The sequence below is a fragment of the Corynebacterium sp. LaCa117 genome (assembly GCF_046717765.1).
In the GTDB taxonomy this organism is placed as follows: Bacteria; Actinomycetota; Actinomycetes; order Mycobacteriales; family Mycobacteriaceae; genus Corynebacterium; species Corynebacterium kefirresidentii.
The window spans coordinates 1,193,719-1,424,404 of sequence record NZ_CP177102.1; the positions used below are offsets into that span (position 1 = coordinate 1,193,719).

Here is a 230,686-nt window from a genome sequence, read left to right on the forward strand (position 1 = left end):
ATTTCGTCATATCTGGTTTCGCAATACCGGTGAGCTTCCGCAGGATCCGGCTTTCCACCGCGCCGCGCTGACCTACATGTCGGATATGACTCTCATCCGCTCCGCGCTCCTTCCGCATCAAGGAGAGAAAGTGCAGTTGGCCAGCCTCGACCATGCCATTTGGTTCCTGCGTCCTATTCGCGTGGATGAATGGCTCTTATATGAGCAAGTATCACCCTCAGCATTTCAAGGAACGGCAATTGCGCGCGGCAAGCTCTTTACGGAGGAGGGCGAATTGGTGGCGTTGGTCAATCAAGAGGGCCTCACGCGCTTCTTGGATGAAAAGCTGGGCAGTGGCTCAGCCCATGGCAATTGGCACAATGTGTAAATATGCCCCGCTTATAAGGGGGTCGCTTTCACGCATTCATGCAGCACACGTATAATTGCCACCAGTTTCAGCACCCGATTAGAAAGGGACTACATGTCAGGCCACTCGAAATGGGCAACTACCAAGCATAAGAAGGCTGCCAACGATGCAAAGCGTGGCAAGGAATTTGCCAAGCTAATCAAGAATATCGAAGTGGCGGCCCGTACCGGCGGTGGTGACCCAGCGGCTAACCCTACCCTTGATGACATGATCAAGAAGGCCAAGAAGGCCTCCGTCCCCAACGACAATATTGAGCGTGCTCGCAAGCGTGGATCCGGTGAGGAAGCCGGTGGCGCCGACTGGGAAACCATCATGTATGAAGGCTATGGCCCCAACGGTGTGGCCATGCTCATTGAGTGCCTTACGGATAACCGCAACCGTGCGGCGACCGACGTGCGTACCGCTATGTCTAAAAACGGCGGCAACTTGGGCGAATCCGGCTCCGTGGCCTATATGTTCACCCGTACCGGCTACGTCCTAATAGAAAAGGGCGAGCTGACGGAAGACGATGTTTTGATGGCCGTGCTAGAAGCTGGCGCGGAAGAGGTAAAGGACCAAGGCGAGAAGTTTGAGATCGTCTGCGCCCCGACGGATGTGCAGGCCGTTAAGGACGCGCTCAAGGAAGCCGATATTGAGGTCGATGACTCTGATAATGACTTCCGCGCTTCTGTTGAGGTGCCCCTTGATGCCAACGATGCCAAGAAGATTTTCCGCCTCATTGATGCTTTGGAAGACTCCGATGACGTGCAAAACGTCTACACCAACATGGACCTGTCCGATGAGGTACTAGCCGAGTTGAACGAGGGTTAATCACGTCTTCGCCGCAATAGCGGCGGCTATGTAGCGCCGGGAGCGCTCCGCGAGAATTGCTCGCCGGAGGCGCTGCCGGCGCTTCGCTATGGTGGGGTGGACTACTACGTTTGTAGAACACCTGTGTGTAGTCCATAATGGGGGCAGTAGGCGGTGCGATAAGGCGCTGACATGACAATGGGGGAGAGATGAACCTAGAAGGAATGCGCGTGATGGGGATTGACCCAGGCTTGACGCGTTGCGGACTTTCCGTGGTTCAAGCTGGTCGCGGCCGAGCAATCCTCCCGGTTTCTGTAGGCGTGGTTCGTACCCCTAGCGATAAAGACTTAACGGAGCGCCTCCTGCGTCTTTCAGTGGCAGCGAAAGAATGGATGGATGACTATACGCCGGATGTAGTAGCGATCGAGCGCGTCTTCGAACGAGGCCAGGTCTCCACGGTCATGCAAACTGCCCACGTGGTAGGGGTGTTGGTGCTGGCTGCAGCTGAGCGCGACATTCCGGTGTATATGTACACCCCATCCGAGGTAAAAAAGGCAATCTCTGGAAATGGGCGCGCCGATAAAAAGCAGATGACCACCATGATCACCCGTATTCTGGGGTTGACGGAGCCGCCCAAGCCTGCCGACGCCGCCGATGCACTTGCCCTGGCGGTATGTCATTGTTGGCGTGCCCCTGCTATTGCGCGGATGGACCGGAATGGTCTTGGGCTTGGGGCCAAGACAAGTGGCGTGCGCGGACAAGCTAAGAAGCGGTAGAGAAATTTACTGAGAGAAAAGGATAGGAAGCCGATGATTGCTGCACTGCGTGGAGAGGTAATCCATATTGGACTCGACCATGGGGTCATCGATTGTGCGGGTGTGGGATATAAGTTCTTGGCCACCCCAAAAACGCTGGGCACTTTGCGCCGCGGGGAACCAGCTACGGTTCTCACCAGCTTGGTGGTCAAGGAAGACTCCCTGACTCTTTATGGCTTTAGCGCTGATGAAGACCGCGAGATGTTCCAAGTTCTGCAATCCGTGTCGGGGCTCGGACCAAAGCTTGCCTTGGCGGCGCTTTCGGTCATGGGCGCTGGAGAGCTCGCAGCTGCAATTGGTGCGGAAGACGTGAAGGCGCTGCAATCTATCCCGGGCGTCGGCAAGCGTATGGCTCAGCGCTTAGCATTGGAGCTGAAAGATAAGGTGGCGGTCTTTGCGCCAAGCGAGCCCTCTACTGCAGGTGCCGGCGATACCGCAGTCGCCCCAGTCGGCGGAGCCGTGGTAGAAAGCGTGACGGAGGCGCTCATCGGTCTTGGGTTTACTGATAAGGGGGCGCGGCCTGTGGTGGAAGCGGCATACGCGGAGAACCCTGATGCCGATACGTCTTCCCTCTTGCGTGCGGCCCTAGCGCAGCTGGGCAAGAAAAAGTAACGGCAGGCAGGAAGGCTGAACAACCATGTCCGATATTGAGCGCACCGAATTTAACCTCCCCGACGGCGTCGACGCGGCGCATTCTTCGCAGCGCAATAGCGACGTCGAAGCGACCGCACACTCCGAGGAACATGATATTGAGCGGTCATTGCGCCCGAAGTCGCTGGATGAGTTTATAGGCCAGCCCAAGGTGCGCGAGCAGCTTTCCTTGGTGATCAAAGGCGCTAAGAATCGTGGAGTTACGCCGGACCACGTTCTGCTCTCTGGCCCGCCTGGCCTGGGTAAGACCACCATGGCGATGATTATCTCCCAGGAGTTGGGGACTTCGCTGCGTATGACCTCTGGGCCGGCTTTGGAGCGCGCCGGCGATTTGGCCGCGATGCTTTCAAATTTGATGGAAGGTGACGTTCTTTTTATTGATGAAATCCATCGCATTGCCCGGCCAGCAGAAGAAATGCTGTATATGGCAATGGAAGATTTCCGTATTGACGTCATCGTGGGCAAGGGGCCTGGGGCTACCTCCATTCCGCTGGAAATCCCGCCTTTTACCCTGGTAGGGGCTACAACACGCGCCGGCATGCTTACTGGCCCCCTGCGTGATCGATTCGGCTTTACTGCGCAAATGGAGTACTACGACACGGCTGACTTAACTCAGGTGATTAAACGTGCGGCGCACATCTTAGACGTAGATATTGACCATGATGCAGCGGTAGAAATTGGTTCTCGTTCGCGTGGCACCCCGCGTATTGCTAACCGTCTCTTGCGCCGCGTTCGCGACTATGCCGAGGTCAACGGTACGGGTTTGATTGATCTTAGTGCGGCCCAAGGGGCGCTCGAGGTCTTCGACGTGGATGATATGGGGCTTGACCGCTTGGACCGGGCGGTACTCGATGCCTTGATTAAGGGGCACGGCGGCGGACCGGTCGGCGTGAGCACCCTTGCCATTGCGGTGGGCGAGGAGCCCTCGACGGTGGAAGAGGTGTGTGAGCCCTATTTGGTGCGTGCCGGGATGATTGCGCGAACAGGACGCGGCCGCGTAGCTACCGCTGCTGCGTGGCGGCACTTGGGGCTAACTCCTCCTGAGGGGGCAGCCGGCCTGTTTTAATTCGAGGCTCCAGCCTACTTGGTTAAGCATTCTGGTTTTTGTGTCCACTTCCGTCTGGCACACTAGGGAGCTATGGAAATCATCATTCTCATTATTATTGGCATCCTGTTCGTCATTCCCTCCTTCATGGCCATGCGAAAGCAGCGCCAGCGCCAAAATGATATGCAGGCCCTACAAAACTCCCTCAAGCCGGGCGATTCCATCGTTACCGCGGGCGGTGTACACGGCGTGGTGCGTAGCACCAGTGACAAGAATGTGGATCTAGAAATTGCCCCAGGAGTGGTGGTTACTTTTGACAAGATGGCCGTGATTCGCACCGAGCAGGAGGCCAATGAGCTCGAGCGCCCTGCGGCTGCTGGGGAAGCACAAGGCGATACGGAAGATAACCTGCCTGATGAGAATATCCCTCCGTTCGACGGCGAGGAGAAGAAATAAACCCGCCTCTCCCTGAGAATTATCTTAACGTTTGCTAGGTGGTGGGAACTTTGTGGAGCGTAGACCCCATCACACTTTGGGCCTTATCTGGCCCTCGTTAAGGAAAATTCCGTCTCATGACGTACGATGGTGCGTTGTTGACGTGCCTGCGCCATCCGGTCGGGCCGTATTTATTGTCTAAACACCCTGTTATAAGCAGCACAGGAGATTATCGTTGTCCGCATCATCCCGTGGCGCTATGAAAAATAGCCAACGCCAATGGCCGAAGCGCGCTATCGCGTTATTCGTTCTCATTGTGGTTGTTATCTATGCGCTTATCTTTCTTACTGGTAGCCGTCAAAGTACGCCGAAGCTCGGCATTGACCTGCAAGGCGGTACTCGCGTAACGCTTGCTCCGCAAGGCGAGGAACCCACTCAGGACCAGCTCAAACAAGCACGCACCATCTTGGAACAGCGTGTCAATGGTATGGGCGTTTCTGGCTCTGAGGTTGTCATTAACGGCAATACCCTGGTTATTACCGTGCCAGGAGAGGACGCTTCCCAAGCACAGGCCGTAGGTAAGACCTCGCAGCTCTTCTTCCGCCCAGTGGCTAAGCCATCCATGCCGGATATGGGCAAGCTCAATAAGGAGCTAGAAGACATGGCCAACCGCTGGGTAAAGTATGGCGTGCTAAGCGCAGACGAAGCGAACAAGCAGATGGATCAAGGCGTCAAGGCCATCTCTGCGCAGGAAGCGCAGATGACCGGACAGAAGCCAAAGGAGAAGAAGGCTCCAAAGGTCAGCGCTAAGCCCCTAGATAAGCCAAGCAACTCCATTGAGCAGTCGAAGCGCCGTGATGAAATCACGGAGATGTTGCTCAAGGACCGCCAGTCCGAGGATCCGACGACCCAAGCCGCAGCTTCGATGCTGATGACCTGTCAGGGCGATACCGATCCGCTGGCTGGCGCGGACGATCCGGCTAAGCCATTTGTTACCTGTGATTATTCCAAGGGCAACCCGTACGTCCTCGAGCCCGCGCCACTTCTTAACGGCATCAAGGATGAAAATGGCACCCGCCTAACCGGCAATGAGATCAATACCAATGGTCCTATCGAAGGCGGTATGAACAACAAAACCGGCCAAATGGAGATCAACTTCTCTTTCAAGACCGGAGATGGACCAAATGGTTCCCAGACGTGGGCGGACCTCACCAAGGAACACCTCAACGACCAAGTCGCCATTACCCTTGACTCCGCAGTTATCTCTGCACCGGTGATCCAGGGCGCAACTCCAGTTGGCTCCGCAACCTCTATTACTGGTGATTTCAGCCAGGAGGAAGCACAGAACCTGGCCAATAACTTGAAGTATGGCGCACTGCCGCTGTCCTTCGCCGGTGAAAATGGCGAGCCGGGCGGTACCATTGAGTCCATTCCGCCGACACTGGGTAAGGCCGCCCTGCAGGCCGGCCTTATCGCGGGCCTAGTCGGCTTGGTACTCGTGATGGCTTATTCGCTGTATTATTTCCGCGCACTGGCCGGCGTCTCCCTCGTCTTCCTCATTTCTTCTGGCCTGTTGACCTATGGTGCCTTGGTGCTGCTGGGTCGTTGGATCGGCTACTCACTGGATCTCTCCGGTATTGCCGGTCTGGTCATCGGTGTGGGTGCAACGGCTGACTCCTTCGTGGTCTACTACGAACGCATCAAGGATGAGCTGCTAGAGGGACGCACTTTCCGCTCCGCTACGCAAAAGGCGTGGGAGCGTGCTCGTGCGACCATCGTGACCGGTAACGCGGTGACCCTCATCGGCTCCGTAGTGGTCTACTTCCTCGCCATCGGTGAGGTTAAGGGCTTCGCCTTTACCATGGGCCTGACCACGGTCTTCGACCTTGTCGTATCCTTCTTGGTCATGGCACCACTGATGCAGTTGGTGGGCCGCCGTCCAGCTGCAGCCAAGCCTTCGATGAACGGCCTTGGCGGTATCTACGCCTTGGTGGAAGAGCGTCGTGAACGCGGCTATTTCGGCTCGGGGCATCGCAAAGCAGGCTCCACTAAAACCTCCGCAACCAAGGAGGCAGCCACCACAGAAACGGCAGCACATACTGCCGCAGGAACCGCACGTCCCGTTGATGCTGCGGAAGATGAGGAGAAATAAGCATGGCTGTTTCGACTAAGCACAAGATTTCCCGAATGGACCGCCTCTACGAGGATGAGCGCGGTTATGACTTCATTGGCCGCACCAAGCTGTGGTACGGCCTCACCGCCGCGCTGATCGTGGCGGCCGTGGCCGCAATCCTAATTCGCGGCTTCAGCCTCTCGATTGACTTCGAAGGCGGCACCACGCTGTCCATGCCGGCAGGGGACCTTAAGGAAGAAGAAGTAGGACGCGTCTTTGAAGATTCCACCGGTGTAGAACCCGAGCAGGTACATATCGTAGGCTCCGGCAACTCCGAGACCTTGGAGATTGTCTCCGAACGCCTCAGCCAAGAAGAGGTGAATGCGGCTCGTACCGCTATCTACGAGGACTTTAAGCCGAAGGATGAAGAAGGTAAGGCCACTCCGGATGCCATCGGTTCGTCCACGGTATCTGAGTCCTGGGGTTCTGCCATTACCCAGCGCATGCTTATCGCCATGCTGGTCTTCTTGGTAGCTGCCACCGTTTATGTGGCCATTCGCTTGCAGAAGAACATGGCTTTTGCCGCTATCATCGCCCTGATTGCAGACGGCGTGATTATTGCCGGCATTTATGCGCTCTTCGGATTCCAGGTTTCCCCTGCTGTCATCATCGGTCTGCTTACCGTCCTCACCTTCTCCATGTATGACTCGGTCATCGTCTTTGACAAGATCAACGAGAACACGGAAGGCCTGGAGGGCCAGCGCAAGAAGACCTTTGCTGAGCTGACGAACCTGGCGATTAACCAGACGGTCATGCGCTCGATTTCTACCTCGGTGATTTCTGCGCTGCCGATTATCGCGCTCTTCGTGGTGGCCGTATGGCTCATGGGCATCGGTACTCTGCGCGATTTGGCACTCATCCAGCTCATCGGTGTGGTTGAGGGTATTTTCTCCTCCATCTTCTTTGCTACGCCATTGGTTGTCACCTTCGCCAATATGTCTAAGAAGATAAAGCGCCACAATAAGCGCGTAACGGACTACCGTGCTGGTAAGGATGAGAAGGGTGCTGCAGAAGATGACGCACCCGCAGCGGGGCGCACCGTGGTTTCGCCAGTAAGTGCTCAGTCCACCCCGGCTGGCAATGAGGCCGAATCGGCGGAGTCCACCGGACACCCTGGCGCAACGTGGCGGCCAGGCAGGTAACTTCCGGTAGTAAAATTCAGGCGGATCGCTAGCTGAAGTGAGGGCACACAACCATGCTTAAGGAAAAGAGCAGTTCTGGAGGACGTCATTGGGGGAGGCAGGCCCTTGCTTCATGCGTATCCGCACTCGCCCTGGCTGCTTCTGCCTGCAGCGGGCAGGGTGGCGAGGATGATTCTTCGGTTACGCCCCAGGAACCAGAATCCTATGGATACTTTGGGTACCAGGTAAATTCCCGTCTGGCCACTACCAACGCAGGCACCTCCTTTGGTTCTGCCAGCTCCGCCGGACTCTTGTCCACGCGCCTATATCCTGGCCTTTTCGTACCTGGTCCCGCGGGCGAATTGATCCCCAATGCAGACCTAGTAGAAACGGAAGAGCTCCCGCCCGCTGAGGGCAGCGACCAGCGCAGCGTCCAGCTGACCTTGGCCGAGGATGCCGTCTTCTCCGATGGCACTCCCGTGACCTGTGATGATTACTTTTTGACTTACGTTGCCGGCACCCATCCGGCTGAATTTGCCTCCCATATGCCGCTGATGAATGACATTGCGAATTTCAGCTGCGAACCCCACAGCAAATCGTTTACGTTGACCTTTAATAAGGATCAGGGGCAGCGCTGGCGCCATATGTTTGGCGCCGGAACGGTCATGCCCGCCCATGCGCTGGCAGAAAAGGCTGGGTTGAGCCTAGAGGAGCTTAATGCGGCGCTGGCAGCAGAAGATATGCAGGCGCTAGATCCAGTTACCCAGGCATGGCGGTATGGCTTTTCCGTGGCAAAGGATCAACTCGATCCAAAACTGCAAGTGTCCTTTGGCCCTTATGTCATCGACAAGGTAGGCGATGAGGGCGAGGTTATCCTCAAAGCGAATGAAAAATACTTTGGTGATGCGCCAGCCGAGGACCATGTTGTGGTGTGGCCTGCGGATGCTGACGCGCAGAAACTGGTAGATAGGGGGGCGCTGCGAGTGGTCGACGCCGCCAGCGCAACCCCTGACTGGCTTGAGGGCACACAAAGCGAGTCAGGGGAGGACTCTTATGAAGCTTCCCCAATGGCAGGCGAGCTAACGGATACTCTGACGCTGTCTGAGGCTGGAGTATTCGCCGAGCCGTGGGCCCGCGAGAGCTTCGCTGCGTGCGTCGATCAGCAGGCGGTTGCTCAGGCTAGCTCCGCGGCCTCTGGCGTAGAGGTGCCACCGGCTTATGTACGCACCGTTTCCGTCACCAACCCGGTTGCCGGCGGCCTCGACAAGATGGGCAAGGAGCACCAGGGTACCGATCTGGCGCAGGCGGGGAAACTGAATGGAACGACCATCAAGGTCGGCTACTTAGGACCGGATAAGCGTTACGCAGCGATGGTGGAACAGCTCCGTGCATCCTGTGAGCCGGCCGGAATCACCATCGAGGATGCGTCTGCGGAGTTTATGTCTCAGCACTACCTGGAAATGGATCCAGAAACCTGGGCACCTACCGTCGACGCTTTCCTTGGACCGGTAGATCCCCAGACGGAGTACTCCGCGGTCGAAGCTAGTATGAAGAACTCTGCGGAGCTTAAGAAGACAGAAGAAGCTTTGTGGAAGGATATTCCGTCCATTCCGCTCTCCGCGCAGCCGCGTGTCTTCCTCGTCCGCCGCGACGTGGAAGGTGTCCTGCCGTACACTGGCGTCTCGGGCATCGGTTGGAATATGGATCGCTGGCGTAGCACCCCTCCAACCGAAAAGAAGTAGGACCCGCAACAGCGGCCGTTAACGACCTCTCGCAAGTATTTCTCAAGGAAAATTATGAGTTCGCACTACGAATCAGCAGCACAGGCTCTCAACGATAAGGTTCGCCTCGTTCAAGACTTCCCAGAGGAGGGCATCCTCTTCGAAGATCTCACCCCAGTTTTGGCAGACCCAGAGGCTTTTCGCACCGTCGTAGACGGCTTAGCGGCCGCCTGCGAGGAACTGGGCGCGGAAATGATCGGTGGTCTAGATGCCCGTGGCTTCCTCCTCGGCTCGGCCGTGGCCTACAAGATGGGCCTGGGTATCCTAGCCATCCGCAAGAAGGGCAAGCTTCCTCCTCCGGTATACACCGAGGAATATGAACTGGAATACGGCTCGGCAGCGCTGGAGATTCCGGCCAGCGGCGTCGACATCAAGGGCAAGCGCGTAGTGCTTGTCGACGACGTCCTAGCTACCGGTGGCACCCTCCATGGTGCGAAACTTCTGCTCGAGTCTGCGGGTGCCGAGGTTGCCGGCAACGTCGTTGTGCTGGAAGTCAAAGGCCTCAATGGGCGTGAGCGTTTATCCGGCCCGCCGCTCATTGTGCTAAATGCCACAGACTAAGATGAAGTGTCTAAGCTAGATCCCACGATCTAGACGAACATGAGGCCACATGGCCCGTGGCACTGTGAAGGGCGGTAGAAATGGCCATGGATAAACCCGTAAAGCGCCAGACCGGCGGCGGCATGCGTAGTATGTCGGCCCGCCTCGCCCGTTCGCTTACAGGCGGCCGAGTCAGGGTGAATCCGGTGCTGGACCCGCTTATGTCCATCCACCGCAAGTTTCACCCTAAGGCCGATTCTGACCTGCTCAATCGTGCTTATAACACCGCCGAGCGTCTGCATGAAGGGGTTTTCCGCAAATCTGGAGAACCTTATATCACCCACCCACTTGCCGTGGCTACGATCGCTGCGGAAATTGGTATGGACACCACCACTATCGTGGCAGCGCTCTTGCACGACACGGTGGAGGATACGGACTACTCCTTAGACGACCTCACCAGGGATTTTGGCCCCGAGGTCGCCCGGCTGGTTGACGGTGTAACGAAGCTGGATAAGGTGGCGCTGGGCTCGGCCGCAGAGGCGGAAACCATCCGAAAGATGATCGTAGCCATGGCTACTGACCCGCGCGTCTTGGTCATTAAGGTAAGCGACCGCCTGCACAATATGCGTACGATGCGGTTCCTCCCGCCCGAAAAGCAGGCCAAAAAGGCGCGCCAAACCCTCGAAGTTATCGCTCCATTAGCCCACCGCTTAGGCATGGCCAGCGTGAAGTGGGAGTTGGAGGACTTATCCTTTGCCATCCTGTACCCCAAAAAGTACGACGAGATTGTGCGCATGGTGGCAGACCGCGCCCCCTCGCGTGACCGCGCGCTCAAAGAGATCATTAGCCAAGTCAGTGCGGCATTGAAGGAAAACGGCATTGAAGCTGAGGTTATGGGCCGGCCAAAGCATTACTGGTCCATCTACCAAAAGATGATCGTACGTGGCCGCGACTTTGCAGAGATTTTTGACCTAGTGGGTATCCGCATCCTAGTAGAGGATGTCAATAGCTGTTATGCCGCAATTGGCGTGGTTCACTCGATTTACCAAGCTCTGCCCGGACGTTTTAAGGACTATATTTCTTCGCCGCGATTTGGCGTCTATCAATCGCTGCACACCACAGTGCTAGGCGATGGTGGTGCCACGCTGGAGGTCCAGGTACGCACCCACGAGATGCACTACAACGCCGAATTTGGCGTGGCCGCTCACTGGCGTTACAAGGAAACCAAGGGCAAGAACTCCGGCCACCAAGAAGAAGTGGACCAGATGGCTTGGATGCGCCAACTTCTGGACTGGCAGAAGGAAGCAGCTGACCCTAATGAGTTCCTAGACTCCCTGCGCTATGACCTTACCGCTAAGCAAATCTTTGCCTTTACCCCTAAGGGTGACGTAGTAAATCTGCCCGCAGGTTCTACTCCGGTGGACTTTGCCTACGCCGTACATACCGAAGTGGGGCATAGGTGTATCGGTGCCAAGGTCAACGGCAAGCTGGTAGCACTGGAGTCGAAGCTAAAATCCGGTGACAAGGTTGAGATCTTTACTTCTAAAGACCCTAACGCAGGCCCGTCCCGTGATTGGCAGGACTTTCTGGTATCTGCACGCGCTAAGACCAAGGTGCGGCAGTGGTTTGCCAAAGAGCGCCGCGAAGAACATTTGGAGGCTGGGCGAGATGCCCTAGCCACTGAGGTCCAGCGAGGCGGCCTGCCGATGCACCGCCTGTTTACCGCCAGATCCATGAAGCAGGTGGCGGAGCAGCTGCACCACGCTGATGTCGATTCGCTGTATACCGCCATCGGCGCGGGCCAAGTATCTGCGCAACATGTTGCCAATCAATTGGTTGCCATGTTTGGGGACCAGGACGATGCAATTGACACTTTGGCCTCGCGCACGCCGCTGTCTGAGATTGAAAATTCCCGTGCCCAGCACACCGAGGACTCCGCATCGGGCACCGGCATCTTGGTGGAGGGCAGCCCTGATGTAATGGCCAAGCTCGCCAAATGCTGCCAGCCTGTACCAGGCGATACCATCTTTGGTTTCGTAACCCGCGGCGGCGGAGTATCAGTGCACCGAGCCGACTGCACCAACGCGGAAAAGCTCAAAGCAGAACCCGAGCGCATGCTAGAGGTGGCCTGGTCTTCTGGGACCTCCGCTACCGGCGCTTTCTCTGCGACGCTGCAATTGGAAGCCCTTGACCGGCAAGGCCTTCTTTCAGAGCTCACCCGTGTTATGAGTGATGAGAACATCAACGTTTTGACTATGAACTCCCACCGGGGTGATGACCACATTGCGACGGTTAGGTTTACGTTCTCGGTGTCAGACACCAAGCAGCTGGGCACGTTAATGACGACCTTGCGCAATACGGAAGGCGTCTTCGACGTCTACCGAGTAACTGCTTAGCGCGCTTTCTCCTTACCCTCAAGGTGGGGCGGGGCAGGCAACGGGAAGGCTTCGGGCGGGTTACTAGCGTATGAATTTTCGGCTTCTTCCAGGTAAAGTCCCAGCAAGCGAGCTTGGTTTCTCCTGCCAAGTGGTTAGTAAAGCGATATAAATTATCCTGTTGCTTTCTACAATCTAGGAGTATTTCAATGCAGTTTCGCCGCATCGGCCAACTTGTGGCCGCCACTACCGTATCCGCTGTAGCTCTCTCCGGCGCGCAGGCGGTAGCACAAGAAAACAAGACCACCATCTCTGTCACTAATATCACCGATATTCACGGTCACTTGGAGGACAAGATCGGTGACCCAGCAAAGGCTGGCGATGAAATTGGCGTGGCTCGTTTGCAGTCCCTTATCAAGCAGGTGAATAAAGGTCAGGAATTCAACCTGACTTCGTCGGGTGATAACGTAGGCGGCTCTGCCTTTGTATCTGCAATTTCTGATGACAAGTACACCCTTGAGGCCCTCAATCAGATGGGCATGAAGGTATCCGCAGTGGGAAACCACGAGTTTGATAAGGGTACCGAGGATCTAACCGACCGCATTCAGCCGAATTCCACGTATCCCATCTTGGGTGCCAACGTGCTTAAAGACGGTAAGCCCTTGCTTAAGCCTTCTCACGTTGAAGACGTAGACGGCGTCAAGGTGGGTTATGTCGGAACCGTGACGGAAAATACCAAGTACAAGGTATCTGCGGCCAAGATCCCGGGCGTTACCTTCACGGACCCAGTAAAGGCAACCAATGAAGAGGCTGCCCGGCTAAAGGAGTCCGGCGAAGCGGACGTTGTTGTCGCCCTTTTCCACGAGGATGCCCAAGAATATGCCGAGGGCTTCAGTAAAGACGTAGACGTGCTTTTCGGCGGCGATACTCACCAGCGCACCAAGGGCGAAGTCCCGCGCGATGGTGCACTCCCGTTGCAATGGGCGCAGGGGCATGAGTATGGCAAGTTGCTTAACGACGTCGACATTACCTTTGACAAGTCCGCCAAGAAGGTAACCGACATCAAACTCAGCCAGTACGATGCCATCGACGCTGCCGCTGTCGAGCCGGACGCTGGCATTGCAGCTGTGGTGGAAAAGGCACAAAAGGAAGCCGAGGTAGAAGGCTCCAAGACTGCAGGAAACGTCAAGCAGGACCTGTTCCGTGGCTCTGACGAAGGCGCAGAAGCAGGCTCCAACCGTGGCGTCGAATCCACCCTCAATAACTTCATCGCAGAGGGCCAACGCTATGCCATGAGCAAGCAGGTAGGCAAGGATATCGAGATCGGTGTGATGAACGCCGGTGGTGTGCGTGCCGACTTGAAGGGTGGCGACGTTACCTACAAGGACATCTTTGAGGTGCAGCCGTTTGGCAACTCCGTGATTACCGCAAAGATTTCCGGCGAGGAGTTCATCAATGCTTTGGACAACCAGTGGCAGGAGGGCAGCCGTCCACGCCTGGCCATGGGTCTTTCCAATAATGTTCAGGTGGTCTACGACCAGAAGGCCAACAAGGGTGAGCGGGTAAAGTCCGTGACCATCAACGGCGAACAGATTGACCCGAAGAAGGATTATTCCATCGCGCTGTCGTCCTTCCTTGCTTCCAGTGACGAAGAAGCCGGCGGCGATGGCTATTTCAACGCTGGTTCCATCAAGGACAAAAACGATGTGGGCTACATGGACACTCAGGCCATGATTGACTACATCAAGTCGGGTGAATCTGAGGTCCGCACCGGACAAGGTCAAATCGGTGCCCACGTTGAAGGTGAGGTGAAGCCGGGTAAGGAAATTACCGTCAATCTGTCGAGCCTTAATTACTCCACCGAGGGTGAGCCGATGGCAAAGAAGGCAACCGTGAAGTTGGGGGACGCTGAGCAGACCGTCGACATCGACAACGCTGCCCAGGAAGGCGATGCGCAATTTGGCGAGCGCGGACGTGCAACGGTAAAGCTCACCGTTCCAGAAAACCTCAGCGGCAAGCAAAACCTCGAAATCACCACTGACGCCGGCACCAAGGCAACTTTGCCTATCGAGGTAAGTGGCGAGAGCTCCCAGGAGCCGGGTGCTAAGCCCGAGCCGAAGGGTTCCTCCTTGTCCTCTAACGGTTCTTCCATGGGCAGCGCAGTATTTGCCATTGTTGCGGCGCTGGTAGCTGGTGTTGCGGTTGTGGGTATGAACCCGCAGATTCTTCCTGCCCCAGCGCGCAAGATGATTGAGGACCTGCGCAAGCAATTCCACCTCTAAGCCATCACGGCGCTAGGCGGAGCGGTTCTTCCTGAACGGGGGAGTATCGCTCCGCCTTTTCTGTATGCCGTGCAGCAGCCGGGTAACCTAATCAACCGTGGATACTTTAGACCTCTTTGTGCGCGAAATTACCTATCAACTAGGCATTGAATGGCACCGTATCCCCGTTGTCGTATTAGCCACTTTGGGCATCTACCTATCCTTCATGGTCCTAGTGAAGATATTTGGCTCCCGGGTCCTTACCTCCATGACGGCCTCAGATGCCATCATCATCATTATGTTCGGCGCGGTTGCAGGCCGTGTCATTGTGGGTAATCCACCAACCTTGGCCGCCGGCGTAATCGGCCTGACTACCCTGATGGCTCTAGAGGCCGCGTTCGGTACTATCCGCAAAGTGGTGAAGTGGACTCGCTTTCTTGACCGGCGCCCAGTTCTCCTAGTATTTCGCGGGAAAATGGTTGAGGATAACTTGACCCTGGCGCATATTACTAAGTCAGATATCTATTCTGCTGCACGCAAGGCAGGCATTAGCCGCATGCAGGACGTACAGATTATGATCCTGGAGCCAACGGGTCATATTTCCGTCATCAGAGTCGGGCAATCTATCGACCCAGAGCTTTTCAAAGACCTGGTGGGGTCTGAGTACATTGAAGACGCTAAAGAGTCCTAGATGCATCCCTAAGCCTGGAAAAGCTCAAGCGTCGGTCAGTTCTTCCGATTGCTCAAAAGCCTATGAAAAAGCCGCTGCATTCCCTTTTGGAATGCAGCGGCTTAAGAATCGCTATGAAGCGGTGACCTTACTTGTTGCCGAAAGGCAGGTCGAGGTACTTGTTTGCGAAGGCGAACAGGGTGCCCAGCGCGCCGATAACAGCGGTGAAAACGCTGATCCAAGCGGTGATTTCCTTAGGATCCATATCCTTGATGGAGGAACCCTCCTCGGTCGGCTCAGTAGTCTTGGTGGTGGTCGCTTCGGCAGGCTTCTTGTCCTGGGCGGAGGACGCTGGGGTGGAGGCCGCTGGAGTGGTCGGCTCAGCAGCGGTAGCAACGGTGGTGCCTGCGAAAGCGACGGACAGAGCGGTTGCGCCGGCAACGAGTGCCTTGCGGGAGAAAAGCTTCATGTTTGATTCCTAACAAGCTTGGTGCGTTCAAAGACGTTTCAAATACTAGACAGGCTGACAGGCTTCCGCAACAGTATTGGTAGGTTTTTGTTTACTCGCTGAAATATCTGAAAGTCTGCTGTGTGCTGCAAGTTTACTCTTGTGGCTAGTGTGAACTAGGGGAATTTTAGAGGCTTAGTGTTTCTGCAGCTTAGGGCTCATATTCAGGCTCAGGTTAAATTAAGGAAAGTAAAAGCCCCAGCGCGTCCGTACGTTGTGAAAGTGACGAATGCGCGGGGCTTAACCCTTGCCCCCGTTAGGGGGTGTGGGGTGGTGGCAGGGGAGGCGTCGCCAAGCAGGGCTTTTAAAGCGCCTAGGCCTTGACGGTTGCCTTCTTGATCTTGACTTCCTTTGCTGGCTTGCCATCTGGCTGGCCGCCTTCGACGCCGTTCTTGGCAATCTTGTCCATCGTCTTCATACCTTCGTCGGTAATGGTGGCGAAGTAGGTGTAGTTCGGGGTCAACTCAGAATCGTCATAGTTGAGGAAGAACTGAGAACCATTGGTGTCTGGACCGCTATTTGCCATGGCAACGGAGCCGCGCGGGTAGATAACGGGGTTCTGGGCATCCTTCTCATCCACTTCGTCGGTGGGGTACTCATCAGCGAAGCTGAAGCCAGGGCCGCCGGAACCGGAACCGGTCGGATCGCCACACTGCAAGACGTTGAGACCACCCGAGGTCATACGGTGGCAAACGGTGTTGTCGTAGTAGCCAGACTTTGCCAACTCAGAAATTGCGTTGGTGGCACACGGCGCCTTGGCACGATCCATCTCCATCTCAATGGTGCCCTGAGAAGTTTCAAAGGAAACGGTAACGGTGCCCTTGGTGGAAATATCCTTTCCATTCGGCTTAGTCGCACCATTGGAATCTTGACCGGTGTCCTCGTACTTACAGGTCACGGTATCCGGCAGAGCCTTTGCACGCTTATCTGCAATGGGCTGTGCCTGTGGGGTCTGCTGCGAGGTCTCAGCTGCGGAGGACTCCTCAGCTTGTACCTTCTCATCGTCGCCTTCGCGGGTGGACAAGTAGTAAATGCCGCCTACCAAGGCGAGGATTACTACGAGGGACGCGAAGACAACGCCCAGCGGGCGTGTCTTTTGCTTGCGTTCGCGGGATTTTAGCTCGCGCTCGAGCTTGCTCAGCGCCTCTTCGCCGCGCTTTTTATTATTTGGCACCGGGAGTCAACCTTTCTAGTGATTTTCGGTGGCATGATTCAACCTGACCGAGTTTAGCGGTTCCATACTTCGAAGAAAGCGTGGGCACGTAAATCGGGCTAGTTAATGGCTATTGAGCCAAGTCATAAGTACTCTGGTTTCTATGGTTGAACCAGATTTTATCGACCCGCCAACACCCACCGTTGGTGAACTTCCCGCAGTGGGAGACCCGCTGCCCGAATTCGAACTCATCGGTACGGACCTGAGTCAGATTAACAATGAGACTTTCGCGGGCACGCGCCTTATTATCTCCATCTTCCCCTCTATCGAAACCCCTGCCTGCCAGGAGCAACTGCGCCGTTTCCATGAGCAGGTTTCGCAGCTAGATAACACTAAGCTACTTTGCGTTTCTCGTGACTTGCCTTTTACCCTCAAGCGTTTTTGCGCTGCGGAAGGCATTGCTGATGTCATTGCCGCCTCCGCATTTCGATCGGACTTTGGAGAGAGGTTCGGCGTGACCGTTCGCGATTCCGTATTGGAAGGCCTCCTTGCCCGCTCCGTGGTCGTGGCCGATGAAAATCACCGGGTAATGCACACACAAATGGTTCCAGGTGTTGTCACCCAGCTTGACTATGAGAAGGTGTGGGATATTTTGAGCTAGGCCGCACAGCGTTGCTGGTCGCGATTCATCTACGAAGACGGGGCCGGGCGGCTCTTTATTCTCTGGGCAGCTAGGGTGGTGGGTATGGAACTCTTCGGTTTTACTGCCGGTCCTTTTCAGACCAATACCTATGTGATTGCGGAGGGCCGCCGCGCCTTCATCGTCGATCCCGGCATGGATGCTATGGGAAAAGTCCTAGAGCATGACTTGGACTATGAGGCTATCGTGCTTACCCACGGCCACATTGACCACACCCGGGACGCCGGATCCCTTGCAGAAAAGCTCGATATCCCTGTTTATATTCACCCCGCTGACAAGTTTATGCTCGCCAGCGGCGAAGGTGTTTCGCCCCAGGCGCAGGAGCTTTTCGACGCCGCCCATATGACCCCCATCAACGACGTCCGCGAGCTACAAGACGGAGGAACCCTAGAACTCCTCGGCCATACCTTCAGCCTGAAGCATGCGCCCGGGCATTCTCCGGGATGCACCATGATCGTCGCTGAGGACTTTGCCTTAACTGGTGATGTGCTCTTTGCCGGTGCCATTGGTCGCACCGACCTACCGCACTCGGATCCCAAAGCCATGCAGAAGTCCCTTGCGGGCCCAGTGTGGAGTTTGGCGGATAACCTCGACATTCTGCCCGGCCATGGTCCCACCACCACCATGCGTAAGGAGAGGGCGACCAATCCCTTCTTCGCTACATTGAGGGAGGTACTGTAATACCCGTGAGTAATAAAAAGCAGTTTCAAGCCCTGTCCGCTCCCAAAGGTGTCCCAGACTATTTCCCACCGCAGTCGGCCGCATTCTATAAGGTGCGCCAGACCATGGTGGAGCAGGCACATCTCTCCGGCTTCCAGCACATTGAGCTGCCCATTTTTGAAGACACCGCGCTCTTTGCTCGTGGCGTAGGCGAGTCCACCGACGTGGTATCTAAAGAGATGTACACCTTCGCCGATCGCGGTGACCGCTCCGTTACCTTGCGTCCAGAGGGTACTGCCGGCGTGATGCGCTCTGTCATTGAGCACAACTTGGACCGTGGCCAACTGCCCGTGAAGCTTAACTATTTTGGTCCGTTCTTCCGCTACGAACGCCCGCAGGCCGGCCGCTACCGCCAGCTCCAGCAGGTGGGTGTGGAGGCAATTGGTGTCGACGATCCTGCGCTAGACGCCGAGGTCATTGCTTTGGCAGACCGTTCCTTCCGCGCGCTGGGGCTTAGCGGCTTCCGCCTCGAGCTGACCAGCTTAGGCGATCGCAATTGCCGCCCGGCTTACCGGGAGAAGCTGCAGGAGTTCCTCTTTAAACTCGATTTGGATGAAGAGACCCGCCACCGTGCTGAGATCAACCCTCTGCGTGTGCTGGATGATAAGCGTCCGGAAGTCCAAGAGCAGCTTGTCGATGCCCCCTTAATGCTCGACCACCTTAATGCGGAATGCCGCGAGCATTTCGAGACCGTCACCGGCATGTTGGATGATATGGGCGTAGCTTATGAGATTAATCCGCGCATGGTGCGCGGATTGGATTACTACACCAAGACCTGCTTCGAGTTCGTCCATGACGGCCTTGGTGCGCAGTCCGGTATCGGTGGCGGTGGACGCTACGACGGCCTGATGGCCCAGCTGGGCGGCCAAGACCTATCCGGCATCGGCTATGGCTTGGGCGTCGACCGCGCCCTGCTGGCTCTTGAAGCCGAGGGCATCACCCTAGAAGGCGTAGATTCTCGCGTGGACGTCTTTGGCGTGGCGCTGGGTGCCTCCGCAAAGCGCACCATGACCACTCTTATCAACGATCTCCGCAAGGCCGGCATTTCCGCGGATATGTCTTTTGGAGACCGTGGCCTCAAGGGCGCGATGAAGGGTGCAGACCGTGCAGGCGCGCGCTTCGCTCTGGTACTGGGCGAGCAGGAGCTAGAAAACGGCACCGTTGCGCTTAAGGACCTAGCCGCACACGAGCAGCACGACGTTAATGCCTCTGACCTAGTTTCCGTCCTTACACGGGAAATGCACGACGAGGCTTAGGTTTTTGTAGCTGGTGGGCATCGCGCTTAGGCGCGGTGACCTCTTTTAATACCTGCCAAGTAAAGATCAATAATCATTTCTTGGAGGTCCGGCTGGTAGGCCTCAACATCGACCTCGCGGGGCCGTGCCAAGCTGAGGAGTCCGACAATGAACTCGAGGTGGGTGACTCCGGGGCCGATCTCGCCGTGCTGTTGCCCAAGCTCAATAAACCTGCGCCCATTGCTCTCCAAGAGGTCACGCTGAGCGGTTAGCTCGGGGCTCAGAGAATCCAAATCCTGAGGGATGAAGGCAGGGATAAGGGTATTAAGCTCCATGGTAAGGATATGGGTGGCATAGGCACGGACATAATCAGTGCCGGAATGCGTAGGAGCCTCAAAGTCAGCGATGAGACGCTGTTGGAACCTCGCAAAGGCATCGCCCATATATTCTGCGCAAGCGCGGATAAGGCTCGCGCGGTTAGGGAAGTTGCGATAGACGGTGGCTACACTCACCCCGGCTTGTGCGGCTACCTTATCCAAAGCGACATTATCGCCGTGGGATCGGAATAACTGACACGCCGCGGCAATAATAGCTGTGCGGCGGTGAAGAGCATCTGCGCGCATGGAGTCTGTTTTAGCACTCCACCTGGGACACACTAAAGCCCATGGTCTTAGCCAATCCGCCCAGGGAGGTTTCCTTGTATTTGGAGAGCATATCGCGGCCGGTCTCTGCCATAGTTTGCACTGCATTATCCAAGGTCACATGATGAGTGCCTTCGCCCATCTTGGCCATGCGTGCGGCATTGATGGATTTCACCGCACCGATGGCATTGCGTTCGATGCACGGAATCTGCACCAATCCGCCAACTGGGTCGCAGGTCAGCCCCAAGTTATGCTCCAATGCGATCTCCGCGGCATTTTCTATCTGCGCCGGAGTGGCGCCGAGCAGCTCTGCCATACCCGCAGCGGCCATAGCGGAGGCGGAACCTACCTCGCCTTGGCAGCCCACCTCAGCTCCGGAGATGGACGCATTTTCTTTGATGATCATGCCGATAGCACCGGCGGTCAATAGGTAGCGCCGGGCGGTAGAACGGGTGAAGTCTGCGCGGAAATCGCGCGCATAGTGCAGTACCGCTGGAATGATGCCGCACGCACCATTGGTAGGTGCGGTAATGACGCGGCCACCGGCCGCGTTTTGCTCATTGACCGCGAGGGCATAGAGATTGACCCACTCCATGGCGGAGAAACCGCAGCTGGTGTCATCCTGATTTTCCAGCAACTGGGCGTACATCTTTGGGGCGCGACGCGGCACACGCAGCCCACCCGGTAGTAGGCCCTTGGTGGAAATGCCTTCGGTCACACACTCCCGCATGATGTCCCAGACCAGATCAAGGTGCCGCAACACGAATTCGGCGCCGCCTTCGTCACGGTGCAAGGTCTCCTCGTTGGCTAGCACGATCTCCCAGATTGCCTTGTCATGGGCTTCGCACAGATTGAGCAATTCTTCGCCCGTGGTAAAATGATAAGGAACGGTGTCATCAACCTGCGCTGCGGCTACGCCAGCGGGCACCTCATTGCTTTCAGCGACTTCCGCATCAAGCTCCGAGCGAGAGAGAATAAAGCCGCCGCCGACAGAGAAGTACTCTTCTTTTTCTGCGATGAGGTTGCCGCTTTCATCCCAAGCACTAAAAATCATGCCATTGGGGTGCTGAGGAAGTGGTTCGTTATCAAAAGCGATCTCATAGTCCACCGTGCCGCGGGGGCCAGAAATCGTTCCTTCACTGGGAATAAATCCACCTGCGTGCGGCTCGGCGTCGATAGGCACGCTCGGTGGATCCCAGCCAGCGAGACCGAGGATGACAGCGCGGTCGGAGGCATGCCCGCGGCCAGTGGCGGAAAGGGAACCGCGCAACTCGGTATACACCTTCGCCGGGTGCTTCTCGAGGGAATCGAGGAATTGCTTAGCCGCGCGCATAGGCCCAACGGTGTGCGAAGAGGACGGGCCGATGCCGATGGAGAAGATGTCCGTGACGCTAATTGTCATAGTTAAGCTGTGCCGAACCTTTCTGGGTGGATATGTGTTTGGTTCCTAGGGCTTTTCTCGTATCAAGGGGCAAAGCCGGAAGCGAGGGGAGAGGCAAATTTTCTGTGCCCAGCGTAGCGAAAGTCACACCTTCTATCAATCGCCGCCTATGCGAAGTACAGACCGCGCCTGTGGCCTAGTCGCCGTAGCCATTCAGGAGCTTTCCCAAGGGGATGAAGTTCTCCTTGGCTAGCCGCACAGTAGATCTGCCACCCAACCCCTCCAGCTCGCCAGCGATTCCAGACACCCTGTCCCTGGGGGCAACCATTTGGTCAGCTAGCTGAATTGCAGAGCGTTCAATGCGGGTGACAAGGCGTTCGCCTTCTGGAGTGCCCAAGTCCTCCGCAGCCTGAAAAACTCCCGTTGGCACGATATTTGCGTGGAGTTGATTAAACAGTGGGCGAAGCGCGTAGTCCAAAATTAGGGAGTGGCGTGAAGAACCAGCTGTAGCCGCGATGATTGTAGGAAGATTGTCGAGTGCATGGGGTGCCAAGGTGTCAAAGAACATCTTGAATAGGCCCGAATAGCTCCCCTGAAATACAGGGGTGACGGCAATGAGCCCATCGGCTTGAGCAACGTGTTCCTGGGCCCGGGTCAACTCCGGCGTCGACGCAGTCCGATCGGTCATGGCGGTTGCTAGTTCGAAGGCCAAATCGCGAATCTCAATGACGTCGATCTGGATCCCTTCACCGCGCGCGGCGATTTTGGCGCGGGTAGCCTCTGCGAGCATGTCTGCCAGCCGACGAGAGGAAGACGGTTGCGATAAGCCAGCTGAGATAACGAGTAGGGAGCGCATAACTAGTGTTCCTTTCCAGGGCTGACCTGCAGGTGAGAAGAATTGGGCTCAGCGAGCAAGCTAGCGTGTGTCGGCGGGTGAGAAGGAACGTGGCTGGGACGGCGTTGTTCAAAGCGTCGTCGCAGCTCGGGGACTACTTGGGTGCCAAGGATTTCTATCTGCTCGAGGACTACTTCTTGCGGTAGCCCGGCGTGATCGATGAGGAATAGCTGACGCTGGTAGTTCCCGGCCCAGTCAGCAAAACTAAGGGTCTTTTCAATTACTTGCTCCACGGTGCCAACGGTCAATGGAGTCTGGGCCGTGAATTCTTCGAGGCTGGGGCCGTGTCCATAGACCGGGGCATTGTCGAAGTAGGGGCGGAAGAAATCTTTAGCCTCTTGCTCTGTATCGCCGATAAAGACCTGGCCACCAAGGCCTACAATCGCTTGGTCCGCTTGGCCGTGGCCGTAGCTTGCAAAACGACGGCGGTAGAGATCTACCATCTGAGCAGTGTGTTCCTTATTCCAAAAGATATTGTTATGGAAGAAACCATCGCCGTAATAAGCAGCTTGCTCGGCAATTTGCGGCGAACGAATTGAGCCGTGCCAGACAAAGGGCGGAATTCCATCCAGCGGCGCCGGGGTAGCAGTAAACCCTTCCAAGGCCGTGCGGAACTTTCCTTGCCAATTAACAACTGGCTCGCGCCAGAGCCTGCGCAGCAGGTGATAATTTTCAATAGCCAGGGGAATGCCCTGCTGGATATCCTTGCCAAACCACGGATAGACTGGGCCCGTATTTCCGCGGCCCAGCATAAGGTCTACTCGCCCTTGTGCAAGGTGCTGCAGGAAGGCATAGTCCTCTGCGATCTTGACCGGGTCATTGGTAGTAATAAGCGTCGTTGCAGTCGAGAGCTGCAAGCGCTTCGTCTGCGCGGCGATATAGGCCAAGTGCGTGGTAGGAGAGGAAGGTACGAAGGGCGGGTTGTGGTGCTCGCCGGTGGCAAAGACATCCAGGCCAACCTCCTCTGCCTTCAGCGCAATCTCCGTTAAGTTGCGGATGCGCTCGGCTTCAGAGGGAGTCTTTCCGGAGTTGGGGTCAGTAGTTAAATCCCCAATGCTGAAGATGCCGAATTGCATGGTTACCTTTCTATGCGCTACCCAAGGGCACAAGACGCAATGTGAATGGCTGGCGAATCATTCCCATTCTAGGGCATCGAAAAGCACCGGCAGGTCCGCCGGTGTAACCAAGCGCAGCGGAGTCTCATTTACTTTGCCGTGCTCTGTGATGACGGCTGCGTACGGGCGGTGTCCTTGGTTATCGGTTTCTGATAGGTGGTCCATCGACTCCTGCACACTTACCGTGCGGGCCAGAAAGATGGCGCGATCGCTGGGCTCTTGATACTTCGCTCTATCCGCACTGTCGGCGGCATCGAGTTTGTCCTTATCGCTGAAATCCGCGGCGACCCATCGATGCGGCTGCAGGACGCGAAGGGTCTCGGGAGGGGACACCACTATGTCCCGGAGGGTGGAAATCTGCTGTACCACTGCTGCGTGCGGCTGAGCGATGAGCTCTGATTTGTAATAGCGGGCGTGGGAAAGGAGTTCTTTGCGTTCACGATGGAGCGCAGGGTTTTAAGATCATGAAAGCGGCCAAGAATGCACTAGTTCGGTGCATGGTGATAGGTGCCAGTGTGGAGAAGGGTGGAAAGGGAGGGCGTCGCCAAGCGCGGAGTGCTTGCAGCGCCCTGGGATAGGGATAAGAAAATCCGCTAGCCCCGGCACAGTCGGTATGGCTAGCGGAGGTGGCGAGTCCGTCTAGGCTCTTAGAGGATAGGCGGCGGCCAAAAGTAGTTTTAGCCGCGGTAAGCGCCGCGCCCCAAGGTGTCGCACTGGGACATCTTGCCGGAGTTATAGCCAGCGAGGAATGCCTTCTCGCGTTGTTCAGAAGAGCCATGGGTCCAGGAGTCAGGCTGGACCTGGCCGCCGGAACGGCGTTGAATATTGTCATCGCCCACCGCTTGGGCAGCGGCGACAGCATCCGAGACCTGTTCTTTGGTAATGGGCTCTAGCAAGGGGTTGTCACCCTTGTCGGCGTAGGAGGCCCACAGCCCGGCGTAGCAGTCAGCCTGCAGCTCGATCTTCACGGCGTTGGAATCGGCGCCGGGGTTGTTATAGTCCGACAAGCCGAGGGTGCCCTCCAGGTTTTGAATGTGGTGGCCAAACTCGTGGGCCACGATGTACATGCGGGCCAAAGGGGCATTTTCCGCGCCGAAATTGCGCAGGGAATCAAAGAACTCGGTATCGAAATAGGCGGACTCATCGCGTGGGCAATAGAAGGGGCCGGTAGAAGAGGATGCCGCGCCGCATCCGGTATTAACGCCACCGTGGAAGACCACGCGCTCCGGTTCGGTGTATTGAATATTCGCCTGTTCTGGCAGCACCTTGGACCAAACGTTGTCCACGCTGCGGCCGGTGAACTCTACCAGGCATTCATCTTTGGTATTGCCATCTTCCGCAGTTTTGCATTCTGGGCTATCGCCCTGCGCGGCGCCATCGGACTGAGACTGTTCATTGCCTAAAATCGCGCCCAAGTCTGAGGGGTTACCGCCAAGTAGGAGGAAAAGGCCAACCAAAACAATCGAGCCGACGCCACCGCCGATGGCGATGCCACCGCCGCCACCGGAACGAGCTTCCTTGCCGCCGAAATCGGCACCAGATCTAAAAGTCATGTCTAAATAGTGCCACATGGCCCCTTAAAACACAGGATGAAGATGGGTGCACAAGGGGGCAAGGAAACAGGGGGAGGAAGCTACCTTTTCCGCTTTCGGGGCGGCGCTGCGTCTACCTTACTGCGCTGCGCGTACCGGTAGGGATGTAGGATTGTGCACGTTCCTAGTCTTGTGCTTGGTTTGGCGCGCGCTGTTTACGCGTGGCGGGACCCGCAAGTGACACAATTTTCAGAAGGGATTGAACAACAGTGCTGCGTACCCACTTAGCTGGTGAGCTCCGCAAAGAACTCGCAGGAGAGACCGTCACCCTAACCGGTTGGGTTTCCCGCCGCCGCGATCACGGTGGTGTGATCTTCATTGACCTGCGCGATCGCTCTGGCATCGCCCAGGTTGTCTTCCGTGAATCTGACGTTGCGGAACGCGCCCACGACCTGCGCTCCGAATACTGCGTGAAGGTTACCGGTACCGTAGAACCCCGCCCGGAAGGCTCTGAGAACCCCAACCTGCCGTCCGGCGAGATTGAGGTCAATGTCGCGGATCTTGAGGTGCTCAATAAATCCGCAGCGCTGCCGTTCCAGGTTGATGATCCTTCGACCTCGGGTGAGGTAGGCGAGGAGACTCGCTTGAAGTACCGCTACTTGGACCTGCGCCGTGAGCGCCAGGCGAAGGCCCTGCGCCTGCGTTCTGCCGCTAACCGTGCGGCCCGCAAGGTGCTGGATTCTCATGACTTTGCAGAAATTGAGACTCCAACCTTGACTCGTTCCACCCCGGAGGGTGCGCGTGACTTCCTGGTGCCGGCGCGCTTGAAGCCAGGCACGTGGTACGCACTGCCACAGTCCCCGCAGCTGTTCAAGCAGCTGCTCATGGTCGCTGGCATGGAGCGCTACTACCAGATTGCACGTTGCTACCGCGATGAGGATTTCCGCGCCGACCGCCAGCCGGAGTTTACGCAGCTGGACGTGGAGATGTCCTTTGTAGACCAGGACGATGTCATCGCCTTGGCAGAAGAGATCGTTACCGAGCTGTGGAAGCTCATTGGCTACGAGATTAAGACTCCTATCCCGCGCATGACCTACGCTGATGCGATGAAGTACTACGGCTCTGATAAGCCAGACCTGCGCTTCGACATCAAGATTGTAGAGTGCACCGAGTTCTTCAAGGACACCACCTTCCGCGTCTTCCAGAATGAATACGTGGGCGCTGTGGTTATGGAGGGCGGCGCCTCCCAGCCGCGCCGTCAGTTCGATGCTTGGCAGGACTGGGCTAAGCAGCGCGGTGCGAAGGGCTTGGCTTATATCACCGTGGGTGAGGACGGCACATTGGGCGGCCCGGTGGCTAAGAACATTACCGACGCCGAGCGCGAGGGCATCGCAGAGCACGTCGGCGCTAAGCCAGGCGATGCTATCTTCTTTGCCGCTGGCGACACCAAGGCTTCGCGTGCCCTGCTGGGTGCTGCGCGCGGCGAGATTGCAAAGAAGCTGGACCTTATCAAGGAAGGCGACTGGGCCTTCACGTGGGTTATTGATGCCCCGCTCTTCGAGCCTTCTGCCGATGCAACCGCTTCCGGCGACGTCGCTTTGGGTCACTCCAAGTGGACCGCGGTCCACCACGCGTTCACCTCCCCGAAGCCGGAGTGGATTGATTCCTTTGACCAGAACCCGGGCGAGGCTACCGCCTACGCTTATGACATTGTCTGCAACGGCAATGAGATTGGCGGCGGTTCCATCCGTATCCACCAGGAAGACGTGCAAAAGCGCGTCTTTGATGTCATGGGAATTGGGGACGAGGAAGCTCAGGAGAAGTTTGGCTTCCTGCTCGATGCCTTCTCTTATGGCGCCCCGCCACACGGCGGCATCGCCTTTGGCTGGGACCGCATTGTCTCCCTGCTGGGCGGCTTCGACTCCATCCGCGACGTCATTGCGTTCCCGAAGTCCGGCGGCGGGGTAGACCCGCTTACCGACGCCCCTGCACCAATCCCTGCCGCACAGCGCAAGGAAACCGGCGTAGACTACAAGCCGGAAAAGAAGAAGGAACAGGACAAGGCCGGTTCCACTGCGGGAGAGACTGCTGAGGAGAAGTAAGCAGATAGCTTGAACCTCAGCTGTTAAGGCACACCGTGCGGGGCACATCGTAGGTCGTGGCCATTGTCGCTGCGGGCGAACTTGTGACCCCGCTTTGGTGTGAGGGGGCATACTGGATAGAACTATGGATGAAAACGATACTGTGCTATCGCCCGAGGACGTCATCAAGGCCGCCTCGGAGATGTTGTCGCGCCGTTTTGGTGGCACCCCGGAGATGTCGAGCGTAGAGCGCTTGGATGGCTCCGGCAATGCAATGGTCTTGCGCGCAAGGATTGCCCCCGGCGCCTTCCTGCCTCACCGCTCGGTAGTCATTAAATACAACCCGGTCACAGGCTATGGCGTTGATGATGCCGCAATGCTGCGTGAGGTTGTGGCTTATCAATTTACTACCGCGCTATCTGAAGATGTGCGCCCTGGCCCAGTGCTCCTCGCCCATGATTTAGATAAGCGCATTATCGTTTTGACGGACTTGGGTGAGGGCGAAACGCTTGCCGATGTCCTGGTTCAGTCCACCGATGCCGACCGCGTCCGAGTGCTGCGCTCGCTGGGCAGCGCTCTAGGCCACATGCATGCGGGGACCGCCGGGCATGAGCAGGATTATGAAACCTTGCTTAGCCGCATGTTGCGCAAGAACCCGGAATTGGCCCCGCACCAATCCGTGCGTGATGAGGCATTGGAAGGCTCCATCGGAATCGGCCTCGATTTGCTGGATACGGCGGGGCTCGAAGCCCCCGAAAGCTTCCGTGAGCTAGCTCGTCAAGCAGCCAGGTCTTTGGCCTCCGGCAAGGACCGGGCCTTTACTCCCTTTGACCTTTCTCCGGATAATATTATCGTCTCGCAGCACCTGCACTTCTTGGATTATGAATGGGCGGGATTCCGCAATGTGGGCTTCGACGTGGCCTGCGTTATTGCTGGTTTCCCACAATTCCTCTTCTCTAAGCCGATTACGGACGAGGAGGCAGATATTTTTATCTCCGCCTGGTCTCGTGCGGTAGCAGACGTGTGGCCGCTGTTTTCTGATCCGGAAGAGATCCATGGACTCATCGTGGCTTCACTAATCGGCTGGGCGCTGTCGAGCGTGACCACCATGCAAGCAGGCGGCATTGAAGGGCTGGTGGCCTTGGTCAGGGGAGAAGCCGAGGTCTTCCACGATCCGCAGCATTCGATCTTGCGCCCGGCCGATCACGGGCCGTTTACGGAAGATGAATTGCTGGTGCGCCGTGATCTGTACGAAACCTTTGAGGCGCTGTCGCGCTATGCCGCGCGCTGCGATGGCCCCTCCTGCGCACCCATCGCAGAATTTGGCAGCGCAATTGCGCGCCGCTTGGATGATGAATAGATAACTTCGATGTGCCCGCACACTGCTAGGAGGTAGGTTTTAGTGTCTCAAGACTCACTCTTTGGCGGGCCCACCCCCGGGGACAATGCCGCGTCTTTGCCTGGGAAGAACCTCTTTGCCACCCACGCAGGATCGCCGCTGGCGGCGCGCATGCGCCCGCAGAGCTTGGATGAAGTGGTCGGACAAGACCACCTTTTGGCTCCTGGCAAGCCATTGCGCCGCCTAGTGGAAGGCTCAGGGGAGGCCTCTGTCATTTTGTATGGCCCGCCAGGTACTGGCAAGACCACGATTGCCTCTCTTATTGCAAGCCAGATGGGGCAGAATTTTGTGGGTCTATCCGCGCTCGATTCGGGAGTGAAGCAGGTCCGGGAGGTCATCACCCACGCCCGGCAAGTGCTCATTCACGGGCGCCGGACGGTGCTTTTTATCGATGAGGTACATCGTTTTTCTAAAACCCAGCAGGATGCGCTGCTCGCGGCCGTGGAAAACCGCACGGTACTGCTCGTGGCGGCGACGACGGAAAATCCCTCATTTTCCGTTGTGGCGCCGCTCCTGTCGCGCTCGCTGCTTTTGCAGCTGCATTCGCTAAGCGACGCCGACTTAAGGGGCGTCGCCAAGCGCGCGCTAGAAAGCGATCGTGGCTTGGGCGAGCGCAAGATTCGGATCGCCGACGAGGCCTTGGAGCAGTTAGTTCTTTTGGCCGGCGGTGATGCGCGGCGCACATTGACCTACCTGGAGGCGGCGGCCGAGGCGGTCGACGACGGCGGGGAAATTACCGCACAGACGGTCACAGACAACGTCAATAAGGCGGTGGTGCGCTATGACCGGGACGGCGACCAACACTACGATGTGGTCTCTGCGTTTATTAAATCCATTCGTGGCTCCGATGTTGATGCTGCGCTGCACTATCTAGCCCGCATGGTGGAAGCAGGAGAGGATCCGCGCTTTATAGCGCGCAGGCTCATAGTGCATGCCTCCGAAGACATCGGTATGGCCGATCCCACTGCGCTCCAGGTAGCTGTGGCGGCGGCCGAGGCCGCACAGCTCATCGGAATGCCGGAGGCGAGAATCCCCTTGGCGCAGGCCACCATCCATCTGGCCACCGCGCCGAAGTCTCCATCGGTTATCTCCGCCATCACGCAGGCCCAGGCAGATGTGGCCGCCGGCAAGGTGGGCCACGTGCCGGCGCATCTGCGCGATGGACACTACGAGGGCGCAAAGCGGATGGGAAATGCCGTGGGCTATGTTTACCCCCACGATGATCCCCGCGGCGTAGTAGAACAGCAGTACCTGCCCGATGAGTTGGAAGGCTCCGTATATTATGAACCCACCGATCATGGAGCTGAAAAGCGTGTTTATGACTATATAGGCCGATTGCGCAGCATTATTCGCGGCAAGCGTTCTCCCGGTAAAAACGCTCGCCGACCGCGCTGATACCTACCCAAGGGAAATTGCGGTGCGGCGAAGGGTAAAGTTGGGCGGGTTAGAAACTTCTCGATAGAAGATGAAAGCTCATACAGTTAGGATTGTTGCTCGTGAAGACTCATGAGATCCGGGAACGGTTTACCCAGCACTTCGTCAATTCTGGTCACGAGGCGGTACCAAGTGCCTCGCTGATCCTGGATGACCCTAACCTGCTTTTCGTAAACGCGGGCATGGTCCCATTCAAGCCTTACTTCCTGGGCCAGCAGAACCCGCCCTTTGCCAAGGGGCTCGCCACTTCTATCCAGAAGTGCGTGCGCACCCTGGATATTGAAGAGGTGGGCATTACCACCCGCCACAACACCTTCTTCCAGATGGCCGGAAACTTCTCCTTTGGCCAGTACTTCAAGGAAGGCGCCATCACCAATGCCTGGACCTTGCTTACCGGCGCCGTGGACGAGGGTGGATTTGGCCTGGACCCAGAGCGCTTGTGGGTGACGGTGTACCTGGATGATGATGAGGCCGCCGAAATCTGGCGCGATAAGATTGGCGTTCCTGAAGAGCGCATTCAGCGCCTGGGCATGGAGGATAACTACTGGTCCATGGGTATCCCTGGACCCTGTGGCCCGTGCTCCGAGATTTATTACGATCGCGGTCCTGAGTACGGCAAGGACGGCGGACCCATTGCCGATGATAACCGCTACATGGAGATCTGGAACTTGGTCTTCATGCAAAACGAACGCGGCGAGGGCATTGGCAAGGGCAACTTTGAAATCGTTGGCGAGCTGCCCAAGAAAAACATCGATACCGGCCTCGGCATTGAGCGCGTGGCCTGCATTTTGCAGGGCGTAGACAACGTCTACGAAACAGACCTGCTGCGTCCAGTCATTGACGTAGCTGAGGAACTTACCGGTGCCACCTACGGCGATAAGGCTTCTCAGGAAGACAATATCCGCTTTCGCGTGGTAGCGGACCACTCCCGCACCGGCATGATGCTCATCTTGGATGGCGTGACCCCGGGCAATGAGGGCCGCGGATATATCCTGCGTCGCCTGTTGCGCCGCATTATCCGTTCCGCCAAGCTGCTGGGTGCTACCGGTGCCACCATGGAGCGCTTCATGAACACGGTCATGGATACCATGACCCCGTCTTATCCGGAGATTGCGGACAACCGTGAGCGCATTCTGCGCGTGGCCGTCAACGAAGAAAAGGCCTTCCTCAAGACTCTGGAGTCCGGCACCCGCCTCTTCGACGATGCCGTGCAGGAGCTCAAGTCCACCTCTCGCGCGAAGACCGCAAAGGTCCTGCCTGGTGAGAAGGCCTTTGAGCTGCACGATACCTATGGTTTCCCCATCGACTTGACGCTGGAAATGGCCCAGGAAGCGGGCCTTGAGGTGGACATGGATGGCTTCAACGATGCCATGGGTGAGCAGCGCCGCCGCGCCAAGGCCGATAATCAGGCCAAGAAGCACGGGCACACTGACCTTTCCCTCTACCGCGACTGGGTAGACAATAACCCCACCGTCTTCACCGGCTACGAGGAGCTTACTTCCGACGCCCGCGTGATCGGCCTTGTCCGCGGCGGAGAAAAGGTCGATGAAGTCCACGAGGGTGAAGAGGTCGAGGTCATTTTGGACCACACCCCACTTTATGCCGAGGCGGGCGGCCAGATGGCTGATCGCGGGCGCATTGTGGCCGGCGAGTCCTTGCTGGAGGTCAATGACGTCCAAAAGATTGGCAAGAAGCTGTGGGTCCACAAAGCCACGGTTACGGCTGGCGGCCTAGACCTGGGCATGTCGGTTGAGGCGGGCGTCGATGAGCACTGGCGCCACGGTGCTACCCAGGCTCACTCTGCTACGCACCTCATTCACGCCGCACTGCGCCAGGTGCTTGGCCCCACCGCGGTCCAGGCTGGTTCTATGAACCGCCCGGGTTACCTACGGTTTGACTTCAACTACACCGAACAGCTCAGCCAGGCCCAGCTGGAAGAAATTGCCTTGATTACCAACCAGGCAATTGACTCCAATTTTGTCGTCAACACCATCGAGACCTCCTTGGAAGAGGCTAAGGCCATGGGCGCCATGGCGCTCTTTGGTGAGAACTACGGCAAGGAAGTCCGCGTGGTAGAAATCGGCGGACCGTTCTCCATCGAGCTATGCGGCGGTACCCACGTGGGATCCTCCGCTGAAATCGGCCCGGTTTCCGTGCTGGGTGAATCTTCCGTAGGCTCTGGCGCTCGCCGCATTGAGGCTTACTCCGGTATGGATGCCTTCCGTTACTACTCCAAGGAAACCGCCTTGGTGGAAGGAGTCTCCCGCGAGCTTAAGGTACAGACCGAGGACCTGCCTGAGCGCATTGCTCAGCTATCTGAGAAGCTCAAGGCAGCAGAAAAGGAAATCGAAACCCTGCGCAAGCAGCAGCTGGCTGCGCGTGCCTCCGAGTTTGTCGGCGCCGCCAAGGACATCAATGGTTTCAAGGTTATTGCGCTGACGTTGCCGGATGGAACCACCGGTGGGGACCTGCGCACCGTGGCTACGGACCTGCGTAACCGCCTGCGCGAGGAAGAAGCCGTCATTGTCTTGGGCGCCCAAGACAAGGGCAAGTTCCCGTTCATCGTGGCAGCTACCGACAAGGCTGTCGAACGCGGTGTGAAGTCCGGGGACGTCGTCAAGCAGTTTGGCCAGTACGTTGATGGCCGCGGCGGCGGTAAGCCGGACATGGCCCAGGGCTCCGGTTCTTCAGCTGCAGGTGCAGAGCGCGGCTTTGCCGCCGTCGAGGATATGCTCGAGTCCCTGTAGGAGTTCGAACGTGGCACAAGTGGAACCAGATATCCCCGGGGTTGATGATCCGGGGCAGGGCCGCCGGCTCGCGCTTGACGTCGGTACTGTGCGCATCGGCGTAGCAGTGTCCAATAGGGAAGCAACGCTTGCCACCCCAGTGGAGACCGTTCACCGCGAAACCGGGTTTAAGGACCGCGATAAGGGTGATATCGACCGGATCCTAGAATTGATTGATTTTTATGCGGCGGTCGAGGTCATCGTGGGGCTGCCACGAGATTTGCAGGGAAATGGCTCAAAAAGCGTAAAACATGCTAAAGAAATTGCGTTTCGGATCCGCCGTCGGTTGAATCGAAATGCAAATATGGATAAAGTTCCACCACCAGTACGTTTGGCTGATGAGCGTTTGACTACCGTGGCAGCGACCACCGCGCTGCGCGCGTCAGGCGTGTCCGAGAAGAAGGGCCGTAAAGTCATCGACCAAGCAGCAGCGGTGGAGATATTGCAGACATGGTTGGACGGGCGTGCAAATGCTCTTCGTCCAGGGGATGCAATAGATCAGCCTTCAAACTCAGGAGACTAAAACAAGTGAGCCGTAATCAAGAACGTCTCGGTCGATCGATGGAGCCGAAACACGTCAAGCGCCGCCAGCGCGGCATTGCCGTTATCATTGCGTCGATCATCGTTATCCTTGGCGCCCTTATCTACATCGGATTCCGTCTCGGCAATACCTCTGCCGATTATGAGGGAACCGGCAACGGTACCACCCAGCTGGTGGAGGTGCCGGAAGGCTCGTCGATGTCCGAGCTCGGTCCTGCACTGGTGGAAAAGAATGTGGTCAAGACCCAAGACGCCTTTGACTCTGCTGCGTCTATGAACCATAGCGCAAGCCAAATCCAACCTGGCTTCTACCGCCTGCAGGAAGAGATGAGTGCCAACGCCGCGGTAGAGGCGCTATTGGATAAGAATAACCGCGTCGACATGCTCGAAGTCCAAGGCGGCGCAACCTTGGAGGACGTCAAGGTTGTTGGTGGAGACGTTCGTTATGGCATCTACTCCTTGATTTCTGAGGTCAGCTGCAACGATGGCAACTGCCTGAAGAAGGAAGACCTAGAAAAGGTCGCTGCGGAAACTGATCCTGCTGAGCTGGGTGCGCCACAGTGGGCACTCGAGGCCATCAACAAGCGCGGCAACGATCCTAAGCGCATTGAGGGTCTTATCGCTCCAGGCCAGTACGTCCTAGACCCCAATATGGAGGCCAAGGACATTCTGAAGGACCTCATCACGCGCTCTACCAAGCGCTACAACGAGACCAAGATCGAAGAACGCGCCCAGGCTATCGGACTGAGCCCTTATGAGCTGCTCACTTCCGCTTCCTTGGTGGAGCGCGAGGCGCCCGCCGGTGAATTCGACAAGGTCGCCCGCGTCATCCTCAACCGTCTGGACGAGCCAATGCGCTTGGAGTTTGACTCCACTGTGAACTATGGCTTGGAAGACGTTGAGCTGGCCACCACCGATAAGGCCCGTGAAGAGAAGACCCCGTGGAATACCTACGCAAAGGAGGGGCTACCAGATACCCCGATTGCTTCTCCTTCGGATGATGCAATCAAGGCCATGGAGCAGCCTGCTGAGGGCAATTGGAAGTTCTTCGTTACCGTGGATAAGGAAGGCACCACCGTCTTCTCCGATACCTACGATGAGCACTTGGGCCGCGTTGATGACGCCATCCGCTCCGGCGTGCTTGACTCCAAGCGCGAAGGGGAGGGTGCTGGTTCCGGCAACGGCGACGCCGCTGCCGATCAGCCCGCCCAATAAAGTCGCGAAGACCACGAAGAGGTAGAACCCGATGCCACGTGCGGCAGTCCTTGGTAGTCCCATTGAGCACTCACTGTCTCCGGTGCTTCATAATGCTGGCTACGAGGCTGCCGGGCTCGAAGGTTGGGACTACACCCGCTTTGAAACGGCTGCAGAGGGCTTAGCAGATCTGGTGCGGGGGAGTACCCCTGAGTTCGCCGGATTCTCCGTCACCATGCCGGGTAAGTTCGCCGCCCTCCGCTTTGCGGATACCGTAAGCGAGCGCGCTCAGCTGATAGGTTCCGCAAACACCCTGGTGCGTAAAGAAGAAGGGTGGTTTGCAGACAATACCGACACCGAAGGCGTGCGTGGCGCTCTCAAAGAACTTTTGGGGGATTCCCCTGCACGGCACGCGATGCTCATTGGAGCCGGGGGCACAGCGCGTCCCGCTTTGTGGGCGCTGGCTGAGCGCGGAGTGGCTACCGTCACCGTGCTCAATCGCTCGGACCGTAGCGCCGAGCTACGGCCACTTGCCAAAGAGCTGGGACTGGAGCTTTCTTTCACCGGTTTCGATGGTGACCTTTCTGCGCTGTCTCGCGCAGCCGATGTCATTGTATCTACCGTCCCCGCCGCTGCGGTGGAGGACTATGTCTTTGACATCGCCCACGCCCCGGTGCTCGACGTCATTTATGATCCCTGGCCCACGCCGCTGACCACGTGCGCGGCGGCCAACGGGTACAAGTCCGTCGGCGGACATGTCATGCTCGCATATCAAGCATTTAGCCAGTTCGAGCAATTTACCGGCGTGGCCGCACCGCGGGAAGAGATGCTAAATGCATTGAATGAGGAATTGCAGCGGCGGTCGCAGACGGTCAAATAGGACGAGGCCTCGTCAAGTGCGGACTGTCCTTCGCGTCTGGCTCACGCTGCACAATTCGCCCTCTGAGTGGAAGCCTCGAGCGCTAGGCGGTACCTCGCTTTACTCTAAGTCCCGTGTTGATCTTTGGGGGAATTGTTTATTGCCTTTGGGCCGCGGCGCTGTCTTGGTGGGACTTTCGGCATCGCCGCTTGCCCGACTGGTTGACGCTGCCAGCCGCTGCGTTGTCACTTGTACTTGCCAACTGGGGCGGGCTGTGGTGGCCGGGGATATATCTCGTGCTTGGGCTGGCCCATGCAGGGGTGGGCGGCGGCGATATTAAGCTGGCCGTGCCCTTAGGGATGCTGGTAGGGCATGTTGCTGGGTTTATAGGGGTGGTGGCGGCGAGCGGCTGCGCGTCCCTGTTAACGCTCGGCTGGTCTGTGTGTGCTGGGCAGAAAGAAAGCGCGCATGGCCCCGCGATGTTATTGGCGGCGGCAATCGTCGTGGCTTGTGTTTACCCTTTTTGAGGGGGTGGAAGAATATATTGCGGGGCCAAGTTCATACCGGATTGGCCTCATCGTGCGATAATACCCGCATGCTTCGTTGGACTACTGCAGGTGAATCCCACGGCCAGGCTCTTATTTCTCTGCTGGAGCACATGCCCGCCGGGGTCCCAATTACCCGCGCCGATATTTCGCATCAGCTTTCCCGGCGCCGCCTTGGCTACGGCCGTGGCGCCCGCATGAAGTTTGAGGCTGATGAGGTTACCGTGCTCGGCGGAGTCCGCCACGGGCTGACTCTGGGTAGCCCTATTGCCATCATGATTGGCAATACGGAGTGGCCGAAGTGGACCACCATCATGTCGGCCGATCCACTGGATATGGACGATGAAGAAAATATAAAGGCCATGAATTCTGGACGGGGTGCAGCCCTGACTAGGCCGCGTCCAGGACACGCGGATTTTGCCGGAATGGTGAAATACCGCCACAGTGAAGCGCGCCCCATTCTAGAGCGTTCTTCCGCGCGTGAGACGGCGGCCCGTGTGGCCGCAGCTACCGTTGCGCGCAATTTCCTGCGCGAAACCTTGGGCGTCGAGGTTCTCTCTCACGTGATTTCTATTGGCGCTTCCGAGCCTTATCAGGGGCCTGCGCCAGCGTTCGCGGACATCGAGGCTATCGATGATTCACCGGTCCGCGCCTGCGATAAGGCGGCTGAAGCCTCCATGATTGCGGAAATTGAGGCCGCAAAGAAGCAGGGTGATACCTTGGGCGGCATCGTTGAAGTTGTGGTCGATGGCCTGCCTATCGGGTTGGGCTCGCACATTTCCGGCGATGACCGCTTGGACGCACAATTGGCCAGCGCCTTGATGGGCATTCAAGCTATCAAGGGCGTGGAAATTGGCGATGGTTTTGCTGAGGCCCGTCGTCGCGGTTCCGCTGCCCACGATGAGATGGTGCGAACCGAAGAAGGCGTATCCCGCCTCAGCAACCGTGCAGGGGGACTCGAAGGCGGCATGACGAACGGGCAGCAGCTGCGCGTGCGGGCGGCAATGAAGCCAATTTCTACCGTTCCGCGTGCCTTGCGCACTATTGATATGGAGTCCGGCGCTGAAGCTACTGCCATCCACCAGCGCTCCGATGTGTGCGCGGTTCCGGCGGCGGGCGTCGTTGCAGAAGCAATGGTTGCCCTCGTTCTTGCGCGGGCCGTGCTAGAAAAATTCGGTGGCGATAGCCTCGAAGAAACCTCCGCGGCCATCGCCGCGTATGATAAATACGTTTCGGACCGCCTTGCTTTTGACCAGGAGTAAGTTATGACCACCCCAACCGCAGTTACGGGACTGCCCCGTCCACGCGTTGTTTTGGTTGGCCCGCCAGGTGCGGGTAAATCCACCATTGGCCGTCGCCTTTCCCACGCCTTGAGCTGCGAACTGGTGGATTCGGATCACCTTATTGAACAGGCTAAGAATAAGCCGTGCGGGGAATTGTTTAGCGAGCTAGGTGAACCTGACTTTCGCGCGCTCGAAGCCGAGCACGTTGCTGCGGCACTGCGCACTGGTGGAGTAGTCAGCCTCGGCGGCGGGGCAGTGCTGACGGAGTCCACTCGTGACCTCCTGGAGCGGCACACCGTAATTTTTTTGGATATTTCCCCTGAAGAAGGCGCAAGGCGCACCTCCGGTGATAGCAATCGGCCGGTGCTTGCGTCCGACAATCCACTCGAGCACTACCGCAACCTCGTCGAAGCGCGGCGCCCTTATTACCAGGAGGTAGCCGATTATCGAGTGCGCACAGATACCCGAACCCCGCAGCAGGTAGTAGGCGATATTCTCGGTTTCCTCGATACCCTTTAGCTGCCCGCTGCGCACGTACTTGTTCCTCGCCACACTGCCTCGGCGGCGAACGGAAAGGACCACCATGCCCACCATTGCCGTTAATGGACCGCAGCCATATGAAGTTCGCATTGGCGCTGGTCTCAATAAAGACATCGCGCAGCGCTGCGCGGAGATTGGCGCTAGCCGGGCAGGTATTGTCTTCCAACCGCCGCTGCGCGCCGCCGCCGAGCACCTAGCAGAGCTTATTGGGGCCCAGGGGGTTGTGCCCGTGCTCATTGAGGTTCCCGATGCTGAGGCGGCCAAGCAACTCAGCGTCGTTGGCGGTGTATGGGACAAGCTGGGGGAGAAGGGCTTTAACCGGCGTGACGTCATCATCGGCCTAGGCGGTGGTGCCACCACCGATATGGCGGGGTTTGTGGCGGCTGGGTGGATGCGTGGCATCAAGATTATCCAGGTGCCTACCACGCTATTGGCCATGGTTGATGCCGCCGTGGGCGGAAAAACCGGCATCAATACGGCGGCCGGGAAGAATCTTGTCGGCGCCTTTCACGAGCCGGATTCCGTCTTTGTGGACCTAGAGCGCCTTGGCACCCTGCCCGAGGCGGAAATCGTTGCCGGTTCGGCGGAGATCATCAAAACTGGGTTCATCCATGACCCGGTAATTCTGGAACGCTATGAGGACAACCCTGGGGCCTGCGTGGACCCGCAGGGCTTCTTGCCAGAATTAATAGAACGCTCCATCGCAGTAAAAGCCGCCGTGGTAAGTCAAGACTTGAAAGAGTCAGGTATGCGCGAAACGCTGAACTACGGTCACACCTTTGGCCATGCTGTGGAGCGCCGTGAGAACTACGAATGGCGCCATGGCAACGCGGTGGCAGTGGGCATGATGTTTATTGCCCACCTGTCGCATTCCCGCGGACTCATTGACGCTCAACTGGTGGAAAAGCACCGCCGGATCCTGCACAGCATTGGGCTTCCCACGCGGTATAAGGCAGGCCATTTCGCCGACCTGTATGAGGCCATGACCCACGATAAGAAGAATAGGGACGGAAAAATCCGGTTTGTGGCCTTGACTGGGGTGGGTGAGACCACCCGCCTGGAAGGTCCTAACTTGGAAGAGCTCGAGGCGGCCTACGCCGCGATTTCGGAGTAGAAGATGAAGATTATTGTTCTCAACGGCCCGAACTTAAACCGCTTGGGAAAGCGACAACCGGATGTCTACGGCTCAACCACCTTGGCCGATGTGGAGCGCATGATTGCCTCGCGTGCCGCCGAACACGGGGTAGAGGTGGAATGTTTTCAATCCAACCATGAGGGTGAGCTCATTGAGAAGGTACATGCCGCCGCGGATGCGGGCCATCCCGTGATTATCAACCCTGGCGGGTTTACCCATACCTCGGTGGCTTTGCGCGATGCCCTGGCTGAAGTGGCGGAGGGAGCCGGATTCGTCGAAGTGCATATCTCCAATGTGCATGCGCGCGAGCCCTTCCGCCATCACTCCTATCTCAGTCCGATTGCCCGCGGTGTGATTGCTGGCTTGGGGGTCTTTGGTTACGTTGCGGCAGTGGACTACCTCTGCCAATAGAAGCGTCCCACTGGGCTTCGTGGCGTCCGGGCAGAAAGAAAACGGCCCGACCGCGGTGGCAAGGTCGATATACTGGGTGAATACTTTCAACACCGCAGTCAACCCAGGAGGATTAAATCATGGCTTTGGCAGATACCCGCTTTAGTGACCGGCGCCGCAAGCTTGCCGCGACACTAGCCAGCCAGCGCATCGATGCCGTTTTAGTAACCCACCTCACGCATGTGCGTTATCTTTCGGGGTTTTCCGGCTCCAATGGTGGTCTGCTTTTGCGTAAGGATCTTTCTGCACAGGTTGCTACCGATGGCCGCTACACCACGCAGATTTCCCGCGAGGTTCCTGATCTGGAAGCTATTAAGGGGCGCGCTGTAGGCAAGGTGCTCCTGCAGCAATTCGCCGATGTGCAAGGACCGGTCCGCGTGGGCTTTGAGGCAGACTACCTGACGGTATCTGAATTGAAGGAACTCGAAGATTCGGCCCCAGAGTCAGTCACCTTGGTCCCTGTAACTGGCGTGATTGAAGATATTCGGCTGTTCAAAGACCCACTCGAGCTGGAAAAACTGGAAGAAATTGCTGCGCTGGCTAATCAGGCGCTGGAGGAACTCCTGGCCGCAGGCGAGCTGCGTGCCGGCCGCACGGAGCGTCAGGTGGCTGCCGATTTGGAGTACCGGATGCGCATGCTCGGCTCGGAGCGGGTGAGCTTCGATACCATCGTCGCTTCCGGTCCCAATTCGGCCATGCCACACCATGGTGCGGATGACCGGGTCATCGAGGACGGAGATTTGGTGACCATCGACTTCGGTGCGCATCTGCGCGGGTTCAATTCCGATTGCACGCGCACCTACGTCGTGGGCGCGGCGAATGACTTTGCTAAAGAAATTTATGATGTGGTGCTACGCGCCCAGAAAGCGGGCGTGGCAGCGTCGGTGCCGGGCGCTAAGCTTGCCGACGTCGACGCAGCTTGCCGCGACATTATTTCCGCCGCCGGCTATGGCGATTACTTTGTGCACTCGACTGGACACGGAGTAGGTCTCGACGTACACGAGGCGCCCTTCGCCGCCCAGACCGGGAAGGGCGAACTGGCCGCGGGCATGACCTTGACCATCGAGCCGGGCATTTACGTGCCTGGCAAGGGCGGTGTGCGCATCGAAGATACTCTTATCATTACCGATGGCGCGCCGAAGATCATCACCGCCGCGACGAAGGAGTTTACCGAGCTACCCGCCTAGTGGCTGAGAACCTTGGAGTTGAGTAGCTGGGCGACGTTGCGGTTGCCCAGGTGCGTGAGGTGGTTGAAAAGGTTGTGCGGTACGGAGTACTCCCACTTGCCGGAAATCCAGCGCGTGCTATCCGGCGCACACATGCCATGGTTGATGGAATCGGCGCGTAGGTCGTAGTACTGGACACCGTTGGCACGTGCTGCCTTGTACATCGCGCTATTGATTTGGTCCTCGCCGGTGCGTACCAGGCCCGCGTAGTCCAGATTGAAACCGGCGTCGGTGGAGCCCGGCGCGGACGTGCGTACCGGGCATACGGCCCCGTTACGGGCGGAGATGGCGGGATACCCTACGACGGTGATGTGCGCATGAGGCGCGGCCTGACGGACACGCTGGATGGAACGCTTCATGCCGTCAAAATAAGGATTGGCGGAAGATAGCGATGGCCGCAAAATTTCCTGGAGGTCGTTGGCGCCGAACTGAATCAAAACATTCTTGGTTGCACCATTGAGATCGTTATTGGCAATGGCCCCGTTTATCTGCTCCTCGAAGTCCTTGCGGTGCGACTGGCCGGCGGCTTTCGCGGCAGAACAGGCGTAGTTGGCTACGTGCTGGCCAGAAACCCGCTCCAGTTCGCGGCCTACATTGCTGTGACCCTGCGGGCAGCCCTGCGGGGAAGGTGCACCCGGGGTGTCTTTAATGCCATGGGTAGCAGACGAGAGAGCAGTGTCTGCTGCGGGGGACAGGCTGGAGGTTGTCCCGATCTGGCCATAGGTAGGGTTAGCGAAGATAGAATCGCCGAACATCACGGTTTGGGCATCCGCCGCCAGTGCTTGAGGAGCGCTAAGTGCTGCTAAAGCTGCGCTAGTCACGGTAGCCACAGCAGAAAGCTTCTTGAAAGGCATCGCAAAAATCCTTGGTAGAAATGTGAAAAATTAATACGGCAAGACTGTACCGTACAGCCAGTTATCGTTGGATAAAAACCATTACGTGTCTGTTCTCCACCTGCTGCGTATGGTCACAAGCTGCGGAAGTTTCTCTTTTAGCCAAGATAGGGCAGAAGTGTGGGGCGGAAATGGGGGACCAGTAATACCCCGAAAGGCAGTTGTCCGGTAGGCTTGATCATTGTTTTCAACCTTTAGTCCACAATTTCGGGAGTTTAACCGCAATGGCTGATACTACTGATTTCAAGAACGGCCTCGTTCTGAAGATCGACAACAAACTGATGCAGATCGTTGAGTTCCAGCACGTAAAGCCGGGCAAGGGCCCAGCCTTCGTGCGTACCAAGCTTAAGGATGTTGTCTCCGGCAAGACCGTGGACAAGACCTGGAACGCAGGCGTGAAGGTAGAGACCGCTACCGTGGACCGCCGCGATATGACCTACCTCTACAACGATGGCACCAGCTACGTCGTCATGGATGAGAAGACCTTTGAACAGTTCGAGCTCCCGCCGGAGAAGTTTGGCGATGCCGCTCGCTTCCTGCTGGAGAACATGCGCGTACAGGTTTCCTTCTACGAGGATGAGGCGCTGTTCGCAGAACTGCCTATTTCCGTAGACCTCAAGGTCGAGCACACCGAGCCTGGCCTGCAGGGTGACCGTTCCTCCGGCGGCACTAAGCCTGCCACCTTGGAGACCGGCGCGGAGATCCAGGTTCCGCTGTTTATCGAGATCGGCAATGTTCTCAAGATCGATACCCGCACCGGTGAGTACCTCTCCCGCGTCAACAACTAGGGCATCTGACTGTGTCTGATAACACCCCTAAGCGCGACATTAACTACAAGCGGCACACCGCGCGCTATCGCGCACGTCGCCGCGCCGCGGACATCCTATACGAGGCTGAGAATCGAGACATCGATCCCGTAGCCATCGTGGAAGACCGCATCGCTTTGGCGCGCGAAGATCGCAATGCGGTAGCGCCGATTGCCGAGTACACCAAGGTCATCATCAAGGGAGCAGCGGAAGAGCTAGACGTCATCGATGAGACTATCGCTCGCTACCTTTCCGAGGACTGGGAGCTACACCGCATTCCTGCAGTAGATCGCGCTATCCTGCGCGTTTCGGTCTGGGAACTGCTCTTCAATCCCGAGATTCCTACTGCTACCGCTGTAGTAGAAGGCGTAGAAATCGCCTCTCAGTACTCCAATGAGCAGGCGGCACCGTATATCCACGCGGTATTGGACGATGTGGCGCAGTCTCGCTCCGCCGAAAGCCCAATGTCTGCAGAACACCAGGGCCTAGAAGAAGACGGGCACGATACTGCTGCGGCTGAAGACACGACGGATGCCGTGTCCCCGGTCGAATCATCAGAGACTGCGGGCAACGCAGCCGCAACTGATGAGGCCTCCGCACCAGCGGAAGACTCGGCCCAGTAATACCGGCGAGTAGTAGCCGCGCCCTTTAGCGTGAGCCATTTTCCGTCCGCGGCTGGCTTGGTTGAAATACCAGGCTGGCTGCGGGCGGTATTTTTGTACCATGGCAAGCATGGGCAAATTTAAGATTCATGATGCACTGGACCTGAGGGCAGGAAAGAATTTCCGCCTCGCTGATGTAGACCCCGCCGGCACGCCGGGGTTTAGCGGCTCTAAGAACGACCTTGCCGCTCGCTTTGCGCATTACGACGAAGAGCTTTATGAGCTCCAAGAGCGTCTTTTTGCTAATGGCCGCGCACATGAAGAAAATGCGCCGTCATTGCTGGTGGTTTTGCAAGGTATGGATACCTCCGGCAAAGGCGGTGCCATCCGAAATGTCCTTTCGGTCTTTGACCCGCAAGGCACCAAAACTGTCGGCTTTGGCAAACCGACAGACGAGGAACTGGAGCACGACTTTTTGTGGCGCATTCGCAAACATGACCCCGTGCCGGGCCAAATCGTGGCGTTCGACCGCTCCCATTATGAAGATGTGCTCATCCAGCGGGTGCATAAATGGGTAGACGAAGACGAAGTGGACCGCCGTTTTGCAGCCATCCGGGACTATGAGCAGGAAATTGCCGGCAAAAACGTCAAGATTTTAAAGATATTCCTGCATATCTCTCCACAGTTCCAAAAAGAAAACTTGCTGGAGCGCACCGAACGCGAGGACAAATATTGGAAATACGACCCATCCGATATTGAGGAGCGCGGATACTGGGACGAGTACATGGCTGCTTATGAAGATGCCATTCGCCGAACGGATGAGATCTGGGCACCGTGGTACGTCATCCCCACAGATAATAAGAAGTACGCCCGCATGGCATTGAAGTTCCTCATCGTGGACGCGCTGCGCCACCTAGAGCTTTCTTGGCCCGCACCGGATTTTGATCCGGAAGAAGAACGCCAACGCATTCTCGACGCCGAGTAATTGTGCACAAAAAGCTCCCTTTCTGCCGCCTTTTCCAGATGAGGAATGGCGGGCTCAGGGAGCTTGGTTCTTTGGCGGGCTTAGCTAACTCGTGGCATCTTAAGCACCCGAGTTATTGCCTTCCGCGCCGGCCTTGCCAGCAGTTTCGGAGCCAAGCTTGGCCATCTCTTCTGCAGCAGAGACCATAGCGTCCTGCCCACGAATTACGCCGTCTACTGCAGATTTTAAGGCTGCCTGCAGCTGCTCGTCATTCATACCAGCGGCAGCGGGGATATCGCGCTCGGTGCGCACGACGAGCATGTCATCGTGCTCTGAGATAACCGCGCGTGCTCCGAAAGCTACCGAGTTGATCTGGTTTGCAGCCAGAAATAGGCCAGCGTCGGCCTTGGAATAGGCGGCGTCGGTAGGCACGTCGCAACGAACGATAACGACGGAGTCTAGTACCGCGAACATGGTGGGCAGACCATTGAGGTTAGCGGTGGCTGCGTCGATATCAGCGTCCATTGTGGTCAGCTCAATATCGAAGGTACGCATTGCCTCGATAACGCGGTCCAGGCTGATTTCTGGCAGGTTATTTTCCGTAGATGCATTAGTCATGGTTGTGCTCCTCCCAGGTCACGAGCTGTGGGTAATGTTCCTCGACGAAGGCGAAGGACTGCAGCATAGAGTCCAGGGTGGACATCACAAAGGAACCAATCTGGTTCCGGGATAGGCCGTGTGCCACATTAATTTCGCGTACACCGGAGACCGCGAGGTTGTTTTCTGCGGACTCGAAAAAGCGCAGGGTCGGTGCAAAGTGCTGCTGGTTCCACTGGTTGAGAACCATCAGCAGGCTCGGTCCCTCAGAAGAAGGGACATTGCCGCGCCACACAGAATCGGCGACGAGGACGTCATCGCGAACCTGCATAGCAATGGCAACATTGGAAAAGCCGGTACGCAGGATACGTACGGTCTCGTCCTCGCCTACAGGCTGCTCTTCTAGGCGGTACTCGAGGTTTTCGGACTCAAAGATCTCACCAATACGCTCGAGAGTAACGGGCTCTACCGGCGTATCGGGATACAGGGTTGGTTCTTCAGACACTTAAACAGTCTCAATCCATGTACTAATCGGGGTTAAGGTCAACCCTTCCCAGCCTACCTAACTACACCCGTGCTTTCTGGCAGGAGAAGAACACCGCAGGTCTTGCTCGGAAGTTATATCAGGGTGGTGCAGTACGTGCGCGTTGCCGCAACGAGCTGCGATGGTGAATCACTGCCCACAACCTTTGGCTGACCGACAAATTGCGTCGCACTCCGGTGGCGCTGCGCCAAACGTGTTTGGGGCGTCCACGGGGAGTGGCCCGCAACTAGCAGAGGCTTTCGGCACCCAGTTCATGCGCCAAGGCGGCGTCGATAGTGGGGTAGCGGAAGCTATGACCGAGCTCGGTGAGCACGGTGGGTGCTACGCGCTGTTCTGCCAAGGCTAATTCCTGGGCGCCCTCGCGCCCGAGCAAGAGTGCAGGACCAAAGGAGGGCACAGGCAAAATAGCCGGCCGGTGGAGCTCTTTGCCCAATGCAGCAACGAACTCCTTATTGAGGACCGGGTTGGGGGAAGCCGCATTGACTGGGCCGGAAAGCGAATCATCCACGATGGCGCGGAAATAGGCATCCGTAAGGTCATCGATGGCAACCCAGCTAAACCAGAATTTGCCATCGCCAAAGGGGCCTCCCAGTCCGGTGGAGAAGAGGGCTCGCAGCAGCGGCAGTAGGCCGGAGCCGCCTGACATGGCAATGCCGGTGCGGATATTGACTACGCGGGTGCCCGCTGCGCGGGCGGGTTCGCAGGCGTCCTCCCACTGGCGCACGACATCGGCTAAGAATCCCTCGCCCGGTTCGGAGTCTTCAGTTAAGACTTCCTCGCCCCGGTTTGCGCCATAAAAGCCGATAGCAGAGGCGCACACCATGGCTTTTACGGAGGGCGTTTCGCCGGCGATGCGAGCCAAGCTCCGGGTAGGGCCCACGCGGGAATCCCGAATGGCAGCCTTGTGTTCCTCATTGAAACGGCCGAAGATGGGCTCGCCCGCAAGGTGGACGAGGACGTCCACGCCATCTAGCAAATGCGGATCGGGGAGGTTGGTATTCCAGTGGCGCTGGCCACTGCCCGCCTTACCACGCACGAGCTGGATCACTGTATGGCCGGCGGTGCGTAGCTGCGCAGTAAGCGCCGTGCCCACACTGCCGCGCGAACCTGTCATCGCAATGGTCAATGGTCGGGTATTAAGTCCTGCATCGCGCAGCCGCTTGAAGAAGGCAAAGTCTTCAATCAGCTGATGCTGACGATAGGCAAAGACTGATTTCAATGCGGAGGAAGGAACGCGCGTGTCCACCTCATCCGTCACCCGGGTACCGGCTGGGTCCTCGGCGAAGGTGTGGGTGTGGCGCCACTGAGTCAGCTGGCGCAGTGGGGAATTGACGCACTCATCACTAAAGGAATAGCCCTCCTGGTAACGGGACAACACATGTTGTGCCTTCCACTGCAGGCCACCAGGCAAGCGCAGAATCGAAGTGCCATCACCCAGGCTCTGTGCTTGTTGCACTGGGGTCATAAAGGCGAACGGGGCGTTGAGCCGGGTGAGAGCACCGGGGCGGGTATGCCAGTCCCAGACATCTGTGCGGGGAGCAGGGACTACGTGCTGTGCGGAAAAACTCACCGTCGAAGTACCTTTCTGGGTTGCCTCACCCGAATGGCGGGTAGGGTGCTAAAGTATCTTGTGTCTAACACCATAGACACTTTTGAGACCATCTATCGGCATCCTTTAAAGACCGCACCGTGAGGCGGGGAAGGAGGTCACGATGAGTGAAACTGACGCTACCGCGAAACAATTGGAGCTTTTAAGCTCCGATGATGTCTCGCGTACCGTTGCACGCATCGCGCACCAGATCATTGAAAAAACGGCGCTCGATTCCGCGGAAGCCCCGCGGGTCATTTTGCTTGGCATTCCCTCTGGTGGCGTGCCGCTAGCACAGCGTCTTGCACTTAAGATCGCAGAATTTTCCGGGGTAGAAGTCCCATGGGGCTCCCTCGACATCACCCTCTACCGCGATGATTTGCTCAATAAGCCGCATCGCGCATTGCAACCCACCACCATTCCTACCGGCGGTATCGATAACGCGATTGTCATCCTGGTTGATGATGTTTTGTATTCCGGCCGCACGATTCGCGCCGCCCTTGATGCGCTAAGCGACGTCGGCCGGCCCGATATTATCCAGCTCGCAGTTCTGGTAGACCGCGGCCACCGCGAAGTTCCCATCCGCGCAGATTATGTGGGCAAAAACCTGCCTACCGCGCGAGAAGAAGACGTCACCGTATATAACAATGAGATTGACGGTCGAGACGCAGTCGTGCTGACCCGAGCTGCCGTCAACCTCGATGCCGCAGGCACTGAGAAGGGGGAGGCATAACCATGAAGCACCTCATCGATATGGCGGAGCTCGATAAGTCTGAAATTATCGGCCTGATGGATGAAGCGGATCGCTTCCGCGAGGCCCTCGAAGGCCGCGAAGTTAAAAAGCTTCCTACCTTGCGCGGGCGCACCATCTATACGCTTTTTTATGAAAACTCCACTCGCACCCGTTCCTCCTTTGAAACGGCCGGCAAGTGGATGTCGGCGGACGTCATCAACCTATCCGCCTCCACCTCCTCGGTAAAGAAGGGCGAGTCCCTGAAGGATACGGGCCTTACCTTGGCCGCCATCGGCGCCGATGCGATCATCATGCGTCACCCTTCCTCTGGTGCACCGCAGCAGCTGGCCCAGTGGGTAGCCCCTGAGGGCAAGGGCCCCTCCGTTATCAACGCCGGTGATGGCGCCCACCAGCACCCAACGCAGGCGCTGCTTGACGCGGTAACCATGCGGCAACGACTCGGCTTGCAGGGCGAGCAAGGCTTTGCCGGTCTCAAAGTGAAAATTGTGGGCGATTGCCTGCACTCGCGCGTGGTGCGCTCTAACGTGGATTTGCTTAACACGCTGGGGGCAGAGGTAACCCTCGTGGGGCCAGCTACGCTTATGCCCTTTGGGGTGGAGAATTGGCCGGTGCGCGTGTCCTATGACTTTGATGCAGAGATCGCCGAGGCCGATGTGGTCATGATGCTGCGCGTGCAGCAAGAGCGCATGAATGGCGGCTTCTTCCCGTCCCACCGCGAATACGCCAACCTCTTCGGCCTGTCCAAGGACCGCGCGGCTGCAATGCACAAAGACGCCATTGTCATGCACCCTGGCCCTATGCTGCGCGGCATGGAGATCAATTATGGCGTGGCCGATCTGGATAAAACCGCCGTCCTACAGCAGGTACACAACGGCGTGCACGCCCGCATGGCCGTGCTGTTTACCCTGCTGACCAATGGCGAAAACGCCGGCATTTAATATCGCGACCCGCAATCAACCTTAGGGAGAGAAAATGACTACTTACCCAGAAACCGGTCGCCTTTCCGCGCCGGCGGAATCCCCACTTGTGATTAAGAATGTGCGCTTGTATGGCGAAGGCGAGCCCACCAGTGTGCTGGTTAAAGATGGCGTTATTTCAGCCATTGGCGGTGACGTTGCGGCACAAGACGCTAAGGTCATTGATGGCGAGGGCAACGTTCTGCTACCGGGGCTCGTGGATATGCACGTGCACCTGCGCGAGCCCGGCCGTGAGGACACCGAAACCATCGAGACCGGTTCCAAGGCTGCCGCTAAGGGTGGTTTCACCGCCGTGTTTACTATGGCCAATACAAACCCGGTGACCGATCAGCCGATCATCGCGGAATCCGTGTGGGCTAAATCCCAGGCCTTGGCGCTGTGCGACGTCCACCCAGTGGGCTCTATTACCAAGGGCCTGGAAGGCAAGACTCTGACCGAGTTCGGCATGATGGCTCGCTCGGATGCCAAGGTCCGCATGTTCTCCGATGATGGCAAGTGCGTTCAGGATCCGCAGCTGATGCGTCGTGCTTTGGAATACGCCAAGGGTATGGATGTGCTGCTGGCTCAGCATGCCGAAGATGACCGCATGACCGGCGGTGCTTCGGCGCATGAAGGCGAGACCGCAGCCAAGCTAGGCCTGCGCGGCTGGCCGCGCGTGGCGGAGGAATCCATCGTGGCCCGCGATGCACTCTTGGCGCGCGACTATGGCAATCGCGTGCACATTTGTCACGCATCCACTCAGGGAACCGTGGAGCTGCTCAAGTGGGCCAAGGAGCAGGACATCCCGCTGACTGCTGAGGTCACCCCGCACCACCTGTTGTTGACTGACGATAAGCTGCGCACCTACGATGGCCTCTTCCGCGTTAACCCGCCGTTGCGCGAGAAGCGCGATACCGAAGCGCTGCGCCAGGCGCTGCTCGACGGCACCATCGACTGCGTGGCCACTGACCATGCCCCGCACGGCTTCGAAGACAAGTGCGTGGAGTTTGAAAATGCCCGCCCAGGCATGTTGGGCCTGGAATCTTCCCTGGCCGTTATCGCCAAAATCTTCGTTGAGACCGGACTGGCCGATTGGCGTTTTGTCGCCCGCGTCATGTCCGAGCGCCCGGCGGAAATCACCCGCCTTCCGGGTCACGGCCGTCCCATCGCAGAAGGCGAGCCCGCGAATTTGACCATTGTGGACCCAGCCCACCACTGGGTGTCTGATTCCTCCAAGCTGGCATCCAAGTCCGAAAACAACCCGTATGCAGGTGAAGAGTTCGGCGCCCGCGTTACCCACACCATTTTGCGAGGAGCCGTCACTTTTGACTTGGCAGCCTCCGAAGAAGACTAACCTTGCACACTGAGACCACCTATATGGCAGAGAAAGGCCACGACGTGACTGATAGAACCCCAGCAATCCTCGTTCTCGCGGACGGGCGCACCTTCCGCGGTTATGGCTTTGGTGCCACCGGCACCACCTTGGGTGAGGCCGTATTTACCACGGCGATGACCGGCTACCAGGAAACCATGACGGACCCGTCCTACCACCGCCAGATTGTGGTTTCCGCAGCACCGCATATTGGCAATACCGGGTGGAATGATGAGGACAATGAGTCCCATGGCAACCGTATTTGGGTTGCTGGCCTCGTTATCCGCGACCTCGCCCAGCGCGTATCCAACTGGCGCGCAGAGCGCAGCTTGAGCGAGGAGATGGAAAAGCAGGGCGTCATCGGTATTCGCGGCATCGATACCCGCACCTTGGTACGCCACCTGCGCAACTACGGCTCTATCGCCGCCGGACTCTTTTCCGGCGAGGATGCGCAGCGTCCAGTAGAGGAGCTGCTAAAGGAAGTAAAAACCCAGGACTCCATGGAGGGCGCTGATCTCGCCGCGGAGGTATCTACGGACGAGCCCTACACGGTTGAGGCCGTAGGGGAGAAGAAGTACACCGTCGTTGCCTTCGATATGGGTGTGAAGACCGCGACCCCGCGCCACTTCTCGCAGCGCGGGATTGAGACCATCGTTGTGCCTGCAAATACCTCGTTTGACAAGGTGAAGTCCTATAACCCGGATGGCGTCTTTGTCTCCAACGGCCCGGGCGACCCGGCTACGGCGGATGAGATGGTAGGCATCATCAAGCAAGTACTTGAAGCAAAGATTCCGTTCTTCGGCATCTGCTTTGGCAACCAGCTCCTCGGGCGCGCGCTGGGCCTGGATACCTACAAGATGAAGTTCGGCCACCGCGGCATCAACGTTCCAGTGCGCAATAACTTAACCGGCAAGATCGATATCACCTCGCAGAATCACGGCTTCGCGCTCAAGGCGCCGGAGGGCTATGACCTAGAGAGCAAGGACACCGAGTTTGATACCGACTTCGGTCCCGCGCAGGTTACGCACATCTGCCTGAATGATGACACGGTGGAGGGCGTTGCTTTGAAGAATGGCATGGCCTACTCGGTGCAATATCACCCCGAATCCGCAGCTGGACCGCACGATGCCAATCCACTTTTTGATCAGTTCGAAGAACTGATGGCTAACCACACCCCGAATAAGTAAACAACCAGGAAAAGGAAGAAAAACTATGCCAAAGCGCAACGACATCAACCACGTCCTGGTCATCGGCTCCGGCCCGATCGTCATCGGCCAGGCCTGCGAGTTCGACTATTCCGGCACGCAGGCCTGCCGCGTGCTCAAGGAGGAAGGCTTGAGGGTGACTCTGGTCAATTCCAACCCGGCCACCATCATGACGGACCCCGAGTTCGCGGACCACACTTACGTTGAGCCCATCGAGCCGGACTACATCGAGAAGATTTTGGTCAAGGAGCGCGAAGAGGGACACCCCATCGATGCTGTGCTGGCCACCCTGGGCGGTCAGACCGCGCTGAATGCGGCAGTCCAGCTGGACCGCAAGGGGATTTTGGACAAGTACGGCATTGAGCTCATCGGCGCCGATATTGACGCCATTGAGCGCGGCGAGGACCGCCAGAAATTCAAGGACATTGTCGCCTCCATTGGCGGCGAGTCCGCTCGCTCCGCGGTATGCCACAACATGGATGAGGTACACGAGACCGTCGACAAGCTCGGCCTGCCCGTAGTGGTCCGCCCCTCCTTTACCATGGGTGGTTTGGGCTCAGGTCTGGCCTTCAATAATGAGGACCTAGACCGCATTGCCGGCGGCGGCCTGGCCGCGTCCCCTGAGGCCAACGTGCTTATTGAGGAGTCTATTCTCGGCTGGAAGGAATACGAGCTCGAGCTCATGCGCGATGGCGACGACAACGTCGTAGTTGTTGCCTCCATCGAAAATGTCGACGCCCTAGGCGTGCACACCGGCGATTCCGTCACCGTCGCCCCGGCGCTGACCCTCACTGACCGTGAGTTCCAGAAGATGCGTGACTTGGGCATTGCCATCATCCGCGAGGTCGGCGTCGATACTGGCGGCTGTAATATCCAGTTCGCGGTCAACCCGGAAGACGGCCGCATCATCGTCATCGAGATGAACCCGCGCGTGTCCCGTTCCTCCGCGCTGGCATCCAAGGCCACCGGTTTCCCGATTGCTAAGCTGGCGGCCAAGCTCGCCATTGGCTACACCTTGGACGAAGTGCAAAACGACATCACCGGTGAGACCAAGGCTGCTTTCGAGCCGACCCTGGACTACGTCATTGTCAAGGCCCCGCGCTTTGCTTTTGAGAAGTTCCCGGGTGCCGATGACACCTTGACTACCACCATGAAGTCTGTGGGCGAGGCCATGGGCATCGGCCGCAATTACATCGCGGGCCTGAACAAGGTCATGCGTTCTTTGGAAAACAAGCCGAATGGTTTCTGGACCAAGCCGGATGAGTACTTCGCCGGTGAGCGTGCTACCGACCTGCAGGCGGTGCTCAAGGATCTGGAGCGCCCAACCGAGGGCCGCATGTACGACATCGAGCTGGCCCTTCGCTTGGGCGCTTCTATCGACGAGGTCCACGAGGCTTCCGGCGTAGACCCATGGTTCATCGCTGAGCTGGCTACATTGGTGGCCTTCCGCCAGGAGCTTATCGACGCCCCAGTGCTCACCGAGGAGCTTTTGCGCGAAGCCAAGGTCTTTGGGCTTTCCGACGCCCAGATTGCCGCCCTCCGCCCCGAATTCAACGGCGAGGATGGCGTCCGCAGCCTGCGCTGGCGCATGGGCATCCGCCCCGTGTACAAGACCGTAGATACCTGTGCTGGCGAATTCGAAGCACAGACCCCGTACCACTACAGCTCCTATGAGCTTGACCCGGATGCCGAGACGGAGGTTTGCCCGGCACCAGAAGGCTCCAAGGGCAAGGTCATCATTTTGGGCTCCGGCCCTAACCGCATTGGTCAAGGTATCGAGTTTGACTACTCCTGCGTTCACGCGGCCCTTGAGCTCTCGGAGCAGGGCTACGAGACCGTCATGGTCAACTGCAACCCGGAGACCGTCTCCACCGATTACGACACCGCAGACCGCCTCTACTTTGAGCCGCTGACCTTCGAGGACGTCATGGAGGTCTACCACGCGGAGGCCGCTTCTGGTGACGTTGCTGGCGTGATTGTCCAGCTGGGTGGCCAGACTCCGCTGGGCCTTGCCGCCCGCTTGGAGGAGGCAGGCGTTCCGGTTGTGGGCACCAGCCCTGCCGCTATCGACTCCGCCGAGGACCGCGGCGAATTCGGAAAGGTCCTCGATGAGGCAGAATTGGCAGCACCGGAGTACGGCACCGCCACTTCCTTCGCGGAGGCCCGTGAGGTTGCTTCCTCCATCGGCTACCCGGTACTGGTTCGTCCGTCCTACGTGCTGGGCGGCCGCGGTATGGAAATCGTTTATGACGAAAAGGCGTTGGAGGACTACATCGAGCGTGCCACCGAGCTGTCTCCGGACCACCCGGTTCTGGTGGACCGCTTCCTGGATTCTGCCATCGAGATTGATGTTGATGCCCTGTGCGACGGCAACGAGGTCTACCTAGGCGGCGTTATGGAGCACATCGAGGAGGCTGGTATTCACTCCGGTGACTCCTCCTGCGCGCTGCCGCCGATGACCCTTGGACCAGAGGACATTGAAAAGGTCCGCACCTCCACCCGCTTGCTCGCTGAGGGCATCGGCGTCAAGGGCCTGATGAATGTGCAGTTCGCCTTGAAGGATGACATCCTCTACGTCATTGAGGCCAACCCACGTGCTTCCCGTACCGTCCCGTTCGTCTCCAAGGCCACCGGCGTACCACTGGCTAAGGCAGCCTCTCGCGTCATGATGGGCTCTAGCATTGCGGACTTGCGCGCCGAAGGCATGATTCCTTCCGAATACGATGGCGGTTCTTTGCCACTCGAGCACCCGATTGCCGTCAAGGAAGCAGTCTTGCCATTCAACCGCTTCCGCCGCACCGATGGCAGCCTGCTCGACACGCTGCTCTCGCCAGAGATGAAGTCCACCGGTGAGGTTATGGGCTTGGCTACCAACTTCGGTGCGGCCTACGCCAAGGGCGAAATTGCTGCCTTCGTCGTACCGCCCACGGAGGGCACCGTCTTCGTTTCCGTTGCGAACCGCGACAAGCGCACCCTCATTTTCCCGATTCAGCGCTTGGCCCACATGGGCTACAACATTGTCGCCACCGCCGGCACCGCGCAGATGCTGCGCCGCAATGGCATCGAATGCGAGGTTGCTGCCAAGGTCTCTGAGGTCAAGGATGGCGAAGAGTCCATCGTGGATAAGATCTTCAATGGCGAGATCGACTGGATTCTCAACACGCCTGCTGGCTCTGCCGGTGCACGCCACGACGGCTACGATATCCGTGCCGCCGCCGTGCACATGGAAATCCCGCTGGTGACCACCGTGCAGGGTGTCACCGCAGCTGTCCAGGGCATCGAAGCGATGCGCATTGGCAACCTGCAGGTACGCGCACTCCAGGAGCTTGAGCATGGCCCACAAAACTAAGGGATTTGGTGAGCTGCTTGAGGCCGCGGGCCAGGCGCGTGGTCGCCTCTGTGTGGGTATAGACCCGCATCCGTATCTGTTGGAAAAGTGGGGACTGGAGCCCACCGCTGATGGTCTGCGGACCTTCAGCATGCGCTGCGTAGAAGCCTTCAGCGATACCGCCGCCTTGGTAAAGCCGCAGGTTGCCTTCTTCGAGCGCTTCGGTTCCCAGGGGTTTGCGGTCCTCGAGGACGTCTTGGCATCCCTACGCGAGGTGGGATGCCTGACCGTGGCCGATGCCAAGCGTGGCGATATTGGCTCGACCATGGCCGGCTACGCAGATGCTTGGCTAGGTGATAGCTCACCCCTGCGCGCGGATTCGGTGACCGTGTCTCCCTATCTAGGGGTTGGTGCGTTAGGCCCGGTGTTTAGCAAGGCCGAGGAAACCGGCCGCGGCGTATTCGTCTTGGCGGCTACCTCCAACCCGGAGGCACGTGCCATCCAAGCCGTCCCAGTAGGCGAGGAGAGCACCATCGCACAAGGAGTGGTCGATGAATGCGCCGCGCTCAATATAGCGGCGCACAGGGCCGACAAGCCGGGAGACATCGGGGTAGTCGTTGGGGCTACTTTGGACAATCCACCTCGCCTGGATGCGCTCAATGGCCCGGTTCTTCTGCCAGGCGTTGGCGCCCAAGGTGCTGGCCCAGAGCAGGTGCACAGCATCGTCTCCGCTCGGCCATCGCTGGGATTCGCGAACGTGTCCCGAGCAGTATTGGAACAGGGGCCTGCTGTCGCTGACCTGCGCAAAGCAGTGAATCGCGTGGCTCAGGAGTTCCGGGACTAAAAGGGGCGGCGTGGCAGATTACTGGCCGCGCTGCTTACCTGGTACTTTGTTTAAGGTATGTGCGGTGACGTGCTAAAATAGGCGTGCTTTTGGACCCGCTAATCGTCACCGTTCAATGAGCAGTGCTAGGATTACCAGAAGTCGGTTTGCCCGAAGGTTATTGATAACTTTCCGCGGTGTATAAACTGCGTTAGGCAACCGTAATCTGGTACCAAGTACTAGACGTAACAGAATCAATCTAATGAATCGGAGGAAACCCGTGGCCCTTCCAAAGTTGACTGATGAGCAGCGCAAGGAAGCTCTCGCAAAGGCCGCTGAGGCCCGTAAGGCTCGCGCTGAGCTCAAGGCTGCGCTCAAGCGCGGCGAGACCGACCTGAAGGACGTGCTCGAAAAGGCTGAGACCGATGAGATCATCGGCAAGACCAAGGTTTCTGCACTCCTCGAGGCTCTGCCGAAGGTTGGCAAGGTCAAGGCTAAGGAAATCATGGAGGACCTGGAGATCGCTCAGACCCGTCGTCTGCGCGGCTTGGGTGAGCGTCAGCGTCGTGCTCTCCTCGAGCGTTTCGGTTACGGCGAATAGTTACAACCATGGCTGACGCAACTGCACGCGGTCGCCTCGTCGTTCTGGCGGGGCCATCCGCAGTGGGAAAATCCACCGTGGTTTCGCGTCTGCGCAGTGACGTCGAGGGGCTGTATTTTAGCGTGTCGATGACTACGCGCCAGCCCCGTCCCGGGGAGCAGGATGGTGTCGACTACTTCTTCGTCACCCCAGAAGCCTTCCAGCAGCGAATCGACGCCGGGGAAATGCTCGAATGGGCTGATATTCACGGCGGATTGCAGCGGTCTGGAACCCCCGCCCAGCCGGTAGAGGAAGCTTTGGCCGCAGGACGCCCAGTGCTCGTTGAAGTTGATCTTGCGGGCGCTAGGAGTGTTAAGAAAGCGCTGCCGGAGGCAGATTTGGTCTTTTTGGCACCCCCATCATGGGACGTACTTGTGGAGCGGCTTACCGGTCGCGGTACCGAACCGCAAGACGTCATTGACCGTAGGTTGCAAACTGCGCATGAGGAACTAGCCGCACAGGACGAGTTCGATCACATCGTTGTTAACGAGGATTTGGACAAGGCAGTGGCAGCCATCAGTGATATCCTGCAGGCATAGACCTCCTTTTTGACCATCTTCAATCAATGTAAAGGTGCATGTGACTAACGTGACCACCCCTTCTAACACTGAAGCCGCAAAGGCGGAGCCAGTATTTGATGATCCGATCGGCATTACTGATCCCCCGATCGATGAGCTTTTGGACAAGGTTTCCTCTAAGTACGCTTTGGTCATCTTCGCCGCTAAGCGCGCCCGCCAGATCAATAGCTACTACCAAGAGCAGGATGAAGGTGTCTTCGAATTCGTAGGCCCACTGGTTACTCCAGAGCCAGGCGAAAAGCCTTTGTCTATCGCATTGCGCGAAATTGACGCTGGCTTGCTGGACCACGAGGAAGGCAAGTAGCTAGCGCACGCACAAGCGTGCAATAGCTTGTAGGCTCCACGCGTCGCCACGGACGTGTATCCCCGGCTAGGGGTGCACCTTCCCGGGAGCGGCGAGTGGGGCCTTTCTTTGTGCCGCCAGGTACCATCGTGCGGTGTGATTGAAAAAGATAGCTCTCGCAATATTGTTGTAGGCGTTGCTGGCGGCATCGCCGCCTATAAAGCGTGCCACCTTGTGCGCAATCTCAAGGAGGCGGGCGATGATGTGCGCGTTGTCCCTACGGAAAGCGCACTAAACTTTGTTGGCGCTGCTACGTTTGAAGCCCTGTCTGGCCACCCGGTTTCCACCAGCGTTTTTGAGGCTGTGGATGAGGTGCAGCACGTTAACATTGGGCAGCGGGCGGATGCTGTGGTAATTGCACCCGCAACTGCGGATCTTATCGCGCGACTGGCCGCCGGTCGGGCTGATGATCTACTTACGGCGACCGTGTTGGTGGCGACGTGCCCGGTCATCATTGCTCCGGCCATGCATACAGAGATGTGGCACAATCCCGCCACGCAAGACAACGTCGCTACTTTGCGGCGGCGCGGTATTACGGTTATTGAGCCCGCCCATGGCCGTTTGACCGGCAAGGACTCAGGTCCTGGTCGCCTTCCGGAGCCGGAGCAGATTGCTGAGGTAGTGCGCACCGAATTGGCCGGTTACCGGGTTGAACATACCTGGAAAGATAAAAAGGTAGTCATATCAGCGGGCGGTACCCAGGAAGAGCTGGACCCAGTGCGGTACTTGGGTAATCGATCCTCTGGTAGGCAGGGATTCGCGCTCGCGGAATGGGCCGCCCAGAAGGGAGCCCAGGTCACCCTTGTGGCTGGGAATACTGCGCAGCTGCCTATCCCTAGCGGTACGAAGGTGCGTGACATCGTCTCCACCCGGGAACTGGAGGAAGCGATGCACGAGGAGGCACGCGATGCGGACGTGGTGATTATGGCCGCCGCTGTCTCTGATTTCCGCCCCGCGGAGGTAGCTGATTCAAAGATGAAGAAGGGGCAGGCGGATGAGGCGCTCTCGACTCTTCATTTGGTGGAAAATCCGGATGTACTCAAAGGGCTTGTCGCCGCGCGCGAGCGCTCAGAGCTTCCCGCAGAGTGCGTGATTGTAGGGTTTGCCGCCGAAACGGGTGACGCCCACAAGTCTGCCTTGGAATATGCCCAAGAAAAGTTTGTTCGCAAAGGCTGCGATGTGCTTATGGCCAATGAGGTCGGTAGGGCCAAGACCTTTGGCCAAAAGTCGAATGAGGGATGGATTTTGCGTCCAGATTCCGCGCCGCAACGGGTGGAACATGGCTCGAAACAAGTAGTCGCAGCACAGATTTTGGCGGCTGTGAATGAAATGTTTCGGGTGTAGACAGCTAAAATTGCATTTATAGACCGCTTGGTCTAGGATTGCGGGGTATTAGGCTTGGGCGTAGAAAACCCACAGCATCGAATCAACAGTGAGAACGAAGGAAGTTTTTGTGACTGATAACGCTGCAGTGGCAACTCGTCTTTTTACCAGCGAGTCCGTTACGGAAGGTCATCCTGATAAGATTTGTGACGCCATTTCTGACGCCATCCTTGATGCCCTGCTGGAAAAGGATCCAGCATCCCGCGTCGCCGTGGAAACATTGGTAACCACCGGCCAGGTCCACGTAGTGGGTGAGGTGCGCACCGATGCCTACGTAGAAATCCCGGTGCTAGTTCGCGATACTCTCAAGTCCATCGGCTTTACCTCCTCTGAGGTGGGCTTTGACGGTAATACCTGTGGCGTGAATATCGCCATCGGCGAGCAATCCCAAGAAATCGGTGCTGGCGTAGATAACTCCACTGAAGCTCGTGCTCATGATGAGGATTATGACGCTGAAAACGATACCGCTGGTGCTGGTGACCAGGGTCTGATGTTCGGCTATGCCTCTAATGAAACTGCCGAATATATGCCCTTGCCCATTGCCTTGGCACATCGCCTGTCCCGCCGCCTGACCCAGGTGCGCAAGGAAGGCATTGTCGATCACCTGCGCCCGGATGGAAAGACTCAGGTGACCTTTGCTTATACCGACGACAATGAGCCTTCCCATCTAGATACTGTCGTCATCTCCACACAGCATGATGCCGAGGTCGATAGCGCTTGGCTGGAAGGCCCGTTGCGCAGCGAGGTCCTCGAGTGGGTTATCAAGGACGCCGGCTTGGAAAAGTTCTACACCGAAGATACGACGCTGTTGGTTAACCCCTCCGGCTCCTTTATCCTCGGTGGGCCGATGGGTGATGCCGGTCTTACCGGCCGTAAGATCATCGTCGACACCTACGGTGGCATGGCTCGCCACGGCGGTGGCGCCTTTTCCGGTAAGGACCCGAGCAAGGTAGACCGCTCCGCTGCTTATGCAATGCGCTGGGTGGCTAAGAATATCGTCGCCGCTGGTTTGGCGGATCGCGCCGAAGTTCAGGTTGCCTACGCAATTGGTCGTGCTAAGCCGGTGGGCTTGTACGTGGAGACCTTCGGCACTGCCAAAGAAGGCCTGAGCGATGCGAATATTCAGGCTGCGGTAAATCAGGTATTCGACCTGCGTCCAGCCGCGATTATCCGCGAACTCGACCTGCTACGGCCCATTTATGCCCAGACTGCGGCTTATGGTCACTTTGGCCGCACTGACGTTGAGCTGCCGTGGGAGCAATTGAACCGAGTGGAAGCTTTGCGTTCTGCCGCCGGTCTGTAGAATCGGGGCTTATGCCTAAGAAAACACCCGCCACTCGGAAACCGGTTGCGCGGGTGTTGCCCCTTTTAGGGGTCGCGCACCTTGATCGGGGTTTTGATTACCTGGTAGAACAGGCAGATTCGGAGGATGTTCAACCGGGGATAAAGGTCCGCATCCGCTTTAATGGACGCTTGGTTGATGCGATAGTGCTAGAGCGCCTGCATGATTCTGAATTTGGTGGCAACCTGCGCTTTATCGAGCGCATCATCTCACCTTTCCAGGTTTATCCACCGCAGCTGGCCCGGCTTGTTGAAGCCTTGGCGGACCGCTATGGCGGAGTGCGCTCAGATATTATCCGCTCTGCTATTCCACCTAGGCACGCAAAGGCGGAGGAATCCGATTTGGAAACCCCGTGGGAGGAACTCGGTACCACGAGTGAGCCTGACCTTTCGGGGTGGTCTGCTTATGAGCATGGTGAGGCTTTCGTTGATTCAATCCTGTCTGGCAAGCTCGCCCGCGCCGCATGGCAAATCGCCCCGGGCGATGATTGGGCGCATGCCTTAGCTGCGCTCGCGGCCAAGGTGGCGTTAGACGGAGGTGGGGTGCTCTTAGTCGCCCCGGACCAGAAGAGCGTTGATGCGGTAGAAGCCGCCCTTCGCCAGGTATTAGGGGCGAAGCAGATTACAGTGCTCACCAATAGTATGGGCCCGCAGGCCCGCTACCGCCGCTACCTGTCAGCCTTAGTAGGCCAGGCGCGCGTCGTAATTGGTACTAGGTCCGCTGCCTTCGCCCCAGTTAAACACCTTCAGCTGGCGGTTATCCTCGATGATGGCAACGATAATCTGGTAGATAACCTCAAACCTTATGTCCACGCCAGGGAGGTGCTGACCACCCGTTCTGCTTTCGAAGGTTGCAGCATGGTCTTGGCAAACCATTCGCGGACTGCGGAAACGCAGCTGCTCGTGGAGTCAGGCTGGGCGCACGATGTGGTGCCCAAAGAAAAAACGATCGGGGCGCGTTGCCCGGCAATCGAGGCGGTAGGCCCATTCGGTCTATCGATTACTCGCGATTTAGAAGGCGGCACCACTTCAGTTCAGGCCCAGGCCTTCCAAGCTGCCCATCAGGCGCTGGATAGGGGAGAGCCGGTATTGGTGCAAGTACCGCGCAAGGGATATGCGCCAATTTTGGCCTGCGGCCGATGCCGCGCGCCGGCGCGCTGCCGGCACTGCAACGGGCCACTGGGTTTGCTGCCGACGGGGGCGTCGCCAAGCAAAGGCGGCCCGGAGGAAGCTGGAATGCCCACCTGCCGCTGGTGCGGTCGCATCGAGGCGCGCCATCGCTGCAGTGAATGCGGATCCCCGCGCCTGCGCGCCATCGTTTTAGGCTCAGAGCGCACCGCGGAGGAATTGGGCCGTGCCTTTCCTAATACCCGGGTAGTGGTCTCTGGGGGAAATAAGATCCTCGAGGCAGTGGATAATGTGCCGGCCCTAGTCATCGCCACCCCTGGCGCCGAACCGAATGTACGAGATGGCGCCTACGGTGCGGCGCTGCTCTTGGACGCTGGTGCATTGCTCAATCGCCAAGATCTGCGTGCTACTGAAGACACGTTATCGAAGTGGGCGCAGGCGGCCACGCTAGTGCAGCCGCATTTCAAGGGCGGCCGGGTAATTGTGGCTGCCGATGAGTCTCTTAACGTGGTTCAGCATTTCTTGCGCTGGGATATGGTTGGCGCGGCCGCAGCCGAGCTTGCTGCCCGGCGAGAAGTACGATTCCCACCTGCGGTGCACTTTGCCGCCATTGACGGTGCGGATGCGTCCCTGGATGGCTTTGCTGAGCTTGTGGATCTTCCTGAGCATGCGGAGGTTTTGGGCCCAGTTCCTCTTCCCCCGGGCCATAGCCTGCCCGGCGACTACGATAGCCAGCGCTTTGGTCCCGCGCAGCGGCTGGTGGTCCGCACCCCACTGGGGCCTCGTTCCCAATTAGGGCGCGCCTTGCGCAGTGCAAACGCGGCACGTAGCGCGCGCAAGGATGACTTGCCACTGCGTATCGTGGTTGACCCCATCCACGTGGGTTAGCCGTAGCGGGCGGCTAGGGCTTATGCGCTAGTCTCGACGGGGAAACCCTCCATTGTCAGCCGGCTTTATTTCGGCGCATTAGAAAGGTGTGATTGCCATGTCTCTTCGCGGAATCCGTATCTACGGCGACCCTGTCCTGGGCAGTCGCGCAGAAGAGGTAAGCACGTTCGATCGCGGACTGCGCATTTTGGCCAACGATATGCTCGAGACCATGGACGAAGCTGGGGGAGTAGGGCTGGCGGCCAATCAAGTGGGCATACTCAAACGGATTTTTGTCTATGACTGCTCGCATACCCAATCTGGCTTGCGTGGCGCGATTGTTAATCCCGTCTGGACGCCGTTGGGCGCGCAGCAGCAAATAGGCCCGGAAGGATGTCTTTCTATTCCCGGCATTAGCGCGCAAACCACCCGCTTCAACCGCGTCTTTGTCAGCGGTCAGGATATAGAGGGTCGCCCCTTATCCATGGTGGCCGCGGGACTGATGGCTCGGTGCATCCAGCATGAAACGGACCATCTCGATGGACTGCTTTTCCTGCAGCGCCTCGATGCCGTGGACCGAAAAGACGTTATGCGCGCCATCCGTGAGTCCGAGTGGTTTAACGCCTCATAGCCCGCTTACTGTGGCGGCAGCGCTACGGCGTTGTAGCCTAGTAGTTTGAACGAGATAAAGTAGGAGAGTTTCCCGCATGCGGATTATTTTTGCCGGTACCCCTGAGCCCGCCGTTGTGGCCTTGGAAAAGCTAATTGCCTCCTCGCATGAGGTGGTGGCGGTAATTACCCGCCCAGATGCTAGGAAGGGCCGCGGCCGTAGCCTTCACCCCAGCCCGGTGAAAGCAGTAGCCCAAGAACATGGCATCGAAGTGCTAACTCCTAGCACCCTGCGTCCTGACACGGAGGACGGGCAGGCCCTGCGTGCTCGCCTACGGGAGCTCGAACCCGAGGCAATTCCGGTGGTGGCTTATGGCAATCTGGTCACCAAGGACCTGCTGGAGCTGCCGCAGCATGGTTGGGTGAACCTGCATTTTTCCCTGCTCCCGGCATGGCGTGGCGCGGCACCGGTACAAGCTGCCATAGCTGCCGGTGATGAGATTACCGGCGCATCTACGTTCCGCATTGAAGAAGGCCTAGATACCGGTCCGGTGCTGGGCACCGTGACGGAGGAAATCCGCACCACCGATACTGCCGATGACCTGCTCACCCGCCTTGCCTATTCCGGCGGCGATCTGCTCGTCGCCACCATGGATGGCCTAGCGGCGGGTCAGTTGGAGGCACAACCGCAGCAGGGCGAGGCCACCTATGCCCCGAAAATCTCTACCGCACAAGCTCGCGTGGAGTGGTCCCAGCCTGCCTTTGCCATCGACCGGCATATTCGTGCGCACACCCCAGGTCCTGGCGCATGGACCATGTGGGACGAGGCCCGGGTAAAAGTGGGACCAGTAAAAACCGTGGATGCAGCAGCCGCGGTACCGGAGCGCTTAGAGCCTGGACAGCTCTACATTGCGAAGAGCGCCGTTTTTGTTGGTACCGCAACGCAGCCGGTCCAGCTGGGTAAAATCCAGCCACCAGGCAAGAAAATGATGAATGCGGCCGACTGGGCCCGCGGACTAGGCAAGGATGCCGAGGTGAAGTTCCAATGAGTGGTGGTTTCCGTTCCCGTAGTAAATCCGGTGATAAGTCGCCGGAAGGCAAGCCGCAGGACCCCCGGAAATCCGGTGGAGCGAAAGGCCGTGGTGGCCGCCCGCACCAGCAGCAACATGGTGGACGTAACGGCCACCGCAGAGGTCGACAGGCTCATGCTTCTGGTCAGCGTTCCGGCAAGCGCCAGGAAGGCGGTCTGATTCAGGCTGCACTGGCCGCTGGTGTGGACGCGCCGCGTGCGGTGGCTTTCGACGTCGTGCGCCGGGTGAGCGATGACGATGCCTTTGCCAACCTCATCTTGCCCAAAGCACTGCGTAAGCAAAAGCTCACCGGGCGAGACGCCGCCTTTGCCACCGAGATCACCTACGGCACCCTCCGCACCCTCGGCGTAGTAGATGCCGTCATCGCAGAATGCTCCTCGCGCAGCCTCGAGGCCATTTCTCCAGCTGTGGTTGATGCCCTGCGCTTGGGAACCTATCAAGTCCTCTATACCCGCGTGGAGGCGCATGCGGCGGTTGATACCACCGTGCGCTTGGTGGAAGCCAGCGGTGAGGTCAAGGCCAAGGGGTTTGCCAATGGCATTATGCGTACCATTACGCGCACGCCGGCCAAGACATGGCTGGACAAGCTTGCCCCGGAGGGAGAAATCGCCGGCATTGCCTTCAAGCATGCCCATCCCACCTGGATCGCGGAATCGTTTAGTCGTGTGCTGGGGCTGGGCGAGCTAGAGGCCGCCCTGGCTGCGGACTCCGATAGGCCTGCGGTGCATCTGGTGGCCCGTCCCGGGGAAATCTCAGCCGAAGAATTAGCACTTGTGACCGGCAATGAGGAAGGGCGCTTTTCCCCCTACGCCGTGTATATGGACTCCGGGGACCCCGGCCAATTGGAGCCGGTACGTCAGGGCTTGGCGGCAGTCCAAGATGAAGGCTCGCAGCTTATCGCCCGCGCGGTATGTGAAGCGCCGGTGGAGGGCGAAGACACTGGTCGGTGGCTGGATCTCTGCGCTGGTCCCGGCGGTAAAGCGGCCTTAATGGGTGCGCTTGCCCGCATTGACTCCGCGCACGTGGACGCGGTGGAGGTATCTCCGAACCGTGCGGCGCTGATTGAAAAAACGGTAAGTGATTTGCCTGTGGACGTTCATGTGGCAGATGGACGCAATCCGGGCGTGGGGCAGGGGTTTGATCGCGTGCTTGTCGATGCCCCGTGTTCCGGACTCGGCGCGCTCCGTCGCCGCCCCGAGGCGCGGTGGCGCAAGTCTGAGTCCGACATTGCCGAGCTTACGCAGCTGCAATTTGAGCTTTTATCCTCGGCCTTAAACCTGGTGCGTCCGGGCGGTGTGGTCATTTATTCCACGTGTTCGCCAGACTTGCGCGAGACTCGTGGCATCGTCGACCGCGCCGTACGCGAGCTCGGTGCCACAGAGCTAGACGCGCAGAGGCTCATTCCTGATATGGGCGATGTAGGGCATGAAAAGTCCGTGCAAATGTGGCCACATCGGCACGGTACCGATGCCATGTTCTTTGCGGCTCTGCGCCGCGCGGCTGACTAATCGCGATAGACTGGTGGGCATGTCGGCACCGATTATTTCACCTTCCATCTTGGCCGCTGATTTTTCTCGCTTGGGCGAGGAATTAGCGGCGATTGAAACCGCAGACTGGGTCCATGTGGACATTATGGACGGGCACTTCGTGCCCAACCTGTCCTTCGGCCCGGATATCACGGCAACGGTCCATCGGCTTACCAATAAACCATTGGACGTCCACCTCATGATCGAGGAACCCGAGCAATGGGTGGAGACCTATGCCAAGGCGGGTGCGCATACCATTATCTTTCATGTGGAGGCTGTCGCCGATGAGCAGGCGGCGGTGGATGTGGCGCAGAGCATCCGAAAACTGGGGGTGCGTGCTGGCTTTTCCATTAAGCCGGGTACGGCTATCGAACCGTGGCTGGATAAATTGCATCACTTTGATGAGGTGCTCGTGATGTCCGTGGAGCCTGGTTTTGGCGGGCAGAAATTCATGCCAGAGATGCTGGAGAAGGTCCGGGTGCTGCGCCAAAGCATTGATGAACAGGGCCTCGATACCGTCATCGAGATTGATGGCGGAATTTCGCCAGACACCATCGCCCAAGCCGCCGCGGCTGGGTGCGATGCTTTTGTGGCTGGCTCGGCCGTATTCAAGGCAGAAGATCCCGCCGGGATCGTACATCAGCTGCGTGAATTGGCGGCTGGTGCCTAGTGGGCGCGGAGCTAGAGGAAGGCACCCTTTCCGCAGCGCTGTCTCGGGCAATGGCCGCGGGAGCTGAGGTGCGTGGAACCACGAGCCCCAACCCGCCGGTGGGTGCGGTCATCGTATCCACTGCTGGTGACATCGTGGGCGTCGGTGCTACGCAGCCCGTGGGTGGCGCGCATGCAGAGGTCATGGCGTTGCGCGATGCTGGCGACAGGGCGCGAGGAGCCACCGCCGTGGTGACCGTGGAGCCGTGTGCGCATACCGGTCGCACGGGTCCGTGTGCGCAGGCGCTTATCGATGCCGGCGTGGCTCGCGTGTACTACCTTCATGCAGACCCCACTCCGCAAGCCGCCGGTGGAGCGCGCGTGTTGGCGGAGGCTGGGGTGGACGTCGCCAAGCTGGAAAAGCCCTCGCACGCCGCTGATGCGCTCGTGCCTTGGCTCTTTGCCATGAAAGCACGCAGGCCGCACGTAACCTTAAAGTTCGCCCAGACGCTGGATGGCTTTACGGCTGCAGCGGATGGATCAAGCCAGTGGATTACGGGCGAAGCGGCGCGCGATTGGGTGCATGCAGATAGGGCTCACCGCGACGCCATCATCGTCGGTACCGGCACTGCGCTTGCTGATAACCCGTCACTTACCGCGCGGTTTAGCGACGGCAGTTTGCGGGAACACCAGCCACGCCGGGTGGTTATTGGCAAGCGAGATTTGGAATCGGCAGGCGATGCGGCCAGCAACCTACGCGAGTTGGGATATGAGCACTACGACAGCATCGAGGAAGCGTTATACGAGCTCTACGCCAGCGGGGCACGCGACGTCCTCGTAGAAGGCGGCGCCGGGCTCGCCAGTAGCTTCCTCAAGGCCGACTTGGTCGATGCTATCTCTGCCTATATCGCGCCGCTGTTGCTGGGGGAAGGCCGTGGCGTGCTTGCCCATCCCGTGACCCAGACTCTGGCGGGGGCCACCCGATTCCAGCGCGTGGGAATGAAGGCGCTGGGTGATGACGTTCTAATTGAATACGTGCGCTAGGCGCTCGGATTAGCAGATAACGAGAAAGGCTGGATGTGTTTACTGGGCTAGTACAAGAGTTGGGCACCGTAGCCGGTATGGAACCGCACGCGGACGCCTTACGCTTGAGCATTCGCGCCCCGCGCACCGTCGCGGAGGCGGCACTGGGGGATTCCATTGCTATCAATGGCGTATGCCTCACCGTGGCGGATTTATCTGGAGATTTATTTTGCGCAGATGTGATGCAGGAGTCCCTCGACCGGACAGCTTTGGGAAGACTCGCTGAGGGCGATTCGGTCAATGTGGAACCGGCATTGCTGCCCACCACCCGGCTAGGCGGTCACATCATGCAAGGACATGTGGATGGCACCGCGACGCTGCAGAGCCGGACTACCTCCGAGAACTGGGATATCCTCCGGTTTAGCTTGCCCGCCGAGCTTGCCCGGTACGTCGTAGAAAAAGGCTCAATTGCCGTTAGCGGCACCTCGCTGACTATTAGCGCCGTGGGACCGGACTGGTTCGAGGTATCCCTTATCCCCACCACTTTGCGGGACACTATTCACGGTGCATTGCCAGTGGGAGGAGAAGTCAACCTCGAGGTGGATGTGCTGGCCAAGTACGTAGAAAAGATGCTTCACCCCGAAGCGCTACCCTCTGAGGGCAAGGACTAGACTGCTACCTTATGAGCGCGAGTGATAATTGTATCCGTCTTGATTCCATTGACCAGGCCATAGCGGATATCGCCGCTGGTAAGCCGGTAGTTGTTATCGATGACGAGGATCGCGAAAATGAAGGCGACCTGATTTTCGCCGCTGAGCTAGCCACCCCGGAACTGGTGGCCTTTATGGTGCGCTACTCTTCTGGATATATCTGCGCACCATTGTTGCCAGAAGATTGTAACCGCCTGAATCTACCGCCGATGTTGGCGGTCAACGAGGATGTGCGCGGCACCGCTTATACGGTGACGGTGGACGCAGCTACGGGTAGTACCGGTATTTCTGCGACCTCGCGGGCAGAAACTATTCGCCGCCTAGCAAACCCTGATACCACGCCGGGCGAATTCACCCGCCCGGGTCACGTGGTGCCGTTGTGCGCGCGCCCTGGTGGTGTTCTAGAGCGGGATGGCCATACGGAGGCTTCCATTGACCTTGCCCGATTGGCGGGCCTGCGCCCGGCCGGTGTGCTGTGTGAGATCGTCTCTGAGGATGACCCCACGGACATGGCACGATCGCCAGAGCTGCGCCGCTTCGCAGATAAGCACGGCCTGTCCATGATCTCTATTGCACAGCTCATCGAGTGGCGCCGCCATAATGAGAACCAGGTCATTCGCCAGGTAAGCACCCAGCTTCCCACCGAGTATGGTCATCTCACCGCCATTGGCTACCGCCATGAAATAGATGGACAGGAGCATGTCGCCTTGGTGGCAGGCGATCCCGCCCAACTGCGCGGCGCGCGTGAGGTCATGGTGCGAGTCCATTCGGAATGCCTGACCGGTGATGCCTTTGGGTCGCGGCGCTGCGATTGCGGTCCGCAACTGCATGAGTCCATGCGCCGTATCAGTCAGGAAGGCAGCGGCGTGGTTATCTACTTGCGCGGTCAGGAAGGCCGTGGCATTGGTCTGTTGCATAAGTTGGAGGCATACCGGCTGCAGGATTCTGGCATGGACACCGTCGATGCCAACCTAGAACAGGGCCTGCCCGAAGACGCACGCGAGTATTCCGTAGCCGGCCAGATCCTGCGTGATCTTGGCATAGAGTCCGCGAACCTGCTGACTAATAATCCACATAAGGGCGAAGGCCTGAGCGGTTTTGGTGTGGATGCAAGTCATCACACCCCGCTAGCAACCCCGGCGCATGCGGATAATATTGAATATCTCCGTACGAAGCGCGACCGAATGGGGCACGATCTTCCGCAGGTTGCCCAGTGGGATGCGGCGCATAAGTAGAACGTTGACGTATAGGTGAGAGGACAGCGATGAGTAAAGAAGGCCTACCCGAAATTGCCCAGGTAGATGGCAGTGGACTGCGCGTTGCCGTGGTGACTGCGACATGGAACGCGGAGATCTGCGATCAGCTCCACGCCCAGGCGGTTCAGACCGCTGCGGAAAATGGCGCCGAGGTTGCCGAGTACCGCGTAGTTGGCGCCTTGGAACTTGGCGTTGTTGTCCAGGCGGCCGCCCGCACATACGATGCGGTGGTGGCATTGGGCTGCGTTATCCGTGGGGGAACGCCGCATTTTGACTACGTCTGTGACTCGGTTACCCAGGCGCTTACCCGCATCGCGCTCGATGAATCCACCCCGGTAGCGAACGGCGTCCTTACCGTCAATGACCAGCAGCAGGCCATTGATCGCGCCGGCTTTGCAGACTCGGCAGAAAACAAGGGCGCCGAGGCAATGATGGCGGCTTTAGATACCGCCCTGCAGTTGCGTAGACTAAACGCAGCAGAGAAGTAACCTTTAGCAATGCGTCAGCGCCCCACGCTAGACCACCACGGTGGACGATGGGGTGTTCCAGAGGAGTATGCACATGAACGAGGCGCAGGCCCCAAAGAATCCGCAGCGAAGCCGGCAGCTTAGCGACGCCGAAGTATTGGCCTATACCAGTGCCGATCCCTTTGCCCAGACAACGTCAAAGCCGTGGGAGTTTAAGGCGACCTCGCCCTTTTTGCGTAAGGTGGCCATCGGCTGGGTGATCCTCGTTATGGCTATCCATATCTTCATGGGAGTCACCTTGGACGTCTCCTTCACCGGCGCGCATGTCACCACCATTGATAAATTCGCCTTTCCTGGCGTGGGCCTCCTTATTTCCATTTTGTCTTGGGTTGCCCTTAACCGGCCGCGCCTGCGCGCCAATGAGGATGGGGTAGAGGTCCGCAATATTGTGGGTACCCGCTTTTATCCCTGGCAGGTGGTCTATGGGCTGTCCTTCCCCGTGGGCCAACGTATGGCGCGTCTTGAGCTTCCCGAGTTCGAGTTCGTTCCCGTCTGGGCTTTGCAGTCTGGTGACAAAGACACCGTCATCGACAACGTCCGCCGCTTCCGCGACGTGGAAGCTAAGTACATGCCACAGGATTAACAATTGGCTGACCCCACTACCTACCGCCCGGCTCCGGGAACCATTCCCACTGACCCGGGCGTCTATAAGTTCCGCGATGAAAACCGCCGCGTAATCTACGTGGGCAAAGCCAAGAATCTGCGCGCAAGACTATCGAACTATTTTCAGGACATCACTCAGCTGCACCCGCGCACACGCCAAATGGTGCTCACGGCCAATTCCGTGGAATGGACGGTAGTGGCCAGTGAGGTGGAAGCCTTGCAGTTGGAGTACACGTGGATTAAGCGCTTTGATCCCCACTTCAACGTCATGTACCGCGACGATAAAACCTATCCTATGCTCGCGGTTTCGGTCGGAGAAACAGTTCCTCGCGCCTTTTTCTACCGCGGCCCTCGCCGCAAGGGCGTGCGCTACTTCGGCCCGTATTCCCATGCTTGGGCCGTGCGCGAAAGCCTAGACCTGCTCACCCGCGTCTTTCCCATGCGCACCTGTTCCAAGGGCGTTTATAACAGGCACGAGCGCCTTGGGCGGCCGTGTCTATTGGGCTACATCGGCAAATGCGATGCCCCCTGCATCGGCCGGGTAAGCAAGGAAGAACACCGGGATACCGTCAATGAACTCGTTTCATTCATGAATGGAAACACCGGTGCAGTCCGCCGCAAACTCAACCATGACATGGAGCAGGCCGCCGAGAATCTAGAGTTCGAACGCGCCGCACGCCTGCGCGATGACTTGGGCGCTATTGACAAGATCATGGAGCAACAGGCCGTGGTCTTCACTGACGGTACGGATGCCGATCTCATTGCTTTTAGCTCGGATGAACTCGAAGCAGCGGTGCAGATTTTCCATGTTCGTGACGGACGCATCCGCGGGCAGCGCGGGTGGGTAGTAGAACGAGCCGGTGACCAAGCTAGCTCGGAGCCCTTGGAAGAAGGCCAGCCTGATCCCGCGCTGCCGGCATTGGTACAAAACTTCCTCATCCAGTTCTATTCGGATGCAGTGGAGCGAGAGAAGCAGGAGGCGCGCGAGGACGCCGCGCTTGCTGCGGACGTAAAACGGCGCGGGGTGGACCAGGAATCGCACATGAAGTCCCGCCGTGTCCAAGTCATCCCACGCCAAATTTTGGTGCAGGCCCTGCCGGATGAACCCGATCAGGTCGTCGCCCTCTTAGAGGAACTGCGTGGCGCCCAGGTGGACCTGCGCGTTCCCCAGCGCGGCGATAAAAAACAGCTCATGGCCACGGTGGAGAAAAACGCCAAGGAGCAGTTGCGCCAGCACAAGCTCAAGCGGGTGGGAGACCTCACCGCCCGGTCGGCGGCTTTGCAAGATATTCAAGAGGCTTTGGGCATGGAGCAAGCCCCCTTGCGCATCGAATGTACCGATATCTCCCATATTCAGGGCACAGATGTGGTTGCTTCTTTGGTGGTTTTTGAAGATGGCTTGCCCAAAAAGTCGGACTATAGGCGCTACCGCATTAAAGAGGCAGCGGGCGATGGCCGCTCTGATGACGTCGGATCTATCGCAGAAGTCACTCGCCGTCGGTTTAAGCGCTATAAGGAAGACAAGCTGGCCCAACCGGATGAGGAAGTAGAAGAGTCCTCCTTCGCGGAAGAAAAAGTGGCGGAGGAATCTGCCGAGGCAGGCCGTCGCTTTGCGTATCCACCGCAGCTTTTCATCGTGGATGGCGGCGCACCCCAGGTTGCCGCAGCTCAAGAAGTATTCGATGAGTTGGGAATTGTGGATGTGACCTTGGTGGGCCTGGCCAAGCGCCTCGAGGAAATCTGGGTTCCCGGCGATGATGAGCCGGTCATTTTGCCGCGAAACTCGCAAGCTCTATTTCTCCTGCAGCAAATTCGCGATGAAGCGCACCGCTTTGCCATTACATATCACCGGCAGCAGCGCTCTAAGCGAATGCGCTCTTCAGTACTTGACTCAGTTCCGGGCCTAGGTCCGCAGCGGCGCACCGACTTGGTGAAGCATTTTGGCTCGGTGAAAAAGCTCAAGGCCGCCACGGTGGAAGAGATCTGTGAGGTAGATGGCTTTGGGCCAAAGCTAGCCCAGACCGTGTACGAGAATTTGCACGGTTCTGCGGCTAAATAAGCGACATTCTCCTAGAAGCGGCGAATCCTAAAGCGCTAGACTGAAAGTCATGACGCATTTCGAAACTCCACCCATTTTGATAACCGGCATGTCCGGCGGCGGGTTGAGTTCCGCTGCCAAAGTATTTGAGGATAAGGGCTACTATGTGGCCCATAATATTCCGCCTCGCGCCATTGTGGATCTGCTCAAGCTGTGCAACCAAGAAGAAACCCCGGTGGGCAAGGTTGCTGCCGTAACGGATGTGCGCTCGCGAATGTTTCCAGGGTCTCTGCTAGAGATTATGGAAGAGCTCACGGAATTGCATCTGAAGCCCACTGTGCTCTTTTTGGATGCGCGTGATGATGTGCTCATTCGTCGTTTTGATTCAGTACGGCGCACCCACCCATTGCAGGAGGGCGACACCCTCAAGGTAGGCATTCAACGCGAGCGTCAAGCAGTAGCAGACGTGCGTGCTCATGCGGACATCATTATTGACACCACCAACCTATCCATTCATGATCTCCGGCGTGCTATTGAGGCGGCGTTTGGTGAGATGCAAAATGAAAAGCAGCATGTGACCGTTGAATCCTTTGGATTTAAAAATGGTTCACCCCGCGATGCAGACTTGGTGGTTGATGTGCGTTTCCTGCCCAATCCTTATTGGGTACCAGAGTTGCGTAGATACCGTGGCACGGATGAGCCGGTTGCTCAGTATGTGCTCTCACAGCCAGCGGCACAGGAATTCGTGGATAATTTCATAAGGATGTTTTCCACCATGTTGGATGGTTACCGGCACGAAGGGAAGAATTTCATAACTTTAGGCGTGGGCTGTACGGGTGGCCACCACCGTTCCGTTGCCGTAGCGGAGGCTATTGCGGCACGGTTGCGGGACAATGACACTTTGGACGTCAGCACCTTACACAGGGATATTGCTCGAGGCTAGAGCGCAGGAGTTTTAACGCTTTTATGACCAATCCTTCACACATGGTCTGCCTAGGAGGCGGCCATGGACTTTATCAGACTCTTTTGTCCGCACGATTGAGCGGAGCAGGCGACATCTCCGCCATTGTTACTGTTGCAGATGATGGTGGCTCTTCCGGCCGATTGCGCCGCGAGCTAGAAATAATCCCGCCTGGAGATCTGCGCATGGCGCTAGCTGCGTTGGCTAATAGTGATCCGGTGGGTGACCTCTGGGCGCGTACCTTGCAGCACCGTTTTAGAGGCAGCGGTGCTATGGCGGGGCATGCGGTGGGCAATCTAATGATTGCGGGATTGACCGAGGTCCTCGGTGATTACCAGGCCGCGTTAGATACCATCGCAGAGCTTACTAATTCCCAGGGCCGGGTATTCCCTGTGGTCAACCAAGCCTTAGAGATTGAGGCGGAAGTAGCCGGGCTTGACGACGACCCCCGTGTCATGCGCCAAGTCCGTGGCCAGGTCGCGGTTGCCTCCACACCGGGGCAAGTCCGGCGTGTGCGTATCGTGCCGGAAAGCCCCAAAGCAAATCCGGATGTCCTCGATGCCATTGAGCGCGCGGACCTAATTACTATTGGCCCGGGTTCTTGGTTTAGTTCGGTATTGCCACATACACTCGTGCCTGAGGTCGTGGAAGCCATTTCTGCGTCTGATGCGCTGCGCGTAGTTGTTTTAAACCTTTCCGCCGAGCCGGGCGAAACGCATGGTTTTTCCGCAGAGCGCCATTTGCATGTGCTTTCTCAGCACGCCCCGGATTTGCGGATTGATCGTATTCTGGTGGACGGCGCGGCTTTGCCTACTGATAGTGAGCGCGTGTATATCCAGCGCGCCGCCCAGTCCCTGGGCGCCCGTGCCACGTTCGCGGATGTGAGCCAAGTTGATGACAATGGCCGGAGCATCAATAAACACGACCCGGAGAAGCTGTCTGTGGCACTCCTCGACCTGTATTCGGACTATCGCAAAACTGGCGATCCCAACCGGAGCTGATACATCTCGGCAAAGTCCTATCGCTCGCGTCGCTCGGGTTCGGCCGACTGCGCGGTGCCTGAGCGCGCGCGGTATGATGGCAGAAATCCTTTCACCGCACCGGGCCTGGCTTAGTGGCCCTGGCCTGTGTGTATATCTTGTGACTGTGAGAAAAGAAATGGGGCGAACTAGGTGACCACACCATTGACCGACCAGGTCAAAGAAGAATTGACGGCTGTCGTTGTGCCACGCCAGTCCGCTCGCGCTGCCGAACTAGCCGCGATGCTGCGATTCGCCGGCGAGCTAGATATTTCCGGCGACAACATGGCCTATGAGTTGGAATTAGAAAGCCACGCTATTGCGCGGCGCGTGATCGCTGCACTCGATGAGCTTTATGGGATTTCCGCTGATAGTCACGTAGCGGGCCCAGCAGGAACCACGAAGAAATCCCGAGTTACGGTGCGCATTTCCACCGGGGCGAAGGAACTTACCCGCCGTCTCGGCCTTATTACCCGCTCCGGCCATGCGGTAGTGGGGCTTCCTCCACAGGTTATTTCCGGCACCGTCGCTGATAGCGAAGCAGCGTGGCGCGGAGCCTTCCTAGCGCATGGCAGCCTCACGGAGCCGGGTCGTTCTTCTGCGCTTGAGGTTACGTGCCCGTGCCAGGAGGCGGCATTGGCCCTAGTGGGTTGCGCCCGCCGCTTGGGCATTTCTGCCAAAACCAAGGAAACTCGCGGGGAAGACCGCGTCGTTGTCCGCGATGGCGATGCCATTGGGGCACTGTTGACCCGTATGGGCGCTCAGGAGACGCGATTAAGCTGGGAAAAGAATCGCGTCAAGAGAGAGGCGCACGATACGTCCCGGCGCTTGGACAATTTCGATGATGCAAATCTCCGTCGCTCGGCTCGTGCTGCAGTCACCGCGGCGGCCCGTGTTGACCGAGCGATGGAGATCCTTGGTGATGACGTCCCCGAGCACCTTGCTGATGCAGGACGCCTGCGCGTGCAGCACCGTGAGGCCTCGCTGGAAGAATTGGGCCGCTTGGCTGAGCCTCCCATGACTAAAGATGCGGTAGCCGGGCGTATTCGCCGCTTGCTATCTATGGCCGATAAGCGAGCGGAAGAGCTTGATATCCCCGATACTAACCAAGCGATCACCGACGACCTCTTCAAAGAGTCCTAAACGCCGCAATCACCGGCACATACACAACTCCCCGCAGCGCGGATACCTAAGCGGTAGCCGCCACTGCGGGGAGTTTCCTCTGTGATAGCTAGCTGGTGGGGAAACCAGCTAGCCGCGGAGAATTAAATGCCTAGGGAACGAGGAATCCGAGGGCGTTGGTCATCAAGAACACGATGATGCACACAACGGCCAAGAAGACCACGGAGTAGCCCACTACGTTTTTCAGGATGACAGACTCCTTGCCTTCCATCTTTACAGCGGTGGCCGCAATAGCGAGGGACTGCGGGGAGATCATCTTGCCCACAACGCCGCCTGCGGTATTAGCGGCCAGCATGAGGTCCGGGTTCACGCTGATACGCTCGGCCGCTGCTACCTGCAGGTTGGCGAAGAGGGCATTGGCGGAGGTATCGGAGCCGGTGACCGCGGTACCAATCCAGCCCAGTACCGGAGCGAAGAGTGCGAAGATGCCGCCTGCAGAAGAGACGAACTCACCAATAGCAATCGTTTGGCCGGAGTAGTTCATCGTATAAGCCAATGCCAGCACCAGAATGATGGTGAGGGCCGAGAACTTCATGCGGCTGGCGACGTCCCCAAAAGCGCTGACCGGCTGCCCGAAGCTGAGACTGTAGCGGCCATTTTCATTAAAGAAGTGGTAGACAACCGCAACGATAATGCCCGAGAGCAGCAGGAGCGTACCTGGGTTACCAAAGACATTGAAGCTGAAGCTGGTGTCCATGAGGTTGCCGTCGGCGTCGACAATCGCGTCATCCAGCAAAGGCCAGGCAAAGTGGAGCTTGAGGAAACCAAAGATGGCTGGGGCCGCAGTAGCAACAGCAAAGACAATAGTTACTACAGCGTAGGGAAGTAGTGCCATCCAAATGCGGCGACCATTCAGGTCGGTGGTCGACTCAGCGGCGGGCAGCTCGAGGCGCTCGCGCAGCTCCTTAACACCCTTAGGCTTCCACACACGGAGGAAGGCAAAGGCACAGCCCAGGGAAACGATGCAGGCGATAACATTGGTGAGCTGGTAAGCAAAGAACGTTGCGGCCAGCCACTGTGCCAAGGCAAAGGAAATGCCAATCACTGCGGCTGCCGGCGCAGTTTCCTTGACGCCGCGGACACCGTCCAAGATAAAGGCGATCAGGAAAGGCACGACGGCGGCGATGATGAGCACCTGCAAAGAGATAAGTGCGGCAATATCATGGGTTTGTTCAGCGCTGCGTCCAGCGACCTCACCAGCGGTGGTCACTGGGATGCCCACCGCGCCGAAAGCAACCGGGGCCGTATTGGCAATGAGCACTACGATTGCTGCGCGTAGGGGCTTTACACCGAGTGCCATAATCATGGTCGCGGTAATGGCTACGGGTGCGCCGAAGCCGGCGAGGGCCTCTAGCAAGCCGCCAAAGCAGAAGGCAATAAGGATTGCTTGGATGCGAATATCGCCATCGCCTAGAAGATCGAAGGTTTTACGAAGGTCCTCGAAGCGTCCTGAAGCGACGGTGATTTCATAAAACCAGATTGCGGTAATGATTACCCAGACAATGGGAAGTAGTCCGAAAAGGCCGCCACGCACGGCGGAGGACAAGGCCATATCTACCGGCATAGAAAAACCGACGATGGCGATAAGAAGGGATACTGCGAGGGCGACGGCGCCAGAAGTGTGTGCGCGCGCTTTGACGCCGAGCAGCATGATAAAGAATGCGAAGAGAGGGAGAATCGCCACCAGGGCGGTAAGCCCGAGGCTGTCACCCACAGCAGAGGTATTAATTTCGAACAAGAGACGTCCTTGGGTTCTACGGTGGTCCTGCCCGTTGAAGAATAACGAGCACCTGAAGCATTCTCACGGTGACCAACAATTGCGCTGGAACAGATATAGTGCACTGAAACGCGAATGTGAGCCAGTGAGTATTGAAAGCATATCGTGCGATGGTCGAGGCAAAAACAATCCGGTCGAATTGATTGCCATCAAGACTGAGGCTCGGAAATGTCCGACCGGACAGAGGCGGGCGTAACCCATGAGGATATACAGTGATATATTTCACGTTAACGGTGTCAAGGCCACATAAACCCACGTGTTCGGGCGTATCCAGCGGGTTTATGCCGGGGAAATAAAAAGGATCGGGAAAGTGTACGCTCTTTTGGATAATCTGTCATCCGATAGTTCTCAAGGCTGCTAGCGCACTGCACTGTTAAAAAACGCTCGGTAGTATCGGCACTGTAAGGGAAAACGCTCGGGCGCTTCTCAAGCACCGAATATATCGAAGGGCCCGCGCACATACCCATACGCACATTTACTCGACTCTTTGAGGAGAAATACAGTGACTATCCGCGTAGGTATCAATGGCTTTGGCCGTATCGGCCGCAACTTTTTCCGTGCAGTCGCTCAGGGCGACAACAACCTCGAAGTTGTTGCAGTAAACGACCTGACCGATAACGGTACGCTGGCTAACCTGCTCAAGTACGACTCCGTACTGGGCCGCTTCGATGGCGAGATTACCCATGATGATGAATCCATTACCGTTAACGGTAACCGCATCGTGGTCACCGCGGAGAAGGACCCGAAGCAGCTCAAGTGGGGCGAATACGACGTAGACCTCGTGATCGAGTCCACCGGCCGTTTCACCAATGGCAATGACGCCAAGGCTCACCTCGAGGCTGGCGCTAAGAAGGTCATCATCTCTGCTCCGGGCAAGGAAGTAGACGGAACCTTCGTCTATGGCGTTAACTCTGACACCTACGATCCGGCAAACCACAATGTTATTTCCGCAGCATCCTGCACCACCAACTGCCTGGCGCCGATGGCAAAGGTCCTCAATGACAAGTTCGGCATCGAAAAGGGCTTGATGACCACCGTCCACGCCTACACCGGCGACCAGCGCATCCAAGACGCACCGCACAAGGATCCGCGTCGCGCCCGCGCCGCTGCTGTAAATATGGTGCCTACCTCCACCGGCGCAGCTAAGGCTGTCTCCCTGGTACTGCCTGAGCTGGAAGGCAAGCTGGATGGCTACGCCATGCGTGTTCCAGTTATCACCGGCTCTGCTACCGACCTGACGTTTACCGCTTCCCGCGACGTTACCGTTGAAGAGATTAACGCCGCCCTGAAGGAAGCTGCTGAAGGTGAGCTCAAGGACACCCTCGCTTATACCGAGGACCCGCTGGTTTCCACCGATATCGTAACCTCCCCGCACGGCTGCATTTTTGACTCCGGCATGACCAAGGTCTCCAACGGCAACCTTGTTAAGGTTCTGGGCTGGTACGACAATGAGTGGGGATACACCTCCCAGCTTGTACGTATGACTAGCCTGGTGGCAGACAAGCTCTAAACTTAGAGCTTTAATAATGAGAGTCCGGCCCCGATGCAAGCCTAAACGGCATTGTGTCGCGGCCGGTATTCTTATATCTACAGCCTTGTGAACAATCCGAATTTAAGAAGGAGAAAATAATGGCTTTCCAGACTCTGGATGATCTTCTCAAGGAAGGCGTCGAATCTCGCCACGTCCTTGTTCGTTCTGATTTCAATGTTCCCCTCGATGAAGAAGGAAACATTACTGACCCGGGACGCATTAACGCTTCTCTTCCCACCATCAAGGCTTTGGTGGAAGGCGGCGCTAAGGTCATTCTTTCCGCGCACCTTGGCCGCCCCAAGGGAGAGGTAAACGCTAAGTACTCCTTGGCCCCAGTCGCTGAAGCCCTGTCCGAGGCCCTTGGCCAGTACGTTGCCTTGGCTGGCGATGTCACCGGCGAGGACGCTCATGAGCGTGCGAACGGGCTCAACGATGGCGATGTCATGTTGGTGGAAAATGTCCGCTTCGACCCTCGCGAGACCTCCAAGGATGAAGCGGAGCGCGGCGCATTTGCTGATGAGCTCGTTGCTTTGGCAGCCGATAATGGCGCTTTCGTCTCCGATGGCTTTGGCGTTGTCCACCGTGCCCAGGCATCTGTGTATGACGTCGCAAAGCGCCTGCCGGCTTACGCAGGCAAGCTCGTAGAAAAGGAACTCTCCGTCCTTTCCACCGTGGCCCAGAAGCCGGAGCACCCATACGTAGTAGTACTTGGCGGCGCCAAGGTCTCGGATAAGCTCGGCGTAATTGAGGCGCTAGCAGATAAGGCTGACAAGGTCATTATCGGTGGCGGCATGTGCTACACCCTTCTGGCCGCCAAGGGCTACAACGTCCAGGAGTCCCTCCTGCAAGAAGACCAGATTGATAACTGCAAGGAGCTGCTCGAACGCTTCGGTGACAAGCTGGTCCTTCCTGTGGATCTCATTGCCGCAAGCAAGTTCGCAGCGGATGCGGAACACCAGGTTGTCGAGCTCGACGGCATCCCAGAGGGCTGGATGTCCCTAGACATCGGGCCAAAGTCTGTGGAGCACTTCGCAGAGGTGCTTGCTTCTTCCAAGACCGTCTTCTGGAACGGTCCGATGGGTGTCTTCGAAATGGAGGCCTTCTCCAAGGGCACTGCGGGCGTCGCGCAGGCTATTATCGACGCCACCGAAACCAACGGCTCCTTCTCGGTTGTCGGTGGCGGCGATTCCGCGGCCTCCGTGCGCATGCTCGGCCTGGACGAGGATGGCTTTAGCCACATCTCCACCGGTGGCGGCGCCTCCCTTGAGTACCTTGAGGGCAAGGAGCTTCCGGGCGTCTCCGTCCTTGAAGCCTAGATTTACTGAGCACGGCCAAAAAGAGAGGAAAAATCATGGCACGTACGCCACTTATCGCAGGTAACTGGAAGATGAACCTCGACCACGTCGAGGCTATCGGTTCCGTTCAAAAGTTTGCGTTCTCCCTGCCCAAGGACTACTACGAAAAGGTCGACGTGGCTTATATGGTCCCGTTTACCGATATTCGCACCATCCAGACGCTGGTAGAAGGCGACAAGTTGCAGATCACCTACGGTGCGCAGGACATCTCTAAGCATGAGTCTGGCGCCTTCACCGGCGAGGTATCTGGTCACATGCTAGCCAAGCTCGGCTGCAACTGGGTAGTCGTGGGGCACTCGGAGCGCCGTCAGTATCATGGCGAGACCGATAAGCTCGTCGCAGAAAAGGCCGCCGCAGCCTTGGATAATGACATTAGCCCCATCGTGTGCGTAGGCGAGCCACTGGCTGTTCGCGAGGCTGGTACTCACGTGGACTACGTGGTTAACCAGACCCGTAATTCTTTGGCTGGCCTTAGCGCTGAGCAGCTTGCCAAGACCGTCATTGCTTATGAGCCGGTCTGGGCCATTGGTACCGGCAAGGTAGCCTCCGCAGACGATGCACAAGAGGTTTGTGCCGCCATCCGCGAGCTCGTGAAAGAGCTCGCCGGTGACGAGGTAGCGGAAGGCATTCGTATTCTCTACGGCGGCTCCGTCAAGGTTGATTCCGTTGCGGAGATCGTCAGCAAGCCAGACGTAGACGGCGGCCTCATCGGTGGCGCCTCCTTGGTGGGCGAAGAGTTTGCCAAGTTGGCTGCCAACGCAGCTAATGCCCTGAACTAACAGGAGTTATCACCTGTCACAGGTTCGCGTTCGGCGCGGGTTGGAATGGTTCCAGCCCGCGCCATCGTGTACAGTGGGCCGGTGTGACTGCTTTGCTGGACGCAAAGCCTAAAAGTACGATTCCGCGCTAGTGGGTGGCAAGAGTCAACCACAAGGCGCACGTTAGAAATAAGGATTATCCTCATGGTCTTGGCACTGGAAATCATCTTGGTCATCGCAGCTATTTTGATGTCCATCTTCGTGCTGCTGCACAAAGGTAAAGGCGGCGGCCTGTCCAGCCTCTTCGGCGGTGGCGTGCAGTCGAACCTTTCCGGCTCGACCGTCGTGGAAAAGAACCTGGATCGCTATACTGTGGTGATGGTTATTATCTGGCTGGCCTGCATTGTGGGCCTAAACCTGATCCAAGCCTTCGCTTAAGCGAAAGCCAGCATAGCTAAAGCGCCGACACTAGCTTCCAACCACTAAGTTTCCGATGGGAACTGAAAGTGGGGAAGCGGTGTTGGCGCTTTTCGTTTGGCGTCAGGCGCTAAAAAGCAGCGTGCCCGCACGCACACTGCGGTTTTCCCGCTTATAACTCGGAAGCAGCGTCGTCGGTGAGGAAGAGAACGGTTTCCTTCCTACCGTGTACGCCGGCTGCCGGCCAATCCTCGGCCGCAGCGCCCTCTACCACGTGCTTGGCCGCTTCCGACTTGGCAGCGCCGGCCACAAGGAGCCAGATGCGATCGGATTTGTTGACGGCTGGAAGGGTGAGGGTAATGCGCTCGCTGGGTGGCTTTGGCGAATCGTGGACGGGAACAGCAAGTTCCTCTTGCTCTCGAATAGCGGAGGAATGGGGGAACAAGGAATTAATATGGCCCTCTTCGCCCATGCCTAGCAGGTGTAGGTCGAAACCGTGAGGGGCAAATTCCTTCAATTCCGGCTCATATGCGCTTGCCGCTGCTTCCATCGACACCGCGCCCAGGTCAAAACCGTGAATATTTTGGTTTGGGATATCTACGTGGTTGAGCAACGCATTGCGTGCCTGGCCCTCATTAGAATCTGCGTCGGAGACGGGTACATTGCGTTCGTCGCCGAAGAAAACGTGAACACGCGACCAATCGATGCGCTGAGCAGGAAAATTTTCACCTTGCTGCTGTGCGGCGAAATCCAAACGGGCCAACTCGTGGAGAACGCCAATTCCGGCTCCGCCGCCAGTGAGAACAACACGCGCTACACCATCGTCGTGGAGGCCGCCACCCGATGCTTGGATACGCGCTACGGTATCCACGAATTTCAGTGCGGCCTGGGAGATAAGGTCATCCACATCGCTCACGCGGTGAAGAGTTACCATTATGTATCGCTATCCTTTACAAAGATTCAGATTAAAGCCGTTTACTGATTACTGTAGTCTACCTGGGCTAGTGCACGGAGCGCTTGTGCATAGGTTTTATCGGCGTCCAAATGGCGCAGTTCTTCAGAAAGCACCTCAGCTTGTGACCGCTTATTGAGGCTCACCAAGGATTCCGGCGAACCCGGGACACACACACGCACCGTGCGCTCGTCAATGACATCCACGTCGACGTGGGTTGTTTCCCGATTGAACCGCAAGTGAGTCACCGGGAAGTGGTCCTCCCCGGAGTCGGCCACCGTGCGATTAACGGGAACCGCCAAGCGGTCGAGCAACCATCCGGCGGCGAAATCTGGGGCTGGGTGGCCAGCAGGACCCGCTACCTCTACTGACTTCACTGGCTCGTGGGGATGGCGGTCCAGGGCGGAGGCAACGACACCGCGCCACAAGGTGATGGCAGCCCAAGACATATCGGAGTCTCCCGGCGTGTACCCGGCAGAGAGGGTGCGGAGATCTTCGCCGGTCACGCGGCCATCGAAGGCGACGTTGGTAATGCGGCGCTGAGCTAGCTTTCCCACCGAGCTGGAGGCAGGGTCCGGTGGGCACAGAGTAGGCCACCAGGCGACCAGCGGGGTATCAGGTAGTAGCAGCGGCGTGACTACTGCTTCGTCTTGGTTTGCCAAAGCACCGTGCAACTTCATGATGACCATCTCGGAGGCACCTGCTTCACCGCCCACGCGCAGCTGCGCGTCAAGGTGGGTTTCTACCTGCGGGTCTCCCGTCACCACGACCAACACGCGCGACGGGTGTTCGTGGGAGGCATCGCGCACGGAGTCGAGAATGCTTTCGAGGTCATCTTCCTCACGGGCCGCCACGATGAGAGTGAGCACACGACCGGTAGTCAGGGTGTAATGTTCTTGCGCCTCTACTAACTTCTTGGAGATTTCACGCGTAGTGGTATTGGGCAATGGAATAATCATTGTCTGCGTCCCTCCTATGGGCGGCGCCAGGAGTGACCCCGGCGACGCAGTATTTTATCGGCGGATTCTGGTCCCCAGGTGCCAGCGCGGTACTCCTCGGGCTGTCCTGCTTCGGCCCAGTAGTCGATGATGGGGTCCAAAATCGACCAGGAAAGTTCTACCTCTTCATTGGTGGGGAATAGCGAAGACTCGTCCAAGAGGGCATCCAAGATCAATCGCTCATAGGCCTCCGGGGATTCCTCGGTAAAGGCCTCGGCGTAGGCAAAGTCCATATTGACGTCGCGCACCTCCATAGTGGAGCCGGGCACCTTGGAGCCAAAGCGCATGGTGACACCTTCATCCGGTTGTACGCGGATAACGACCGCGTTTCTGCCCAGCGCATCGGTTTGACCATCGACGAATGGCTGGTTAGGAGCCGCCTTGAAAACTAGCGCAATCTCGGTCACTCTGCGGCCCAAGCGCTTGCCCGTTCGCAGGTAGAAAGGTACTCCTCCCCAGCGGCGGGAGTTGACTTCCAAGGTGCAGGCAGCGTAAGTCTCCGTTGTGGATTCCGGATCGAAGCCTTCTTCCTCGCGCAAACCCTTGACAAACTCGGAGCCTTGCCACCCCGCGGAATATTGGCCGCGAGCAGTGGTCTTATTCAGAGGATGAACGGCGTGGGTAGCGCGCAAGACCTTTACCTTTTCAGCCCGCAATTCCTCCGGCTCGAAGGACGACGGTTCTTCCATCGCGACGAGGGCCAAGAGCTGCAAAAGATGGTTTTGGATGACGTCTCGAGCCGCGCCGATGCCATCATAGTAGCCAGCGCGACCGCCTAGGCCGATGTCTTCAGCCATGGTGATTTGGACGTGATCGATATAGTGGGCATTCCACATAGGCTCAAAAATCTGATTTGCAAAGCGCAAAGCCAATATATTTTGTACCGTTTCTTTGCCCAGATAGTGGTCGATGCGGAATACCGCGGACTCAGGAAAGACAGCGTTGACAATCTCATTGAGCTTGCGCGCAGATTCCTGGTCATGGCCGAAAGGCTTTTCAATGATGACGCGGCGCCATGAGTCTGCAACGGAGTTGGCCATACCCACGCGCTCAAGCTGGTGGCAGATATTGGAGAAAAACTCCGGTGGAACGGAAAGGTAATATGCCCAGTTGCTGCCGGTTCCTCGCTTTCGATCTAGCTCACCCAAGCGGGCGGAGAGGCGATCGAAGCCGGTATCATCGAAGGAACCTTGGACAAATTCGATGCCCTGTGACAGGTGCTGCCAGACATCTTCATTAAATTCGGTGCGCGAGCCCGCCACCACAGCTGACCGTACGTAGTCACAAAATGCGACTTTGTCCCAGTCTCGGCGACCATAACCCACAAGGGTAAAGCCAGCGGGCAGGAGACCTCGGCTCGCTAGGTCGTAGATTGCGGGCAGAAGCTTTTTATATGCTAGGTCACCGGTAACGCCGAAGATGACCATGCCCGCGGGTCCTGCGATTCGCGGCAATCGCTTGTCGCTGGCATTGCGCAAGGGGTTGACCCAAGCGGCTGAGTCGGTCACGAAGAATCCTTCCTGAGTTTATGGGCTTTTAGCTCGCTAATATTCTAGCGGCAGAATGCCCCGCCGAATTTTCGGCGGGGCACAAGTCACACGGCTAGTTTACGCGAGTCGTTCCTCAATGGAAGCAAGTAGTTCGTTCCAAGCGGCAACAAACTTTTCTACCCCCTCGCGCTCCAGCACGGCAAAGACATCGTCGAAATCAATGCCAACCTCGTTTAGCTGGGCAAAGACGCCTTCTGCCGCCTCGCGGCTGCCCGATAGGGCATCTCCGTGAAGATTGCCTTGGTCGAGAACCGCATCGATGGTCTTTTCCGGCATGGTGTTGACCGTATGCGGACCGGCCAGCTCAGATACGTACAAGGTGGCTGGGTAATCGGGATTTTTCACACCGGTCGAAGCCCACAATGGACGCTGAAGGTGGGAGCCTTCTGGCAAGTCGGCGTCGTCAAGCAAAGTGTCCTGGAAGAGGGCATAGGCGCGCTGTGCATTGGCGACGCCCGCCTTGCCCCGCAGCGCTAGGGCTTGCTCGCTGCCAATTGCCTCCAAGCGCTTGTCTACTTCGGTATCCAAACGGGAAACGAAGAAGGACGCTACGGAGTGGATAGTTGTGACGTCTTTTCCGGACTCGGCGGCACGCTTGAGACCGGTGCGGAAGGCCTCGATGACATCGCGGTAGCGTTCCACGGAGAAAATGAGGGTGACGTTAACGCTAATACCTTCCGCCAGGGCATCCTCAATGGCTGGGAGGGAGCCGGTGGTGGCCGGAATCTTGATCATGACGTTAGGGCGATCTACCTTCGACCACAGCTCACGGGCCTGTTCGAGTGTGGCGGTAGGGTCATCCGAAATTCGCGGATCGACCTCTATGGATACACGGCCATCTGCCCCATCAGTGGAGGAGTAAATATCCGCAAGGAGGTCACACGCATTTTGAACGTCTTCGATGGCAAGAGCGTATACCGCGTCATCGGCGCTGGCCTTTGACTCCTTTAGTGTTGCCAGCTCGGCGTCGTAGGCGGTGCCATTGGTCATCGCCGCAGCGAAAATCGCTGGGTTGGTGGTCACGCCCACGATGGACTTGGTCGAAATGATTTCCTTGAGGTTGCCGGAAACTAGGCGCTCGCGAGAAAGGTCATCGAGCCAGGTCGAGGTTCCCAGCTGGGCAAGTTCGGAGATGTGGTTCATGCTGTATCCTTATCCAGTCTTGTGGGGGTTACTTATTCGCGGCGGCTACGGACTCCTGTGCCGCTTTAACTACCGCTGCAGTGGTGAATCCAAACTTTTCAAAGAGCTCGCCTGCAGGAGCAGATGCGCCGTAGTGCTCAATGGAGATGGTGCGGCCGAAGGAACCGGTGTACTTGTGCCATGGCATTGCAATACCGGCTTCAATGGAAACGCGGGCCTGTACCTTGCTGGGGAGCACAGATTCGCGGTAAGCGTCATCCTGCTCATCAAACCACTCGAGGCACGGTGCGGACACAACGCGCGTGGCCGTTCCAGCGGCCTCTAGCTCCTTCGCGGCGGCGACGGCAAGCTGCACCTCAGAGCCTGTAGCAATGAGGATGACATCTGGGGTCTCCTTGGACTCTTCCACCAGAACATAAGCACCGCGGCGGACACCGTCATGTGCCTTTTCCTTGGTGCCTTCCAGCACTGGTAGGCCCTGGCGGCTCAGCGCCAGGCCCTTCGGTGCGGCCTTGTACTCAAGGGCTGCCGCCCATGCCTGTGCAGTCTCGTTGGCATCCGCAGGGCGGATAACGGACAGGTTAGGAATGGCACGCAGCGCAGAAAGAGTCTCTACTGGCTGGTGGGTAGGGCCATCTTCGCCCAAACCGATGGAGTCATGGGTCCACACGTAGTAGGTATCGGTCGACATCAGGGAACCCAAGCGCACAGCCGGGTACTGGTACTCGGAGAAGATAAGGAAGGTGCCGCCGTAGACACGGGTATTACCGTGCAGAGCAATACCGTTCATAATCGCAGACATTGCGTGCTCGCGAATACCGAAGTGCAGGTTGCGGCCATAGGGTTGAGCCGACCACATATCGGTAGTAATGGCTGCGGGGCCGAAGGAATCCGCGCCCTTGATCACGGTGTTATTAGAACCGGCAAGGTCGGCAGAACCGCCCCACATCTCCGGTAGAGAAGCTGCCAAGGCCTGGATGGCGGCTTCAGAAGCCTTGCGGGTGGCCAAAGTTTCGCCTGGTTCCCATTCCGGTAGGTCAGCACCGAAATCTTGTGGCAATTCCCGGGCATTCATGCGGTCAAAAAGTGCCTTATTCTCCGGATGGGCCGCAGCCCATGCGTCGAACTTTTCTTGCCACGCAGAGTGCTTTTCTGCGCCGCGCTCGCGCAACTTGCGGGTGTGCGCAATGACCTCATCATCGATGTGGAAGCTGCGCTCCGGATCAAAGCCCAATACTTCCTTGGTGGCAGCTACCTCGTCATCGCCCAACGCAGCACCGTGGACACCGCCGGTATTCATTTTATTCGGGGCAGGGTAGCCGATAACCGTCTTTACGCGGATGAAGGACGGACGATCGGTTTCTGCTTGAGCAGCCTTGACAGCAGCCTCAATGGCTACGACATCTTCTCCGGATTCCACCGTTTGGACGTGCCAGCCGTAGGCCTCATATCGGGCCACCACATCTTCATTGAAGGCAATATTTGTATCGTCTTCAATAGAGATTCGGTTATCGTCCCAGAAGACAATCAAGTTGCCCAGCTTTTGCGTGCCAGCCAGAGAAGAAGCCTCCGCGGTAACGCCTTCTTGTAGGTCGCCATCGGAGGCGATGGTGTAGATGTAGTGATCGAAGGGGGATTCACCAGCGGGGGCTTCTGGATCGAAAAGGCCGCGCTCCTTACGCGCCGCCATGGCCATTCCAACGGAGGATGCTAGCCCTTGGCCGAGGGGGCCAGTGGTGATTTCAACACCGTCGGTGTGGTGGACCTCTGGGTGACCTGGGGTGCGTGATCCCCACGTGCGCAACTGCTCGAGGTCTTCCATTTCCAAGCCAAAGCCGCCCAAGTAGAGCTGGATGTACTGGGTAAGGGAAGAGTGGCCAACCGAAAGTACGAAGCGGTCTCGGCCGGCCCAGTGCACGTCAGCGGGATCGTGGTTAATGACGCGCTGGTAGAGCGTGTAGGCGAGGGGAGCGAGTGACATTGCCGTGCCGGGGTGACCCGAACCGCACTTTTGTACCGCGTCGGCGGCTAGAACTCGCACGGTGTCGATAGCCCGGGTGTCAAGCTCCGACCAATCCTCCGGATAACGGCGCTTGACCATAGATTGGAGGTCTGGGGACAACTTATCTTTCGACACGAAAAGCCTCGCTTACGTCTAGGCAAAAAGTACTTAACTTTATTCAGTCTAGTAATTTTTTAACCGGCGGTGCGCAATTATAGAAAGCTAGGCATAAACGGTATGCTGGCATGGCTAAGTTGAGTGCGCGTAGGCGCTAAGCGCGCACTGAATCTAGCGGCCATAGGCCTGTTGTCTTTCGCCACGGCGCCGAAAACTGTGAGTGAGAGAACTGGAACTTTTTCAAGGGCATGTGCGACCGCTAGGGGTGACCGCGCGCAGGAAGTGCGCGGGACACAGTTCACCAACGTTCAGATAGTGGAGGAATCCCTTGGAGACCATCAAGGCCTATTTTGCGCTAACGAAACCGAGGATCATTGAGCTCCTCCTCGTGGCCGCAATCCCGGCGATGCTCCAAGCGCAGCGCGGCGTGGAGGCTGTGTCAGACAATATTTGGCTCATCGTGTCGACCATTTTCGGCGGCTGGTTGGGCGCTGGCGCCGCCCACACGTTCAATAACGTCGTGGACTACGAGTTGGATCAAAAGATGCAGCGCACGAGGGCCCGTCCGCTCGTAAGAGCGAAGATTTCGAAGCGGAACGCAGCCATCTTTGCCTGGGTAATGCTTATTATTTCCGTGCTGTGGCTGGGCCTCCTTGCCCATTCTTGGCTCGCAGCTTTCTTCGTCGTGTTGACGAACTTCTTCTATGTCTTCGTCTACACCAAGTTTTTGAAGATGCGCAATGCGCAAAACATCGTCTGGGGCGGCCTCGCAGGCTGTATGCCGGCCATGGTTGGTTGGGCCGTAATTCGGGATAATGCCCCAGCCGGAGAGCCTGACCGCTGGTGGCAGGCAGTGGTGCTCTTCCTCATTATTTTCTTCTGGACTCCGCCGCACACATGGGCGCTGGCCATGAAGTACAAGGAAGACTACCGAAAAGCCGGCGTGCCGATGCTGCCTGTGGTGGCGGGCGAAGCGGAAGTCACTCGCCAGATCGTGTGGTACACCGTGGGAACGGTTATCGTGACCCTACTCATCGTCCCCGCAGCTTCGTGGATCTACTTGGTCGCAGCGCTTGTTTCGGGTGCGGTATTCCTGTGGATGGCTATCCGGTTGCATAAGGGAGTTAAAAATGGCGCCAAGGTCAAGCCGATGCGCTTGTTCATTTACTCCAATAACTACCTTTCGGTGCTCTTTATCGGTTTGTCCATCGACGCAGTCTTAGGCTGGGAGCCCTTGGGCCGGATTCTGGGCTGGTCGGCCACGTTATTCTAACTGTGCCCCATTCCAAGAGCGGGGCAAAAGAGCGCGGGAGAAGCAGTGCTGCTTTTCTCCCGCGCTCTAGGTGTCGGTGGGTGGAACCTAGTCCTTGTCCCCGTCTCCGTCGCCGTCTTGGACGCGCAGAACGATGGAGCCGGTAGTCTTGCGCTCCTGCAGGTCGCGGTGAGCCGCAGCAGCTTCTGCCAAAGGATAGGAGGCCGTGACGTTAAAGCGTAGGTCGCCGTCCATGACAGCTTGGACGACCGCTTGGGCGCGCATTTGAAACTCGCCTTCTTGTGCCGTCCATGCGCCGATGGAAGGCCGCGTCAGGAAGATGGACCCATGCTTGTTAAGCAGTTGTGGGTCGATAGGCTCAACCGGACCAGAGGCGGCACCAAAAAGCGCGACGGTGCCGCGTGGGCGTACTGCCTCTAGCGATTCCTGGAAGGTAGCTTTGCCGACGCCGTCATAAACCACGTCGACGCCCTTGTCACCGTTGTAGCGGCGAACTTGCTCGGCGAGTCCCTCGCCGTAGCGAAAAACCTTATCCGCCCCGGCCGCGTAGGATAGTTCTTCCTTTTCGTCCGTGGACACGACGGTATAAACGGTAGCGCCTAGCGACGATGCCATCTGGGTGAGGATTTGCCCCACGCCGCCGGCACCGGCGGTAATCAGGCAAGAAGCACCTTCGCCCAATTGATAGACCCCGTGCGCTAAATAGTGCGCGGTAATGCCTTGGAGCAACATGGATGCTGCAACCTCAGGTTGGAAATCGTCTGGGACTGCCACCAGTCCCTCGCGCGGGACGCAGACCTTCTCGGCGTAGGAGCCGAAGGCCTGGTTCCACGCCACCATTGTGCCTTCCGCAACTTCTCCCTTTGGGTCGTGGACGACTCGCCCAGTACCTTCGAATCCGGGAATGAAAGGGGCGGTCGCATTATAGATACCCTCACGGTAATAGGTATCGATGTAATTGACGCCGGCCATGATGACGTCTACCAATACCTCATCGTCATTCGGGGTGGGGGCGGGAACTTCGGTATAGCGAAGTACTTCTGGTCCGCCGGTTTCTGTGACCTGAATTGCGTGCATATAGCCAGGCTAGCGCAAAAAGCCGGCCGAGTGCAGGACTTCGGCCGGCTGGTTGCGCTGCGCGTTAAACCGTCGCGCGTGCTGCTTCTAGCGAGGCTTGGCGGGCGGCGTACTTTTCATCGCCGCTAGGGGAGCCGGTGATGAGATCCGCGGTACCATCGGCACGGCGTACGCCGTGTGCCCACAGTAGTGCGGTATAGGCCGTGACAAAGGAGGATAGCCCAATGTGGAAAGGAACAGTCCAGCGCGGAATGCTCATATAGAACTGGTAGACGCCTACGGCCCACTGGATAAGGATGCAGGCAATGAGGACCCAGCCAGCCTTCTTCGCGTCCTGTGGGGCACGGTTCTTATAGAGCAGGAAGATGGTAATCACGGTAAGCGTCAGGTAGGCGTACATGCACATGGCGTGGGTGACGGCCATGGCTTCGGTATCAACCTGCAAGCGGCCTTCCATTCCGACCCCGGAATCGCCAGAGTGGACGCCTGAACCGGTAACCATAGTGCCGGTGATAAGGACAATGCTGAGGGCAACTGTAGCGACTGCAGCGAGTAAGCGAATCGCCTGGGGGAATCGTGCTCGTGGCGTTCCGTCATCGGGTTCCAAGATGCGGGAGTAGAGCATTGCCGCCAGCCATACCAAGAGCATTGATGGCAGGAAGTGCAGTGCTACAGACCACCAGCGCAGGTCGAGATGGACAGAAATTCCGCCAATGACCGCCTGTAGCACAATGCCAGCGACATTGAGCCATGCATACACCTTAAGCTCTGTGCGCCGACGTGCCATGCGCATGGCGATGACGGCGGCTACCGCCGCAGCGGTGACGACGAACGTGAGCAGGCGGTTACCAAACTCGATGGCCTGGTGCAGTGCAGGAGCGGCGCCTTCCATGGGGACAAGGGAGCCAGGCTGGCACTCGGGCCAGGTAGGGCAGCCGAGTCCCGAGCCGGTCACGCGGACAATGGACCCAGACACGGTAATGCCACCCTGGCATAAGAGAAGGATGAGCGCGATGAGGCGCTGTTGCTGCAGCGTAGGGGCGGCTTCTTTAAAGAAGCGCTTGATTCTTGTCCAGTAATTCACGCATAGCATCCTACTAGTCGGGAGATTTTGGGCATAAAAATTCCTCTTGTTTCGGGCGGAACCGGACAAAAGTCACATTTAGCCCTCGAAGCGGAACCAACGGACCGCTGCGAACGACGCCGCGGCGAGCCAGGCGGCCAAGGAAACGAGTTCCAGGCCGGGGAAGGTGGAGTTGGAGGCGTCGGTAAGGGCGCCTGCCAGAGCGACGGTGGGGACCACGTTGAGGATGCCATTATCGCCCAATCCCTGGGAGTATAGGGTCCACCCGACCACGCCGAGGAGCACGAACCAAATGAGGTTGGCCAGCGCGAGCACCATCTCTGAACTAAGCGTGCCGCCAAGCAGTAGCCCCATGGCGGTAAAAGCCGCGACGCCAAAGAAAAGGGAGAGGAGCATGAGCAACACCCCACCCGCGCTGATACGCAGACCCAAAATGAAGGCGGCTATACCCAAGACAAGGATTTGGAATACCACCATCGTGAGCACGCCGAGGATTTTGCCGCCGATAATGGCCCACGCCGGCACCCCGGATGCCCCGGTGCGCTTGAGGGCCCCGTACCGTCGGTCAAAGGCAAGTGAAATAGCTTGACCGGTAAAGCCCGCAGAGGTGGCCGCAACTGCAAGCACCATGGGGAAAACCTCGTGCAGGCCGTGCTTGGTAACGGACTCCAAGTGGGCCGCACCAATGAGGATGGCCAGCGGAATGATGACGCTGAGCAGTTGCTGCTCGCCGTGGCGCAGCATGAGCTTAGCTTCCATCGTGCCTTGCGCGAGCAGCATAGCGCCGGCGCTGGTCCGCTTGGGGGCGGGAGTAAAGGTCCCGGGTTTAAAGGTAGTGCTCATAAATGGCTTCTTTCCTCGACGCAATGAATTGAATATTTTCCCAAGATGGGATTGCAGCTAGCTGCGCAAGTGGCGGCCCGTGAGGTCAAGGAATACCTCTTCCAGATTGCGGTGGGCCGCATCTAAGTACCGCAGTAAGACTCCTTGGCGGGCGAGCTCAGCGCTGAGCGCGGCGATGGTCTCGGGAGTGCCGGCTTGGCTCAAGCGGTAATGCAGGGGACGGGATTTGGTGGCATTAATCCCCGCCGCAGCTAGGGCCTCCATATCTACGTCGATGTCGGTGCTGAAATTAAGCCCTGCCGATTCCGTCTGGGCGGTAAGTTCTGCGGGGGTGCCGTGCGCTACCAGCTGACCATGATCCATGATGGCCAAGCGGTCTGCCAGCGACTCCGCCTCATCCATCAGGTGGGTGGTTAGAACGATGGTTACGCCATCACGCTGCAGGGCTCGGACTAGGTCCCAGACCGCCAACCGGGATTGTGCATCCATGCCTGCCGTAGGTTCATCCAGAAAAACCAACTCGGGTCGTCCGATGATAGCCAAGGCGAGGGACAGGCGTTGCTGTTGTCCTCCAGATAGCCTGCGATAAGGGGTGCGAGCCACCCCCTCAAGTCCCAACGTTTCTAGTAGCCACTGCGGGGAGAGAGGCTGGGCGCTGTATCGGGCAGAAAGCTCCAGCATTTCTAGCACGCGGATGCCGGAATAGGAACCGCCGCCTTGGAGCATGATGCCGACCTTTTCTCGCACCCTATCTGGTTCGGTACTTGGGTTTAGCCCTAGGACGTCGATGGTGCCGCTGGTGGGATGGAGAAAGCCCTCTGACATTTCAATCGTCGTGGACTTTCCGGCGCCATTGGGGCCAAGGAGACAAAAGACCTCGCCCTGGGCAACGCTGAGGCTAAGGCCATTTACGGCAGTGGTGGAGCCAAACTTCTTCACCACGTTGTCCAAGGTTAGGGCTGGGCGGTCGGCTGAAATGGAATTCACGTGGCATTAGTTTAGGACACGGATTCCGCTGCGCCGCACTGCAACCCACCACAGGGTGGCGATAACAGTGAAGGCACAGGCGGCTGACACGTAGACCACAATGATGGTGCTGGGGGGAAGGCCGAGACCGCGCGGCAGCACAAAGAAGCTCATCGCTGCGGAATAGGCTACGACGCTGAAGCGGAAAATGAGCCGATTAGCCCACGCGGCCAAAGGTAGTACGGCCCATAGGATGTACCACGGATGGACGACGGGGAAAAAGATAACAAGTACTAAAGAGGCGATGCCGAGTCCTCCCACGGGGTGGATGTGGCCGCGCAAGGTGGCAAAGAGCATGCGGGCCATAAAGGCTACCGCCACGAGAACACCAAAGGTGCGGGTGACTGTGAGAATGGCTTCGGTGTGGTCCCCAAGGCCTAGGAGCATTCCGATAAAACCGGTACCTACGCCTACGGCGGTGGACGTAGAAAGCCACGAGCGAATGGACGCCGCCCCGCCTTGCCCGGTAATCCACCCCAAGCTGATGCCGGTACATACGCTAATAAGGGCAACGGTTGCTACTAAAACGATTATTTGCAAGGCGACGGCGTAGGCCAAGGCCTTCCAGCGTGCCGTACCGTGTGCGTTGATGAGGCGGCGGGCATAGGCCATGCCTACAAAGCCCAGACCAATAAAGCCAGTTACCTTGACCATTCCAGCACAGGAAAGGCAAAAACCGGAAGCTACCAGGGCTAGGTAGGCACTGCGTCGGGAGGCATCCAGCTTGTCGACGCCGCGGAGACCCAGTTCCATGCCCACCAATAGCAAGCCCAACATGATGGACTCATTATGGATTCCGCCCACTAGATGCAAGATGGTCAATGGATTGAGGATGCCGAGCCACAGTGCAGATTCTGGAGATACCCGGCAGCGCCGCGCGAGACAGCTTATGGCCCAACCAGCGACAATAATCCCGGCGATGGACAATAGGCGATGGGTGATAACGCCCAAGAGGATGGAGTTAGAAGTAACCGCGCTGACCACAGCTGCGAGGCCGAGAGCTACCGGGCCATAAGGGGAAGGGGAATTAGCCCAGATAAACGGGACGGAGCGGGCGAGCTTATCACCTGCCCCTAGCAATTGAACGGGCCCGGCAGAATATGGATCCATGCCCTGTGCCACGATGGAACCGTTGGCCAAATAGGAGTAGATGTCTTGGGTGAATAAGGGGGCGGTAAAAATCAACGGGATAACCCACCCCGCCCAGGTTTGCCACAGTTGGTGCGTGGTCACAAGACGGCGGGCACGCGCTGGAGCGGCAACCTTCTCCTGGGGTTGGCGCAGGGGGGTGCCGACAAAGGGGGCGAGGAACACCCAAGCGGAGACTAGTAGGCCTACTCCCACCATTACTATGGCGGAGGAAGTTTGCAGCATGCGGGACATCAAGGAGCCGAAGGGCACGTTGTCGTAGGGATTGCCCACCACGGGGAGTGCGCCGGCGCCTAGGGCTCCGAACGCAATGAGCAGGGAGCCTACCGTGCCCACCCAGCGCAGAATGAAAAATGTCCGCCACTGTGCTGTGGTGGTGCGCTTGAGGCCATCCGCATTGGCAGGGACAAAATCAAACCGAGAATCGGGTTCGGCGGCCCCCGTGTCTTCGGCGTGTAACCGTGCCGACCGGGAACCAGCGGTACCCAGCTGCGGCAGCTCTGCCTTCACGCCAGAAAATAAGCCGCGGATTTTGCCTGTCATGGCATATGACTTTACGCGAATCAATTGCTTAAACCCCAGCGGGCCCGCCCACATCGTGGGCAGCACGGTCGAGTCGGGCCGTTAGGGGAGTGTTGCCACCCCCGTGCCACGCCGAAGTTTGGCCAATGGTGGCATTCCGGAATGAATTAAGGAACACTAGTGTTGTCTAATATTGAAGGCGCTGTTGAACTGCGGCGAGCATCCCGGAGCTATGGGAGGACGTTGCGGGGCGGCAGTAAGTGTCTGAAGCGCGAAGGGAGGTCCCAGCATGAGCAGTCCGCAACGTAGTGTGGCTACGCCGAAGCCGGCGAAGGAATCTCGCGCCACGGATGGTGATACCCGCCGTCAAGTTATGCTGTTGCTGTTGAAAGACGGGCCCGTTACCGCTTCCCACTTGGGTGAACGCCTTGGCCTTTCTGCTGCCGGAATTCGTCGGCACTTAGACAACTTGGTGGAAGAGGAACTGACGGAGGTCGTGCGCCGCCGCCCCGCTCCCCGCGGCTCTGCGGGCAGCGGTTCTGGTCGCGGGCGACCAGCCAAATACTTCCGCCTCACCGATCGTGGCCGCGCACAATTCGGTCACGCTTATGATGATCTGGCCTCAGAGGCCCTGACAGCTTTACGCGCGGTCGGCGGGTCTGAGGCCGTCAAACACTTTGCCAAAGTCCGCTTTGAGCGCCTCGTGGCAGATGTTCGGCCTCTGATAGAAGAGGGCGAGTCTGTTGAAGACGTGGCTCGCAAGCTGGCCGAGGTCTTGGATGAGCACGGGTATGCCGCCACGGTGGACCGCGCCGGCCAAGGAGTGCAGATCTGTCAACACCATTGTCCGGTCTCCCACGTGGCGGCCGAGCATCCAGAGCTGTGTGAGGCGGAACAGGAAGTCTTTTCTGCTTTATTAGGCAAACACGTACAGCCTTTGGCTTCCATTGCTGGAGGTCACGGAATCTGTACCACTAACATCCCCTTGACACCCGTTAATACAAATACTGAAAGGAGCGAGTCATGACCCAGGCACAATCGGCACCCGACAACAAGATGACCGATGATGAAATCATTGATTCCATTGGTGCATATGAGTACGGCTGGCACGACTCGGACGCGGCTGGTGCTTCTGCTCGCCGCGGCTTAAATGAAGACGTAGTACGCGATATTTCCGCCAAGAAGGGCGAGCCAGAATGGATGCTTAACCAGCGCCTAAAGGCTCTCAATATCTTTGATAAAAAGCCCATCCCCACGTGGGGTGCGGACCTATCTGGCATCGACTTTGACCAGATTAAATACTACGTGAAGTCCACCGAGGAGCAGGCCCAGACGTGGGAAGACCTCCCGGATGACATTAAGGCCACCTACGATAAGTTGGGCATTCCAGAGGCCGAAAAGCAGCGCCTCGTTGCAGGTGTGGCAGCCCAGTACGAGTCTGAGGTTGTCTACCACCAGATTCGTGAGGACCTAGAAAGCCAGGGCGTGATCTTCGTCGATACCGACACTGCGCTGCGTGACTACCCAGAGCTCTTCAAGGAGTATTTCGGTACCGTCATCCCCGCGGGCGATAATAAGTTCTCCGCGCTGAACTCCGCCGTGTGGTCGGGTGGCTCCTTCATTTACGTGCCAAAGGGCGTGCACGTGGATATTCCGCTGCAGGCTTATTTCCGCATCAACACGGAAAACATGGGTCAGTTTGAGCGCACCCTCATCATCGTTGACGAGGACGCCTATGTGCACTACGTCGAGGGCTGTACCGCACCTATCTATAAGTCTGACTCTTTGCACTCTGCAGTAGTGGAGATCATCGTGAAGAAGGGCGGCCGTTGCCGCTACACCACCATTCAGAACTGGTCCAGCAACGTCTACAACTTGGTGACCAAGCGCACCAAGGTAGAAGAGGGCGGCACCATGGAATGGGTCGACGGCAATATTGGTTCCAAGGTCACGATGAAGTACCCGGCAGTGTGGATGACCGGACCATATGCAAAGGGCGAGGTACTCTCCGTTGCTTTTGCTGGTGAGGACCAGTTCCAAGACACCGGTGCCAAGATGACCCACATGGCCCCGCACACCTCATCCAATATCGTTTCCAAGTCGGTGGCTCGTGCCGGCGGTCGCGCCGCTTACCGCGGCTTGGTGCAGGTCAATCAGAACGCGCACCATTCCACCTCGAATGTCGAATGCGATGCGCTGTTGGTCGACAACATCTCGCGTTCGGATACATATCCGTATAACGACATCCGTAATGACCACGTCACGCTGGGCCATGAGGCAACCGTTTCCCAGGTTTCTGAGGAGCAGTTGTTCTACTTGATGTCCCGTGGCATTGCGGAAGAAGAAGCAATGGCGATGATCGTGCGGGGTTTCGTTGAGCCGATTGCTAAGGAGCTGCCGATGGAGTACGCCCTCGAGCTCAACCGCCTCATCGAACTGCAAATGGAAGGATCGGTCGGCTAAAGAAAATGGTCGCTTCGAACGAATTCAATCCGGATAAGATCACCAAGGGTGATGTCTTTACCTCCACCAACGTGGAGGACTTCCCGGTGCCGCACGGCCGTGACGAGGTCTGGCGCTTTGTTTCCCTGCGCAAGCTCCGTGGCCTGCATAATGGCGAGTTTGCTGAGGCTGTAGCCCAGGATGTCACCGTGAGCGAGCACCCGGGCGTAAGCTCCGAGACCGTCGCTCGTGATGATGAACGATTGGGCCGTGTAGGTACCCCGTCTGATCGTGTTGCGGCACAGGCATGGACCTCCATGCCAGAAGGCCAGGTTGTCACCATCGATGCAGAGGCTCAGGTCGAAGAACCCGTCGTCATTACCTATACCGGCAGGGGAGAGGGCGTAACGTCCTTTGGCGCCACCTCCATTGAGGTAGGCCACCATGCGGAAGCTACCGTCATCTTGAAGTACGTCGGCTCTGGCACCCACGCGGATAACGTCGAGTTTATCGTGGGCGATGGCGCTCACCTGACCGTCGTTGTTGACGTTGATTGGGAAGACGATGCGGTTCACCTGTCCAACCACGTTGCCCAGCTCGGCCGCGATTCCGTGCTACGCCATAACTCTGCCATTTTTGGCGGCGAAGTAGTACGCATCGTGCCGCGCGTGAACTTCACCGAGCAAGGTGGCGACGCAGAGCTATTGGGCGTGTACTTTGCGGACGAAGGCCAGTACTTTGAGAACCGCATGCTCGTGGATCACTCCGTTCCTAACTGCCGCTCCCATGTTCTTTATAAGGGCGCGCTGCAGGGTACTAAGCAAAATGAGGCCCGCACCTGCTGGGTGGGCGATGTTCTCATTCGCTCCAATGCACAGGGCACTGATACCTACGAGACCAATAACAATCTGATCCTGACCGAGGGCGCTCGCGCGGATGCAATCCCTAACCTGGAGATTGAGACTGGTGAAATTACCGGCGCTGGCCACGCAGCCACCGTTGGTCGCTTCGATGACATCGAGTTGTTCTACCTGATGTCTCGCGGCATTCCAGAGGCTGAAGCCCGCCGCCTCATCATCCGTGGCTTCTTTAATGAGGTCATCCACCGCATCCCGGTGCAGTCCCTGTCTGAGGAATTGGAAGACCGCATTTCCGAAGAACTGGAAAAGATCTCCGCCTAAAGCTTTCATAGAAGGAAACCACACACATTATGTCTACTCTGGAAATTAAGAACCTCCACGCTCAGGTGCTGCCGACGGAAGAAGGCGGCGAGCCGAAGGAAATTCTCAAGGGTGTCAACCTGACCATCAACTCTGGCGAGATCCACGCCATCATGGGCCCGAACGGCTCCGGCAAGTCCACCTTGTCCTACACCATCGCCGGCCACCCAAAGTATGAGGTTACCGATGGCGAGGTGCTGCTCGACGGCGAAAACCTACTGGACATGCCCGTCGATGAGCGCGCTCGCGCCGGCCTTTTCCTAGCCATGCAGTACCCCACTGAGGTCCCAGGCGTAAAGGTCTCCCAGTTCATGCGTTCCGCCGTCACCTCCATCCGAGGTGAGGCACCGAAGCTGCGTGAATGGAATAAGGAGCTTACCCAGGCCCGCGAGAACCTGAAGATCGATAAGTCCTTCATCTCCCGCTCCGTTAACGAGGGATTTTCCGGTGGCGAGAAGAAGCGCCATGAGGTTATGCAGCTGGATATCCTCAAGCCAAAGTTCGCGGTGATGGATGAGACGGACTCCGGCTTGGACGTTGACGCCTTGCGCATCGTTTCTGAGGGCATCAACAGCTACCAGAAGGAAACCAATGGTGGCATTTTGATGATTACCCACTATAAGCGCATCCTGAACTACGTGAAGCCGGATTTTGTCCACGTCTTCGCTGATGGCCACGTCATCAAGACCGGTGGCGCTGAATTGGCCGATCAGCTCGAGTCTGACGGCTACGACCAGTTCCTCAAGTAAGGACCGGCCACCGGCCGGTCAACCGAGACTATCCTAAGAAGATTCATGTCTGGATTTGATGTAAACGCAATCAGGGAGCAGTTCCCGATTCTCCAGCGCACCGTCCGTGGTGATAAGCCTCTGGTGTATCTGGATTCAGGCGCTACCTCCCAGCGCCCGCTGCCGGTGTGGAAGGCGGAAGAGGAGTTTGTGTTGCACACGAACGCTCCTGTTCACCGCGGTTCCTACCAGTTGGCGGAAGAAGCCGATGATGCCTATGAGTCCGCGCGACAGGCTATCGCCGCGTTCGTAGGCGCGGACCGCGATGAAATCGCCTTTAGCAAAAACGCCACCGAGGCCCTGAACGAGGTTGCTTATGTGCTTAGCGACGAACGCGCGGGGGACCTCTACGTAGGCGAGGGCGATACCGTTGTGATCACCGAACTGGAGCACCACGCTAACTTGGTGCCGTGGCAGGAGCTTTGCGCTCGCACCGGCGCTACGTTGAAGTGGTACTCCATGACCGAAGACGGTCGCATCGATCTCGATTCGCTCGAACTCGATGAATCCGTCAAGGTCGTTGCGTTTACCCATCAGTCCAATGTGACCGGTGCTGTGGCGGATGTGGATGAGCTGGTACGCCGCGCCCGCGCGGTTGACGCCATGGTTGTACTCGACGCTTGCCAATCCGTACCGCACATGGCGGTAGATTTCCACGCCTTGGATGTGGACTTCGCGGCGTTTTCCGGTCACAAGATGTGTGGCCCCAGCGGCGTTGGTGTCCTCTACGGCAAGGAGGAGCTGCTCAAGAAGCTGCCGCCTTTCTTGACCGGTGGCTCCATGATTGAGATTGTCAAAATGGAAGAGACAACCTTTGCCGAGCCGCCGACACGCTTTGAGGCAGGCACGCAGATGACCAGCCAGGTAGTAGGCCTCGGCGCCGCGGTGAAGTTTTTGGAAGAAGTGGGCATGGATAATATCCACGCGCACGAAAAGAAACTTACGGAGCGCGCACTGCGCCAGCTGAAAGAAATCCCGGGACTGCGCATCATCGGACCGGAAACCACTGAAAACCGCGGCGGTGCCATTTCTTTCACCGTGGACGGCGTTCACCCGCATGACTTGGGCCAGGTCCTCGATGACCACGGCGTGTCCATTCGCGTTGGCCACCACTGCGCGTGGCCATTGCACCGCGCCTGCGGGGCACAATCCACTGCTCGCGCCAGCTTCTACCTCTATAACACCGAGGAAGAAATAGATAAGCTGGTGGAAGCAATCAAGGCCGCCCGCGAATTCTTTGGAGTTGCCTCATGAACCTAGATTCCATGTACCAGGACGTCATCCTGGACCACTACAAGAACCCGCAGCACGCCGGACTGAGGGAGCCTTATCAGGCTGAGGTTCACCATGTGAACCCGTCCTGCGGAGATGAGCTGACCCTGCGCGTGCGCCTTTCCGATGACGGCAAGACCGTTGAGGACGTCTCCTATGACGCGGAAGGCTGTTCCATCTCGCAGGCTTCTACCTCGGTTATGGCTGAAGAAATCGTTGGGCTACCGCTCGCGCAAGCCAATGAGAAGCTGGCCGAGTTTGAAAAGATGATCACCTCTCGCGGCCAGGACGAGGGCGATGAAGACCTCATCGGTGATGGCGTAGCCTTCGCCGGAGTGTCCCAGTACCCAGCGCGCGTAAAGTGTGCGCTCCTCGGATGGAAGGCCTTCCAGGCTGCTTCCGCCGATGCACTAACAGAAGTGGAGAGCTAGATGACCGATCCCGTAGATCCTTATCAGAACGAGAATTCCTCTTTCTCCGGCAGCGGCGAGCGACCGGAGCAAACCGAAGAGCAGATTTCCAAGGCATTTGACGTCACCGAATTTATGCGAGACGTCATTGACCCTGAGCTCGGGATCAACGTTGTTGACTTGGGCCTTGTCTATGATCTGTGGTTCGAAGAGGACAATGGCAAGGAAATCGTCATGATCAATATGACGTTGACCTCGCCGGCCTGCCCATTGACCGATGTCATTGCTGAGCAGGTGGAAGACATCGTCAAGGCCAATAAATTGGCCGATGCCGTCCGTATCAACTGGGTATGGATGCCGCCATGGGGTCCGCAGATGATTACGGAAGAGGGCCGCGAGCAACTTCAGGCCCTCGGCTTCGCGGTTTAAATCGCGTCCTACGTACACGCCTCCAGCAGCGCATTTCCCGGTCTAGGGAGACAGTTGTTGGGGGCGTTAGCGCGTCTTAGCGTCGGCAGCGTCAATTGCTAGACTGTTTCTTCGTGATTGTAACCAATGATTTCGAAGTCAGGGTAGGAGCGCGCACGCTTCTCGAAGCCCCCGGGCAGCACTTGCGTGTGCAACCCGGTGACCGCATCGGGCTTATCGGCCGCAACGGCGCGGGCAAGACGACGACTATGCGCATTTTGGCAGGGGAGACCGAGCCCTATGGCGGCTCAGTAACTCGTTCGGGCCCCATTGGTTATTTGCCCCAAGATTCCCGCGAAGGAAATATTGAACAGACCGCGCGAGAGCGCGTTCTCTCCGCCCGCGGTTTGGATGATCTCAAGCGCCGCATGGCCAAGCAACAAGAGCTTATGGAATCGGCTACTGACGATAAGTTCCGGGATAAGGCCATCCGGAAATACTCCCGCTTGGAGGAGCAGTTCGAGTCGCTGGGCGGCTATGAAGCCGACTCCGAGTGCGCGCAGATCTGCGATAACTTGGGTCTGCCGCAGCGCGTCCTAGATCAACAACTCAAAACTCTCTCGGGTGGTCAGCGCCGCCGCGTGGAGCTAGCGCAAATTCTCTTTGCCGCTACCGAGGGGTCCGGAAAATCCCAGACCACCCTGCTCCTCGATGAGCCGACGAACCACTTGGATGCGGATTCTATTACTTGGCTCCGCCAATTCCTGTCCAAGCATGAGGGTGGGCTCATTATGATTTCTCACGACGTCGAGCTGCTTGAGGCCGTGTGTAATAAGGTGTGGTTCCTCGATGCGGTTCGCGGCGAGGCCGATGTGTACAACATGGGGTATAAGAAGTACCTCGATGCTCGTGCTACCGATGAAGCGCGCCGTCGCCGAGAGCGGGCCAATGCGGAAAAGAAGGCATCCGCCCTGCAAAAGCAGGCTGCTAAGTTGGGTGCTAAGGCAACGAAGGCCGCTGCGGCCAAGCAGATGCTCCACCGCGCTGAGCGCATGATGAGCCAGCTCGATGAGGTGCGGGTGGCCGATAAGGTAGCCAATATTAAGTTCCCCGAGCCGGCACCGTGCGGTAAGACACCCATGAATGCCAAGGGACTGACCAAGATGTACGGCTCCCTAGAGGTCTTCGCCGGGGTGGATTTGGCCATCGATAAAGGGTCAAGAGTAGTGGTGCTGGGCTATAACGGCGCGGGTAAGACCACGCTGTTGAAATTGCTGGCCGGAGTGGAGCGCACCGACGGTGAAGGTGGCATCGTCAGCGGCCACGGCTTGCGGATCGGCTATTTTGCGCAGGAACACGACACCATCGATCCGGATAAGTCTGTCTGGCAAAACACCATTGACGCCTGCCCAGACGCGGACCAGCAGGAACTGCGTAGTCTGCTTGGCGCCTTCATGTTCTCCGGCGAGAAGTTGGAACAACCCGCGGGCACTCTATCCGGCGGTGAGAAGACGCGCCTAGCCTTGGCCGCGCTGGTCTCTAGCCGCGCGAATGTGCTGCTGCTGGATGAGCCGACGAATAACCTGGATCCGATTTCGCGCGAGCAGGTGCTTGATGCGCTCAAGACCTACACCGGTGCTGTGGTGCTGGTAACACACGACCCGGGAGCGGTTAAAGCCTTGGACCCAGAACGCGTCATCATCATGCCCGATGGTGACGAAGATTTGTGGTCCGATGACTATATGGAAATTGTGGAGCTAGCGTAGGAGCATATGAAGACGCTGCTGGAGAGGATGCCCGCCTGGCGGGAGAAATTTTGGCTTATCCCGGCCGTGGCGGTGGCGACCGCCGCAGTGGGTGCGGAGTTGCTTATTGCGATTGGTAGCACTTTCGATGTGGCAGCCACGCCTTTTTATGATGGCAGCGCTGATAGTGCGCAGGGCATTTTGAGCGCCGTAGCTACGTCCTCGCTGTCATTGGCCGGCACAGTCTTCTTCATCACGCTGACCGCACTATCTGGTGTGGTCACGGTGATGGGACCACGCCTTTTACATGAGTTTTTAAAAGACCGCTCCATCCAATCTACTTTGGCGATCTATCTTGCCACTTTCACCTTCGCGCTGCTGTCCCTCCGCGCGGTGCGCACTGGCGGCGATGGGGAAGAAGAGCACGTTCCTTCATTGAACGTGGCGGTGACGGTTCTGCTGGCCCTCGCGTGCGTGGTGTTCCTTATCTACTTCATTGTGCATATTGCGCAATCGATCAGCATGTCCCACGTGGTTCACGTAGTTGCACAAGACGTAGAGGACCACATGCGCCGACTTATCCAGCGCGGCGAGCAGGAAAAGGAGGCTAAGGCGCCGGGGCCGGAATTTTACGAAGCTGCGGAGAAGCGGCGCAGCAGCGAGACTGGTTACCTTAAATTCGTGGATTATGACGCCATCGCGCAGGCGGCGGCGCAGGAGAACTGCGCGGTGCACCTGGGCGTGGCACCGGGGGACTTGGTGCTGGAAGGAGAGGTCATCGCACACGGCGTGCCGCATTTGCCGGAAGATATTGAGCGTCACATCGTGCTCACGCAGCACCGCGAAAATGCCTCGGCCCACGACCCACGATTTACCGCCCGGCACCTCGCGGAAATCGCCGCCCGCGCTTTGAGCACCGGCGTCAATGATCCCTATACGGTCATAGACATCATTGACCGCTTTACCCAGATTCTTACCGTGATTGGGGATAAGCGGCTGCCGCAGGGCATTGTGCACGTTAACGGCGAGTTTCGCCTCGACTACCAAACGTTCAGCTATGAGGAAATTGTGGAGGCGATGTTCGCGCAGATTCGGCGCGATGCGGCAGATAATGCAGAAATCTACCTCAGCCTGCTGGATAACTTGGCCAAGGTCGTTGCCCTGTTGCGTACTGCTGAGCGCCGGAGCGTGCTTGCCGACGCCGCCCGGGCCATCTACTCAGATGCCCGCCGCCAAGTCGGTGGCGAGGTGGAGCTACAACAGTTGGAGTCTTCCTACCAGCACTTCCAGGCCAACTTAGCCGAATGGGCGGAGTCGGAAAAACCTGGCGAAGAGCACGCCGCAGACTAGGCTGCGGCGCGGTTGCCGCTCTTCTTAGTTGCGGAATCCATGCACTGGGGCAGGGATGAAGCCGCCGCGGTTAATGAATTGCGCATTACCCACGTGATTGACCGGGATCACCGGTGCGTAGCCCAGCAGGCCGCCGAAGCTCACCTCGTCGCCCACCTGGGCGCCAGGAACCGGGATCACGCGTACCGCCGTGGTCTTATGATTCATCACGCCAATGGCGGCCTCGTCAGCAATCATGCCCGAAATCGTCGCGGCCGAGGTATCGCCCGGCAGCGCAATCATGTCAAAGCCCACCGAGCAAATGGCGGTCATGGCCTCCAGCTTGTCCATGGAGATAGAGCCGGACTTAACCGCATCGATCATTCCCTTATCCTCGGAGACTGGGATGAAGGATCCAGACAGACCGCCGACGCGGGAGCAGGCCATCATGCCGCCCTTCTTTACTGCGTCGTTAAGCAGAGCCAAAGCAGCAGTTGTACCGTGCGTGCCCACCTGGTCTAGGCCCATGTGCTCAAGGATGTGGGCCACCGAATCTCCCAATTCGGCAGTAGGGGCAAGCGAAAGGTCGATGATTCCGAAGGGCACGCCAAGGCGCTCGGAAGCCATGGTGCCCACCAGCTGCCCGGCGCGAGTGATCTTGAAAGCGGCCTTCTTCACTTCTTCCGCTACCTGGTCCAGGCTCGCCCCTTCAAGTGATCCCAAGGCACGGTCGACCACACCCGGGCCAGAAACGCCGACGGAGACTACGCAATCGGGTTCTTCGATGCCGTGGAACGCGCCGGCCATAAATGGGTTGTCACCCACAGAGTTAGCAAAGACCACCAGCTTGGCGCACGCAATGGCGGAATCATCCTTAGTGAGCTCGGCCGCTTCCTTGATGACCTCGCCCATCTTCTTGGCTGCATCCATGTTGATACCGGCGCGGGAGCTGGCGATATTCACGGAGGAACACACGACGTCAGTCGTAGCTAGCGCTTCTGGAATGGAGCTAATGAGCTTTTGTTCCGCGGTGGTAGCGCCCTTTTCGACCAGAGCGGAATAGCCTCCCACGAAGTTGACGCCTACCTCTTTGGCTGCCTTGTCTAGTGCCTTTGCGGCGTCGACGGGGTTTCCTTCTACACCGGCTACTACCAAGGATATGGGGGTGACGGAGATGCGCTTATTCACGATGGGGATCCCCAGCTCGCCCTCGATGCCTTCGCATACCTCCACTAGGCGACCGGCCTGCTGCGTGACGCGGTCATAGATGGCCTGGCAGGTAGCGTCCATGGTGGATCGGGTGCATCCAAGGAGGGAGATGCCCATGGTTACGGTGCGGATATCGAGACGATAGTTCTCAATCATCTCGATGGTGTCCAAGATTTTAGTGGTATTAAAACGCGTACTCATTTAAATCTCATTCATGGCGGTGAAGAGGTCTTCGGACTGAATGCGGATGGACTGGTGCTTTTCTTCCGCCACGGGGCGCATATGCTCCTTGATGGTCTGGATGGAGACCTGTTCCGCATCAAATTCGACGCGCAGGATCATGGTGAAGTAACCGCCCATGAGTGTTTGGGACACGTCAATGACGTTGATATCGAGTTGGGCAAGGGTAGTGGTCACCGCGGCGATAATGCCTGTGCTATCGGCTCCGGTGACGGTCATAATGGCATACATGCAAGCAATTCTATCTGCTCGCTGCAGCCACCGCCGCCATTTTGCCACCGGTACTGGCCGGGGTCGCTGCGGGCAAGAGGCGTCGTTGTTACGGTGGGGAGGTATGACTGATAAAAAGAAGATTCTGTACATCGGTGGACATGGCAAGGTCGGCCTGTTGGCCGCACCAAAGTTGGTGGAAGCCGGCCACGAGGTCCACTCCCTTATCCGCAATCCTGAGCAGAAGTCTGAGATTGAAAAGCTCGGCGCGACCCCAGTATTGGCCGATATTACTGAGCAGACCGTTGCGCAGTGGGCGGAGCTTTTCGCCGCTTATGACGCCGTAGTGTGGGGCGCTGGCAACGGCGGCCGCGGTGGGGCAGACCTTACGTGGGCCGTGGACCGCGATGGTGCCCTCGCTACCGTTGACGCTATGGAGAAGCTGCAGCAAGAAGGCGAGAATCTGCCTACCTACCTCATGATTTCCTATGTCGGTTCCCAGGAAGCCACCACGGATCCCGCCGACGAGAAGTGGTATGCCTACGTTGAGTCCAAGAAGGAAGTAGACAATCGCCTTGCTCAGGCAGAGTTTCCGCACCTTATCCTCAAGCCAGCGATGCTGACCGAGGAGCCAGCACAGGGGCTGGAGCAGATCGAGGATAAGGCGCTAAAGGAGTCCATGACTTCTTCGCGCGAGCTGGTCGCCGATGTCATCGTCGAGGCCCTCGGCCGCGAAACCCTGCCGGAATCCCCGCTCGCCTTTGTAGATGGCGACAATCCAGTGAGCTCCATCAAGTAAGGCGTTAGACTGGCTGGCACTATGATTGCCACGCCTCCAGCTGTTTTAATTGATTGTGACCCCGGCATAGATGATTGCCTCGCCTTGATGTATTTGGCGGGTCTTCATCATGCCAGGGAAATTGAGCTGGTGGGAGTTACCACCACAGCCGGCAACGTCGAGGCTTATCAGACTGCGGCCAATGCCCGCTGGATCCTGGATCTATGCTCGCTTGCCGATGTCCCCGTAGCCCCCGGCTTGCCCCGCCCCTTAAAGGTCGATCTCACGACAACCCCTGAGACCCATGGTCCGACGGGGTTGGGCTATGCCACAGCACCTACTACCACGCTGCACCACCGCGATTGGCAGCGACTATGGAAAGAAGTACTAGCCGCTCATCACGATCTGCAGCTGATTGTTACCGGGCCGGTCACCAATCTTGCTGCATTTGAAAATGCCCATAGTGAGGAAGCCGCGCAGTTCGGCGCCATTACTATCATGGGCGGCGCGGTTAACTACCGGGGAAATACCACCCCGACCGCGGAATGGAACTTTTGGGTTGATCCGCATGCCGCCGCCCAGCACTTTCATTCATCTGCCCCGTGCGTTCCCACCACACTATGTTCGCTTGAGCTAACAGAGCAGTTTCTCATCACCCCACAGCGCCTAGAAGCGGTCATGGAATTGTTGCACGGACACCCTATGGCACAAATCCTGCCGGATGTGTTGCGCTACTATTTTGAATTCCACCAGGCGCAGGGGGAAGGCTATCAGGCCCAAATCCACGACCTTTTGACGTGCATGATCGCCTTGGGGCAGATCGACTTTGAGGTTGTAGAAACTACCGTTGATGTCGAAGCGGAATCGCCGCTATTGCGGGGGACGAGCGTTGCGGACTTGCGAAACCACTGGGGCCGGGCCCACAACGCACGACTGGTTACGAGCGCAGATATGGAAGCCGCGCATCAAGAATGTCTGCGGGGGTTTACACTATTGGCTTCACGCTAGTGGCTTTTAAAGAGCAGAACCTCTACTATTATCCGCGGCGCACGTGCCGTACAGGATCGCTTTCCGAGGTGACATAGGAAAGCAGCACCATCCGCGGTCGGCGTATTCTATGCCCTTTTTCTATTTATGGATTTGGATTTTTATTGTGTCACAGCTTTCTCTCACCCCCGCCCGCAAGGCCATGGTCATCGCGGGTGCATTAATTGTAGCCGCGACTTGGATTTACCTGGTGCTTTTGCGCCCCACGGACTGGCATTCTGTTGCTGGTTCGACTGAAGCGCTCGTTACCCTGAGCGGCTATCTTATCGGCGCCGCGCTCCTGCTTGCCGGCACCGTGCCGGCTTTACCAGCGCGAACCATTGCCATCATCCCGGTGGCGCTGGTCCTTAATATTGTCGTTGGTGAAATCATTGGTTCAATCGGCATCCCTCTCTATATCGATTCCGTGGGAACTATCCTGGTAGCCGCGCTTGCCGGTCCCATTGCTGGCTTGGCTACCGGCACGCTGTCTTCTGTCGTGTGGGGCTTGCTCAACCCCGCTGCTTTGCCTTTCGCTGCAGTATCCGCCGCCACGGGATTCCTATCCGGATTCGTCATCAAGAAGGGCGCATTTACCAAGGTATGGTGGGTTATTCTCAGCGGCGCCGTCATAGGCATTGTCTCCGGCATGCTCGCCGCCCCTGTCGCTGCCTTTGTTTATGGCGGTACTGCGGGTCTTGGTACGGGCGCGGTTGTTTCGCTCTTCCGGGAGCTGGGCAATTCCCTTATCGCCTCGGTTACCCTGCAGTCCTTCATCTCAGATCCCCTGGATAAAGCGCTGGTTTTCCTTATCGTCTGGGCAGCGGTAAAAGCTTTGCCGCAACGCACCCGTGAATCGCTGCAACCACGCTGATGAGCCGCCTTCATCCTGCCACCGTAGTTACCATTGCGGCCTGCGGCTGGATCCTTACCTTGGCGCTGAACACCCCAGTGGCGTCGGCAAGCGTCATGCTCGTTGCCCTTGCCTGCGGTACTGTATCTACCCGCAACGCCTCCGTGATTTTGACTACGATTGCACTGAGCGTGCCAGCGGCCCTTTCCATGCTGGTCATTCATGCTCCCTACGGGGACACCCCAGTTGCGCCTCTGCTTACTGCCGACGGCCTGATGCTCGCCGGTAGCCTCAGCCTCCGCTTCTGTGCGCTCATGGCCTGCTTCATCGCAGCAATGGCGGCGCTGCGCATCGCGGATATCGCCAAATGGCTGCAAGTCTCCCGCGCCGGACACAAGGTGGCGTATGTGGTGGGTTCCTCCCTCCAGACCTTGCCCCAAGGTGCGCATGCCTGGCGATGCGTCCGTGAAGCCAACCAATTGGCCGGAATCACCATAACCTGGCGCAATACTATCTCTCGCGTCATTATTCCTGTCATCGCTCGCCTCCTCATCCAAGGAACTCAACGCGGCCAAGCCCTGGCCGCCATCGGGTTCGACCAGGAAGGGCAACGCAGCTTATTGCGGCCCGTTGCCGATTCCAGGTTGTCCCGAGTCTTACGCTTCCTCATCCCGCTAGTGTGCCTTGCGGTGGTGATTGCTAGATGGATCTAGCCCACCTTCGCCCCACCCCTGGGGCCATCATCCAGGTACTCGTCGATCCTGATAAAGCAGTAGAAGATGTTGCGGCGCAGCTAGCGGAATCTTTATCCACCGCAGCAATCATCGGCACGGATGCTTCCGCACAAATTAGTTTCCTGCGCGAGACCTGTATTGAAGAAGTAGTACTTGGCCTGGAAAACGCGGGTGTGCCTGCGGAGGAGATGCAAGTCTGCGGGGAGCATATGCTTAGCGCAGTGGGCCTTTCTGCCTACTGTGAACATGACCCCGCGCAGCTGTCTGGCGGCCAAACTCGCAGATTAGCCGTAGCCTGTGTGGCCATCCGCGAGCCCGCGATCATGATCATTTGTGAACCCGCAGCTGGCCTCGATTCAGAGTCGCGCGCACAAGTGATTAACCTTCTGCAGGCAATGCCGCATACCTGCGTTATTGCGGTATCGAGTACTACCTGGCCAGAGCTAGGCGGAGAAATCATAGGAACAGAACCACTCGTAGCACCCCTCAACCTGCCGCGGGTATATGCGCGCGGGCGGCAGGGGAGCATAGGCCCGCTAATTGCCCAGCGAGGACCAAAGAAGAAAAGGTGGTGGCAATTTTCCCAGCCCACCGGAACAACCTTTAGCGTCGGACCCGTAGAAATCCCCACCGAGGAAGCCGGGGTGACGTGGTTGCGCGGTGATAATGGTAGCGGTAAAACGTCGCTCTTGCGCGCCGCCGCCGGGCTTGATGGCGGGGGAGTTGTACGAAATCTTCCCGCCCTTGCTATGCAGTCGCCGTTTGACCAGGCGGCATTTTCCACAGTGGAGGAATTTGTACCCAATGAAGCTTTGCGCAACCTGCTGGGATTAAATCCTGCTGATCATCCCTTAGATTTGTCATCATCACGCCTGCGGCTTGCGCAAGTGGCCCACGTTATTGGGCAGCACCGCCAGAAGGTGCTGCTCGACGAGCCAGATACCTTGCTTTCCGCCGCGGACCGATGGCTCATGCACCAACTAATCCACTACGGCCTACAGTCCGGCAGTGCCTTAGTGGTTACTTGCCATGATCCGCAGTTTGTGGCGGAAATATCAACCTATGCCCAAGTCACGGAAAAGAAATTACCGTCACCGCGCCGCTGAGCACATGCAAAAAGCTCCCGGCTATTGTGTGTTTCGAGTAACAAGCAGCCGGGAGCAGGACTGTTCAGACGGGATTAAGACAGATCCGCCTGACCGCCACGGATAGATTGCTCTACTAAGTCAAGGACTTTTTCCAGCTCTGCGGTTTCGCCCAAGGCGAGCCGGTTGATGAACCCATCCATAAACACCTCTAGATAGATAGCTAAGGTGTCGATATCAACATCATCGCGCAGGCGGCCCTTGTCCGCATTGGCCGCCAAGCGTGCGCGTACGGCCTCGCCACGAACCGACTGGTTTTCCTTCCACCTAGCGGCGAAGGAAGGATCAGTGCGGAGGAGGGATGTGATTTCCAAGCGAGTGGCTAGCCAATCGTGACGCTCAGGATGTTGGAGCATCTCACGCATAACCTCAACCAAGCCATTGTGGGCTACGACCTCGGCCTGACGAGCGGCATCTTCTTGCGCCAAGGCAAGAAAGAGAGACTCTTTGTCACCAAAGTGGTGAAAGATTGCGCCGCGGGACTTGCCCGTTGCCTGTTCTAGTAGACGAACTGTAGCTCCCTCGTACCCGTGCTCTGCAAAACACCGGCGAGCGCCTACGAGAATGTCGTGCCGACGGCGGCTGAGTTCAGATTCGCTGACGATTGGCATGGTAGGCAACTCTCCTTAATGGGGAACGTCTAAAGAATAATAAATCAGTAATTTTGAATAAGAATAAAATCTATGCGACGAAACGCGGGGCCGCAGCGCCCTCTACTGGGGAGGGCGGTGCAACCCCGCGTTATCGACCGAACCTAGGCCCTTAGCCCCTTAAGGGGGGGCTTAAGGATTGTGCGAAAAGCGCCTAGCTCTTGACCATCTGGCGCAGGACGTACTGCAGGATGCCGCCGTGGCGGAAGTAGTCAGCCTCACCCGGGGTGTCAATGCGGACGTCAGCGTCAAACTCGACGGTTTCGCCGGACTCCTTGGTGGCGGTGACGTGGACGGTCTTCGGGATGGAGCCTTCATTGAAGGCGGTGATGCCCTCAATATCGAAGGATTCAGTGCCATCCAGTCCCAAGGACTCGTGGGACTCGCCCTGTGGGAACTGCAGTGGGATAACGCCCATGCCGATCAGGTTGGAACGGTGGATGCGCTCGAAGGACTCAGTGATTACAGCCTTTACGCCAAGCAGGTTGGTGCCCTTTGCAGCCCAGTCACGGGAGGAACCAGTGCCGTATTCCTTACCAGCGATGACTACCAGCGGAATGCCGGCTTCCTTATAGTTCTGGCAAGCGTCGAAGATGAAGGCCTGTGGGCCGCCTTCCTGGGTAAAGTCACGGGTGTAGCCACCAGTGACATCGACCAGCTGGTTAGCCAGGCGAATATTCGCAAAGGTACCGCGCATCATAACCTCGTGGTTACCACGGCGAGAGCCCAGGGAGTTGTAGTCCTTGCGTGCAACGCCGTTTTCATCAAGGTACTGCGCAGCTGGGGTGCCTGGCTTAATAGCGGAAGCGGGGGAGATGTGGTCGGTAGTGACGGAATCGCCGAGCTTCGCCAGAACGCGCGCACCCTTGATGTCTTCAAGCGGGTTTGGCTCGGTAGGCATGCCATCGAAGTAAGGAGCCTTGCGGATGTAGGTGGAATCCTCATCCCACTTGAAGGTCTCGCCTTCCGGCACATCCAAGTTGCGCCAGGCATCGTCGCCCTTGAAGACGTCGGCGTAGTCAGCCTCGTACATCTCACGAGAGATGGCAGACTGAATGGTGTCCTCGATCTCCTGCGGGGATGGCCAGATGTCCTTCAGGTAGACATCGTTGCCTTCCTTATCCTGGCCTAGGGGCTGTGCATCAAAGTCAAAGTCCATGGTGCCGGCAATGGCGTAGGCAATGACCATGATTGGGGAGGCCAAGTAGTTCATCTTGACGTCCGGAGAGATGCGGCCCTCGAAGTTGCGGTTACCGGAAAGAACCGCGGTGGCGGCAAGGTCATTTTCATTGATGGCTGCAGAAACCTCATCCGGCAATGGGCCGGAGTTACCGATACAGGTGGTGCAACCGAAACCGGAGAGGTAGAAGCCCATTGCCTCGAGGTCCTTCCAGAGATCTGCACGCTGGAAGTAACCATCAACAACCTGGGAACCAGGGGCACAGATGGTCTTAACCCACGGCTTGGACTGGAGGCCCTTTTCTGCTGCCTTGCGAGCAATAAGGCCTGCGCCCACCATCACGGATGGGTTAGAGGTGTTGGTACAGGAAGTGATGGAGGCGATAGCGACCATGCCGTGGTCCAAGGTGAACTCGCCACCATTCTGGGACTCAACGGTAATCGGGTTGGAGTGACGGCCCTTTGCGCCAATAGCGGAGGACTCGCCGTGGCCTTCGCGGGCCTTGTTCAAACCGCCGGTGACGTCTTCCATGGCCGGAGCGCCGCCTTCTGCGGACATGCGCCTTGCCTCAACAGAGGTTTCATCGACGCAAACCTCGTCGGTGGTGTAGTTAGCCAAATCCTTGCGGAACTGCTCCTTGGCCTCGGTCAGCAGGATACGGTCCTGCGGGCGCTTTGGACCAGCAATGGAAGGAACGACGGTGGACAGGTCCAGCTCGAGGTACTCGGAGTACTTTGCCTCCGGGGCATCCTCTTCCAGCCACATTCCCTGCGCCTTGGCGTATGCTTCAACGCGGTCGATCTGCTCCTGTGGGCGGCCGGTGAGCTCGAGGTACTTGGTGGTCTCCTCATCAATTGGGAAGATTGCCGCGGTGGAACCGAACTCAGGGGACATGTTGCCGATGGTGGCGCGGTTAGCCAGCGGAACGGACTTGACGCCGTTGCCGTAGAATTCTACGAACTTCTGGACAACGCCGTGCTCGCGCAGCATCTCAGTGATGGTAAGTACGACGTCGGTTGCGGTGACGCCGGTGGGAATCTCACCGGTCAGCTTGAAGCCGACGACCTTCGGGATGAGCATGGATACCGGCTGTCCAAGCATCGCAGCCTCTGCCTCGATGCCGCCAACGCCCCAGCCAAGAATGCCCAGGCCGTTTTCCATGGTGGTGTGGGAGTCGGTACCGATACAGGTATCAGGGTAAGCAAGGCCCTCGTTGTCGAATACAACGCGGGACAGGTACTCGATATTTACCTGGTGGACGATGCCGGTTCCTGGAGGTACAACGCGGAAGTTGGAGAAGTTCTCAGCACCCCAGCGAAGGAACTGGTAGCGCTCTTCGTTGCGCTGGTACTCAATTTCAACGTTCTTTTCCAGCGCATCGGTGGAGCCGAAGGCCTCAACGATGACGGAGTGGTCAATAACCATCTCAGCTGGGTTGAGCGGGTTGACCTGATCCGGAGTACCACCCAAGGCAGAGACAGCCTCACGCATGGTAGCAAGGTCAACAACGCAAGGAACGCCGGTGAAGTCCTGCATGAGGACGCGTGCTGGGGTGAACTGGATTTCGGTGTCTGGCTCTGCTTCCGGGTCCCAGTTTGCCAGGGCGTTGATGTGGTCCTTGGTTACGTTCTTGCCGTCCTCATGGCGCAGCAGATTCTCTGCTAGCACCTTGAGGGAGTAAGGCAACTTCTCCAAGCCGGAGACGGAGTTGATGTCAAAGTAGTCATAAGACTTGCCGTTGACGTCAAGGGTCTTCTTGGCCTCGAAGGAGTTCAAGCTTTCAGTCACAGGGAGCTCCATTCCTTGTTGATAAACAGTGTGTTCTGTTTGGTACTCGTCGTCTGTCGTTACCGCGGGTCGGTGCTCCGCGTCTACGGTCACTATTGTGACAGGACGCGACCATGGGGCCCGCAGTGCTGAAGGCGACAAAGAACGCGATGGTTCACCTAGATATTGTAGAGGCTAAAACCTTCGGTCGCTGCCATTGTAACAGTACAAGCGTTCTGTTTCACCTTTTCGGAAAAACTGGCGAGTTGAGGAGTTGGGTCGCCTCAAGCTGCCCGTATCTTGGGGGAGAAGTAGTTTAGGGGCCCTATATATAAGGAAGGGATTCGCATGGTTCCCGCAGGGGTAGATATTTCTGACTTGGCGAATCAGCTCAAAGAGGATGGCGTGGCCTATACGGCCACGGCGCTTAGCCACGATGCCTCACTCAATGCGGATGTGAGCAAGGGGTTGCGGGACGGCGACGGTGTTGCCGTAGTTGATGTGATGGACGTTCGGGCCCCCGACGTCCGCGACATTGCCCAAGAGCTTCAAGATGCCACGGGGTTGAACACGGTCATTGTCCAGACCCCACAGCATGTCTCTTCGGTTAGTGATACTTATAGTCGAGCCGATATTGAGTCAGTACAGGCGCAACTGGCGCCCGGGCTTGACCAGGTGGACCTACTGACTAAGTACTACGGGGGACTAGACCAAATCAGCTTCCCGGTGGCAACAATTGTGGGAGCGGTTGCTGTGATTGCTGTGCTTGTCTTGGTTAGCTCTTTTGTGGTGGCAAGCCGACGCAAGTCTGAAGGGCTGTAAGCGGACCCCAGGGGTATTAAAGGCAGGGCGCCTCGACATTGAGCGCAGGATCCGAGATTCCAAGTAACGCCTCTTGAACAAGGTGGAGACTGTAGGAAAATAGGTTTGTTCGAAAAAGTTTCGGATAAGTAGCTGAAACTTTTGCGAACCGTTTTAAGAGGAAAGTAATTTACGTAAAGACCACCAGGGGATGGGGTAGAGGTGCCGGGCGGCGATGAACAAGTTGCTGTCTCGTTTATCCGTAGGAGTAATGAAGGCGTCTAAAACTTGGGCGCCGAAGCAGGGCCCATATCCGATGACAAAACGATTAGGGGTGTCGGTGAAAGGTTCGGGAAGAGCAGGGGAGGGGGTAAGGTAAACTCTTAGGGGTTGACTCGGGGTGGGGGAGTGGCCGGTTTGCTTCCATACTGTCCGCAGGGGCCGGTTTGAAGCGTGTGTCTATCCAGTTGGTGCGTGACTAAAATCACAATAACGGGATGGTAACAAAATCATTGCAGGTTAGGTGCCCATGTTGAGTCATGTGAATTAACTTGACTCACGTGAATTGCGGGAAAATTGTGCGAAACGGGCGTGTCGTGACGTAAGGTTCGGATGTCGACTCAGGGGACATTTCTTGCTTCCTGGGTTCATGGGCTTAGCCTTGACTGTCACGAGAGAACTCGCACGGGTATGTGGGGAAGCACGCCTCGAGCGAATGATGGAACATCGAGTGGCCGTTCTTGGAAGTCAATGAACCGGGCTCCATCGAAAGAGATTGGGGATGCAAGTTAAAAACTTGAGCGATTGCAATGTTCGAAAAAATTAAACATCAACCCACCTTCCGTTTATGAGGTGAGACGGGTTCATTAGAACTCCACCGTGTGGAACTTTTGGTGCGAATCTTTCGATAGGGCAGAGCGCGAAGCTCAGAGCCACGAAAGGGGCGCACGGATAGGTCCATAGGGTTTTGGGGCTAGGAACTCCTATTCACTCCGCCAGGGCCAGCTTCGTGTGGCCTGTTCATGGTTTGTGGCTGCTTGCCCTCGACGGCTCAGGATTGTTTTAAAGGGCTAGACCTTTTAACAAAGTCAGCCGGCGCCGCGGCGAGTCATGCCAGAACCCGTAGAGCAGCTCTCACGGCGCTCAGTGCAATAGAACGTGATCGGGGCATGCGGAATCTTGGGTTGTAAAACGCATCCTGGAACGTATGTCGCAAATATCGCGAACGAGTAAGTGGACTTCGCAGTCATGGGAACTTCTGCTGTGAACAAAGGATATGTGTAGACCTTTTGCGCCAGCCTGTTGATTTTGGGCGAGTAGTCTTTTAATCAATTCAGCCGGATCCAAAGGTGTCTGATTTTCGCTGTTGTGGGGAAACAGTAGCGATTTAAGGCAGACGGCTGGAATGCGATAAAGGTCAGGTTTTCCAGTTACAGCACGAAAAGTCCCTGGACTGTTGGGTGGTCCATAGAAACAACACGCCCGGAGTGAAGTCTCAGCCAATTGAGGCAGTCCATAACCATTTACCCCTCTAGTGTCTACGGGCGCTTGAGAATAGCTTCGCGTACCTATCTTTATCATCTCGAGGCGATTTTCTAGTTACCCCGGTTAGACATGCGATAACGCCTGCGTTTGTGCGAAAAGGCAGGCGGGGAGCCCGGGCATTCCTATGCCCAGAAGCGTTCATGGGCACTTCTTAAAGGAACTGTGTGGGTCCAATCTAGGAGTATTTCAGTGGCCACCATTCGCCTTCCGCGCATTCGACATGTTCGCGCTTTCTTTGCTGCAGTAGTAGGTACCGCAGCCGTATCAACTCTTTCTACCGTAGCGCCAGCAGGCGCCGATGATTCACCGGCGGACAATGCTGGTGTAATCCAAGCACACGACTCAGAGCGTGCGGCAATTGACCGCGCGGTTAACAACGCAGACTCTTTGCAGGGGGCAGTTGAGGCTTCGCGTGCAGAGCTAAGTCGAGCGGAAGCTGATGTCGCTGAAGCCGAGGATCGTATCGCTCGGATCCAGAGCCAAATGGAACAAGTTAGCGACGATCCAGGGGCGAATGAAGAGTACCTTGCTAGCCTGCAGGGCGAGTTGGATCAGGCAGACAAAGACAAGCGAGATGCCGAGAATCGTGCGGTGCAAGAGCGTCGAGAGCTAGCACAAAATGAGGCTCGACTGAACGCTACCCAACGGTTTGCGGAGGCAACTTTTGCTCGCCAGCAGGGAGCGGAATCCCAGGAGGTAAACGAAAGCGGTCTTCAGCTCTCTCAGCAGGACACGCTTGATACAGGCCTAAATCCAGTTAATGAGCTTGACGATCAAAGGACTTCCGACGCCTTTACAGTCAACCCTGAAAACTTGACCGAAGAAATCAAGTCACAGACCTTTACCGACGAGGTTGTTGGAGAGGGTGCCCCGCAGGTTTCTGCTGCCCCGAACGCGTCCAATGATTCGGAAGCGCGAGGCGCTATCAACCAGGGTGGTACCGCTCCGGAAGCTGAATTTGGAAACGCCCTCAATCAGGGTGCTACACCAACGTTCCAGAACGTTGACTTCACCACTGGGTCCTCTGTAAATGATGCGCTCGGACTTGCGAATGACATCGCTGCTGCAGTTGATGAGGACGATGTGCGCACCCTCATGCAAAGCTCATCTGACTTGCTTGGATTGGGAAGCCCGAACACTGCACCCGCTGCTAGCGCAGATGCGCCTGAGGCAGACGGGGTGACGGAGTCCGATGATGCTATTGCGGGCGCAGATGCTGGGCGTGATGCTCAGATTGAGGCCGTCATTTCCCGTGCTGAATCTCAGGTTGGTGTGCCTTATGTTTGGGGCGGCGGCGATAACAATGGTCCTACCGGTGGGCTCCGAGATGGCGGAGTGGCTGACTCTTTCGGTGATTTCAACAAGTCGGGCTTCGATTGCTCTGGCCTCGTAAAGTACGCCTACGCGGCAGCTGGCCTGGACCTGCCTCACTACACTGGCGCACAGTACCAGCAGGGTAAGAAGGTTCCTCGTGACAACGCGAAGCGCGGTGACCTTATCTTCTACGGTCCTGGTGGCAACCAGCACGTAGCTATCTACCTAGGTGACGGCCAAATGATTGAAGCGCCACAGTCTGGTCAGACTGTTTCAGTAGTTCCAGTTCGCTGGGGTGGCGCTACTCCCGACGTCGTGCGCCTTCTCTAATCTCCAACTTTTGGTTGGTATTGTTTAGGGCATGACTGACGCACAACAGAATGCCCAAAACTTCGACGCCCTCCTCGTCCTTTCTTTCGGTGGCCCGGAAGGAAACGAGGAGGTCGTTCCGTTTTTGGAGAACGTTACCCGTGGTCGAGGCATTCCTCGCGAACGGCTTGAAGTAGTGGGTGAGCACTATTATCACTTCGGAGGCGTAAGTCCGCTCAATGCGCTCAACCGTGAAATTATCGAGCATGTCCAAGGTGAGCTGAAAAAACGCGGACATAATCTACCGGTTTATTTCGGCAACCGGAATTGGCATCCCTTTGCCAACGAGACCGCAGAACAGATGTCTCGGGACGGTATCCGTAAAGTAGCTGTGTTTGCCACCTCCGCATGGGGTGGGTACTCCGCGTGCCGGCAATATGACGAAGATATTCAGCGCATGCGCGAGCATCTGGCGCAGCAAGGCCTGCCGGAGATTGAATTTACGAAGATTCGTCAATTCTTTGATCATCCGAAATTTGTGGCCGAAATGGCCACTGCCGTAACGGAGGTCTGGGAACAAGTTTCAGCTGATAAGGAGCGGACTACCCGGCTTTTGTTCACCGCGCATTCTGTCCCCGTTGCGCACGATAACGTTGGCGGCGCGGAAGGCGATAAAAACCTCTACTCCCGTCAGGTGGCCGAGGCGGCGCGGTTGGTGGCGTTGCAGGCCGGTATTTCTGATTATGACCTTGTATGGCAGTCACGCTCAGGCAATCCACGCACTCCGTGGCTAGAGCCCGACATTGTTGATCACACCACTGAGATTCACCACAACGAAGGTATCGACACGGTTGTGGTCTGCCCAATTGGTTTCATCTCCGACCATATGGAGGTTATTTGGGATCTCGATTCCGAGCTGCAGAAGGCGGCCGAGGATATGGGGGTCAGGGTCGTGCGTACCCGTACTGTAGGCCCGACTTCTCGGTTTGCAGAAATGGTGGTTGACCTAATAGAAGAGCTGGAGCATGGCCGCGAGAAGGAAACCAGCGGGCAGGTGACCGTGCAAGGGTGCACGCTCAATGGTGCGCCGTGTGCCGCGGGATGTTGCGATATTTGGTCTCTTTAACGCGCGAACTCTCCGAGTGCATAGGCAACTCCCGTCATGCGGGCCTGCCGGATGTGGCGCCACAGGCGAAGTAATTGCGGGTCAAGGCTGTGATCGTTGATGCGGTCGGTAACCGTTTCGATGATCGCGGCGACTCGGTCGGCGCGGGCGAAGAGTTTGGCTGCTCGGGCCGGCGTTGATTGGGGAAGGCCGGGGGTGTCATAAAAGTCGCTTAAAGTTCCCACGGTGAGGCGGGGGTTGGGCAGTGCTTCAGTGCTATACCCAGTTACGGTGATAAGGTCAGCGGATTCATTGGTTGCCTGAGCAAGCAGTGCGTCGGCTTCCCCAGGGCTCAGCCAGGCGGGGGCAGGGAGCTGCTGCTTTTCGACGATCACCTGCCACGCGGTGTGGCTGCTATGGATATGAGGTATGAGGACTAAGTTGCGCGTGGGATTATTGGTGCGAACTATGATTGCTCCGGCGGAACTTTGGATAGCTGCGTGATAGGACTCCGATCCTGCGGGTAGGGCAGGGGGCTCTCCCGGCCCGGAAAGTGCGAGGCGTACAACGGGTTCCGCGCGCTCACCGCGCTTCGCGGTAAGTTCAGCGGTCTCTGCGCGCAGCATCGCCAGCACATCGACGAACGGTGCTTCATCCACACTCTCCGGACGCCCGCCCAGTTTCTTAAGAGCATCTAGCAAATCATCGGTGGTTTCGTGTCCCCACAGCCACGAGCCCAGCCAGACAGCAGTGTTTTGTAAAAGTGACCATACTTCGGCGCGCATATCCATGGCGAGCCAGTCTAATAGATAGACTAACGGGCCATGAGTTTTGATCCTTATGGCGGAGACATATTTGCTGGCCACTCGCGGTCGAAGCCGCGTCAATATCCTGAGGTGCCAGCTGAGCCCGGAATGGTAGTGGAAGTACGTGGTGACGACTTTGTGGGTGCTGTCATGGGGGTGGATAAAACCGTTTTCGGTGAGGTAGTTCGCCTTGAGGATCGCCACGGTGTGGAACGCGTTTTTAATTTGGTCAAAGGGGGGTTCCTAGTGGAGGGTAAGCCGGTTACGCTTACCCGATACGTCGAAAAGCAGGCACCCCGCAAATCCAACTCCGGTTCCCGCCGCGTAGAAAACGTCGAGGCTAAAGTCGCCGCGCCCTCGCGCATTTGGGTGGAAGGCGTCCACGACGCCGCTATTGTGGAAAAGGTGTGGGGCCACGACCTACGCGTGGAAGGCGTAGTGGTGGAATACCTTGAAGGCCTGGACAATTTGGAAGACCGCTTGGCGGAATTTCAGCCCGGACCCGGCCGCAGGGTAGGTGTGTTGGCTGACCATCTCGTCCAAGGTTCCAAGGAAACCCGGTTAACGGAAACCGTGGGAGAGCATGTCCTAGTCACTGGTCATCCATTCATCGATATTTGGGCAGCGGTGAAACCGCAGCGCGTGGGATTGCGTGCCTGGCCAGAAGTACCTTATGGCGAGGACTGGAAGACCGGAATTTGCAGGCGCGTGGGTTGGAGCGACCCTAAGGACGGCTGGCGTCATGTGTATAACGCCGTGCATTCTTTCCGGGACTTAGATTCCAGTCTGATTGGCGCGGTGGAGCGCCTCGTGGACTTCGTTACGACGCCCGAACTGAGCAAGTCTGATTTGCTCTAAGGTTGGGAAAGATTGGCGCGTTCAATCAGGTTGACGGCCAACTGCCATCCAGCCAACTCCGCGCTCCAACCGGCCGCCTGGAGGCGCTGCGACATGGCTTGTTTAGAAATCCCTAGCTCTTCGGCGGCCTCATTTTGGTTCAGTCCAGCACGCACCAGTGAGGTAGCCTCGCGCCCCTCGATGGTGCGCTTGTGCAAAACATATCCCAGCAGGGCAAAGGTGGCCGCGATATCGCTTGCCTCGGAAGCGCGGCCACGCTTGTTGATCTTGGCGTAGACCTGGCCCATACGGGCGGACTTCCGCAACGCGGCGGTAGCTATTTGGCGTGCCCCCTCCTCATCTTCTTGGTTGCCGGGGCTTATACCGATGCCGATGGCCCAGTCGCCGTCGGCAAGCAAGGCCATGACGACGTCGCAGACGGCCGTTGCTGAATCAACTACGGCGCAAATATCTTCCACACCAAGCACATGGAACTCTCCAACGCCAGAAAGAGTTGATAGGGCCGACGCAGAACGCTGGACCAACTCTGCACGACGCACGGAACGGCCACGGTAGCGGGCGTGGACAGCAAGCATGGAAAACCTCCCTTTAAGAACCTAATGCGAAATAGTCTACCGCTCGAACTTGACTTAAGGGCGAGTGGGAAGCCGCGAATCCATATACAGCCCGCTCGCTCCAATCGCAGCGAAAACCACCATAGCGAGGACGATGCCGGGAGAGGTATGTCCGGTGAGGGTATCGCCGAAGAACACGCCCAAAGCCGTAGTAGGTATAGAACCGACAAGGGTGGCCAAGGTGAAGTGGCTGAGCTTTACCGGAGTAAGGGCAGCAACGTAATTCAGGAGGCTAAATGGGACGCCGGCTACCATCCGGAGGGAAGCGATGGCCAGCCACCCGCGCCGCTCGAGATGCGCGTTGATTGTGAACACTGCGGGATGGGTCAGGTGCGGGCGGATCCAGGCTCCGAGGAGCTTGCGAACGATAAGAAAGGACAAAGCCGCTGATACCGTCAAGGCGCACAGGGAAAGCGCGAGTCCCTTCCACGGGCCAAATAATAGTCCTGCGGCTACCGTCCAGAAGGTTCGAGGAAAGGGAAACTGGGTAAATATGACATAACCTAGGGCGAAGATGAAGGGGAACCATGCGCCAAATCGGGTGGAGGCATCACGCAGGCGAGCCACATCCGGCAGATCGTAGAAATAAAGCACGGCGAGGAGGGCGACTACTGCAGCGAGAACGGCTATCCAACGCTGCACGGTCCACCGCTGGATTGAGTGCCAAGCGGACCGAGTGAGCGAAAGCAGGAAGTGGCCGAAATTGCGCACCCAACTCAGAAATGTGGTCATGGGGAAATCGTAGTCCTTGAGGGAGTGCAGGATAGAAAAATCCGGCGGCTACCTCGTGGTAACCGCCGGAAGTCTGTGCCCGAGGGGGGACTTGAACCCCCACGTCCGTTAATAGGACACTAGCACCTCAAGCTAGCGCGTCTGCCATTCCGCCACCCGGGCAGGGTGTTTGTCAGCCTCTCGGCTGGGCACTCCGATACTGTATCTTGCGTGGGGTGTGCATTACAAATCGCCAGCGTAGGGCGCCGAAAAGTCCATCCGTGAAGGGCGGTGAAATACATAGGTGTAATCCGGCCTAAGCGTCGTACTGGGGTACGACTGTAGTGTGACCATGGCGTGCGGTTACACCACATCGACATCGCCTTGTGAGGTGGGGTACAAATGGGTCTATGACTTCTTATGCAGATGACTCCCGCTTCCCTGGACCAGATCCCTACGCACCGCTGCGTGATGTTCCTTCCTTTGTTCTTTCTTCCACCGACGTGGTCGAAGGCGATGAGCTGCAAGAAAAGCTTCGCGCTCCGGAAAGCGTTTCCCCTCAGCTTGCGTGGTCCGGTTTGCCTGAAGGCACTAAGTCCCTGGCTGTGACCTGTTTCGACCCGGATGCACCCACCGCTTCTGGTTTCTGGCACTGGGCGGCCTTCAATATCCCCGTTGAGGTAAGCGAGTTGCCTACCAATGCTGGTGCTGCAGAAGACCTAGGTATTGACGGTGTTATTAGCTTGCGCAACGATTCGGGCGAGCGCACCTACTATGGCGCCAACCCGCCTGCCGGTCACGCACCTCACCGCTATCTGTACGCAGTCCATGCAGTAGACGTGGAGAAGCTCGATATCGACCCAGATGCAACCCCGACTGTGCTCGGTTTCAACCTGCATTTCCACGCGCTCGGCCGTGCCATTTTGTGGGGCTGGTACGAGGCAAAGTAATGGCAAGTAGCTCTAGTGCATCGCAGGCTAGCCCTCCGGCCACTCTGCGGGTCGGCGGCGCCTTCATGGTGGTCGCATTCGTGCTGGCTCTCTTCGCGCTAATCTCTGTCTTTAAGGATGGCTGGGGAGCCGACTTCGCATGGACGTATTCGAATGTGGCTATTGTTGCTGCCGCGTTCCTCGTCGGGGCCTTTAGCACCATGAGTAAAGGCCAGGCGGGAAGCCGCGCCCAGGTTGTGGCATTAGTGGTTGCGATCGTAGTCATTGCGGCGAGCCGCTTCTTACCCGGCGGGATTTTATTTACCCAAGCGCAGTTTTGGGTGGTGTTCTACGCCGGCTTCGCAGTCCTGTGCGCACTTATTCTCAGGCGCAGCGCTATGGCGCAAGCCTAGCCAGTGCCGTGTTTAGTCAATGAAAGTCCGCCCCCAGCTGCTTAGGGTAGAGCAGTTGGGGGCGGACTATCTTGTTCAACGAAGAGTCTCTATAGGGATTGATCCACGGGTTTCCATGGCAGGCCAGAGCCAACCGCTTGGGAAATATTGCGCAAGCCGTGGGCGCGGATTTGGGCGGCAATGCCACGGTGGATATCGCGGATCCAATCCGGACCGCCATAGATGAGGCCGGTGTAGCCCTGCAACAAGGAAGCGCCGGAAGTGATGCGTTCCCACGCCTGCTCCGGCGTGGAGATACCACCGACGGAGATGAGGGTGAGCTGGCCTCCGACACGCCCATTGAGACGGCGCAGCACCTCCAGAGAGCGCTCGGCTACTGGGGGACCAGATACGCCACCGGCCCCCATTTCCGCTACCTCGGCAGGAGGGGTCTTGAGCCCCTCGCGGGAAATGGTGGTATTGGTCGCTACGATACCGTCGAGACCGAGTTCAAGGGCTAGGTCTGCCACTGCATCTACGTCGGAATCCGAAAGATCGGGAGCGATTTTCACCAACACTGGAACGGCGGTGCACTCTTGCACGGCAGAAAGAATGGGGCGCAGCGACTCCACTGCTTGTAGGTCGCGCAGGCCCGGGGTATTCGGCGAGGAAACGTTGACTACAAGGAAGTCAGCCAAGTCGCCCAATACGGAAGCAGAGCGGCGGTAATCTTCCACAGCGTGCTCGGCAGGGGTGACTTTAGTCTTGCCAATATTAATGCCAATAACATCGCTGTAGCGGCGCTTGCGGAGGTTTTCTGCAGCGGCCGCTGCACCCTCATTGTTAAACCCCATGCGGTTCAAGATGGCCTTATCGGCCTTTAGGCGAAAAAGTCGCGGCGCAGGATTTCCCGGCTGTGCTTGGGCGGTGACGGTGCCCAACTCCGCGAAACCGAAGCCAATCGGGGACCAGGTATCAGCAGCGGCGGCATTTTTATCAAACCCTGCAGCTAGTCCCAGTGGGCGGGGAAACTCTACGCCAAAGACCTCTTGGCGGAGCACCGGATCGTTGACCGGCAGCACCTTTGCCAAGGCCCGGTTGGCCGGACCAGCCGCCTGGAGTCCACTCAGTGCGGTGTTGATAATTCCGTGGATTCGCTCCGGGCTAAGCTGAAACATGCCACGCAATGCCACTTGGTAGGCCTGCGCGCGCAGTCGATCGATAGTGCTGGTCATGGTGTTAAGACTCCTTCTTCAGGTGCGGGGTGTCCACGAACTGGAGGCCGTGGCCGGTGGCAGAGGCGGCGACGAAGGTGCCATTGTTAAGTACGGCAATGTTTTGTGCATCTGGCACGGTAGAGATATCTCCGCGCAGTTCCGGAACACCTTTATTTATCTCATAGGCATGAGCCTTGTTCGTATCCGTGGCGCTGACCCACGCCAGGTTGTGCTCCTTGTCCCAAGCTACGCCCCATGGGGTGCCATTGACGTTGCCGTATTGGTGCAGGCGAACGACATCATCGGAAGTGTAGATAGCCAAGCGTCTGCCCTCAGTATCGGAGGCAAGAACAACGCCATTGTCGCCCACCGCGATGCTTCCTACACCCTGGCCAACGCGCAGTCGACCGCCCGCGCGATCATTAGTCCAATCCACGTTTTGAATGGTGGAATCCTCGCGGTGAATGCGTACCACTCCATCATCACCCGTGGAATTGGGCGCGGCTAATAGCTGGTCCGAGCCGGCTTCGACCTCGATGTCACCTTCGCGTTTGCCGTCTTTATAAATGCCAACGGAGCTGGAATCGGCTGAGGTAGCAAAGATCTCGCCGCTGGAAAGCTGGGTGGCAGCAGTAACAGGAGTCTCCTCCTCCATACGGACCTCCTCGGGAGAATCCGGGGAAGAGGGATCGATGAGCAGGACCTTTTCCGGGCAGGCCAGTACAAAGCCCGACGACGATGAACTTAGATCGCCGCACTCCGCAGAAATGTCTAAAGCAGTTGCCTTATGGCCCGCAAACTCATTCTGGCTGCCGATAAGGAGCTGGTCCTTAGTGCGCACCGCAAGCGAGTTATCGACAGCAGCAAGGTCTGTGATGTCTTCCTTAAGGTCTACGACGGTGCCTTCCGGGTCTGCCTTGGCGGGCGAGGCCGCCGGGGTGGCATTGCCCTTGACCGCGGTTTCCGGATCGGCGCCCACGCCCACATCGGGCTGGCAGGCGGCCAGTGCGGTGGCGCTAAGCGCCAGCAAACTAGAAAAGATCAGTGCGGAGCCGGATTGAGATTTCACGGCTTCTAATCCTAACAGCGCGCGTTATAAAAACCCGAAGTCGTCTTCCGCTGTAGTGTGAAGCGGGTGATTTCTAATACCGCAACTGACGCTGTTTCTTGGGCGCAGGTCATTGTTTTGTCGATCGTGCAGGGGCTGACGGAGTTTCTTCCGGTAAGTTCCTCCGGTCACCTGCGCATTGTTTCCGAGCTTTTTTGGGGCAAGGACGCCGGCGCATCTTTTACCGCAGTCATTCAGCTGGGTACGGAGCTGGCTGTGCTGGTTTATTTTGCTCCCATGATTTGGCAGATACTTACCGGTTGGTTCCGCGGCTGGACCGATAAGTCCTCTCGTGGCCAGGACTGGCGCATGGGTTGGATGGTTATCGTTGGCTCTATTCCCATTGGAATCATCGGCTACGCCTTCGAAGATGCAATCCGCGGAGCCCTGCGCAACCTGTGGATCACCGCCGCCATGCTGATTGTTTTCTCTTTTGTGTTTATCGCCGCAGAAAAGTTGGGGAAAAAAGAGCGTGGCTTTGAGCAGTTGACTATGAAAGACGCTATCGTGATGGGCCTGTGCCAGTGCTTGGCACTCATCCCAGGCGTTTCTCGCTCCGGCGGCACCATCTCTGGTGGTTTGTTCTTGGGGTTGGACCGCGAGGTGGCCACGCGCTTTAGCTTTTTGCTTGCCATTCCAGCAGTCCTGGCTTCGGGGCTTTTCTCGCTTCCCGACGCCTTTTCTCCCGCAGCCGGCCAATCCGCCACCGGTCTGCAGCTCTTGGTTGGCACTGGCATCGCCTTTGCCTTGGGCTACGCCTCCATTGCGTGGTTGCTGAAGTTCGTGGGTAACCACTCCTTCTCGTGGTTTGCCGCATACCGCATACCCGTTGGTGTACTGGTAATGCTTCTCTTGGCATTGGGAGTCCTACAGCCGCTTTAACAAGCACCGCGTTACTATGGTGGCTATGCAATCTTGGCCATTACCTCCTTTCCGCCCTGTGCCCGGTGAAGCGGCGCAGCTGCGCTTGTACGATTCCGCGAATCAAACCATCGCTCCCGTAGAGGTCGCAGGGGATACCGCCACCATGTACGTGTGTGGCATTACGCCCTATGACTCCACCCACCTGGGCCATGCCGCGACATACTTGACGTTTGACCTTATCTACCGCGCCTTTTTGGACGCCGGAAAGAAGGTCCACTACGTACAAAACATCACCGATGTCGATGATCCACTGTTTGAGCGCGCCGAACGCGATGGGGTGGACTGGCGCGAGCTCGGTACGTCTCAGATTGAGCTTTTCCGCTCCGATATGGAGTTGCTCTCCGTCTTTCCGCCGCAAGATTATGTCGGCGCCATGGAGGCCGTCGATGAAATCGTGGAGATGGTCCAGAAGCTTCTTGACGCTGGTGCGGCCTACGTCGTAGATGATCCCGAACACCCGGATATCTACGCCTCCATCGAGGCCACCGAGCAGTTTGGATACGAGTCCAATTATTCTGCGGCTGAGATGCAGATCTTCTTTGCAGAACGCGGCGGCGATCCAGACCGCCCAGGAAAGAAGAACCCGCTTGATGCACTCATCTGGCGCGCTCACCGCGAGGGTGAGCCCGCTTGGGAATCGCCCTTTGGTCCTGGCCGTCCGGGCTGGCATATTGAATGCTCCGCTATCGCCACCAATCGTTTAGGTTCCACCTTTGATATCCAAGGTGGCGGCAGTGACTTGAAGTTCCCGCACCACGAATTTTCCGCCGCCCACGCCGAGGCGGCCCTTGGCGTGGACCGAATGGCAAAGTTTTATGTGCACACAGGCATGATCGGTCTCGACGGGGTCAAGATGTCTAAGTCCTTGGGCAACCTCGTCTTCGTCCACAAGCTAGTAGGAGCAGGCGAGGAGCCGTCCGCTATCCGCCTGGGCGTCTTCGCTGGGCATTACCGCGATGAGCGGGATTGGTCGGATGAAGTGCTCAAAGAGGCAAAGCACCGGCTGTCCGCGTGGCGGGAAGCAGTGGCTACGCCAGGAAGCATGGCGGGGGCGCAAGGGGTCGTCGCCAAGCTGCGCGCGGCGATCGCCAATGACCTCGATACCCCGGCGGCGCTGGCCGCTGTGGATGAGTGGTCGCAGGCTGAGCGTGGCATAGACGAAGAAGGAGCGGGCGATTTGGTCCGCACTGCACTAAATTCACTCCTCGGCGTGCAGGTTTAGCCAAGATAGGGCAGTATCTACAGCATGAGCATTCGCGCCGATTTCCAGCCCACCCTAGATGAGTTCATAAGTGACCTGAAGTCCTTCGCCACCGGCGATTACCTCAAAGAGGAGGAAAAGGAGTTCTGGGAGGCTCCGTTTGACGCCAGCGTCCTTCCGGAGCTGCGCGGTCACCTTGAGAATATGCTCGATGGGCTGGATGCCCTTCCGGACGATCCAGATGGCCCGCAGCTGGCAACCGTGTTGTCCAAAACCGTTCGCGCGCTGGCCGATTTTAATCGTGCCCAGCACGACGCTGTTCTCGAGCCGGAAGAGAAGGAAGAGCTTTCTGAGCTTATCTACAACGCCTGCGCGGCAACTGGAGCAGATGACGAAGCTCTATCGCACATTCCAGAACTAGACTTTTAGTTCTTGTCCTCCCGCTTTTTAAGCGCCGGCCCGCGGCATAATCGCAGCCTGGCGCTTACTTCTGTGCCCTTAGCGCATGGTCGGTTTCACCACACAGCCTTTTTAAAGAGAAAGTTAGTTTTAGTCTCGTGCAGCACCCCGAAGCCGTTTCTGGTCTGACAAAACCCGCCGCCATTTTCTGGGACATGGATGGCACGCTCACCAATTCGGAGCCGCTTTGGGCGGAGGCAACGTTTTATCTCTCGGAGCTCCTGGGGAAGCGTTTAACTCCTACCCAGCGCCTTGCCACTGTGGGGGCGACTTTTGAAACGACTTTGGGAATCTGCGCAGATAATGCGGGGGTGACACTGCAGCCCGGTGACAGCGATCGATATCGCGCTCGGATGTTTGACTATGTCAAAGGGCTCTTCGCTCGCAAGCTGGAGATTTTTCCCGGCATTCCTGCGTTGCTGCATGAGCTGAAGGCAGATGGCGTGCCAATGATGGTGACGACTAATACCGAGCGCAACGTCGCCGATGCCGCCATTAGCGCGTTGGGGCGGCAGTACTTTGTCGATACCATTTGCGGGGATGAAGTACCTGCCGGGAAACCTGCCCCGGATATGTACCGCGAAGCGGCCCGCCGCATCGGAGCAAAACCCGCGGATTGCTTGGTATTTGAAGATTCTGCAACGGGAATGCGCGCCGCAGTTGATGCTGGCTGTGTAGTCATCGGCTTGCCCGAAGATGACGAGGTGGAGGTTCCGTCGGAGGTCACCGAGGTCTCCCAGCTCCGCAATTCGCGGCACCTCGCCGGTGCTCGGGCCTCCGAGGTCTATGAGTGGTTTAGCAAGATTTCGAAATAGCAGTAGAACTTTAAGGTTTTACTACATTCGCTAACTACCTGTGGAACAATAGGTAAGCGTGAAGAACTTTGATTCCCTTTTTGCTGAACTATCCGAAAAAGCTGCCCAGCGCCCCGCTGGTTCTGGCACCGTTGCCGCTTTGGATAAAGGCGAGCATCACATCGGTAAAAAGATCATCGAAGAAGCCGGGGAGGTGTGGATCGCCGCAGAGTATCAGTCTGATGCTGAGCTAGCAGAAGAAATGTCTCAGCTGCTCTATTGGACTCAGGTCATGATGCTCAAGCGGGGGCTTACCCCAGAAGACATCTACAACTACCTTTAAACAGCGCCCCACGGGACGGAAGGATCCGCATGATAAAAATTGCTGTACCGAACAAAGGCTCACTGTCAGAATCCGCCGTGGACATTCTTTCAGAGGCCGGCTACAAGGGGCGTGGACATTCCAAAACACTCAACGTGGTTGATGCGGATAACGGGGTTGAGTTTTTCTTCTTAAGGCCCAAAGATATCGCCATCTATGTCGCCCGCGGTGTTTTGGATCTGGGTATTACCGGTCGCGATTTAGCTCTCGACTCAAAGGCAGGCTTTGATGAGGTTCTGCCATTAGGGTTTGGAGGATCTACTTTTCGCTATGCAGCCCCGCAGGGGGAGGAGTGGGATATCTCTCAACTGGATGGTCGCCGGATCGCGACCTCTTACCCGAATCTTGTCCGTGCGAACCTTGCCGAGCATGGAATTGAGGCCGATGCTATTCGGCTAGACGGAGCGGTAGAGATCTCCATCCGGTTAGGCGTTGCCGATGTCATTGCTGATGTCGTGTCAACTGGTACTACCTTGCGCCAACAAGGTTTGGCGCCGTTCGGCGAACCGATCATTGAGTCCGAGGCCGTAGTAATCAAGCGCACAGGGGTAGAGGTTAGCGAAGAAGAGCAGGTGGTTCTCGACCGCATGCAGGGAATTTTGCACGCTCGCACCTATTTGATGATCGATTACAACATCGCGCAATCCAACCTCGATGCGGCTGCTGGTACTACTCCCGGGTTGACCGGTCCTACGGTCTCACCTTTGGCGCGTGAGGGCTGGGTGGCGGTGCGCGCGATGGTTCCCAAGAAAAACGCCAACCAAGTCATGGACCGGCTTTCCCAACTCGGCGCAGAGGCGATCTTGGCTTCTGATTTACGCATCGCCCGCTTTTAGGGGGAGCGAATTTTCTGGGTCGGCCCAAATAGATTCAGTCGTGGCTAACATTAGCGCTTGAGGTTACTCATTCGAATATAAGTCTCGACAGGCAAAGGAGCCGAGCCATCATGGCAAAGTCCTCTAAGAAAGAAGAAAAGGACACCAAGTCTGCAGCAAAGGACGTGAAGAAGAAGGAAGCTGATACTTCCACTCACGCTGCACAGCAGAAGGTGGCCGAACAGAAGGCACCTAAGAACTCCAGCAAGAAGACTCGTACCGAGACCGACCTTCTTGGCTCCTTGGAAGTTCCAGCGGACGCTTACTACGGTGTGCACACCGTTCGCGCCATGGAAAACTTTCAGATTTCTTACGTGACCATCAACACCATCCCGCACTTCATTCGCGGCATGGTCCAGGTCAAGAAGGCGGCTGCCATGGCAAACCGTCGCCTTCACGTGTTGCCTAAGAAGAAGGCCGAAGCCATCATCTGGGCCTGTGACCAGATCCTGGAAGAGGGCCGCTGCATGGACCAGTTCCCGCTGGACGTATTCCAGGGTGGTGCTGGTACCTCGCTGAACATGAACACCAATGAGGTCGTTGCTAACCTTGCTTTGGAATACCTTGGTGAGGAAAAGGGTTCTTATGACATCATCAACCCCAATGATGATGTGAACATGTCCCAGTCCACCAACGATGCTTACCCGACCGGTTTCCGCTTGGGTCTGCATGCAGCGGTTGATCACCTCATCGAGCGCATGGATGGCCTGCGCGCCGCGTTCCAGGACAAGGGCAATGAATTCCAGGACATCCTGAAGATGGGCCGTACCCAGCTTCAGGACGCTGTTCCGATGACCTTGGGCGATGAGTTCAAGGGCTTTGCCAATAACCTGAATGAGGAACAAGCATTGCTGCGCGATGCTCAGCGCCGCCTGCTGGAGATCAACCTGGGTGCAACCGCAATCGGCACCGGCGTAAACACCCCTGCCGGCTACCGCCACCAGGTCACCGCAGCCTTGTCTGAGGTTACGGGCTTGGAAATGAAGACCGCACGCGATCTCATTGAAGCAACCTCTGACTGTGGTGCTTACGTGCTGCTGCACGCAACCATCAAGCGAGCAGCGATGAAGCTCGCCAAGATTTGTAATGACCTGCGCCTGCTGTCCTCCGGCCCTCGCGCTGGCCTGGCTGAGATTAATCTGCCAGCCCGCCAGGCTGGCTCCTCCATCATGCCGGGTAAGGTAAACCCGGTTATCCCGGAGGTTGTCAACCAGACCTGCTTCAAGATCTTCGGCAATGACCACGTCGTCACCATGGCCGCTGAGGCAGGCCAGCTGCAGCTAAACGTCATGGAGCCGGTCATCGGCGAAGCACTGTTCCAGTCCATTCGTATCATGGGCAACGCCGTCGATGCGCTGCACGAAAAGTGCGTCACGGGCATCACCGCCAACGCGGATGTGTGCCGCGCCTACGTAGAAAACTCCATTGGTATCGTCACCTACCTGAATCCGTTCATCGGCCACCACAATGGTGATTTGATCGCTAAGGAGTCCTTGGAGACCGGCAAGGGCGTCAAGGAACTCGTCCTAGAGAAGGGCCTGCTGGATGAAGCAACCTTGAACAAGGTTCTGTCCGTAGAAAACCTCATGCACCCAGAGTTCCGAGGCCAGCTCTTCATCGACGAAGACTAAGCCCACAGCGCTTTAGGAGCAGGAGGGCAAAGTGCCCGCGCAGTAGGCCCCCGCAGTTGCCGCCACTTTTACTTCACATGGAAGTAAAAGCAGGCGGAGGCTGCGGGGGTTTGTGCATGGTCAAGGAGCACTATTCACATTCATCTTTTATTCCCTTGTACAGGGACAATGCGTTTAAAATACCGGTCATTTTATAGCGAAATCCGTAAATTATGTGGGAATCAACACAAACAGGCAGTTTGAATGAATAAATCACCACAGCGGGTGCAAAATAGAAGATGTTGAGGACGGCATGCACTCTTTATGGAGATGCGTGCCCATAGTTTGCATAGAGAGCGTATGGAGTACGTCCATGGTTATTGTTCATATAGTCATCGTTCTCGCGGCCATCGTTTTGGGCGCGAGAATTGGATCAATTGGCATCGGTATGGCCGGCGGCCTCGGCGTGTTGGCGCTTGGTCTCACCGGTGTTCCCATTACTAGGGAAGATATCCCCTTCGATGTTATCGGCATCATCATGACCGTCATCGCCGCTATCGCAGCAATGCAGCGAGCTGGCGGTATGGACTATTTGGTGCACATTGCGGAGAAGTTCCTGCGCAAAAACCCAAAGCGGATCACGTTCTACGCGCCAATTGTTACGTGGCTAATGACGGTTCTCGCCGGCACCGGGCACACTGCGTTTTCTACTTTGCCGGTTATCGTCGAGGTGGCCAAAGAAGGTAAGGTTCGTCCTTCGCGCCCGCTATCTATCGCGGTAGTCGCCTCTCAGATGGCAATCTGTGCTTCGCCTATTTCGGCAGCCGTGGTGTTGCTCGCTAGCCTGCTAGAGCCGACTGGGGTGGGCTATTTGCAGGTACTGGCGGTCGTTATTCCGGCAACGTTCTTGTCTATCTTCCCAGCTGCCTGGGTAGCTAATAAGTTTGGCAAAGAGCTTGAGGATGATCCGGTTTACTTGGAGCGCAAGGCACAAGGCCTGGTCAAGGAACCACTCGGCGCAGGGAACTACTCTCCGCAGAAGGGTGCCAAGGCTTCTGTTCTCGTGTTCTTGGTAGCCATCATCATCGTGATGGCGTGGGCCACCCTGACCTCGGAGCAGGTCGGGCTTATCACCGACCCGACCCTTCCACGTAATGAAGCCATTATGACGGTCATGCTCACCGCTGCCACCATCATCGTTATGATGACCAAGGTCCCGGCTGGAGATGTTTTGAATACCCCGGTCTTCAAGTCCGGTATGTCCGCATGTATTTGTGTGCTAGGCGTGGCTTGGCTGGGCACCAGCCTTATCAACCACTACATGGACGATATTCAGTCTCTGGCTGGCAGCGTTATCGAATCTTCGCCGTGGCTGCTCGCAGTGGTACTATTCTTCGCTGCAGCGTTGCTGTACTCGCAGGCAGCTACGACCAAGGCCCTTATGCCGGCAGCCCTTGCCCTGGGAGTAAGCCCCATTACCGCAGTCGCTGCCTTCCCGGCGGTGTCCGCTCTGTTTATCCTGCCGACTTACCCAACCTTGTTGGCAGCAGTGGAGATGGACGATACCGGCTCGACTCGTATCGGCAAGGCCGTATTCAACCACCCATTCCTGATCCCAGGTACGGTCAGCATCGTGCTCTCGGTCCTCTTAGGCTATGCATTCGGTTTCGTCTTCCTATAACTAGAGGAAGTTAAAACCATCCCCAAGGCGCCCTTCAGGGCGCCTTTTTGGTTGCAGTATCAGCGGGAAACTTAATCCATTTCACTTTCTTGTCTAAATGAGCCCTATTTAACTCAACCGCTCGGTAGGCTTAGGTCATGACTACTCAGCCATCCGATGTTGAAATTGCCCAAGCCCACCAATTGCAGCCGATTGCAGAGATAGCAGCTAAGGCGGGCATCCCTGCTGACGCCGTGATTCCCTATGGCACCACCAAAGCCAAGGTAGATATCACCAAGGTTGACTATTCCAAGGAAAACCGGGGCCAGCTGGTGCTTGTCACCGGCGTATCACCTACCCCTGCCGGCGAGGGAAAATCCACCGTTCTCATCGGCTTGACCGATGCCCTAGACCACTTGGGCAAGAAAGCGATAGTTGCCCTGCGAGAGCCCTCCCAAGGACCAGTGATGGGCATTAAGGGCGGTGCGGCTGGCGGCGGCTATGCACAGATTGTGCCCATGGAGGACATCAATCTGCACTTCACCGGGGATTTTCACGCGATTACCTCCGCAACCAACACCTTGGCCGCCATCATTGATAACCACATACATCAAGGAAACGCGTTGGGTATCGACCCACGACGAGTAACGTGGCAGCGATGCATGGACGTCAACGACCGTGCCTTGCGCAACGTGGTCACTGGACTGGGCGGCCCAGCCCACGGCGTGCCCGCTGAAACCGGTTTCACCATTACTGCCGCTTCTGAAATCATGGCCATTTTGTGCTTGGCCACGAATCTTGAAGACCTGAAGAAGCGTCTTGGCGATATCACCATCGGATTCACCTACGATCAACGCCCAGTTACTGCGCGTGACTTGAACGCAGAAGGCGCGCTCACGGCACTGATGCGTGATGCCCTTAATCCGAACCTCGTACAGACCCTCGGCGGGGTGCCAGCCTTGGTACACGGTGGACCATTCGCCAATATTGCCCACGGTTGCAACTCCCTATTAGCAACCCAAACCGCTCTGCAATTCGGCGATATTGTCCTGAGCGAAGCTGGGTTCGGCTCCGATTTGGGCGGGGAGAAGTTCGTCGATATCAAGGCACGTTTTGGCGATCTGGATGTTGCCGGTGCGGTTGTTGTTGCCACCATTCGTTCGCAAAAATACAACGGCGGAGTAGCCAAAGATAAGCTCACGGAAGAGAACGTAGATGCGCTCAAGGCGGGCATTGTCAACCTTGAGCGCCACGTAGAAAATCTGCGCAAATTCGGTATCAAGCCAGTGGTAGCGCTCAACCTCTTTTGGTCGGATACGGAGGCGGAACGCGAGTTTATGCGGCAGTGGGCCAAGGACTTTGGAGTGGCCTTGGAAGAAGCCAACGTCTGGTCCGAGGGCGGTGCAGGTGCGACTAAGCTGGCAGAGACCTTGCTGGAGAACCTGCAGGGCGGTGCCAAGCAGCTCTACGATCCGCAGCAGGGAATTGAAGCCTCCATCGAGACCATTGCTCGCGAGATTTATCGCGCCGACCGCGTGGAGTATGGAGCAAAGGCGCTTAAAGATCTGAAGTACATCCAGGACAATGGCTGGGACAAGCTACCCGTGGTCATTTCCAAGACTCAGTATTCCTTCAGCGATGATGCATCTGAATTGGGTGCGCCGGAAGGCCATACGCTGCATGTCCGTGAATTGCTGCCGCGCACCGGCTCAGGCTTTATCGTTGTGCTTACCGGCAATGTTATGACGATGCCGGGGTTGCCAAAGAAGCCAGCGGCCAACAACATAGACGTCGATAAGGACGGCACTATCTCCGGCCTTTTCTAAGGCCGCGTGGACCTAGTCCTTGTTATCCGCCGCGGAACCAGGCCACCCTGGATACTGCGGCGGCGTGCCGCCGAATTCGGGGCAGAGATCCTGGTGGGCACACCAGCCACATAGCTTGGAGGGCTTGGGGCGGAAATCCCCGGCGCGCCCATCGGCTTCAATTTTGGCCCACAACTCGCCGAGATCGCGCTCGAAGTACTCCAGCTCCTCTCGGTTTGGGCTAAGAAACATCGAGTCCAAGACCTTGAGGTACATAAGCCGCAACTGGTGGGGGATAGTGCCTAGAATGCGCCAGTAGACTAGCGCGTAGAAACGCATTTGGAATTGGGCATCTTGTGAATAGCGGGGCAGTGGTTTCTTGCCGGTTTTATAGTCAACGACGCGGACCTCGCCCGTCGGCGCGCGATCCACTCGGTCGATGAAGCCACGAACGGGAACGCCATTAGGAAGAACTGTGTTGACGTACATCTCGGTTTCTTGGCAATCAAAGCCCTGTGGGTTTTCCATCTGGAAATAGCCTTTGAGCAGTTCTCTGGCGGAAACGAAGAAGTCATAGGTGTCTTCTTCTGGCACGAGCTCGAGCAGTTCCGCGTCCTTTGCGGTCATGTCTGCCCACGAGGGCTTAATCATCTTTACTGCGGCAGGATAGGTGCGCTCTGCGCGCGGTAGCTTATGCATTTCTTCCAGTACGGCATGCACTAGGGTTCCTTTGACCTGTGCAATGGTTTTGGGTTCGGGCAGCTTGTCAATGGCCCGGAAGCGATAGAGCAGTGGGCACTGCTTGTAATCGGAAGCGCGCGAGGGTGACAGGGCAAGCGGGCGGGGTGTCGATGAAGTAGCCATGGTGTATCTAGCCTATCGTCGTGCGTTTCGTGGCAAGCTAGGAGGTATGAGTTATACCGAAGATTTCCTCGATTTCATCGCCGCTTCTCCTTCTTCTTATCACGCTGCGGAGGAGGTATCCCACCAATTGCGCGAGGTGGGATTTGATCTACAGGATGAGAGCGAGGAATGGTCGGCCGCGCCAGGTGGCCACGTGATGGTCCGCGGCGGCGCGGTAGCGGCCTGGTATGTACCACAGGGGGCCGATAAGAATTCTGGTTTTCGCATCGTGGGGTCACATACGGACTCGCCGGGCCTGGTGCTCAAACCCACGCCGGACTTTTCGGCGGCGGGCTGGCAGCAAGTAGCAGTAGAGGTCTATGGCGGGGCGCTACTGCATACCTGGTTTGACCGAGAGTTGACCGTCGCTGGCCAGATTGTGACTAAAGACGGCACGCGGCATGTGGTAAATACTGGCCCTGTCCTGCGCCTGCCGTCTTTGGCCATCCACCTGTACCGCAAGGATGAGTTCAAACCAGACCGCCAGCACAACATGCAACCAATCCTCAGCGTCGGTGACCCAGAGGCGTCGATCTTGCAGGTAGTGGGGGAGAAGGCGGGCGTCGGCAAGCAGGATATTGCATCCTTCAACCTGATTACGGCCGATGCCGCCCGCGGTGAGGTCTTTGGGGCAGGAGAACAGTTCATTGCAGCCGGCCGCATGGATAATCTTTCTTCTGTACATGCCTCCTTGGCGGCGATGAAGAATGCTGCCAAGGACTATCAGGGCAAGGATATTTTGGTCATGATGGCCTTTGACCACGAAGAGGTAGGTTCCAGCTCCCGCTACGGCGCGGGCGGGCCTATTCTTGCGGACGTACTTACTCGAACGGCCCGGGCACTGGGTGCCAACGAGGAGGAACGTTTCCAAATGTTTTCGCGCTCGAGCTGTGTTTCGGCCGATGCGGCGCATTCGGTGCATCCCAACTACGTGGGCAAGCACGACCCCACGCACCACCCGATAATCGGCAAGGGACCAGTGACCAAGATCAACGGCAACCAGCGCTATGCGTCCGATGCCACCACAGTGGCGTTGTGGGAAGCAGCGTGCGACGAGGCTGGCGTGCCGGTGCAGCGCTTTGTGGGCAATAATGACGTGCCGTGCGGATCGACCATCGGTCCCATCACCGCAACCCGTTTGGGCATCGACACCGTGGATGTGGGCGTGCCCATGCTGTCGATGCACTCGGCGCGTGAAATGGTGGGCGAGCGGGACCAAGTATGGCTTGCACAAGCGCTTGAGGCATACTTGGTGGGATAGTAATCGCAACCTCGAGGAGTCTTGAGACATGGCTTATTCCGGCCCCTTTGCCTATGGCGACCGCGTGCAGCTTACCGACGCCAAGCGGCGCCACTACACGGTCATCCTTGAAGAAGGAGGCCAGTTCCACTCCCACAAGGGCATAATTAACCACGATGACATCGTGGGCATGGATGAGGGTTCGGTTATTGAGTCCACCCTTGGCTCCTCCTTCCTACTTTTCCGCCACCTGATGGTGGACCACGTCCTGTCCATGCCGCGCGGTGCCGCGGTGATTTACCCCAAGGATGCGGCACAGATCTTGGTAGAAGGCGATATTTTCATGGGCGCACGCGTGCTCGAGGCCGGTGCCGGTTCCGGTGCGCTATCCATGTCTTTGCTGCGTGCCGTCGGCCCAGAAGGCCATGTGTATTCCTATGAGGTGCGCGATGATCACCTTGAGTATGCGGTGGATAACGTGAAGGAATATTTTGGCGAGCAGCCGGAGTGGTGGTCGCCGCGCCTGGGTGATCTGGCAGACGTTACCGCTGCAGACCTGGGTGGGCCGGTAGACCGCGTTATCCTCGACATGCTCGAACCATGGGAACACTTGGAGACCGTACGCGATCTCCTGATCCCAGGTGGCGTGTTTATGACCTACGTGGCAACGGTGCCACAGCTAATGAAGGTCATGGAAGGCATTCGTGAACTCAAGTGCTTCACTGAGCCCAAGGCATGGGAATCCCTGGTGCGTGAATGGAAGGTCGAAGGCCTAGCTACCCGCCCAGAGCACCGCATGAATGCGCACACCGCCTTCCTCATCTGGACTCGCCGCCTGGCCGATGGTGTCACCCCACCACGCCCGCAGCGCCGTGCCCGGAAGTAGGACCGCTTTAACGCCCAGAATTTAAAACGCAAGTGCCCTCTCTCGCTGCCCGCGCCGCGTTAGAGTAGTGGGCATGGATGGAGCCACGGACTATAAGCGGCAGGTCAGCCAGCTTGCCGCCCGCAATCAGAAGTTGGCGGGCTTATTAAAAGAATCGCGCGTGAAGCTAGAACAGCTTTTTGCCGAGCTCAATGCGCTGGCCGAGCCGGCATCGACCTACGGTGTTTTTCTCGGCTATTCTTCTGCCCACAGCGAAGTGGGAACCACCGCGGAGGTCTATACCAATGGCCGCATTATGCAGCTTAAGGTCTCGCCTAACGTGGAACCAGGCAGTCTCTCGGCCGGCCAGCAGGTTCGCTTGGGCGATGGTTTCGTGGTGGTGGAAGGCTGCCCTCCTGAGCGTACGGGCGAGCTAGCAACGGTGGTGGAGCGTCTTAACGATGACCGCTTGATAGTGGCAAATTCCTCTGGTGAAGAAAAGGTGGTGCTGCTTTCGCATGCGCTGCGCGAGGAAACTCGCGTGCCAGCAGGCGAGGTCGTGCTCGTGGACCCCAAAGCTGCCATCGCACTAGAAAAGGTGAAAAAGACTGAAGTCACCCAGCTTTCTTTGGAAGAGGTCCCGGATGTGCGCTATGAGGATATCGGTGGGCTGGACGAGCAGATTTCCCAGATTCGCGATTCCGTAGAGCTACCGTTTATCCATCCCGACCTCTATCACCAATACGAGCTGCAGCCTCCTAAGGGAGTCCTCCTGTATGGCCCGCCAGGGTGCGGTAAGACGCTTATTGCCAAGGCAGTAGCCCACTCTTTAGCCCAGCAATTAGGCAGCGAGGGCACGAGCTACTTCCTCAACATCAAGGGCCCAGAGCTGCTCAATAAGTATGTGGGGGAGACGGAACGCCGCATCCGCCTCATCTTTGAGCGGGCCCGCGAATTGGCCCAGCTCAGCGCTGACCGGCCAGTGGTCATCTTCTTCGATGAGATGGAATCGATCTTCCGCACTCGGGGCTCGGGTGTGTCCTCTGATTTGGAAACCACGGTTGTTCCACAGCTGCTCACGGAACTCGATGGAGTTGAGAGCCTGTCCAATGTGATCGTCATTGGCGCTACCAACCGCGAGGAGCTCATCGATCCCGCCATCATGCGCCCCGGCCGGCTTGATATCAAGATCCGGGTTAACCGGCCGAATAAACAGGGTGCCCGAGAGATTTTCGCCCGCCATTTCACCGATTCTGTGCCGCACCAGGGAACGCTGGACGAACTCATTAGCGCCGCGGTGGATGAGCTTTATGCCGATCGCCCCTTCGTACAGCTGCACTTTTCCAGCGGAGAACGCGAAATATTGCATTACCGCGACTTTGTCTCCGGCGCAATGATTGCCAATATCCTCTCTCGAGCCAAGAAGCTGGCTATCAAGGACGCCCTGCGGTTGCGCGCAGGCAGCGAGCAGGCGACAGGTGGGGACCACGAGGGCATCGCCAAGCAGCACTTGCTCGATGCCATCGCAGCCGAGCGCGCCGAGTCCGAATATGTACCTACCTCCACCAACCCGGAGGAATGGACCAAGATCATTTCCCAAGACCATTCCGGTGCCCGCGTAGAACGGGTGGAGTTATTGACCACAAGGAGGAGCGCATGAGCCGCATTGTAGGTACCGAAACCGAGTACGGAATTGCGACCCCAGAGCTGCCGGAGTACTCGCCTATAATTTCTTCCACTCACGCGGTGGTAGCTTATGCCGCGATGCACACAGGGGCGCGGTCACGCTGGGATTTTGCTGAGGAACACCCGCTGCGCGATTCTCGCGGTTTTGATCTCAAGCGTTACCAGACGGTGCCCGTTGTCGACCCGAATGCCATTGGAGTAGCCAATGTGGTCACGGCTAATGGCGCGCGCTTTTATGTCGACCATGCGCACCCAGAGTATTCCGCGCCGGAATGCACTAATGCCTGGGACGCCACGCTTTATGACGCCGCAGGGGACGCCACGCTCCTGCAAGCGGCTGCGGCCGTAGCGGGGCTGAGCGCGCAAGGAAAGTCCGTCCTTGCCAACCACGAGCCCTGTCCGGCCCTGCGTTTTTATAAAAATAACGTGGATGGAAAAGGCGCCTCTTATGGCTCTCATGAGAACTATCAGTACTCCCGTGAAACGGACTTCGACACCATGGCGCAGGCCCTCATCCCTTTCTTCGTTGCTCGCCAGGTAGTCATCGGCGCTGGACGCATGGGACTGGGGGAGTTTGGTGAGGAGCCAGGTTTCCAGATCTCCCAACGCGCTGATTATATTGAGCAAGAAATCTCGCTGGAGACCACCCTCAACCGCGGCATTATCAATACCCGCGATGAGCCGCATGCAGTCCATGCTGACTTCGGCCGCCTCCACGTCATCATTGGGGACGCGAATATGTCGCAGACGTCTACATTGCTCAAACTGGGGATGACCTCTCTGGTGCTCGATGCCATCGAAGAGGGCGTGGACTTTAGCGACCTTCGCCTGCAGGATGCTGTGGCGGAGGTCCCTCGAGTGAGCCGTGACCTTAAGCTGCAGCATCGCCTCACGCTTGCCGACGCCCGCCAGCTCACTGCCCTAGAAATCCTCGCCGAATACCGCGCTCGCGTCACCCCACGCATCGACGCAGATCACAAGGTTCTCGCGGCTTGGGACGAGGCAGTTGCGCTCTTGGCGGAAGATCCCATGCAGGCCGCGCACCTGTTGGATTGGGTGGCGAAGTATCGCTTGATTAAGGGCTACCTCGACCGCGGTATCGATCCGGCAGACCCAAAGCTGCGGCTCATTGACCTGCAATACGCGGAGATCGATCCGGCAAAGTCGCTACACCACGCGCTGGTGCGTAAAGGCCAGATGCGGCAGCTCTTTAGCGCCGCCGAAATTGAGCGTGCCGCAACCACGCCACCGGTTGATACGCGCGCCTATTTTCGCGGACGAGTAACGCAGAAATTCGGCGAGGACATCATTGCCGCAAGCTGGCAAAGCCTCACCGTACGAATAGGGGAGGGCACCGCCGCACCGTGGGCCACTGTTCCCATGGATATCGCCACTGGTCTCACTCAGGCTGAATGTGGAGAGATGATTGATGCCGCCGACACGGTCGAGGATCTTCTCCAAGGACTCACTGACAGCGGGATCCACCCCGAGTACCGTAATTAACAACCACGAATTAAAGCAGGATCCACAGAAAGGATTTCCCACCTATGTCCACTCACCAGTCTCAGGTCACCGGCGGTAATGGTGGCGATGACTCCGCTGGCGACGAGGATTTTACCTCCACGCAGCTCAGCATTAATACCACCGGCACCGATGAACTCCTCGATGAGATCGACGGGCTACTAGAAAATAACGCCGAGGAATTCGTGCGCTCCTATGTCCAAAAGGGCGGGCAGTAAGGGTGACTGACCAGCGCCCTGTCTTTGCCCGACGCATCATGGGCATTGAAACAGAATATGGCCTAGCTACCAGCGCGGGCTCGGAGGAACGGACTCTGAGCCCCGATGAGGTAGCGCGCGTGCTTTTCCGGCCCATTGTCCAGGAGCATTCCTCCTCCAATATTTTTTCAACCAATGCCAGCCGCCTCTACCTCGACGTCGGATCCCACCCCGAGGTAGCCACCGCCGAGTGCGATAGCTTAAGCCAGCTTCTGGCCTATGAATGCGCCGGCGATGCGATAGTCAACCGGCTGGGCGAAAAAGCGGAGCAAACCTTTGCTGCCGAGGGGCACCCGCGCGCGGTGTACCTGTTTAAAAACAATGTGGATTCAGCCGGCAATTCTTTTGGCTGCCACGAAAACTATCTCATTAGCCGCCATATGGTTCTCAAGGACCTGGGCCTTGCGCTCCTGCCGTTCCTCATCACCCGTCAGCTCATCTGCGGCGCCGGCATGGTCCAACCCGCTAAGGGCGATAAGCCCGCCCAATTCCTGCTCTCGCAGCGTGCGGACCAGGTGTGGGAAGGCGTTTCTTCTGCTACCACCCGTTCGCGTCCCATCATCAATACCCGCGACGAGCCGCATGGCGATTCCAAACGCTTCCGCCGCATGCACGTCATCGTGGGAGATTCCAATATGGCCGAGCCCACTATGGCGCTGAAAGTAGGTTCAACGCTGCTCATTTTGGAAATGTTGGAGGCCGGATTTGAGCTGCCGGAATATGAGATCGAAAAGCCGATTCACCATATCCGCGCTATTGCGCGCGATATGACGGGATCGACTGCACTACCGCTTGCCGGGGGTGGATCCATCACTGCGCTGGAGGTGCAACAGCAGCTCTGTATGCGCGCAAGCCAATGGCTGGAAGAAAGGGAAGACGCTGGTACCCCTACCGCCGAAATGCGGCGCGTAGTTGATCTCTGGCAGCGCATCTTGCGCGCCATTGAAACCCAAGACTTCTCCAAAGTGGACAGGGAAATAGACTGGGTTATTAAACTCGCACTGCTTGAGCGCTATCGCGCGCGGCTCGGTGGGCGGTGGGACCATCCTAAGCTGGCGCAGATTGATATGACCTATCACGATATCCGTCCTGGACGCGGGCTCTACCATGTACTGCTGCGCAAAGGTCTTATCGATCGCTGGATTGAGGATTCTGATATTGAACGCGCGATGGACACAGCGCCGGCGACCACGCGCGCTGCGCTGCGCGGCCAGTTCTTGGCTACCGCGCGTAACTGTGGCGCCAATGTCACCGTTGATTGGACGCGGCTGAAAGTCAATCGGCCCGAACCGCGAACCGAGGAACTTTTGGATCCCTTCATTGCCCACGATGAACGAGTCGATGCATTGCTAGACTATATGCGTTCACACCACAGCTAGATCCACCATAGAGTCATATCAGGGAGACAACACAGCACGTGGCAGCACACAACCCCACGCCCAAACGGCATGATGAGGCGGTAGAAAGGCTCACCAACCTCTCCTTCGCGCTACAAGGCGCGGCAAACTCCGGCGGTAGCCCTGATCGCAGCGCTGCATGGATTCGTCGCCACGTTGCCGGGTACGGCGATAAGTCGGGCGAGGCTTTTGCCAAGTCCTTGGCGCGCGATATAGCGACCCTCCAACGCGCTGGGGTGCCCATTGTGCATTCCGGTGGTGAGGATGGCGCGCGCTACCGTCTTGACGCGAGTAGTTACCAGCTACCGCCGGTAGAATTTTCTCCGGAAGAGGCCATGGTTTTAGGCATAGCAGGGGGAATGGGTACCACGGGAGGCTTAAGCGATTTCTCTTTATCTGGGTGGACCAAGATTGCCGCCAGCGGCGCCTCGCGCAACCTTTCCGGCGCGCCGGTGTACACAGCGGTCAATGACATCACCCGTCTCGCCCCGGAAGTTATTACCTCTGTCCTCGCTGCGGTGCGCAACCGACTGCGCATTACTTTTTCCTACCGCGCAAACCCGGCCGCTGAGCCAGTGCGCCGCGTGATGGATCCTTGGGGAGTGGTCAACCGTGATAGCCACATTTACATCGTGGGTTTCGATGTGGACCGCGGCGCCCCACGTGTCTTTCGTGCGCTTCGTGTCTCCGATATCAAACGCTCACATCATCCCGCAGAACACACCGTCCCAACGGAAACCTTGCAGGCCTTGGTAGAGCGCGCTCTGCAGCGCGGAGAAAAGGTAGACGCGCGGCTTATCATTCCGGTGGGAAAGGCACAGGAGTTAACGGATGCCGGCGAAAAGCAGCCTGATGGCACAGTAATGCTGCGCAACGTGGATAAGGATTGGCTCGTGCGCACAGCGGCCGGGTACGCGCCAGAGGTACAGGTGGTCGAACCTGGCGGGGTGCGCCAGGAGGTCATTTCTCTTCTGCGCGCCGCCACGCAACGGCAGGAAGGACGCTAGCTATGGCCGATGCATCGCAAAAGCTCCAAGCGCTCGTGCGCTCTTTGAACCTGATTCCTTACTTTAAAAATCACCCCGACAAGACGCCGATGGAAGCGGCTACAGATTTGGGAATGGAACCCGGTGAGCTGAAGGAGGCCCTCGATCGCCTCTTTTGTTCCGGCACAGGCCGCAATACTGAAGACCTCATTGATCTCAGCTTCAGCTACCGCGACGGGGTAACCATTCACAATGATCAAGGCCTGAGCCAAGCTTTGCGGCTTACCCCCACCGAGGCCGGTGCTTTGCTCCTTACCTTAGAATCCCTGCAGGCCATGCCGGGGCTTATCGACGCCCACGCTGTCGAATCCGCCGCTGCTAAATTGCGCGGCATCATGGATGAGAAGACGGCGGCAATCTATGATTCACTGTCTACTCCAGCCCCTGAAGAAACGGATATCCAGGCGCTTTTGACCCAAGCGGTCAATGAACGAAAGCGGGTGCGGCTGCGCTACTGGAGTGCTTCGTCTGATACAGAATCCGAGAGACTGGTGGATCCGGCCCGCATCTTCATCGTCGATTCTGAGCCCTACCTAGCGGCGTGGGAAGAAGTAAAACAAGCCCATCGCACCTTCCGGATCGACCGCATTAAGAACGCTCATATGGAAAAAGAGCAGTCGCAGCCGCACCTGAAGGACCTCGATTTTGATGCCGCTTCACCCTTTAATTTGGGCAACGCGGACACCGTGAAATTAGCAATTCACCAAGAATTCACGTGGCTGGCCGAGTACTACGATATGCGGCTGGGCGAAGACCTGGGAAATGGGGAAATAGCTGCAACGATGCCTATGGGATCAGTGGAGTGGCTTATTCGCTTTGCCTTGGGTCAAGCTGATAGGTTGCGGGTAGTGGCTCCTCAATCCGTGGTTAAGCTCATTGCGGAACGAGGAAACGCCGCATTGAGCGTCTATACTCAATAGCCAGTTACTTGCCCGTTAACTGCGCCCGCTCACCGGCAGATTAGCCGGTGGTCTGCTGCACGGCATGCTGGCGCACTAATTGAAAGAGGTTTCTCCATGAGCCTAGGACCTATGGAAATCGGCCTAATCGTTCTCGTTATCGTCTTGCTATTCGGTGCAAAGAAGTTGCCGGATCTGGCACGCTCTATGGGCCGTTCCATGCGCATCTTCAAGTCTGAGGTTAATGAGATGCAGTCCGAGGATACCCAGCGTTCCCAGGCGCAGGCACAGCTGAACCAGAAGCAGCAGTCCGACGAGGAATTCTGGAACCGACCAGACATGCAGCCGGGCCAGCAGAACCACACCAACCCTCAGCAGTAAACGCCCCAAACCCGTCGTTGCGCGAACACCTCTACAGCGCGCGGATATGCCCTCGCAATCCGCGTAGCAGGGAAGTGTTCGCTTCTTTGCGTTGAAAGAGCCACACTGATGTCGCCACAGTCACAGCCTGTTTCTGCCCCGAAACCAAGCAAGAACGTGAAGGGGAAGCTGCGGTTTTCCCGTAAGCCGAAGAACCCCACCGGGGAGATGACCTTGGTGGAGCACCTGCAGGAGCTGCGCCGCCGCGTCATCATCGCTGTTTTAGCGGTGGTCGTCGGGGCGATCATAGGTTTTATCTGGTACCAACAAGCTCCGTTCGGTATCTCCCCGCTGGGTGAGATTCTCCGTGGCCCCTATTGTGCTCTACCAGCGGATAAGCGCGCCTCTTTCAGCGCGGATGGCGAATGCCGTCTTTTAGCCACCAGCCCGTTTGAAATGCTCCTGCTGCGTTTGAAGGTAGGCGCCTTGGCGGGCACGGTATTGTCCTCGCCAGTGTGGCTATATCAAGTGTGGGCCTTTGTGGTTCCTGGCCTTCATAAGAACGAGCGACGCTACACCTTGAGCTTCCTCACCGCTGCGGTGAGCTTGTTCCTCGCCGGCGCAGTGCTGGCGTATTTCATCCTCTCCGTTGGTCTGGAATTCCTTATGGGCATCGGTGTCGAATATCAAACCGCAGCGCTGACAGGTGAACGTTATTTTTACTTCCTCTTGGCATTGTTGCTCATCTTTGGCATCAGCTTTGAGATCCCCCTGCTCATTGTGTCGCTCAATCTTATTGGCGTGCTGGAATATGAGCATGTCAAGGACAAGCGGCGGATCATTATTGTCGTCGTGATGATTTTCGCCGCCGTTGTCACCCCAGGCCAGGAACCCTTTTCGATGTTGGTTCTCGCCGGCGCCTTAATCTTCCTCCTCGAGATTGCATTCCAGTTCTGCCGCATCCACGATAAGCGCATGCAACGCCAGCGCCCCGAGTGGATGGACCTTGATGACGAGACAGCCTCACCGCTCGGCGCCGGACCAGGAGCGGTCGGCGGGCCTACTCCCGTCGCGGCGCCAACCCAGGTACACCCTTCGCCCGCTCCTTCTCAGCAGGTTTCTCAACCAGTCCAGCAGGCACAGCGACAGCAGCCGCAGACGTGGACCACCGGCGGCACCGGGACTTCGTCGAACAGCGGCGGCTTTTTCGACGATGTCCTCTAGGCACGGGTAGCCTGGGGAGTCATGACTGAAACTCATCTGGATTCTTTTTCTGCAGCCCTGCCATACCCCTTGGATGAGTTCCAGGTTAAGGGCTGCCAAGCCGTGGAAGACGGGCACGGTGTGCTGGTGTGCGCGCCGACCGGCGCCGGCAAGACCATCGTGGGCGAGTTTGCGGTGTCGCTAGCATTGAGCCGGGGGACCAAATGCTTTTACACAACGCCGATTAAGGCGTTGAGCAACCAGAAGTATCACGACTTGGTTGAGGAACATGGTGAGGAAGCCGTCGGTCTGCTCACCGGTGATGTATCGATCAACTCCGATGCAGAGATCGTCGTTATGACCACCGAGGTGCTGCGCAATATGATCTACGCAGAATCCGCAGCACTAGATCGCCTTACCCATGTCGTCATGGATGAGATTCACTTTTTGGCCGATGCCTCGCGCGGCGCAGTGTGGGAAGAGGTAATCCTCAACCTGGCAGACCATGTCTCCATCATTGGCCTTTCTGCCACAGTGTCCAATTCGGAGGAGTTCGGCGATTGGCTTTCCACTGTGCGTGGCGATACCACCGTCATCGTTTCCGAGCACCGCCCAGTTCCGCTCGACCAGTGGATGATGCTGGGACGTAAGATTTATCCGCTTTTCGAACCCGAATCCGGCGGACAAGTCAACACCGAGCTGGAGCGTAGAATCCAGCGCCTTGAGGCCGGCGATACCGACGACGGTCGCGCAGACTATAAGTCCGGCAAGGGCTTTCGCGCACGCGCCCGCCACAAGGGCGGTGGGCGTAGCGAATTCCGCGGAAAGGGAAGGGGACGCTCCGGTGCTTCTCGCCAGCAGGATCGCTATCGCCCCTTGGGCCGCCCCGAGGTGCTCAAAGTACTCCAGTCCCAAGACATGCTGCCGGCCATTACCTTCATTTTCTCCCGCGCTGGCTGCGATGGCGCGCTCTATCAGTGTCTGCGCAGCCGCATGGTGCTTACCTCCCAGGAAGAAGCGCAGCAGATCAAAGAAATCGTCGATGCTGGTGTAGAAGGTATCCCCGAAGAAGATCTACAGGTCCTAGACTTCAAGCGCTGGCGCGAAGCCCTTTCCCGGGGCTTCGCGGCACACCATGCAGGTATGCTGCCGGCCTTCCGACACATCGTGGAAGACCTCTTCGTACGCGGCCTCGTCCGCGCCGTCTTCGCTACGGAAACCTTGGCTCTCGGCATCAATATGCCGGCGCGCACCGTGGTGCTAGAAAAGCTCATCAAGTTCAATGGTGAGGCCCACGTTGATCTCACCCCCGGCCAGTACACGCAGCTAACTGGCCGCGCGGGGCGTCGCGGCATCGATACCTTGGGCAATGCAGTCGTGCAATGGGCCCCCGCCATGGATCCGCGTCAAGTAGCCGGCCTTGCTTCCACCCGCACTTACCCTCTCATTTCTACCTTTGCGCCGGGCTATAATATGGCGATCAACTTGCTGGGCATGCTCGGGTTCGAAGACTCTCTCCGTTTGTTAGAAAAGTCTTTTGCCCAGTTCCAAGCGGATGGCTCGGTGGTGGAAGAAACCCGTGAAATTGAGCGCGCGGAACATCGAGTACGCGAGCTGCGCAGCCAGCTGGATGATGCCGTGGCGTCGCTAGCACCTCCTGCCAAAGACGGGGAAGATCCCGCCGAGGTACTGATGGACTACGTCCGCCTGCGCCGCGAACTCAGCGCTGAAGAAAAGCAGTCCAAAATCGATAGCGTGCACCAACGCAACCAAGAAGTAATCGCGGTTCTGGGCCGGTTGCAGCTGGGTGATGTTATCGCCATGCCCGGCAAGAAGCGCCCTATTCTCGCTGCGGTTGTCACGCCCGCTAACCAGACCGCGGATCCCCGCCCGTGGATTACCACGGAATCTGGGTGGTCTGGTCGGATCGACGCCGCCGGGATCAATAATCCTCCCATTCAGGTGGGGCGCATTAAAGTGCCGAAGCCGGTACGCAAGAACCCACGGCGCAATACACATTACGTGCAGGATGTCTTGCGCCGTGAGCACTTCGACCGCCCCAAGCGAATGAAGTCGCAGCCCCGTACTCGGCCCAATAAGCGGGTAGGGCAGTTGCGCGATCAGCTACGCGCCCATCCCGCACACGAGTGGCCGGCCACCGACCGCGAGCAGCTGGCGGGCTTGGCACAAAAACTGGCGCGACGCGAGCGAGATCGAGACAAGCTCCAGTCCAAAGTCAACAAAGCTACAGATACTTTGGGCCGCACCTTTGAGCGCATTGTGGATCTCTTGGCTGAGATGGACTATGTCGAATTCACCGGGGTGGGCGCCGATCGCACGCCAGTGATTACGGAGGAAGGAGAACGCTTAGCCAAAATCCACAGCGAATCCGATCTGCTGGTGGCACAGTGCTTGAAGCGCGGGATTTGGGATGAGCTGGATCCTGCCGAGCTTGCCGGCGTTGCTTCTTTGTGCTGTTTCGAAAACCGCAAGGCTACCAGTGGGCAGCCAGAAGCAGCTACCGAGCGCATGGCCGATGCCATGAATGGCACGTGGCGCGTTTATACCGAACTCACCGCCGATGAGCAACGGCATCGCCTGCCGCCTACCCGTGAGCCGGAGGCTGGTTTCGCCCTGGCCGTCCACCAATGGGCAGCCGGTGCCCCCTTGGGCTATTGCATGGCTGCCGCTAATGAAGCCGGCGCCGAACTTACCCCCGGTGATTTTGTCCGCTGGTGCCGTCAGGTCATTGACCTCCTGCAGCAGGTGGCGAAGACCGGCTATGACGGCGAGATTCAGCGCAATGCCCGTCGGGCTATCGATGCCATTCAGCGCGGTGTGGTAGCCATCGGCGCCTAAAGTCCGCGGCTGGGGCGGGTAGACTCTGGAGCATGACTGTTACTCAGACTTTTTCCGCTGATGTCTACGCCCAGCGCCTGCAGGCCGCCCAACAGGCCGCTAAGGACAAGGACATCGATCTGCTCCTCATCGGCACGGGTCCAGACTTTGCCTATCTCACTGGCTCTTGGGTTTCCTCGCACGAACGCCTTACCGTTTTGGTCGTGCCGCAGCACGGCAATGCCTGGATCGCTGCGCCTAATACCGATATCACCGATATCAAGGCCGCTCCGGTAGGAGAGCTGGATGTAGAGCTGCGGGGTTGGAACGACGGCGATAATCCCTATGAGCTAGCACTAGACGGTGCAGGCACTGCTCTAAACAACGTGGCCCTGGGGCAGTCGCTGACTGCAGACCACGTCCTGCGTTTTCAGGATCTGATGCCACAAACCAATTTTCAGTTGGCTACCTACGCGCTGGCGGAGCTTTTTACCCGCAAGGATAAAGCTGAGATTGCCGAGCTGCGCAAGGCTGGCCAGGCCATCGATGCAGTCCACGCACAGGTGCCAAAACTCCTCCAGCCGGGCCGCACCGAGGCGGAGGTGGCTCGGGAATTGGAAGAGCTCATCTTGCAAGAGCACACCGTTATCGATTTCGTGATTGTAGGCTCGGGTCCGAACGGCGCCAACCCGCACCATAGTTTTTCGGACCGCGTGCTCGCGGAAGGAGAACCGGTAGTCGTCGATATCGGCGGCACTCTGCCTTCCGGTTACCACTCCGATTGCACCCGCACCTACGTGGTCGGCGGGGACGTTTCCAAGGCGCCGCAGGACTTTCAGGATGCTTATGCCGTGCTTGCCGACGCCCAAGCAGCCGCCCGCGCCGCAGCCCACCCCGGCAGCACCGCCGCAGAGATCGACGCCATTACCCGCAAGGCAATCGCTGCGGCCGGCTGGGGCGACAACTTTGTCCACCGCACCGGACATGGCATTGGTCTATCTACCCACGAAGAGCCGTTCATTATGGAAGGCAATGACCTCACATTGGAAGAAGGCATGGCCTTTTCCATTGAGCCGGGCATCTACGTGGAAGGCAAGTGGGGCATGCGCTTGGAGGATATCGTGGTGCTTACCAACAATGGCTACGAGTCTCTCAACCTAGCTCCGCGTGAAGTCCGTTAAATGGCTGGCGTACTAATCCTCGGCGGCCGCAGTGATATCGGCGGCGAAATAGCTCGGCGGGTGGCTCCCGGTAAGGACATCGTGCTCGCTGCTCGTGGCACCCACGGAATGGACGGTAGAGAAAAGCAGCTGCGGGCCGCGGGCGCGCGCAGCGTGCACTTGCTTGATTTCGACGCCGCAGATTTTCCGTCCCATGCCGGCGTTGTCGATCGCGCGATAGAGCTAGCAGGACCTCTGGAGATTGCGGTTGCAGCCTTTGGCATCCTGGGTGACCAGGAGCGAGCGGAACGCGATGCTTCCCACGCGGTCGACATCGCCACGATTGATTACGCGGCGCAGATTTCCCTGCTCACCTTGGTTTCTGAGCGCATGCAGCGCGGTCACATCATCGCGTTTTCTTCGATCGCAGGGTGGAGGGCCCGTCGAGCGAATTACGTCTACGGTTCTACCAAGGCTGGTCTTGACGCCTTCTGTCAAGGTTTGGCCGATAAGCTGCACGGCAGTCGGCTAGGACTCATTACCGCACGCCCCGGCTTCGTGATTGGCAGCATGACAGAAGGAATGAAACCGGCGCCGCTTTCGGTGCGTCCAGAGGATGTGGCCGAGGCCGTGGTCAGCTGCATAGACCACGATGCACGGCGCGGGAGACCGCGTTCGCGCACCATCTGGATCCCCAGAGCTCTACAGGCCCTAGCGTGGATCATGCGCCTCGTGCCGCGCCCAATCTGGCGGCACATGCCGCGCTAGAGGCTGCGGTCCTGCTAGTGTGCGCGGAGCAGTGGGGAGTTGATGTCGAAGATGAATCCACGCGGGGCGAGTACGCGTAGAACCACCTCGGCATCGCCCTCAGCGATATTGTGAAAAACTAATCCACCCCACGGGGTGACGGTGATGTCTACCTCCAGCTGCCCAATGAGCTGAGCAAACTCGGCTGGAATTGCGCCTTTATGAACGCCTGCGCCCAGATCAACGATGCCCGCAGGAAGATGCTCATCCAGCCAGCCAATAGGGCCGGGTTCTGCCAGGGCGGAGCTTGTGTGTTCCTCGGCCTCCGCGCGCTGGAGTGCTTCCTCATAATGACGGGCGGCGGCGTGTGGGGTAAGTGGGGCAGTAGGGGCGTCGCCAAGCGGGGAGCGCCCAAGGTGCAAAGAACCATCCTTGTTGATGTTTAAGCTCACACCAGCGGCACCCGCGGGCAAGTTATCCTCTTCCGCGATGACTGCAAGACCTGGCCCGCCTTCTACCGCACCCAGTTCAGCCGCAATATCTTGGGCCGCCTGCTTGGCCGCTGCCGATAGGGGTGAGGCCAGCACCGGCACCGTGGCGGCATGCAAATGCAAGCCCTGGAGCCGCCGCTTAAGTGCCTCCGCATCCGTAATTCCGCGCAGCTCGATGGCAGAAAACCGGTCGATGTACACAAATCCATCCGCGCAAGCACTGGCGCATTCTGCCAAAGTTACCCAATCGGGGGCGTGGGTGCTGCCGCCGGCAACGTGGATGCGGGTGCACGTGCCGTACTGAGGGTCGTCGAAAAGCGCAGGAGTAAACATGCGCACCAGTTTAACCTGCCGCGGCTGCAGCATAGTTCATGAGTGTTGCCAGCGCATTTTCAGTCTGCCTCGTTAAACTGAGACCATGCCGTTTTTCTATTTTGCTCTCTACATGGTCGCAGAAACCCTGACTTTCTGGGCCGTATCCACATGGATCGGTGTAGGTTGGGCGCTAATCGCGCTCTTTGTCACCATGTTTTTCGGAATGTCCATCGCCGGCATTGAAGTCCGGCGCTTGATGGGAAAGCAGGTCGAGCGCACGGGAGACGGCACTTACGTTGTCCGCGGCGGCAATATGGGCAAGACTGCCAGCAACGTAGGTCTTACCTTGGTAGGCGGCATGTTGCTCTCCTTGCCTGGCTTCCTCACCACGATTCTCGGCGCCCTACTTATTTTCTCGCCCACCCGTGCAATCATCCGCACAGTTATGGCAGCGTCTTTGTACCGCAAGATCGAGAATATGGGTGTCAAGATCTACGAGGCAACCCCGATGGCGCAGCAGCATGACACGTATGGCGAGTTTGGCTCCTTCGGCCGCGAACAAGCCGCACACAGCGGGCACCCGAGTACTCAGGACGCTGGCCCACATGAGGTCTTGGATGAGGAAGAGATTCGCCGGTGGACTGAAAACCTAGATCCGGATGACTTTGGCCCTTCCGGTGGCGAGACCAAGGGCGGCAAGAGCTAGTGTTGCCCATCCTTGCCCGCCTTTTAGTGGCGGGCCTTTCTGGTCTGCTTACTTATGCCGCCATTGAGCCCCGCGGCTGGTGGTGGGGCGCAGTAGTAGGCATGGGCTTGCTCTATGTGAGTTTGATGCCTTGGGGAACTAGGCACGTCTCCGCCCGTCTGGGCGCACTACTCGCGGTAGCGCATTCACTCGTGCTCTATCTTCTCACCTTGCCCTGGATCGGTGAATTGGTGGGAAGCGGGCCGTATATTGCGTTGGCAGTATGGCTTGCGGTTTACTCCATCCTATTGGGCTTTAGCGGCGCCGCGGTGGCACGGTGGAAGTACGGTTTTATTGCTTTCCCGTTCGTCTACCTCGCGGTGGAGGTGCTGCGTTCTTCTCTACCTTTCGGCGGTTTTTCCTGGGTCAAACTGGCCTGGGGACAAATCGACGGGCCGCTAGCCAAGCTGGCGCCGTGGGGTGGCACCTCGCTTATCACCGTCGCCACAGTACTGTGCGGCTGCGGAATCGCCGCACTGTTGTTTCACCGCGGCTGGATGATCAAGGGTATCGCCCTAGCAGCAGCTATCCTGCCCCTAATAACGGCGACGGTGGCAGGATTGGGTATCAACCGAGACAACGCTACTATTGGCGAAGCAAAGGTTGCAGCAATCCAAGGAAACGTACCCCGCATGGGCCTAGATTTTGCTGGGCAGCGCCAAGCGGTTCTCAATAATCATGTGGCCGAAACGAAGAAGCTGGCCGCGCGCGACAAGGACATCGACCTCGTCATCTGGCCTGAAAACTCATCCGATATCAATCCTTTCCATGACGGTAGGGCAGCCGCGGCAATCAGTGGTGCCGTTGATGCGATTGATGCCCCCGTTCTGGTTGGCACCGCTACGCGCGATGACGTGGGCGCCCGCAATACAATGCAGGTCTTTGCCCCTGGCCACGCCGTAGGGGACCACCACTATAAGAAGTACCTGCAGCCTTTCGGTGAGACGATGCCCATGCGGGATTTCTTTGCCAAATTTTCTGACTACGTGGAACTTGCCGGGGACTTCAAACCCGGCGATGGTCCAGGTGTGGTTTCCATGGCGGGCGTGCCGGTAGGCGTGGCAACGTGTTACGAAGTCTCCTTCGACAACGCCTTTAGAGAATCGGTCAAAAATGGCGCACAATTGCTGACTACGCCAACCAATAACGCCACCTTTGGCTACTCGGATATGACTTACCAGCAATTGGCCATGAGCCGGCTGCGTGCGATGGAGACAGACCGTGCCGTGGTGGTGGCGGCGACCTCTGGAGTATCTGCCATTGTTCACCCCGATGGCCGCGTCAGCCAGTCCACGGAAATTTTCACGCCGGCCGCTCTCGTGGAGCAGTTGCCTTTGCGTAGCGGCGAGACCTTTTCCGTTAGGTTTGGTTCGCCCCTGCAATGGCTCATGGTTATTATTGGAACAGTCTGCGCACTGGTAGCTTTGCGCACAAACCGCCTGCGACGCACCCCGCGCCGCTCCGGCACAGATACATACGTAGGAGCATAAACACTGTGAGCACGCTTGAAGCCTCGACCTTGGTCATCATCCCGACCTATAACGAGATCGAAAACCTTCCTCTCATTACTGGACGCGTCCGCGCGGCGGTCCCAGAGGTGCATATCCTCATCGTGGACGATAATTCGCCCGATGGCACCGGCGACAAGGCCGATGAGTTCGCAGCGCAGGATGACCATATCCACGTTCTCCACCGCGAAGGCAAGGGTGGCCTGCTAGGCGCCTATATCGCTGGCTTTGAGTGGGGCTTGGAGCGTGATTACCAGGTGCTGTGCGAGATGGATGCAGATGGCTCCCACGCGCCGGAACAACTCCACTTGCTGCTCGAAGAGGTAGACAAGGGTGCGAACCTAGTTATCGGCTCCCGCTATATTCCGGGCGGCGAGACCGTCAACTGGCCGGCTTCTCGCGAGTACCTTTCCCGCTTGGGTAATATCTACATCTCCGTGGCGCTGGGCGCTGGCCTGTCCGATATGACCGCCGGTTATCGTGCCTTCCGCCGCGAACTCCTCGATTCCATTGATTTCGACGAGCTATCCAAGGCGGGCTATATCTTCCAGGTGGATCTGGCTTTCCGCGCGGTTAAGGCCGGCTTCGATGTCCGCGAGGTTCCTATTACCTTCACCGAGCGCGAATACGGCGAGTCCAAGCTTGATGGCTCCTTCGTGAAAGATTCCCTGCTGGAGGTAACCAAGTGGGGCGTTGCCCACCGCACGGAGCAGCTGCAGGATTTCGGCGACGCCGTATCCAAGCTGGTCAATCGTGAGGTCAAGGATGGCTCCATTCACGATCTAGGCGTGCAGGCCCGCAAGGGCGCCGGCTGGGTCTCTGACTTCGCCGGGGAAATTGCTCACCTAGCAAAGCACCAGATTGCACAGTTGAAGAAGTAGCCCATGCTTCAACGCTAAAGGCCCGTACCGTTCCTTAGTAAACCTAAGGAGGTACGGGCCTTTGTCTGCCGCAGAACCTTATGAGTTCTTTTGCTGCTGTTCCTGCTGCTCCTTTAGCAGGCGGGCTGCGGAACGGCGGCGGGAGCGCAGGTGGTTAATGCGCTCTTCTAGGAGCTCGTCCAACTCCTCAATGGAGCGGCGCTCACGCAGCATATCCCAGTGGGTACGTGGCGGCTTAGCCGGCTTAGACTCAACGCCTTCACCTTCTACAAGGTGGCCTAGCTTGCCGTTTTTGCACATCCATTCCTCAGGGATTTCAGCATCATCCGCAAAAGGCACCTGATAAATCTCGCCGTCTTCGGTGCGGTATTTCACCATTTGGCGCGGTGCGAGGTCGTGGTCGCGGTCGGTTTCGTAGCTGACTGCGCCCATACGGCTGCCACGGAGTACGCGATCTGCCATGCAACATCATCCTTTTCAAAGAGATCCCTGATTGTGTGCGAAGCAAAACTTCGCCTAAGAGCTACTAATTATAACGAACACCCTCGCGTCTTTGTTCCCAGCCCGCCTAAAATGCACTAAAGTGTATCGGGTGATCCGTACAGCTAGTCGTGAACGCAACGTCGGTTCCTGCCAATGGTGTGGGAAGGACATTGATCAAGGCGGTAGAGGGCGGCCACGTAAATTCTGCAGCGCCTCGTGCAAACAGCGCGCGTATGAGCAAAGAAATAATGTTAGTGGCACGGGAATTCCCGCTAACGCCGTAATCCTTACTCCGGAAAAGGCAGAAAGTTTGCGCGACGGACTTTTTGAACTACGTTGTTCCGCAGAAGATATCAATACCGCCGCGGAGGAAGGCGCTAGTGCGCAGGAGCTTGCAGGTTTGTGCGAAGAGCTTGTTGCCCTGGCCCGACGCCTAGAAGGACTTCGATAGAAGATGAAAAAGCTTTTTTATAACCGCAAGCTCGTCATCACCATCTTTGTGGTGCTCATTGTATTGCTCACCGCCGTGGCCATTGGCCCTATGGTGTATTCGCTTCTCAAGGGCGCCGGTGTAAAAACAGAGCCTATTTCCGCCGATGGAGCTAAGGCCGCGTCTACGGAACTAGATGGATCCTGGCAGGTTGCCAAGGGGCGTGCTGATAATCATACCTCGGTTGGATTTACCTTCAATGAGATTCTACCTGCAGAAAAGACCACTACATCTGGTTCGACTACTGAGGTAACCGGTCAAGCAGAAATTTCTGATTCCACCCTCAAAACCGCGACGGTCACCGTGGATATGGATGAGTTGTCTACGGATAAAAAGGTCCGCGACCAAAACATGAAGTCCAAACTCTTTGAGACGCAACTCTTCCCGGAGTCTTCCTTTAAGCTCACCAAACCCGCTTCGCTTGCCGACGTCCCAGATGACGGCACCATTGGCACAGTAAAGCTCACCGGTGACTTGACCATCAAGGATGAGACACACGAGGTTTCCCAAGACTTTGACGTTCTCCGCGACGGGGATGACATCGTCATCGGCGGCACCGTTCCAGTTAATCGCCTTGATTATGGCGTAGAAACCCCGGAAATGTTGGCCGCAAAGGTCGAGGAAAAGGGCGAGGTCAATCTTCGCATTTCCTTCAAGAAGGACTAATAAGGACGAGCCTATGAACACCCGCCAAATGATCCCGTTTATGTGGCTGCGCCTTCTTATAGTCATCGGCTTTACCATTTTCGTAGCCGTTCAACACATGTGGGTCATCGTAGCGATTTCTGCCTGCTTGGCGCTTTTGACTATATGGCAGCTGTGGAGTGCTTACCGTAATCGTTAAATAAGACATCCAAAGCGAGCGGGTAGTTACCCCGAATATCGTCAATGTGACTTTATATGGTGGTGTGGTTGCATGCTCCAGTAGGGTGTATTTTTGCCGAAATCCACCCGTCTGACCACCCATCGGGAGCCACACGCCATAGATGGCTGGCGCCCGTGGCACGGAGGAGCTTAATAGTGCCCAATAGTTAAGGCGCCTGGTATCCAGGAGGCAGACTGCATACCGGCGGCCCTCAATAGGATTAGTCAGCCAGCTTGGCGGCCCATTAGTCAGCCAGCTTGGCGGCCCAGTGGCCACTGGAGTGTATCGCGGCAACTGCGCGACGTCGCAAAGCAGAGCTTCACAGCAGAAGGCGGAGCGAAAGGAATCGCCGCAATAAAAGGAACAAGCGGGGATCCTGATGAGAACGACCAGAAGGCTCGAGGTATGCCAAGGTATAAATGAGGAACTGCCCAACCATGGATAAATGTCCGATAATGTACATTATGTCATTTTATCTGGGTGCCATTTCCCCCTAGTGCGCAATCGCGCGCAATGAATTCTTCGCCGCATCTCCATTGCCCGCGATTTGTCCCCCGCTAGCATTCTGTGCCCCTTAAGGGTGCGTAAAATCGGCATTATGACGATTCAGCATGTAGTAGATAAGCCTTCCCGCGCAGCCCTCTTTCTAGTTCTCGAAATCAAGGACGGCTGCGAGCAAGCCACCCGCGACATGCTCACGGGGTTCGCTGGACTGTTTAAGTCCGTAAACTTCCGTTATAACGACGGCGAGCTTTATACCGTAGTCGGCATTGGCGCCTCCATGTGGCCTCGTTTGACCAGCGCACCTATGCCCGAACACCTCAAGGAATTTGCAGCTATTGACGCCGCACATAAGGCACCGGCAACACCGGGCGATATTCTCTTGCACTTCCGTGCCAATAATTATGACCTGTGCCACGAAATGGCTCGCCAGGTGCTCAATCAGCTGGGAGATGCTGCAACGGTCATCGATGAGACCCAGGGGTTTAAATACCTTGACCAGCGCGACCTGCTTGGCTTTGTAGACGGCACCGCCAACCCCCTCGCCGAGGAAGCTTTGGATACCGTGTTGCTTGACGACGCCGCCGATTACCCCCGTGGCTCCTATGTCACCGTACAAAAATATATCCACGACCTCGACAAGTGGAACGAGCTGAGCACCGAAGAGCAAGAAAAGGTCATTGGCCGCACCAAGGCCGACGATATCGAGCTCGATGATGATATTAAGCCTTCCAATTCTCACGTTGCTCTCAACGACCTTGAGGAAGATATCTACCGCGAGAATATGGTCTTTGGTTCTTTTGCTGCTGGCGAGATGGGTACTTACTTCATCGGCTATGCAAAGGATCCAGAAAACGTCATGGAACGTTTGCGCAATATGTTCATCGGCAAGCCGGAGGGGAACTACGACCGCATTCTAGACTTCTCCACCGCTCTTACTGGCACCAACTTCTTTGTGCCCAGCGCGGACCTGATGAAAAACTACGACGAGCTACCGCCCGCCTAGCGGCGTCCCCCACGGTTGCGGTGGGCCAATCCAAATTGCACCGCATCAATCATTCCGAGTGTCATTAAGGCCTCGCGGAGGGCAAATTGGAAGGTCCACAGGCGGCGGAATACTGGGTCGAACCCAGCCGCCGCGGCCTCCCGCAGGTGCCCATCAAAAAAGGATCGTTGCTGACGCAAAGATTCTAGGTAGTGCGTCCCCACGTGTGTTTCCGATACGATGCGCAGGTTCGAGTTCTTATCGACGAGCTGGTGCAGCTCCGCGGTAAGCGGATAGTCCAGTGCGGGCCACACATATGCCCGCAAGGCCTGAATCGAGGCCTTTCCGGCGTCGGTCATTGCTTCGGTCGCCACAAGGGACTGAATTCCTGCCCGGCCATTAGGGGTTAAGAACCGGTCGACTGCGCGAATATACTCTTTACGCTCCTGTGGGCTAAGCTGTTCTATCTTTTCCACGGTGACGATTGCGTCATAGTGTCCGCGCCATTGCTTGGGATTTGGGACAACCCCGGGAATGCGTTCCACATGGATGGAATCATCTGCCCCCTCGAGCACGAGCGCCTCACGCATGTGACTTATCTGCTCTACATCGCTGGTCAATACGTCTACCGTTGCGCGCCGCTTGGTGGCGCGCATGGCAGGCTGCATTCCAGCGGCTGGGTACACCAATAGGTGGGTTCCGGCGCCGGTGCGAGTGACGTCGAGAAGCCAATCAGCGGCGCGACGCTGGGCATCGCCCAAATCATCTCTGTCCACACTCGTGGGCTCGCTTAGCGTCGTGACATCCACGAAGTGGCTTTTCGGTTCCTTGCGGCCGGCCTTGGGGCTATAGCTTTCTACTGTCTCCCTGATGGTCGTCGGCACACCGCTAGAAAAGATGCCACCCACATGGCTTAAACCATCACCGGAATAGAGCCGGACCAAATCCATCGGCAACTCCCCTGGCTCCGAATTGCCGGTGTCTAGCATCTTGGCCTTGGGAAGATATCCCACCCCCAGCAACCGCCCAAGCACTTTTACCAGCTGGGAGGACGAGCTGACGGACCACTCTCCTGCCATAAAGCTTTCTGCGAACCCCAGCCATCCACTAGCGGCGATTCGTTCAAACAAGGCATCGTGTCCGACCTTGAGATCTGGTCCGCCCTCTACTTCCAAGTCGAGTTCCAATCCGGCGTCATCGCAAGCCTTGGCAAATTCAGCCTCTGCACGGCGAGCCTTTAAACCAGGCCAACGAGGTGAAGGGACTGTAGCCACATTGGGCCAGGAATCTGCATCGATGGAGCTCAAATGCTCGGGGCGGATAAAACTCATAATGCCAGGTGCGCTCCTTGGTGGGCGGAGGAAGTCACTATCGGCAATTACCTTAGTCAGCTTGGCACGCACCTCGGCTTAGGCGCTCCGCACAGGCGCATTGGTTCCTGCCGCGAAAATAATAACGATGCGCGGAAGTTTATCAGTCAATGAGTATGCACGTTCTGTTAGAAGTGTTTACACTGAATGGGTACAAAACATTAGCTTTCTTGAGGAAGGTCGCAATAAATCCATGACTGATACCGCTTATCGTCCCAATGGTGGCCGTCACCACGTTGTCGTGGTTGGCGCTGGCTTCGGTGGTCTCAACACCGTCCAGAAGCTAAAGAACGCCGATGTAGAAATCACTCTCATCGATAAGAAGAACCACCACCTGTTCCAGCCGATGCTGTACCAGGTAGCAACAGGCATGATTTCCGCCGGTGAGGTGGCCCCGTCCACCCGCCAGCTGCTGCGCGATCAGGATAATGTTCACTTCGTTAACGCCGAGGTTACCGATATCAACCTGGCTGACCAGACCGTTACTGCCGAGCAGGATGAGTTCTCCCGCACTTACGCATATGATTCCCTGGTGGTTGCAGCAGGCTCCGGTCAGTCCTATTTTGGCAACGACCATTTTGCCGAGTTCGCCCCAGGCATGAAGACCTTGGACGATGCCCTCGAGCTGCGCTCTCGCATCATCTCCGCGTTTGAGAAGGCTGAGCTTACCGATGACCCAGCGGAGCGCGAGCGCCTGCTTACCTTCATCATCGTTGGTGCTGGCCCAACCGGCGTCGAGCTGACCGGCCAGATTGCCGAACTAGCAAACCGCACCCTCAACGATGTCTACTCCAACTACGGGACCACCTCCGCCAAGATCTACTTGCTTGACGGCGCCCCACAGGTACTGCCTCCATTTGGCAAGCGCTTGGGCCGCAAGGCACAGCGCACTTTGGAAAAGGAAGGCGTACAGGTTCACCTCAACGCCATGGTGACCGATGTGACCGCGGATACCGTCACTTATAAGGACATGAAGACCGAGGAAGAGACCACCCTGACGGGTGCTACCAAGATCTGGTCCGCCGGTGTGGCCGCTTCCCCACTGGGCAAGATGGTGGCCGAGCAGGCTGGCGTCGAGGCAGACCGCGCTGGTCGTGTCTCCGTGAACGAGGACCTGACCGTGGGCGAGCACAATAACGTCTACATGGTTGGTGACATGATCTCGCTCAACCGCCTGCCTGGCCTAGCCCAGGTTGCTATCCAGGGTGGCGCGCACGTCGCTAAGCTCATTCAGGCAAAGGTGGACGAGGAGTCTACCGCCAATGAGAAGGAAGCCTTTGATTACTTTGACAAGGGCTCCATGGCAATCGTCAAGCGCTTCAACGCCGTCGTCAAGCTAGGCAAGACCGAGTTTGGTGGCTTCGCTGGCTGGGTAGCATGGCTGGGCCTGCACCTGACTTATGTGATTGGCCTGCGCAGTCGCCTGGCAGTGCTGGTGAACTGGGCAACCAATATTCTTTCCCGCGACCGCGGCAACCTAGAAATCACCACTCAGCAGCGCATTGCGCGCAACATCATTAACAAGAACGAGAAGTAATTACTCCTCGACCACATCGCTGCCCTCCTGCCTCAATGCAGGGCAAGGGCGGCGATTTTCTATTTTCCTGTCGTTACTCATTGATAGCGATAGCACCACCCCAACTGGGCACTGGAGCGTCGATTTTCGCACATAGTTTCCGTGACCTTTGTTAGGCTGAGGATCGCAACATGGGGTGCCGCACACGGTGCGGCTGAGAAATACCCATCGAACCTGCACTCAGTTAGAACTAGCGAAGGGATAGTTGTGGAATATAGTTTTCTCCGCGCGCACGATGCCGTGCGCGAGTCCACACCACTTATTCAATGTTTGACCAATAAGGTCGTTTCCAACGTCACCGCCAACGCCCTCTTGGCCGTTGGCGCCAGCCCGGCGATGGTTGATACTCCGGAGGAATCCCGCGAGTTTGCACAGGTAGCCGGTGGTGTTCTCATCAACTGTGGCACGCCTAGCTCCGAACAATACGGCGGCATGCGCGAGGCCATCGCGGGTGCGAATGCCGCACAGACCCCCTGGGTACTCGATCCGGTAGGCGCCGGTGGTCTCCCCCAACGCACCAAGTTCATGCACGAGGTGCTGCCCCTTGGTCCGAGGGCAATCCGCGGTAATGCTTCTGAAATAATTGCACTCGCGGGTACCGGACAGGGCGGCCGCGGTGTCGAATCTACTGATGAAGTGGAAGCCGCGTTAGATTCCGCACTAGCGCTTTCCCGGGACACTGGCGCTGTAGTAGCCATTTCCGGCCCCCGCGATCTTATCGTCCACGCCGGTGAAACCACGCGCGCTGCCTATCTGCATTCCGGTCATCCGATGCTCCAAAACGTCATTGGTACTGGCTGTTCACTCGGTGCTATCTGCGCAGCATATTTGGCGGCGTGGGAGGATCCTTTCGAAGCAATCATCGCGGCCCACGCACACGTGGGAGCGGCAGGCAGCGTGGCAGCTGAAAAGCACCACGCGCCTGGTTCCTTTGCCGTTGCTTGGCTGGACGCGCTCTACGATGTCCCGACGGCGGACATCGAGGGACTAATCAAGCTCACAGACGTCGAAGGGGTTTAGATGGCAATCGACTGGTCGCTTTACCTTGTCACCGATCCAGATCTGGCAGGCGGGCGAGAAAACGTGGTTCGCATCGTGAAGGAAGCTGTACGCGGTGGGGTTAGCGTCGTCCAGCTGCGGGATAAGGAAGCTAGTGATGAGCAGATTGAACACACCGCCCGGGAACTGCTGGCCGTACTCGGCGATGTACCGCTTTTTATCAATGACCGCGTGGAGGTAGCAGCAAAGCTTGGCTGCCATCTACACATTGGTCAAGATGACATGGCCTTCCGGGAAGCCCGAAGGATGCTGTCCGATGAGCAACTTATCGGCTTGTCCATTGGCAATCACGCCGAACTTGCTGCTATTTCGGATGATACCCGCCCGGATGTCATCGGTATTGGCCCTGTGTATTCGACGAACACGAAGAAGAACGCCCCGGCGGGGATGGGGCCAGATGCAGCAGCGGCCCTCGCCCGCGCCGCACGGGAACGCGGCATAGATTCCGTCGCCATCGGCGGCATTAAAGACCATAACGCGCACGAGCTGGCGGGAAGCGACTTTGCCGGCATTTGCGTAGTCAGCGACATCATGGCGGCCAAGGATCCTGCAGCAGCAGCCGCCCGACTAAAGGAGGCTTTCCATGGCTAAGGGAATCTATCCCCGCGTTCTGTCCATCGCTGGTACTGATCCCACGGGCGGAGCGGGCATCCAGGCTGACCTAAAGTCCATTGCCGCTGCGGGCGGGTATGGCATGAACGTGGTGACAGCCTTGGTAGCCCAAAACACCCAGGGTGTCCGCAGCGTACATGTCCCACCAGTGGACTTTCTACAAGAACAGCTAGATGCGGTCATTGACGATGTGGAAATAGACGCGGTAAAGATTGGCATGCTTGCTGACGCCGCCATCACCGCCAAGGTCGCAGATTTCCTACGTCGCCTGCCGGACGATGTTCCCGTGGTCTTGGATCCGGTCATGGTGGCTACCAGCGGAGATAGGCTGCTGGAGCAGGAAGCCGAACAAGCCGTGCGAGATCTGTGTTCCCAGGTGGATATCATCACCCCAAACTTGAAGGAATTGGCTGTTCTCACCAACACCGAGGAGGCAGGCGACCTCGAGCAGGCCATCGCCACCGCTAAACTGTGGGCGAAGGAAGCTTCTACTGCAGTTGTGGTCAAGGGCGGTCACCTCGATTCCGATATCGCAGACAATGCGGTAGTGAATCCGGATGGGTCCGTTCACCGCGTCTCCTCGAGCCGGGTGGACACGAAGAATACGCACGGCACAGGTTGCTCCCTCTCCTCTGCTCTGGCTACCCGGCTTGGAGCCGGCGATAGCCACACCGCAGCGCTCACGTGGTCCACCCACTGGCTGCACGAAGCCATTGTTCACGCGGATGCGCTCCAGGTGGGCAAAGGGCACGGTCCCGTGGACCACCTGCACCGCTCGCAGCGCCTCATGCGGGCGGCCTCTACCCTGCCGCAGCCCTACCTGTCCGGCAGCTTGAAGGAACCAGAAAACGTCGAGCAGCCCCGCGTTCCTGCGGCCGGACCACACACGCAACGTCTGTGGAACTTGGCGGGAAATCACTGGGAGGCTATCAAGGCTCTGCCCTTTATTCGGGCATTGGGAACAGGCGCTTTGGATAAAGAAGCCTTTGGGTTCTATCTCGACCAAGATGCCCAGTACCTCAACGCCTACTCCAAGGCCTTGGCGCGCCTAGCCAGCCTAGCCCCTGCAGCGGCACAGCAACTGCACTGGGCCGAAGGAGCGCATGATTGCTTGGCGGTTGAGGCCGAGCTGCACCGCGGCTGGCTGCAAGAGGGCATCACTACCGCAGCTTCTAGGGTTACTAGCGCCTATACGGACTTCCTTATCCGTTCAACTCATACGGATGACTACGTGGTAGGCGCTGCGGCGGTATTGCCCTGCTACTGGCTTTATGCAGAGGTAGGCCTACACCTCGCAGATTTCGATTCCCCAGAACATCCCTATCACTCCTGGCTATCCATGTACGGCGGTGAAGACTTCCTCAACGGAGTCCGCGCCAGCCTCGACATTGTCGAGCAGGCTCTCAGCGGAGCGGATGAGCGCACTCGTACACGGGCCGAGCGCGCCTACATCACAGCGAGCCACCATGAGGTAGATTTCTTCGACCAAGCCGATAGGCGCTTTTAGGCCAGAAGGTCCGACCCCGGACGCGAAAGGACGGCGACGAGGAAGGTGGAATGCTCCGAGAATAGCTTCATGTCCCACGAGGAGAAGGTGAAGTCGACTCGGTAGCCCACCTTCTGCGCCATATCAAGAAAGTCGGAGAACTCCCAGCCCCGGCCCTCGCCGAAGCCGGTGACCAGGCGACCACCTGGTTTGAGAGAATTAAAGATATTGCGCAAAGCGGGCTCGCGGCCTTCTTTTGCTAGAAAGCCCATCACATTGCCGGCAGACACGGCGATATCAAAGGGGCCTTCCGGCACCTCTTCCTCGCACAGGTCTCCAACGAACCAGTGGCCGTCCGGAAAGTCGTGCTCTGCGTGCTCAATAAGAATGGGATCTACATCGACTCCCACGACGCTGTGCCCGCGGCGAAGCAATTCGCCACCGACTCGGCCAGTGCCGCAGCCTGCGTCGAGGATGGTGGAGTTGCGCTCGACCATGGCATCAATAAGCCGGGCCTCGCCATTGATGTCCTTGCCTTGTGCGGCAAGCAGCTTCCATTTGCGGGCAAAATTATGGGAGTGCTCGGGATTAGCTTCGGTTACTTCTTTCCACGTAGGCATAGATTCGATTATATTACCCGCCTTCGGTGTAAGATTTAGCCGCTGCATAAAATCGCCGTCGAATTTTTGCGAACTTGTCCGCACTACCGCGCAAAGGAGGCTGAAACGATGCCATCCGTACCTTCACCCTTTAGGGGCCGCAAGAAACCCGAGCCTCCAAGTAAGCCCACCTCCCTGCCGGTACCGCCGGAACGCGCGATTGAACACTGCCGCGTCTTTGTGGATGGCGAGGCGCTTCCCGGGGAGTATTCCACCAGCTCCGCGCTGGAAGCCATAGAGGAATACGGCCGCGGTTTTATTTGGGTGGGCCTCCATGAGCCCTACGAGTCCCAAATGACCAAAGTGGCCTCACAGTTTGGCATCCACGAACTCATCGTGGAAGACGCAGTTATGGCTCACCAGCGTCCCAAACTCGAACGCTACGATGACCAGCTCTTCGTCGTCGCCCGCTCCGTGAACTATCGCGACCACGATGAAGTAACGGATAAGCGCCAGATCATTTCCACCGGTGAGATCCAGATGATCATGGGCTCCAACTTCATCATTACCGTGCGCCACGGGGCAAAGCTTCCCAACTTGGCCTACACGGTGGAAGATGAGCAGGATCTGGTGGAGCTTGGCCCGGTGGCTATGGCCTGGAAGATCCTGGATATGATGGTGGACCGTTACTCGGAGATCTCTCGTCTCATCAGCATTGAGGTCGATGAGCTGGAAGAAGAAATCTTTACCCCTAACCTCAAGTTTGATGTAGACCGAATTTACATGTTCAAGCGCGAGGTGCTGGAGATGAAGCATGCCATCGACCCACTGTCGGTGGCGCTTAAATCCATGGTTTCTGATCACAAGGATCTGATTTCTAAGCAATTGCGCTCGTATCTGCGCGACGTCAACGACCACGAGCTCGTAGTCAAGGACCAGGTCTCCAGCTTCGATGAGCGCCTTACCTCGCTTATCGATGCCTCGGTGGCCAAGGTAACCATGCAACAAAACTCAGATATGCGCACCATTTCCGCAGTCGTTGGCATGTGGGCCGCACCCACCCTGGTGGCAGGTATCTACGGTATGAACTTCGACATCATGCCGGAGCTGCATTGGGCTTTGGGCTACCCCATGGCGATTGTCATCATGGTCTTGGTCGTTCTCGGGCTCTGGGCCTGGTTCCGAAAGAACCACTGGCTCTAATCCCTCCGGTACGCTCGTGCACTATGAGTGATATCACTGTTTACGGCGCTACCGGGCTGGTCGGCCAATTGGTGGCGCGCTACCTTGCCTCGATTAACGCGCCCTCTGTGACTCTGGCCGGCCGGAACCGACCGGTGCTAGCCGCGCTGCGCGATGAACTCAATCAGCACTGGGACATCGCCATCGCCGCCGCCGATGATGCCGACGATGTGGAGCACATGGTGGAACATACCAAGGTACTAATCACCGTGGTCGGACCCTACAGCCTTTATGGGGATAACGTCGTTGCCGCCTGCGCGCGCCATGGCGTAGATTATGTTGACCTGTGCGGTGAGGTTCCCTTTATTCGCCGCAGCATCGATTCCCACCATGCCGTGGCCGAATCTACAGGTGCGCGCATCGTTCATTCCTGCGGCTTCGATTCCGTGCCTTCAGATATCGGGATGCTCAACCTTTATAAGGCCGCAGCAAAGCCTTTTGCGCGGGTTGAAATGGTCGTAGACAAGCTGAAAGGCGGGATCTCGCCGGGCACCATCGAATCTTCCCTGCAGGTCTCGCTCGCTGCGCACGCCGATAAGGGAGTTGCCCGCAACCTGCATAATCCTTATTCCCTCGATCCAGATCCGAAGGCTGGTCCACGCTTGGAAGGACTCCAACGGGACTTTGAGGTCAAAGAGTTGGATGGCGTTGGCTGGGTGGGTCCATTTTTCATGTCCATGTTCAATACCCGCGTGGTGCGCCGCTCCAACGCTCTGCTTGGGCGGGCGTGGGGCAAGCGCTTGTTTTATAAGGAAGCATGGTTTGCGGGGGCCGGACTAGTCGGTCGCGCACGTGCCTATGGATTGGCACTCACTACCAAGCTGCTGTTTGATGGCACCCAATCACGCTTGCGCCCGGTGGTGGAAAAGGTCCTGCCCACGCCTGGGCTTGAGGGCGCGCATTTCCAAGTCAGCCACCACGGCGTGACTGAGGACGGCGAGCGCTGGCTTGCAACCGTCTCAGCGCAGGGGGACCCCGGCTACGAGGTTACCGCCATGATGCTGAGCCAGGCTGCACTCTGCCTACTCGAATCGCGCGCCGACTCTGACCGCATAGGAGGCGTACTTACCCCGGCCACCGGACTAGCTGAGCCGTATTTGGAACGGCTATCCTCCCAAGGGATGTCCTTTACTGCCGAGCGGGTGAGCTAACGCAAAATCATGGTGCGCAAAGTGGTGCGGGCAATGAGCTCCCCGCCCTGGCGCATCTCAACGCTCCACAGGTGGGTGCGCCCACCAAGCTGCACTGGTGTGGCCACAGCCTCCAGTTCCCCCTGTCCCGTAGAGCGGATAAAGTCGCTGGAATTATTCACTCCTACTGCGGGGGCGTCGGCAGCCACCACGCTCGCGATGGAGGCCACGGTTTCTGCAATGGAACAGTACAGCCCGCCATTGGCCACTCCCCAGGGCTGATGATGTTCGGGCTTAACCTGCAGTTTCGCGCGCGCCTCGCGCGGGCCTATATGGGTAAATTGCAGCCCTATCAATTCCGCAAGGCCGCCATTGAGGGCATTAAGTGACGCCAGTTCTTCTGCAGTGAGTACCCGCGTATGAGCGAGGTGAAGCAAGTCATTGAGTTTCTGCGTATCCGACATAGTCCACCAGCCTAGCCATTGATGACAGCACCGCATCCCAGTGACGTAGGATAGGCAGCATGACTGATAAGAATGAACTTGCTCAAATTGGCGTCGTGGGATTGGCGGTCATGGGATCTAATTTGGCCCGTAACTTTGCCCGCAACGGCAATACCGTAGCGGTCTACAACCGCAGCCCTGAAAAGACCCATGCGCTCATTGAGGCTCACGGTGAGGAAGGCAATTTCGTGCCTTCGGAGACCATCGAGGACTTCGTGGCTTCTTTGGAGCGCCCACGCAAGGCAATCATCATGGTTAAGGCTGGCAAGGCCACCGATGCGGTCATCGATCAGCTGGCTGAGGCCATGGATGAGGGCGATGTCATTATTGATGGCGGTAACGCGCTGTTCACGGACACCATTCGCCGCGAGAAGGACGTAGCCGCCCGCGGCAAGCACTTTGTGGGTGCTGGCATCTCTGGCGGCGAGGAGGGTGCGCTCAACGGCCCGGCCATCATGCCTGGTGGACCGAAGGAATCCTGGGAGACTCTTGGCCCGATTCTTGAGTCCATCGCCGCCAATGTTGATGGCACTCCATGCGTTACCCACATTGGTCCAGATGGCGCCGGCCACTTTGTAAAGATGGTCCACAATGGTATCGAATACGCCGATATGCAGGTCATCGGCGAGGCTTATCAGCTGCTGCGCTACGGCGCAGGCATGGAGCCGGCCGAGATCGCAGAGGTATTCCGCGAATGGAACTCGGGCGACCTTGACTCCTATCTCATTGAAATTACCGCTGAGGTTTTGGCCCAAAAGGATCCGGAGACTGGTGCCCCGCTTGTCGACGTCATCATGGACGCCGCCGGCCAAAAGGGCACCGGCCGCTGGACTGCCATCAACGGCTTGGAGCTCGGTGTTCCCATTACCGGCATCGCTGAATCGGTCTTCGCCCGCGCGCTTTCCTCCTCCACCGCTCAGCGCAGCGCTGCCCAAGAAGGCCAGCTGCCTGCCGGCACTATCAAGGAGCTGGACGTGGACAAATCCGAGTTTATTGAAGACGTGCGCCGCGCCCTTTATGCAGCCAAGCTCATTGCTTACTCCCAAGGCTTCGATGAGATCAAGGCTGGATCCGAGGAATTCGGATGGGATGTGGACCCTCGCGACCTAGCTACTATCTGGCGTGGCGGCTGCATCATCCGGGCCAAGTTCCTGGATCGCATCCGCGCAGCCTACGACAATAATGCAGACCTTCCTGCCCTCATCCTCGATCCTTACTTCAAGGGTGAGCTGGAAGACCTCATCGATCCGTGGCGCCGAGTAGTCGTTGCTGCCACTCAGCTGGGCCTACCGGCCCCAGTCTTTGCCTCTTCCCTCTCCTATTATGACAGCCTGCGCGCCGAGCGCCTTCCCGCCGCCCTGATTCAAGGCCAGCGCGATTTCTTCGGCGCGCACACCTTCAAGCGCACCGATAAGCCAGGTACCTTCCACATCGAGTGGTCTGGAGACCGCAGCTTGACCCAAACCGACTAGATTCGTATTGCTTTGATGGGGCCCTTCGGGGCCCTTTCCCATATTTAGCAGGCGCTTCCACACGAATGCGGCGATCCGCCTTACTGCCGATAGTATGGGTAAACAATGACTACCTTTGCCGATCTCGGCTTACCCCAGCGCCTAGTGCACGTATTGCGTGACCAAGGCATCACCGAACCATTTCCCATCCAAAGCGCCGCGATTCCCGACGTCCTCGCGGGCAAAGATGTACTCGGCCGCGGCCCTACCGGTTCCGGAAAGACCTTTACCTTCGGTTTACCCATGCTCGCGCGCCTTGCCGGAACGGGTGCTTCCAAGCCCGCTCATCCCCGTGCGCTCATTCTTGCGCCAACTCGGGAGTTGGCCACCCAGATTTACCAGCGTCTTGATGAACCTGCGGCAACGCTTGGCTTGAGAGTTCTCGCCGTGGTGGGTGGAGTAAATATCAATCACCATATCCGCTCGCTGGCACGTCCCGTCGATGTTCTCGTCGCCACCCCTGGCCGCGCCCAGGATCTCATAAACCAGGGAAAGCTGCATTTGGATGCGGTCCGCATCACCACCCTTGATGAGGCCGACCAAATGGCCGATATGGGCTTTTTACCCCAGGTACGCAAACTCTTGCGGTTGACCCCAGCAACAGGTCAGCGACTGCTGTTTTCGGCGACCCTCGACGGGGACGTCAATAAGCTGGTGGAGCAATTCCTCCACGATCCTATTGTCCACTCCACCGCTCCGGTTCAAGCTGCTGTGGACTCCATGTCCCATCATCTCTTTTTCGTCGGTGACCGTCCGGCGCGGAATGAAGTAGCCTTGCGAATTGCTGCTCGCCAGGGCAAAACCATCATGTTCATGCGTACGAAACACGGGGTGGATAGGCAAGTCAAAAAGCTGCGCCGTGCTGGCATCAATGCTTATCCGCTACATGGAGATAAGGGGCAAGGCGCGCGCACCCGCGCCATCGAGGGCTTTAGCGATGGCAGCGTACCCGTGCTGGTTGCCACCGATATTGCCGCGCGCGGTATCGATGTTGCGGATGTTTCCCTCGTCGTTCATATCGATCCACCCGCAGAACACAAGGCATATCTCCATCGCGCTGGGCGCACGGCACGTGGCGGCGCGGCGGGGACCGTCGTTACTTTGGTCATGGATGAACAACGCGAGGAAGTATCCGCGCTTATTAGCAAAGCAGGGGTCACAGCTACTGAGCACGATATTTCTAGCCGCGATAATCCCGCAGGTGCACCTGTGCTCAAGGAGGTAACGGGTGCTCGCAAACCGAATGGTCCCGCCCTTCCCCCGCCTGGGCAGGCCACGCCCCAGAACCAAGCGAAGCCCGCAAAGAAGAGATCCCCATCTCAACGCCGCCGCCCAGGTAGTAGAAACACCCGCCGCCGCGGCCGCTAAGACAAGGAGGAATGCCCTCGTGCACACTTTGAGCCCGGATGATTGGCAAGCTCAGCTGCAACAACACGAAAAGCAAGCCACCGACCGCTTAGAGCGTTTCCGCCACCCTGGCAGCTACCACCCTGTATTCGATTTTCTCTTTGAGTACTACCCCGTCCGGCCTTCCCACTTGAAGCGTTGGCACCCGGGTGTAGGAATAGCGCTAGAAGGCACTCCCCCACACACCGAATGGCGCGACTACCACGCCACCCCAGACGGCGTAACCGTCGATGTGGCTGGCTTTCTACAACGCCGCGGTAGCTCGGTTCGTTATATCTCGAATCTTCTTCGCCACTCTGCAAGCAACCCCGCCCACTTTGACTGCTTTGGCCTGCACGAATGGGCGATGGTTTACCACACAGACACCCCGCGCCATTCGCTTCCTTTGCGCCTAGGTGCAGAAGGCACAAACCGAGTTGTGGATGAACACTCAATTAAGTGTTCCCACTACGATGCCTTCCGTTTCTTTACTCCACCAGCTCGTCCGCTTAACCTCACCGTGCTGCACCGCGAAGACCAGCCCGCAAATGACCAAGCGGGCTGCGTACACGTCACGATGGATCTTTATAAATGGGCGTGGAAGCTGGGCCCTCTGGTTCCTGGCAAGCTATTCCTTGAGTGCCTGGATCTGGCGATTAAAGCACGCATCCTAGACATGGAGGCCTCTCCTTATGACTGCCGTGACTGGGGTCTCGGAGTAGTGCCCATCGAAACCCCTGAAGGCAAAGCCGAATATGTCTCTCGGCAGCGTTCCCTGGCGCAGAAGGCCGAACCGCTGCGAGCCAGGCTTGTCGCTGTGATAGATCAGTCACTCGCCCCGCTACAATAAGCCACTAACAACGGCAGTTTGCTTGGGAGGAACACACCACATGGCACGGCATTCAAATGGGAAAAATACCTTCGCAGTAGCGGGATGGGTTATTGCAGTGACTGTCATCGCGCTTCTGGCCATCATCGCCTTGGTGGCCTTCCTCTTGCGAGGTATGGACAACGCCGATGAGAATGATGCCGCTGCTCCCGCAGCTGTTGAAAGCAGCAGCGAGGCTACAACGGAGATGACCACGAAAGCGACCTCCAGTGTCCCCACTTCCGGCGCGCCTACCAGTTCTTCCTCCCCACTGAGCTCCGCCCCAGCTCCTAGTACCGCAGCACAACCCAAGCCCGATCTAACGATGGCTGCAAATACCCTACTTCTTTTGGATACTTCCTCCTCAATGGCTCCCATCTACGGTCCTGTCTCCCAGGCCTTGGGCACCACCGCGTCTGACCTAGCTGCTGACGGCGGGGCTGTGTCCTTGTGGAATTATTCTTCACCTATCTCTGAGACGGCAACGGTTGGCTACCGCCAGAACTTGGGCTTTGGTGATGGCAATGCCGTATCCGGCACGCTCGGCGGCTTTGGTACTGGCGGTGTTCCACAAACGCGCAGCGCTGTTGTAGCGGCTGTAGCTAACGCTGCCGACCAAGCTGCAGGTAGCGGCGACAAGGCGCGGGTGCTCGTGGTGACTACAGGTACCGAGCAAGACATGGATGATGCTCAATTTACGGCTGCACTTAAGGACGCTGCTTCGAAGGACGTTTCCCTCAGTGTCGTGCACGTAGGTGAAGGAAACGTGGATGCGGCGCTAAAGTCCGCAGCCGATAGCTTCACCACCGTTGACTCAGCGGACGGAGCCAAGCTTACTGGCGCTATTTCTAAGGCCGCAGGCGTTTAATACCCAACTGCCATTTCCCTCGGCACCGGACAATTATGTTCGGTGCCTTTACTTCTATCTCCATAAAGGTACCGACAGCTAGGTACAGGTGGCACTTCAATAATCGAGCCCGTGTTAAAAGCCGGATCGAAGCGCCTTGGGCTAGGGCCCGGCGACGCGCAGAGATACAAGGTTCCGAGGGGTCACTTAACGTAGGCTGCTTGTTGTTTAGAGATCAAAAATCCACCCTATTTCCCCGTGAGCCGGGAAATAGGGTGGATTCTTATGTTCGAAGCCTAGGAGCTCTTGCGCTTGCGACGGGCAGCAAGCTCGTCGAGCCCGACGACGTTGTCCTCGGCGAAGTCTTCGATGCGTTCCGAAGGGAAAGAAGAAATGGTGCCGGACAGTTCCTTCAAAATACCAGGAACTGCAATACCAAAGACGCCCTGGCCACCGGCAAGCAAGTCAATTACCTCATCGTTAGAACGACACTCATACACGGTGGTGCCATCTGATACGAGAGTGAGCTCTGCCAAATCATTGACACCACGATCCCGCAGAGACTCAACGGCCAAACGGATATTTTGCAGGGAAATGCCGGTATCTAGCAGGCGCTTAACAATCTTGAGTACCAATACATCCTTGAAGGAATACAGGCGCTGGGAACCAGAACCACGTGCCGTTCGAATGGACGGATTGACCAAGTTGGTGCGTGCCCAATAGTCAAGCTGGCGATAAGTAATGCCGGCAACCTGGCAGGCAATAGGCACGCGGTAGCCCACTTCCTCATCAGGTCCGACATCAAAAAGTGATTCCTGTACGTAGGTGGATTCGGACTGGGAGTCCTCGATAATGCTCACGTAATTACTCCAATGGGGTTTGTTGGAAGTTCTAAAGATCAATTAAAAGCCAAGCGCATGCACCCGTCAAGCGCTGCCTGCTCAACTTTCAAGTACAACTTTAGACTTCTAAAACCACATTGTCACCATTAGTCACACGCGTGTCATTAACTTTTTTCTTCATCATCCCCCGAAAGGAAATCCTTTTCTTCCATTCCCAAAGATCTCATCATGGCCTCGAAATCCGCATCTGCCTGCGCATTCCCTGATGCCGATGTGGAAGACTCCGCGTTTTCGCTGCCATTTTCCGAATCATCTTGAGAAGGGGTAGAAATCTCCAAGTCGAAGTATTCTTTCAGATCCGCATCACTGGCATAAACGGATACCTGCGCGAGGAGCTCCGCCTCGGCGGAAATGGGGACGTTGAAAAATTCAGATACAGCTAGCGCATCGCTAACCCGAGCATCATAAGCCTCGCCGTTCGCAGCCTTAATGTCTACCATGAACGTTCCCTGGTGGTAGTTGGCAACGTCAATGGATTCCACCCCACCGGTTGCTTCAAGGATTTCGCAGATCAGGTCGTGTGAGTTGGGGCGGTTTGGCTGGTGTCCGTCCAAAGCTGCGGCCAATTGCATGCCTTCAATGGGAGAAATCCACACGGGGATCAAGCGGTTTTCCTCTGGCCAGCGCAACAATGCGCAGACATCATCTTCAGGACCGACTTGGTGGATTCCGTGGAACTCTAGGGTTACATCACTCATGACTACCACTCTCCCACAAAGACGGGAACGGTGGCGTATTAAGCCTGGTATTCGTCACGCAGGTCTGATTTCACCAGTGTCGCATGCAAAGAGACCACGAGCGCGGTCATCTGCTGGGAGATTTCTTCCGCCTTCTGGTGTGCAGTATCAGAGTTTGAGTGTGCCACTGGAGCCGCGGCCTGGGAAATCAGGTCAGCCTGCCGGCGCGCGTTATTGCGCAGGGACTTAAGTTCACGGGCACCGAAACCAAAAGCCTTGAGGGCCACGGCGGCTGAGACAATAGCCACGTCATCGGTATTGAAAAACCCAGCAGCATCTGGGCGAATGAGGCCGTACTTCACTAAGGATGCGACGTCATCTTCACTGGACCCCGCCTGCGTGGCTACCTCTACATCAGTCAAGCGCGTGACGACAGGGGCCTTAAACTGCTGTGGGGACAAGAGGGTTTCGGCATGGCCCGCAGAAACAATGGCGGTGACCTGACCGGAATCCATAGCCTCTAGCTGCTCACGGATAACCTTTAGCGGCGTATAGTTATCGCGCTGAGTAGTAAGAATATAACGCAGCCGGTCCACATCTTCTTGGGTGAAGCGGCGATAGCCGGAGGCGGTGCGCTGCGGACTAATGAGGCCCTCAGATTCAAGGAAGCGAATCTTGGACACCGTGACGTCTGGGAATTGCTGATTCAGCGTCTCCAAAACCACGCCAATGGACATGGTCTTAGCCTTTTTAGCTTTAGGGCTGGTACGGCGTACTGCTGCTGCCGAAGAATCTGCTGCGCTCACTGTGTCTATCTCTTAGGGGTCCTGAAAAGTTCTTATCGTGCCATACGTAGACTACACCGCCCTTCCTAGAAAGGAAGCGCGGCTGGTCTACGAAAGAATTAGCTCTGGTTAGCGATGAAAACCAGACGGAACTTGCCAATCTGGATTTCGTCTCCTACCTCGAGCACCTGGGAGTTGCGTGGCTCGCGGTTCACGTAGGTTCCGTTGAGGGATCCAACGTCAACTACCTCAAACTTGTCATCATCATTCTTGCGGAATTCCGCGTGGCGGCGGGATACCGTAACGTCATCGAGGAAGATGTCCGCCTCGGGATGGCGGCCAGCGGTGGTAGTCGCCTGGTCCAACAAGAAGCGGGCACCCGCATTCGGGCCGCGCTTGACCACCAAGAGTGCCTGGCCCTCTGCCAGGTTATCGGTACCGGCAACGGCAGTCTCGTTGCCATTCGCGCCGTTTTCCATCTCCTTGAGCAGGTCTGCGCGGAATACAGATGTGGTCTCTACCTGTGGTTCCGGGGTTCCGGTGTTCTCGCTCATTGTTACCTCCGGGGATTAGTTACGAGTTACTTATGACAATACTAGCGACTTATTTGGGTCCGCGACCCTTTGGTGGAGATTTATTTCACCGGAAAATGTTTCCGATGCCGCTCAGCACGGAATTTCCCTTGCCCGCAAGGGGGTTATCGGAAACCATGTAGGTCCACGTAGCACTCGGGCGGGCTAGTCCGGCGTCATCAAGGTGCGCCCCGTCGGCGTCGATAAGCACGGTGCGGAAGGTTTCCACAGACTTTTCGACGGCCCGCTGAGCCAAGTCTTTAAACTCCCTTACCGCAATGCGGTGGTACTCATCGATCGGCGTCTCGCGGGCGATAGCGCGCAAGTGAATGGACTCACGAACATCGTCCATGAGCTCCAGATGGTCGGCCCATGCTAGGTCCAAGTGATAAAGCATGATTTCGCGTGCAGCCTTGATGCGAGCTTCTTCAGGAACCTCCGCCAGCTCTGCTGCGCGCTCTGGGGCGCGTTGGGAAAGCTCCTGCCAGGCTTGATCGCTATCCAAAAGCTTGGCTCGGCGTTCATCGATGATGATGCGTTGATCAGCTAAAAGCTGATTGTACTTCCACGTCTGGGCATGGATCTCGAGCAATTGCCCCTCGGTCACGCGCTGGCAGTGCGCTACAAAATCACTGACCCGTTTGGACTCGATACGTCCGTCCTCCGCCGGTTGGGCGCGGACAGTTTCGCCGTCGCCACCTTGCTGAACTACGTCATCTTCCAAGGAGACAAAGAAGAGGGAAAGCCCCGGATCTCCTTGCCGGCCCGCACGGCCGCGGAGCTGGTTGTCCAAGCGGGCGGTGCGGTGCCGCGAGGTACCGATGACCGCAAGGCCGCCAAGCTCCGCTACTGCGTCATGGTCGGCCTCACTAGCGCCGCCCAACTTGATATCAGTACCACGACCGGCCATCTGGGTAGAAACGGTAACGCGCCCGATATCTCCGGCCTCGGCGACTATCCGCGCCTCTTGCTCATCATTTTTGGCGTTGAGGACATTAACCTCAATGCCCCGCTTGCCCAGTGCATCTGCCAGATCCTCCGATTCGGCGACATCCTGCGTGCCCACCAGGATGGGTTGTCCCGTGGCGTGGATGGCTGCGATTTCTTCCACGATAGCGGCAGATTTATCCTCGACCGTCGCAAAGATACGGTCTTGTTCATCAAACCGCTGCAGCGGCTTATTGCGGTCAATAACAGAGACGTGCAGACCGTAGAACTGGCGCAGCTGATCGGTTGCCTCCACCGCGGTGCCCGTCATTCCGCACACTAGTGGGTAGCGCCGCATAAGTTCTTGCAGGGTGATGGTATCGAGGATGCGCCCGCCTTCAGAGACTTCCAGGCCTTCCTTGGCCTCTACCGCCGCTTGCAGGCCATCGGGCCAGCGCTGCAGGTCGGCAACGCGGCCCCGCGAGGCATCGATAAGCTGCAGCTTGCCGTCAACCACAATGTAGTGAATGTCTCGGATAAGCAGCGCTTTGGCATGCAGGGCAAGGTTAACCTTCACCAAAATGGTGCCGATATTCTCCTCGGAATAGAGCGAATCAATGCCCAATTCTTGCTCCACACGGCGTGCACCGTCTTCGGTCAATTGAACGGTGCGGCCGTCCTCAGAGATGATGTAGTCCAGCTTTTCGCGCAGGCGGGAAACCACATTGGTGATATGTCCGGTGGGTGCTTCGCCCGGCCGGTTTCCGGCAAGTACCAGCGGTACAAGGGCCTCATCTACCAAGACGGAGTCGGCTTCGTCCACCAAGGCAACATCCCCGGCGGCCTGCACGGTGTGGGAACGGTCAGTGATCTGGTTATCGCGCAGCAGGTCGAAGCCTAGCTCGTTCACGGGCGCATAGATAATATCCTGTGCGTAGGCAACGCGGCGTTCCTCCGGAGTCATGCCCTCTGTTACCGACGCAACGCTCAGGCCAAAGAACTCCACTACGGGGCGCATCCATTCGGCGTCGCGAGCAGCAAGATAGTTATTGACGGTAACTACATGGACGCGCTTTCCGGTCAGCGCAAAGCCGGTGGCAGCCATGGCACCCACCAGGGTCTTGCCTTCACCGGTGGCCATCTGGATGACGTCTCCGGTGAGTAGGCGCAGGACCGCTTGTGATTGCACGTTAAAGGGGTTCATGCCCAGAGTGCGTTCGCAGGCCACTGCCAGGGCCGCGAGGAACTGTGCCTTGTCCACTATCTCACCGGACTGAACGGCATCGCGCGCGGCCTGGGCCACAGCTGCGTCATCGTGCTGGCTCAATGTCCGGGCAGCTTCGTCTGCCGAACCCACGATGGCCTTGGATTTCTTATTATTACGCTCGCTTTGCGAGCCCATTGCCTTCCAGAACCAATCAAACGCGCCCATGACTCATCCTCCTTAAATGGATTGCTCCTATCGACTGTAGTCAACCTCGTATGGCTTGCGGGAAAGAGGCCCGTTATTCTAGTTCTCATGCAATCCGTCAATGTAAAGCTGCCTTCGAGCCGGGGTACTGAGATGGCTGGAACCATCGACTTCCCGGATTCTCCCCCGATCGCCTACGCCATCTTTGCCCATTGCTTCGCCGGCTCCCGCCATACTCCTGGTGCCGCCCGCACCGCGAAGCAGCTCACCGAGTTCGGCATCGCCACGCTGCGCTTTGATTTTCCCGGCCTGGGCCAGTCCGCCGGTGAATTCGGCGATACTACCTTTAGCCAAAACGTCGATGATATTCACGCCGCTGCCGCGTGGCTGACGGAACACTATTCTGCACCCCAATTGCTGATGGGCCACTCGCTGGGCGGAGCCGCCGCTTTGAAGGCAGCTACGACCATGAAGTCCCTCAAAGCGGTAGCTACCCTCGGCGCCCCGTTTGATCCAGCCCACTCCGTGCTTCACTACGCGGATAAGATTGGCGAGGTCGACGCCAATGGTGAAGTAGAAGTCGTCCTCGGCGGCCGCGGGCTCATCATCTCCCGCAAGTTCTTGGAGGACTTGGCAGATACCAATCCCGAGGAATATCTGCCTAAGCTACGCAAGCCCTTGATGGTGTTGCACTCTCCCATCGACCAAACCGTGGGTATCGATAATGCGCAGAATATCTTCCTCCTCACGCGCTACCCCAAGTCCTTGGTCTCCCTCGACAAGGCCGACCACCTGCTCACCAAGCAAGGTACGGCCGCGCGTGCAGCGGATCTCATTGGGGCGTGGGCCGAGCAGTTTATCGTTGCCGATTACACGCCGGAAGAAGTAGGTACCGACGCCGCCGTTGCGCAGCCGGCCACCGGCACCAAATTCGGCGTGGTCGTGCGCCACAATGACCATAGCCTTAGCGCTGACCGCACTAAAAAGAACGGCGGCAAGGGCAAGGGGTTTACCGCCGAGGGTCTTCTTATGTCCGCCCTCGCCACGGCGTCGACCCAAGCTATCAAGGAGGCTGGCAAAAAGCTCGCGCTTGACGACGTCCATGTGAGCATCACCCAAACCGGCCCTGCCAGCTTCGAGCGCCGTATCGAACTCGCCGGTAATCTCTCAGCGGAAGAGGTATCAATTTTGCACTCTGCCGCGAAGGATACTGATGTCGAGCGCATGCTCGGCAACGTCACCATCGTGGACGCACACTAATGCCTGCTTATGATTCCTCGCGCCGCTGTCCGTGTGGCACCGGCCTTTCCTACGGCGAGTGCTGCGGCAAGTACCATGCCGGTAGCAATGCGCCCACCGCAGAAGCGCTCATGCGCTCCCGGTTTAGCGCTTTTGTTACCGGCGACGAAGAGTACTTGCTGCGCACGTGGGATCCTGTCACTCGACCTGGGGCCCTCGACTTGGCAGACTCCCCCATTAGGTTCTACCGCCTCGATATCCTAGATACCCAAGGCGGCGGCCTTATGGATAGTTCCGGCGTGGTGGAATTTGAGGCGTTTTATAAGGGAGCAGCTGTCGGTTCGCAGCGCGAACGTTCCTCGTTCCGCCGCTTCGACGGTACGTGGGTGTATTCCACCGGCGAGCTTTAACGCAGGTTACACACCAAATTTCACAGTAGAATCCTACTGATGTAATCTAGATGAGTCGCACAGTGCGACGGCGGGCTATGGCGCAGTTTGGTAGCGCACTACACTGGGGGTGTAGGGGTCGCAGGTTCAAATCCTGTTAGCCCGACAAAAAGCAGCGACGGTTTTGCGAATCTAGCTTAAATCATTTGCGAAACTGCTCCGCATAGCTAAACCCACCGCTTGATCGCGGTGGGTTTAGTCGTTTTCGCTGCAATCCAGGCGGTAACCAATAAGGAACACAGCATGGTTCGTCCCCTCTAAAACGACTAATAGCCCGGAACCCTTTATCGGTTTTCCGAGCTAGATACGAGAAATGTATTCAGTTGGTATTAGGCAACATGTTGCGCAGGCGGCGCGTTCGGGCTTGCCTTCTCGCGCGCCGGATCGCGCGGCGGCTGCGGATCTCGCGTGCCAGGTGGCGGAGTCTTTTCATCCCGATCCACCCGGCCAAGAAAACGCCGAATCATAGATACATTGGCCGCAACCACACCAAGAGCTGTATAGAAGAAGGCCGCAGCAAAACCGCGTACAGGTCTTCTCGTATGGTCACCAATAGCAGCACCGCCGCGATTGTTCTTTACATAGTCGTTGCGCGTTTCAATCACGTTGCGCCACGTGCCATACACCTTCTTCCATTCCGGTGTCTTAAAAGCAGGGCCAGTTTGGCGGTAGCGCATTCCTTCCTTATTGGGAATGGTTACCGAGTCCCTATTGGTACAGCACTTTCCTTTTCCGTTGCGCGCAGTAGATAGATTTGGCCCGGAGATGGAGGGTAGTCCTCTGTCTCTCGCGTCCTGGCGCTGACTCTTTTCCACCAAGGGACATGCCAGTGTCTTTCCTTTACCTCGTCCCGGACACATAAACCTCTGACTCTCACCGGAGAGATCCTTGCCTTTTCGCCGCATGGCAAAGGCGCGGCGCTCGTTGATCCGCTGGTTGTAGGTGGCCTCATCAATACGTCCGGCATAGAAGTCTTCGGTGGCTTCCACCAGAGGTTTCGGCATGGCAGGACAATACCAGTGGCCTTCAACCAAGCTCATGGTTTCAAAGCTGCCGCGCTGGCCCAGCTGGTTGGATTTGTAATCGCCAACCAGCGTGTACCCCTTTTTACGTAGTGGCTCGTGGAAGTCTTTGGTCTTGGCCACAGCGAAGTACGCGCGGTCGCCAACCACCACGCCTTTAGGCGTGGTGGGGTCGTCGGTGAGGTGTCGCATGGCTTGCAGCCCGCGGATGGCAGGGTTGTGGCTGGGCCGGTCGAAGGCCATGCCCATAATCAGGTGTGGCTGTTCGTATGGGCCTTGGTCGCGGATGACTCCGGCCACGAGTGTGGCCTCCCAGCCCCAGACGTGTTTGGCGTTCCTTGTGCGCTTGTTTTCTCCGTGTGTTTCCTGTTGCCCATCGCGGGAGTACCAGCCTGCCTCCGGCTCGGAGGACATGAGATCGTCCGGTCGGTTCGTCCATCGGTTGTTGCCGCGGCGCACGCCTGGAATAAGTGTTCCGTCTAGGGTGAGGTCTCCCTGCCAGTTGGCTCGGTATTCTTCGGGCATGTCCTCGGTACTTGCCATAACCAGCTCATTGAACACGTAGGTGGCGCGCTGCCATTTTTCCTCGTGGCGCTCAGGGTCTTGTTCATCCATCAGCCGGTTGAATTCAGCACGGGTAAGCCTGGCGCGATGCGGGATGTTGTCGAATGGGTCAACGACATCAAGGAAGCTGTGCAGCGCGCGCCACAGGCGGTGGTACCAGTTGTTGTGCTGGGTTGCGTAAGAGTCACCTACCCGTCGTGCCCTATCGCGGCTGGGCAGGTTAAGGAGTTCTAAAGCCATGTCTGTCGTATCAGGCGAGGCCAGGAGCGTCGTCATGGTGGTCAAGTGCATGGGTTGACCAGAGCGCGCCAGAATCAGGTAGAGCGCGAGGATGGTGCGGTCGTTAACGGATTTGGGCCTGCCTCCTTTGGTGGGGTCGTAGCCGTCTACGCGCCGCCAGGTGTCAAGATGGTGGCATATGTCGGTGCGGTCGATGATGGTCAATGCCCAAGAGACGCTAGCTCCGTCCAGGCGAAGCAGCGGGGTGGGTGTGGTGTTGAAGTGGGCCACCTAGACTTCGCCTCCTGCTCTCGGTTCGACGACTCGAAGCGGCGGGTAGTCTGGTTCGTCCCTGTTGCCCTTGGCCCACACCCAGTACTCGGCCTCAGTCAGTGCCCCAGCCTCAACGATCATCTGATGGAAGGCGTGGTGGAATGGCTGTATGACGCCGGTGGCATAGACCAGCTGGTTAAAGTCCACATACTCGGCGGCATGGTCGGCAATCCAGGTATAGCGCAGCCTGTTAATGATGGGTGCAATCCCGGTACTCGATGGGTTCTGGCTCGTCTTGTGGATGAAGTCAGGAATCAGGTGTGGGCCGGTGGCATCATCGCGGCGGCGTACTGAGTTAGGTTTCACCAGTGGTTCGTCCCTGCGGTCTGCGCCCACACCGCGCAGGACTTGGCGCATGACATCGCCATAAGGTTCCGTCAGCGGAATGGTACGCGGCTTGAGGCCTCGACCACCACGGGCATGTACTGCCAGCACGGTGCCGTAGTCAGTGAAGTCGCCGTAACAGCAGTGATAGATCTCTTCTGTGGTCATGCCAGCACCAAGCCCTAAGGCCACAAGGATGTAGGCCACGCGCCGCGAGTCGCGGCGAGGTCTAGAGCGCAGCCAATCCGTAATACGGATTAGTTCGCGGGAGTTGTAGGCGCGGCGCGGAGACCTTGCAGCAGGATAGATAACTTCGGGTAGCTCTTCTACCCAGTCCAGCCCACCGTGATGTTCAATGACGTGGCTTGCGCAGCGGTTAAGGAGTCGGCGGGCGGCATTGAGGCTGGACTTAGATAAATCCGCGTTACGGGCTTGCAGGTAGGTGCGGATCGAGCCGCCGTCTTGCAGCAGCGTGATGCAGTTGTCCACGGTGGCATCCACGTGCCAGCGGTCACGCATGTAGCTAAAGTACGCAGCGAGTTGAGTCTTGCGGTTTGTCGCTGCCGCAGGCGTGGTGGCAGGCAGTAATCCGCGTGTCGTCAGTGTGTCGATCACAGCGTAGACCTCACTGTATTTAGACTGAGGTGGTTCGTCTTTTTCATCTGGTTCAAAGGAAGTGGTCTCGTGGCTTCCGACCTTCCCGCCGAAGCTCCGGTCAGGCGTTACGCCAACTGGCCTAATGCCCATATCGAGGCCCACGATCCGGTCATGCGGAAATTGCAGGACTTTGCCCGCAACGTCCAGCAGCTCACCCTGAACGGGAGCTACCCCAGTGCCAAGCACTTGGCTGATGCCTGCGGTATCCCCGCCTCCACCATCACCCGAATCATCCGCGGCGAGATGATCCCGACGGGACGTGTCATTGCCAATATCGAGGTCACCACAGGCAAGCCCTTGTGGCCGCGCCATCGCAGCAACCGATACGGCAGTCAGTGACCCGAGGGTTGGAAACTGCATGTTTCCGACACTGGTAAGGCGGGTGTGAGTTACATGGGTGTCGTTCATGGCTCACGAGGTGAGCACACCTACACCACGAAATAGGTGGCGGTGCCTTCTTACCTCAGACCATGAGTAAACCCGCAGGTCACAGGGTGGTTCGTCCCTGGTGCGGTCTGTGCGCCATGAGACGAGTTTTGCGTATCCGCAATCCCACTTTGCGTATCCGCAATCGCTAGGGATAGCTCAGGAAGTCTCCGTGAGCCGAGCTACAGCACGTACAGGCCTCCACCTGGGGTGCCATGAGTCGATCCTCCGGCCAAAAGAATCCGGTAGGCATGGCGGCGGTTAGCTCCGGCCTCGACCACGTAGTCCTCAAACTGGTGCAAGGACTTCAGTCCTGCCGCAGCACACAGCACATCAGCGGGAACTCCGGCTGCAATGCGGTCGATAATCCACGTATTGCGCAGCCTGCGGGTATCCGGCACCATATCCGGCGATGTACTAGGTGTTACCCGGCGGAGATACGCCGAGAGCTGGCTGACGTTCTCGTTGTCGCGGCCTGGCCTAAACAGGTAGTCCTCCGGGCCGGTAGCCATAATGACCGGCTGAAGTACCTCGATATGAGACTTGAGCAGTGGCACCTCGCGCGGGCCAGCCCCGCGGTAGCCGTGCGGAAACAGCAGCACCCCGTCGCCGTCAACACGCACGTCTTTGCCGCGCAGCGTGCAGATTTCTCCTGCGCGCAAGCCCGCACCAAGCGTGAGTGCTAGCACCGTAGTGAAGTTGCGGCGGCGGGCAGCTGTGGGTTGCGACTCGGCCCAATCCCACATCCTGTCACAGGCATAAGAGTCGTAGGGTTCAAGGGTTGGCTCGTAGCTAATCGGGTGCTGGTAGTCAGGGTTCCAGTCGTCGTTGATCACCTCCGCCACACGACACAGCAGCGAGCGCTGGGTTCCTGCGGTGGACGGGCTGAGCTTTGCACCATCTCCAGCAAGGAAGTAGTTTCCGATGATGTCGGGGTGAAAGACGGTCTCGACAGTCACCACGCCGTAGCTCACCCAGACCCAGGCGGCGAGCTTGGACACGCAGTTGAGCGTGTTGCGCAGTGCGTCGCGGCTGGTGTTATCCGGGGTGATGTTAAGTGCGCGCACGCACTCGCGGGTGAAGTCGGCAACGTGGCTCCACGGCTCAGAGCGCACGGCGTGTGGTGTGTAGTTGGCGATGATCGCCTCATAGTCGGCGGTGGTGTAGTTACTGGACATGGGCCTTTCCTTCGTCGGCACGATCGCAGTGGAATGGGGCGGTGTAGTGGATGCTACGTAGCTAGGCCACGCAGTGCACTCCGCTACACATAGTCTTGTTTGCCGATCTGCAATCTGGCAAGCAGGTGGCCTCACACCGCCAACTTCGCAGGAATTTCTTATATGGCCTGCATGTTTGCGGTTCCGCAAACATCTACCAGACGAACCACCACATCATGTTGTGGAGATCAAAAAAGGGACATGCCATATTTAGTACCCCCGCGCGAGCCTCGGACGCGGCCTTAACCCTACCCACCAAGTCCTTCAAGGCCCCGCTTTGTGGCCCACAGCTATGTCCACCACAACATGTAGATCCGCTGCCCCCGGTTGTGGCTAACCGATGCGTGCGCGACCTGCGCGGAGCCCCAACCACACCCCGCACCGACTAGCGTGACCACCGTCGAGCGCGATTGCGTATCCGCAATTTTGTCTTAACTCACGCGGCTTATTGCCATACCTCGCACATCGGCAACCCACCGCGCGGACAGTTTGCGTATCCGCAAATTTCTACCTGTTACCGTGCCCGACACTTGACATTTCCACTGCTCACACCCTCAAAGGAAAGGGACGAACCATGTCCACACTCGACATGAGCACACCACTGTACTGCCAGTACTTCACCGCCGAGCTTGAGGTAGACGACCTCGCCCAAGTCACCGAAACCCTGAAACAGGGAAAACAGGTGGCCGACACCATCTTGTCCATGTCCACCGCCGCGCTCTACAACCACGTCATTAGCTTCACAGGCCCGCAGGGGCTTATCACTGAGCGCGAAATCAACGTCCTCACCGCGTTTAACTCCATGTCGGTGGCCATTGCCCCGGTGCGCGTCACGTTTGTCACCCTGGCCGACACTTACGGAAACCGTGCGGGACTCACCCGCATCCAAGGCGGTGAGTCCGCCCGCGGCCTAATCCCGCTTACCCGGTCTGTAAACGAGGCCACGGTTGCAGACATGTCTGCCACCACACCAGGACTCACCATCAATCTGCCCAATAGTGTCCACGACGACCCGATCATTCGCTGCACGACTTTTGACCCGGACGGGTGCGTTCCCGAAGCAAAGGACGAGTTTCCCGGCGTGGACTACTGCCCTAGCCTGTACCACCTTTTGCGGGACGAACCATCTCCAGGCATCGACATCACCCACGACATTATCCGCGCACTACTTCCCTACCGCGGGATCCACATGGAGGTAGAGCCGAGGATTCTCGATGGCGATGTAGACATCGAGCGGTTGTAGCTGAGGTTAGGAGAAGGACGCAGGCCCAGCCGCGGTGCAATGCTGCGGCTGGGTTTCTTTGTTTGCCGGGCAGGTGGCGGGGGACGTGATGGGGCACCGGCCACGTCCTGAGTCGGGCTGTGGGCTACCCTTAAACCTATTGATTCATCGACTTAACTGCCTGATTAAAGGACGATTAAATGTCACGCCTTTCCGACCTTTTAGACCAGCTGAAAAGGGAAAACCCGCGGCTCGAAGCCGACCTTAAAGCGGAGCTGTCCAGCCATAATCAACGCACGTTTGGACTCGTTTTTGAGCGTCACCTTCCAGAAAACGTGGAGCTTCCAGGTCGTCCTGTACGACGTGGCGATAGCGTGCATGTCCTCCCGCCACGTGGCTCCAAAGACACCCCGGACACTCGCCTGTGGCGCGTAGATTGGCTACGTAGAGACAATGAACTAGGCCGTGTAGCCCGGCTAGTAGAACTCCAGCCTAAGCAGGACACCGAGCCGGAGATGCGCGATAGTGTGCCTGTTGATGATCTGGTGGTTGTAGCTCAGCACAACGACACTATCTACCCCGGCCTGGTGCAAACCGGCGAGGTTATCGGCAGCGAAGACCCCGACGCGCCATTTCACAGCGTGATTAACGCGGAGAACTACCACGCGCTGAAAATGCTTACCTACACGCACTACCACTCCATCGACTGCATTTACATCGACCCGCCATACAACACTGGCGCGAAGGACTGGAAGTACAACAACGACTACGTGGACAGTGACGACGGCTATCGCCACTCCAAGTGGCTGTCGTTCATGGAACGTCGTCTTTTGATTGCGAAGCAACTGCTCAACCCCGACGACTCCGTACTCATTGTGACCATCGACGAGAAGGAATACCTGCGCCTTGGCCTGCTGCTAGAGCAAACATTCCCGGAAAGCCGCGTCACGATGGTGACGAGTTCTATCAACGCAGCAGGCGTGACCCGAAAAGGTACTTTCGGCAGGTCGTCCGAATATATCTATTTTGTGCAGATTGGTGACTCTAAACCGCGACCTCTTCCGCTTTCAGAAGAATGGAACGATGTAAAAACAAAGAACAAGACTAAGATTCGCTGGAATTTGCTCATTAGGTCAGGAACAAACGCCCGCAGGTCTGATAGTAAGAACCAATTTTATCCAGTGTTCATCAAGAAAACTGTGGACGGTCCAGTTTTCGACTCTGTCGGCGAACCCTTTTACGGGGACGACTACAACACGGTCACGCCCCCTCCCGGAACTAGCGCAGTTTGGCCTATCAGGCGTGATGGAACCGAAGGAAACTGGCAGATCAGCCGGGTAAACTTGGAGAAAGCAATCGAAAAAGGATACGCGAAAATTGGAAGATGGCGCGGGCCCGAAACTACCCTTTACTATCTTAAAAAAGGTGAACAAACCAAGGTAGAGAATGGTACCTTCCCTATTAGCGGCCGAGGTGCGGACGGGTCGGTCATTGTGGACACCGACGGGTATCGCATGTCATTTGTTCCGACCGACATGTGGCGTATCCCATCGCATGACGCAGGCAATTCCGGTTCACGACTTGTTGCCCAATTACTCCCCGAGCAAACATTCCCATTCCCAAAGTCCCTCTATGCAGTGGAAGACACCATCAGGTTCTTCGTCAAGGACAAACCAGACGCGACCATCTTGGACTTTTTCTCCGGCTCCGGCACCACCGCCCATGCCGTTATGCGGTTGAACAAGCAGGACGGTGGGCGTAGGCGGTCCATCTCGGTGACGAACAACGAGGTAAGCGCTGACGAGCAAGTAAACCTGCGCAAGCAGGGGCTACAGCCAGGCGATAAAGAGTGGGAGAAACGGGGTATCTGCGACTACGTGACCAAGCCGCGCGTGGAAGCCGCGATTACGGGACGAACCCCCGAAGGTGACCCGATTATGGGTGAGTACAAGTTCACCGACGAGTTCCCCATGAAGGACGGCTTCGAGGCCAATGCCCGGTTCTTCACGCTGACCTATCAGCCACCAACGCGCGTACGGCACGGCTACGCCTTTTCCGACATATCACCGATGTTGTGGATGCGTGCAGGGCAGACTGGACGAATTATCGAAACTATCCCCGAGCGCGGGTGGGATATTGCCGAATCCTACGCCATCATTGAAAACGTTGCTGCTTCTGCCACCTTCGCCGAGGAATTAAGCAATCACACTGGCGTGAACGTTGTCTACATTGTCACCAACGACGACCTAGTGTTTGAGTCCATGGCTCGCGAGCTGAGCAACCACGATGCTGAGCTGGTACGCCTGTACTCGACGTACCTTAACAACTTCGCATTTCAGCAAAACAGGGAGACCGTCTAATGAAGTACACGCTTAGGCCATATCAGGAAATTGCTGCATATCGCATCATGGAGGGCTTATCTCGCGCCCAAAAATCGACTGATCAGACCATCTTCGCACTCTCCGCTCCTACGGGTGCGGGAAAGACCGTTATCGCAACCAGCGTCTTTGAGCGGCTGCTGTTGCCAAGTGACGACCACACTCCAGACGCTAAGGCTGTCGTTCTGTGGCTGTCCGATAACCCAGATCTTAATCAGCAATCCCGCTTCCGTATTGAGGGAGCCTCCAGCGACTTAGCTTCGCGCACAGTGGAAATCGACAACACGTTCAACCTCCCTACTTTTGAACCGGGGTGTATCTATTTCCTCAACACTCAGAAAATTGGCAAAGGAACAAAGCTCACCGGAGGCACCGCTGATACCGACGCTGCCTTAATGTCGCGCTCCGATACATTACAAGTCACGATCTGGGACACGATCCGCAATACCATCGAATCCGACAACCTCAACCTGTATCTCGTCGTTGATGAAGCCCACCGCGGAGCAAAGAAGCAAAACAAGGATAAAGTCACTATCCTTCGCCGGATGATCGAGGGCCATACACCTGAGGGACATGCCACTCCAGTTCCTCCCATGCCCACGGTCTTGGGCATTTCGGCAACTCCTGGCGCGTTCAAAGACATGATTAACGATATGTCCGGCTCGCGGCTTGTCCTTGAAGATGTGGAAGTCCCTGTTTCCGACGTGCAAGAGTCTGGTCTTATCAAAGACACCATTGAGCTGCGCATTCCCAACGAAGAGGGAGCTAGTTTCGATGGTGTCCTAGTGCGTGAAGCAGCACGAGTCTTAAAGGAAACTACTCTCCGCTGGGAGGACTACCACCAAAACCAGGATTCCGATGGGGAAAAAGTAGTTCCTCTCATGGTGGTTCAGATGCGGGATAAGGCCACTCCGCAGGATTTGTCGCAGGCCATTGACGCTATCTACGAGGGGTGGCCAGAAATTCACCCAGATTCCTTTGCTCAGGTCTTCGGTGAGCACAGCAACATCCAGGCAGGCACCACCATGGTTCCCTATGTGGAACCACAAACAGTCCAAGATCGCACGCACATTCGCGTGTTGTTTGCCAAAACCGCAGTGTCTACTGGGTGGGACTGCCCCCGTGCTGAAGTGATGGTGTCGTATCGTACCGCGAAAGACAAGGCACATATCACTCAGGTCATTGGACGTATGGTGCGCTCCCCGCTGGCTCGTCGAATCGAGGGAAACGCAGAGCTGAACTCCGTGCTGTGTATCCTTCCTAAGTTCGACCGTGACGCAGCTGACGACATTGTAAAAAGTATCAATTCCAGCACCAACGAGGGGAAGGATGATGATGGTGGTGATGATGATCGAGATCCGATAGCTTTCATTGAACCGGAAAAACTGGTTCCTTATACCCCGCCGCAGTCTCGGGTTACGCCCCTGCCGGAGAAGGAGTCCGAACAAAACGACACGTCCCCGCAGACGAAAACTCCCACTGAGACACCACCCCACACCACGGCGAACACAGTACCTGCCTTAGCTGAGGACACCGAGGCTCACAAAGACACCGGCAGCAAGTTAGCACCGCAACCCACTGCCCAACAGATGATACTGAGGGATAGTGACGCTGTATGGAAGGTGTTTACCTCGCTTCCTCGCCTGGTGGCTCCCAAACGGTCTGATAAACCGATTTCGATGCTGCTCAACCTGGGAATTGAACTGGAGCGCGATGGTCTTCGTGCCGGAGGAAAAAAGGAGGCTGAAAAGGAACTGGTCTCCATTGTCAACGGCTACATGGTGAGGTACAAGGAGCAGGTTAGTACGCACCGCAAAGACATTCAGCGAGTGGAGACAGTAAAACTCGTTTACGCCTACTCTGACCGTCAAGTGGTGGATACTGACGACATTGACCTGTATGCCGACCAGCGTGTGATCGAAGAGGCATACCAGAAATCCATTCCGGTCTTTACCCGTGCACTGGCTGACTTGTGGATTACTTCATTTGTTGATGAACATGCTGGTGAGGACGCAGACGAGGACGAACTTATTGATGAGGCGCGTCTTTCCCTCGCATCTTTAAGCAACGTTGACGGTGTGAAGGATGAAATCTGCTATGACGCAAACAAGGTGGCGACCGATTGGCTCGACACATCTCGCGCAAACATCGCGGCGCTTCCTGACGGTCGAAAGGCCGCATATACTGCACTGCGTGAGATGGCCGTGAGTCCGGTAAGTGAGCTACTGACTCGTCCGACGAACCGATTGGTACCTCCTGGACGCAAGACCAAGGGAGGTGAATTTGAAGAGTACCCGCGCTATGCAGGCCATATCCTTGCAGGAAGTGACGGCTGTGCTCCGATGAAGCTCAATGACTGGGAAAAGAAGGTAGTAGAGACCGAGCAGGGACGTGACGACTCGTTCGGTTGGTACCGCAATCCATCACGGGCAAGTGCAGATGCAGTAACCGCGGTCTATCAAGACTCAACCGGCGCATGGAAGAACATGCAACCTGACTTCATTTTCTTCCGTGTTGTGGACGACACGATAAAGCCGTCCATCGTTGACCCGCACGGCGAGCACTTAAGCGATGCCCTAGACAAGCTGCGCGCCTTGGCCGATTACGCAGACAAGTTCGGCGATCAGTTCCTGGAAATCCTATCGCTGTCGGGCAAAGACGCAGATAACCTCAAGTTGCTGGATCTAAAAGACCCAGACACAAGGAAGGCAATTGCGCAAGCGGCTACAGCCACACAGGTGTATGCAGAGAAGGGACGAACGTACAAATAAGTGACGGGGCTGTCCCGGTTACCTGCGAAGACCCCATGAGGTCGGCCCCTCCCGTACTCGCCGGCGGTGCAGGCCTGCCCGCAGTCCGACCGGCCACCCCGGGTGAGCAGCCAGCGTCTCCGCCAGACCCGGCAGAACTTGCACACCGCTGACTGTAAGCATATACTTACACCCGACATCGTTCGATTACGATACGGAGGGATGATGGACGCAGCACGGCTCGCTCAGATGCTCAGTGCTCTCGGAAGTGAGCCTCGGTTGCGAATTATCGCCTCCCTAGAGACGGATTCGACCCATGTCAGTGAGCTGGCCCGCCGACTCGGGATGTCTCGGCCACTGCTCTACCAGCACCTCAACCGCTTGGAAGCTGCTGGACTCATCGAGAGTGGCCTGGAACAGCTCGGAGAGAGCCGAGTGAGGAAGCACTACTGGGTCGCTCCGTTTCAGCTTGAAGTAACTCCAGACCACATTAGGCACCTGATTAATCAAGAACAGAAAAGGGAATCTTCGTGACACTTACCGCTACCGTATTTCTTGTCATCCTCGCCGCCGCACTACCACTCGCGATCTTCGTTGCTCTTACCGTCTGGGTGGTACGCACCGTCACCAGCGCACGACGCGAAACGGCGACGGCGATCGATGGTTCAAACCAACTCATCGTGGAGCACCTACGCAACATCACCGAGCGGTTGGATCGGATTGAGGCCCAACTCAGCGAGATCCCCGAGTAATCAGGCTCTTCCTTAAACAAGGGGCGCGGTGGTTTTGGCTCCGTGCTATGGGCTGTCACAGCGTATGCGCTAAGCGCGTCGCGTAGACCTCCAGCAACATAAACTTGCTTGTGACTTTGGCGGCGGGGTGTGTCTCCGGTCGGGGTGCTGGCCTGCCTCCCTCGCGGATACAGGCTAGGGCTGGGGACGAACCTCCTGATGTGACACCACCCGCTACCTCTTCAGCCCCACTAGCCGACGGAACCGGGAACGGAAACCGACGGAAACCACCACTGTGGTTAGTGCCGTTGCAGGTGGATGGGTAGTTTCGCAAAAGACTCGCAGCCAGCACCTACACGGTGCTGGCTTTTCTTATACTGCAAGCAAAATCGCGATTCCCAGCGCAATGAGGGGATATGCGACAAAAAGTGTGTCTTTTTGTGTTGCCCCGTGTCGGGGTTAGGCGCCGGCCCATCCTTTTTGTATCCCTAGGTTGTGTTCGTATGAGTCTGGGATAGCGTTGTCGTAGAGGGCTGGTCGTCCTGTTTCGTGGTCGGCTTTGTTCTCGTTGTGGGGCGTGGCGTGGACTTTGGCGAGTGCGTCACGTCCCCAGTTTTGTTCTTTAGCTATTTGTGCTGGTGGTATAGGGTCTTCGGTGTGAAGGTAGAGCCACCATTCCAGCATTCGTCGTTGTCGTTCTCCTGTTCTTCCGCGGTGAAGGCGTGCAAGTAGTTTCAGTTGGGCGTTGATGGCGCCTTCTAGATGGTGAAGTGTCCCAGGTTTTGTTCCGTTTGAGTAGATGGGAAAATCTGGAATATGCCAAGGAAATTTGACCAGGATGCAAAGGACCGTGTGGTCCGTCTCGTGGAAGATCGCATCTTGGCAGAAAATATGTCGATGCAAGCCGCGTGCCAGGCAGTAGCTCCAAAGCTGGGGGTTTCATGGCATACGGCCCGTCAATGGACTCAACAGGCCCGTCGTGCGGGAAACATCCCAGAACCTGTGCCTGAAGATTTGGCCGCGGAAAACGCGAGGCTGCGTCGTGAAAATCAAGAGCTACGCGACACTAATGAGCTGCTGAAGGCCGCTTCAGCTTTTTTCGCGTCGGAACTCGACCCAAAACGTCGGAAATGATCCGGTTCATCGATGAATTCCGGGTTCGTTTCTCTGTCGAGTTCATCTGTAAGACGTTGAAGAATAACCGGGCTGGTGGGTTTATCACCTCGCGTGGCTATCGCCAGTCCAAGGCCCGTGGGTTAAGTGCTCGTCGCCTTCGTGATGCTGTGCTGGTCGAACGCATTAGAACTGTTCATCGGGATAATTACGGTGTCTACGGTGTACGGAAAATGTGGCATGCTCTCCGCCGTGACGGAATTGATATCGGTCGTGAACAAACTGCCCGTTTAATGCGCTTGGCCGGTGTTTCTGGCAAAGGCAAAGGCAGATCACCACTTACAACCCGTAAGCCTAACGTGCCTGATCTGCGCCCAGACTTGGTCGAGCGTGAGTTCAAAGCCCCCGGCCCGAACAAACTGTGGGTGGCTGACATTACGTATGTGCGCACGAAGAAAGGCTTTGTGTATGCCGCGTTTGTCACCGACGTTTACTCCCGACGGATCGTTGGGTGGGCGTTATCAGACTCCATGCGCACCGAAGCGTTGCCGCTGCAAGCTCTCAATCAGGCGATCGCGTGTGCTGAGGAAACAACAGGTCTCATTCACCATTCGGATCACGGCTCGCAGTACGTCAGCGTGGTCTACAACGAGCGCCTTGCCCAGCACGGGATTGCCGCTTCCACCGGAACTGTCGGGGATTCCTATGACAATGCTCTGGCGGAAAACGTTAACGGCTCCTACAAGAACGAGCTAATCCATACTCGCAGGTGGGATGATGTTGTCGAGGTAGAAATCGCGACGTTCGAGTGGGTGTCATGGTGGAACGAGATGAGGCTTCACCAAAGCTTGGGATACCGAACCCCAGTCGAAGTGGAAACCGATTTTTGGAAGCAGAACCCGCCGCAAGAAATAATAGAAATCAAGGCAAATGCCTAGGAACAAAACTCGGGGCACTTCAAAGGTGTGGAATCGTCGTTCCACACTGCGCCGGCTGATGTTGTGGCTAGCAGCGACGTGCGTTACTGAGGCGCCGCCGCAGATGCAGTCGATGAAGGTGTTGAAATCTGCGGATAGTTGACGGTCTGGACGGGTCTTTGTCGTGGATGCCCCGCACGTCGGTGAGGTGCAACGCCATCGAGTTGTGCCTTTGGTCGTGGTGCCGTTTTTCTTCATTGCCCCAGTGCGCACAGGGCAACGTGGTCTGTTTTTCTTCATCCCCTAAGACAACACGCACGCCTACCACAGACTCCGCATTGGATCGTGGATTGACCGTTGCCTAGGCGTTTATATCGCTGTGAGGATTATAAACGCCCCAGTTTTACCTCTTTACCTGCGTGGACCCCACCCTCACAGACACACTTTCTGTCGCATATCCCGCAATGAGCACCACGGGAAAGAGCACACTCTCCCACTTCTCCAGCGCTTCGGCGATTCCTGGCCGAGTTGCCACAAACCGCGCCGCCAAAACAAGTGGGGCTACAAGCGCAAGAAAGACGGCACAATAAACTGCTACTTCGGCCGGCGTAGAGGTAGTAAAAACGGGCACGTATACGCCGATATTGTCCCCTCCATTGGCAAAAGTGACTCCGGCGACCGCCAGCGTGCTCAGCTTTTTGCCGGAAATATCCTCATCGTCATCCTCACCTCGGAATGTTTGCCACGCCGCCCACAGGCCAAGCAACAACGGGATGAGGCCACCAGTATGCCAAGGAAACCGAGATACTGGCCCATCAGTATCGCGGCAGTTGTGCCCTTGCGCCCAGCACCGCGGGCGAAAAAGAGGGATAGAACTATAATGTCATCGATATTGGTGGCCACAAATAGCCCAGCGGCCGCTGCGAGAGTAGTAAGCACTCACCCAGCCTATCGCGCCATGACACTTGTCATGAAAATTTCATGACAGATCCTATTCACCATTCTGGCTGGCCCCGAATACCTTTTAGGTATGAGCACGACAGACCTTAGGGCGAAACACACGCCAGCCATAAAAGTTTCCGGAGTCAGTAAAACTTTCACCACGAGGGGCTCAGAGCCGGTCCGTGCGCTGAGCGAGGTTTCATTTAGTATCTCCCAGGGCGAAATCGTAGGACTTTTAGGCACCAATGGTGCCGGCAAAACCACCCTCTTTGACCTCATCCTTGGCCTCACCACCCCCACCACAGGCAGCATTTCAGTCCTTAACCGCACGCCGCGAGCTGCCGTACAAGGCTCAGAAATCGGCGCCGTATTGCAAACCGGCGGCCTCCTACCCGAACTCACAATCCTGGACACCCTGCAGATGATGTCCGCCACCTTTCCACATCCCCTGCCAGTCGGGGATATAGCCGCACAAGCCGACCTCACACGGATCCTTCACCGAAAGGTGGGCAAATGTTCTGGCGGCGAGCAACAGCGTGTACGCTTCGCCCTCGCACTTTTAGGCAATCCCCGCGTTCTCTTGCTCGATGAGCCTACTGCAGGAATGGATGCTAATGCTCGCCACGAGTTCTGGACCACCATGCGCCGCCAGGCAGAGTTGGGACGAACTATTGTCTTTGCCACCCACTATCTGGAGGAGGCGGACAATTTTGCGCAAAGGATTATTCTCCTTCATGAAGGCAAACTACGTGCGGATGCAAGCGCCCAGGATTTTCGCGAGCAGTCGGCCCAGCGCATTGTCGAGGCGAAGTTCGCAGGGCCAGTCCCCTCTACAGACGAGCTACCGATTTCTGCCGAGATTTACCAATCCGGCGACTACGCCCGCATGGTAACCAGTGACTCTGATGCGCTTGCAAGATACCTCCTTAACCGCACCTCGGCGCGCGACATCACAATTCGGAAACGCTCCTTAGAGGACGCATTTTTAGCGATGACTGCGCCCCAACCTTAACCAGCCACTTCCAGTAAACCTTTACACAAGGAGTCTCCCATGACGATTAAACCTGCAACCACCACTGCACGAACCCTGCGGTTTGCTGCCCATAACCTGCTGCGCCTGCGTCGAAACCTTACCCCGATATTTTTCAGCACCATTTTGCCGGTGTTTTTCTATCTCCTCTTCGGCGCCATGATGGACTTTGGCGATACCCCATTTAAAGGAGGTAACTATGCTGCCTTAGAAATGATCAGCATGGCACTCTACGGCGGCGTCGCTGGTTCCGTTTCAGCCGCTGGCTCCGCCGTCACCGATGCCAAGACTGGGTGGGCACGCCAACTAGCGCTTACTCCATTACGCTCACGCCAGCTGCTATGGGCAAACCTCATATCCATCGGCTTTCAAGCCCTGCTACCCATTACGGCAGTATATTTGACTGGTGCCGCTACACATGCGGAAATGCAGCCACACCAGTGGATCTTAAGCTTCATTTCCTGCCTCCTAGTTTCCATTCCCTTGGGCTTTTATGGCTTGGTGTGGGCAATGGCGTTGCCCACCGACAACTCCGTCGCAATCGCATCGACGTCTGTTGTTCTTTTTCTTTTCGCGGCGAATGTGTTCACACCGCTGACCAAGCCGCTAATGGAGTGGGGCCGCTTCACTCCCCTTTTCGGTCCAGCTGTACTAGCCCAGTGGCCTCTGGCAGAAGGAAGCCAGTTCCTCAACGGGGATGAAGGCACGATTACGCACCCGTTGTGGATGGCGTGGCTAAACTTCGTGGTATGGACGACAATCTTCCTGACCGCGTGCCTCCTGCTACGCTCCCGCGACAAAGCTCGGCGCTGATGTCATCTCTCCGAGAGCCATTCCGCGGTTTCAGCCTCAAAAGTGCGCTTTTTGCCAGTGTGTGGTTTGTCTTTCTCATTCCTGGACTGGGGACCACTTTTGCCGCGCCGGGGATGACCCTTACTAATCAAATCGGGGCCCTTTCGTGCGCTCTAATGTTCGGTCTTGTCTATTTCTTCGCTTTCGGCGCTGGAGGCTACTACCCCCGCGGATGGCGGGTAGAGCAGCGAATCGGGCTGTATTGGTTTGCACTTGCAGCCATCGCGGTATTGTCGACTGTCTTCTTCGGGAGCATTGCCGTCATTTTTGCGCCGTACTTGGCGGCATTGCTCGGCTTTAACCTTCCTTTGCGCCAAAGCTTAGCGTTCACCCTTCTTACAGGGGCTGTGGTGGCTGCTGCCACTTGGTACCTTACGCCCAAAAATATCGGCTGGGTCCTCATCGTCCTTTTCGCTTGGCCAATATTTTTAGTGCTGCTCGGCACCTTTTCCCAGCGTCAAGATAGTCGCGCAGAGCTAGAACGCCGATTGGAGCTGGCACGCCAGCGCGAGGATATTGCTACCGATGTTCACGATCTCTTGGGGCACTCTCTTACCGTGATTAATCTTAAGTCCGAGCTGGCGCGCCGGCTAATAGATACGGATCCACAGCGGGCAAGGCAGGAACTGCAAGAGGTAAGTGAGCTTTCTCGCCGAGGTCTGGCGGAAGTCCGCTCCACAGTGACTCGTATGCGCATGCCCACCTTTGAAGGCGAAATCCACGCCGCCCGGAGGGCGCTCGAAACCGCGGGTATTGCGCCCTATTTGCCTTCGGCTACCAAGGCCACTGGTCTTTATGACGCCGAATTTTCCTGGGCTCTGCGCGAATTGACCACCAACGTGGTCCGGCACTCCGGTGCCACCCATTGCTGGGTCCAAGTGACAGACCACCAACTGCAGGTAGCAGACGATGGCTGCGGATTCGGTGCAGAAGAAAGCCTGTTCCGTCCCCAAGGAGGGCTTAGTGGTCTGCGCAACCGCGTGACAAAAGCTGGCGGGCAGCTGCTTTTTGCGCGCCGCAATGACTGCACGCTCGCCTTGGTTACTATGGACGGAGACAACGACTTTCTTCCTCTTAGCACCGACGGAGGTGTAGGCGATGCCTGAAACCATTCGAGTTCTCATTGCTGAGGATCAATCATTGGTGCGAGGGGCGCTAGTTGCTCTCTTGGAAACAGAGCCAGACATTAGCGTTGTGGCACAGTGCGCAACGGGTGCGGAGGTTGCGGGGCTCGTCGCCAAGCATAGCGTCGATGTTGCTCTGCTGGATATTGAAATGCCCGGCAAGAACGGGCTAGATGCCGCCGCTGAACTGCAAGGCACGGGCTGCCGCAGCCTCATAGTCACTACCTTCGGCCGCGGTGGCTACGTGAAACGGGCGCTGGAGACCGGGGTTTCCGGGTTCGTAGTCAAAGATACCCCGCCAGAAAAACTCGCCGAAGACATTCGGCGCGTGCACTCCGGGCTCAAGGTCATTGACCCAGCACTCGCCCAAGAGACCATTTTCATTCAGGAAAATCCACTGAACGCACGCGAACAGGAAGTCGCAAAATTTGTCTTGAAAGGTAGCGGAACTCACCAGATCGCCCGCAAGGTACACCTGAGCAATGGCACGGTACGCAATATTGTATCTTCGCTCATCGCCAAAACCGCGGCTGAAAATCGCTTTGAGGCAGCAACCATAGCGCAGACACAAGGATGGATTTAGAAAACGCGACGCCCAGTGCCTAAATCCCCTTGCTGCTTGTGGATGCTTAATCGGGCTTTTTTAGCTCAAGTACGTTAACCATGCCCTGAAGGAGTATGTCCATCACCTTAGAAGCTAGGCCAAAGTAAAAATTGGCCGAGTGATAGCGCAAGGCCCCTACGGTACTTAGCTGCGAAAGGCCGTGGATGGAAGCCCACAAAGCTGCAATCTGGGTGAAAAGTATCCACGGCGAACGTGGTCCATTCGACTCAGCAATGGCATCGCGCACCAAATTCATGATGAAGGTAAATGCCTTGCCCATATCAAATGGTTGCTCAGTATCCCCGGTCCCGTCGAAAGAAACGGGGACGATCGAGCGGCTAGAGACCTCAATGAGGGCAACAAAGCCGACGGGATCTTCCAGCGCATACTCCAAATAACCAAAGCCGGTTGCCTTAATATAATCCAGTCCGTGAGAACCTTCTGGCACGGCCTGGTTCTGGCGCATGATTGCTAGCGTATTGGCTTCATCCAAAGATTCTTCCAAAGAACGCAGCAGGTGAGAATTACCGTCGAAAAGATGCTCCGCATCTGCCAAATCTACGCCTGCTCGTGCGGCAGCAGAGCCGAGATGCAAGCTAGGAAGACCGTTATAGACAATCTCTTCGGCCGCACCACGGAAGACGGCTGCGCGCTTTTCCTCAATCGTAGACTTTGGCATGTCCTTCGCTGCTGTAGTAAACGGTTCCGCTGGATCGCCAACGAGTGCTCGCGGTTCAAAGGGCGCAATCTCCCCGTCACGCAAGCTAACTTCCAAACCAGAGAACAAAGTCTCAATGCAAGCATTAAAGGTCTGCTTCTTCGCCGTCGGCGAAAGATGCCGCATAATGCCAAACGTGGCTAAGTGGGTGATACCTTGCAACTCAGACAAAAAAGTAAGAGCTTGGATCACTACCAAACGGTGATCAAAATCGCCGCGTGCTGCAATGGCTGCTTCCCGCATCTGTTCAAGCATCCAGCGGAAAGTGGGCGGAAAGGCATCAAAGCTTTTCGCCTCTTCGATGCCTTCCTCAAAGTTGGGAAAACTCGTTGCCGTCTCGCAGTTGTTATAAGCGGCGAAGTAGGTGGGATTATCAACAGCTAAGTTGAAGTAAGCCTTGGCAGACTCGCGAAGTTTCTGAATCGCGGTCACACCATCCGGCAATTTATCGAGTGCCTCGTAGGCAGCTACTCGGAGACGCTCGTCCAAGAACCGGCTGGTCTGAATGAAAAGGTCGTGGTCATCTTCAAAGAAAGACTTAGCTTCTTCGACTGGAACAGCGATCTGCTCCGCCACAGCACAAACCTTTAAAGCGTCGCGCCCACCCTTAGCTAGGATACGGGCACTCTGCTCCAACAAGCGCTGCTTAGTGGAGCCCGCATGGGAAACGGTGCCTTCAAGATTGTTCACAAATATAATCCTAGCGATTTCATGCAAATTTGCTTGGGCTACGTTCACTTTATAAGTTGAGTCACCCACAAACAGGTGGGAGCACCAATATAGACCTTCCCGGCTTTGAGCCACTGGTCTTCATATAGCTTTGGCCCCCAGCCCTTGCGGGCTGGAGGGCCAAAGTAGAAAGTAGCCATTCACCCTTTAAGCGGGCGAAGCTATTTACTCGTTACCAAGCTTGCCGTCAGCTGCGTCACGAGCCTTGTCGATCTGGTCAGCCTTGTCCTCGCCGAGCTTGCCCTTAGCTGCTTCAGCTGCCTTGTCCAAGCCCTTGTCGCTGAGCTCTTCGCCCTTGTCGGAGTTCAGTGCGTCCTTTGCCTTATCGAAGATACCCATGTGGTTATCCTTTCTTCTAGTTCTAGCTTTATCTAAAAGCTGCCGTGTCCGGCAACACACCCCAACGTACCGACACTTGAGCCAACACGCCACCGAAAAGTCTTTTCGGCCACTAGACCAAATAAATTTTGCCGCCCCGCAACGCGATTGTTCTCAGGGGCATCCAGACACCCCGCAACCTATCGGGCGTCCAAAAAGGCCTGCTGCTTTAGCCCAACCCTAGCGAAGCATAAGCAAAATCAGGGTGCACAATTTAGCTTCAGGCCAAATTCCCTCAGTCTTGCAAATGATAGCGTAAGACGGTATCGACGATTTACCAACGAAGGCTTCGCACCATGGCTTCAACTACCCCAACGCCACCGTCCACTTCGGAAACGGCCAGGGAATTCTTTGGCTTAGTATGGCCGGGCAAAGAGGCTGCCCGAGCAGCCGCCAGCGCGCCGCTGACACAGCGTTTCAAACGTGATTCTGCGCTCAGCACAGCCTGTAACACGGACAACGCGATTATTGCAGCAGATAATCTTCCAGTTTTGCAAGAGCTAGCCGCCCGCCGAGAGGTCTTTGACGTCATATATATCGATCCCCCTTATAACACGGGCAAAGACTTTGTCTACCGCGATAACTACCGTTTACGTCGCCAGCTGCGTTCAGGAAGTTATGCGGAATGGCACTCGGAATGGCTATCGATGATGCTCCCCCGGTTAATTTTGGCTCGTGAAGTACTGTCCCCTGAGGGGTTCATCTTCGTCTCCATTGGTGAAGACGAGGTAGCCAATACCCGCAAGGTACTCGATGAGGTGTTTGGCGAGGGATGCTTTGCCGGCCAATTGATTTGGAAGAAGGCCGGTACTGGCAAAAATGATGCAAAATACGCCGTGGTAGAGCACGAATACATCCTGTGTTACGCCCGAACTTCAGACAACCCCGGTTTCAATATCGATATCCAAGGTCATACCTCCACTAAATATAACCATGAGGATGACAAGGGAAAATACTCCTTGGTACGACTAGATTCTAAAACCCTCGGGTACCTTCCTTCTCTAGATTTTCCTATTTCAGGGCCCGATGGAAAGGAGTATTGGCCAGACCAACCGGTGGGAAAGAAAAAGGTCGCTCGCTGGCGATGGAGCCTCGACAAGGTGGAACAGTTCTACGATGAGCTGGTTTTCCGTCGCGGGTTTGTCTACACCAAGAACTACCAGAAGGTAGGAGCACGCCCACGTTCGATCCTGGACGGCGAGCGCTTTGGAGTGACCCGCACCGGCCGACGCGATGCGGAGGAAGCAATGGGTATAGAGGGCATCTTCGATTTTCCAAAGCCGGTACGCCTGATTAAACACCTTCTGTCCATTGGTGGTGGCAAGGATGCTCGCGTCTTAGACTTCTTTGCTGGGTCCGGCACCACAGCGCAGGCGGTTATAGAGCTCAACGCCGAAGATGGGGGGTCCAGGACTTTCCATCTAGCGCAAATTCCGGAGCCTACCTCCCCGCGTAGCACGGCTCACCGCGCCGGCTTTTCTACCGTTGCAGACATTTGCATAGAAAGGGTGCGCAAGGTTCCAGGTGCTACCTTTCAGGTCTTTAAGCAGAGCTAGGTTTGTGCGGTACCGGACGGACGTCCAGGTATTCCGAAGAAATCTAAGACGCGATCGGTAGCGAAGAACCTACCAACCTCGTTATGCGCGTCCGCCGTGCCTCCAGGCCACACGTGCGAACCCCCGGCGATACGGATATGTTCGAGCGGTGCGGTACAACCACTCCACCTCATATCGAGCGCATTATTGACCAAGCGGGTGGTATCGACCTTGGTCGAACAACCATTGCGTTTGCGGTCCTGTTCCAGCACGGACTCCACGGAGTAGTACTTGGTCTTGTGGCGAGTGCCTCCGTAATAGCCCACCACAGGGTCTACGGTGCCGTGCATATCCAACCGCCCGACGGGAGAGTGCGCACAGTTTTTCAGAATGTCTTCATAATAGGCAGCGGAAACGGTGGCAACGGATTTGAAGGTATCGGGCATCTGGCAGGCCAGATAGGCAGCGAATCCGCCGCCATTAGACATGCCGGTGGCAAAAATTCGACCGTCATCTACGCGGTAAGTAGCGCGGACCGCATCAATTATTTCCCGCACAAACTTCTTATCTTCCGTTGTCGAGGTCTTGGCATATGGAGCGGGGCTCCACGCCTTTTTCTTGCCTTCTGGGAAAATCATGATGGCATCTGCGGCATCCAGGCGAGAATAACCACGGAGATTTTCGGCAGACTGACCCCACCCGTGAAAGGCGAGGACGATAGGCCATTTTTTATCCCCAGTATAGTCTTTGGGCACACTGAGGATAAAGGAACGCCCGGAGGGCAGGTTGATCGTCCTATAAGAGCCGGGCTCAGGGCCGTTCAAGGGTGCGGAGGTAGGGATTCCTAGGTTAACGGTGTTGGTGGTCTCTGCCGCGTGCGGGGACTCTGTTGATTCGCTAGAACACGAAGTGCCAGCAGCGGCAAGGAAACACACAGTTACCGCACCGAGCACGGCCCGAAGTGACCTCGCGTTCATCCTTGTCGTCCCTTCTGCCATGCGTCCCATAAGTGCTTATAACGGCCACCATAATCTAGCAGGTCGTGGTGACTTCCCTGTTCAACCACGCGGCCATTATCCATCACGATGATTCTATCCGCCCGTGCTGCTTGGTCGAGCCGATGCGCCACGACCAACGCCGAACGCCCACGGGTGACTTCGATGGCGCCCTTTTCGAGGGCTTCGGCTCCCACCGAACCCGCCTCCGCAGTGGCCTCATCCATAATGACGATTTTCGGGTCCAAAAGCAATATTCGTGCCAGCGCGAGTTGTTGGGACGCCACAGGATCTAATTGGACTCCCTGTGAGCCGATAACCGTATCCAGGCCCTCGTCTAGGTGCGCGAACCAGCGTGCGCCCACCCGCTCGAGTGCTTGAAGCATCTGTGCGTCGCTTGCCTGAGGGGCAGCCAAAGAAAGATCCTCGCGGAGGGTGCCTGAGAAAACGTGTACCTCTTGGGAGATCATGGCTAATCGCGCCACGCGCTCAGCGTCCGAAAGAAGTGCTACCTCTACCCCGTCGACCAAGACCTTTCCTTCTTCAGGAACCCGCAAGCCAGCCAAAAGTGCGGCAACGGTAGTCTTACCCGCACCGGAGGCCCCAACTAAAGCCACCGTATGCCCGGCAGGAATATTGAGGCTGATGTCTCGTACAGCCCAGCCGCCGTTGTCGTAGCTAAAACTCACATTTCGCATTTCGGCTTCTCCGTATGGGGCTGGAGCGCCGTAATCCGGCACCGCCCGCGGCGGGTCAACGACGACCCCGACTATGCGAGACAGCGAGGCGTAGCCGGATTGTACGGTGTCGATTACCCGCATCAATCCCATGAGCGGGCCTCGCAAACGGATAAGCAGAAGCATGGCTGAGGTTACGGCGCCAACCGTGAGTGCTCCCGTTTGCACCGCCCAAAAACTCACCCCAAGACCACAGCACAGCATGGTGAGCTCGATGCCAGTCATCCACAGCTGTAGAACCATCATGGTTTTACGCGCTGCGTAGCCATCCTTTACCACTTGCGCGGAGGCACGTTCGATGCCGGCATGCATCTGTCCTTCCAGTCCAAAGGCGCGCACGGTCTTTCGCCCTCGTATTGCCTCAAGAAGCCTGCGCGCCCGCTCAGCCATGGCCGCACGCTCGTCGGCATAGCGGCCAGGGGCTCGGTGCAGGTACCTGCGAGCGGCGACTACATATAGCGGCGTAACTGCAACTATTACCAGTATGTATTGCCAATTGAGGCTAAGTAGCGCCACCCCGGTGGTGGCGATGGCAAAAGCAGATTTGGCCAACACTGGTGCGGTCTCGGTGACCGCTGCCGAGAGCTCTGCTACATCATCGGTGGAGCGAGAGACCAAATCCCCGGTGCCCGCTTCCTCCACACGATGAGTGGGCAAGCGCAAAGCGGTAGACACCATGTCTTCACGCAAAGCCGAAATCACCCGCTCTATAAGGCGGGAGAGAAGAAAGAACCCCGCTGCGGAGAGCGCTGCGGAGACCACGGCTACCACTATCAACGAAAGGCCAATGGTAGAAATTGCACCTTTGGTGATGACAGCATCAACAATCTTTCCCAGCAGGATCGGGATCGCTACATTGGCGCTTGCGCCCGCGGTGAGTAAGGCAAGGGCCACGGCAGCCTGCGGCCGCGCACCGGGGACGTCGGAAAGCTGCCGGCCAATTTCTTCGCGCACCTGGCGCCAAGAAGCCGTAGGAAACCGCATCATAGGCTCGATCCCACAGCAGTCCATGCCGGCGAAGCGGTATAAACGAGCGTTGGTTTTATACCGCGGTGGAGTGCTACCCGCTGCGCAATGACTTGCTCAGTCACCGAGTCCACTGCGGTAGTGGGATCGGCTAAAACAAGGACCGCAGGGTCCGCCGCAATTGCTCGTGCTAGCGCCACGCGCTGTTGCTGTCCGCCGGAAAGATTCCGGCCGCCCTCCCCCACCTCGCGCTCTAAACCACCTGGGATATCTTCCCCCGCGGCCGTATAAAGCGCCCGTTGCGCAGCCGCGCGATCGGAACAAATATTGTCCTGCACGGTTCCCTCAAAAAGCAATGTGTCGTGCGGCGCAACAAGGAAACGCTCCCGCGGCAGGAAGACCAGGTCATCTGGGACAGGCTCGGCCACCACGCTCACTCCAGAGGCGAGGGCCGGAAGCTGCGGTTTCTTGCCTTCCACGCTGGGAGCGGCAAGGACGTCCGTAATGCGGGCAGCGCTTGCCTGCGCGGCCGCCCAGCGCGAGGCAATATTTCGCCCCAACATCGTCATCGGCGTGATGACGAACTGCGTCAGACCAATAACCGTAATAAGCTCACCCACACTGATCGTGGAATGCATTGCCAGCGCACCTGCCCCAATGCCCACCGCAATGACATACACCGAGCCCAAAATCTCCGTAGCAGCATTGAGGCGCGCTTGGGAGGCATTGGCGTCTACCGTTCGCTCATAGGCAGTGTCAGAGGCCTGGGCATACCGCGTGCTCACCGTTGCTACCGCACCCAAGCCTTTGAGTATCCGCAGGCCTTGCACCACATCTGTGGCCATCGCACTCGCTTTGGCCAACGCCGCCTGGCGGATTCCTGAGCGGGCGCGCAATGGCTGTGCCGCGCGCACCGAGCCCCACACCACGAGCGGGCCGCCACACAAAATGGCGATACCCAAAGGCAGATTGATGCGGCTGGTCATGATAGCCACATACACAATGGCGCTAATCTCTGCGACGGGGAATACCGTCATCATCACCGCATTCTGCACCCGCCTAGCGTCCGTGGAGGCGATAGCCAGCAACTCGCCGGCGCTGCGGGGCTTGCCCGCCATTCCACGCGGGTCTTGAATCCTATCCGTGATGGCCATGCGGACGTCGTGGCCAATTACCAACATGGCTCGGGCATTAAGCCCGCGCCCGTACCAGGCGGCTAGGGCATTAAGACCGAATGCGGCTACTACTACCACTAGCCATAGGCCCAATCGATGGAGGGATCCCTGCGCCACGGCTTCATCGATGGCATGGCCCACTATCACTGGGGTTGTGGCGTTAAGCAGAAAGGACACAACCATGCATAGCGCGGCCGGCACGGTAAGAGCGGGGCGGGAAAAGACCGTCTTCAGCAGCCACCTGGGATCTGATGCTGCGGGAAGTGTCCTCATAGGCAGCCATTCTAATTCGCGGTAGGTTAGATGAGCTATGTCGACTCGCCGCCCAGATCCCCGCCATTTCCCTAGCTACCGCAAGGCTTCCACTAAACAAGGCCCTGGCTTCCGTACTGCTGCGCAACGCACCGCCTCCGCCCAAGCCTTCCGTCGCGGCGCTAGCACGTACCACGATGTACGCCCTGGCTATCCGGACGAAGTCACTGCCCTTATCGCCCCTGCCCACACCGTAGCCGATATTGGTGCAGGTACTGGAAAGCTCACTGACTCCCTTCCCAATGAGCGGGTTATAGCCTTGGAGCCTTCCGCCGATATGGCGGGAGTTCTCGCTTCCCGTCTACACCTGCCGGTCCTGCGTGCTACGGCCGAAAACACCGCGCTTGCCGACGCCTCCCTAGACGCAGCCTGCCTCGCCCAAACCTGGCACTGGGTTGATGTGGCAGCCGCCTGCGCAGAGCTTGACCGCGTCCTAGCGCCGGGCGGAAAAATCCTCTTGGTCTGGAATACGCTCGATGTCAATGCCGACCCATGGGTTTTGCGGCTTTCTCGCATTATGCACTCTGGCGATGTACATAAACCGGGTTTCTACCCGGACTATACGGCGCCGTGGTCTTTAGAGCGAGAACTCCGCCTGACCTGGGAGCACGAACTTACCCCGGAACAACTTCACCAGCTAATGCATACCCGGTCTTACTGGCTACGCAACGGCGAAGCCATCCATGAGCGCATGACCCACAACCTGGACTGGTACCTCTACGAGCACTTGCGATATACGCCCGGACAAAAACTGCACATCCCGTACCGCACGGATGCCTTCGTGCTGGTACGGGAGTCGGATTAAAGCAGGATCTGCGCTAGGAGCGAGCCCACGACGCAGGAAGTAAATACCGAGATGGCGCCGGGAATCAGGAAGGAGTGGTTGATGACGAACTTGCCAATGTGCGTCGTTCCCGTGCGGTCAAAGCCGATGCAGGCAAGGTCCGAGGGGTAGGTGGGCAAGATGAAGTAGCCGTAGGCCGCGCCGTAGAAACCGACGATGATGGCAGGGTCGATGCCCAGCTGCAGTCCAATCGGAGCAATCGCAACCAAGGCCGCGGCCTGCGAGTTCACCAGCTTAGACACGATGACCAGCACCACGGCGTAGGCCCATGGGGCGGCCTCCACTACGGAGCCCAGGTTGGATTCCAAAGCGTCGATATGGGCTTCGAAGAAGGTATCCGCCATCCAGGCCACACCGAACACGGAAAATACTGCGGTCATGCCGGCTTTAAACACCGGGGTGGAAGCGATCTTTTTTGGGTCTGCCTTGCAGCTGAGCAAGATAATTGCGCCAGCAACCAGCATGACCATTTGGATAACCAGGTTCATAGACAGCGGGCTCAGCTCGCCATCATCGCCCGGAACAAGCGGGCGAAGGAATTCAAAGGCACCGAGGGCGACCACGCTGGCGATAGCGACGAGGAAGATAACTACCGCACGCTTTGCCTCCGGGGAAAATTCCTCATCCATGAGCGACCCAGTGGATTGGTTGATGCTTTCGGCAAACTCCGGATCCTTCATTCGCTCCTGGAATGCCGGATCCTCGTCCAAGTCCTTGCCGCGGCGCAGCGACCACAGTGCGGCAAGAATGACGCCAGAAAGTGACGCTGGAAGAGCCACCATCAGGATCTGCGGGATGGAATAGGCGTGGTCGATAGCGCCGGCATTTTCCGCGATGATAGACGCCAAGGACACGGTGGCCACAGACACTGGAGAGGCCGTAATACCCATCTGCGCCGACGTCGAGGCGACAGCCATCGGGCGTTCTGGGCGGATGCCCTTTTTCAGCGCAATGTCCTCAATAATCGGAAACATCGTGTACACCACGTGGCCCGTACCGCAAAGGACCGTCAAGAACCAGGTAGTAAGCGGCGCGAGGATGGTGATGCGCTCTGGGTGGGCGCGAAGGAACTTTTCGGCAAATTGCATCATCACTTCCAACCCGCGGGCCTGTTGCAAGGTAGCCGCGCAACCAATGACTGCGATGATGGTCAGCATCACTGACACCGGAGGCTCGCCCGGGGCGAGGCCGAAAACAAAGACCATGAGCATCAGACCGATGCCGGAAATTAGTCCCAGCCCGATGCCACCATAGCGAGTGCCCAAGAGCAGGGCGCTAAGGATGATGATGACCTGGAGCACGATGGCCAGAATTGAATCTGGCGCGATTACGCTGGCTAACATACAAAGCCTTCCATCACGAGAGGATCTATAACTGGTTATATCCTATCGATCCCCACATGAACGGACATAAACGGACAGGCGAGCTAATTCTCACACCGTTTCCAGTGCAAAAATCGCTCGCCTAAATGCTATAATCCCAGCGTAACGGGCATACTGCTAGCGCTTCTTGCCGCGCCTCTCCCGCACTCGCACTGCGATGCGGATGGGCGTTCCATGAAAGCCAAAACGCTCACGGAACTTGCGCTCGAGGTAGCGGCGATAGGCCGCATCCAAAAATCCTGTCGTGAACAAGACAATCGTCGGCGGCTGCGTGGATGCCTGCGTGGCGAACAAAACGCGCGGCAGGCGGTTATTTTTCATCGGCGGAGGATTAGCTGCGATGGCCTCACGCAACCAGTTATTCAACTGACCCGTAGACACGCGCTGGTCCCAGCTTTCCAGCGCCTCGATCATGGCAGGTTCCAGCTTCTGCAGGGCGCGGCCCGTTTCGGCGGAAATATTCACACGCGTAACCCACGGTAGGTGGCTCAGCTGCTGATCGATCTCGCGGTCTAGGTAGTAGCGGCGGTCCTCATCCATGAGGTCCCACTTATTGAATGCGATAACGAGGGCTTTGCCTGCCTCTAGCACCATATTAAGCACACGCTGATCCTGCTCAGAAATCTCCTCAGAGGCGTCGATAAGCATAATGCAGACCTCGGCAGCATCGATAACGCCGCGCGTACGCAAGGAGGCATAGTACTCATGTCCCTGCGCGTTTTTGACCTTCTTGCGCAGTCCGGCAGTATCAATGAACTTCCACAGCTGCTCATCCAGCTGTACTAAAGAGTCCACCGGATCCACGGTGGTGCCCGCGACATTATCCACCACGGATCGCTCTTCACTGGTCAGCTTATTGAGCAGGGAGGATTTACCCACATTAGGCTTGCCCACCAAAGCGACGCGGCGCGGACCAGAAGTAATCGCGGTCTGCCGCGGCTCTTCCGGAAATACCCACAAAATCTCATCGAGCACATCCGCACCGCCGCGGCCGTGCTGAGCAGATACCGGCCACGGATCGCCCAGGCCCAGCGCATAAAACTCGGCCATATCCGCATACTGATTATCAGAATCAAACTTATTCGATACCAGAATCACCGGCACGGGGGATTTTTGCAGGCGGCGGGCCATGACCTCATCCGTCGCAGTAATTCCCACCTTAGTGTCTACCACCATGACGATGACGTCAGCGGTTTCCATCGCCACCTCTGCCTGGCGAGCGATTGCGCCATGGATGCCCTTGACGTTCGGATCCCAACCGCCGGTATCTTGTACCAAAAAGCGCTGCCCATTCCAGTCCGCTACATAGGAGATTCGGTCACGGGTAACGCCCGGGTGGTCTTCTACCACTGCTTCGCGGCGGCCAAGGAAACGATTGACCAAAGAAGACTTGCCCACATTAGGGCGACCCACAATGGCTACCGTGCACAGAGCTTCTTCGGTGTGATCATCGGACTCAACACCAAAAGCACGGGAGAGTTCCTCCCATTCCTCTTCGCTTAGCGGCTCTTCTGCTTCTGTTTCTTCACCAAAATCGGCCTCGCCGAATTCCGAGTCATCGAACTCATAGTCAAACTCCTCGGCATTGAAGTCATCAGCGGCCCAACCAGGAGAGGCTTCTACCACCTCATCATCAAACTTTCCGGCCGGGTAATGGAACTGAGTCTCCGACTCTTCCTGGGGATCGTGCTTAGTCATTGACCGACTCCTTTACCACGTTAATCAGGGCCTTCATGACATCCTCAGGGCTCATATCCGAGGTATCAACTAAGGTTGCATCGTCTGCTGGGCGCAATGGCGAGGTTTTGCGTGAAGAATCTGCCGCATCGCGGCGCTGCACGTCTGCGAGTACCGTCTCGTAGTCTGAAGCGATTCCTGCCCTTGCGTTCTGCGCCTGACGTCGGCGGGCTCGGACTTCAGCAGAGGCGGTCATGAATGCTTTAGCAGGGGCATCAGCAAGCACAACGGTGCCAATATCGCGCCCTTCTACAATAGCGCGATGTGCCTCGCGGGCTAGCTTGCGCTGCAGGGCTACCAGGTTTTCCCGAACTTCCGGAATGGCAGATACGGCGGAGACATTGCGAGTGACTTCGTCTTCCCGAATAACGCGCGCGACATCCTCGCCGCCGAGAAGAACCTCGGTGGAATCTGGATCATCGGAAACTTCCAATGGCAGATCGGCTGTAGCAGCAATCACCGCGGACGTATCCGCAGGGTCCACTCCCTTACGCAACACGGCAAGAGTTGCTACACGGTACATGGCACCAGTGTCGATGTACTTTGCATCGAGTTGTTTGGCTAGGGCGCGGCACGTGGTCGACTTACCAGTCCCAGAAGGGCCATCCACAGCCAGGATGAGGCCCTGATTCGGCATATTAGAAATCATTACATCTCCACCGCCTTATACAAACTAGTCAATTCGCTGGAATTGAGAGCTCGCAGACCACCGGGCTTCATATCGCCCAACTGCACCGTATGAAGCTTGGTACGCACCAAACGCTGCACGGGGAAGCCCGCCTCTTTCAACATGCGGCGCACAATGTGCTTGCGCCCCTCATGCAGCTCAAGACGAACCAAAGAATATCCCTGGTTGGTATCTACAACCTGCGCAAAATCTGCCTTTGCCAGGCCATCCTCCAACTCGATTCCTTCCATGAGCTGTCGCACAAGCTTCCGATCGGCCTCACCCAAAACAGTGGCGAGGTAGGTCTTCGTCACCTCATACTTAGGGTGCATCAAACGGTTAGCCAACTCGCCGTCATTGGTGAGAATAAGCAGACCTTCGGTATCGGCGTCGAGGCGGCCTACGTGAAAGAGACGCTGGCCAGCAGCTACCTTTTCCGAAACCACGTCGCCTACGCACGGGCGGCCCAAGTCATCAGACATAGTGGACTGCATGCCGCGCGGCTTGTTGAGCACAAAATATTCGTGCTCCTCGTTGACATTGACGCGCACACCATCTACTCGGATGACGTCAACAGAGGGGTTTACCTTAACGCCCTGCTTGGAAATGATCTTGCCGTTGACCTCAACACGGCCGGCATCGATGAGGATTTCAGCGTGGCGACGTGAAGCAACGCCTGCCTTAGCGAGCACCTTTTGGAGACGTTCCCCCTTAGGCTTGTCTTCATCGACCAGCCAATCGGCGCCCAGTTCTCGGGCTACGGACTCTGCAGTAGCCTTCTGCTTTTTCTTTGACACATGCTGGTGACGGGCCGGCTTAGCATTAGAGACAATGATGTCACTGTCTCGCTGCTTCTTATCCGGTGTGCCGTCACGGCGAGCGGGAGGAGTCACGTACGTGTCCTTTTCTCTCGAAGATATGAAATTACCTGGGCAATCTTACCCCACGCTAGTACTCCTCGTCGATCGCCTCCACGTCAGGCAATAGCGGCGCCAAGTCCGGCAAGCGCTCCAAAGAATCAATCCCTAATAACTCGAGGAACAATTCCGTCGTCTCATAGCGGTGCGCGGCACCTTCAAAATCATCCTGCGGCAGCTCCCGCACCAATCCGCGCAGGCTTAGGGTCCGCATAACACCATCGACATTGACGCCGCGAACAGCGGCAACCTGCTGGCGGGTTACGGGCTGGCGGTAGGCTACCACCGCCAACGTCTCCAGGGCCGCACGCGAGAGCTTTGTCTGGGCGCCATCCAAGAGGAATTCTTCTACCGCGCCTGCGTTTTCGGAACGCGTATAAAAGCGCCACCCCTCTTGGGTCTCGCGCAACTCGATACCAGAACCACGATTATTCAGCTCGCGCTGGACAGCGCGCAGGCAATCACTGACGACGTCCCTTTCCGCCCCCAAAGCACGCGCCAAGGACTCCACCGAAGCTGGGGAATCGAGCACGAGCAAGATTGACTCAAGGCGGGAACGGAGCTGCGAGATGAGGGGAAGGTCCATAGACGCCAAGCTTACTGCAGCGGAAAACGACGCCTGAAATTTCCTAAATCACTTTCGCTTCTAAATGTGAGTCGGGTAACATATTGCCATGGAAACTATTACCCGCACTGACAGACTCATTCTCATCCCACTGTCCGCCGCCAATATCGAAGAGACCCACAAGGTCTACAGCGACGGACGAATTTGGAGCCACCGACCCAACGGGCGCTTTGCTGATATCCGCACCACCCGTGCACTCGCGCAATCCTCCTCCCAGTCGTGGGACGCCCACCATTTTGGACCATGGGCCGCCTACATGCGCCATAATCCTTCTGAGTTCGTCGGAGTTGGTGGGGCCATTTTTGTCGAAGACGGAAATTTCTGGGACATCAAATACCGCCTCCGCCCTGCTCACTGGGGCTCAGGATTTGCTACAGAGATCACTTCGGCGACGCTAAAGAGCATCCGCCAGGTTGATCCTGAATCCCCCATCACCGCCCGAGTAACGACCAACCACCCAGCAGCGATCCGGGTCATTGAAAGGCAAGGACTCCAACAAGTGTGGGAAGGCCGCCGCGTGGGCACCGAGGACAACCCAGATGAGCCTGACGTACGCGTCTATTCTGATCGCGAGCTGGCCCCTGAGACCCTGAAGTTTATCCAGCAGCGTCCTTAGTCCCAGTTCGCGGCGGCAACTACCGCTGGGTCAACGTCCAAACCCGTCCACGAAAGGTCCAACTGGCCCAGCGCTTCTTCCTGTTGTGCGTCAACCGCCTTGGCCTTGTACAACTCCAAAAGAGCCAAGAAACGGCCCACAACTTGCATAGAAACCGTGCAATCGCGGGTCAGGGAACCAAAACTCATCCATTGACCGGCGCCCAGTAGCTTTAGGGTTTCCAGGATCTTGCCGGCTTGCTCTGGAACCGATACCGCCACAGAGTGCACGTGGCCGGTGGCCACTTCTTCCGGCGGCTTTGGGCGGAAGACTCCCGCGGCGAGCTCTGCGAAACTGGCTGGCGTATGGCCGAGGGAGACAGGAGGCAGTAGCTCCGCAAACTTCTCCTCGATAGCTACCGCCCGCGGATAGCTCCGCTGGGCCTCGCGCTGCCACTGCGCAAATTGGTCCGCTACTAGTTTATAGGCCTTATATTGCAAAAGACGAGCAAAAAGAAGGTCCCGCGACTCCAGCAGCTCCAAGTCTTCAATCTCGTCGACATCACCGCGAGGAAGGAGCCGCGCCGCCTTTAAGTCCAAAAGCGTCGCTGCCACCAGCAAAAAATCAGTGGTTTCATCCAAATCCGCAGACTCGCCCAGCTGCCGCGTATAGGCGACAAACTCGTCCGTTACCTCTGAAAGCGCAACATCAGTCACGTCCATCTTTTTGGACTGGATAAGCTGCAAAAGCAGGTCAAATGGGCCCTCAAAATTTCGCAGTGCAATGCGAAAGCCCGTAATCTCCGGCTGGGTCACGATACCTTAAACGGTCGAGCGCTCAATGACCTCTTTGGCCAGGTTGCGATACTGCTGCGTAGCAGGAGAGTTTGGCGCCCACGTAGTAATCGGCTCTCCGGCCACTGACGTTTCCGGGAAACGAACGGTCCGAGTAATTACGGTGTCAAAGACTTTATCGCCAAAATAGTCCACCACTCGGGACATAACTTCCCGAGCATGCTTCGTGCGGCGATCAAACATGGTCACCAAGATGCCCATGACCTCAAGATCAAAGTTGATACGGTCAGAGACCTTTTCCACCGTGTCAGTCAATAGCGCTAAACCACGCAGGGAGAAGAACTCGCACTCCATTGGGATGATCACGCCCTGGGAGCAGGCAAGCGCGTTGACGGTAAGCAGCCCCAAGGAGGGCTGGCAGTCGATGATGATGAAGTCATAATCGCGCCGCACTGGGCGCAGGGCCCGAGCTAGCGTGTGTTCGCGGCCTACTTCATTGACCATCTGAATTTCCGCAGCAGAAAGGTCAATATTAGCCGGTACCAAATCCAGGCCTGCTACCCCAGTGTGCTGGATAGCGGAGTGAATAGAAGTATGGCTATCGAGCATGACGTCATAGATAGTGTCCTCGATATCGTCATGTGTGAGCCCCAAACCTGCCGAAAGCGCACCCTGCGGGTCAAGGTCAACCAAGAGGACTTTACGCCCATACTCAGCGAGGCAGGCTCCCATATTAATGGTGGAGGTGGTCTTACCCACGCCACCCTTTTGGTTACACATCGAGATAATGGTGGCCGGCCCATGCTTTTCCAAGGGTGCGGGTTCTGGCAACTCGCGGATAGGACGACCGGTCAGCCCCACCTCTACATCAGAGGCAGAAAAGAGACCCTCTTCGCTCACAGTCACACCTGCTTCCTTGACGCCAAGTTCCGGACCATGACACTTGGCTTAGGGTTGATTACAACGTTGTCATTAAAGCGTACCCGCTACAGCAAGAAAGTACCGAGACTTAGTTTATATCAAGCTTTTAGCGTTGACTAGAACGTCGTTTGAGCGCGGCCACGAGAGCGATCAGAACGATAAGGATCGCCGCAGCTGCCCCTCCGATAATCCAGCCCATATGCGAGCTCTCATTTTCATCTTTGGGTTCTTCCTGTTGCCGCTTATCGAGGTTCTCCGACTCAGATTGATAATTAGGGTCCTGCAAAGTGACGATGAGGGCGGCACCAGAGCCATCATTGCGCAGCAACTGCATAATGAAGGGATTATCAGGCGCTTCTCCCTCTGGATACGTCAGAGTGAGGGTGCGTGATGAAGCATCCACGTCGCGGTTTACGCCTTGGATAATATTTCCTTCACCATCAAGGTAGCGCAGCTTAACGTCGTTTTCTTCCGTGTCCTTAAACTGCTGGTAGAGGTCATAGGCCTGCTTGAGCCCCATCTTCGCGGTAATAGTATTGCCTTCAATATGGGATTCAAGGTTGACGTATTCCGCGCCTTCTAGATTGGCCTCCCCTGCAGGCTTACGTTCCGGTTTTTTACCTGGCACTACCGGGAGATTTTCCTTCCCCTTCGCCGGCGCGGGCTTGTCCGCCCCACCTTCGTCTCCCTTGCCTGCCGGGGCATTGCCGCCTTCATCCGACTTATTCGGCGCCGGGCCAGGCGCTGGAGCTGGAGCACCCTCTGCACCGTCGATTTCTTCCTGAACGTCCTCCTGCGCCACCGAACCATCGGCCACGAGCGTGAGAGTCGCATTCATACCTTGGGCGGAGACGGGAACAGAGATTTGGCCGCCTTCTGCTGGGGCGGTAATGGTAGCAGTGGTGCCAGAGGCAGAGACGTTCCACCCATCACTCGAATAGCTCGCCTCGGCGGGCACTGGCAGGCTAACGGTCGTGGTCTGTCCGGCCGGAACCGAGATAGGCGAAGCAATAGCAGCTTCAACCTCCGGCGGCAGCTGTGCCTGCGCCACCGCGGGGAAAAGCAACGCGGTAGAAAGTACCGCGCCGGCTACACGAGTAGAAAACATATATGTCCTTTCTTAGGCACGGGGGTGAGCAGTGCGCCACACCTCACGCAAGGAGTCGGCAGTGACGTGAGTATATATTTGCGTTGTCGTCACGGATGAATGTCCCAGCAATTCTTGCACGGTGCGCACATCTGCGCCGCCTTCAAGCAGGTGCGTCGCAAAAGAATGCCGCAAGGTGTGGGGAGAAATGGACTTTCCCAGATCTACACGCTGTGCAGCTGTCTTTAACACTGCCCACGCGCTTTGGCGCGATAAAGGCCCGCCGCGGGTATTGAGAAACAACGCCGGCGTTGTGCCTTTGCTCAGCACCGGACGAGCCCGCACCAAATAGGCGTCAATGGCCTGGCGGGCATGCGAACCCAAGGGCACAATCCGCTCTTTGTCGCCCTTTCCGTGCAGGTGGATTACCTCTTGCGCGGAGGAAACGTCATCAACGTTTAGGGAGATTACTTCTGAGATTCGCGCGCCAGTACCGTAGAGCATTTCCAGCAGAGCACGGTCGCGCACATCCACCGGGGTTTCGGTGGGAATTGCCTCAATAAGGCCGCTAACCTCGTCCACCGATAACGTCTCAGGCAAATGCTGTCCAGTTGATGGAGGGGTAACCTCAACCGCAACATCGACGTCTACAACGCCTTCTGCCACGGAAAATTTATGCAACCCGCGGGCTACGATGAGAGCACGATTAGCCGAGGACGCAGCCATTTTTGACCGCAGATCCTTGAGATAGGCCTCCACCATAGGCCGCGTTACCGCGCGCAGGTCCTCTACCCCGTTGTCCTCCAACCAAGTGACATAGCGCCGGACATCACGGCGGTAATTACTCAACGTATTGGCAGAAACGCCACGCTCAACCGCCAGATGGTTAAGCCACGTCTGCGCTATATCTTCGACTGCACTCACAGCTGCTTCAGGTCCGCGCCCGTGCGCCGGGCACTCATCGACGTCGGCCGCAACGTGAAAGGCTCATCCACGCTGCGGGTCGCCTTGCCACCGCGCAACACTGCATAAGCCGCCAAAATGCCGCTGCAGGCGATGGAATTGACGATTTCGCCTCGCAATACCTTGTCGACGGCATCCTCGAGCCGGACCCAAGCAACCTCCATATCAGCTTCTTCATCCCCGGTAGCCTCCATGCGCGGCACCTCAGAAAGGTCGGAGGCTAAGAAGACCCGGACCGCTTCTTCGCAGAACCCCGGTGAAGTTACCAAATCCGTCAGCACTGACCACGCCTGCGCGCTCAGACCAGCTTCCTCCTGTAACTCCCGCTTCGCGCCGGTTAGCTCATCTTCGCCGCGTACGTCGAGCAAACCTGCCGGTAATTCCCACAGGCGCTTGCCCACGCTGTGGCGATACTGATACACCATGGCAATGCGTTCGTCCGAGTCCAGTGCCACCACTGCCACCGCGCCTAGGTGCTCTACTACCTCGCGGGAGGCAGAAACATCGCCGGGCATGACAACCTCGTCGCGGCGGAGAGCGAGAATGGGGGCGTCGACAAGCAATTGCGAGTCAAGCACCTTGAAATCATGCGCCATGAGCTATTCCTTTCCCGGTAGGGCAGAATCCGCGGTCTCTGTGGCACCATAATCGCCTTGACCACCATCGAGCTGCTCCTCGGTGGCCAAAATAACGGCAATGCGCTCCACTGCGCGCTCGGTGCCATCGACCGTGGACAGCTTCGCATCTTGGTCGCGCACCTGGGCAAGTGCCTTATCGTCCTGAGTTTGTTTGGTACGCCCGCTAAACACTACAGAACCATTGACATCATCCAACCCGGTAACAAATTCCGCCAAAGCATCGGAAGGGTAGCCGCGCAGGCCGTTGCCAGAGACAACGATAATGGCCTGGGCAGGAACGATGGTGCCATCCTCGTAGTCAATGAAGCCCTCGTCGCGCAGCTTATGGAGCACATCCGCACGCTCTTGTACCGATGCCATGGGCTTCGTGCTCTCAGGATCCATAGACAATGCAGTGCCTAACACCTCACCGCTGAGCGCTCCCGCAGAATCCAGATCCTTGGTATCTGCCTTCTTAGGCGCAGTGTCTTTCAGGATGGGCAAAAGCTTGTCTTTAGTTTCGGGGCGCAAAAAGTCCTTGGTCAGCTTAATCTCACCGGCCTCCGTGGCACCGGAAGTTTCCAAGAGCTTCCGGATTGCGTCCACGTCTCCGCCATTAGCATCATCGGTGGTGACGATGAGCACGGGCCGCTGAGACAATGCCCCGTTTACTAGCTCCGCCCCGGAATCAGCCACGATTTTATCGCTCGCCTCATTTTGGGTCTGCAAAATCTTATTGTCCTGGACGACCTTGCGGTGCTCCTCACGGATCGGATCGTCATCGGCCATGCCGGTGGTCAGATTGGGAGCAATGACCAGGGCACCCAGCGCCACGCCTACTGCGGCGCCGAAGCCCAAGCCTGCTACTAGCTCAGTCTTTGCCATGCTCTATGCGCCCCCAAAGAGCCTGGACCAGGTTTCGCTGAGGTTACTAGCAAAGTCCTGACTTCCGCCGCAACCGACAATGAGGATAACCGCCGCAATGGCAACCAAGATTCCCAGCAGTGCCCACAGCCAGCCAAGGTTGGACGAAGGTGCACTGTAGAGGTTAATCACCGCATCCGCGTCAACCACCTTGGTGCCGGCCTTAAGCCGGGAAAGCACCGCCGACGGGTTGGTGCGATCCGCAAAAATATCATCAAGATCTACCCCACCGCCTGCCTGCACGATGAGGTCTGCGCCGTGATAATCAGCAAAAAGCAGACCCAAATCGGTACCTGAATGCGTCGCTGCCGGGAAAGTCATGGCACCGATGCCGAGGTCCTGGATGCGGTCAAGGCCTTCTACCTCGCCCTCTGGATCCGCAGGAACAACCACACGGGCGCCACAACGCAGGGCCTCATCGCTGACGCTATTGGGATCACCAATGATGAAATCTGGCTTATACCCCTGTGCCAGCAACGAATCTGCAGCTTCTCCCACCGCAATCAGCAGCGGCTCATACTCGCGGATAAAGTTCCGCAGCTGCTTGAGCTGTTCGCGGTGCCTGTCTGTCGGCGAAAACAGCACGACCTTGCGGCCTGCAATCTCAGAGCCAGAGGCGGGAACCCCGAGGCCGTCGATAAGCAGCGGCCCCTCAGAGTTAATAAAATCAATGGAGTTGCCAAAGAAGGATTCCATGTGGTCAATCAGCGCACCCTGCGCCGCGGTGAAGTTCTTTTCTGCTCGCTCGCGAGTAACCACGCGGCCCGTGCCAAGAGCTTTATCACCGCTAAAGACGGTGCCATCCTCCCCGATTCGCGCCTTTTTTCCATCCTTGAACTCAGACACGAAGGACTGGCCAACGCCCTCAACGAGGGTAATGTCGGCGTCAAGCAAAATGTGCGGGCCATAATTGGGGACCGTACCGGTAGAAAACTCCGCCACGTTAATCACGGCGGAGGGTTTAAGGTCAACGAGGGTCTGGGCCTCGTGGCGAGAGATATTAGCCGCATCAATTACGGCGACATCGCCTTCACTAAATTTTTTCATCCCCTTAGCGCCCGGAGTGCAATCGCGCAGTGCACCAGGCTGCTCGGGGTTACGGGAAAACAGAGCCATGACCCCTATTGTGACGTGATTATTGTTTCTAGTGGGTTAGGCGCGCGGAAGCTTCTTGCTGTGCCCGCTCAAAAAGCTCCTGCGCGTGCGCGCGACCAGTCTCCGTATCATCCAAGCCTGCCAGCATGCGCGCCAACTCCTCCACGCGCTCGTCCTGCGAAAGCTCGGCCACACCAGAAGTGAATTTTTCCTTCGAAACATGCAGGTGCGCATCGGCATACGCTGCTACCTGCGGCAAGTGTGTTACCACGATAACTTGGTTGTGCACGGCCAAGCGTGCCAGGCGGCGACCAATTTCCACCGCCGCGCGTCCGCCCACACCAGCATCTACCTCATCGAAGACCAGGGTGGCGCCGTCTTCATCCGCTAGCACCACCTCCAAGGCCAACATGACACGGGAAAGCTCGCCGCCTGAAGCTGCAGACGCGATCGGCTTTCCGTTCAGCTGCAGCTCGGCCGCGTCCGCGCCAGTTTTAGAATATTTCGCCTGCGTCAGCTCAACCGTCAACGTTGAATTCGGCATGGCTAGGCCGTGCAGCTCCTGCGTAACCTGCTCCCCCAAAGCCTTCGCCGCTTGCCGACGCCCCTTTGTCAGCTCCCCAGCCCGCTCAACCATCACCGATTCAGCGTCCTTGACCTGCTTTTTCAATTCCTCTAGGGCTTCATTTGAGGTATCCATGGATTCGAGCTTTGCTGCAGCTTCATCCCGCCAAGCTATAACTCCGTCAATATCCCCGGCATATTTGCGGGTCAGTGTACGAAGCTCTTGCTGGCGCAGCAAGGACTTTTCTAAAAGCTGCGGATCCGCCGGCAACCCAGCCAGATACCCTCCCAGCTCACCGGAAATATCGCCCAGTTGTGAAGAAATCTCACTGAGCCGTTGGCCCAAGGCGGCCAATTCCTTGTCGGTAGTCCCCGCCAATGCCGAAACCGCCCGGCCCAGCAACGCCGAGGCAGCCTCCTCCAGTTCCTCGGTGCCGTCGATAGAAGCCAGTGCAACTTCCGCGGATTCGCGAAGACCGTCGACGTCTTGCAGCTTGCGAACCAGCTGCACCAGCTCCCCATCCTCACCCGGCTCCGGCGCAACGCCGTCGATCTCATCCACCGCGAACTGCAGGCGGTCAACCTCTTGCGCGATTTCGCGGCGCTGCTCTGTACGCCGCTTATAATCCTTGGCTAAGCGGCGCCATTCTTTAAAAGCCTCGGTATAGCGACGGCGTACCTCGGCCAACGTAGGATCCGCACGGTCTACCGCACCCAATTGTTCCTCGGGAGCAAGCAAACGCAGCTGATCATTTTGGCCGTGAACCGTAATAAGTTCGCGCGCAAATTCGCCTAAGGTTGCCGCAGGCACCGCCCGACCACCCAAATAGGCCTTCGATCTACCTACAGCAGAAACCGTCCGGGAGACGATGTATTCTCCATTTTCATCGGGCTCCCCACCTACTGATTCGACCAACTCGCGGATAGAATTTTTCCCCGAGGAAAAATGCCCCTCTACTGCCGCTTTCTTCGCCCCATCCCGCACCCGGGAAGCATCCGCGCGTCCACCTGCTAAAAGCCGCAATCCAGTAACCACCATGGTCTTGCCCGCGCCAGTTTCACCTGTAAGCACGGTTAGACCAGTAGAGAGCTCCGCGGAGCTCTGGCTAATAACGCCCAAGTCATTAATGGAAATATCGACGAGCACTACTTCTCCTTCGGCCCGCGCCACCCTTCTACGGGCAGGCGCAGCTTCGAGACTAAACGGTCAGTAAAAGGTTGGTCATCTAAGCGTACCCATCGCACCGGACGCGCGCCTCGCACTACCTCCACGCGAGCTCCCGGCGGCATGGCGAGCTCACGGAAACCATCCAAAATCACGGTCGCCGGAGTTGTACGCATGGTTGATTCAACGGCTACTAAAGAATTGGGCGAGACGACTAGGGGCTTAGTAAACAAAGCGTGCGCATTATTCGGTACTACCAAAATCGCGTCGAGCGAGGGCCACAGCACCGGCCCGCCAGCCGAAAACGCATAGGCGGTCGACCCAGTAGGCGTGGAGATGAGTACCCCATCACAACCGAAGGAAGACACCGGCCTGCGGTCAACTTCCAAAATTGCGTCCAATACTCCAGAGCGATTTTGGTTTTCTACCGAAGCTTCATTCAGAGCCCAGCTGCGATTGAGAAGGGTTCCTTCCTCGTCAAAGATGGTGACATCGATGGTGAGTCGATCCTCAATGCGGTACCTTTTGTCTATGACCCGCACTAAGGCCTGATCTAGGGATTCGACTTCCCACTCAGCCAAAAATCCCACATGCCCGAGGTTGATTCCTAGCACCGGAATATCCACAGAACGTGCCATATCCGCTGCGCGGAGGAAGGTTCCGTCGCCACCGAGTACTAGGACTAATTCGCACCCCGAAGCCGCGTCTTCGGTGTGGGGGACGTGCTTTAGCCCAGGCAAGACCTTCTCGTCCGCGCACACTCGAACAGTAATCCCGGCATCTTGTAGCAGCTCCGCTGCTCGCGACGTTGCCTGCAGGTTCTGCTCGCGGTTGGCATGAGGCACCAACAGGATCTCACGGGTCATTGCGGGCCTTCCTCGACTGCACGGTCAATCATTTCTTCTACTCTAGCCAGATCCGTGGGCGCGCCGTCTTTTTTCAGCCAAAGGAAATACTCTACGTTGCCACTTGGCCCAGGCAACGGGGACGCTACAGCTCCGTGCATGCTCAACCCGAGCGACAGGGCAAACTTAGCGACTTCCTTGGTTACCTCCTTGCGCAGTTCCGGTGAACGAACGACACCACCGCTGCCAAGGCGGTCCTTGCCCACTTCGAACTGCGGTTTCACCATCGGCAATAACCAGGCACCGTCCTTTAGGCATTCCACAATGGCTGGCAATACGAGCCGGAGGGAGATAAAGGACAGATCTCCAACCATGCCGTCACAAGGGCCGTCGGTAAGCTCGAGCGTCAGATTCCGGATATTGGTACGGTCGAGAACTTTTACTCGATCGTCATTTTGGAGGCGCCAGAGCAGCTGTCCGTACCCGACATCCACTGAAAGAACTTCCTGCGCGCCGTGTTCTAAGCACACATCAGTAAAGCCACCGGTAGACGCGCCGGCATCAAGAATGCGACCATTCATATCGACGTCAAACGCGGCTAAGGCTCCCAAAAGCTTGTGTGCACCGCGGGAGGCCCACTTATCTTCCTCGGACTCCTCCACCTTGATGGAGACCTCTGGTTCTACTATCGACGCCGGCTTTTGCGCCTTGAAACCACCGACCGTGACACGGCCGGACTTGATCATTTCCCGGGCTTGCTCACGAGAGCGCGCAATCTTCCGGCGCACCAGCTCCGCGTCTAACCTACGACGTTGTGGGGGCATTAATTCTCCTGCAAAGCATCGCGCAACACATTGTGGGCGCGGTCCAGCTGTTCCACCTCAGCGGCCAAATCCGCTGCGTTTTCTCCTAAAATCTTTGCTACGTCAGCATCGATCTCCGCCGGCTCCTTCACGGCACGAAAATCATGCGGCTTTACCGCCATTGCGCAACAACCTTTTCCGCGCGCTCGCTTCGCGGTTGAACATAGCGCGGAGGAGACGGCATGGCCCACGCCACCTCCAACACAGTTCTTAATGCCTGCACTGACGTGGACTTCTCGTCGCCGCCTTCCAGCAGAAGATCATGTCCATCACACCGAGCAGTAAATCCACCCTGTGCTCCAGGTCGGGCAACGGATACCGGCAAAGCCAGTTCGTGCATACCTGCACCAATAAAGTTCGGGCGCGCCTCCACAGGTGCCTCAATAAGTTCTAGTTCCCCAGAAACACCGGTAAGCACATGGAAGGTATTCATGGCAGCGGAATTACCACCGGCGATATCGGTATCCAAACGGTCGCCCACAGCAAGCGGTTTTTTCGCACCAATTTGCTTCGCCGCAAAAGTAAACATGGCTGGCTCGGGCTTTCCTGCAGACACCGGCTCTACCCCGGTGGCGGACTGGATGGCGGCCACGAGGGAACCATTGCCCACGGCAAATCCCCTCTCGATAGGCAGAGAAGTATCTAGGTTCGATGCGAAAAACTTCGCTCCCTGGCGGATGGCCAGAGCCCCTTCAGTCAATTGCTCCCAGCCAACAGAACGGTCAAAACCCTGCACAACAGCGGCAGGCTTGTCATCAGCGCTGGAGACCACCTCAAAACCCATCTCGCGGGCCAAATCACGGAAGGAATCAGCACCAATAATAAGAATTTTGGAGGTGGCTGGCACCTCATCCGCCACTAGTTGAAGGACTGCTTGGGCAGAGGTAACAATCTGCTGCGTGGTCGCCTCGAGCCCGATGTCTGCCAGCATCTTCGACACTGCTTCTGGGCTGCGCGAAGCATTGTTGGTCACGTACACCGCCGGCACACCACAGGTATTGATGACGTCCACCACGTTAGAAAGTGGGCGGCCGCCTTCCCACACGGTGCCATCTAGATCGAGCAGAAGAGCATCGTGTTTGCTTAGAACCGTCACTACTTACACTCCTCTAAGCGCTCCGCTGCATCGGTCCAGTCGCCCTCATCAATTGAGACGGCGTGCTCAAACCATTCCTTAGCTTCGTCCTTGCGACCCGCTTCCAGCAGAGCATTGCCATAAGCATATGCGAGACGGCAGGCGCTTACCCCGCGTGCATCGCGATCAGGATGAGCGCGTTGGATAGTTACAACGGCAGACTCGGCTTGGCCCATATCTAAGCGGGCTCCGGCTAAAACAATCGCTAGCTCAATTTTAGATTCATCATCTAGGTCGGCCGCCTCATCCGCGCGCCCAAGCTCGAGCGCTTTTTCTGGGCGTCCCAAGCCGCGCTCACAGTCAGCCATTACGGCCAGCAGCCCAGGCCCGCCGGAAATACGCCGGGAAGCGCGCAGTTCAGCCAGCGCTTCCTTCCACTCACCTGCACGATAAGCGGCAATACCATTGACCTCTCGGGCGATAGCCACGCGGCCGGCACGGTCTTTAGCAGCACGTGCATGGCGCAAGGCAAGCTTGGGATCGTCTTCCATCCAGGTCGCAGCCATGATCATATGCTTGGCGACGGCCTCGGAGTTTTCCTTCGAGAGCGATTTTAGGTCCTGCAAAACCATGGGATCCAAATCGTTAACATCCACCTCGGCCGGGATGTCTGGGTCACTCATGCGACGATTGATGCGTTCTTCACGGTAACCGGAGCGCTGCGGCGAAAAAGACTTCTTTTTCCGGGAATCGCCCTTGAAATCACGGCCTTTGTTATTGCGTGGCTTACGGTCACGTCCACCTCGCCCGTTGTGATTGCGCTCCGACATTCAGCCCTACCCTTTCTTGGTTGGAACTAGCACAGAAATACCGGCCCTATTCTACAACCCCAAACGAAAAAGCCGGAATTTAGATCCTCTTGCGCTGCCGCAGCGTGAACCATACAGCGCAAGGCCAAACGCTCGCCCAGACCGGTTCAATGAGACGGCACTCGATCCTACTGAACGCAAATAAATTGCCAGGACCACCCACAATGGAAAGCCACTCCGCCCCGCAACGTTCCACAACTCTTCACCGCCGAGCGGCCGAGCATTTGTACGCGCATGCAAACGCCCACCAGGTGGCTTAAATGCATTGCGTTGGTGAAGGCAACGCGGACGCCCTAGTGCCGTACTCCTGGCTTTGCAGATGAGGCCTTCCCCCGGCTGGGTGGGCTGGTAAAACGCAAAGAAGAGGGCGGTGGTGTGCCGTCCTCTTCTTTGTTGTATTTTGTTGTGTTTGTGTTGTTTGGTGTCGGCGGTGACTTACTCTCCCACAACCTCCCGGTTGCAGTACCATCAGCGTGTGCAGGCTTAGCTTCCGGGTTCGGAATGGGACCGGGCGTTTCCCTGCAGCTATTGACCACCGACAAACTTTCAGAACAATACCCTCTTCATGGGTGTGTGGGTGTTGTGTCAGATACTGCATAGTGGACGCGGTCACGACAGTGACTGATTATTTTTGTTGTTGTTGTTTTTTGCCAGCACACATAGTGTGTGTTGGTGTTTGTTGTGGTCAATTAGTACCAGTAGCCTTCACACCTTACAGTGCGTCCAGGTCTGGCCTATCTACCCTATCGTCTTTAGGGGACCTTAACGAAACCTCATCTTAAAACAGGCTTCCCGCTTAGATGCTTTCAGCGGTTATCCCTTCCGTACGTAGCCAACCAGCGATACCCCTGGCGGGATAACTGGCACACTAGAGGTACGTCCGTCCCGGTCCTCTCGTACTAGGGACAGCTTTCTTCAAGTTTCAACGCGCGCGGCGGATAGAGACCGAACTGTCTCACGACGTTCTGAACCCAGCTCGCGTGCCGCTTTAATGGGCGAACAGCCCAACCCTTGGGACCTACTCCAGCCCCAGGATGCGACGAGCCGACATCGAGGTGCCAAACCATCCCGTCGATATGGACTCTTGGGGAAGATCAGCCTGTTATCCCCGGGGTACCTTTTATCCGTTGAGCGACACCACATCCACAAGTAGGTGCCGGATCACTAGTCCCGACTTTCGTCCCTGCTCGACATGTCTGTCTCACAGTCAAGCTCCCTTGTGCACTTACACTCACCACCTGATTGCCAACCAGGCTGAGGGAACCTTTGGGCGCCTCCGTTACATTTTGGGAGGCAACCGCCCCAGTTAAACTACCCACCAGGCACTGTCCCCAACCCAGATCATGGGCCAAGGTTAGATGCTCAATCCGATCAGAGTGGTATTTCAACAACGACTCCACCACCACTAGCGTGATAGCTTCTAAGTCTCCCACCTATCCTACACAAACCGAACCAAACACCAATACCAAGCTATAGTGAAGGTCCCGGGGTCTTTTCGTCCTGCCGCGCGTAACGAGCATCTTTACTCGTAGTGCAATTTCACCGGGCCTGTGGTTGAGACAGCAGAGAAGTCGTTACGCCATTCGTGCAGGTCGGAACTTACCCGACAAGGAATTTCGCTACCTTAGGATGGTTATAGTTACCACCGCCGTTTACTGGGGCTTAAATTCTCAGCTTCGCAGTCAAAGACTACTAACCGGTCCTCTTAACCTTCCAGCACCGGGCAGGCGTCAGTCCATATACATCAACTTAACGTCTTCGCATGGACCTGTGTTTTTGATAAACAGTCGCTTCCCTCTATTCTCTGCGACCCCACAACGCTTCCAGCCGCACGGACCTTCACATCGTAGGGCCCCCCTTCTCCCGAAGTTACGGGGGCATTTTGCCGAATTCCTTAACCACAGTTCACCCGAACGCCTTAGTATTTTCAACCTGACCACCTGTGTCGGTTTAGGGTACGGGCCATACACACACATCGCTAGAGGCTTTTCTCGACAGTACAGGATCACCACCATCAACCCCATCGGGTCTACGCATCACGCCTCAACCATAATGTGCAGCGGATTTACCTACCACACGGTCTGCACGCTTACACCACCAATCCAATAAGTGGCGTGGCTACCTCACTGCGTCACCCCATCACTTGAACCACACATCAGGCCCCACGACATCAACACCACCAGACTTCAAAGAAGACCAGCAATGCATCCGCGGTGGTTAGTATCAGTGCTTTATCATGGGCGCGCATGTACGGGTACCAGAATATCAACTGGTTATCCATCGACTACGCCTGTCGGCCTCGCCTTAGGTCCCGACTCACCCTGGGAAGACGAACTTGACCCAGGAACCCTTAGTCATCCGGCGGATAGGATTCTCACCTATCAATTCGTTACTCATGCCTGCATTCTCACTCGCACACAGTCCACGCCTCCTTACGGTAACGCTTCAACCCATGCACGACGCTCCCCTACCCAACAAAAAATTGTTGCCGCGGCTTCGGCGGTGTACTTGAGCCCCACTACATTGTCGGCGCAGAACCACTCGACCAGTGAGCTATTACGCACTCTTTCAAGGATGGCTGCTTCTAAGCCAACCTCCTGGCTGTCTTCGCGATCCCACATCCTTTTCCACTTAGTACACCCTTAGGGGCCTTAACCGGCGATCTGGGCTGTTTCCCTCTCGACTATGAAGCTTATCCCCCACAGTCTCACTGCCGTACAACACAATTAATGGCATTCGGAGTTTGGCTGACATTGCTAAGATTGTAGTCCCGCTCAACCAACCAGTAGCTCTACCTCCACCAAGCTATAATACGACGCTGCACCTAAATGCATTTCGGGGAGAACCAGCTATCACGGAGTTTGATTGGCCTTTCACCCCTACCCACAGCTCATCCCCGCAGTTTTCAACCTACGTGGGTTCGCGCCTCCACAACCTCTTACAGCTGCTTCACACTGGCCATGGGTAGATCACCCCGCTTCGGGTCCAGGACATGCCACTAAACACCCCATTAGGATTCGGTTTCCCTACGGCTACCCCACACGGGTTAACCTCGCGACATGCCGCTGACTCGCAGGCTCATTCTTCAAAAGGCACGCCATCACACACACAAAGGTGCTCTGACGGATTGTAAGCACATGGTTTCAGGAACTATTTCACTCCCCTCCCGGGGTACTTTTCACCATTCCCTCACGGTACTCATACACTATCGGTCACACTGAGTATTTAGGCTTACCGGGTGGTCCCGGCAGATTCACAGCAGATTCCACGAGCCCGCTGCTACTCGGGCAACCCAACAACCCACACATCATCATCTTCAGCTACAGGACTCTCACCTACTCCGGCAGGCCATTCCAAACCACTTCACCTAACAACAATGCGCAGACGCGGCAATGGTAGTCACCGCACATCAGGGCCCACAACACCGCACACACAACCCCTACCAGGTATCACATGCACACGGTTTAGCCTCATCCACGTTCGTTCGCCACTACTAGCAGAATCATTATTATTTTCTTCTCCTACGGGTACTGAGATGTTTCACTTCCCCGCGTAAACCCCCACAACAGCTATGAATTCACTGAAGGGTAACCCCACATAACCAGGGCCAGGTTTCCCCATTCGGACATCCTCGGATCAACGCTTAATTGACAACTCCCCGAGGCTTAACGCAGCCTTTCACGTCCTTCATCGGCTCAGCATGCCAAGGCATCCACCATGCGCCCTTAATAACGAACACACAAACCACCACACACAAACAAGCGCGAGTGGCCACACAAGTGAACTTGACAAAATAAACACAAAAAAGAAATCACACAAACACACACAACACACCACACAAAAGCGCAGCCTGCCACATGTGTTTAATGCTCGCGTCCACTATACAGTTCTCACACAACACCCCAACCACAAACCAGCACACACAAACCATGCACACCAGCAAAATGGTCAGGCACCAAAAAAAGGGGATAATGCCCCAGACACCCAACAATGCACCAACATACAAACACTTACTTCCCATGTGCACAACACTGCGTGTCACAAAGCGCCATTCAAACACTCGGTCTTTGTCTTAAAGGTGTATCTTCCACCCGGAAATTTTCAAACAAACAACGTTGGCAGCATGACACTCGCACACTCAACCAACACCCACCACAACCGTGGCAGCACGGCACAACTGTGCCCAATAAATAAAGCTCCTTAGAAAGGAGGTGATCCACCCGCACCTTCCGGTACGGGTACCTTGTTACGACTTCGTCCCAATCGCCGATCCCACCTTCGACGGCTCCCTAACAAGTTTGGGCCACCGGCTTCGGGTGTTACCAACTTTCATGACGTGACGGGCGGTGTGTACAAGGCCCGGGAACGTATTCACCGCAGCGTTGCTGATCTGCGATTACTAGCGACTCCGACTTCATGGGGTCGAGTTGCAGACCCCAATCCGAACTAAGGCCGGCTTTCAGCGATTCGCTCCACCTCACAGTGTCGCTGCGCGTTGTACCGACCATTGTAGCATGTGTGAAGCCCTGGACATAAGGGGCATGATGATTTGACGTCATCCCCACCTTCCTCCGAGTTGACCCCGGCAGTCTCTCATGAGTCCCCAACCAAATGCTGGCAACATAAGACAAGGGTTGCGCTCGTTGCGGGACTTAACCCAACATCTCACGACACGAGCTGACGACAACCATGCACCACCTGTACACCAGCCACAAAGGGAAAGACTATCTCTAGCCCGATCCAGTGTATGTCAAGCCCAGGTAAGGTTCTTCGCGTTGCATCGAATTAATCCACATGCTCCGCCGCTTGTGCGGGCCCCCGTCAATTCCTTTGAGTTTTAGCCTTGCGGCCGTACTCCCCAGGCGGGGCGCTTAATGCGTTAGCTACGGCACGAAAGTCGTGAAAAGACCCTCACACCTAGCGCCCACCGTTTACGGCATGGACTACCAGGGTATCTAATCCTGTTCGCTACCCATGCTTTCGCTCCTCAGCGTCAGTAACTGCCCAGTAACCTGCCTTCGCCATCGGTGTTCCTCCTGATATCTGCGCATTTCACCGCTACACCAGGAATTCCAGTTACCCCTACAGTACTCAAGTTATGCCCGTATCGCCTGCACGCCCGGAGTTAAGCCCCGGAATTTCACAGACGACGCGACAAACCACCTACGAGCCCTTTACGCCCAGTAATTCCGGACAACGCTCGCACCCTACGTATTACCGCGGCTGCTGGCACGTAGTTAGCCGGTGCTTCTTATCTAGGTACCGTCACAAAAAGCTTCGTCCCTAGCGAAAGGAGTTTACAACCCGAAGGCCGTCATCCCCCACGCGGCGTCGCTGCATCAGGCTTGCGCCCATTGTGCAATATTCCCCACTGCTGCCTCCCGTAGGAGTCTGGGCCGTATCTCAGTCCCAATGTGGCCGTCCACCCTCTCAGGCCGGCTACCCGTCGCCGCCTTGGTAGGCCATTACCCCACCAACAAGCTGATAGGCCGCGAGCTCATCCTACACCGAAAAAACTTTCCAACCATCACACTAAAAATGGCTCCTATCCGGTATTAGACCCAGTTTCCCAGGCTTATCCCGAAGTGCAGGGCAGATCACCCACGTGTTACTCACCCGTTCGCCACTCGAGTACCCTGCAAGCAGGGCCTTTCCGTTCGACTTGCATGTGTTAAGCACGCCGCCAGCGTTCGTCCTGAGCCAGGATCAAACTCTCCACAAAAAAATTTCAGAACAAATCCGAAACAGGCCGTGAAAAGCCCGAAACCCAACAAAAGAACAAACCACCACAAACCACAAAGCAAAAACACTTCATAAAGCTCATGCTGGCGTCCAAAAAATTACTACAAAGAAAAAAATTACAGTCCCCTCAACCCGACGGGGTCAAAAAGAGGAAACCAAAAAAGGTAAACACAATCACATGCCAACCAATCCATCTCAATGCAGCCGAAACACCAAACAGCATTCAAAAAGGTACGTGTTCCACATACCCAACCGGCACACACCAACCAACAAACCAACCAAAAGGCTTATTGGCAGACAAACCAATCAACACACAACCATGCACACAAAAAATAAAAAGTACATTGGCACACTATTGAGTTCTCAAACATCATCACCAACCAACAAAAAATTAACTTCCCGTTAACCTCTCGTTGGCGGCTCGTACAAACTTACTCAACTCAAAGAACAAAGTCAAATCATCGAACCAAGTCCGTACAAAATGTCACCATCAAGTAACCTCCCGGCTACCTCGCGGCGACTTGGATTAATGTAGTCCACCACAACCAAACAACACAAATCCCCAGTATGGGCTGGAAAAACGAAAAATGACGCACTTCCACCGTGTGGAAAGGACGTCATTTCCCGCTGTTTAGCTCAGCTTGGCACCGGCGAAATTCTTCTTGCCGCGGCGCAGCACCAGCCAGCTCCCATGAAGAAGATCGTCTGCCGAAGGCTCCCACTCCGCCGATTCGATGCGCTCGTTGTTGACATACGCACCGCCTTCCTTGATGGTACGGCGAGCAGCACCCTTGGAATCGGCCAAACCGCTGGCAACCAAAAGATCAACAATGGTGCGCGGTTCGCCGGCTGCAACATCCGCAACGGCGGTCTCAGAAAGAGCGCCAACGAGGGTTTTCTCGTCCAGCTCGGAAAGCTCCGCTTTGCCGAAGAGCGCTTGCGCCGCAAGCTCGACTGCCTTCGTAGCCTCTGCACCATGAACCAAATCGGTGATCTCTTGAGCCAGGCGGCGCTGAGCTGCTCGCTTGTAGGGCTCTTCTTCGACTGCTCGCGCATACTCGGCGATTTCCTCCTGCGTCAGGAAGGTAAACCAGCGCAAGTAGTCGATGACGACAGAGTCACCGGCGTTTAGGAAGTATTGGTACCAAGAGTAAGCGGAAGTCTTTTCCG

The 230,686-nt window shown here is 57.3% G+C and carries 207 protein-coding genes, 2 tRNA genes, 3 rRNA genes, 3 pseudogenes and 1 riboswitch (2 of these 216 running past the window's edge); of the genes and pseudogenes, 138 read left to right on the forward strand and 77 right to left on the reverse strand.

Features of this window, described 5'->3' with window-relative positions:
* The 13 genes from ACLI1L_RS05965 to ACLI1L_RS06025 all read left to right on the forward strand — a co-directional run.
* On the forward strand, positions 1–367 hold the 3' portion of the coding sequence (locus ACLI1L_RS05965; RefSeq protein ID WP_411708299.1) for an acyl-CoA thioesterase. Its footprint begins 506 nt before the window's first position; 367 of the gene's 873 nt are visible here — the last part of the coding sequence; the start codon falls outside the window, past its left edge; the stop codon is at positions 365–367.
* Positions 368–460: 93 nt separating this feature from the next.
* A complete protein-coding gene (locus tag ACLI1L_RS05970; RefSeq protein ID WP_023021430.1) occupies positions 461–1,216 on the forward strand; it encodes a YebC/PmpR family DNA-binding transcriptional regulator in 756 nt (251 codons plus the stop codon).
* Positions 1,217–1,404: 188 nt separating this feature from the next.
* The gene (gene ruvC, locus ACLI1L_RS05975; protein ID WP_086587570.1) at positions 1,405–1,971 is read left to right on the forward strand and encodes a crossover junction endodeoxyribonuclease RuvC; all 567 of its coding nucleotides are present in this window, start codon (positions 1,405–1,407) and stop codon (positions 1,969–1,971) included.
* 33 nt (positions 1,972–2,004) lie between these two features.
* Positions 2,005–2,622, forward strand: a complete 618-nt coding sequence (gene ruvA / locus ACLI1L_RS05980; protein WP_411708300.1) for a Holliday junction branch migration protein RuvA — start codon at positions 2,005–2,007, stop codon at positions 2,620–2,622.
* A 25-nt stretch (positions 2,623–2,647) separates the two neighbouring features.
* Positions 2,648–3,727, forward strand: coding sequence for a Holliday junction branch migration DNA helicase RuvB (gene ruvB / locus ACLI1L_RS05985; RefSeq protein WP_316980728.1), 1,080 nt, complete (start codon positions 2,648–2,650; stop codon positions 3,725–3,727).
* A 72-nt stretch (positions 3,728–3,799) separates the two neighbouring features.
* The gene (gene yajC, locus ACLI1L_RS05990; RefSeq protein WP_086587573.1) at positions 3,800–4,162 is read left to right on the forward strand and encodes a preprotein translocase subunit YajC; all 363 of its coding nucleotides are present in this window, start codon (positions 3,800–3,802) and stop codon (positions 4,160–4,162) included.
* Positions 4,163–4,400: 238 nt separating this feature from the next.
* Complete coding sequence (gene secD, locus ACLI1L_RS05995; RefSeq protein WP_208612440.1) at positions 4,401–6,293, forward strand: protein translocase subunit SecD; 1,893 nt, start codon at positions 4,401–4,403, stop codon at positions 6,291–6,293.
* A 2-nt stretch (positions 6,294–6,295) separates the two neighbouring features.
* On the forward strand, positions 6,296–7,456 hold the full coding sequence (secF, locus tag ACLI1L_RS06000) for a protein translocase subunit SecF (protein WP_086587575.1): 1,161 nt from the start codon (positions 6,296–6,298) through the stop codon (positions 7,454–7,456).
* Between the two features lie 53 nt (positions 7,457–7,509).
* The gene (locus ACLI1L_RS06005) at positions 7,510–9,177 is read left to right on the forward strand and encodes an ABC transporter substrate-binding protein (protein ID WP_411708301.1); all 1,668 of its coding nucleotides are present in this window, start codon (positions 7,510–7,512) and stop codon (positions 9,175–9,177) included.
* Positions 9,178–9,231: 54 nt separating this feature from the next.
* Positions 9,232–9,777, forward strand: coding sequence for an adenine phosphoribosyltransferase (locus ACLI1L_RS06010; protein ID WP_411708302.1), 546 nt, complete (start codon positions 9,232–9,234; stop codon positions 9,775–9,777).
* 86 nt (positions 9,778–9,863) lie between these two features.
* Entirely contained in the window at positions 9,864–12,152 is a 2,289-nt protein-coding gene (locus ACLI1L_RS06015) for a RelA/SpoT family protein (RefSeq protein ID WP_411708303.1), read from the forward strand.
* 188 nt (positions 12,153–12,340) lie between these two features.
* Positions 12,341–14,413, forward strand: coding sequence for a bifunctional metallophosphatase/5'-nucleotidase (locus ACLI1L_RS06020; RefSeq protein ID WP_086587576.1), 2,073 nt, complete (start codon positions 12,341–12,343; stop codon positions 14,411–14,413).
* Positions 14,414–14,510: 97 nt separating this feature from the next.
* Positions 14,511–15,083, forward strand: a complete 573-nt coding sequence (locus tag ACLI1L_RS06025) for a DUF421 domain-containing protein (protein WP_208612431.1) — start codon at positions 14,511–14,513, stop codon at positions 15,081–15,083.
* Between the two features lie 127 nt (positions 15,084–15,210).
* Here ACLI1L_RS06025 and ACLI1L_RS06030 read toward each other — a convergent pair whose 3' ends face one another.
* Entirely contained in the window at positions 15,211–15,531 is a 321-nt protein-coding gene (locus ACLI1L_RS06030) for a hypothetical protein (RefSeq protein WP_086587577.1), read from the reverse strand.
* A gap of 352 nt (positions 15,532–15,883) precedes the next feature.
* Positions 15,884–16,744: a peptidylprolyl isomerase gene (locus ACLI1L_RS06035; RefSeq protein ID WP_023021443.1), complete on the reverse strand. Its 861-nt coding sequence runs from the start codon at positions 16,742–16,744 to the stop codon at positions 15,884–15,886.
* A gap of 142 nt (positions 16,745–16,886) precedes the next feature.
* Here ACLI1L_RS06035 and tpx point away from each other — a divergent pair, with 142 nt between their 5' ends.
* From tpx to hisS, 3 genes are all read left to right on the forward strand, one after another.
* Positions 16,887–17,384 (forward strand): thiol peroxidase, encoded by a 498-nt coding sequence (gene tpx, locus ACLI1L_RS06040; RefSeq protein ID WP_411708304.1) that lies wholly within the window; start codon positions 16,887–16,889, stop codon positions 17,382–17,384.
* 84 nt (positions 17,385–17,468) lie between these two features.
* The gene (locus ACLI1L_RS06045) at positions 17,469–18,104 is read left to right on the forward strand and encodes an MBL fold metallo-hydrolase (protein ID WP_086587580.1); all 636 of its coding nucleotides are present in this window, start codon (positions 17,469–17,471) and stop codon (positions 18,102–18,104) included.
* Positions 18,105–18,109: 5 nt separating this feature from the next.
* On the forward strand, positions 18,110–19,399 hold the full coding sequence (gene hisS / locus ACLI1L_RS06050) for a histidine--tRNA ligase (protein WP_411708305.1): 1,290 nt from the start codon (positions 18,110–18,112) through the stop codon (positions 19,397–19,399).
* Between the two features lie 26 nt (positions 19,400–19,425).
* On the opposite strand, the gene ACLI1L_RS06055 is transcribed toward hisS, so the two are convergent.
* The 6 genes from ACLI1L_RS06055 to ACLI1L_RS06080 form a co-directional block, all read right to left on the reverse strand.
* Positions 19,426–20,001 carry a TetR/AcrR family transcriptional regulator gene (locus ACLI1L_RS06055; protein ID WP_411708306.1) on the reverse strand — a complete coding sequence of 192 codons (576 nt, stop codon included), beginning with the start codon at positions 19,999–20,001 and terminating at the stop codon, positions 19,426–19,428.
* A gap of 10 nt (positions 20,002–20,011) precedes the next feature.
* Positions 20,012–21,421 carry an L-serine ammonia-lyase gene (locus ACLI1L_RS06060; protein ID WP_411708307.1) on the reverse strand — a complete coding sequence of 470 codons (1,410 nt, stop codon included), beginning with the start codon at positions 21,419–21,421 and terminating at the stop codon, positions 20,012–20,014.
* Between the two features lie 175 nt (positions 21,422–21,596).
* Positions 21,597–22,256, reverse strand: coding sequence for an FMN reductase (locus ACLI1L_RS06065; RefSeq protein ID WP_086587583.1), 660 nt, complete (start codon positions 22,254–22,256; stop codon positions 21,597–21,599).
* 2 nt (positions 22,257–22,258) lie between these two features.
* Complete coding sequence (locus tag ACLI1L_RS06070) at positions 22,259–23,371, reverse strand: LLM class flavin-dependent oxidoreductase (RefSeq protein ID WP_086587584.1); 1,113 nt, start codon at positions 23,369–23,371, stop codon at positions 22,259–22,261.
* A gap of 57 nt (positions 23,372–23,428) precedes the next feature.
* A complete protein-coding gene (locus ACLI1L_RS06075; RefSeq protein WP_244169501.1) occupies positions 23,429–23,743 on the reverse strand; it encodes a hypothetical protein in 315 nt (104 codons plus the stop codon).
* A gap of 344 nt (positions 23,744–24,087) precedes the next feature.
* A complete protein-coding gene (locus ACLI1L_RS06080) occupies positions 24,088–24,963 on the reverse strand; it encodes a neutral zinc metallopeptidase (protein WP_086587744.1) in 876 nt (291 codons plus the stop codon).
* A gap of 248 nt (positions 24,964–25,211) precedes the next feature.
* Between ACLI1L_RS06080 and aspS the strand changes: the two genes are divergently transcribed.
* The 13 genes from aspS to ACLI1L_RS06145 all read left to right on the forward strand — a co-directional run bounded on the left by aspS (position 25,212) and on the right by ACLI1L_RS06145 (position 40,375).
* On the forward strand, positions 25,212–27,044 hold the full coding sequence (gene aspS / locus ACLI1L_RS06085) for an aspartate--tRNA ligase (protein ID WP_086587585.1): 1,833 nt from the start codon (positions 25,212–25,214) through the stop codon (positions 27,042–27,044).
* Positions 27,045–27,168: 124 nt separating this feature from the next.
* Positions 27,169–28,383 (forward strand): phosphotransferase, encoded by a 1,215-nt coding sequence (locus ACLI1L_RS06090; protein WP_086587586.1) that lies wholly within the window; start codon positions 27,169–27,171, stop codon positions 28,381–28,383.
* Between the two features lie 42 nt (positions 28,384–28,425).
* A complete protein-coding gene (locus ACLI1L_RS06095) occupies positions 28,426–29,817 on the forward strand; it encodes a replication-associated recombination protein A (protein WP_411708308.1) in 1,392 nt (463 codons plus the stop codon).
* Between the two features lie 101 nt (positions 29,818–29,918).
* Positions 29,919–32,603 carry an alanine--tRNA ligase gene (gene alaS, locus ACLI1L_RS06100; protein WP_411708309.1) on the forward strand — a complete coding sequence of 895 codons (2,685 nt, stop codon included), beginning with the start codon at positions 29,919–29,921 and terminating at the stop codon, positions 32,601–32,603.
* 10 nt (positions 32,604–32,613) lie between these two features.
* The gene (gene ruvX / locus ACLI1L_RS06105) at positions 32,614–33,165 is read left to right on the forward strand and encodes a Holliday junction resolvase RuvX (RefSeq protein ID WP_411708310.1); all 552 of its coding nucleotides are present in this window, start codon (positions 32,614–32,616) and stop codon (positions 33,163–33,165) included.
* Positions 33,166–33,203: 38 nt separating this feature from the next.
* Positions 33,204–34,397 (forward strand): endolytic transglycosylase MltG, encoded by a 1,194-nt coding sequence (gene mltG, locus ACLI1L_RS06110; RefSeq protein ID WP_049360718.1) that lies wholly within the window; start codon positions 33,204–33,206, stop codon positions 34,395–34,397.
* A gap of 31 nt (positions 34,398–34,428) precedes the next feature.
* The gene (locus tag ACLI1L_RS06115; RefSeq protein WP_411708311.1) at positions 34,429–35,256 is read left to right on the forward strand and encodes a shikimate dehydrogenase; all 828 of its coding nucleotides are present in this window, start codon (positions 34,429–34,431) and stop codon (positions 35,254–35,256) included.
* A gap of 113 nt (positions 35,257–35,369) precedes the next feature.
* Positions 35,370–35,762 (forward strand): prepilin peptidase, encoded by a 393-nt coding sequence (locus tag ACLI1L_RS06120; protein WP_411708312.1) that lies wholly within the window; start codon positions 35,370–35,372, stop codon positions 35,760–35,762.
* A 68-nt stretch (positions 35,763–35,830) separates the two neighbouring features.
* The gene (gene aroC, locus ACLI1L_RS06125; protein WP_411708313.1) at positions 35,831–37,042 is read left to right on the forward strand and encodes a chorismate synthase; all 1,212 of its coding nucleotides are present in this window, start codon (positions 35,831–35,833) and stop codon (positions 37,040–37,042) included.
* Between the two features lie 3 nt (positions 37,043–37,045).
* Positions 37,046–37,582 carry a shikimate kinase gene (locus tag ACLI1L_RS06130; RefSeq protein WP_411708314.1) on the forward strand — a complete coding sequence of 179 codons (537 nt, stop codon included), beginning with the start codon at positions 37,046–37,048 and terminating at the stop codon, positions 37,580–37,582.
* A 64-nt stretch (positions 37,583–37,646) separates the two neighbouring features.
* Positions 37,647–38,717 carry a 3-dehydroquinate synthase gene (aroB, locus tag ACLI1L_RS06135; RefSeq protein ID WP_086587594.1) on the forward strand — a complete coding sequence of 357 codons (1,071 nt, stop codon included), beginning with the start codon at positions 37,647–37,649 and terminating at the stop codon, positions 38,715–38,717.
* A gap of 3 nt (positions 38,718–38,720) precedes the next feature.
* The gene (gene aroQ, locus ACLI1L_RS06140) at positions 38,721–39,149 is read left to right on the forward strand and encodes a type II 3-dehydroquinate dehydratase (RefSeq protein WP_023021463.1); all 429 of its coding nucleotides are present in this window, start codon (positions 38,721–38,723) and stop codon (positions 39,147–39,149) included.
* 119 nt (positions 39,150–39,268) lie between these two features.
* Positions 39,269–40,375, forward strand: a complete 1,107-nt coding sequence (locus ACLI1L_RS06145; protein WP_411708315.1) for a M24 family metallopeptidase — start codon at positions 39,269–39,271, stop codon at positions 40,373–40,375.
* Here the strand turns inward: ACLI1L_RS06145 and ACLI1L_RS06150 are convergent.
* Positions 40,372–41,268: a GDSL-type esterase/lipase family protein gene (locus tag ACLI1L_RS06150; RefSeq protein ID WP_411708316.1), complete on the reverse strand. Its 897-nt coding sequence runs from the start codon at positions 41,266–41,268 to the stop codon at positions 40,372–40,374. The genes ACLI1L_RS06145 and ACLI1L_RS06150 overlap by 4 nt on opposite strands.
* A 263-nt stretch (positions 41,269–41,531) precedes the next feature.
* Here ACLI1L_RS06150 and efp point away from each other — a divergent pair, with 263 nt between their 5' ends.
* The 3 genes from efp (at position 41,532) to ACLI1L_RS06165 (ending at position 43,700) form a co-directional block, all read left to right on the forward strand.
* Positions 41,532–42,095 carry an elongation factor P gene (gene efp / locus ACLI1L_RS06155; RefSeq protein WP_023021466.1) on the forward strand — a complete coding sequence of 188 codons (564 nt, stop codon included), beginning with the start codon at positions 41,532–41,534 and terminating at the stop codon, positions 42,093–42,095.
* A gap of 11 nt (positions 42,096–42,106) precedes the next feature.
* Positions 42,107–42,736: a transcription antitermination factor NusB gene (gene nusB, locus ACLI1L_RS06160; protein WP_086587598.1), complete on the forward strand. Its 630-nt coding sequence runs from the start codon at positions 42,107–42,109 to the stop codon at positions 42,734–42,736.
* A gap of 109 nt (positions 42,737–42,845) precedes the next feature.
* Entirely contained in the window at positions 42,846–43,700 is an 855-nt protein-coding gene (locus ACLI1L_RS06165; RefSeq protein ID WP_411708317.1) for a PPK2 family polyphosphate kinase, read from the forward strand.
* 99 nt (positions 43,701–43,799) lie between these two features.
* Here ACLI1L_RS06165 and ACLI1L_RS06170 read toward each other — a convergent pair whose 3' ends face one another.
* The 3 genes from ACLI1L_RS06170 to ACLI1L_RS06180 all read right to left on the reverse strand — a co-directional run bounded on the left by ACLI1L_RS06170 (position 43,800) and on the right by ACLI1L_RS06180 (position 46,390).
* Positions 43,800–44,297, reverse strand: a complete 498-nt coding sequence (locus ACLI1L_RS06170; RefSeq protein ID WP_411708318.1) for a YbjN domain-containing protein — start codon at positions 44,295–44,297, stop codon at positions 43,800–43,802.
* Positions 44,290–44,781: a YbjN domain-containing protein gene (locus ACLI1L_RS06175; protein ID WP_023021470.1), complete on the reverse strand. Its 492-nt coding sequence runs from the start codon at positions 44,779–44,781 to the stop codon at positions 44,290–44,292. Before ACLI1L_RS06175 ends, ACLI1L_RS06170 begins: the two co-directional genes overlap by 8 nt.
* Before the next feature lie 265 nt (positions 44,782–45,046).
* Positions 45,047–46,390: a TIGR01777 family oxidoreductase gene (locus ACLI1L_RS06180; protein WP_394286623.1), complete on the reverse strand. Its 1,344-nt coding sequence runs from the start codon at positions 46,388–46,390 to the stop codon at positions 45,047–45,049.
* Between the two features lie 142 nt (positions 46,391–46,532).
* On the opposite strand from ACLI1L_RS06180, the gene pyrR reads away from it, so the two are divergent.
* The 25 genes from pyrR to whiA all read left to right on the forward strand — a co-directional run bounded on the left by pyrR (position 46,533) and on the right by whiA (position 74,280).
* Positions 46,533–47,141, forward strand: a complete 609-nt coding sequence (pyrR, locus tag ACLI1L_RS06185; RefSeq protein ID WP_239204044.1) for a bifunctional pyr operon transcriptional regulator/uracil phosphoribosyltransferase PyrR — start codon at positions 46,533–46,535, stop codon at positions 47,139–47,141.
* A gap of 2 nt (positions 47,142–47,143) precedes the next feature.
* Entirely contained in the window at positions 47,144–48,100 is a 957-nt protein-coding gene (locus ACLI1L_RS06190; protein WP_086587612.1) for an aspartate carbamoyltransferase catalytic subunit, read from the forward strand.
* A 34-nt stretch (positions 48,101–48,134) separates the two neighbouring features.
* Positions 48,135–49,472: a dihydroorotase gene (locus ACLI1L_RS06195; protein WP_411708319.1), complete on the forward strand. Its 1,338-nt coding sequence runs from the start codon at positions 48,135–48,137 to the stop codon at positions 49,470–49,472.
* Positions 49,473–49,495: 23 nt separating this feature from the next.
* Positions 49,496–50,677 (forward strand): glutamine-hydrolyzing carbamoyl-phosphate synthase small subunit, encoded by a 1,182-nt coding sequence (gene carA, locus ACLI1L_RS06200; RefSeq protein ID WP_411708356.1) that lies wholly within the window; start codon positions 49,496–49,498, stop codon positions 50,675–50,677.
* A gap of 25 nt (positions 50,678–50,702) precedes the next feature.
* A complete protein-coding gene (gene carB, locus ACLI1L_RS06205) occupies positions 50,703–54,044 on the forward strand; it encodes a carbamoyl-phosphate synthase large subunit (RefSeq protein WP_411708320.1) in 3,342 nt (1,113 codons plus the stop codon).
* A complete protein-coding gene (pyrF, locus tag ACLI1L_RS06210) occupies positions 54,028–54,867 on the forward strand; it encodes an orotidine-5'-phosphate decarboxylase (protein ID WP_411708321.1) in 840 nt (279 codons plus the stop codon). The genes carB and pyrF overlap by 17 nt, the downstream gene beginning before the upstream one ends.
* 259 nt (positions 54,868–55,126) lie before the next feature.
* Entirely contained in the window at positions 55,127–55,447 is a 321-nt protein-coding gene (mihF, locus tag ACLI1L_RS06215; RefSeq protein WP_005328460.1) for an integration host factor, actinobacterial type, read from the forward strand.
* 8 nt (positions 55,448–55,455) lie between these two features.
* On the forward strand, positions 55,456–56,025 hold the full coding sequence (gmk, locus tag ACLI1L_RS06220) for a guanylate kinase (RefSeq protein ID WP_411708322.1): 570 nt from the start codon (positions 55,456–55,458) through the stop codon (positions 56,023–56,025).
* 40 nt (positions 56,026–56,065) lie between these two features.
* Entirely contained in the window at positions 56,066–56,368 is a 303-nt protein-coding gene (gene rpoZ / locus ACLI1L_RS06225; protein WP_005324891.1) for a DNA-directed RNA polymerase subunit omega, read from the forward strand.
* A gap of 135 nt (positions 56,369–56,503) precedes the next feature.
* Positions 56,504–57,751 carry a bifunctional phosphopantothenoylcysteine decarboxylase/phosphopantothenate--cysteine ligase CoaBC gene (gene coaBC, locus ACLI1L_RS06230; protein WP_411708323.1) on the forward strand — a complete coding sequence of 416 codons (1,248 nt, stop codon included), beginning with the start codon at positions 56,504–56,506 and terminating at the stop codon, positions 57,749–57,751.
* A gap of 109 nt (positions 57,752–57,860) precedes the next feature.
* Positions 57,861–59,093 (forward strand): methionine adenosyltransferase, encoded by a 1,233-nt coding sequence (gene metK, locus ACLI1L_RS06235; RefSeq protein ID WP_394286516.1) that lies wholly within the window; start codon positions 57,861–57,863, stop codon positions 59,091–59,093.
* Positions 59,094–59,104: 11 nt separating this feature from the next.
* Positions 59,105–61,147, forward strand: coding sequence for a primosomal protein N' (locus ACLI1L_RS06240; protein WP_411708324.1), 2,043 nt, complete (start codon positions 59,105–59,107; stop codon positions 61,145–61,147).
* Positions 61,148–61,244: 97 nt separating this feature from the next.
* On the forward strand, positions 61,245–61,757 hold the full coding sequence (gene def / locus ACLI1L_RS06245; protein ID WP_086587621.1) for a peptide deformylase: 513 nt from the start codon (positions 61,245–61,247) through the stop codon (positions 61,755–61,757).
* A 76-nt stretch (positions 61,758–61,833) separates the two neighbouring features.
* Positions 61,834–62,784, forward strand: coding sequence for a methionyl-tRNA formyltransferase (gene fmt, locus ACLI1L_RS06250; RefSeq protein ID WP_086587622.1), 951 nt, complete (start codon positions 61,834–61,836; stop codon positions 62,782–62,784).
* Positions 62,781–64,334: an RsmB/NOP family class I SAM-dependent RNA methyltransferase gene (locus ACLI1L_RS06255; RefSeq protein WP_411708325.1), complete on the forward strand. Its 1,554-nt coding sequence runs from the start codon at positions 62,781–62,783 to the stop codon at positions 64,332–64,334. Before fmt ends, ACLI1L_RS06255 begins: the two co-directional genes overlap by 4 nt.
* A gap of 19 nt (positions 64,335–64,353) precedes the next feature.
* Entirely contained in the window at positions 64,354–65,022 is a 669-nt protein-coding gene (gene rpe, locus ACLI1L_RS06260; RefSeq protein WP_411708326.1) for a ribulose-phosphate 3-epimerase, read from the forward strand.
* 50 nt (positions 65,023–65,072) lie between these two features.
* Positions 65,073–66,044, forward strand: coding sequence for a bifunctional diaminohydroxyphosphoribosylaminopyrimidine deaminase/5-amino-6-(5-phosphoribosylamino)uracil reductase RibD (ribD, locus tag ACLI1L_RS06265; RefSeq protein WP_411708357.1), 972 nt, complete (start codon positions 65,073–65,075; stop codon positions 66,042–66,044).
* 35 nt (positions 66,045–66,079) lie between these two features.
* On the forward strand, positions 66,080–66,694 hold the full coding sequence (locus ACLI1L_RS06270) for a riboflavin synthase (RefSeq protein WP_411708327.1): 615 nt from the start codon (positions 66,080–66,082) through the stop codon (positions 66,692–66,694).
* Positions 66,695–66,705: 11 nt separating this feature from the next.
* On the forward strand, positions 66,706–67,968 hold the full coding sequence (locus tag ACLI1L_RS06275; protein ID WP_411708328.1) for a bifunctional 3,4-dihydroxy-2-butanone-4-phosphate synthase/GTP cyclohydrolase II: 1,263 nt from the start codon (positions 66,706–66,708) through the stop codon (positions 67,966–67,968).
* Between the two features lie 29 nt (positions 67,969–67,997).
* A complete protein-coding gene (gene ribH, locus ACLI1L_RS06280; protein ID WP_394286524.1) occupies positions 67,998–68,477 on the forward strand; it encodes a 6,7-dimethyl-8-ribityllumazine synthase in 480 nt (159 codons plus the stop codon).
* 73 nt (positions 68,478–68,550) lie between these two features.
* Positions 68,551–69,099, forward strand: a complete 549-nt coding sequence (locus ACLI1L_RS06285) for a PH domain-containing protein (RefSeq protein ID WP_096030694.1) — start codon at positions 68,551–68,553, stop codon at positions 69,097–69,099.
* A 3-nt stretch (positions 69,100–69,102) separates the two neighbouring features.
* The gene (uvrC, locus tag ACLI1L_RS06290; RefSeq protein WP_411708329.1) at positions 69,103–71,178 is read left to right on the forward strand and encodes an excinuclease ABC subunit UvrC; all 2,076 of its coding nucleotides are present in this window, start codon (positions 69,103–69,105) and stop codon (positions 71,176–71,178) included.
* A gap of 40 nt (positions 71,179–71,218) precedes the next feature.
* Entirely contained in the window at positions 71,219–72,100 is an 882-nt protein-coding gene (rapZ, locus tag ACLI1L_RS06295; protein WP_208612441.1) for an RNase adapter RapZ, read from the forward strand.
* A gap of 23 nt (positions 72,101–72,123) precedes the next feature.
* A complete protein-coding gene (locus ACLI1L_RS06300) occupies positions 72,124–73,119 on the forward strand; it encodes a gluconeogenesis factor YvcK family protein (RefSeq protein WP_411708330.1) in 996 nt (331 codons plus the stop codon).
* A 171-nt stretch (positions 73,120–73,290) separates the two neighbouring features.
* Complete coding sequence (gene whiA / locus ACLI1L_RS06305) at positions 73,291–74,280, forward strand: DNA-binding protein WhiA (protein WP_167371281.1); 990 nt, start codon at positions 73,291–73,293, stop codon at positions 74,278–74,280.
* Between the two features lie 130 nt (positions 74,281–74,410).
* Here whiA and ACLI1L_RS06310 read toward each other — a convergent pair whose 3' ends face one another.
* Positions 74,411–76,057 (reverse strand): L-lactate permease, encoded by a 1,647-nt coding sequence (locus ACLI1L_RS06310; protein WP_411708331.1) that lies wholly within the window; start codon positions 76,055–76,057, stop codon positions 74,411–74,413.
* Positions 76,058–76,598: 541 nt separating this feature from the next.
* Between ACLI1L_RS06310 and gap the strand changes: the two genes are divergently transcribed.
* The 4 genes from gap (at position 76,599) to secG (ending at position 80,178) form a co-directional block, all read left to right on the forward strand.
* On the forward strand, positions 76,599–77,606 hold the full coding sequence (gene gap, locus ACLI1L_RS06315; protein ID WP_086587635.1) for a type I glyceraldehyde-3-phosphate dehydrogenase: 1,008 nt from the start codon (positions 76,599–76,601) through the stop codon (positions 77,604–77,606).
* A 119-nt stretch (positions 77,607–77,725) separates the two neighbouring features.
* Entirely contained in the window at positions 77,726–78,943 is a 1,218-nt protein-coding gene (locus ACLI1L_RS06320) for a phosphoglycerate kinase (protein WP_411708332.1), read from the forward strand.
* Positions 78,944–78,978: 35 nt separating this feature from the next.
* Positions 78,979–79,761, forward strand: coding sequence for a triose-phosphate isomerase (gene tpiA / locus ACLI1L_RS06325; protein WP_086587637.1), 783 nt, complete (start codon positions 78,979–78,981; stop codon positions 79,759–79,761).
* A 183-nt stretch (positions 79,762–79,944) separates the two neighbouring features.
* Positions 79,945–80,178: a preprotein translocase subunit SecG gene (secG, locus tag ACLI1L_RS06330; protein WP_005324856.1), complete on the forward strand. Its 234-nt coding sequence runs from the start codon at positions 79,945–79,947 to the stop codon at positions 80,176–80,178.
* A gap of 151 nt (positions 80,179–80,329) precedes the next feature.
* Here the strand turns inward: secG and pgl are convergent, their stop codons facing one another.
* From pgl to tkt, 5 genes are all read right to left on the reverse strand, one after another.
* Positions 80,330–81,091, reverse strand: a complete 762-nt coding sequence (pgl, locus tag ACLI1L_RS06335) for a 6-phosphogluconolactonase (protein ID WP_086587638.1) — start codon at positions 81,089–81,091, stop codon at positions 80,330–80,332.
* A gap of 41 nt (positions 81,092–81,132) precedes the next feature.
* Positions 81,133–82,068, reverse strand: a complete 936-nt coding sequence (locus ACLI1L_RS06340) for a glucose-6-phosphate dehydrogenase assembly protein OpcA (protein WP_049360793.1) — start codon at positions 82,066–82,068, stop codon at positions 81,133–81,135.
* Positions 82,069–82,082: 14 nt separating this feature from the next.
* Entirely contained in the window at positions 82,083–83,615 is a 1,533-nt protein-coding gene (gene zwf / locus ACLI1L_RS06345) for a glucose-6-phosphate dehydrogenase (protein WP_411708333.1), read from the reverse strand.
* A 99-nt stretch (positions 83,616–83,714) separates the two neighbouring features.
* Positions 83,715–84,800: a transaldolase gene (gene tal / locus ACLI1L_RS06350; protein WP_394286530.1), complete on the reverse strand. Its 1,086-nt coding sequence runs from the start codon at positions 84,798–84,800 to the stop codon at positions 83,715–83,717.
* Between the two features lie 28 nt (positions 84,801–84,828).
* Positions 84,829–86,901, reverse strand: coding sequence for a transketolase (gene tkt, locus ACLI1L_RS06355; RefSeq protein WP_411708358.1), 2,073 nt, complete (start codon positions 86,899–86,901; stop codon positions 84,829–84,831).
* A gap of 346 nt (positions 86,902–87,247) precedes the next feature.
* Here tkt and ACLI1L_RS06360 point away from each other — a divergent pair, with 346 nt between their 5' ends.
* On the forward strand, positions 87,248–88,192 hold the full coding sequence (locus tag ACLI1L_RS06360) for a heme o synthase (RefSeq protein WP_086587642.1): 945 nt from the start codon (positions 87,248–87,250) through the stop codon (positions 88,190–88,192).
* Between the two features lie 87 nt (positions 88,193–88,279).
* Here the strand turns inward: ACLI1L_RS06360 and ACLI1L_RS06365 are convergent, their stop codons facing one another.
* The 5 genes from ACLI1L_RS06365 to mptB form a co-directional block, all read right to left on the reverse strand.
* Positions 88,280–89,269 carry a quinone oxidoreductase family protein gene (locus ACLI1L_RS06365; RefSeq protein ID WP_086587643.1) on the reverse strand — a complete coding sequence of 330 codons (990 nt, stop codon included), beginning with the start codon at positions 89,267–89,269 and terminating at the stop codon, positions 88,280–88,282.
* A 64-nt stretch (positions 89,270–89,333) separates the two neighbouring features.
* Positions 89,334–90,362 carry a COX15/CtaA family protein gene (locus ACLI1L_RS06370; RefSeq protein WP_086587644.1) on the reverse strand — a complete coding sequence of 343 codons (1,029 nt, stop codon included), beginning with the start codon at positions 90,360–90,362 and terminating at the stop codon, positions 89,334–89,336.
* 69 nt (positions 90,363–90,431) lie between these two features.
* Positions 90,432–91,196, reverse strand: coding sequence for an ABC transporter permease (locus ACLI1L_RS06375; RefSeq protein WP_411708334.1), 765 nt, complete (start codon positions 91,194–91,196; stop codon positions 90,432–90,434).
* A gap of 57 nt (positions 91,197–91,253) precedes the next feature.
* A complete protein-coding gene (locus ACLI1L_RS06380; protein WP_086587646.1) occupies positions 91,254–92,183 on the reverse strand; it encodes an ABC transporter ATP-binding protein in 930 nt (309 codons plus the stop codon).
* 6 nt (positions 92,184–92,189) lie between these two features.
* Entirely contained in the window at positions 92,190–93,914 is a 1,725-nt protein-coding gene (mptB, locus tag ACLI1L_RS06385) for a polyprenol phosphomannose-dependent alpha 1,6 mannosyltransferase MptB (protein ID WP_411708335.1), read from the reverse strand.
* Positions 93,915–94,182: 268 nt separating this feature from the next.
* On the opposite strand from mptB, the gene ACLI1L_RS06390 reads away from it, so the two are divergent.
* The 9 genes from ACLI1L_RS06390 (at position 94,183) to ACLI1L_RS06430 (ending at position 103,528) form a co-directional block, all read left to right on the forward strand.
* Complete coding sequence (locus tag ACLI1L_RS06390) at positions 94,183–94,920, forward strand: helix-turn-helix transcriptional regulator (protein WP_411708336.1); 738 nt, start codon at positions 94,183–94,185, stop codon at positions 94,918–94,920.
* The gene (gene sufB / locus ACLI1L_RS06395; RefSeq protein WP_023021511.1) at positions 94,917–96,356 is read left to right on the forward strand and encodes a Fe-S cluster assembly protein SufB; all 1,440 of its coding nucleotides are present in this window, start codon (positions 94,917–94,919) and stop codon (positions 96,354–96,356) included. The genes ACLI1L_RS06390 and sufB overlap by 4 nt, the downstream gene beginning before the upstream one ends.
* A gap of 5 nt (positions 96,357–96,361) precedes the next feature.
* The gene (gene sufD, locus ACLI1L_RS06400; RefSeq protein ID WP_049360807.1) at positions 96,362–97,516 is read left to right on the forward strand and encodes a Fe-S cluster assembly protein SufD; all 1,155 of its coding nucleotides are present in this window, start codon (positions 96,362–96,364) and stop codon (positions 97,514–97,516) included.
* A gap of 29 nt (positions 97,517–97,545) precedes the next feature.
* Positions 97,546–98,304, forward strand: a complete 759-nt coding sequence (gene sufC, locus ACLI1L_RS06405) for a Fe-S cluster assembly ATPase SufC (RefSeq protein WP_411708337.1) — start codon at positions 97,546–97,548, stop codon at positions 98,302–98,304.
* 45 nt (positions 98,305–98,349) lie between these two features.
* Entirely contained in the window at positions 98,350–99,597 is a 1,248-nt protein-coding gene (locus ACLI1L_RS06410) for a cysteine desulfurase (protein WP_411708338.1), read from the forward strand.
* On the forward strand, positions 99,594–100,046 hold the full coding sequence (gene sufU / locus ACLI1L_RS06415; RefSeq protein WP_023021515.1) for a Fe-S cluster assembly sulfur transfer protein SufU: 453 nt from the start codon (positions 99,594–99,596) through the stop codon (positions 100,044–100,046). Before ACLI1L_RS06410 ends, sufU begins: the two co-directional genes overlap by 4 nt.
* On the forward strand, positions 100,047–100,454 hold the full coding sequence (locus ACLI1L_RS06420; protein ID WP_023021516.1) for a metal-sulfur cluster assembly factor: 408 nt from the start codon (positions 100,047–100,049) through the stop codon (positions 100,452–100,454). It begins immediately after the preceding gene.
* Positions 100,455–100,567: 113 nt separating this feature from the next.
* A complete protein-coding gene (locus tag ACLI1L_RS06425) occupies positions 100,568–102,199 on the forward strand; it encodes an ABC-F family ATP-binding cassette domain-containing protein (RefSeq protein ID WP_023021517.1) in 1,632 nt (543 codons plus the stop codon).
* A 6-nt stretch (positions 102,200–102,205) separates the two neighbouring features.
* Positions 102,206–103,528 (forward strand): DUF2254 domain-containing protein, encoded by a 1,323-nt coding sequence (locus ACLI1L_RS06430; RefSeq protein ID WP_411708339.1) that lies wholly within the window; start codon positions 102,206–102,208, stop codon positions 103,526–103,528.
* 24 nt (positions 103,529–103,552) lie between these two features.
* On the opposite strand, the gene ACLI1L_RS06435 is transcribed toward ACLI1L_RS06430, so the two are convergent.
* Both ACLI1L_RS06435 and ACLI1L_RS06440 read right to left on the reverse strand, forming a co-directional pair.
* Positions 103,553–104,917, reverse strand: a complete 1,365-nt coding sequence (locus ACLI1L_RS06435) for a PFL family protein (RefSeq protein ID WP_411708340.1) — start codon at positions 104,915–104,917, stop codon at positions 103,553–103,555.
* Positions 104,918–105,187 (reverse strand): ACT domain-containing protein, encoded by a 270-nt coding sequence (locus ACLI1L_RS06440; RefSeq protein WP_086587653.1) that lies wholly within the window; start codon positions 105,185–105,187, stop codon positions 104,918–104,920.
* A gap of 103 nt (positions 105,188–105,290) precedes the next feature.
* Between ACLI1L_RS06440 and ACLI1L_RS06445 the strand changes: the two genes are divergently transcribed.
* From ACLI1L_RS06445 to ACLI1L_RS06465, 5 genes are all read left to right on the forward strand, one after another.
* Positions 105,291–105,965: an NAD(P)H-binding protein gene (locus tag ACLI1L_RS06445; RefSeq protein WP_239206862.1), complete on the forward strand. Its 675-nt coding sequence runs from the start codon at positions 105,291–105,293 to the stop codon at positions 105,963–105,965.
* A gap of 21 nt (positions 105,966–105,986) precedes the next feature.
* On the forward strand, positions 105,987–106,952 hold the full coding sequence (locus ACLI1L_RS06450) for a nucleoside hydrolase (protein WP_411707159.1): 966 nt from the start codon (positions 105,987–105,989) through the stop codon (positions 106,950–106,952).
* A 181-nt stretch (positions 106,953–107,133) separates the two neighbouring features.
* Positions 107,134–107,844 carry an ECF transporter S component gene (locus tag ACLI1L_RS06455; RefSeq protein WP_239206865.1) on the forward strand — a complete coding sequence of 237 codons (711 nt, stop codon included), beginning with the start codon at positions 107,134–107,136 and terminating at the stop codon, positions 107,842–107,844.
* A complete protein-coding gene (locus tag ACLI1L_RS06460) occupies positions 107,844–108,536 on the forward strand; it encodes an energy-coupling factor transporter transmembrane component T family protein (RefSeq protein ID WP_411707160.1) in 693 nt (230 codons plus the stop codon). Before ACLI1L_RS06455 ends, ACLI1L_RS06460 begins: the two co-directional genes overlap by 1 nt.
* A complete protein-coding gene (locus tag ACLI1L_RS06465) occupies positions 108,527–109,663 on the forward strand; it encodes an ABC transporter (protein WP_411707161.1) in 1,137 nt (378 codons plus the stop codon). The genes ACLI1L_RS06460 and ACLI1L_RS06465 overlap by 10 nt, the downstream gene beginning before the upstream one ends.
* A gap of 74 nt (positions 109,664–109,737) precedes the next feature.
* Here ACLI1L_RS06465 and ACLI1L_RS06470 read toward each other — a convergent pair whose 3' ends face one another.
* On the reverse strand, positions 109,738–110,313 hold the full coding sequence (locus ACLI1L_RS06470) for a TetR/AcrR family transcriptional regulator (protein WP_394285853.1): 576 nt from the start codon (positions 110,311–110,313) through the stop codon (positions 109,738–109,740).
* Between the two features lie 193 nt (positions 110,314–110,506).
* On the reverse strand, positions 110,507–113,320 hold the full coding sequence (can, locus tag ACLI1L_RS06475; protein WP_208612432.1) for an aconitate hydratase: 2,814 nt from the start codon (positions 113,318–113,320) through the stop codon (positions 110,507–110,509).
* A 327-nt stretch (positions 113,321–113,647) separates the two neighbouring features.
* Between can and ACLI1L_RS06480 the strand changes: the two genes are divergently transcribed.
* From ACLI1L_RS06480 to ACLI1L_RS06490, 3 genes are all read left to right on the forward strand, one after another.
* Positions 113,648–114,121: a DUF6676 family protein gene (locus ACLI1L_RS06480; RefSeq protein ID WP_086587660.1), complete on the forward strand. Its 474-nt coding sequence runs from the start codon at positions 113,648–113,650 to the stop codon at positions 114,119–114,121.
* Between the two features lie 1,713 nt (positions 114,122–115,834).
* Positions 115,835–117,289 carry an NlpC/P60 family protein gene (locus tag ACLI1L_RS06485; protein ID WP_411707162.1) on the forward strand — a complete coding sequence of 485 codons (1,455 nt, stop codon included), beginning with the start codon at positions 115,835–115,837 and terminating at the stop codon, positions 117,287–117,289.
* Positions 117,290–117,320: 31 nt separating this feature from the next.
* The gene (locus ACLI1L_RS06490) at positions 117,321–118,394 is read left to right on the forward strand and encodes a ferrochelatase (RefSeq protein ID WP_411707163.1); all 1,074 of its coding nucleotides are present in this window, start codon (positions 117,321–117,323) and stop codon (positions 118,392–118,394) included.
* Here the strand turns inward: ACLI1L_RS06490 and ACLI1L_RS06495 are convergent.
* Positions 118,391–119,164, reverse strand: coding sequence for a hypothetical protein (locus ACLI1L_RS06495; protein WP_411707164.1), 774 nt, complete (start codon positions 119,162–119,164; stop codon positions 118,391–118,393). The genes ACLI1L_RS06490 and ACLI1L_RS06495 overlap by 4 nt on opposite strands.
* 33 nt (positions 119,165–119,197) lie before the next feature.
* Between ACLI1L_RS06495 and ACLI1L_RS06500 the strand changes: the two genes are divergently transcribed.
* Positions 119,198–120,037 carry a DUF3097 domain-containing protein gene (locus tag ACLI1L_RS06500; protein ID WP_086587664.1) on the forward strand — a complete coding sequence of 280 codons (840 nt, stop codon included), beginning with the start codon at positions 119,198–119,200 and terminating at the stop codon, positions 120,035–120,037.
* Here ACLI1L_RS06500 and ACLI1L_RS06505 read toward each other — a convergent pair.
* The 3 genes from ACLI1L_RS06505 to ACLI1L_RS06515 form a co-directional block, all read right to left on the reverse strand.
* Complete coding sequence (locus ACLI1L_RS06505) at positions 120,034–120,612, reverse strand: MarR family transcriptional regulator (protein WP_411707165.1); 579 nt, start codon at positions 120,610–120,612, stop codon at positions 120,034–120,036. The genes ACLI1L_RS06500 and ACLI1L_RS06505 overlap by 4 nt on opposite strands.
* A 54-nt stretch (positions 120,613–120,666) precedes the next feature.
* On the reverse strand, positions 120,667–121,383 hold the full coding sequence (locus tag ACLI1L_RS06510) for a TVP38/TMEM64 family protein (RefSeq protein ID WP_411707166.1): 717 nt from the start codon (positions 121,381–121,383) through the stop codon (positions 120,667–120,669).
* A 76-nt stretch (positions 121,384–121,459) separates the two neighbouring features.
* Positions 121,460–121,545, reverse strand: a tRNA-Leu gene (locus ACLI1L_RS06515).
* Between the two features lie 227 nt (positions 121,546–121,772).
* Between ACLI1L_RS06515 and ACLI1L_RS06520 the strand changes: the two genes are divergently transcribed.
* Both ACLI1L_RS06520 and ACLI1L_RS06525 read left to right on the forward strand, forming a co-directional pair.
* Complete coding sequence (locus ACLI1L_RS06520) at positions 121,773–122,312, forward strand: YbhB/YbcL family Raf kinase inhibitor-like protein (RefSeq protein ID WP_086587667.1); 540 nt, start codon at positions 121,773–121,775, stop codon at positions 122,310–122,312.
* Positions 122,312–122,704 carry a hypothetical protein gene (locus ACLI1L_RS06525; protein WP_086587668.1) on the forward strand — a complete coding sequence of 131 codons (393 nt, stop codon included), beginning with the start codon at positions 122,312–122,314 and terminating at the stop codon, positions 122,702–122,704. Before ACLI1L_RS06520 ends, ACLI1L_RS06525 begins: the two co-directional genes overlap by 1 nt.
* An 89-nt stretch (positions 122,705–122,793) precedes the next feature.
* Here the strand turns inward: ACLI1L_RS06525 and ACLI1L_RS06530 are convergent, their stop codons facing one another.
* On the reverse strand, positions 122,794–123,918 hold the full coding sequence (locus ACLI1L_RS06530) for a quinone-dependent dihydroorotate dehydrogenase (protein ID WP_086587669.1): 1,125 nt from the start codon (positions 123,916–123,918) through the stop codon (positions 122,794–122,796).
* A gap of 4 nt (positions 123,919–123,922) precedes the next feature.
* Complete coding sequence (locus ACLI1L_RS06535) at positions 123,923–124,969, reverse strand: hypothetical protein (RefSeq protein ID WP_411707167.1); 1,047 nt, start codon at positions 124,967–124,969, stop codon at positions 123,923–123,925.
* 66 nt (positions 124,970–125,035) lie between these two features.
* On the opposite strand from ACLI1L_RS06535, the gene ACLI1L_RS06540 reads away from it, so the two are divergent.
* From ACLI1L_RS06540 to ACLI1L_RS06580, 9 genes are all read left to right on the forward strand, one after another.
* Entirely contained in the window at positions 125,036–125,890 is an 855-nt protein-coding gene (locus ACLI1L_RS06540; RefSeq protein ID WP_034655355.1) for an undecaprenyl-diphosphate phosphatase, read from the forward strand.
* Between the two features lie 25 nt (positions 125,891–125,915).
* The gene (gene mshC, locus ACLI1L_RS06545) at positions 125,916–127,154 is read left to right on the forward strand and encodes a cysteine--1-D-myo-inosityl 2-amino-2-deoxy-alpha-D-glucopyranoside ligase (protein ID WP_411707168.1); all 1,239 of its coding nucleotides are present in this window, start codon (positions 125,916–125,918) and stop codon (positions 127,152–127,154) included.
* A 24-nt stretch (positions 127,155–127,178) separates the two neighbouring features.
* Positions 127,179–127,562, forward strand: coding sequence for a hypothetical protein (locus ACLI1L_RS06550; protein ID WP_411707169.1), 384 nt, complete (start codon positions 127,179–127,181; stop codon positions 127,560–127,562).
* Positions 127,563–127,690: 128 nt separating this feature from the next.
* Positions 127,691–128,407 carry an HAD family hydrolase gene (locus tag ACLI1L_RS06555; RefSeq protein ID WP_411707170.1) on the forward strand — a complete coding sequence of 239 codons (717 nt, stop codon included), beginning with the start codon at positions 127,691–127,693 and terminating at the stop codon, positions 128,405–128,407.
* Positions 128,408–128,465: 58 nt separating this feature from the next.
* Positions 128,466–128,729, forward strand: coding sequence for a phosphoribosyl-ATP diphosphatase (locus ACLI1L_RS06560; protein WP_086587673.1), 264 nt, complete (start codon positions 128,466–128,468; stop codon positions 128,727–128,729).
* Positions 128,730–128,758: 29 nt separating this feature from the next.
* Positions 128,759–129,604: an ATP phosphoribosyltransferase gene (hisG, locus tag ACLI1L_RS06565; protein ID WP_411707171.1), complete on the forward strand. Its 846-nt coding sequence runs from the start codon at positions 128,759–128,761 to the stop codon at positions 129,602–129,604.
* Positions 129,605–129,714: 110 nt separating this feature from the next.
* Entirely contained in the window at positions 129,715–131,274 is a 1,560-nt protein-coding gene (gene aspA, locus ACLI1L_RS06570; protein ID WP_023027852.1) for an aspartate ammonia-lyase, read from the forward strand.
* A 352-nt stretch (positions 131,275–131,626) separates the two neighbouring features.
* A complete protein-coding gene (locus ACLI1L_RS06575) occupies positions 131,627–132,934 on the forward strand; it encodes an anaerobic C4-dicarboxylate transporter (protein ID WP_086587675.1) in 1,308 nt (435 codons plus the stop codon).
* A 137-nt stretch (positions 132,935–133,071) separates the two neighbouring features.
* Positions 133,072–134,739 (forward strand): formate--tetrahydrofolate ligase, encoded by a 1,668-nt coding sequence (locus ACLI1L_RS06580; RefSeq protein WP_411707172.1) that lies wholly within the window; start codon positions 133,072–133,074, stop codon positions 134,737–134,739.
* 12 nt (positions 134,740–134,751) lie between these two features.
* On the opposite strand, the gene ACLI1L_RS06585 is transcribed toward ACLI1L_RS06580, so the two are convergent.
* Complete coding sequence (locus ACLI1L_RS06585) at positions 134,752–135,582, reverse strand: RecB family exonuclease (protein ID WP_049378144.1); 831 nt, start codon at positions 135,580–135,582, stop codon at positions 134,752–134,754.
* A 46-nt stretch (positions 135,583–135,628) separates the two neighbouring features.
* Here ACLI1L_RS06585 and ACLI1L_RS06590 point away from each other — a divergent pair, with 46 nt between their 5' ends.
* From ACLI1L_RS06590 to ACLI1L_RS06650, 13 genes are all read left to right on the forward strand, one after another.
* Positions 135,629–136,882: a M18 family aminopeptidase gene (locus tag ACLI1L_RS06590; protein WP_411707173.1), complete on the forward strand. Its 1,254-nt coding sequence runs from the start codon at positions 135,629–135,631 to the stop codon at positions 136,880–136,882.
* Positions 136,883–136,910: 28 nt separating this feature from the next.
* The gene (locus tag ACLI1L_RS06595; RefSeq protein WP_023021551.1) at positions 136,911–137,747 is read left to right on the forward strand and encodes a tRNA (adenine-N1)-methyltransferase; all 837 of its coding nucleotides are present in this window, start codon (positions 136,911–136,913) and stop codon (positions 137,745–137,747) included.
* A 73-nt stretch (positions 137,748–137,820) separates the two neighbouring features.
* On the forward strand, positions 137,821–139,386 hold the full coding sequence (gene arc, locus ACLI1L_RS06600) for a proteasome ATPase (protein WP_086587678.1): 1,566 nt from the start codon (positions 137,821–137,823) through the stop codon (positions 139,384–139,386).
* Positions 139,383–140,915, forward strand: coding sequence for a depupylase/deamidase Dop (dop, locus tag ACLI1L_RS06605; protein WP_086587679.1), 1,533 nt, complete (start codon positions 139,383–139,385; stop codon positions 140,913–140,915). The genes arc and dop overlap by 4 nt, the downstream gene beginning before the upstream one ends.
* A 44-nt stretch (positions 140,916–140,959) precedes the next feature.
* On the forward strand, positions 140,960–141,151 hold the full coding sequence (locus ACLI1L_RS06610; RefSeq protein ID WP_086587680.1) for a ubiquitin-like protein Pup: 192 nt from the start codon (positions 140,960–140,962) through the stop codon (positions 141,149–141,151).
* A gap of 38 nt (positions 141,152–141,189) precedes the next feature.
* Positions 141,190–142,569 (forward strand): Pup--protein ligase, encoded by a 1,380-nt coding sequence (pafA, locus tag ACLI1L_RS06615; protein ID WP_411708359.1) that lies wholly within the window; start codon positions 141,190–141,192, stop codon positions 142,567–142,569.
* Between the two features lie 38 nt (positions 142,570–142,607).
* Positions 142,608–143,594 carry a helix-turn-helix transcriptional regulator gene (locus ACLI1L_RS06620; RefSeq protein ID WP_411707174.1) on the forward strand — a complete coding sequence of 329 codons (987 nt, stop codon included), beginning with the start codon at positions 142,608–142,610 and terminating at the stop codon, positions 143,592–143,594.
* 2 nt (positions 143,595–143,596) lie between these two features.
* Complete coding sequence (locus ACLI1L_RS06625; protein ID WP_086587683.1) at positions 143,597–144,553, forward strand: helix-turn-helix transcriptional regulator; 957 nt, start codon at positions 143,597–143,599, stop codon at positions 144,551–144,553.
* Between the two features lie 96 nt (positions 144,554–144,649).
* Positions 144,650–144,913 carry a Sec-independent protein translocase subunit TatA gene (tatA, locus tag ACLI1L_RS06630; protein ID WP_023021558.1) on the forward strand — a complete coding sequence of 88 codons (264 nt, stop codon included), beginning with the start codon at positions 144,650–144,652 and terminating at the stop codon, positions 144,911–144,913.
* Between the two features lie 207 nt (positions 144,914–145,120).
* Positions 145,121–146,116 (forward strand): twin-arginine translocase subunit TatC, encoded by a 996-nt coding sequence (tatC, locus tag ACLI1L_RS06635; RefSeq protein WP_086587749.1) that lies wholly within the window; start codon positions 145,121–145,123, stop codon positions 146,114–146,116.
* A 21-nt stretch (positions 146,117–146,137) separates the two neighbouring features.
* Complete coding sequence (locus ACLI1L_RS06640) at positions 146,138–148,954, forward strand: DEAD/DEAH box helicase (protein ID WP_411707175.1); 2,817 nt, start codon at positions 146,138–146,140, stop codon at positions 148,952–148,954.
* 32 nt (positions 148,955–148,986) lie between these two features.
* Positions 148,987–150,114, forward strand: coding sequence for a M24 family metallopeptidase (locus tag ACLI1L_RS06645; protein WP_086587685.1), 1,128 nt, complete (start codon positions 148,987–148,989; stop codon positions 150,112–150,114).
* Positions 150,115–150,861, forward strand: coding sequence for an SDR family oxidoreductase (locus ACLI1L_RS06650; protein WP_411707176.1), 747 nt, complete (start codon positions 150,115–150,117; stop codon positions 150,859–150,861).
* 14 nt (positions 150,862–150,875) lie between these two features.
* Here the strand turns inward: ACLI1L_RS06650 and ACLI1L_RS06655 are convergent, their stop codons facing one another.
* The gene (locus ACLI1L_RS06655) at positions 150,876–151,664 is read right to left on the reverse strand and encodes a precorrin-3B synthase (protein WP_411707177.1); all 789 of its coding nucleotides are present in this window, start codon (positions 151,662–151,664) and stop codon (positions 150,876–150,878) included.
* Between the two features lie 85 nt (positions 151,665–151,749).
* Here ACLI1L_RS06655 and ACLI1L_RS06660 point away from each other — a divergent pair, with 85 nt between their 5' ends.
* Genes ACLI1L_RS06660 through ACLI1L_RS06670 form a run of 3 tightly spaced genes read left to right on the forward strand, consistent with a single transcriptional unit; the run spans position 151,750 to position 154,780 of the window.
* On the forward strand, positions 151,750–152,352 hold the full coding sequence (locus ACLI1L_RS06660) for an FxsA family protein (protein WP_411707178.1): 603 nt from the start codon (positions 151,750–151,752) through the stop codon (positions 152,350–152,352).
* Complete coding sequence (gene lnt, locus ACLI1L_RS06665; protein WP_411707179.1) at positions 152,352–153,881, forward strand: apolipoprotein N-acyltransferase; 1,530 nt, start codon at positions 152,352–152,354, stop codon at positions 153,879–153,881. Before ACLI1L_RS06660 ends, lnt begins: the two co-directional genes overlap by 1 nt.
* 5 nt (positions 153,882–153,886) lie before the next feature.
* A complete protein-coding gene (locus ACLI1L_RS06670) occupies positions 153,887–154,780 on the forward strand; it encodes a polyprenol monophosphomannose synthase (RefSeq protein ID WP_411707180.1) in 894 nt (297 codons plus the stop codon).
* A 78-nt stretch (positions 154,781–154,858) separates the two neighbouring features.
* Here ACLI1L_RS06670 and ACLI1L_RS06675 read toward each other — a convergent pair whose 3' ends face one another.
* Complete coding sequence (locus tag ACLI1L_RS06675; protein WP_411707181.1) at positions 154,859–155,242, reverse strand: RNA polymerase-binding protein RbpA; 384 nt, start codon at positions 155,240–155,242, stop codon at positions 154,859–154,861.
* Between the two features lie 130 nt (positions 155,243–155,372).
* On the opposite strand from ACLI1L_RS06675, the gene ACLI1L_RS06680 reads away from it, so the two are divergent.
* The 4 genes from ACLI1L_RS06680 to ACLI1L_RS06695 all read left to right on the forward strand — a co-directional run bounded on the left by ACLI1L_RS06680 (position 155,373) and on the right by ACLI1L_RS06695 (position 158,125).
* Positions 155,373–155,714 (forward strand): hypothetical protein, encoded by a 342-nt coding sequence (locus ACLI1L_RS06680; RefSeq protein WP_034655353.1) that lies wholly within the window; start codon positions 155,373–155,375, stop codon positions 155,712–155,714.
* A 3-nt stretch (positions 155,715–155,717) separates the two neighbouring features.
* Positions 155,718–156,419 (forward strand): YceI family protein, encoded by a 702-nt coding sequence (locus tag ACLI1L_RS06685; RefSeq protein WP_394285754.1) that lies wholly within the window; start codon positions 155,718–155,720, stop codon positions 156,417–156,419.
* Between the two features lie 13 nt (positions 156,420–156,432).
* The gene (locus ACLI1L_RS06690; RefSeq protein WP_023021569.1) at positions 156,433–156,597 is read left to right on the forward strand and encodes a hypothetical protein; all 165 of its coding nucleotides are present in this window, start codon (positions 156,433–156,435) and stop codon (positions 156,595–156,597) included.
* A 619-nt stretch (positions 156,598–157,216) separates the two neighbouring features.
* A complete protein-coding gene (locus ACLI1L_RS06695) occupies positions 157,217–158,125 on the forward strand; it encodes a Dyp-type peroxidase (RefSeq protein ID WP_411707182.1) in 909 nt (302 codons plus the stop codon).
* Here the strand turns inward: ACLI1L_RS06695 and ACLI1L_RS06700 are convergent.
* Positions 158,122–159,435 carry an SAM-dependent methyltransferase gene (locus ACLI1L_RS06700; RefSeq protein WP_411707183.1) on the reverse strand — a complete coding sequence of 438 codons (1,314 nt, stop codon included), beginning with the start codon at positions 159,433–159,435 and terminating at the stop codon, positions 158,122–158,124. The two genes, ACLI1L_RS06695 and ACLI1L_RS06700, sit on opposite strands and share 4 nt — an antisense overlap.
* Positions 159,436–159,667: 232 nt before the next feature.
* Here ACLI1L_RS06700 and ACLI1L_RS06705 point away from each other — a divergent pair, with 232 nt between their 5' ends.
* From ACLI1L_RS06705 to ACLI1L_RS06720, 4 genes are all read left to right on the forward strand, one after another.
* On the forward strand, positions 159,668–161,011 hold the full coding sequence (locus tag ACLI1L_RS06705; RefSeq protein WP_023021572.1) for an NAD(P)/FAD-dependent oxidoreductase: 1,344 nt from the start codon (positions 159,668–159,670) through the stop codon (positions 161,009–161,011).
* Positions 161,012–161,172: 161 nt separating this feature from the next.
* A riboswitch (TPP riboswitch) is annotated at positions 161,173–161,270 on the forward strand.
* Positions 161,258–162,070, forward strand: a complete 813-nt coding sequence (gene thiM, locus ACLI1L_RS06710) for a hydroxyethylthiazole kinase (RefSeq protein ID WP_086587693.1) — start codon at positions 161,258–161,260, stop codon at positions 162,068–162,070. It overlaps the preceding riboswitch by 13 nt.
* Positions 162,071–162,700: a thiamine phosphate synthase gene (gene thiE, locus ACLI1L_RS06715; RefSeq protein ID WP_086587694.1), complete on the forward strand. Its 630-nt coding sequence runs from the start codon at positions 162,071–162,073 to the stop codon at positions 162,698–162,700.
* A complete protein-coding gene (locus tag ACLI1L_RS06720; RefSeq protein ID WP_086587695.1) occupies positions 162,693–164,228 on the forward strand; it encodes a bifunctional hydroxymethylpyrimidine kinase/phosphomethylpyrimidine kinase in 1,536 nt (511 codons plus the stop codon). Before thiE ends, ACLI1L_RS06720 begins: the two co-directional genes overlap by 8 nt.
* Here ACLI1L_RS06720 and ACLI1L_RS06725 read toward each other — a convergent pair.
* A complete protein-coding gene (locus ACLI1L_RS06725; protein ID WP_034655351.1) occupies positions 164,225–164,827 on the reverse strand; it encodes a class I SAM-dependent methyltransferase in 603 nt (200 codons plus the stop codon). The genes ACLI1L_RS06720 and ACLI1L_RS06725 overlap by 4 nt on opposite strands.
* Before the next feature lie 108 nt (positions 164,828–164,935).
* On the opposite strand from ACLI1L_RS06725, the gene ACLI1L_RS06730 reads away from it, so the two are divergent.
* Both ACLI1L_RS06730 and ACLI1L_RS06735 read left to right on the forward strand, forming a co-directional pair.
* Positions 164,936–166,009, forward strand: coding sequence for a magnesium and cobalt transport protein CorA (locus ACLI1L_RS06730; protein WP_086587696.1), 1,074 nt, complete (start codon positions 164,936–164,938; stop codon positions 166,007–166,009).
* Between the two features lie 23 nt (positions 166,010–166,032).
* Entirely contained in the window at positions 166,033–167,199 is a 1,167-nt protein-coding gene (locus ACLI1L_RS06735) for a saccharopine dehydrogenase family protein (RefSeq protein WP_411707184.1), read from the forward strand.
* Here ACLI1L_RS06735 and ACLI1L_RS06740 read toward each other — a convergent pair.
* Positions 167,196–167,642, reverse strand: a complete 447-nt coding sequence (locus ACLI1L_RS06740) for a PaaI family thioesterase (RefSeq protein WP_023021579.1) — start codon at positions 167,640–167,642, stop codon at positions 167,196–167,198. The genes ACLI1L_RS06735 and ACLI1L_RS06740 overlap by 4 nt on opposite strands.
* Before the next feature lie 59 nt (positions 167,643–167,701).
* On the opposite strand from ACLI1L_RS06740, the gene gndA reads away from it, so the two are divergent.
* From gndA to ACLI1L_RS06760, 4 genes are all read left to right on the forward strand, one after another.
* Positions 167,702–169,153: an NADP-dependent phosphogluconate dehydrogenase gene (gene gndA, locus ACLI1L_RS06745; RefSeq protein WP_394286566.1), complete on the forward strand. Its 1,452-nt coding sequence runs from the start codon at positions 167,702–167,704 to the stop codon at positions 169,151–169,153.
* Between the two features lie 105 nt (positions 169,154–169,258).
* Positions 169,259–170,560, forward strand: a complete 1,302-nt coding sequence (locus ACLI1L_RS06750) for a DEAD/DEAH box helicase (protein WP_411707185.1) — start codon at positions 169,259–169,261, stop codon at positions 170,558–170,560.
* 19 nt (positions 170,561–170,579) lie between these two features.
* On the forward strand, positions 170,580–171,428 hold the full coding sequence (locus tag ACLI1L_RS06755) for a 3-methyladenine DNA glycosylase (protein ID WP_411707186.1): 849 nt from the start codon (positions 170,580–170,582) through the stop codon (positions 171,426–171,428).
* Positions 171,429–171,468: 40 nt separating this feature from the next.
* Positions 171,469–172,314, forward strand: a complete 846-nt coding sequence (locus tag ACLI1L_RS06760) for a hypothetical protein (protein ID WP_411707187.1) — start codon at positions 171,469–171,471, stop codon at positions 172,312–172,314.
* Positions 172,315–172,589: 275 nt separating this feature from the next.
* Here the strand turns inward: ACLI1L_RS06760 and ACLI1L_RS06765 are convergent, their stop codons facing one another.
* The 5 genes from ACLI1L_RS06765 to secA2 form a co-directional block, all read right to left on the reverse strand.
* Complete coding sequence (locus ACLI1L_RS06765; protein WP_023021584.1) at positions 172,590–173,153, reverse strand: MerR family transcriptional regulator; 564 nt, start codon at positions 173,151–173,153, stop codon at positions 172,590–172,592.
* Positions 173,154–173,299: 146 nt separating this feature from the next.
* Complete coding sequence (locus ACLI1L_RS06770; RefSeq protein WP_411707188.1) at positions 173,300–173,893, reverse strand: bifunctional nuclease family protein; 594 nt, start codon at positions 173,891–173,893, stop codon at positions 173,300–173,302.
* Between the two features lie 38 nt (positions 173,894–173,931).
* Positions 173,932–174,678, reverse strand: a complete 747-nt coding sequence (locus ACLI1L_RS06775) for a MerR family transcriptional regulator (protein ID WP_034655346.1) — start codon at positions 174,676–174,678, stop codon at positions 173,932–173,934.
* A gap of 98 nt (positions 174,679–174,776) precedes the next feature.
* Positions 174,777–175,211 carry an oxoglutarate dehydrogenase inhibitor Odhl gene (odhI, locus tag ACLI1L_RS06780; RefSeq protein WP_023021587.1) on the reverse strand — a complete coding sequence of 145 codons (435 nt, stop codon included), beginning with the start codon at positions 175,209–175,211 and terminating at the stop codon, positions 174,777–174,779.
* A gap of 85 nt (positions 175,212–175,296) precedes the next feature.
* Complete coding sequence (secA2, locus tag ACLI1L_RS06785) at positions 175,297–177,588, reverse strand: accessory Sec system translocase SecA2 (RefSeq protein ID WP_411707189.1); 2,292 nt, start codon at positions 177,586–177,588, stop codon at positions 175,297–175,299.
* An 87-nt stretch (positions 177,589–177,675) separates the two neighbouring features.
* Here secA2 and ACLI1L_RS06790 point away from each other — a divergent pair, with 87 nt between their 5' ends.
* From ACLI1L_RS06790 to ACLI1L_RS06800, 3 genes are all read left to right on the forward strand, one after another.
* On the forward strand, positions 177,676–178,827 hold the full coding sequence (locus ACLI1L_RS06790; protein WP_411707190.1) for an alpha/beta fold hydrolase: 1,152 nt from the start codon (positions 177,676–177,678) through the stop codon (positions 178,825–178,827).
* Positions 178,827–179,216: a YchJ family protein gene (locus ACLI1L_RS06795; protein ID WP_411707191.1), complete on the forward strand. Its 390-nt coding sequence runs from the start codon at positions 178,827–178,829 to the stop codon at positions 179,214–179,216. The genes ACLI1L_RS06790 and ACLI1L_RS06795 overlap by 1 nt, the downstream gene beginning before the upstream one ends.
* A gap of 71 nt (positions 179,217–179,287) precedes the next feature.
* Positions 179,288–179,361: transfer RNA gene (locus ACLI1L_RS06800), tRNA-Pro, on the forward strand.
* 223 nt (positions 179,362–179,584) lie between these two features.
* On the opposite strand, the gene ACLI1L_RS06805 is transcribed toward ACLI1L_RS06800, so the two are convergent.
* Complete coding sequence (locus ACLI1L_RS06805; protein ID WP_340440702.1) at positions 179,585–181,351, reverse strand: hypothetical protein; 1,767 nt, start codon at positions 181,349–181,351, stop codon at positions 179,585–179,587.
* Positions 181,352–182,332 (reverse strand): hypothetical protein, encoded by a 981-nt coding sequence (locus ACLI1L_RS06810; protein WP_411707192.1) that lies wholly within the window; start codon positions 182,330–182,332, stop codon positions 181,352–181,354.
* A gap of 153 nt (positions 182,333–182,485) precedes the next feature.
* Here ACLI1L_RS06810 and ACLI1L_RS06815 point away from each other — a divergent pair, with 153 nt between their 5' ends.
* Positions 182,486–182,713, forward strand: a complete 228-nt coding sequence (locus tag ACLI1L_RS06815) for a helix-turn-helix domain-containing protein (RefSeq protein ID WP_411707193.1) — start codon at positions 182,486–182,488, stop codon at positions 182,711–182,713.
* Between the two features lie 269 nt (positions 182,714–182,982).
* Here ACLI1L_RS06815 and ACLI1L_RS06820 read toward each other — a convergent pair whose 3' ends face one another.
* Positions 182,983–183,978 carry a tyrosine-type recombinase/integrase gene (locus ACLI1L_RS06820; protein ID WP_049358834.1) on the reverse strand — a complete coding sequence of 332 codons (996 nt, stop codon included), beginning with the start codon at positions 183,976–183,978 and terminating at the stop codon, positions 182,983–182,985.
* A gap of 613 nt (positions 183,979–184,591) precedes the next feature.
* Here ACLI1L_RS06820 and ACLI1L_RS06825 point away from each other — a divergent pair.
* The 5 genes from ACLI1L_RS06825 to ACLI1L_RS06845 all read left to right on the forward strand — a co-directional run bounded on the left by ACLI1L_RS06825 (position 184,592) and on the right by ACLI1L_RS06845 (position 191,119).
* A complete protein-coding gene (locus ACLI1L_RS06825) occupies positions 184,592–185,260 on the forward strand; it encodes a hypothetical protein (RefSeq protein WP_411707194.1) in 669 nt (222 codons plus the stop codon).
* A gap of 179 nt (positions 185,261–185,439) precedes the next feature.
* Positions 185,440–187,599 (forward strand): site-specific DNA-methyltransferase, encoded by a 2,160-nt coding sequence (locus ACLI1L_RS06830; RefSeq protein WP_340440705.1) that lies wholly within the window; start codon positions 185,440–185,442, stop codon positions 187,597–187,599.
* On the forward strand, positions 187,599–190,388 hold the full coding sequence (locus ACLI1L_RS06835; protein ID WP_340440706.1) for a DEAD/DEAH box helicase: 2,790 nt from the start codon (positions 187,599–187,601) through the stop codon (positions 190,386–190,388). Before ACLI1L_RS06830 ends, ACLI1L_RS06835 begins: the two co-directional genes overlap by 1 nt.
* 228 nt (positions 190,389–190,616) lie before the next feature.
* A complete protein-coding gene (locus ACLI1L_RS06840) occupies positions 190,617–190,901 on the forward strand; it encodes an ArsR/SmtB family transcription factor (protein WP_230310978.1) in 285 nt (94 codons plus the stop codon).
* A complete protein-coding gene (locus ACLI1L_RS06845; protein ID WP_005323143.1) occupies positions 190,898–191,119 on the forward strand; it encodes a hypothetical protein in 222 nt (73 codons plus the stop codon). The genes ACLI1L_RS06840 and ACLI1L_RS06845 overlap by 4 nt, the downstream gene beginning before the upstream one ends.
* Before the next feature lie 438 nt (positions 191,120–191,557).
* Here ACLI1L_RS06845 and ACLI1L_RS06850 read toward each other — a convergent pair.
* Positions 191,558–191,872: pseudogene (locus ACLI1L_RS06850) on the reverse strand (IS256 family transposase); the annotation flags it as partial.
* Between the two features lie 42 nt (positions 191,873–191,914).
* Between ACLI1L_RS06850 and ACLI1L_RS06855 the strand changes: the two are divergent.
* Positions 191,915–193,149, forward strand: a protein-coding gene (locus tag ACLI1L_RS06855; protein ID WP_411707195.1) for an IS3 family transposase whose coding sequence is annotated in 2 segments (ribosomal slippage) — positions 191,915–192,203 and positions 192,203–193,149 — 1,236 coding nt in all. Because the reading frame shifts where the segments join, the coding sequence is not laid out codon by codon here.
* A 110-nt stretch (positions 193,150–193,259) separates the two neighbouring features.
* Here ACLI1L_RS06855 and ACLI1L_RS06860 read toward each other — a convergent pair.
* Positions 193,260–193,428: pseudogene (locus tag ACLI1L_RS06860) on the reverse strand (IS256 family transposase); the annotation flags it as partial.
* A 103-nt stretch (positions 193,429–193,531) separates the two neighbouring features.
* A pseudogene (locus ACLI1L_RS06865) lies at positions 193,532–194,067 on the reverse strand (cadmium resistance transporter).
* Between the two features lie 91 nt (positions 194,068–194,158).
* On the opposite strand from ACLI1L_RS06865, the gene ACLI1L_RS06870 reads away from it, so the two are divergent.
* The 4 genes from ACLI1L_RS06870 to ACLI1L_RS06885 all read left to right on the forward strand — a co-directional run bounded on the left by ACLI1L_RS06870 (position 194,159) and on the right by ACLI1L_RS06885 (position 197,659).
* The gene (locus tag ACLI1L_RS06870; RefSeq protein WP_411707196.1) at positions 194,159–195,082 is read left to right on the forward strand and encodes an ABC transporter ATP-binding protein; all 924 of its coding nucleotides are present in this window, start codon (positions 194,159–194,161) and stop codon (positions 195,080–195,082) included.
* A 39-nt stretch (positions 195,083–195,121) separates the two neighbouring features.
* Entirely contained in the window at positions 195,122–195,913 is a 792-nt protein-coding gene (locus tag ACLI1L_RS06875) for an ABC transporter permease (protein ID WP_411707197.1), read from the forward strand.
* A gap of 155 nt (positions 195,914–196,068) precedes the next feature.
* Positions 196,069–197,058 (forward strand): sensor histidine kinase, encoded by a 990-nt coding sequence (locus ACLI1L_RS06880; protein ID WP_411707198.1) that lies wholly within the window; start codon positions 196,069–196,071, stop codon positions 197,056–197,058.
* Complete coding sequence (locus ACLI1L_RS06885) at positions 197,051–197,659, forward strand: response regulator transcription factor (protein ID WP_411707199.1); 609 nt, start codon at positions 197,051–197,053, stop codon at positions 197,657–197,659. Before ACLI1L_RS06880 ends, ACLI1L_RS06885 begins: the two co-directional genes overlap by 8 nt.
* 46 nt (positions 197,660–197,705) lie before the next feature.
* On the opposite strand, the gene ACLI1L_RS06890 is transcribed toward ACLI1L_RS06885, so the two are convergent.
* Together ACLI1L_RS06890 and ACLI1L_RS06895 are read right to left on the reverse strand one after the other, a co-directional pair.
* Positions 197,706–199,088 (reverse strand): TetR/AcrR family transcriptional regulator, encoded by a 1,383-nt coding sequence (locus ACLI1L_RS06890; RefSeq protein ID WP_411707200.1) that lies wholly within the window; start codon positions 199,086–199,088, stop codon positions 197,706–197,708.
* A gap of 204 nt (positions 199,089–199,292) precedes the next feature.
* Positions 199,293–199,466, reverse strand: coding sequence for an antitoxin (locus tag ACLI1L_RS06895; protein WP_239278850.1), 174 nt, complete (start codon positions 199,464–199,466; stop codon positions 199,293–199,295).
* Positions 199,467–199,801: 335 nt separating this feature from the next.
* Here ACLI1L_RS06895 and ACLI1L_RS06900 point away from each other — a divergent pair, with 335 nt between their 5' ends.
* Positions 199,802–201,061 carry a site-specific DNA-methyltransferase gene (locus tag ACLI1L_RS06900; protein WP_411707201.1) on the forward strand — a complete coding sequence of 420 codons (1,260 nt, stop codon included), beginning with the start codon at positions 199,802–199,804 and terminating at the stop codon, positions 201,059–201,061.
* Here the strand turns inward: ACLI1L_RS06900 and ACLI1L_RS06905 are convergent.
* The 3 genes from ACLI1L_RS06905 to ACLI1L_RS06915 are packed head-to-tail and all read right to left on the reverse strand — an operon-like array spanning position 201,058 to position 205,186.
* Positions 201,058–202,017 (reverse strand): alpha/beta hydrolase family esterase, encoded by a 960-nt coding sequence (locus ACLI1L_RS06905; RefSeq protein WP_086589038.1) that lies wholly within the window; start codon positions 202,015–202,017, stop codon positions 201,058–201,060. The genes ACLI1L_RS06900 and ACLI1L_RS06905 overlap by 4 nt on opposite strands.
* Positions 202,014–203,756, reverse strand: a complete 1,743-nt coding sequence (locus ACLI1L_RS06910; RefSeq protein WP_411708360.1) for an ABC transporter ATP-binding protein — start codon at positions 203,754–203,756, stop codon at positions 202,014–202,016. The genes ACLI1L_RS06905 and ACLI1L_RS06910 overlap by 4 nt, the downstream gene beginning before the upstream one ends.
* On the reverse strand, positions 203,756–205,186 hold the full coding sequence (locus ACLI1L_RS06915) for an ABC transporter transmembrane domain-containing protein (protein WP_411707202.1): 1,431 nt from the start codon (positions 205,184–205,186) through the stop codon (positions 203,756–203,758). Before ACLI1L_RS06915 ends, ACLI1L_RS06910 begins: the two co-directional genes overlap by 1 nt.
* Positions 205,187–205,223: 37 nt before the next feature.
* Between ACLI1L_RS06915 and ACLI1L_RS06920 the strand changes: the two genes are divergently transcribed.
* Positions 205,224–206,030: a class I SAM-dependent methyltransferase gene (locus ACLI1L_RS06920; protein WP_411707203.1), complete on the forward strand. Its 807-nt coding sequence runs from the start codon at positions 205,224–205,226 to the stop codon at positions 206,028–206,030.
* Here ACLI1L_RS06920 and ACLI1L_RS06925 read toward each other — a convergent pair.
* From ACLI1L_RS06925 to scpB, 5 genes are all read right to left on the reverse strand, one after another.
* Positions 206,027–207,412 carry an anaerobic C4-dicarboxylate transporter gene (locus ACLI1L_RS06925; protein ID WP_411707204.1) on the reverse strand — a complete coding sequence of 462 codons (1,386 nt, stop codon included), beginning with the start codon at positions 207,410–207,412 and terminating at the stop codon, positions 206,027–206,029. The genes ACLI1L_RS06920 and ACLI1L_RS06925 overlap by 4 nt on opposite strands.
* Positions 207,413–207,568: 156 nt before the next feature.
* Complete coding sequence (der, locus tag ACLI1L_RS06930; RefSeq protein ID WP_411707205.1) at positions 207,569–209,149, reverse strand: ribosome biogenesis GTPase Der; 1,581 nt, start codon at positions 209,147–209,149, stop codon at positions 207,569–207,571.
* On the reverse strand, positions 209,142–209,837 hold the full coding sequence (gene cmk, locus ACLI1L_RS06935) for a (d)CMP kinase (RefSeq protein ID WP_411707206.1): 696 nt from the start codon (positions 209,835–209,837) through the stop codon (positions 209,142–209,144). Before cmk ends, der begins: the two co-directional genes overlap by 8 nt.
* Positions 209,837–210,748, reverse strand: coding sequence for a pseudouridine synthase (locus tag ACLI1L_RS06940; RefSeq protein ID WP_411707207.1), 912 nt, complete (start codon positions 210,746–210,748; stop codon positions 209,837–209,839). Before ACLI1L_RS06940 ends, cmk begins: the two co-directional genes overlap by 1 nt.
* Before the next feature lie 55 nt (positions 210,749–210,803).
* The gene (scpB, locus tag ACLI1L_RS06945; RefSeq protein ID WP_086589032.1) at positions 210,804–211,358 is read right to left on the reverse strand and encodes an SMC-Scp complex subunit ScpB; all 555 of its coding nucleotides are present in this window, start codon (positions 211,356–211,358) and stop codon (positions 210,804–210,806) included.
* 88 nt (positions 211,359–211,446) lie between these two features.
* Between scpB and ACLI1L_RS06950 the strand changes: the two genes are divergently transcribed.
* Complete coding sequence (locus tag ACLI1L_RS06950; protein ID WP_411707208.1) at positions 211,447–212,013, forward strand: GNAT family N-acetyltransferase; 567 nt, start codon at positions 211,447–211,449, stop codon at positions 212,011–212,013.
* Here ACLI1L_RS06950 and ACLI1L_RS06955 read toward each other — a convergent pair.
* From ACLI1L_RS06955 to tyrS, 17 genes are all read right to left on the reverse strand, one after another.
* Positions 212,010–212,807, reverse strand: a complete 798-nt coding sequence (locus ACLI1L_RS06955) for a segregation and condensation protein A (RefSeq protein WP_005329497.1) — start codon at positions 212,805–212,807, stop codon at positions 212,010–212,012. The genes ACLI1L_RS06950 and ACLI1L_RS06955 overlap by 4 nt on opposite strands.
* A 6-nt stretch (positions 212,808–212,813) precedes the next feature.
* A complete protein-coding gene (locus ACLI1L_RS06960) occupies positions 212,814–213,686 on the reverse strand; it encodes a ParA family protein (protein WP_034668724.1) in 873 nt (290 codons plus the stop codon).
* A gap of 127 nt (positions 213,687–213,813) precedes the next feature.
* Positions 213,814–214,815, reverse strand: a complete 1,002-nt coding sequence (locus ACLI1L_RS06965) for a hypothetical protein (protein WP_411707209.1) — start codon at positions 214,813–214,815, stop codon at positions 213,814–213,816.
* Between the two features lie 12 nt (positions 214,816–214,827).
* On the reverse strand, positions 214,828–215,718 hold the full coding sequence (gene xerD, locus ACLI1L_RS06970) for a site-specific tyrosine recombinase XerD (RefSeq protein WP_394286048.1): 891 nt from the start codon (positions 215,716–215,718) through the stop codon (positions 214,828–214,830).
* Complete coding sequence (locus ACLI1L_RS06975; RefSeq protein ID WP_086589029.1) at positions 215,715–216,353, reverse strand: NUDIX domain-containing protein; 639 nt, start codon at positions 216,351–216,353, stop codon at positions 215,715–215,717. Before ACLI1L_RS06975 ends, xerD begins: the two co-directional genes overlap by 4 nt.
* Positions 216,354–216,356: 3 nt before the next feature.
* The gene (locus tag ACLI1L_RS06980; RefSeq protein WP_316349581.1) at positions 216,357–217,259 is read right to left on the reverse strand and encodes a copper transporter; all 903 of its coding nucleotides are present in this window, start codon (positions 217,257–217,259) and stop codon (positions 216,357–216,359) included.
* A 3-nt stretch (positions 217,260–217,262) separates the two neighbouring features.
* Positions 217,263–218,414: a putative cytokinetic ring protein SteA gene (gene steA, locus ACLI1L_RS06985; protein WP_411707210.1), complete on the reverse strand. Its 1,152-nt coding sequence runs from the start codon at positions 218,412–218,414 to the stop codon at positions 217,263–217,265.
* A gap of 28 nt (positions 218,415–218,442) precedes the next feature.
* Positions 218,443–220,104 carry a DNA repair protein RecN gene (gene recN, locus ACLI1L_RS06990; protein WP_411707211.1) on the reverse strand — a complete coding sequence of 554 codons (1,662 nt, stop codon included), beginning with the start codon at positions 220,102–220,104 and terminating at the stop codon, positions 218,443–218,445.
* Complete coding sequence (locus tag ACLI1L_RS06995) at positions 220,104–220,988, reverse strand: NAD kinase (RefSeq protein WP_023021614.1); 885 nt, start codon at positions 220,986–220,988, stop codon at positions 220,104–220,106. Before ACLI1L_RS06995 ends, recN begins: the two co-directional genes overlap by 1 nt.
* Positions 220,985–221,791 (reverse strand): TlyA family RNA methyltransferase, encoded by an 807-nt coding sequence (locus tag ACLI1L_RS07000; RefSeq protein ID WP_086589026.1) that lies wholly within the window; start codon positions 221,789–221,791, stop codon positions 220,985–220,987. The genes ACLI1L_RS06995 and ACLI1L_RS07000 overlap by 4 nt, the downstream gene beginning before the upstream one ends.
* Positions 221,791–221,952, reverse strand: a complete 162-nt coding sequence (locus tag ACLI1L_RS07005) for a hypothetical protein (RefSeq protein ID WP_162837064.1) — start codon at positions 221,950–221,952, stop codon at positions 221,791–221,793. Before ACLI1L_RS07005 ends, ACLI1L_RS07000 begins: the two co-directional genes overlap by 1 nt.
* A complete protein-coding gene (locus ACLI1L_RS07010) occupies positions 221,943–222,926 on the reverse strand; it encodes an HAD-IIA family hydrolase (RefSeq protein ID WP_086589025.1) in 984 nt (327 codons plus the stop codon). Before ACLI1L_RS07010 ends, ACLI1L_RS07005 begins: the two co-directional genes overlap by 10 nt.
* Positions 222,926–223,735, reverse strand: coding sequence for a hypothetical protein (locus ACLI1L_RS07015; protein ID WP_086589024.1), 810 nt, complete (start codon positions 223,733–223,735; stop codon positions 222,926–222,928). Before ACLI1L_RS07015 ends, ACLI1L_RS07010 begins: the two co-directional genes overlap by 1 nt.
* A gap of 461 nt (positions 223,736–224,196) precedes the next feature.
* Positions 224,197–224,314 (reverse strand): 5S ribosomal RNA (gene rrf / locus ACLI1L_RS07020).
* Between the two features lie 130 nt (positions 224,315–224,444).
* Positions 224,445–227,513, reverse strand: a 23S ribosomal RNA gene (locus ACLI1L_RS07025).
* A gap of 465 nt (positions 227,514–227,978) precedes the next feature.
* Positions 227,979–229,496, reverse strand: a 16S ribosomal RNA gene (locus ACLI1L_RS07030).
* The 16S, 23S and 5S rRNA genes sit together here, the layout of an rRNA operon.
* A gap of 651 nt (positions 229,497–230,147) precedes the next feature.
* Positions 230,148–230,686, reverse strand: partial view of a tyrosine--tRNA ligase gene (gene tyrS, locus ACLI1L_RS07035; RefSeq protein ID WP_394286939.1) — the end only. The gene runs 721 nt beyond the window's last position; the window shows 539 of its 1,260 coding nt (coding positions 722–1,260); its start codon lies beyond the right edge, outside the window; it ends in the stop codon at positions 230,148–230,150.

Bases quoted from the DNA above. Each gene is read 5' to 3' on its own strand.
- thiE (WP_086587694.1), top strand. From the start codon at position 162,071: ATGGCAATCGACTGGTCGCTTTACCTTGTCACCGATCCAGATCTGGCA.
- ACLI1L_RS06465 (WP_411707161.1), top strand. From the start codon at position 108,527: ATGGATCTAGCCCACCTTCGCCCCACCCCTGGGGCCATCATCCAGGTA.
- ACLI1L_RS06920 (WP_411707203.1), top strand. From the start codon at position 205,224: ATGTCGACTCGCCGCCCAGATCCCCGCCATTTCCCTAGCTACCGCAAG.
- ACLI1L_RS06950 (WP_411707208.1), top strand. From the start codon at position 211,447: ATGGAAACTATTACCCGCACTGACAGACTCATTCTCATCCCACTGTCC.
- ACLI1L_RS06525 (WP_086587668.1), top strand. From the start codon at position 122,312: ATGGCAAGTAGCTCTAGTGCATCGCAGGCTAGCCCTCCGGCCACTCTG.
- ACLI1L_RS06795 (WP_411707191.1), top strand. From the start codon at position 178,827: ATGCCTGCTTATGATTCCTCGCGCCGCTGTCCGTGTGGCACCGGCCTT.
- ACLI1L_RS06070 (WP_086587584.1), bottom strand. From the start codon at position 23,371: ATGCAATTCGGCATCTTCAGCATTGGGGATTTAACTACTGACCCCAAC.
- ACLI1L_RS06195 (WP_411708319.1), top strand. From the start codon at position 48,135: ATGACTACTTACCCAGAAACCGGTCGCCTTTCCGCGCCGGCGGAATCC.
- ACLI1L_RS06460 (WP_411707160.1), top strand. From the start codon at position 107,844: ATGAGCCGCCTTCATCCTGCCACCGTAGTTACCATTGCGGCCTGCGGC.
- ACLI1L_RS06130 (WP_411708314.1), top strand. From the start codon at position 37,046: ATGACCACCCCAACCGCAGTTACGGGACTGCCCCGTCCACGCGTTGTT.
- ACLI1L_RS06575 (WP_086587675.1), top strand. From the start codon at position 131,627: ATGGTTATTGTTCATATAGTCATCGTTCTCGCGGCCATCGTTTTGGGC.
- ACLI1L_RS06190 (WP_086587612.1), top strand. From the start codon at position 47,144: ATGAAGCACCTCATCGATATGGCGGAGCTCGATAAGTCTGAAATTATC.
- ACLI1L_RS06595 (WP_023021551.1), top strand. From the start codon at position 136,911: ATGGCTTATTCCGGCCCCTTTGCCTATGGCGACCGCGTGCAGCTTACC.
- aroB (WP_086587594.1), top strand. From the start codon at position 37,647: ATGCCCACCATTGCCGTTAATGGACCGCAGCCATATGAAGTTCGCATT.
- ACLI1L_RS06375 (WP_411708334.1), bottom strand. From the start codon at position 91,196: ATGAGCACTACCTTTAAACCCGGGACCTTTACTCCCGCCCCCAAGCGG.
- ACLI1L_RS06470 (WP_394285853.1), bottom strand. From the start codon at position 110,313: ATGCCAATCGTCAGCGAATCTGAACTCAGCCGCCGTCGGCACGACATT.
- ACLI1L_RS06910 (WP_411708360.1), bottom strand. From the start codon at position 203,756: ATGCGGTTTCCTACGGCTTCTTGGCGCCAGGTGCGCGAAGAAATTGGC.
- rpe (WP_411708326.1), top strand. From the start codon at position 64,354: ATGTCGGCACCGATTATTTCACCTTCCATCTTGGCCGCTGATTTTTCT.
- ACLI1L_RS06675 (WP_411707181.1), bottom strand. From the start codon at position 155,242: ATGGCAGATCGCGTACTCCGTGGCAGCCGTATGGGCGCAGTCAGCTAC.
- ACLI1L_RS06895 (WP_239278850.1), bottom strand. From the start codon at position 199,466: ATGGGTATCTTCGATAAGGCAAAGGACGCACTGAACTCCGACAAGGGC.
- tpiA (WP_086587637.1), top strand. From the start codon at position 78,979: ATGGCACGTACGCCACTTATCGCAGGTAACTGGAAGATGAACCTCGAC.
- ACLI1L_RS06520 (WP_086587667.1), top strand. From the start codon at position 121,773: ATGACTTCTTATGCAGATGACTCCCGCTTCCCTGGACCAGATCCCTAC.
- ACLI1L_RS06255 (WP_411708325.1), top strand. From the start codon at position 62,781: ATGAGTGGTGGTTTCCGTTCCCGTAGTAAATCCGGTGATAAGTCGCCG.
- ACLI1L_RS06720 (WP_086587695.1), top strand. From the start codon at position 162,693: ATGGCTAAGGGAATCTATCCCCGCGTTCTGTCCATCGCTGGTACTGAT.
- aspA (WP_023027852.1), top strand. From the start codon at position 129,715: ATGGCAAAGTCCTCTAAGAAAGAAGAAAAGGACACCAAGTCTGCAGCA.
- ACLI1L_RS06170 (WP_411708318.1), bottom strand. From the start codon at position 44,297: ATGACTAATGCATCTACGGAAAATAACCTGCCAGAAATCAGCCTGGAC.
- secA2 (WP_411707189.1), bottom strand. From the start codon at position 177,588: ATGGGCGCGTTTGATTGGTTCTGGAAGGCAATGGGCTCGCAAAGCGAG.
- ACLI1L_RS06580 (WP_411707172.1), top strand. From the start codon at position 133,072: ATGACTACTCAGCCATCCGATGTTGAAATTGCCCAAGCCCACCAATTG.
- der (WP_411707205.1), bottom strand. From the start codon at position 209,149: ATGACTAAGCACGATCCCCAGGAAGAGTCGGAGACTCAGTTCCATTAC.
- ACLI1L_RS06625 (WP_086587683.1), top strand. From the start codon at position 143,597: ATGGCCGATGCATCGCAAAAGCTCCAAGCGCTCGTGCGCTCTTTGAAC.
- ACLI1L_RS07000 (WP_086589026.1), bottom strand. From the start codon at position 221,791: ATGCCCCCACAACGTCGTAGGTTAGACGCGGAGCTGGTGCGCCGGAAG.
- carB (WP_411708320.1), top strand. From the start codon at position 50,703: ATGCCAAAGCGCAACGACATCAACCACGTCCTGGTCATCGGCTCCGGC.
- sufD (WP_049360807.1), top strand. From the start codon at position 96,362: ATGGTCGCTTCGAACGAATTCAATCCGGATAAGATCACCAAGGGTGAT.
- carA (WP_411708356.1), top strand. From the start codon at position 49,496: ATGGCAGAGAAAGGCCACGACGTGACTGATAGAACCCCAGCAATCCTC.
- yajC (WP_086587573.1), top strand. From the start codon at position 3,800: ATGGAAATCATCATTCTCATTATTATTGGCATCCTGTTCGTCATTCCC.
- ACLI1L_RS06590 (WP_411707173.1), top strand. From the start codon at position 135,629: ATGAGTTATACCGAAGATTTCCTCGATTTCATCGCCGCTTCTCCTTCT.
- ACLI1L_RS06735 (WP_411707184.1), top strand. From the start codon at position 166,033: ATGAGTGATATCACTGTTTACGGCGCTACCGGGCTGGTCGGCCAATTG.
- ACLI1L_RS06340 (WP_049360793.1), bottom strand. From the start codon at position 82,068: ATGATTATTCCATTGCCCAATACCACTACGCGTGAAATCTCCAAGAAG.
- ACLI1L_RS06490 (WP_411707163.1), top strand. From the start codon at position 117,321: ATGACTGACGCACAACAGAATGCCCAAAACTTCGACGCCCTCCTCGTC.
- secD (WP_208612440.1), top strand. From the start codon at position 4,401: ATGAAAAATAGCCAACGCCAATGGCCGAAGCGCGCTATCGCGTTATTC.
- ACLI1L_RS06530 (WP_086587669.1), bottom strand. From the start codon at position 123,918: ATGACCAGCACTATCGATCGACTGCGCGCGCAGGCCTACCAAGTGGCA.
- aroC (WP_411708313.1), top strand. From the start codon at position 35,831: ATGCTTCGTTGGACTACTGCAGGTGAATCCCACGGCCAGGCTCTTATT.
- ACLI1L_RS06695 (WP_411707182.1), top strand. From the start codon at position 157,217: ATGACGATTCAGCATGTAGTAGATAAGCCTTCCCGCGCAGCCCTCTTT.
- ACLI1L_RS06440 (WP_086587653.1), bottom strand. From the start codon at position 105,187: ATGTATGCCATTATGACCGTCACCGGAGCCGATAGCACAGGCATTATC.
- ribD (WP_411708357.1), top strand. From the start codon at position 65,073: ATGGCCGCGGGAGCTGAGGTGCGTGGAACCACGAGCCCCAACCCGCCG.
- ACLI1L_RS06700 (WP_411707183.1), bottom strand. From the start codon at position 159,435: ATGAGTTTTATCCGCCCCGAGCATTTGAGCTCCATCGATGCAGATTCC.
- sufB (WP_023021511.1), top strand. From the start codon at position 94,917: ATGACCCAGGCACAATCGGCACCCGACAACAAGATGACCGATGATGAA.
- gndA (WP_394286566.1), top strand. From the start codon at position 167,702: ATGACTGATAAGAATGAACTTGCTCAAATTGGCGTCGTGGGATTGGCG.
- def (WP_086587621.1), top strand. From the start codon at position 61,245: ATGTCTCTTCGCGGAATCCGTATCTACGGCGACCCTGTCCTGGGCAGT.
- ACLI1L_RS06510 (WP_411707166.1), bottom strand. From the start codon at position 121,383: ATGACCACATTTCTGAGTTGGGTGCGCAATTTCGGCCACTTCCTGCTT.
- ACLI1L_RS06900 (WP_411707201.1), top strand. From the start codon at position 199,802: ATGGCTTCAACTACCCCAACGCCACCGTCCACTTCGGAAACGGCCAGG.
- ACLI1L_RS06815 (WP_411707193.1), top strand. From the start codon at position 182,486: ATGCGGAAATTGCAGGACTTTGCCCGCAACGTCCAGCAGCTCACCCTG.
- ACLI1L_RS06390 (WP_411708336.1), top strand. From the start codon at position 94,183: ATGAGCAGTCCGCAACGTAGTGTGGCTACGCCGAAGCCGGCGAAGGAA.
- ACLI1L_RS06060 (WP_411708307.1), bottom strand. From the start codon at position 21,421: ATGACAATTAGCGTCACGGACATCTTCTCCATCGGCATCGGCCCGTCC.
- ACLI1L_RS06300 (WP_411708330.1), top strand. From the start codon at position 72,124: ATGACCAATCCTTCACACATGGTCTGCCTAGGAGGCGGCCATGGACTT.
- ruvA (WP_411708300.1), top strand. From the start codon at position 2,005: ATGATTGCTGCACTGCGTGGAGAGGTAATCCATATTGGACTCGACCAT.
- aroQ (WP_023021463.1), top strand. From the start codon at position 38,721: ATGAAGATTATTGTTCTCAACGGCCCGAACTTAAACCGCTTGGGAAAG.
- pyrF (WP_411708321.1), top strand. From the start codon at position 54,028: ATGGCCCACAAAACTAAGGGATTTGGTGAGCTGCTTGAGGCCGCGGGC.
- cmk (WP_411707206.1), bottom strand. From the start codon at position 209,837: ATGATTTCTAATATGCCGAATCAGGGCCTCATCCTGGCTGTGGATGGC.
- ACLI1L_RS06645 (WP_086587685.1), top strand. From the start codon at position 148,987: ATGACTGTTACTCAGACTTTTTCCGCTGATGTCTACGCCCAGCGCCTG.
- tatC (WP_086587749.1), top strand. From the start codon at position 145,121: ATGACCTTGGTGGAGCACCTGCAGGAGCTGCGCCGCCGCGTCATCATC.
- ACLI1L_RS06725 (WP_034655351.1), bottom strand. From the start codon at position 164,827: ATGCCTACGTGGAAAGAAGTAACCGAAGCTAATCCCGAGCACTCCCAT.
- ACLI1L_RS06650 (WP_411707176.1), top strand. From the start codon at position 150,115: ATGGCTGGCGTACTAATCCTCGGCGGCCGCAGTGATATCGGCGGCGAA.
- sufU (WP_023021515.1), top strand. From the start codon at position 99,594: ATGAACCTAGATTCCATGTACCAGGACGTCATCCTGGACCACTACAAG.
- ACLI1L_RS06740 (WP_023021579.1), bottom strand. From the start codon at position 167,642: ATGTCGGATACGCAGAAACTCAATGACTTGCTTCACCTCGCTCATACG.
- ACLI1L_RS06450 (WP_411707159.1), top strand. From the start codon at position 105,987: ATGATTGCCACGCCTCCAGCTGTTTTAATTGATTGTGACCCCGGCATA.
- ACLI1L_RS06420 (WP_023021516.1), top strand. From the start codon at position 100,047: ATGACCGATCCCGTAGATCCTTATCAGAACGAGAATTCCTCTTTCTCC.
- gmk (WP_411708322.1), top strand. From the start codon at position 55,456: ATGGCTGACGCAACTGCACGCGGTCGCCTCGTCGTTCTGGCGGGGCCA.
- ACLI1L_RS06840 (WP_230310978.1), top strand. From the start codon at position 190,617: ATGCTCAGTGCTCTCGGAAGTGAGCCTCGGTTGCGAATTATCGCCTCC.
- ACLI1L_RS06505 (WP_411707165.1), bottom strand. From the start codon at position 120,612: ATGCTTGCTGTCCACGCCCGCTACCGTGGCCGTTCCGTGCGTCGTGCA.
- ACLI1L_RS06005 (WP_411708301.1), top strand. From the start codon at position 7,510: ATGCTTAAGGAAAAGAGCAGTTCTGGAGGACGTCATTGGGGGAGGCAG.
- secF (WP_086587575.1), top strand. From the start codon at position 6,296: ATGGCTGTTTCGACTAAGCACAAGATTTCCCGAATGGACCGCCTCTAC.
- ACLI1L_RS06825 (WP_411707194.1), top strand. From the start codon at position 184,592: ATGTCCACACTCGACATGAGCACACCACTGTACTGCCAGTACTTCACC.
- ACLI1L_RS06870 (WP_411707196.1), top strand. From the start codon at position 194,159: ATGAGCACGACAGACCTTAGGGCGAAACACACGCCAGCCATAAAAGTT.
- ACLI1L_RS06820 (WP_049358834.1), bottom strand. From the start codon at position 183,978: ATGTCCAGTAACTACACCACCGCCGACTATGAGGCGATCATCGCCAAC.
- ACLI1L_RS06010 (WP_411708302.1), top strand. From the start codon at position 9,232: ATGAGTTCGCACTACGAATCAGCAGCACAGGCTCTCAACGATAAGGTT.
- pgl (WP_086587638.1), bottom strand. From the start codon at position 81,091: ATGGTAACTCTTCACCGCGTGAGCGATGTGGATGACCTTATCTCCCAG.
- ACLI1L_RS06705 (WP_023021572.1), top strand. From the start codon at position 159,668: ATGACTGATACCGCTTATCGTCCCAATGGTGGCCGTCACCACGTTGTC.
- secG (WP_005324856.1), top strand. From the start codon at position 79,945: ATGGTCTTGGCACTGGAAATCATCTTGGTCATCGCAGCTATTTTGATG.
- ACLI1L_RS06090 (WP_086587586.1), top strand. From the start codon at position 27,169: ATGGATGAAAACGATACTGTGCTATCGCCCGAGGACGTCATCAAGGCC.
- ACLI1L_RS06550 (WP_411707169.1), top strand. From the start codon at position 127,179: ATGAGCATTCGCGCCGATTTCCAGCCCACCCTAGATGAGTTCATAAGT.
- arc (WP_086587678.1), top strand. From the start codon at position 137,821: ATGGATGGAGCCACGGACTATAAGCGGCAGGTCAGCCAGCTTGCCGCC.
- ACLI1L_RS06585 (WP_049378144.1), bottom strand. From the start codon at position 135,582: ATGGCTACTTCATCGACACCCCGCCCGCTTGCCCTGTCACCCTCGCGC.
- scpB (WP_086589032.1), bottom strand. From the start codon at position 211,358: ATGGACCTTCCCCTCATCTCGCAGCTCCGTTCCCGCCTTGAGTCAATC.
- ACLI1L_RS06365 (WP_086587643.1), bottom strand. From the start codon at position 89,269: ATGCACGCAATTCAGGTCACAGAAACCGGCGGACCAGAAGTACTTCGC.
- ACLI1L_RS06080 (WP_086587744.1), bottom strand. From the start codon at position 24,963: ATGACTTTTAGATCTGGTGCCGATTTCGGCGGCAAGGAAGCTCGTTCC.
- ACLI1L_RS06880 (WP_411707198.1), top strand. From the start codon at position 196,069: ATGTTCGGTCTTGTCTATTTCTTCGCTTTCGGCGCTGGAGGCTACTAC.
- odhI (WP_023021587.1), bottom strand. From the start codon at position 175,211: ATGAGCGAGAACACCGGAACCCCGGAACCACAGGTAGAGACCACATCT.
- mshC (WP_411707168.1), top strand. From the start codon at position 125,916: ATGCAATCTTGGCCATTACCTCCTTTCCGCCCTGTGCCCGGTGAAGCG.
- ACLI1L_RS06905 (WP_086589038.1), bottom strand. From the start codon at position 202,017: ATGAACGCGAGGTCACTTCGGGCCGTGCTCGGTGCGGTAACTGTGTGT.
- ACLI1L_RS06480 (WP_086587660.1), top strand. From the start codon at position 113,648: ATGGTTCCCGCAGGGGTAGATATTTCTGACTTGGCGAATCAGCTCAAA.
- ACLI1L_RS06165 (WP_411708317.1), top strand. From the start codon at position 42,846: ATGGGCAAATTTAAGATTCATGATGCACTGGACCTGAGGGCAGGAAAG.
- ACLI1L_RS06640 (WP_411707175.1), top strand. From the start codon at position 146,138: ATGACTGAAACTCATCTGGATTCTTTTTCTGCAGCCCTGCCATACCCC.
- ACLI1L_RS06370 (WP_086587644.1), bottom strand. From the start codon at position 90,362: ATGCTATGCGTGAATTACTGGACAAGAATCAAGCGCTTCTTTAAAGAA.
- ACLI1L_RS06240 (WP_411708324.1), top strand. From the start codon at position 59,105: ATGCCTAAGAAAACACCCGCCACTCGGAAACCGGTTGCGCGGGTGTTG.
- ACLI1L_RS06610 (WP_086587680.1), top strand. From the start codon at position 140,960: ATGTCCACTCACCAGTCTCAGGTCACCGGCGGTAATGGTGGCGATGAC.
- ACLI1L_RS06065 (WP_086587583.1), bottom strand. From the start codon at position 22,256: ATGCGCTCCCTACTCGTTATCTCAGCTGGCTTATCGCAACCGTCTTCC.
- ribH (WP_394286524.1), top strand. From the start codon at position 67,998: ATGAGTAAAGAAGGCCTACCCGAAATTGCCCAGGTAGATGGCAGTGGA.
- ACLI1L_RS06320 (WP_411708332.1), top strand. From the start codon at position 77,726: ATGGCTTTCCAGACTCTGGATGATCTTCTCAAGGAAGGCGTCGAATCT.
- ACLI1L_RS06435 (WP_411708340.1), bottom strand. From the start codon at position 104,917: ATGAGTACGCGTTTTAATACCACTAAAATCTTGGACACCATCGAGATG.
- tatA (WP_023021558.1), top strand. From the start codon at position 144,650: ATGAGCCTAGGACCTATGGAAATCGGCCTAATCGTTCTCGTTATCGTC.
- tkt (WP_411708358.1), bottom strand. From the start codon at position 86,901: ATGGTCAAGCGCCGTTATCCGGAGGATTGGTCGGAGCTTGACACCCGG.
- ACLI1L_RS06275 (WP_411708328.1), top strand. From the start codon at position 66,706: ATGAGCGCGAGTGATAATTGTATCCGTCTTGATTCCATTGACCAGGCC.
- ACLI1L_RS07015 (WP_086589024.1), bottom strand. From the start codon at position 223,735: ATGTCGGAGCGCAATCACAACGGGCGAGGTGGACGTGACCGTAAGCCA.
- ACLI1L_RS06965 (WP_411707209.1), bottom strand. From the start codon at position 214,815: ATGTTTTCTACTCGTGTAGCCGGCGCGGTACTTTCTACCGCGTTGCTT.
- dop (WP_086587679.1), top strand. From the start codon at position 139,383: ATGAGCCGCATTGTAGGTACCGAAACCGAGTACGGAATTGCGACCCCA.
- efp (WP_023021466.1), top strand. From the start codon at position 41,532: ATGGCTGATACTACTGATTTCAAGAACGGCCTCGTTCTGAAGATCGAC.
- tal (WP_394286530.1), bottom strand. From the start codon at position 84,800: ATGAACCACATCTCCGAACTTGCCCAGCTGGGAACCTCGACCTGGCTC.
- ACLI1L_RS06885 (WP_411707199.1), top strand. From the start codon at position 197,051: ATGCCTGAAACCATTCGAGTTCTCATTGCTGAGGATCAATCATTGGTG.
- ACLI1L_RS06790 (WP_411707190.1), top strand. From the start codon at position 177,676: ATGCAATCCGTCAATGTAAAGCTGCCTTCGAGCCGGGGTACTGAGATG.
- ACLI1L_RS06045 (WP_086587580.1), top strand. From the start codon at position 17,469: ATGGAACTCTTCGGTTTTACTGCCGGTCCTTTTCAGACCAATACCTAT.
- ACLI1L_RS06015 (WP_411708303.1), top strand. From the start codon at position 9,864: ATGGATAAACCCGTAAAGCGCCAGACCGGCGGCGGCATGCGTAGTATG.
- pafA (WP_411708359.1), top strand. From the start codon at position 141,190: ATGGGCATTGAAACAGAATATGGCCTAGCTACCAGCGCGGGCTCGGAG.
- fmt (WP_086587622.1), top strand. From the start codon at position 61,834: ATGCGGATTATTTTTGCCGGTACCCCTGAGCCCGCCGTTGTGGCCTTG.
- ACLI1L_RS06150 (WP_411708316.1), bottom strand. From the start codon at position 41,268: ATGCCTTTCAAGAAGCTTTCTGCTGTGGCTACCGTGACTAGCGCAGCT.
- ACLI1L_RS06915 (WP_411707202.1), bottom strand. From the start codon at position 205,186: ATGAGGACACTTCCCGCAGCATCAGATCCCAGGTGGCTGCTGAAGACG.
- ACLI1L_RS06655 (WP_411707177.1), bottom strand. From the start codon at position 151,664: ATGTTTACTCCTGCGCTTTTCGACGACCCTCAGTACGGCACGTGCACC.
- ruvC (WP_086587570.1), top strand. From the start codon at position 1,405: ATGAACCTAGAAGGAATGCGCGTGATGGGGATTGACCCAGGCTTGACG.
- ACLI1L_RS06410 (WP_411708338.1), top strand. From the start codon at position 98,350: ATGTCTGGATTTGATGTAAACGCAATCAGGGAGCAGTTCCCGATTCTC.
- ACLI1L_RS06995 (WP_023021614.1), bottom strand. From the start codon at position 220,988: ATGACCCGTGAGATCCTGTTGGTGCCTCATGCCAACCGCGAGCAGAAC.
- ACLI1L_RS06145 (WP_411708315.1), top strand. From the start codon at position 39,269: ATGGCTTTGGCAGATACCCGCTTTAGTGACCGGCGCCGCAAGCTTGCC.
- hisG (WP_411707171.1), top strand. From the start codon at position 128,759: ATGATAAAAATTGCTGTACCGAACAAAGGCTCACTGTCAGAATCCGCC.
- ACLI1L_RS06770 (WP_411707188.1), bottom strand. From the start codon at position 173,893: ATGAGTGATGTAACCCTAGAGTTCCACGGAATCCACCAAGTCGGTCCT.
- mptB (WP_411708335.1), bottom strand. From the start codon at position 93,914: ATGACAGGCAAAATCCGCGGCTTATTTTCTGGCGTGAAGGCAGAGCTG.
- mltG (WP_049360718.1), top strand. From the start codon at position 33,204: ATGGAGCCGAAACACGTCAAGCGCCGCCAGCGCGGCATTGCCGTTATC.
- ACLI1L_RS06690 (WP_023021569.1), top strand. From the start codon at position 156,433: ATGAACACCCGCCAAATGATCCCGTTTATGTGGCTGCGCCTTCTTATA.
- ACLI1L_RS07005 (WP_162837064.1), bottom strand. From the start codon at position 221,952: ATGGCGGTAAAGCCGCATGATTTTCGTGCCGTGAAGGAGCCGGCGGAG.
- ACLI1L_RS06975 (WP_086589029.1), bottom strand. From the start codon at position 216,353: ATGGCGCATGATTTCAAGGTGCTTGACTCGCAATTGCTTGTCGACGCC.
- ACLI1L_RS05970 (WP_023021430.1), top strand. From the start codon at position 461: ATGTCAGGCCACTCGAAATGGGCAACTACCAAGCATAAGAAGGCTGCC.
- ACLI1L_RS06730 (WP_086587696.1), top strand. From the start codon at position 164,936: ATGCCATCCGTACCTTCACCCTTTAGGGGCCGCAAGAAACCCGAGCCT.
- ACLI1L_RS06285 (WP_096030694.1), top strand. From the start codon at position 68,551: ATGAACGAGGCGCAGGCCCCAAAGAATCCGCAGCGAAGCCGGCAGCTT.
- ACLI1L_RS06685 (WP_394285754.1), top strand. From the start codon at position 155,718: ATGAAAAAGCTTTTTTATAACCGCAAGCTCGTCATCACCATCTTTGTG.
- steA (WP_411707210.1), bottom strand. From the start codon at position 218,414: ATGGCTCTGTTTTCCCGTAACCCCGAGCAGCCTGGTGCACTGCGCGAT.
- ACLI1L_RS06980 (WP_316349581.1), bottom strand. From the start codon at position 217,259: ATGGCAAAGACTGAGCTAGTAGCAGGCTTGGGCTTCGGCGCCGCAGTA.
- ACLI1L_RS06430 (WP_411708339.1), top strand. From the start codon at position 102,206: ATGAAGACGCTGCTGGAGAGGATGCCCGCCTGGCGGGAGAAATTTTGG.
- ACLI1L_RS06835 (WP_340440706.1), top strand. From the start codon at position 187,599: ATGAAGTACACGCTTAGGCCATATCAGGAAATTGCTGCATATCGCATC.
- ACLI1L_RS06750 (WP_411707185.1), top strand. From the start codon at position 169,259: ATGACTACCTTTGCCGATCTCGGCTTACCCCAGCGCCTAGTGCACGTA.
- ACLI1L_RS06875 (WP_411707197.1), top strand. From the start codon at position 195,122: ATGACGATTAAACCTGCAACCACCACTGCACGAACCCTGCGGTTTGCT.
- pyrR (WP_239204044.1), top strand. From the start codon at position 46,533: ATGAGTGAAACTGACGCTACCGCGAAACAATTGGAGCTTTTAAGCTCC.
- ACLI1L_RS06020 (WP_086587576.1), top strand. From the start codon at position 12,341: ATGCAGTTTCGCCGCATCGGCCAACTTGTGGCCGCCACTACCGTATCC.
- ACLI1L_RS06055 (WP_411708306.1), bottom strand. From the start codon at position 20,001: ATGCGCGCAGATGCTCTTCACCGCCGCACAGCTATTATTGCCGCGGCG.
- ACLI1L_RS06500 (WP_086587664.1), top strand. From the start codon at position 119,198: ATGAGTTTTGATCCTTATGGCGGAGACATATTTGCTGGCCACTCGCGG.
- ACLI1L_RS06030 (WP_086587577.1), bottom strand. From the start codon at position 15,531: ATGAAGCTTTTCTCCCGCAAGGCACTCGTTGCCGGCGCAACCGCTCTG.
- ruvB (WP_316980728.1), top strand. From the start codon at position 2,648: ATGTCCGATATTGAGCGCACCGAATTTAACCTCCCCGACGGCGTCGAC.
- ACLI1L_RS06925 (WP_411707204.1), bottom strand. From the start codon at position 207,412: ATGTTAGCCAGCGTAATCGCGCCAGATTCAATTCTGGCCATCGTGCTC.
- ACLI1L_RS06495 (WP_411707164.1), bottom strand. From the start codon at position 119,164: ATGGATATGCGCGCCGAAGTATGGTCACTTTTACAAAACACTGCTGTC.
- ACLI1L_RS06660 (WP_411707178.1), top strand. From the start codon at position 151,750: ATGCCGTTTTTCTATTTTGCTCTCTACATGGTCGCAGAAACCCTGACT.
- tpx (WP_411708304.1), top strand. From the start codon at position 16,887: ATGGTTGAACCAGATTTTATCGACCCGCCAACACCCACCGTTGGTGAA.
- ACLI1L_RS06445 (WP_239206862.1), top strand. From the start codon at position 105,291: ATGACTGATAAAAAGAAGATTCTGTACATCGGTGGACATGGCAAGGTC.
- ACLI1L_RS06760 (WP_411707187.1), top strand. From the start codon at position 171,469: ATGGCACGGCATTCAAATGGGAAAAATACCTTCGCAGTAGCGGGATGG.
- ACLI1L_RS06830 (WP_340440705.1), top strand. From the start codon at position 185,440: ATGTCACGCCTTTCCGACCTTTTAGACCAGCTGAAAAGGGAAAACCCG.
- ACLI1L_RS06455 (WP_239206865.1), top strand. From the start codon at position 107,134: ATGGTCATCGCGGGTGCATTAATTGTAGCCGCGACTTGGATTTACCTG.
- sufC (WP_411708337.1), top strand. From the start codon at position 97,546: ATGTCTACTCTGGAAATTAAGAACCTCCACGCTCAGGTGCTGCCGACG.
- ACLI1L_RS06115 (WP_411708311.1), top strand. From the start codon at position 34,429: ATGCCACGTGCGGCAGTCCTTGGTAGTCCCATTGAGCACTCACTGTCT.